185 protein-coding genes, 1 other RNA gene, 3 pseudogenes and 3 riboswitches (2 of these 192 only partly in view) are annotated in these 230,686 nt (G+C 69.3%); of the genes and pseudogenes, 65 read left to right on the forward strand and 124 right to left on the reverse strand.

What is annotated here, in order from left to right; genetic code table 11:
- Both ppc and OK345_RS02655 read right to left on the reverse strand, forming a co-directional pair.
- Window positions 1-2,454, reverse strand: partial view of a phosphoenolpyruvate carboxylase gene (ppc, locus tag OK345_RS02650; RefSeq protein ID WP_265126359.1) — the 5' portion only. The gene continues 261 nt to the left of window position 1, outside the view; 2,454 of the gene's 2,715 nt are visible here — the first part of the coding sequence; the start codon lies at window positions 2,452-2,454; the stop codon falls past the left edge of the window.
- Window positions 2,455-2,806: 352 nt separating this feature from the next.
- On the reverse strand, window positions 2,807-5,299 hold the full coding sequence (locus tag OK345_RS02655) for an alpha/beta hydrolase family protein (protein ID WP_265126360.1): 2,493 nt from the start codon (window positions 5,297-5,299) through the stop codon (window positions 2,807-2,809).
- 143 nt (window positions 5,300-5,442) lie between these two features.
- Window positions 5,443-5,555, forward strand: a riboswitch (S-adenosyl-L-homocysteine riboswitch).
- A gap of 32 nt (window positions 5,556-5,587) precedes the next feature.
- Between OK345_RS02655 and ahcY the strand changes: the two genes are divergently transcribed.
- From ahcY to OK345_RS02675, 4 genes are all read left to right on the forward strand, one after another.
- On the forward strand, window positions 5,588-7,033 hold the full coding sequence (gene ahcY / locus OK345_RS02660; RefSeq protein WP_265126361.1) for an adenosylhomocysteinase: 1,446 nt from the start codon (window positions 5,588-5,590) through the stop codon (window positions 7,031-7,033).
- A gap of 118 nt (window positions 7,034-7,151) precedes the next feature.
- A complete protein-coding gene (locus OK345_RS02665) occupies window positions 7,152-7,730 on the forward strand; it encodes a hypothetical protein (RefSeq protein ID WP_265126362.1) in 579 nt (192 codons plus the stop codon).
- A gap of 337 nt (window positions 7,731-8,067) precedes the next feature.
- Window positions 8,068-8,541 carry a Cys-tRNA(Pro) deacylase gene (gene ybaK, locus OK345_RS02670; protein WP_265126363.1) on the forward strand — a complete coding sequence of 158 codons (474 nt, stop codon included), beginning with the start codon at window positions 8,068-8,070 and terminating at the stop codon, window positions 8,539-8,541.
- Window positions 8,541-9,032, forward strand: coding sequence for a hypothetical protein (locus OK345_RS02675; RefSeq protein WP_265126364.1), 492 nt, complete (start codon window positions 8,541-8,543; stop codon window positions 9,030-9,032). Before ybaK ends, OK345_RS02675 begins: the two co-directional genes overlap by 1 nt.
- 171 nt (window positions 9,033-9,203) lie before the next feature.
- On the opposite strand, the gene OK345_RS02680 is transcribed toward OK345_RS02675, so the two are convergent.
- The 6 genes from OK345_RS02680 to OK345_RS02705 all read right to left on the reverse strand — a co-directional run bounded on the left by OK345_RS02680 (window position 9,204) and on the right by OK345_RS02705 (window position 17,374).
- Entirely contained in the window at window positions 9,204-10,382 is a 1,179-nt protein-coding gene (locus OK345_RS02680) for a VWA domain-containing protein (RefSeq protein WP_265126365.1), read from the reverse strand.
- Entirely contained in the window at window positions 10,370-12,676 is a 2,307-nt protein-coding gene (locus OK345_RS02685) for a DUF5682 family protein (RefSeq protein ID WP_265126366.1), read from the reverse strand. The genes OK345_RS02680 and OK345_RS02685 overlap by 13 nt, the downstream gene beginning before the upstream one ends.
- Window positions 12,677-12,686: 10 nt before the next feature.
- A complete protein-coding gene (locus OK345_RS02690; RefSeq protein ID WP_265126367.1) occupies window positions 12,687-13,763 on the reverse strand; it encodes an ATP-binding protein in 1,077 nt (358 codons plus the stop codon).
- A complete protein-coding gene (locus tag OK345_RS02695) occupies window positions 13,760-15,217 on the reverse strand; it encodes a DUF5691 domain-containing protein (RefSeq protein ID WP_265126368.1) in 1,458 nt (485 codons plus the stop codon). The genes OK345_RS02690 and OK345_RS02695 overlap by 4 nt, the downstream gene beginning before the upstream one ends.
- Window positions 15,210-16,610: an SWIM zinc finger family protein gene (locus OK345_RS02700; protein WP_265126369.1), complete on the reverse strand. Its 1,401-nt coding sequence runs from the start codon at window positions 16,608-16,610 to the stop codon at window positions 15,210-15,212. The genes OK345_RS02695 and OK345_RS02700 overlap by 8 nt, the downstream gene beginning before the upstream one ends.
- Before the next feature lie 200 nt (window positions 16,611-16,810).
- Complete coding sequence (locus OK345_RS02705; RefSeq protein WP_265126370.1) at window positions 16,811-17,374, reverse strand: DUF3228 family protein; 564 nt, start codon at window positions 17,372-17,374, stop codon at window positions 16,811-16,813.
- A 265-nt stretch (window positions 17,375-17,639) separates the two neighbouring features.
- Here OK345_RS02705 and OK345_RS02710 point away from each other — a divergent pair, with 265 nt between their 5' ends.
- Window positions 17,640-18,980, forward strand: a complete 1,341-nt coding sequence (locus OK345_RS02710) for an alpha-amylase family protein (protein WP_265126604.1) — start codon at window positions 17,640-17,642, stop codon at window positions 18,978-18,980.
- A 31-nt stretch (window positions 18,981-19,011) separates the two neighbouring features.
- Here OK345_RS02710 and OK345_RS02715 read toward each other — a convergent pair whose 3' ends face one another.
- The 3 genes from OK345_RS02715 to OK345_RS02725 are packed head-to-tail and all read right to left on the reverse strand — an operon-like array spanning window position 19,012 to window position 21,768.
- On the reverse strand, window positions 19,012-19,752 hold the full coding sequence (locus tag OK345_RS02715) for a LytR/AlgR family response regulator transcription factor (protein WP_265126371.1): 741 nt from the start codon (window positions 19,750-19,752) through the stop codon (window positions 19,012-19,014).
- Window positions 19,749-20,816 carry a sensor histidine kinase gene (locus OK345_RS02720; RefSeq protein WP_425510944.1) on the reverse strand — a complete coding sequence of 356 codons (1,068 nt, stop codon included), beginning with the start codon at window positions 20,814-20,816 and terminating at the stop codon, window positions 19,749-19,751. Before OK345_RS02720 ends, OK345_RS02715 begins: the two co-directional genes overlap by 4 nt.
- Before the next feature lie 16 nt (window positions 20,817-20,832).
- Entirely contained in the window at window positions 20,833-21,768 is a 936-nt protein-coding gene (locus tag OK345_RS02725) for an alpha/beta fold hydrolase (RefSeq protein WP_265126373.1), read from the reverse strand.
- Between the two features lie 208 nt (window positions 21,769-21,976).
- On the opposite strand from OK345_RS02725, the gene metF reads away from it, so the two are divergent.
- Both metF and OK345_RS02735 read left to right on the forward strand, forming a co-directional pair.
- Window positions 21,977-22,807 carry a methylenetetrahydrofolate reductase [NAD(P)H] gene (gene metF, locus OK345_RS02730; RefSeq protein WP_265126374.1) on the forward strand — a complete coding sequence of 277 codons (831 nt, stop codon included), beginning with the start codon at window positions 21,977-21,979 and terminating at the stop codon, window positions 22,805-22,807.
- A 52-nt stretch (window positions 22,808-22,859) separates the two neighbouring features.
- Window positions 22,860-23,477, forward strand: coding sequence for a hypothetical protein (locus tag OK345_RS02735; protein ID WP_265126375.1), 618 nt, complete (start codon window positions 22,860-22,862; stop codon window positions 23,475-23,477).
- Between the two features lie 500 nt (window positions 23,478-23,977).
- Here OK345_RS02735 and OK345_RS02740 read toward each other — a convergent pair whose 3' ends face one another.
- The 3 genes from OK345_RS02740 to OK345_RS02750 all read right to left on the reverse strand — a co-directional run bounded on the left by OK345_RS02740 (window position 23,978) and on the right by OK345_RS02750 (window position 29,547).
- Window positions 23,978-24,919 (reverse strand): Nudix family hydrolase, encoded by a 942-nt coding sequence (locus tag OK345_RS02740; RefSeq protein ID WP_265126376.1) that lies wholly within the window; start codon window positions 24,917-24,919, stop codon window positions 23,978-23,980.
- 777 nt (window positions 24,920-25,696) lie between these two features.
- Window positions 25,697-28,441, reverse strand: a complete 2,745-nt coding sequence (secA, locus tag OK345_RS02745) for a preprotein translocase subunit SecA (protein WP_265126377.1) — start codon at window positions 28,439-28,441, stop codon at window positions 25,697-25,699.
- A 155-nt stretch (window positions 28,442-28,596) separates the two neighbouring features.
- On the reverse strand, window positions 28,597-29,547 hold the full coding sequence (locus OK345_RS02750; protein ID WP_265126378.1) for a M23 family metallopeptidase: 951 nt from the start codon (window positions 29,545-29,547) through the stop codon (window positions 28,597-28,599).
- A gap of 12 nt (window positions 29,548-29,559) precedes the next feature.
- Here OK345_RS02750 and OK345_RS02755 point away from each other — a divergent pair, with 12 nt between their 5' ends.
- Window positions 29,560-29,997, forward strand: coding sequence for a DciA family protein (locus tag OK345_RS02755; RefSeq protein ID WP_265126379.1), 438 nt, complete (start codon window positions 29,560-29,562; stop codon window positions 29,995-29,997).
- Window positions 29,998-30,200: 203 nt separating this feature from the next.
- Here the strand turns inward: OK345_RS02755 and lpxC are convergent, their stop codons facing one another.
- From lpxC to mraZ, 15 genes are all read right to left on the reverse strand, one after another.
- On the reverse strand, window positions 30,201-31,112 hold the full coding sequence (gene lpxC, locus OK345_RS02760) for a UDP-3-O-acyl-N-acetylglucosamine deacetylase (protein WP_265126380.1): 912 nt from the start codon (window positions 31,110-31,112) through the stop codon (window positions 30,201-30,203).
- Window positions 31,113-31,531: 419 nt separating this feature from the next.
- On the reverse strand, window positions 31,532-32,758 hold the full coding sequence (ftsZ, locus tag OK345_RS02765) for a cell division protein FtsZ (RefSeq protein WP_265126381.1): 1,227 nt from the start codon (window positions 32,756-32,758) through the stop codon (window positions 31,532-31,534).
- Window positions 32,759-32,960: 202 nt separating this feature from the next.
- A complete protein-coding gene (gene ftsA, locus OK345_RS02770; RefSeq protein WP_265126382.1) occupies window positions 32,961-34,196 on the reverse strand; it encodes a cell division protein FtsA in 1,236 nt (411 codons plus the stop codon).
- Window positions 34,193-34,924, reverse strand: coding sequence for a cell division protein FtsQ/DivIB (locus tag OK345_RS02775; RefSeq protein ID WP_265126383.1), 732 nt, complete (start codon window positions 34,922-34,924; stop codon window positions 34,193-34,195). The genes ftsA and OK345_RS02775 overlap by 4 nt, the downstream gene beginning before the upstream one ends.
- Entirely contained in the window at window positions 34,921-35,991 is a 1,071-nt protein-coding gene (locus OK345_RS02780) for a D-alanine--D-alanine ligase (protein ID WP_265126384.1), read from the reverse strand. The genes OK345_RS02775 and OK345_RS02780 overlap by 4 nt, the downstream gene beginning before the upstream one ends.
- Window positions 35,988-37,424 (reverse strand): UDP-N-acetylmuramate--L-alanine ligase, encoded by a 1,437-nt coding sequence (gene murC / locus OK345_RS02785; protein WP_265126385.1) that lies wholly within the window; start codon window positions 37,422-37,424, stop codon window positions 35,988-35,990. Before murC ends, OK345_RS02780 begins: the two co-directional genes overlap by 4 nt.
- Before the next feature lie 43 nt (window positions 37,425-37,467).
- The gene (gene murG / locus OK345_RS02790) at window positions 37,468-38,562 is read right to left on the reverse strand and encodes an undecaprenyldiphospho-muramoylpentapeptide beta-N-acetylglucosaminyltransferase (RefSeq protein ID WP_265126386.1); all 1,095 of its coding nucleotides are present in this window, start codon (window positions 38,560-38,562) and stop codon (window positions 37,468-37,470) included.
- Window positions 38,559-39,872 carry a putative lipid II flippase FtsW gene (gene ftsW, locus OK345_RS02795; protein WP_265126387.1) on the reverse strand — a complete coding sequence of 438 codons (1,314 nt, stop codon included), beginning with the start codon at window positions 39,870-39,872 and terminating at the stop codon, window positions 38,559-38,561. The genes murG and ftsW overlap by 4 nt, the downstream gene beginning before the upstream one ends.
- Window positions 39,872-40,957 (reverse strand): phospho-N-acetylmuramoyl-pentapeptide-transferase, encoded by a 1,086-nt coding sequence (gene mraY, locus OK345_RS02800; protein ID WP_265126388.1) that lies wholly within the window; start codon window positions 40,955-40,957, stop codon window positions 39,872-39,874. The genes ftsW and mraY overlap by 1 nt, the downstream gene beginning before the upstream one ends.
- On the reverse strand, window positions 40,947-42,341 hold the full coding sequence (locus tag OK345_RS02805) for a UDP-N-acetylmuramoyl-tripeptide--D-alanyl-D-alanine ligase (RefSeq protein WP_265126389.1): 1,395 nt from the start codon (window positions 42,339-42,341) through the stop codon (window positions 40,947-40,949). Before OK345_RS02805 ends, mraY begins: the two co-directional genes overlap by 11 nt.
- On the reverse strand, window positions 42,338-43,828 hold the full coding sequence (locus tag OK345_RS02810; RefSeq protein ID WP_265126390.1) for a UDP-N-acetylmuramoyl-L-alanyl-D-glutamate--2,6-diaminopimelate ligase: 1,491 nt from the start codon (window positions 43,826-43,828) through the stop codon (window positions 42,338-42,340). Before OK345_RS02810 ends, OK345_RS02805 begins: the two co-directional genes overlap by 4 nt.
- Window positions 43,825-45,672, reverse strand: coding sequence for a peptidoglycan D,D-transpeptidase FtsI family protein (locus OK345_RS02815; protein ID WP_265126391.1), 1,848 nt, complete (start codon window positions 45,670-45,672; stop codon window positions 43,825-43,827). Before OK345_RS02815 ends, OK345_RS02810 begins: the two co-directional genes overlap by 4 nt.
- Window positions 45,669-45,932, reverse strand: coding sequence for a cell division protein FtsL (gene ftsL, locus OK345_RS02820; RefSeq protein WP_265126392.1), 264 nt, complete (start codon window positions 45,930-45,932; stop codon window positions 45,669-45,671). Before ftsL ends, OK345_RS02815 begins: the two co-directional genes overlap by 4 nt.
- Entirely contained in the window at window positions 45,929-46,897 is a 969-nt protein-coding gene (gene rsmH, locus OK345_RS02825) for a 16S rRNA (cytosine(1402)-N(4))-methyltransferase RsmH (protein ID WP_265126605.1), read from the reverse strand. Before rsmH ends, ftsL begins: the two co-directional genes overlap by 4 nt.
- Window positions 46,898-46,911: 14 nt before the next feature.
- The gene (gene mraZ, locus OK345_RS02830) at window positions 46,912-47,358 is read right to left on the reverse strand and encodes a division/cell wall cluster transcriptional repressor MraZ (protein ID WP_265126393.1); all 447 of its coding nucleotides are present in this window, start codon (window positions 47,356-47,358) and stop codon (window positions 46,912-46,914) included.
- Between the two features lie 325 nt (window positions 47,359-47,683).
- On the opposite strand from mraZ, the gene OK345_RS02835 reads away from it, so the two are divergent.
- On the forward strand, window positions 47,684-48,439 hold the full coding sequence (locus OK345_RS02835) for an NRDE family protein (protein WP_265126394.1): 756 nt from the start codon (window positions 47,684-47,686) through the stop codon (window positions 48,437-48,439).
- A gap of 731 nt (window positions 48,440-49,170) precedes the next feature.
- Here OK345_RS02835 and rnpB read toward each other — a convergent pair.
- The 5 genes from rnpB to rsmI form a co-directional block, all read right to left on the reverse strand.
- Window positions 49,171-49,523, reverse strand: an RNA gene (gene rnpB / locus OK345_RS02840) — RNase P RNA component class A.
- 65 nt (window positions 49,524-49,588) lie between these two features.
- Window positions 49,589-50,377, reverse strand: a complete 789-nt coding sequence (locus OK345_RS02845) for a PDZ domain-containing protein (protein WP_265126395.1) — start codon at window positions 50,375-50,377, stop codon at window positions 49,589-49,591.
- Window positions 50,378-50,510: 133 nt separating this feature from the next.
- Window positions 50,511-51,356 (reverse strand): PDZ domain-containing protein, encoded by an 846-nt coding sequence (locus OK345_RS02850; protein ID WP_265126396.1) that lies wholly within the window; start codon window positions 51,354-51,356, stop codon window positions 50,511-50,513.
- Between the two features lie 224 nt (window positions 51,357-51,580).
- Entirely contained in the window at window positions 51,581-52,444 is an 864-nt protein-coding gene (locus tag OK345_RS02855; RefSeq protein ID WP_265126397.1) for an alpha/beta hydrolase, read from the reverse strand.
- A gap of 207 nt (window positions 52,445-52,651) precedes the next feature.
- On the reverse strand, window positions 52,652-53,497 hold the full coding sequence (gene rsmI / locus OK345_RS02860; RefSeq protein ID WP_265126398.1) for a 16S rRNA (cytidine(1402)-2'-O)-methyltransferase: 846 nt from the start codon (window positions 53,495-53,497) through the stop codon (window positions 52,652-52,654).
- A gap of 81 nt (window positions 53,498-53,578) precedes the next feature.
- Here rsmI and OK345_RS02865 point away from each other — a divergent pair, with 81 nt between their 5' ends.
- Genes OK345_RS02865 through OK345_RS02880 form a run of 4 tightly spaced genes read left to right on the forward strand, consistent with a single transcriptional unit; the run spans window position 53,579 to window position 57,579 of the window.
- The gene (locus OK345_RS02865; RefSeq protein WP_265126399.1) at window positions 53,579-55,303 is read left to right on the forward strand and encodes a penicillin-binding protein activator; all 1,725 of its coding nucleotides are present in this window, start codon (window positions 53,579-53,581) and stop codon (window positions 55,301-55,303) included.
- Window positions 55,293-55,661 carry a YraN family protein gene (locus OK345_RS02870; RefSeq protein WP_265126400.1) on the forward strand — a complete coding sequence of 123 codons (369 nt, stop codon included), beginning with the start codon at window positions 55,293-55,295 and terminating at the stop codon, window positions 55,659-55,661. Before OK345_RS02865 ends, OK345_RS02870 begins: the two co-directional genes overlap by 11 nt.
- Window positions 55,661-56,203, forward strand: coding sequence for a metal-dependent hydrolase (locus tag OK345_RS02875; protein ID WP_265126401.1), 543 nt, complete (start codon window positions 55,661-55,663; stop codon window positions 56,201-56,203). Before OK345_RS02870 ends, OK345_RS02875 begins: the two co-directional genes overlap by 1 nt.
- Entirely contained in the window at window positions 56,200-57,579 is a 1,380-nt protein-coding gene (locus OK345_RS02880; protein WP_265126402.1) for an FAD-binding oxidoreductase, read from the forward strand. Before OK345_RS02875 ends, OK345_RS02880 begins: the two co-directional genes overlap by 4 nt.
- Window positions 57,580-57,958: 379 nt before the next feature.
- Here the strand turns inward: OK345_RS02880 and OK345_RS02885 are convergent, their stop codons facing one another.
- The 12 genes from OK345_RS02885 to OK345_RS02940 form a co-directional block, all read right to left on the reverse strand.
- The gene (locus tag OK345_RS02885) at window positions 57,959-59,539 is read right to left on the reverse strand and encodes a CocE/NonD family hydrolase (RefSeq protein WP_265126403.1); all 1,581 of its coding nucleotides are present in this window, start codon (window positions 59,537-59,539) and stop codon (window positions 57,959-57,961) included.
- Between the two features lie 138 nt (window positions 59,540-59,677).
- Entirely contained in the window at window positions 59,678-60,652 is a 975-nt protein-coding gene (thiL, locus tag OK345_RS02890) for a thiamine-phosphate kinase (protein WP_265126606.1), read from the reverse strand.
- A 319-nt stretch (window positions 60,653-60,971) separates the two neighbouring features.
- Complete coding sequence (nusB, locus tag OK345_RS02895; protein WP_265126404.1) at window positions 60,972-61,451, reverse strand: transcription antitermination factor NusB; 480 nt, start codon at window positions 61,449-61,451, stop codon at window positions 60,972-60,974.
- The gene (ribH, locus tag OK345_RS02900) at window positions 61,448-61,915 is read right to left on the reverse strand and encodes a 6,7-dimethyl-8-ribityllumazine synthase (protein ID WP_265126405.1); all 468 of its coding nucleotides are present in this window, start codon (window positions 61,913-61,915) and stop codon (window positions 61,448-61,450) included. Before ribH ends, nusB begins: the two co-directional genes overlap by 4 nt.
- 58 nt (window positions 61,916-61,973) lie before the next feature.
- Window positions 61,974-63,083, reverse strand: a complete 1,110-nt coding sequence (gene ribB / locus OK345_RS02905; protein WP_265126406.1) for a 3,4-dihydroxy-2-butanone-4-phosphate synthase — start codon at window positions 63,081-63,083, stop codon at window positions 61,974-61,976.
- Entirely contained in the window at window positions 63,080-63,682 is a 603-nt protein-coding gene (locus OK345_RS02910; RefSeq protein ID WP_265126407.1) for a riboflavin synthase, read from the reverse strand. Before OK345_RS02910 ends, ribB begins: the two co-directional genes overlap by 4 nt.
- 125 nt (window positions 63,683-63,807) lie before the next feature.
- Window positions 63,808-63,996: riboswitch (FMN riboswitch) on the reverse strand.
- A gap of 331 nt (window positions 63,997-64,327) precedes the next feature.
- The gene (gene ribD / locus OK345_RS02915) at window positions 64,328-65,419 is read right to left on the reverse strand and encodes a bifunctional diaminohydroxyphosphoribosylaminopyrimidine deaminase/5-amino-6-(5-phosphoribosylamino)uracil reductase RibD (protein WP_265126408.1); all 1,092 of its coding nucleotides are present in this window, start codon (window positions 65,417-65,419) and stop codon (window positions 64,328-64,330) included.
- 34 nt (window positions 65,420-65,453) lie between these two features.
- Window positions 65,454-65,945: a GNAT family N-acetyltransferase gene (locus tag OK345_RS02920; RefSeq protein WP_265126409.1), complete on the reverse strand. Its 492-nt coding sequence runs from the start codon at window positions 65,943-65,945 to the stop codon at window positions 65,454-65,456.
- 6 nt (window positions 65,946-65,951) lie between these two features.
- On the reverse strand, window positions 65,952-66,470 hold the full coding sequence (gene nrdR / locus OK345_RS02925) for a transcriptional regulator NrdR (RefSeq protein WP_265126410.1): 519 nt from the start codon (window positions 66,468-66,470) through the stop codon (window positions 65,952-65,954).
- Window positions 66,471-66,551: 81 nt separating this feature from the next.
- A complete protein-coding gene (locus OK345_RS02930) occupies window positions 66,552-66,971 on the reverse strand; it encodes a hypothetical protein (protein ID WP_265126411.1) in 420 nt (139 codons plus the stop codon).
- Window positions 66,971-68,224 (reverse strand): serine hydroxymethyltransferase, encoded by a 1,254-nt coding sequence (gene glyA / locus OK345_RS02935; protein WP_265126412.1) that lies wholly within the window; start codon window positions 68,222-68,224, stop codon window positions 66,971-66,973. Before glyA ends, OK345_RS02930 begins: the two co-directional genes overlap by 1 nt.
- A 232-nt stretch (window positions 68,225-68,456) precedes the next feature.
- Complete coding sequence (locus OK345_RS02940; RefSeq protein ID WP_265126413.1) at window positions 68,457-68,915, reverse strand: RcnB family protein; 459 nt, start codon at window positions 68,913-68,915, stop codon at window positions 68,457-68,459.
- A 237-nt stretch (window positions 68,916-69,152) separates the two neighbouring features.
- Between OK345_RS02940 and ettA the strand changes: the two genes are divergently transcribed.
- Window positions 69,153-70,817 carry an energy-dependent translational throttle protein EttA gene (ettA, locus tag OK345_RS02945; RefSeq protein ID WP_265126414.1) on the forward strand — a complete coding sequence of 555 codons (1,665 nt, stop codon included), beginning with the start codon at window positions 69,153-69,155 and terminating at the stop codon, window positions 70,815-70,817.
- Between the two features lie 423 nt (window positions 70,818-71,240).
- Window positions 71,241-72,557 (forward strand): NCS2 family permease, encoded by a 1,317-nt coding sequence (locus tag OK345_RS02950; RefSeq protein WP_265126415.1) that lies wholly within the window; start codon window positions 71,241-71,243, stop codon window positions 72,555-72,557.
- 189 nt (window positions 72,558-72,746) lie between these two features.
- Here the strand turns inward: OK345_RS02950 and bcsZ are convergent, their stop codons facing one another.
- The 28 genes and pseudogenes from bcsZ to purL all read right to left on the reverse strand — a co-directional run bounded on the left by bcsZ (window position 72,747) and on the right by purL (window position 116,308).
- Window positions 72,747-73,904, reverse strand: coding sequence for a cellulose synthase complex periplasmic endoglucanase BcsZ (gene bcsZ / locus OK345_RS02955; protein ID WP_265126416.1), 1,158 nt, complete (start codon window positions 73,902-73,904; stop codon window positions 72,747-72,749).
- A complete protein-coding gene (gene bcsC, locus OK345_RS02960) occupies window positions 73,888-77,472 on the reverse strand; it encodes a cellulose synthase complex outer membrane protein BcsC (RefSeq protein WP_265126417.1) in 3,585 nt (1,194 codons plus the stop codon). Before bcsC ends, bcsZ begins: the two co-directional genes overlap by 17 nt.
- A gap of 2 nt (window positions 77,473-77,474) precedes the next feature.
- A complete protein-coding gene (gene bcsB, locus OK345_RS02965; RefSeq protein ID WP_265126418.1) occupies window positions 77,475-79,748 on the reverse strand; it encodes a cellulose biosynthesis cyclic di-GMP-binding regulatory protein BcsB in 2,274 nt (757 codons plus the stop codon).
- On the reverse strand, window positions 79,745-82,357 hold the full coding sequence (gene bcsA, locus OK345_RS02970; protein ID WP_265126419.1) for a UDP-forming cellulose synthase catalytic subunit: 2,613 nt from the start codon (window positions 82,355-82,357) through the stop codon (window positions 79,745-79,747). The genes bcsB and bcsA overlap by 4 nt, the downstream gene beginning before the upstream one ends.
- Complete coding sequence (gene bcsQ, locus OK345_RS02975) at window positions 82,357-83,115, reverse strand: cellulose biosynthesis protein BcsQ (RefSeq protein ID WP_265126420.1); 759 nt, start codon at window positions 83,113-83,115, stop codon at window positions 82,357-82,359. Before bcsQ ends, bcsA begins: the two co-directional genes overlap by 1 nt.
- The gene (gene bcsR, locus OK345_RS02980) at window positions 83,112-83,339 is read right to left on the reverse strand and encodes a cellulose biosynthesis protein BcsR (RefSeq protein WP_265126421.1); all 228 of its coding nucleotides are present in this window, start codon (window positions 83,337-83,339) and stop codon (window positions 83,112-83,114) included. The genes bcsQ and bcsR overlap by 4 nt, the downstream gene beginning before the upstream one ends.
- Window positions 83,336-84,967 (reverse strand): cellulose biosynthesis protein BcsG, encoded by a 1,632-nt coding sequence (bcsG, locus tag OK345_RS02985; protein WP_265126422.1) that lies wholly within the window; start codon window positions 84,965-84,967, stop codon window positions 83,336-83,338. The genes bcsR and bcsG overlap by 4 nt, the downstream gene beginning before the upstream one ends.
- Window positions 84,967-85,152, reverse strand: coding sequence for a cellulose biosynthesis protein BcsF (gene bcsF, locus OK345_RS02990; RefSeq protein WP_265126423.1), 186 nt, complete (start codon window positions 85,150-85,152; stop codon window positions 84,967-84,969). The genes bcsG and bcsF overlap by 1 nt, the downstream gene beginning before the upstream one ends.
- Window positions 85,149-86,705, reverse strand: coding sequence for a cellulose biosynthesis protein BcsE (gene bcsE / locus OK345_RS02995; RefSeq protein WP_265126424.1), 1,557 nt, complete (start codon window positions 86,703-86,705; stop codon window positions 85,149-85,151). The genes bcsF and bcsE overlap by 4 nt, the downstream gene beginning before the upstream one ends.
- Before the next feature lie 204 nt (window positions 86,706-86,909).
- Window positions 86,910-88,088 carry a nicotinate phosphoribosyltransferase gene (gene pncB / locus OK345_RS03000; RefSeq protein WP_265126425.1) on the reverse strand — a complete coding sequence of 393 codons (1,179 nt, stop codon included), beginning with the start codon at window positions 88,086-88,088 and terminating at the stop codon, window positions 86,910-86,912.
- 52 nt (window positions 88,089-88,140) lie between these two features.
- The gene (locus OK345_RS03005; protein WP_265126426.1) at window positions 88,141-88,977 is read right to left on the reverse strand and encodes a glycosyltransferase family 2 protein; all 837 of its coding nucleotides are present in this window, start codon (window positions 88,975-88,977) and stop codon (window positions 88,141-88,143) included.
- A 4-nt stretch (window positions 88,978-88,981) separates the two neighbouring features.
- Window positions 88,982-89,839, reverse strand: a complete 858-nt coding sequence (locus tag OK345_RS03010) for a glycosyltransferase family 2 protein (protein ID WP_265154880.1) — start codon at window positions 89,837-89,839, stop codon at window positions 88,982-88,984.
- Between the two features lie 2 nt (window positions 89,840-89,841).
- Window positions 89,842-92,049 (reverse strand): type II secretion system secretin GspD, encoded by a 2,208-nt coding sequence (gspD, locus tag OK345_RS03015; RefSeq protein ID WP_265126427.1) that lies wholly within the window; start codon window positions 92,047-92,049, stop codon window positions 89,842-89,844.
- 9 nt (window positions 92,050-92,058) lie between these two features.
- The gene (locus OK345_RS03020; RefSeq protein WP_265126428.1) at window positions 92,059-92,841 is read right to left on the reverse strand and encodes a type II secretion system protein, XpsN-like; all 783 of its coding nucleotides are present in this window, start codon (window positions 92,839-92,841) and stop codon (window positions 92,059-92,061) included.
- A complete protein-coding gene (gene gspM, locus OK345_RS03025) occupies window positions 92,831-93,451 on the reverse strand; it encodes a type II secretion system protein GspM (protein WP_265126429.1) in 621 nt (206 codons plus the stop codon). Before gspM ends, OK345_RS03020 begins: the two co-directional genes overlap by 11 nt.
- Window positions 93,426-94,562 (reverse strand): PilN domain-containing protein, encoded by a 1,137-nt coding sequence (locus tag OK345_RS03030; RefSeq protein WP_265126430.1) that lies wholly within the window; start codon window positions 94,560-94,562, stop codon window positions 93,426-93,428. The genes gspM and OK345_RS03030 overlap by 26 nt, the downstream gene beginning before the upstream one ends.
- Window positions 94,559-95,422 carry a type II secretion system minor pseudopilin gene (locus tag OK345_RS03035; protein WP_265126431.1) on the reverse strand — a complete coding sequence of 288 codons (864 nt, stop codon included), beginning with the start codon at window positions 95,420-95,422 and terminating at the stop codon, window positions 94,559-94,561. The genes OK345_RS03030 and OK345_RS03035 overlap by 4 nt, the downstream gene beginning before the upstream one ends.
- Window positions 95,419-96,114, reverse strand: a complete 696-nt coding sequence (locus OK345_RS03040; protein ID WP_265126432.1) for a type II secretion system protein J — start codon at window positions 96,112-96,114, stop codon at window positions 95,419-95,421. The genes OK345_RS03035 and OK345_RS03040 overlap by 4 nt, the downstream gene beginning before the upstream one ends.
- Entirely contained in the window at window positions 96,063-96,467 is a 405-nt protein-coding gene (xpsI, locus tag OK345_RS03045; RefSeq protein ID WP_265126433.1) for a type II secretion system protein XpsI, read from the reverse strand. The genes OK345_RS03040 and xpsI overlap by 52 nt, the downstream gene beginning before the upstream one ends.
- Window positions 96,464-96,949: a type II secretion system protein XpsH gene (gene xpsH, locus OK345_RS03050; protein WP_265126608.1), complete on the reverse strand. Its 486-nt coding sequence runs from the start codon at window positions 96,947-96,949 to the stop codon at window positions 96,464-96,466. The genes xpsI and xpsH overlap by 4 nt, the downstream gene beginning before the upstream one ends.
- Window positions 96,950-97,003: 54 nt before the next feature.
- Window positions 97,004-97,438 carry a type II secretion system major pseudopilin GspG gene (gspG, locus tag OK345_RS03055; RefSeq protein WP_265126434.1) on the reverse strand — a complete coding sequence of 145 codons (435 nt, stop codon included), beginning with the start codon at window positions 97,436-97,438 and terminating at the stop codon, window positions 97,004-97,006.
- Between the two features lie 157 nt (window positions 97,439-97,595).
- Window positions 97,596-98,816 carry a type II secretion system protein XpsF gene (gene xpsF / locus OK345_RS03060; RefSeq protein ID WP_265126435.1) on the reverse strand — a complete coding sequence of 407 codons (1,221 nt, stop codon included), beginning with the start codon at window positions 98,814-98,816 and terminating at the stop codon, window positions 97,596-97,598.
- Window positions 98,817-98,841: 25 nt separating this feature from the next.
- Window positions 98,842-99,201, reverse strand: a complete 360-nt coding sequence (locus OK345_RS03065; protein ID WP_425510945.1) for a GIY-YIG nuclease family protein — start codon at window positions 99,199-99,201, stop codon at window positions 98,842-98,844.
- Between the two features lie 64 nt (window positions 99,202-99,265).
- The gene (gene gspE / locus OK345_RS03070) at window positions 99,266-100,993 is read right to left on the reverse strand and encodes a type II secretion system ATPase GspE (protein ID WP_265126437.1); all 1,728 of its coding nucleotides are present in this window, start codon (window positions 100,991-100,993) and stop codon (window positions 99,266-99,268) included.
- A 131-nt stretch (window positions 100,994-101,124) separates the two neighbouring features.
- A complete protein-coding gene (locus OK345_RS03075; RefSeq protein WP_265126438.1) occupies window positions 101,125-102,993 on the reverse strand; it encodes a S8 family peptidase in 1,869 nt (622 codons plus the stop codon).
- Window positions 102,994-103,153: 160 nt separating this feature from the next.
- Window positions 103,154-110,173 carry an ESPR-type extended signal peptide-containing protein gene (locus tag OK345_RS03080; RefSeq protein WP_425510946.1) on the reverse strand — a complete coding sequence of 2,340 codons (7,020 nt, stop codon included), beginning with the start codon at window positions 110,171-110,173 and terminating at the stop codon, window positions 103,154-103,156.
- Between the two features lie 204 nt (window positions 110,174-110,377).
- Window positions 110,378-111,754: pseudogene (locus tag OK345_RS17750) on the reverse strand (ESPR-type extended signal peptide-containing protein); the annotation flags it as partial.
- Window positions 111,755-112,192: 438 nt separating this feature from the next.
- A complete protein-coding gene (purL, locus tag OK345_RS03085) occupies window positions 112,193-116,308 on the reverse strand; it encodes a phosphoribosylformylglycinamidine synthase (protein ID WP_265126440.1) in 4,116 nt (1,371 codons plus the stop codon).
- 310 nt (window positions 116,309-116,618) lie between these two features.
- Here purL and OK345_RS03090 point away from each other — a divergent pair, with 310 nt between their 5' ends.
- Entirely contained in the window at window positions 116,619-118,697 is a 2,079-nt protein-coding gene (locus tag OK345_RS03090; protein ID WP_265154884.1) for a glycosyl hydrolase family 18 protein, read from the forward strand.
- Between the two features lie 151 nt (window positions 118,698-118,848).
- Here OK345_RS03090 and OK345_RS03095 read toward each other — a convergent pair whose 3' ends face one another.
- Both OK345_RS03095 and xerD read right to left on the reverse strand, forming a co-directional pair.
- Window positions 118,849-119,649, reverse strand: a complete 801-nt coding sequence (locus OK345_RS03095) for a DsbC family protein (RefSeq protein WP_265126441.1) — start codon at window positions 119,647-119,649, stop codon at window positions 118,849-118,851.
- A 542-nt stretch (window positions 119,650-120,191) separates the two neighbouring features.
- Entirely contained in the window at window positions 120,192-121,166 is a 975-nt protein-coding gene (xerD, locus tag OK345_RS03100) for a site-specific tyrosine recombinase XerD (protein WP_265126442.1), read from the reverse strand.
- 71 nt (window positions 121,167-121,237) lie between these two features.
- Between xerD and OK345_RS03105 the strand changes: the two genes are divergently transcribed.
- A complete protein-coding gene (locus OK345_RS03105; RefSeq protein ID WP_265126443.1) occupies window positions 121,238-121,708 on the forward strand; it encodes an RDD family protein in 471 nt (156 codons plus the stop codon).
- Between the two features lie 183 nt (window positions 121,709-121,891).
- The gene (locus tag OK345_RS03110) at window positions 121,892-122,605 is read left to right on the forward strand and encodes a hypothetical protein (RefSeq protein WP_265126444.1); all 714 of its coding nucleotides are present in this window, start codon (window positions 121,892-121,894) and stop codon (window positions 122,603-122,605) included.
- 10 nt (window positions 122,606-122,615) lie between these two features.
- Here OK345_RS03110 and lptG read toward each other — a convergent pair whose 3' ends face one another.
- Window positions 122,616-123,722: an LPS export ABC transporter permease LptG gene (gene lptG, locus OK345_RS03115; RefSeq protein WP_265126445.1), complete on the reverse strand. Its 1,107-nt coding sequence runs from the start codon at window positions 123,720-123,722 to the stop codon at window positions 122,616-122,618.
- On the reverse strand, window positions 123,719-124,798 hold the full coding sequence (lptF, locus tag OK345_RS03120) for an LPS export ABC transporter permease LptF (RefSeq protein WP_265126446.1): 1,080 nt from the start codon (window positions 124,796-124,798) through the stop codon (window positions 123,719-123,721). Before lptF ends, lptG begins: the two co-directional genes overlap by 4 nt.
- A gap of 105 nt (window positions 124,799-124,903) precedes the next feature.
- Here lptF and OK345_RS03125 point away from each other — a divergent pair, with 105 nt between their 5' ends.
- The 5 genes from OK345_RS03125 (at window position 124,904) to OK345_RS03145 (ending at window position 130,581) form a co-directional block, all read left to right on the forward strand.
- On the forward strand, window positions 124,904-126,379 hold the full coding sequence (locus OK345_RS03125) for a leucyl aminopeptidase (protein WP_265126447.1): 1,476 nt from the start codon (window positions 124,904-124,906) through the stop codon (window positions 126,377-126,379).
- Window positions 126,380-126,467: 88 nt separating this feature from the next.
- The gene (locus tag OK345_RS03130) at window positions 126,468-126,893 is read left to right on the forward strand and encodes a DNA polymerase III subunit chi (protein WP_265126448.1); all 426 of its coding nucleotides are present in this window, start codon (window positions 126,468-126,470) and stop codon (window positions 126,891-126,893) included.
- Between the two features lie 31 nt (window positions 126,894-126,924).
- The gene (locus OK345_RS03135; protein ID WP_265126449.1) at window positions 126,925-127,113 is read left to right on the forward strand and encodes a YqaE/Pmp3 family membrane protein; all 189 of its coding nucleotides are present in this window, start codon (window positions 126,925-126,927) and stop codon (window positions 127,111-127,113) included.
- A gap of 37 nt (window positions 127,114-127,150) precedes the next feature.
- The gene (locus OK345_RS03140) at window positions 127,151-129,976 is read left to right on the forward strand and encodes a valine--tRNA ligase (protein WP_265126450.1); all 2,826 of its coding nucleotides are present in this window, start codon (window positions 127,151-127,153) and stop codon (window positions 129,974-129,976) included.
- 17 nt (window positions 129,977-129,993) lie between these two features.
- Window positions 129,994-130,581 (forward strand): hypothetical protein, encoded by a 588-nt coding sequence (locus OK345_RS03145; RefSeq protein WP_265126451.1) that lies wholly within the window; start codon window positions 129,994-129,996, stop codon window positions 130,579-130,581.
- A gap of 83 nt (window positions 130,582-130,664) precedes the next feature.
- On the opposite strand, the gene rimI is transcribed toward OK345_RS03145, so the two are convergent.
- From rimI to pssA, 3 genes are read right to left on the reverse strand one after another with little or no spacing between them, the layout of a single operon-like run.
- Window positions 130,665-131,162, reverse strand: coding sequence for a ribosomal protein S18-alanine N-acetyltransferase (gene rimI, locus OK345_RS03150; protein WP_265126452.1), 498 nt, complete (start codon window positions 131,160-131,162; stop codon window positions 130,665-130,667).
- Window positions 131,159-131,557, reverse strand: a complete 399-nt coding sequence (locus OK345_RS03155) for an alanine acetyltransferase (protein WP_265126609.1) — start codon at window positions 131,555-131,557, stop codon at window positions 131,159-131,161. Before OK345_RS03155 ends, rimI begins: the two co-directional genes overlap by 4 nt.
- 56 nt (window positions 131,558-131,613) lie before the next feature.
- Window positions 131,614-132,393: a CDP-diacylglycerol--serine O-phosphatidyltransferase gene (gene pssA / locus OK345_RS03160; RefSeq protein WP_265126453.1), complete on the reverse strand. Its 780-nt coding sequence runs from the start codon at window positions 132,391-132,393 to the stop codon at window positions 131,614-131,616.
- Window positions 132,394-132,651: 258 nt separating this feature from the next.
- On the opposite strand from pssA, the gene OK345_RS03165 reads away from it, so the two are divergent.
- The 4 genes and pseudogenes from OK345_RS03165 to OK345_RS03180 form a co-directional block, all read left to right on the forward strand.
- Entirely contained in the window at window positions 132,652-133,032 is a 381-nt protein-coding gene (locus OK345_RS03165; protein WP_265126454.1) for a DUF4124 domain-containing protein, read from the forward strand.
- Window positions 133,033-133,036: 4 nt separating this feature from the next.
- Entirely contained in the window at window positions 133,037-133,297 is a 261-nt protein-coding gene (locus OK345_RS03170) for a DUF4124 domain-containing protein (RefSeq protein ID WP_265126455.1), read from the forward strand.
- A gap of 93 nt (window positions 133,298-133,390) precedes the next feature.
- Window positions 133,391-135,085, forward strand: a complete 1,695-nt coding sequence (locus OK345_RS03175; RefSeq protein WP_265126456.1) for a proline--tRNA ligase — start codon at window positions 133,391-133,393, stop codon at window positions 135,083-135,085.
- A gap of 152 nt (window positions 135,086-135,237) precedes the next feature.
- Window positions 135,238-135,600 (forward strand): annotated as a pseudogene (locus OK345_RS03180) (H-NS histone family protein); the annotation flags it as partial.
- A gap of 84 nt (window positions 135,601-135,684) precedes the next feature.
- Here the strand turns inward: OK345_RS03180 and OK345_RS03185 are convergent.
- Complete coding sequence (locus OK345_RS03185; RefSeq protein ID WP_265126457.1) at window positions 135,685-136,944, reverse strand: threonine/serine exporter family protein; 1,260 nt, start codon at window positions 136,942-136,944, stop codon at window positions 135,685-135,687.
- 86 nt (window positions 136,945-137,030) lie between these two features.
- Between OK345_RS03185 and OK345_RS03190 the strand changes: the two genes are divergently transcribed.
- The 4 genes from OK345_RS03190 to OK345_RS03205 all read left to right on the forward strand — a co-directional run bounded on the left by OK345_RS03190 (window position 137,031) and on the right by OK345_RS03205 (window position 140,756).
- A complete protein-coding gene (locus OK345_RS03190) occupies window positions 137,031-138,143 on the forward strand; it encodes an ABC transporter permease (RefSeq protein WP_265154888.1) in 1,113 nt (370 codons plus the stop codon).
- Between the two features lies 1 nt (window position 138,144).
- On the forward strand, window positions 138,145-138,987 hold the full coding sequence (locus OK345_RS03195; RefSeq protein ID WP_265126459.1) for an ABC transporter ATP-binding protein: 843 nt from the start codon (window positions 138,145-138,147) through the stop codon (window positions 138,985-138,987).
- 186 nt (window positions 138,988-139,173) lie between these two features.
- On the forward strand, window positions 139,174-140,100 hold the full coding sequence (locus OK345_RS03200; RefSeq protein ID WP_265126460.1) for an MlaD family protein: 927 nt from the start codon (window positions 139,174-139,176) through the stop codon (window positions 140,098-140,100).
- On the forward strand, window positions 140,097-140,756 hold the full coding sequence (locus OK345_RS03205; RefSeq protein WP_265126461.1) for an ABC-type transport auxiliary lipoprotein family protein: 660 nt from the start codon (window positions 140,097-140,099) through the stop codon (window positions 140,754-140,756). The genes OK345_RS03200 and OK345_RS03205 overlap by 4 nt, the downstream gene beginning before the upstream one ends.
- Here OK345_RS03205 and OK345_RS03210 read toward each other — a convergent pair.
- Complete coding sequence (locus tag OK345_RS03210) at window positions 140,723-141,349, reverse strand: alpha-ketoglutarate-dependent dioxygenase AlkB family protein (protein ID WP_265126462.1); 627 nt, start codon at window positions 141,347-141,349, stop codon at window positions 140,723-140,725. The genes OK345_RS03205 and OK345_RS03210 overlap by 34 nt on opposite strands.
- 177 nt (window positions 141,350-141,526) lie before the next feature.
- On the opposite strand from OK345_RS03210, the gene OK345_RS03215 reads away from it, so the two are divergent.
- Window positions 141,527-142,825 carry a glycosyltransferase gene (locus tag OK345_RS03215; RefSeq protein ID WP_265126463.1) on the forward strand — a complete coding sequence of 433 codons (1,299 nt, stop codon included), beginning with the start codon at window positions 141,527-141,529 and terminating at the stop codon, window positions 142,823-142,825.
- 194 nt (window positions 142,826-143,019) lie between these two features.
- Here the strand turns inward: OK345_RS03215 and OK345_RS03220 are convergent, their stop codons facing one another.
- The 3 genes from OK345_RS03220 to OK345_RS03230 all read right to left on the reverse strand — a co-directional run bounded on the left by OK345_RS03220 (window position 143,020) and on the right by OK345_RS03230 (window position 146,976).
- Window positions 143,020-145,422, reverse strand: coding sequence for a reprolysin-like metallopeptidase (locus OK345_RS03220; protein ID WP_265126464.1), 2,403 nt, complete (start codon window positions 145,420-145,422; stop codon window positions 143,020-143,022).
- Window positions 145,423-145,607: 185 nt separating this feature from the next.
- Complete coding sequence (locus tag OK345_RS03225) at window positions 145,608-146,237, reverse strand: CoA transferase subunit B (RefSeq protein ID WP_265126465.1); 630 nt, start codon at window positions 146,235-146,237, stop codon at window positions 145,608-145,610.
- Window position 146,238: 1 nt separating this feature from the next.
- Entirely contained in the window at window positions 146,239-146,976 is a 738-nt protein-coding gene (locus OK345_RS03230; RefSeq protein WP_265126466.1) for a CoA transferase subunit A, read from the reverse strand.
- Between the two features lie 144 nt (window positions 146,977-147,120).
- On the opposite strand from OK345_RS03230, the gene OK345_RS03235 reads away from it, so the two are divergent.
- The 3 genes from OK345_RS03235 (at window position 147,121) to OK345_RS03245 (ending at window position 151,165) form a co-directional block, all read left to right on the forward strand.
- Window positions 147,121-148,470, forward strand: a complete 1,350-nt coding sequence (locus OK345_RS03235; RefSeq protein WP_265126467.1) for a phosphohexomutase domain-containing protein — start codon at window positions 147,121-147,123, stop codon at window positions 148,468-148,470.
- Window positions 148,471-148,483: 13 nt separating this feature from the next.
- Window positions 148,484-149,887 (forward strand): mannose-1-phosphate guanylyltransferase/mannose-6-phosphate isomerase, encoded by a 1,404-nt coding sequence (locus tag OK345_RS03240; protein WP_265126468.1) that lies wholly within the window; start codon window positions 148,484-148,486, stop codon window positions 149,885-149,887.
- Between the two features lie 111 nt (window positions 149,888-149,998).
- The gene (locus OK345_RS03245) at window positions 149,999-151,165 is read left to right on the forward strand and encodes a nucleotide sugar dehydrogenase (RefSeq protein ID WP_265126469.1); all 1,167 of its coding nucleotides are present in this window, start codon (window positions 149,999-150,001) and stop codon (window positions 151,163-151,165) included.
- A gap of 58 nt (window positions 151,166-151,223) precedes the next feature.
- On the opposite strand, the gene rfbD is transcribed toward OK345_RS03245, so the two are convergent.
- The 4 genes from rfbD to rfbB form a co-directional block, all read right to left on the reverse strand.
- Window positions 151,224-152,135: a dTDP-4-dehydrorhamnose reductase gene (rfbD, locus tag OK345_RS03250; RefSeq protein ID WP_265126470.1), complete on the reverse strand. Its 912-nt coding sequence runs from the start codon at window positions 152,133-152,135 to the stop codon at window positions 151,224-151,226.
- Complete coding sequence (gene rfbC, locus OK345_RS03255; RefSeq protein WP_265126471.1) at window positions 152,132-152,689, reverse strand: dTDP-4-dehydrorhamnose 3,5-epimerase; 558 nt, start codon at window positions 152,687-152,689, stop codon at window positions 152,132-152,134. Before rfbC ends, rfbD begins: the two co-directional genes overlap by 4 nt.
- Window positions 152,686-153,573, reverse strand: coding sequence for a glucose-1-phosphate thymidylyltransferase RfbA (gene rfbA, locus OK345_RS03260; RefSeq protein ID WP_265126472.1), 888 nt, complete (start codon window positions 153,571-153,573; stop codon window positions 152,686-152,688). Before rfbA ends, rfbC begins: the two co-directional genes overlap by 4 nt.
- A gap of 100 nt (window positions 153,574-153,673) precedes the next feature.
- Window positions 153,674-154,729, reverse strand: coding sequence for a dTDP-glucose 4,6-dehydratase (gene rfbB / locus OK345_RS03265; RefSeq protein ID WP_265126473.1), 1,056 nt, complete (start codon window positions 154,727-154,729; stop codon window positions 153,674-153,676).
- A 248-nt stretch (window positions 154,730-154,977) separates the two neighbouring features.
- On the opposite strand from rfbB, the gene OK345_RS03270 reads away from it, so the two are divergent.
- The 4 genes from OK345_RS03270 (at window position 154,978) to OK345_RS03285 (ending at window position 158,503) form a co-directional block, all read left to right on the forward strand.
- Entirely contained in the window at window positions 154,978-155,724 is a 747-nt protein-coding gene (locus tag OK345_RS03270; protein WP_265126474.1) for an electron transfer flavoprotein subunit beta/FixA family protein, read from the forward strand.
- Window positions 155,724-156,659, forward strand: coding sequence for an electron transfer flavoprotein subunit alpha/FixB family protein (locus OK345_RS03275; protein WP_265126475.1), 936 nt, complete (start codon window positions 155,724-155,726; stop codon window positions 156,657-156,659). Before OK345_RS03270 ends, OK345_RS03275 begins: the two co-directional genes overlap by 1 nt.
- Before the next feature lie 78 nt (window positions 156,660-156,737).
- Entirely contained in the window at window positions 156,738-157,877 is a 1,140-nt protein-coding gene (wecB, locus tag OK345_RS03280; protein ID WP_265126476.1) for a non-hydrolyzing UDP-N-acetylglucosamine 2-epimerase, read from the forward strand.
- A gap of 119 nt (window positions 157,878-157,996) precedes the next feature.
- Complete coding sequence (locus OK345_RS03285; RefSeq protein WP_265126477.1) at window positions 157,997-158,503, forward strand: hypothetical protein; 507 nt, start codon at window positions 157,997-157,999, stop codon at window positions 158,501-158,503.
- A gap of 133 nt (window positions 158,504-158,636) precedes the next feature.
- On the opposite strand, the gene OK345_RS03290 is transcribed toward OK345_RS03285, so the two are convergent.
- From OK345_RS03290 to OK345_RS03300, 3 genes are all read right to left on the reverse strand, one after another.
- On the reverse strand, window positions 158,637-160,691 hold the full coding sequence (locus tag OK345_RS03290) for an acyltransferase family protein (protein ID WP_265126478.1): 2,055 nt from the start codon (window positions 160,689-160,691) through the stop codon (window positions 158,637-158,639).
- A gap of 96 nt (window positions 160,692-160,787) precedes the next feature.
- Window positions 160,788-161,540 carry a class I SAM-dependent methyltransferase gene (locus tag OK345_RS03295; protein ID WP_265126479.1) on the reverse strand — a complete coding sequence of 251 codons (753 nt, stop codon included), beginning with the start codon at window positions 161,538-161,540 and terminating at the stop codon, window positions 160,788-160,790.
- Window positions 161,537-164,353, reverse strand: coding sequence for a glycosyltransferase (locus OK345_RS03300; protein ID WP_265126480.1), 2,817 nt, complete (start codon window positions 164,351-164,353; stop codon window positions 161,537-161,539). The genes OK345_RS03295 and OK345_RS03300 overlap by 4 nt, the downstream gene beginning before the upstream one ends.
- Before the next feature lie 766 nt (window positions 164,354-165,119).
- Between OK345_RS03300 and OK345_RS03305 the strand changes: the two genes are divergently transcribed.
- The 8 genes from OK345_RS03305 (at window position 165,120) to OK345_RS03340 (ending at window position 175,812) form a co-directional block, all read left to right on the forward strand.
- Window positions 165,120-166,613, forward strand: a complete 1,494-nt coding sequence (locus tag OK345_RS03305) for a tetratricopeptide repeat protein (protein ID WP_265126481.1) — start codon at window positions 165,120-165,122, stop codon at window positions 166,611-166,613.
- The gene (locus OK345_RS03310; protein WP_265126482.1) at window positions 166,613-167,032 is read left to right on the forward strand and encodes an adenylyltransferase/cytidyltransferase family protein; all 420 of its coding nucleotides are present in this window, start codon (window positions 166,613-166,615) and stop codon (window positions 167,030-167,032) included. Before OK345_RS03305 ends, OK345_RS03310 begins: the two co-directional genes overlap by 1 nt.
- Before the next feature lie 117 nt (window positions 167,033-167,149).
- Complete coding sequence (locus OK345_RS03315; RefSeq protein ID WP_265126483.1) at window positions 167,150-169,828, forward strand: CDP-glycerol glycerophosphotransferase family protein; 2,679 nt, start codon at window positions 167,150-167,152, stop codon at window positions 169,826-169,828.
- A gap of 66 nt (window positions 169,829-169,894) precedes the next feature.
- The gene (locus OK345_RS03320; protein ID WP_265126484.1) at window positions 169,895-171,490 is read left to right on the forward strand and encodes a sulfotransferase family protein; all 1,596 of its coding nucleotides are present in this window, start codon (window positions 169,895-169,897) and stop codon (window positions 171,488-171,490) included.
- Window positions 171,491-171,500: 10 nt separating this feature from the next.
- Window positions 171,501-172,799: a phosphoenolpyruvate mutase gene (aepX, locus tag OK345_RS03325; RefSeq protein ID WP_265126485.1), complete on the forward strand. Its 1,299-nt coding sequence runs from the start codon at window positions 171,501-171,503 to the stop codon at window positions 172,797-172,799.
- On the forward strand, window positions 172,799-173,929 hold the full coding sequence (gene aepY, locus OK345_RS03330; RefSeq protein WP_265126486.1) for a phosphonopyruvate decarboxylase: 1,131 nt from the start codon (window positions 172,799-172,801) through the stop codon (window positions 173,927-173,929). Before aepX ends, aepY begins: the two co-directional genes overlap by 1 nt.
- Before the next feature lie 6 nt (window positions 173,930-173,935).
- The gene (locus tag OK345_RS03335; protein WP_265126487.1) at window positions 173,936-175,036 is read left to right on the forward strand and encodes a phosphonoacetaldehyde reductase; all 1,101 of its coding nucleotides are present in this window, start codon (window positions 173,936-173,938) and stop codon (window positions 175,034-175,036) included.
- 62 nt (window positions 175,037-175,098) lie between these two features.
- A complete protein-coding gene (locus tag OK345_RS03340) occupies window positions 175,099-175,812 on the forward strand; it encodes a CatB-related O-acetyltransferase (RefSeq protein ID WP_265126488.1) in 714 nt (237 codons plus the stop codon).
- A 9-nt stretch (window positions 175,813-175,821) separates the two neighbouring features.
- Here OK345_RS03340 and OK345_RS03345 read toward each other — a convergent pair whose 3' ends face one another.
- The 11 genes and pseudogenes from OK345_RS03345 to OK345_RS03395 form a co-directional block, all read right to left on the reverse strand.
- Window positions 175,822-176,658, reverse strand: a complete 837-nt coding sequence (locus OK345_RS03345; RefSeq protein WP_265126489.1) for a hypothetical protein — start codon at window positions 176,656-176,658, stop codon at window positions 175,822-175,824.
- A 110-nt stretch (window positions 176,659-176,768) separates the two neighbouring features.
- Window positions 176,769-177,761 carry a glycerophosphodiester phosphodiesterase family protein gene (locus OK345_RS03350; protein ID WP_306332083.1) on the reverse strand — a complete coding sequence of 331 codons (993 nt, stop codon included), beginning with the start codon at window positions 177,759-177,761 and terminating at the stop codon, window positions 176,769-176,771.
- Window positions 177,718-179,874, reverse strand: coding sequence for a glycosyltransferase family 2 protein (locus OK345_RS03355; protein WP_265126491.1), 2,157 nt, complete (start codon window positions 179,872-179,874; stop codon window positions 177,718-177,720). Before OK345_RS03355 ends, OK345_RS03350 begins: the two co-directional genes overlap by 44 nt.
- Before the next feature lie 4 nt (window positions 179,875-179,878).
- Complete coding sequence (locus OK345_RS03360) at window positions 179,879-181,261, reverse strand: glycosyltransferase (RefSeq protein ID WP_265126492.1); 1,383 nt, start codon at window positions 181,259-181,261, stop codon at window positions 179,879-179,881.
- Between the two features lie 90 nt (window positions 181,262-181,351).
- Window positions 181,352-182,185, reverse strand: a pseudogene (locus OK345_RS03365) (ABC transporter ATP-binding protein); the annotation flags it as partial.
- A gap of 160 nt (window positions 182,186-182,345) precedes the next feature.
- The gene (locus tag OK345_RS03370; protein WP_265126494.1) at window positions 182,346-183,137 is read right to left on the reverse strand and encodes an ABC transporter permease; all 792 of its coding nucleotides are present in this window, start codon (window positions 183,135-183,137) and stop codon (window positions 182,346-182,348) included.
- A 50-nt stretch (window positions 183,138-183,187) separates the two neighbouring features.
- Window positions 183,188-184,369: a cystathionine gamma-synthase gene (locus OK345_RS03375; RefSeq protein WP_265126495.1), complete on the reverse strand. Its 1,182-nt coding sequence runs from the start codon at window positions 184,367-184,369 to the stop codon at window positions 183,188-183,190.
- A gap of 121 nt (window positions 184,370-184,490) precedes the next feature.
- Window positions 184,491-185,861 (reverse strand): pyridoxal-phosphate dependent enzyme, encoded by a 1,371-nt coding sequence (locus OK345_RS03380; protein WP_265126496.1) that lies wholly within the window; start codon window positions 185,859-185,861, stop codon window positions 184,491-184,493.
- A gap of 206 nt (window positions 185,862-186,067) precedes the next feature.
- Window positions 186,068-186,286: an HP1242/YdcH family protein gene (locus tag OK345_RS03385; RefSeq protein WP_265126497.1), complete on the reverse strand. Its 219-nt coding sequence runs from the start codon at window positions 186,284-186,286 to the stop codon at window positions 186,068-186,070.
- Window positions 186,287-186,615: 329 nt separating this feature from the next.
- Window positions 186,616-187,497: an OmpA family protein gene (locus OK345_RS03390; RefSeq protein ID WP_265126498.1), complete on the reverse strand. Its 882-nt coding sequence runs from the start codon at window positions 187,495-187,497 to the stop codon at window positions 186,616-186,618.
- Window positions 187,497-187,880: a DUF4398 domain-containing protein gene (locus tag OK345_RS03395; RefSeq protein ID WP_265126499.1), complete on the reverse strand. Its 384-nt coding sequence runs from the start codon at window positions 187,878-187,880 to the stop codon at window positions 187,497-187,499. The genes OK345_RS03390 and OK345_RS03395 overlap by 1 nt, the downstream gene beginning before the upstream one ends.
- 98 nt (window positions 187,881-187,978) lie before the next feature.
- Here OK345_RS03395 and OK345_RS03400 point away from each other — a divergent pair, with 98 nt between their 5' ends.
- Window positions 187,979-189,109, forward strand: a complete 1,131-nt coding sequence (locus OK345_RS03400) for a PilT/PilU family type 4a pilus ATPase (RefSeq protein WP_265126500.1) — start codon at window positions 187,979-187,981, stop codon at window positions 189,107-189,109.
- 360 nt (window positions 189,110-189,469) lie between these two features.
- On the opposite strand, the gene maiA is transcribed toward OK345_RS03400, so the two are convergent.
- Window positions 189,470-190,138: a maleylacetoacetate isomerase gene (gene maiA, locus OK345_RS03405; RefSeq protein WP_265126501.1), complete on the reverse strand. Its 669-nt coding sequence runs from the start codon at window positions 190,136-190,138 to the stop codon at window positions 189,470-189,472.
- Between the two features lie 95 nt (window positions 190,139-190,233).
- Window positions 190,234-191,223, reverse strand: a complete 990-nt coding sequence (locus OK345_RS03410; RefSeq protein WP_265126502.1) for a fumarylacetoacetate hydrolase family protein — start codon at window positions 191,221-191,223, stop codon at window positions 190,234-190,236.
- A 359-nt stretch (window positions 191,224-191,582) separates the two neighbouring features.
- Here OK345_RS03410 and OK345_RS03415 point away from each other — a divergent pair, with 359 nt between their 5' ends.
- A complete protein-coding gene (locus tag OK345_RS03415) occupies window positions 191,583-192,953 on the forward strand; it encodes a DEAD/DEAH box helicase (protein WP_265126503.1) in 1,371 nt (456 codons plus the stop codon).
- A gap of 239 nt (window positions 192,954-193,192) precedes the next feature.
- On the opposite strand, the gene OK345_RS03420 is transcribed toward OK345_RS03415, so the two are convergent.
- On the reverse strand, window positions 193,193-195,793 hold the full coding sequence (locus OK345_RS03420) for a M14 family metallopeptidase (RefSeq protein WP_265154892.1): 2,601 nt from the start codon (window positions 195,791-195,793) through the stop codon (window positions 193,193-193,195).
- A gap of 110 nt (window positions 195,794-195,903) precedes the next feature.
- The gene (locus OK345_RS03425; protein ID WP_265126504.1) at window positions 195,904-198,543 is read right to left on the reverse strand and encodes a TonB-dependent receptor; all 2,640 of its coding nucleotides are present in this window, start codon (window positions 198,541-198,543) and stop codon (window positions 195,904-195,906) included.
- Window positions 198,544-198,745: 202 nt separating this feature from the next.
- Between OK345_RS03425 and queD the strand changes: the two genes are divergently transcribed.
- The 6 genes from queD to OK345_RS03455 all read left to right on the forward strand — a co-directional run bounded on the left by queD (window position 198,746) and on the right by OK345_RS03455 (window position 204,129).
- Complete coding sequence (gene queD / locus OK345_RS03430; RefSeq protein WP_265126505.1) at window positions 198,746-199,099, forward strand: 6-carboxytetrahydropterin synthase QueD; 354 nt, start codon at window positions 198,746-198,748, stop codon at window positions 199,097-199,099.
- A gap of 178 nt (window positions 199,100-199,277) precedes the next feature.
- Entirely contained in the window at window positions 199,278-199,652 is a 375-nt protein-coding gene (locus tag OK345_RS03435; protein ID WP_265126506.1) for a phasin family protein, read from the forward strand.
- Between the two features lie 359 nt (window positions 199,653-200,011).
- Window positions 200,012-200,923, forward strand: coding sequence for a LysR family transcriptional regulator (locus OK345_RS03440; protein WP_265126507.1), 912 nt, complete (start codon window positions 200,012-200,014; stop codon window positions 200,921-200,923).
- Between the two features lie 118 nt (window positions 200,924-201,041).
- The gene (locus OK345_RS03445; RefSeq protein ID WP_265126508.1) at window positions 201,042-202,202 is read left to right on the forward strand and encodes an NAD-dependent formate dehydrogenase; all 1,161 of its coding nucleotides are present in this window, start codon (window positions 201,042-201,044) and stop codon (window positions 202,200-202,202) included.
- 78 nt (window positions 202,203-202,280) lie between these two features.
- Window positions 202,281-203,336: a Dyp-type peroxidase gene (locus tag OK345_RS03450; protein WP_265126509.1), complete on the forward strand. Its 1,056-nt coding sequence runs from the start codon at window positions 202,281-202,283 to the stop codon at window positions 203,334-203,336.
- Entirely contained in the window at window positions 203,329-204,129 is an 801-nt protein-coding gene (locus OK345_RS03455; protein ID WP_265126510.1) for a family 1 encapsulin nanocompartment shell protein, read from the forward strand. Before OK345_RS03450 ends, OK345_RS03455 begins: the two co-directional genes overlap by 8 nt.
- Window positions 204,130-204,443: 314 nt before the next feature.
- Here OK345_RS03455 and bioD read toward each other — a convergent pair whose 3' ends face one another.
- The gene (gene bioD, locus OK345_RS03460; RefSeq protein WP_265126511.1) at window positions 204,444-205,124 is read right to left on the reverse strand and encodes a dethiobiotin synthase; all 681 of its coding nucleotides are present in this window, start codon (window positions 205,122-205,124) and stop codon (window positions 204,444-204,446) included.
- A gap of 127 nt (window positions 205,125-205,251) precedes the next feature.
- On the opposite strand from bioD, the gene msrC reads away from it, so the two are divergent.
- Both msrC and OK345_RS03470 read left to right on the forward strand, forming a co-directional pair.
- Window positions 205,252-205,734, forward strand: a complete 483-nt coding sequence (msrC, locus tag OK345_RS03465; protein ID WP_265126512.1) for a free L-methionine (R)-S-oxide reductase MsrC — start codon at window positions 205,252-205,254, stop codon at window positions 205,732-205,734.
- Window positions 205,731-206,084, forward strand: a complete 354-nt coding sequence (locus OK345_RS03470) for a TfoX/Sxy family protein (protein ID WP_265126513.1) — start codon at window positions 205,731-205,733, stop codon at window positions 206,082-206,084. Before msrC ends, OK345_RS03470 begins: the two co-directional genes overlap by 4 nt.
- 9 nt (window positions 206,085-206,093) lie before the next feature.
- On the opposite strand, the gene cobS is transcribed toward OK345_RS03470, so the two are convergent.
- The 3 genes from cobS to cobT are packed head-to-tail and all read right to left on the reverse strand — an operon-like array spanning window position 206,094 to window position 208,470.
- Window positions 206,094-206,825, reverse strand: coding sequence for an adenosylcobinamide-GDP ribazoletransferase (gene cobS, locus OK345_RS03475; RefSeq protein ID WP_265126514.1), 732 nt, complete (start codon window positions 206,823-206,825; stop codon window positions 206,094-206,096).
- The gene (locus OK345_RS03480) at window positions 206,822-207,403 is read right to left on the reverse strand and encodes a histidine phosphatase family protein (protein WP_265126515.1); all 582 of its coding nucleotides are present in this window, start codon (window positions 207,401-207,403) and stop codon (window positions 206,822-206,824) included. Before OK345_RS03480 ends, cobS begins: the two co-directional genes overlap by 4 nt.
- A complete protein-coding gene (gene cobT / locus OK345_RS03485) occupies window positions 207,400-208,470 on the reverse strand; it encodes a nicotinate-nucleotide--dimethylbenzimidazole phosphoribosyltransferase (RefSeq protein WP_265126516.1) in 1,071 nt (356 codons plus the stop codon). The genes OK345_RS03480 and cobT overlap by 4 nt, the downstream gene beginning before the upstream one ends.
- 87 nt (window positions 208,471-208,557) lie before the next feature.
- Window positions 208,558-208,797, forward strand: a riboswitch (cobalamin riboswitch).
- Window positions 208,798-208,919: 122 nt separating this feature from the next.
- On the opposite strand from cobT, the gene btuB reads away from it, so the two are divergent.
- The gene (btuB, locus tag OK345_RS03490; RefSeq protein ID WP_265126517.1) at window positions 208,920-210,788 is read left to right on the forward strand and encodes a TonB-dependent vitamin B12 receptor; all 1,869 of its coding nucleotides are present in this window, start codon (window positions 208,920-208,922) and stop codon (window positions 210,786-210,788) included.
- Window positions 210,789-211,158: 370 nt separating this feature from the next.
- Here btuB and OK345_RS03495 read toward each other — a convergent pair whose 3' ends face one another.
- The 6 genes from OK345_RS03495 to OK345_RS03520 form a co-directional block, all read right to left on the reverse strand.
- Entirely contained in the window at window positions 211,159-212,577 is a 1,419-nt protein-coding gene (locus OK345_RS03495; RefSeq protein ID WP_265126518.1) for a YncE family protein, read from the reverse strand.
- A complete protein-coding gene (locus OK345_RS03500) occupies window positions 212,574-212,882 on the reverse strand; it encodes a hypothetical protein (protein WP_265126519.1) in 309 nt (102 codons plus the stop codon). Before OK345_RS03500 ends, OK345_RS03495 begins: the two co-directional genes overlap by 4 nt.
- Window positions 212,879-213,823, reverse strand: a complete 945-nt coding sequence (locus OK345_RS03505; RefSeq protein WP_265126520.1) for an alpha/beta hydrolase — start codon at window positions 213,821-213,823, stop codon at window positions 212,879-212,881. The genes OK345_RS03500 and OK345_RS03505 overlap by 4 nt, the downstream gene beginning before the upstream one ends.
- Window positions 213,824-213,887: 64 nt before the next feature.
- A complete protein-coding gene (locus OK345_RS03510) occupies window positions 213,888-216,140 on the reverse strand; it encodes a TonB-dependent siderophore receptor (protein WP_425510947.1) in 2,253 nt (750 codons plus the stop codon).
- A gap of 287 nt (window positions 216,141-216,427) precedes the next feature.
- A complete protein-coding gene (locus tag OK345_RS03515; RefSeq protein WP_265154893.1) occupies window positions 216,428-217,075 on the reverse strand; it encodes a phosphoglycolate phosphatase in 648 nt (215 codons plus the stop codon).
- A 44-nt stretch (window positions 217,076-217,119) separates the two neighbouring features.
- Entirely contained in the window at window positions 217,120-218,031 is a 912-nt protein-coding gene (locus tag OK345_RS03520; RefSeq protein ID WP_265126522.1) for a LysR family transcriptional regulator, read from the reverse strand.
- A 101-nt stretch (window positions 218,032-218,132) separates the two neighbouring features.
- Here OK345_RS03520 and OK345_RS03525 point away from each other — a divergent pair, with 101 nt between their 5' ends.
- Window positions 218,133-218,768: an NAD(P)-dependent oxidoreductase gene (locus OK345_RS03525; RefSeq protein ID WP_265126523.1), complete on the forward strand. Its 636-nt coding sequence runs from the start codon at window positions 218,133-218,135 to the stop codon at window positions 218,766-218,768.
- Window positions 218,769-219,067: 299 nt separating this feature from the next.
- Here the strand turns inward: OK345_RS03525 and dinB are convergent, their stop codons facing one another.
- Together dinB and OK345_RS03535 are read right to left on the reverse strand one after the other, a co-directional pair.
- Complete coding sequence (gene dinB / locus OK345_RS03530; protein ID WP_265126524.1) at window positions 219,068-220,144, reverse strand: DNA polymerase IV; 1,077 nt, start codon at window positions 220,142-220,144, stop codon at window positions 219,068-219,070.
- A gap of 83 nt (window positions 220,145-220,227) precedes the next feature.
- Window positions 220,228-220,761 carry a hypothetical protein gene (locus OK345_RS03535; RefSeq protein ID WP_265126525.1) on the reverse strand — a complete coding sequence of 178 codons (534 nt, stop codon included), beginning with the start codon at window positions 220,759-220,761 and terminating at the stop codon, window positions 220,228-220,230.
- A 90-nt stretch (window positions 220,762-220,851) separates the two neighbouring features.
- On the opposite strand from OK345_RS03535, the gene fabA reads away from it, so the two are divergent.
- Together fabA and fabB are read left to right on the forward strand one after the other, a co-directional pair.
- A complete protein-coding gene (gene fabA / locus OK345_RS03540; protein WP_265126526.1) occupies window positions 220,852-221,367 on the forward strand; it encodes a 3-hydroxyacyl-[acyl-carrier-protein] dehydratase FabA in 516 nt (171 codons plus the stop codon).
- Window positions 221,367-222,575 carry a beta-ketoacyl-ACP synthase I gene (gene fabB / locus OK345_RS03545; RefSeq protein ID WP_265126527.1) on the forward strand — a complete coding sequence of 403 codons (1,209 nt, stop codon included), beginning with the start codon at window positions 221,367-221,369 and terminating at the stop codon, window positions 222,573-222,575. Before fabA ends, fabB begins: the two co-directional genes overlap by 1 nt.
- Window positions 222,576-222,654: 79 nt before the next feature.
- On the opposite strand, the gene OK345_RS03550 is transcribed toward fabB, so the two are convergent.
- From OK345_RS03550 to OK345_RS03560, 3 genes are all read right to left on the reverse strand, one after another.
- On the reverse strand, window positions 222,655-223,002 hold the full coding sequence (locus OK345_RS03550) for an SH3 domain-containing protein (RefSeq protein WP_265126528.1): 348 nt from the start codon (window positions 223,000-223,002) through the stop codon (window positions 222,655-222,657).
- Window positions 223,003-223,363: 361 nt separating this feature from the next.
- The gene (locus OK345_RS03555; RefSeq protein ID WP_265126529.1) at window positions 223,364-225,394 is read right to left on the reverse strand and encodes a M3 family metallopeptidase; all 2,031 of its coding nucleotides are present in this window, start codon (window positions 225,392-225,394) and stop codon (window positions 223,364-223,366) included.
- Between the two features lie 37 nt (window positions 225,395-225,431).
- Entirely contained in the window at window positions 225,432-226,553 is a 1,122-nt protein-coding gene (locus OK345_RS03560; RefSeq protein ID WP_265126530.1) for a PLP-dependent cysteine synthase family protein, read from the reverse strand.
- Window positions 226,554-226,675: 122 nt separating this feature from the next.
- Between OK345_RS03560 and OK345_RS03565 the strand changes: the two genes are divergently transcribed.
- Both OK345_RS03565 and OK345_RS03570 read left to right on the forward strand, forming a co-directional pair.
- Window positions 226,676-227,053, forward strand: a complete 378-nt coding sequence (locus OK345_RS03565; RefSeq protein ID WP_265126531.1) for a CopL family metal-binding regulatory protein — start codon at window positions 226,676-226,678, stop codon at window positions 227,051-227,053.
- Between the two features lie 116 nt (window positions 227,054-227,169).
- Complete coding sequence (locus tag OK345_RS03570) at window positions 227,170-228,951, forward strand: copper resistance system multicopper oxidase (RefSeq protein ID WP_265126532.1); 1,782 nt, start codon at window positions 227,170-227,172, stop codon at window positions 228,949-228,951.
- Here the strand turns inward: OK345_RS03570 and OK345_RS03575 are convergent.
- Window positions 228,903-229,220: a hypothetical protein gene (locus OK345_RS03575; protein WP_265126533.1), complete on the reverse strand. Its 318-nt coding sequence runs from the start codon at window positions 229,218-229,220 to the stop codon at window positions 228,903-228,905. The two genes, OK345_RS03570 and OK345_RS03575, sit on opposite strands and share 49 nt — an antisense overlap.
- On the opposite strand from OK345_RS03575, the gene OK345_RS03580 reads away from it, so the two are divergent.
- Window positions 229,161-230,168, forward strand: a complete 1,008-nt coding sequence (locus OK345_RS03580; RefSeq protein ID WP_425510948.1) for a copper resistance protein B — start codon at window positions 229,161-229,163, stop codon at window positions 230,166-230,168. The two genes, OK345_RS03575 and OK345_RS03580, sit on opposite strands and share 60 nt — an antisense overlap.
- Window positions 230,169-230,338: 170 nt before the next feature.
- Window positions 230,339-230,686, forward strand: partial view of a lactoylglutathione lyase gene (gloA, locus tag OK345_RS03585; RefSeq protein ID WP_265126535.1) — the 5' portion only. 180 nt of this gene lie beyond the right edge of the window; 348 of the gene's 528 nt are visible here — the first part of the coding sequence; it begins with the start codon at window positions 230,339-230,341; the stop codon falls past the right edge of the window.

The raw sequence follows: 230,686 nt of genomic DNA on the forward strand, positions 1-230,686 counted from the left end.
CCGCTCGTGCAGCGGGCCGGCCAGCTTCGAGAACAGCTCGGCGATGTTGATGTCGCCCTTGCTCAGCACCATCGCCATGTCGTCGAGGAAGGTGTCGAAGAACGGCCAGTCGTGCGCCATCTCGCGCAGCGCCGCTTCGTGCCCGGCATCGGCGGCGGCCTGCAGCCCGCTGCCCACGCCGAACCAGCCGGGGATCACCGCGCGCGACTGGCTCCACGCGAACACCCACGGGATCGCCCGCAGGTTGGACAGCGCGGCATCCTCGCCCAGCCGCCGCGACGGCCGCGAGCCCAGGGTCATGCGCTCGATCACGTCGATCGGCGTGGCCTGGCGGAAGTACGCCATGAACTCCGGTTGGCCGACGAAGGCGCGGTAGGCGCGCGAACTGGCTTCGGCCACCCGATCCATCACCGGTCGCCACTGCGCTTCGCGCGGCTCCGGCGCGCGCGGCCGCAGGCTCGAGCGCAGCACCGCGCCGGCGGACTGTTCCAGCGAGCGCAGCGCCAGCGCGCGGATGCCGTATTTGCGGTGGATCACCTCGCCCTGCTCGGTGACGCGCAGGCGGCCGTCGATGCTGCCGCGCGGCGAGGCATCGACGGCATGGGTGGTCTTGCCGCCGCCGCGGCTGATCGAACCGCCGCGGCCGTGGAAGAACGTCAGCCGCACGCCGAAGCCCGCGGCCACGTCCAGCAGTTCCACCTGCGCCCGCTGCAGGCCCCAGCGCGAGGCGGCGATGCCTCCGTCCTTGCCGCTGTCCGAGTAGCCCAGCATGACCATCTGCACGTCGCCGCGCGCGGCCAGGTGCGCGCGGTACACCGGGTCGGACAGCAGGTCGCGCAGGGTGTCGGTGCCGCGGCGCAGGTCGTCCACAGTCTCGAACAGCGGCGCGATGTCCAGCGGCACCGTGCCCTGCGCGTCCACCAGCCCGCCGCGGCGGGCCAGCGCCAGCACCGCCAGCACGTCGCCGCGGTCGTGCGCCATGGAGATGATGTAGCTGCCCAGCGCGTCGGCGCCGTGGCGGCGGCGGGCATCGGCCAGCGCCGCGAACACCTTGTCCAGGCGCTGCCCGGTCTCGTCGTCGGCGGGCGGCGGCAATACCTGCTCGCCGCTGGCATAGGGCGACAGCCGCTGCGCGCGGGCGCGGTCGTCGAGCGCGTCCCAGGCCTGCTGCCCGTCGAGCGCCGCGGCCAGCGCGCGCGCGTGCACCGACGATTCCTGGCGCACGTCCAGCCGCGCCAGGTGGAAGCCGAAGGTGCGCGCGCGCCACAGCAGCCGGCGCACCGAGAACCAGCCGGCGTGGCGGCCCTTGTTGGCCTCCAGGCTGTGCAGGATCAGCTCGATGTCGGCGATGAACTCGTCCGGCGATGCATAGCCGCCAGGCGCGTCGTCCAGCGTGGCCTGCAGCCGCGCGCGCATCAGGTCGTTGAGCAGACGGTACGGCATGTCGGCATGCCGCGGCCGCGACTGCACCTGCGGCAGCAGCCTGCGGTATTCCGCCACCCGCGCCAGCACCGCATCGCTCACCCCCACCAGCTCGACGGACTGGCTGAGCAGGCTGGCCAGCTGCAGCATCTCCTTCAGGTACTGCGCCAGCACCGACTCCCGCTGTGCGTTCAAGGTGGCGCTGATGGTGTCGGCATCCACGTTAGGATTGCCGTCCATGTCGCCGCCCACCCAGGTGCCGAAGCGCACCAGCCGCGGCAGCGGCGGCGACCTGCCCCAGGTATCGACCAGCGCCTGCTCCAGCGATTCGTACAGCACCGGCATCACCCGGTACAGCACCTGGACCAGGTAGAAACCGACGTGCTCGCGCTCGTCGTCCACCGTCGGCCGCACCGGCGAGGAGTCGGCGGTCTGCCACGACGAGGTCAGCGCCATGCGGAAGCGCGCGGTATCGGCGGCGCGTTCGCCGGGCGTGCGCTGGCCATCCAGGTCGGCGACCAGGCTGGCCACCATCAGCTGTTCCTTCTCCAGCAGCGCACGCCGCACCGCCTCGGTGGGATGGGCGGTGAACACCGGTTCGATGTCGATGCGCGGCAGCCACTGCTCCAGCTCCTCCAGGGTCACGCCCTTGGCCTTGAGCCGCAGCAGCGCGTCGTGCAGTCCGTCCGGTTGCGGGCGCCGGGTGCCGGCGCGCTGGTAGTCGCGGCGGCGGCGGATGCGGTGCACCCGCTCGGCGATGTTGACCACCTGGAAGTAGGTGCTGAACGCGCGCACCAGCGATTCGGCATCGCGCGGACTGCGCCCGGCCAGTTGTTCGCTGAGCGACTGCAGCGGCGCCTGGCTCTCGCGGCGCGCGATGGCGGTGGTGCGTACCTGCTCCACCTCGTCCAGGAAGGCGGGAGAAACCTGCTCGGCGAGCAGGTCGCCGACCAGTGCGCCCAGCCGGCGCACGTCGTCACGCAGCGGGATATCCGGCGTGGCGAACACGATGCTGCTGCGGTACTCGTTCATCTGCGACGCCGAACCTCAGGGAGCAAGAGCAATCAAGCCTAACCGAAAAGAACGCGGTGTTTTGCAGTGCACCAATCCTGAAACAGTTGCGTTTGTAATGTTGTCCAGCTGTTGTCCTTTCGGACATTGGAGAAGCGATCCGATGCTCCATGGCGGACAAGCCGTGACATGCCAAACCACCACGGAAGCCGGACCGGCACTACCAACCAGTGCTCGACCGCTGGTCGGGGATTGGCGCGCATCATCGACAGGTTCGACATGGACCGGGGGCAAAGTGCCGACCAACGATCGGCACTCGCCCAGGACAGCCTCGTTGCTCCGGACCCGCCCTGCCAGCTGCCGACACCACACGTCAGCGGCGCTTGCCGTCCTTCGTCGGGGCGACAAGCCAGCGGTCCAGCCACTCCTCGCTTTCGGCCAGCATGGTCATGATCGACTCGCGTGCGCGGTAGCCGTGCGATTCGTTCGGCAGCATCACCAACCGCGAGGTGCCACCCAGACCCTTGACCGCGGCGAACATGCGCTCGCTCTGGATCGGGAAGGTGCCGGAGTTGTTGTCGTCCTCGCCGTGGATGAACAGGATCGGGTCCTTGATACGGTCGGCGTAGTTGAACGGCGACATCTTCTGGTAGGTATCCTGCGCCTGCCAGTAGTTGCGTTCCTCGGCCTGGAAGCCGAACGGCGTGAGCGTGCGGTTGTAGGCGCCGCTGCGGGCGATACCAGCCTTGAACAGGCGCGTGTGCGCCAGCAGGTTGGCGGTCATGAACGCACCGTAGGAATGCCCGCCCACGGCGATGCGCTCGCGGTCGCCGACACCACGCCGCACCACTTCATCCACCGCCGCCTGCGCGCTGGCCACCAGTTGCTGCACATAGGTGTCATTCGGCTCGGTGTCGCCCTCGCCGATGATCGGCATGGTCGGGTTGTTGAGCACCACGTAGCCCTTGGCCAGGAACGCCTGCGGCCCCCAGTAGCTGATCGCGTTGAAGCGGTGCGGCGAGCCGGTCACCTGGCTGGCGTCGTCGGCGGACTTGAACTCGGCCGGGTAGGCCCACATCAGCACCGGGCGCGGGCCGTCCTTCTTCGGATCGTAGCCGGGCGGCAACAGCAGATCGGCAGTGAGTTCGACGCCATCGTCGCGCTTATAGCGGATCTGTTCCTTCTTCACCCCGCGCAGTTGCGGCAACGGGTGCGCGAAACGGGTCAGGTCCACCGCCCCGGCATCGGCGGACAGGCCACGCGCGAACAGGTTGGCCGGCACGTCGTTGGATTCGCGATAGGTGAGGATGCGTGCGTCCTCGCCCTCGATGATCGACAGCGGCACCTCGTAGTACGGCGCCTGCGAGTGGAACAGGCGCTCGCTGTCGCCGCTGGCCAGGTCAACGCGGTCGAGGAACGGACGGTCGCCTTCCGGCGAGGCGCCATCGCCGATGCGATAGAAGCTGTTGCCGTCTGCGCTGAACTGCAACCGCGCGCGACCAGCATCATCCGGTTGCAACAGCGGCTCGCCGGGGTCGCCGTAGCGGTCGTCCTCCGAACGTGCGTACAGCAATGCCGGTGCCTGCTCCGGGTGGTCCGGGGCGATCTTCCACTGCTTCACCTGGCGGCTCTTCCACCAGTATTCGTCCAGCAGCGCCACGTCGCCACGGCCCCAGGTGATGCCGGCATAGCGCGAACCCAATTGCGCCAGCGTCACCGGCGGCCTGTCGAACGGCGCGGCCTGCACCAGCACGGCATCGCGCACCGCCGCCTCTCGCGCCGGGTCGCCACCGTCCTGCGCCTCGGCCCACACCAGCGTGGCCGGCGCATCGGCACGCCAACCGATCGAACGCACGCCGGTCGGCACCGCGTCGTTGCCGGTGGGCAGGCCATCGACCAGCGGCAGCTTCGCCACCGTGTGCGCCACCCGGCCCTGCGCATCCAGCACCTCGATGCGGCGCGGGAAGCGGTTGACCGGCACCGCGTAGGAGAACGGCCGCTCCACCCGCTGGCTGAGCAGGTATTTGCCATCGGGCGAAGGCGACAAGCCCAGGTACAGGCCCGGCGTGCCGACCGGGGTGGTCTGGCCGTTGATCACCAGCCGCAGCGGCTGCGCCTGCAGGTAGTACTCCAGCAAGCGGGCGTCGTCCTCATTCTTCAGCAGATCCTGGTAGGTGCGTACCGAGCGCACGCCCTGCCCTGCCACGGTTTCCTGCACTGCCGGCCCGGTGGGAATGCCATCGCCGTGGGGCGGCTCGCCCTGCGCGGTCGGGCGCTGCATCACCAGCAGCGCATCGCTGCCCGGCAACCACACATAGCCGTTGCCGACGATGCTGTTCAAGCGCTCGGCAACGCGGCGCGCGCTGCCGGCAGCCACGTCCACCAGCCATAGCTCGTTGCTGCCGTTGGCCGGGTCGAGCTGGTTGAAGGCCAGGTACCTCTGGTCCGACGACCACGCCAGCGAGGCCACCGACAGCGGCTGCGGCAGGCCGCTGATCTGGCGCTCGGCGCCGTCCACGGTGGAAATCAACCACAGCTTGCTGCCGAAGGAAAAGCGGCTGTCGGAGAACGTCTTCGGATTGATGCGCAGCCCGGCCAGCTTCAGCTCTGGCTGCGCCACCTGGGCGATGGACGGCAGCGCCGGGGTCTGCACCATCGCCGCCAGGTCACGTTTTGGCGACAGGAACAGGGCCGGCGCCCGCGGCGCATCCACCACCGCCTGCAGTTCCGCCGACGGCAGCCGGTAGCCCGCCGCGGCGGACGCCGGAGCCGGGGCCGGGGCCTGCGCCCAGGCCGCGGCCGGTGCCAGCAGCAGGCCGGCGCACAATACGGCCAGCGGCCGCCAGCGGGCCTTGCGCCCGCCCATCCTCGCTATCGTCATCGTCATCCCACCCCGTGTCATGTCAGCCCGGGACCATAGCAGCCCGGTGCCATGCGGGCCCTCTGCCGTTGGTTGGGTCGCGGCCCGGTTCATCCCGGAAGCGGCCGCGGCGATATAATCGCGGTCCCTCCGCCGAGGGGCGCTGCGACCATGGATGCGAATCCGCTCGCGAAGCCGGCACCGCCGCTTCGCCATGGCCAGGCTCGGCGGAAGGTCCACGCAACAACGGCGCCCGGCGAACGCGAGTCACCTCGCCATAGACCGGAGCATTGCATGAACGCTGTAGCCAAGACCTTCTCGACCGAAGGCGATTACAAGGTCGCCGACATCTCGCTGGCCGACTGGGGCCGCAAGGAAATCGACATCGCCGAGCACGAGATGCCGGGCCTGATGTCGATCCGCCGCAAGTACGCCGCGCAGCAGCCGCTCAAGGGCGTGCGCGTGACCGGCTCGCTGCACATGACCATCCAGACCGCGGTGCTGATCGAAACGCTCAAGGACATCGGCGGCGACGTGCGCTGGGCCTCGTGCAACATCTTCTCGACCCAGGACCAGGCCGCCGCCGCCATCGCCGCCACCGGCACCCCGGTGTTCGCGTGGAAGGGCGAGACCCTGGAGGAATACTGGGACTGCACGCTGGAAGCGCTGACCTTCAAGGCGGCCGACGGCACCCTGCTCGGCCCGCAGCTGGTGGTGGACGACGGCGGCGACGTCACCCTGCTGATCCACAAGGGTTACGAGCTGGAGAACGGCAGCGACTGGGTGAACAGCGCCTCGTCCTCGCACGAGGAACAGGTGATCAAGAACCTGCTCAAGCGCGTCGCCACCGAACGCCCGGGCTACTGGACCCGCGTGGTCAAGGACTGGAAGGGCGTGTCCGAGGAGACCACCACCGGCGTGCACCGCCTGTACCAGCTGGCCGAGGCCGGCACCCTGCTGATCCCGGCGATCAACGTCAACGACTCGGTCACCAAGAGCAAGTTCGACAACCTGTATGGCTGCCGCGAGTCGCTGGCCGACGGCCTCAAGCGCGCGATGGACGTGATGCTGGCCGGCAAGGTCGCCGTGGTCTGCGGCTACGGCGACGTCGGCAAGGGCTCGGCGCATTCGCTGCGCGCCTACGGCGCGCGCGTGATCGTCACCGAGATCGACCCGATCTGCGCGCTGCAGGCGGCGATGGAAGGCTTCGAGGTCAACACCCTCGAATCCACCCTGGGCCGCGGCGACATCTACGTCACCACCACCGGCAACAAGGACATCATCCGCATCGAGCACCTGAGCGCGATGAAGGACCAGGCCATCGTCTGCAACATCGGCCACTTCGACAACGAGATCCAGGTCGACGCGCTGGTCAACTATCCGGGCGTGCAGAAGATCAACATCAAGCCGCAGGTGGACAAGTTCGTGTTCCCGAACGGCAATGCGATCTTCCTGCTGGCCGAAGGCCGCCTGGTGAACCTGGGCTGCGCCACCGGCCACCCGAGCTTCGTCATGTCCAACAGCTTCGCCAACCAGACCTTGGCGCAGATCGACCTGTGGCAGAACAAGGACGTGTACGCCAACGACGTGTACCGCCTGCCGAAGAAGCTGGACGAGGAGGTGGCGCGCCTGCACCTGGAGAAGATCGGCGTGAAGCTGACCACCCTGACCCAGGAACAGGCCGACTACCTCGGCGTGCCGGTGGACGGTCCGTTCAAGCCGGAGCACTACCGCTACTGACCGTTGCCGGCCCCGGTCCCGCGGCTGCGCTGCCGTCGCGGGACCCGGGTCGCGGCCACGGCCTCCCGCCCGTGCGGCTGCGCGGGCCACGACTTCCCACCGCGCAAGGAACGCCCGCATGTTCGGCATTTTCAGGAAGAAGACTCCCGGCACGATCACCCTGACCCTCAACGCGCGCCTGCAGCCGATGCACCGCGCCGAGCTGGAGGACGCCTTCGAGCAGATCGCCGGGGAAGAGAAGCTCGCTGCGCGCGTGGTCGGCGGCGGCACCGCGCTGTCGCCGGAAGGCGAAGTCGAGAACTGCGACATCGAGATCGAACTGGACGACTGCACGCGCGCGGCGGCCGAGCGGATCGCCGGCATCTTCGCCGCCATGCTGGCGCCGAAGGGGTCGTCCCTGTACGTGCCGGGCGAGGCCGGGCGCATCCCGTTCGGCACGCACGAGGGGCTGGCCCTCTATCTCAACGGCACCGACCTGCCCGACGAGGTCTACGCCTCGTGCGACTCCAACCACGTGTACGACGAGTGCATCCGCCTGCTGGACGGCGTGGGCATGGTCAACAGCCACTGGCAGGGCCCGACCGAGACCGCGCTGTACATGTACGGCCGCAGCTACGACGACATGCAGGCCAGGCTCGCCGGCTTCCTCGCCGACTACCCGCTGTGCCGCGACTGCCGCGTGGTCCGCATCGCCTGAGCGGCGGCATCCGCCGGCGCGGAGCCACTGCCGGCCGCGCGTGTGGATCTCCGCCCGTCCGATGGACGTCCTGCACGGCGCCCGCCGTCGTTCCGGAGCAGCTTCGATTCGACTGCCTGCAGCCCTGCGCGGAAGCGACGGACGTGGAGTCTCCTGCACGCATCCGGCTCGAGAACGCCGCAGATGCCGCGCGACGGCTTGCGCGTCAGCAGGACGGCCTTCCGCCCGCCATCGCACCGCCGCGGTTTCCCGGCGGTGCCGTGCAGAGACGAGCCTGGAACCAACATGGCGGAGTCGCGGCCAAGGCAAACCGGGAACCGCGCGCTACGATGCCGCCATGACGCCCGCCATCGCCCTGCTCAAGCGCGAGAAGACCGCCCACAGCGTGCGCAGCTATGCGCACGAGCGCGACGCCGACTCCTACGGCGACGAGGCCGTGCGCAAGTTGGGGCTGGACCCGGCACAGGTGTTCAAGACCCTGCTGGCCAGCACCGACGCGCACGAGCTGCTGGTGGCGATCGTGCCGGTGGCCGGCCAGCTGGACCTGAAGGCGCTGGCCGAGGCCGCCGGCTGCAAGAAATGCGGGATGGCCGCCGTCGACGCCGCGCAACGCGCCACCGGCTACCTGGCCGGCGGCATCAGCCCGCTGGCGCAGAAGAAGAAGCTGCGCACCTTCCTCGACGCCAGCGCGCAGGCGCTGCCGACGATCCACGTCAGCGCCGGCCGCCGCGGACTGGAGGTGGAGCTGGCACCGGCCGATCTGCTGCAGCTGACCGCCGGCCGTTACGCCGCCATCGGAAAGGCGCGCTGATGCGCTGGCCGTGGTCCGCATCGCCGCCGCGGCTGGACGACCCGCAGGCCGAGGCGCTGCTGCAGGCGTTGACGTCGCGCGATGCGCGGCGCATCCAGGCTGCCGCCAGCCAGGTCGCGCGGCTGCATGCGGCCGGCGCGCTGGATGCGCTGGCGCCGCACGCGGAGACGATCGGCAAGGCCTGCGCAGGCATCGAGCTGGACGGCGCACTGATCGGCAACCAGGTGCATCTGGCATTCGCGCTGCGCCGGCTGCGCTACTGGCGCGATCGCACCGGCTGCCTGTGCGCGCTGTATCCGGGGTATGTGTTCTTCGACCCGCGATGCCTGATCGAGCAGGGCCAGGTGCGGCTGCTGGAACGGGGTGAAGCCGAAGACGGCTGGGGCGAGCGGCATCGTGTCGCCTGCAGCGCCTGCGGCCAGGCGTGGGACGCCACCGACCGCGAATACCACTATCCGTGGTGGGAATGGCGGCCGCTGCCGGCGGCGTGAAACCCGTCCGCGATCCCCCGCGCCTGCACCGGCAATGGAGCGGGAAATGCCGCGCCAGGCGGCCTCGCCCGCCATCCCTTCCGTCGTCGGCCGTTGCTTGCACCCGTTGGACGCACCGTTTGCTCGTCCCCACTCACGCTGTCGCGCAGCGGCGACGCAGCGCGCCCGGCGTCAGCCGCCGCGGATGGCCTTGATGTCGTTGTCCGCGGCCCAGGCCAGGATGTCCTCGCGGCGCAGCGCGCAGGCCATCAGGTCGGGGAACTGGTCGGGGGTGCAGGCGAACACCGGCGCGCCCAGCGCGGCGAAGGCCTCGGCCATCCGCGCATCGTAGGCCGGGCGGCCGTCGTCGCTCAGCGCCAGCAGCACGATCAGGTTCACCCCCAGCCGCACCAGCGCGGCGGCGCGCGCCAGCAGTTCCTCGCCGTTGCCGCCTTCGTACAGGTCGGAGATCAGCACCAGGTGGGTCTTCTGCGGCTGCTGGATCTGCCGCTCGCAATAGGCCACGGCCTGGTTGATGTCGGTGCCGCCGCCCAGTTGCACGCCGAACAGCACCTGCACCGGGTCGGCCAGTTCCCCGGTGAGGTCGACGATGGCGGTGTCGAAGCACACCAGCCGCGTCTTCACCACCGGCAGCGAGGCCATCACCGCGGCGAAGATCGAGGCATAGACCACCGAGCTGGCCATCGAGCCGGACTGGTCCACGCACAGGATCACCTCGTCCAGATCCACCAGCCGGCGCTGGTGGCGCATGAAGCCGACCAGCCGCTCGGGCACGACGCTGCGGTACTCGGGCTGGTAGTGGCGCAGGTTGGCGCGCAGGGTACGCGGCCAGTCGATGTCGGCCGGGCGCGGGCGCGAGGTGCGGCGGGCGCGGTTGACCGCGCCGCGGATGGCCTCGGCGGTGCGCTGCTCCAGCCGCGCGATCAGCGCGGCCACCACCTTGGCGATGACCATGCGCGCGGTTTCCAGGGTCTTTTCCGGCATCACCGAGCGCAGCGCGACCAGGTCGGCCACCAGATGCACGTCGGCCTCCAGCGTGGCCAGGAACTCCGGTTGCAGCAGCATCTGCCGCAGGCCCAGCCGCTCCAGCGCGTCGCGCTGCACCACCCGCACCACCGAGGCCGGGAAGAACGCGCGGATGTCGCCCAGCCAGCGCGACACCCGCGGCGCCGAGCCGGCCAGCGAGCCGCGGCCCTTGCCGCCGGCGCCTTGCCCGGGAGCGTCGTACAGCGCGGACAGCGCCGCGTTGAGGCGGCGGTCGTCGGCGCTCAGGGCGGTTTCGTCGTCCTGGCCGAGCACCAGCCGCCAGCGGCGTTCCTGCTCGCGCCGGTCCGGGGTCATGTCGGCCATGCGGGGGGGTCTCCGGTGAGCAGCGCGCCCAGCCGCGCGGCGTGGGCGTTCCATGCGTCGAGGTGGCGAAGGTCGAGCGCGAGCGTGTCGGCCGGCCCGGCCTGCGGCGACAGCACGCGTTCGAGCAGGTGCCGGCGCTCGTTGCCGTCCAGCGCCGACAGTACCCGTCGCAGCAGCGGCAGTTGCTGCTGGAAGGTCTCGGCCGGCAGCGCGGCCAGCCATGCGTCCACGCCGGCCAGCAGTTCGCGCTGGTGCAGCAGCTGCGCGGCCGCGCCGAGGAAGAAGCCTTCGAAGAACTGCGCCGCGTCGGCGCTGTCCTCGCCCGGCGAGAACATGCGCAGCATCAGCGCCTGGGTCTGGGCGACGTCGCGGCGCTCGGCCTCCAGCAGCAGGCGCGCGGCCAGCCCGGCCACGCGCCGGTGGGTGGGCGCGGCTTCGACCAGCGCATCGAGCGCCTGCCACCACGCCTGCGCGGCGGCCTCGTCCAGCTCGGCGATCGACAACGAGGCGGCCCAGCCGGCGATGGCCTCGCACAGCGCCGCGGCCTGCTCGGCGTCGAGGTTGCGCGAGGCGTAGGGCAGCGCCAGGGTGGCCTGCACCAGCAGGCGCTCGACCAGCCCGGCGACCTGCCCCAGTTCGATCCGGCGCGCGCTGCCGTAGCGCCGCAGCGACACCAGCGGCGGCAGCGTCGCCAGCATCTCCACGCATTCCTGCGCCTGCGCCGCGACCTCGGCCAGGCGCCGGATGCCGGCCTCCACCGCCCGCGGCAGCTGCGCCTCCAGGCAGGTGTTGACCAGCGCGGTCAGCGCCGACATGCGGCCCTCGCCCTGCATCCGGGCGATGGCGCGGTTGCCGGCGGCCTGTTCGATGGTGGTGCCGTGCACCAGGTTCTCGACCAGCGCGACGGCGAACTCCGGCTCCCAGCGCAGCGTCCAGCGCTCGCGGAAGGTGCCGCGGCTGCCGCCGGCATCGCCCTGCACGCCCCATGGCACGTCGAGCAGCCGCAGCCGGTGCAGCAGCTGCGAGCGGGCGTTGCCGGCGTCGCTGCGCAGATCCAGCGCCAATTCGCGTTCCAGCGCCTCGGGCTTGAGCCGGGTGGCCTTCTGCTGGCGTTGCAGGTCTTCCAGCAGCGGCATCAGCGGCGTGTCCGGCGGGATGCTGCCGACGTCGCCGCCCAGCAGCAGTTCGCGTTCGTGCTGCTGCCAGACCAGCGGCTCGCCGCCGCACAGGCAGGCGATCACCGCGTCGCGCATTTCCTCGTAGCCCGGTGCCGGCCGCGCGCGCAGCCGCGCCAGCGCGCCGGCCAGGCGCACGGTCTCGATCACCGAGGCCGGCGAGGCCGGGGCGCCGCCCGCGCGGAAGACGTGCGCCACCTGCACCAGCCAGTGCGACAGCGCTGCCTCGTCGCCGCCGTGGCGCCACAGGTGGGCGTACCAGCGCGGCGCGTCCACGCCGGCGCCGTAGCCGCTGGCGGTGGACAGGCGCGGCAGCGTCCACGGCACCCAGGTGCTGCGCACGGCGGTCTTGGGCAGGCCGCGCAGCAGCGCCTTGTCGTCGGCCTGCTTCGTCTTCGCGCGCAGCGCCGGGACGTGCCAGGCGCCGCAGACCACGGCCACCGCACCGTCCCCGGCCTCGCGCGCGGCCTGGGCGATGGACAGGCGCATGTGCGCCTCGCGCCGGCGCTCGCGCAGGCCCGGTTCCGCCGCGCTCTCGCGCAGCGCCTGCATCATGTCGGCCACCGCGGCGAAGGTTTCCGCCGGCGCGTCGTGGCCCGATTCCACCCAGTCGTGCCACCACGACTCGCCGTCGTCGTAGCCGGCCAGCCGCGCCAGTTCGCCGATGGGATCGTGGGCGAACGCGGGGGCGTGCTCTTCCCGTTCGTCGTCGCCTTCGGCATCGGCTTGCGCATCCTCCGGCGCTTGGTCCGCATCGTCCGCTTCGGCGGCCTGCGCATCGCGCGCGGCCTTGCGCGCGGCCAGTTCCAGCCCGGCCGGCAGGTCGATGAAGCGCACCGGCAGCTGCCGCCGCAGCGCCCAGACGATGGCCTGGTATTCCGGCGAGAACTCGGCGAACGGGTGGAACACCGCCAGTTCCGGATCGTCGGCGGCATGGTTCAGCAGCGCCACCGGCGGCACCATCGCAGGGTCCGCCAGCGCCGGCAGCAACGCGCCGGCGTCGGCCGGGCCTTCGACCAGCAGCATCGCCGGCTGCAGCGCTTCCAGCGCCTGCAGCAGGCGCCGCGCCGAGCCGGGGCCGTGGTGGCGGATGCCGAAGTAGTGGACCGTGGCGCTCATCGACCGCCGGTCACAGCACGTCGAGCATGGCGCGGTAGTAGTCGCCGAAACCGCTGCGCTTCTTCAGCACGGTTTCCAGGTATTCCTCCAGCACGGTCTTGTCCTGCACCGGGTCCTTGACGATGGCGCCGATCAGGTTGCCGCCCAGGTCGGGGGCGGCCAGCCTGCCGTCGCCGAAGAAGTGGCACTGGCTCATGCCGCCGACCATCACCGCGATGGCCTCGGCGGTGGAAAGATTGCCCGACGGCGTCTTCAGCGTGACCTTGCCGTCCTCGGTGCGGCCGCTGCGCAGCTCGCGGAAGATCGCCACCACCCGCGCCACCTCCTCGGCAGCGTTGGCCGGCACCGGCAGGTCGAGTGCGCGGCCCATGTCCTGCACGCGCTGGTGCACGATCGCCACTTCCTCCTCCAGCGTGTCCGGCAGCGGCAGCACCACCACGTTGAAGCGGCGCTTGAGCGCGGCGGACAGGTCGTTGACGCCCTTGTCGCGGTTGTTGGCGGTGGCGATGACGTTGAAGCCGCGGCGGGCGTGGACGATGTCGTCCAGTTCCGGGATCGGCATCATCCGCTCGGACAGCACGGTGATCAGCGTGTCCTGCACGTCCGAGCCCATGCGGGTGAGTTCCTCCAGCCGGCACAGGGTGCCGGCCTCCATCGCGCGCAGCAGCGGCGTGGGCACCAGCGCCTGCCGGCTGGGGCCGTGCGCCAGCAGCTGCGCGTAGTTCCAGCCGTAGCGCACCTGGTTCTCGTCGGTGCCGGCGGTGCACTGGATCACCCGGGTCGAGTCGCCGGAAATGGCCGCGGCCAGGTGCTCGGACACCCACGACTTGGCGGTGCCCGGCACGCCCAGCAGCAGCAGCGCGCGGTCGGTGGCCAGCGTCGCCACCGCCGCCTCGATCAGCCGGCGGTTGCCGACGTACTTGGGGATGACGACGGTGCCGTCCGGCGCGGTGCCGCCCATCAGGTAGGTGACCACCGCGCGCGGGGACAGCTGCCAGTTCGGCGGCCGCACGCCCTCCACCGCGGCCAGGGCCTGGAGTTCGTGTGCGTACTGCTGTTCGGCGGTGCTGCGTTGGTTCTCGCTCATGGGTGCGGTTCTTCGGAAGGAGAAGGGGGAAGCGTGCGTGCGTTCAGGCGCAGCGGATCCAGCGCCGGTTCGGCGGCGCGCGCGCCGTCGGCGTCCAGCAGGGCCAGGCAGGCACGGGCGCAGTCGCCGGGGACGAGGCAGGCCAATGCCAACAGTTCGTCGGCCAGGCCGTCCAGCGCTGCCGCCTCCAGCACGACCACCTGCCTGTGCAGCTCGCGCCATGGCCGGCTGGCCAGCAGCTGTCCGGGTTCCAGTGCCGGCAACGGCCCGCCGGCCAGATCCAGCAGGGCGTCGAACGTGGTCAGGCAGGTGTCGGCGGCGGGCAGGCCGCGCAGTGCCAGCGCCCGCCGCTGCGCGTCGTCGAGCCGCTGGTACAGCGGCGGCAGCGACCAGACCGCCTCCGTCGCCGGCGCGAACAGCAGCTTCTCCAGCCACGCCTGCACCACCGGCAGCGGCGCGCTGCGGGCGACGCAGGCCAGCAGCCCGTGGGCCTCGTCGTCCTTGCGCCAGCGCCAGTGCTCCACCAGTTCCAGCGACGGCACGCCCAGCGCGGTGGCGATCTGTTCCCACGTCGCCTGCGCCAGCAGTTCCTCGCGCTGGCGACGCTGGGCGGCGTTCTTCAACGGCGCGAACCCGGCCTCGGTGCGACGGCGCAGCAACCCGCTCCTGCCCAGTTCGAACCACTGCGGCAGCTCGGCCAGCAACGCGGCCTCGGCCGGAGCGTCGGCGCCCAGCCGCGCGCGCAGTTGCGCCGCGCGCTGGCGCACCTTCTCCGAGCGGTCGTTGTGCAGGGCCTCCAGCGCCGGCAGGTCGTCGGCCTGCAGCCGCTCGGCCAGCACCTCCAGCAGCGCCAGCCGCTGCGGCGCGGGCAGCGCGGCGGCATGGGCGGCGAATGCCTCGCGCCCCTGCGCCGGATCCTGCGCGCGCAGCGCCTGCAGGTGGCGGCGCTGTTCGCCGGGAGTCATCAGCGACCAGTCGTCGTCGGCCGGGACGGTGGCGTCGGGCGTGGCAGCGCGGGCCTGGCGCTCGTACCACGCGCGCCAGGCGTCGTAGCAACCGGGCAGATCGACGTCGGCGGGAAAGTGGCGGGCCGATACGTCGAAGGGGTGCAGCATGCGCCGGCGCGCGGCCAGCATCCGCATCAGCGCGGCGACCTGTTCGGCGCGCAGGCGCGGCAGCAGCCGGCGCGACAGCGTGCGTTCGGGCGCCTCCAGCGTCGCCAACGGCAAGGCGGGGAACGCGGCGGCCGGCGACAGGTTCGCGGGCGCCGCCGGCAACATCAGGAACTGCTGGCATTGCCCGCCCATCGCCAGCAGCGCGAGGCGACGGGCATCGTCGGCCTCGGGCAGCGACCAGTCCGCGGGAATGTCCGTCGCCGGCAGCGGACGGTTGCCGCCGGCGTACCAGCGCGCCTGCAGCCGTGCCAGCTGCGCGGAAAGCGTGGTCTCAGCCATGGAAGTACACCTCGCCCAGTGCGGTCTCCAGCATCAGCAAGGTGGCCTGCCAGCCGTTCCAGACGGCGACCGCCGACGAGGCGCGCAGGCCGCGCCAAGCGGCCACCTCGTCCAGCGTCGCCAGCGGCAGCGGTGCGGCACCGCCTTCCGGCAGCCACCAGTCGCCGCCTTCGGCATCGCGCGCGACCTGTCCGCTTCCCAGCACCAGCGGCGTGCGCTGCGCCCAGGGAACCTGGGCCAGATGATGGCGGTGCGGACGCAGCAGGTCGTCGCCGGGCGCCGGCGTTGCGGCCCCCTCCCCGCTCGCGGCCGCGGCGGTGGCGGCGGTGTTGAGCGCGCCGCGCAACGGATGGCGGCCGGGATGGAAGCTCACGGTCATGTCCAGCCGCTGGCCGGCCTCGAAGGCGGCGCTGCGGCGGCCGGCGCTGGCCGGGAAGAAATCCTGCAACAGCGCGAAGCGGCCGCCGTCGTGGCCGTGCCGCAGCCAGGTGGACTGGCCGACCATGCCGTCGCGGCGGGTCTCCACCTCGGTGCCGAGCACACGCCAGGGACCGGCGACGTGGCGGGTGCCGGCATCGGCGAGGATGGCCTCGCGCGTGGGCGCCTGCACCACGCCGGCGCGGGCGTCGGCATCGTCCGGCTCCGCGCGCCAGGCCTGGGCCAGCAGGTGCAGTTGGCCCAGCTCGTGCTGCGCCGCCGGCAGGCGCAGGCGCGCCGGCAGCGCCAGCAGCCGCGAAGGCATCTCGTCCAGCCGCGAGGCCAGCGTCGGTGCCTTGGCGTCCACCAGCCGCGAGGCGATGCGGCGGCAGCGTGCGGGGGCTTCCTCGACGAAGACCGCCAGGCCCGACTGCAGCTGGTCCAGCAGCCACTGCTGCAGGTCGTCCAGCCCCTGCGCGATCGCCGCATCGGTCTGCACCTTGCGCTTGGCCGCGGCGGCGGCGTTGCGCTGGCGCGCGGCGGCATCGTCCACCGCCGCCACTTCGCCCTCGGCTTCGCCGGCGACTTTCGCAAGGCTGGCGCGCGGCGCGGTGGCGGCCTCGTCCTGCGGCGCATTGCCGCGGCGGCGGCGCCGGCCCTGCCATTCGTCGACCCATTCGGCGGGCGTGCCGGCGACGAAGCGCTCGGGCGTTTCCACGTACAGCCACATCAGCGCCAGGCTGTGCTTGCACGGGAACTTGCGCGACGGGCAGGTGCATTTGTAGCCGTGGTCGTCGATGTCGACGATCACCCGGTAGGGGTTGGCGCCGGAGCCCTGGCACTCGGCCCAGGCGGTCTGGCTGCGTTCGTCGAAGGACAGGCTCAACCACTGCGAAGGCTTGCGCAGCTTGCCTGCCGCGGCCAATGCTCCCTGGTCAGGCGCCAGCGCCTCGATCACCTGCAATGACAGCGCCAACGTCCGCTTCCTTTCGACCCGATCCAGAGTGTGGCTGATTCTAGGTGCTTCGCTTGGCCGGTGGAAAGCGACCCGGAGCCAACCGGATCACCCGCAGGAGCGAGCGTGCCCATTGACCTCATGCCTGACGGTGCGCACCGTTGCGGAGGGATTTGCATGCACGCCCCGTCGCGACTGACGCCGCTCCTACAAGAGCCTTGTCAGCCGCCCGGGCGCCAGTTGGCGTTGTTCTCCCAGAATTCCACCGCGCGGCGGTAGGCATCGCGGTCCAGCGGAACGCCGGAACCGCCCTCCTCCACGCCCAGCGCGTTGCGCATCATCGTGATCGGCGCCATCGGGATTTCCTCCGGCTGCATCGTGTACAGGCAGCCGACCACGCCCCAGTCGGCGTCGATGGGCGAGCCTTCCTTCGCCAGCTGCTCGCGGCTGTAGAGGATGACCACCAGGTAGTCGGCCACCGGCGGCTCCACGCCCTCGAACCAGCGCACCAGCACCGGCAGCTCCTGCCGCGTGCGCGCCTCGTAGGCCGAGCGCAGCAGGTGGCGGTTGTCGCCGGTGATCGGCACGGTCAGGCAGCGGGTCGAGGTCCAGTTGCGGTGCACGTGCAGCTTGCAGAACGGCGCGTAGCCGTCCAGCACCTTCAGCGGCGGGTGCTCGTTGAGATGCCGCTCGAACTGTTCCGGCGTGCAGTCGCGGATGGTGTTGCCGCGCGGCTCGCGCGGGAACAGGCGGGTACGGGCGAACGGGGTCAGGAAGATGGACATGCGGCGGAGCGGAGGGAAGACCGGCGCAAGGGTAGCGTTTCCCGCGCCCGTCGCCACCCGTCGCACCGAATACGTATGCAGCGGCCCATGCTGCACCGCGATGCGTGCTTAGCATCTGCGCTCGCCGCATCCGTGCGATCCGCTTTCCCGTACGGGTCCGAAGGATGCCGGCATTCCCCGACAAGGAGGCCCCGCGATGCGCGACCATCCCGCAGTCCCCGGCACCCGCCGCCCGTTCCTCGCCGTCCTGCTGCTCGTGCTGTGCATGCCCGCCGCACGCGCGGACGTCATTCTCCATGCCTTCAACTGGCCCTATGCCACGGTCGAGGCGCACGCCGCGCAGATCGCCGCGGCGGGCTACCGCAAGGTACTGGTCGCGCCGGCCTACCGCTCGCAGGGCAGCGAATGGTGGGCGCGCTACCAGCCGCAGGACCTGCGGGTGATCGACAGCCCGCTCGGCGACACCCATGCCTTCGCCGGCATGGTGGAAGCGCTGGCCGACCACGGCGTGGAGACCTACGCCGACATCGTGCTCAACCACATGGCCAACGAGGCGGCGATGCGCCCGGGGCTGGACTATCCCGGCCCGGCCGTACTGTCGCACTACGCCGCCGACCCGGCCCGCCATGCCGGCCTGCGCCTGTTCGGCGAGCTGTCGTCCAACCTGTTCGGCGCCTTCGACTTCGGCCCGGCGCAGTGCATCGACGACTACGACGACGCGTACCAGGTGCGCCATCACCGCATCTGCGGCGGCGACGGCGATACCGGCCTGCCGGACCTGGTCGGCAACGACTGGGTGGTGGCGCAGCAGCGCGCCTACCTGCTCGCGCTCAAGCACCTGGGCGTCGCCGGATTCCGGGTGGACGCGGCCAAGCACATGACCTTCGAGCACCTCGACCGCGTGCTGGATGCCGGCATCCGCGCCGACATGCACGTCTTCGGCGAGGTCATCACCAACGGCGGCGCCGGCAGCGGCGACTACGACCGCTTCCTCGCCCCCTACCTGGCGGCGACCGACCATGCGGCCTACGACTTCCCGCTGTTCAACGCGCTGCGCAACGCCCTGTCGCCTTCCGGCAGCCTGGACGCGCTGGTCGATCCGGGCGCCTACGGTCAGGCGTTGCCCGGCGCGCGCGCGGTGACCTTCGCCGTCACCCACGACATTCCCAACAACGCCGGCTTCCGCTACGCCATCCTCGACCCGGTGGACGAGACCCTGGCCTACGCCTACCTGCTCGGGCGCGACGGCGGCGTGCCGATGGTCTATTCGGACAACGACGAAAGCGGCGACGGGCGCTGGATCGACGCCTGGCGGCGCGACGACCTCAAGCGCATGATCGGCTTCCACAACGCGATGCAGGGCCAGGACATGCAGGTGCTCTCGCACGACGCCTGCCACCTGCTGTTCCGCCGCGGCGACCGCGGCATCGTCGGCATCAACAAGTGCGGCGGCGCCATCGAGACCACGGTGGCGATGCACGGCAGCGTGCTGTGGTGGCACGCGGACTACACCGACGCGCTCGGCTCCGGCAGCGTGGTCAACATCGACAGCGGCAGCCACACCTTCCGGCTGCCGCCAAGGCAGGCGAGGATGTGGCAGCGCTGACTGCCCGCCCCGCACCGGGCGCGGGGCCGGCCTACAGCGCCAGCCGTTCGCGCAGTTCCCGTGCCTGCCGCCGCGACACTTCCACCTCGCTGCCGTCCCGCAGCCGCAGCAGGTAGCCGTCGGCGATCGACGGTTCCACCGCGCGCACCATGCGCAGGTTCACCAGCGTGTTGCGGTTGGCGCGGAAGAACAGCGCCGGGTCCAGCCGCGCCTCCAGCGCGCTGAGGCTGCGCGACAGCAGCGCGTTCTGCTCGCGGAACCACAGCCGCGCGTAGTTGCCGTCGACCACGATGCGGCTGATCTCGCCCAGCGCCACGAACCAGCAGCGTTCGCCGTCGCGCAGGAACACCTGGTCCTCGGCGCCCAGCACGCTGCGGGGCGCCGCCCCGGGTTCGGCGGTGGCGCCGGTAGCGATCCCCGCACGCGCCTTGTCCAGCGCCGCGCGCAGGCGTTCGGCCACCACCGGCTTGAGCAGGTAGTCCAGCGCGTTGGCCTCGAATGCGCGCACCGCGTACTGGTCGTAGGCGGTGGTGAAGACCACCGCCGGCACCGTCTCCAGCCCGTCGAGCACGTCGAATCCGCTGCCGGAGGGCATCTGCACGTCCAGCAGCACCACGTCCGGATGCAGCCGCGCCAGCGCCTGCCGCGCGGCCGGCACGTCGTCCGCCTCGCCCACGCACTCCACGCCCGGCAGCTCGGCCAGCAGGGTGCGCAGCTCGCTGCGCGCCAGCCGCGCGTCGTCGACGATCAGCACCCGCAGCACGCCATTCATTGCGGGATCTCCAGCCGGGCGCGCATGCCCTCGTCCACCCGTTCCAGCGCAAAACGCCCGCGCGGGATACCGGCGCCGTTGGTGCCGGCCAGCTGGCTGCGCAGGTAGGCCAGTCCGACGCCGTGCCCGGGCGCGCTGGCGACCGGGTCGGCGGGATTGCCGACCTCCACTTCGAGCACGTCGCCCACCCGGGCGATGCGGATGCCCAGTTCGCCGCCGCCGGGCGTGACCGCGATGCCATGCTTGATCGCGTTCTCCACCAGCAGCTGCAGCGCCATCGCCGGCAATTGCGCCTCCAGCGCCTCGGGATCGACCTGCCGCCGTATCCGCAACCGCTCCTCGTAGTGCACCGCTTCGATCGCGAGGTAATCGTCGACCACCCGCAGTTCCTCGGCCACGCTCACCCACTCGCCGCGGTTGTGCTCCAGCGCATGCCGCAGGGTGTTCGACAGCCGCGTCACCATCTCGCGGGCACGCGCCGGATCCTCGTTGATCAGCGCGCGCAGGTTGTTCAATGCGTTGAACACGAAATGCGGATTGAGCCGCGCGCGCAATGCCTCGTGTTCCAGCGCCAGCCGTTGCGACTCGGCGCGCAGCCGCGCCAGTTCGCTGTCGCGGGCACGGCGCAGGGCGCGCCATCCCACCCATGCCGCGACCCACAGGGTGAGCACGATGGCGGTGTTGAACCAGTAGCCCAGTGCGGCGGCCGGGCGGTAGTCGGCGCGGTTGCCCGGCAGTTCCACCCAGCCCAGTTGCAATGCCGGCACCAGCACCAGCGCGATCATCGCCTGGATGGCGGTGGCGCCGATCGCGATGCCCGCCGCCAACCGCAACGCCAGCGCCAGGCCGTCGCGCTGCAGCCAGCCGCGCCGCAGCGCGACGGCCCGGATCAGGCCGCTGGCCAGGTACAACCCCGCGCCCAGCGCCACGGTGATCAGCACCATGCCGGAATACCAGCCGGCAAAGGTGCCGCCCAGGAACAGGTTGAGGGCGACGTACGGCAGCCACGCCAGCGTGTTGAACCACCAGAACCTGTCGCTTGCCACGTCGCCCCCTTGCTGCATCTGGCTGCCGGCCGGCTCAGCCGTCGCTGTTGTCCGTGGCCGGCAGGTCGAGGAAACCGCGCAGCTGCGCCTGCAGCCACTGCGGGTCGTCCCACATCAGGAAATGGTAGCCGGCTTCGCTCATCTCGATGCGCACGCCGTCGAGCCCGGCGTACTGGCTGGCGAAGATGCCGCGGGTGGACTCCATCGTCGCCCCGAACGGCCGGTAGGCGGCCCAGGCACCGAGCACCAGCGTCGGCGACTTCACCGCCGCGAGTTCGCCGCGCAGGTCGGTGACCATCATGTCGTACATGGCGTTGGCGGTGGCGGCACGGTCGCTGGCGACGCCCCAGTCCATGAGCGTCTCGATCCGTGCCGGATCGTGCGCCATCCCGCGCACCGCGGCATGGGTCTGCGTGCGATAGCTTTCCTCGTCGCGTGCCAGCATGCCGGCGCGCATCTGCTCGGCCATCGGCTGCAGCGTTTGCGGCGTGGCGGACGGGTCCTGCACCGCGCCGAAGTAGGGCAGCGAATCCACGATCACCAGCCGGCCCACCGCCTGCGGCCGCGCGATCGCCATCTGCAGCGCGAGCACGCCGCCCAGGCTGTGGCCGACGACGGCGGGCCGTTCGAGCTTGTTCGCGGCGATGTAGTCCAGCAGCCGGTCGCGCATCGGCACAAGGAAGGCGTCGCCCGCGACCGCCGGCACCCCGGCGAAGCCCGGCAGGTTCACCAGGTGGCACTGCACCTGTGGCTGCAGCGCCTGGCAGGTCTCGCGCCAGGCATCGGCGCCGCTGTTGAGTCCGGGAATCATCAGCAGCGGCTGGCCGGTGCCGACCACCTCCACCTGCATGCCCTGGAAATCGACGGACGGGGCCGCCCGCGACGATGCCGGGGCGATCACGGCCGCGACCAGCAGCGCCAGCATCACGGCGGGGGAGAGTTTCTTCGGGCACTGGATGATGCGCTTCATTTTCCGGCTCCTGGCGGATGGGTGATGGCCAAAGCTTGCCCGCGGCCATGCCGGAGCGGCGCAGAACATGACGGACGGACGCCACGGCCCGCGAACGGCGGCGACGGTGGCTGGACGGCGGAGCCCGGCTGCGCCCATCAAATGTTGCACATCCATCTTGATGAAGAGATATTATTGACCCGCTCATCCCGTCCCGCCGGCACCGCCCATGACCGCCCTCAGCTTCGAGTTCTACCCGCCCAAGACCGACGACCAGCGCGCGCAGCTGGACCGCACGGCCGCCAAGCTCAAGGCGCATGCGCCGGAATACGTGTCGTGCACCTTCGGCGCCGGCGGCTCCACCCTCAGCTACACCTCCGAGACGGTGCGCCACCTCAACCAACACCACGGCTTCGAGGCCGCGCCGCACCTGTCCTGCGTCGGCGGCAGCCGCGAGGAGATCCGCGAACTGCTCAAGCTCTACCGCGCCATCGGGGTCAAGCGCATCGTCGCCCTGCGCGGCGACCTGCCCTCGGGCATGGGCTTCCCCGGCGACATGCGCTACGCATCGGAACTGATCGCGTTCATCCGCGCCGAACACGGCGACGCGTTCCGCATCGAGGTCGGCGCCTATCCCGAGACCCACCCGCAAGCGGGAGATGCGCTGGTCGACCTGAAGCATTTCAAGGCCAAGATCGACGCCGGCGCGGATGCCGCCATCACCCAGTACTTCTACAACGCCGACGCCTATTTCCACTTCGTCGACGCGGTGCGCAAACTCGGGGTGGAAGTGCCGATCATTCCCGGGATCATGCCGATCTCCAACTTCAGCCAGCTGCGGCGGTTCTCCGAGCAGTGCGGCGCGGAAATCCCGCGCTGGATCGGCAAGCGCATGCAGGCCTTCGGCGACGATGCCGAATCGGTGCGCGCGTTCGGCGCCGACGTGGTCGCTTCGCTGTGCGAGCGCCTGATCGCCGGCGGCGCGCCGGCGCTGCATTTCTACACGCTCAACCTGGCCAGGCCGACCAACGCCGTGCTGCAGCGGCTGGGCAAGCGCTGAGCGACACCATCCCGCGCTTCCGGCAACCGGTCGCTGCCGTTACCCTTGCGCGATGCGAACCCTCCCGCTGCTGTCGTTGCTGTGCGCCGGCCTGCTGTCGTCCCCGCCTGCGTCCGCGCAGCCCGTCGTCAACCGCTGCACCAACGCGCAGGGCGACACCGTCTTCAGTGACCGTCGCTGCGAGGACCTGGGCGCCACCGCACGGTTGCCGGCAACGCAGCCGGCCGGCAGCACCGGCCTGTATCGCGACGGCTGCACACGGCGCCTGAGCGAGCTGACCTGGCAGATCCGCGCGGCCATCGAAGCGCGCGACGTCAACCAGTTGTCGGGCATCTACCTGTGGAATGGCGTGTCCAATGCCGCGGCCGGGCGCATCCTCGACCGCCTGGAAGCCATCGTGCAGCGGCCGCTGGTCGACATCGCGCCGGTGTATCCGGAGCCGGTCGCCGAACCGGCGCTGCCGGAAACCGCCCCGCCCTCCCACGGCGACGGCCTCGCCGGCACCGAAGCGCAGCCACTGCCGCTGCCCCCGCCCGCGGCCGCTCCTTCGCCGGCGCAACGCCGTCCCATCGGACTGCGCCTGGAGCAGACCCTGGCCAACGGCAGCACGCCGTCGCGCACGGTGCTGGGCCTGCGCCGGCAGTACAACTGCTTCTGGATCAGCCTCTAAGCATTCCCGCAGCGGGTGCCGGCATCCGCCATCTTTCCCGCGGGACGCTCTCAGCAGCCGAAGGGCTTTTCAACGGCCGAAGTGCCTTTCAACAGCCGACGGGCTGGTCATGGCCGGCCAGGCGGGAAACGCTTTTGCCGGTCGCGTGGCCGCCCACCCGGCAACTTCCGGCTGGATCACGGTCCAGTTTCCCCGATCGGGTTTTCTGCGGCTCCTGTCGCGACTGACGTCGTTCCTACGGCTTTCCGCCGTTGTAGGAGCGACGTCAGTCGCGAGCTTTCCGCCCCCCCCCGGAAATGTGCCCCTGCCAGCCCCGATGAACGATCGGCGGATGTCCACCCGGGAAGCCGGCGTCGATGGATTTCAGCCGCCTGACGCCAATGCACGCCACCTGGCCGAAGAGCAGGGCCGCCTATCACGTTGACGGGATAGAAGATCACGCCGGTACGGAAGAAAAGACATTCGCCTGCATCCGATTCGAAGCTGCTCCAGCCGGCGGCTCAGGCCGGCCACAGCCCGCGGATCGCGGCGATGCCCTGCGCGCCATGGCCGCGCGCCTCGGCGATGTGTTCCGGCGCCAGTCCGCCGATGGCGTACAGCGGCAGCGACACCTGCTCGCGCAGGCGCTCGAATGCTTCCCAGCCCATCGGCGTCGCGTCGGGATGGCTGGCCGTGGCCCGCACCGGCCCCAGCACCGCGAAGTCGCAACCCAGCCGCTGCGCCGCCTGCAGCTGCGCCAGGTCGTGGCAGGACGCGGCCACCGGCACGCTGGCCGGCAACGGGCGCTTCTCCAGCCGCGCCAGCTGCTCGCCGCCCAGGTGCACGCCGGTCCCGAGTTCGCGCGCCAGCGCCACGTCGCGGTTGACCAGCAGCTGCGCACGGCGGCCGTACTCCTCCACCGCCGCGCGCGCCAGCGCCACGCGGCCGGGGGCAGCCGGGGTACGCAGTTGCGCGCGGACGATGCCGCCATCCAGCGCACGGCCCAGGCCGTCCAGCCATGCCTGCGCGTCGCCGGCCGGTTCGGGCGTCACCAGGTAGCGGTCGGCCTGGCGCAGCATCGCCACCACCGGCAGGTCGGCCGGCGGCATCGAATAGCGCGCCAGCTTCTCCGGCGCCACCCAGGTGATGGCCTGGCCCTCGCGCCCGCGCGCGGTGCCGGACCAGCCCCTGACCCGCCGCACCTCCAGCCGCAGGCGCTTGTCCGGATAGACCTGCGGCACCTCCATCAGCAACTCGCCGACCTCGGCCTCGATCCCCAATTCCTCGCGCAGCTCGCGTACCAGCGCCTGCTCGGAGGTCTCGCCCGGCTCGCGCTTGCCGCCGGGGAACTCCCACAGGCCGACCATGTCGCGGTCGCCGCTGCGGCGGTTGAGCAGCACGCGGCCGCGGGCGTCGGTGATGACACCGGCGACGACATGGATGGATCTCAAGGGTTCAGGCATGCCCCGACTTTGCCGTGCCGGACGGGCGTCGGGCAATAGCCGGCGGCTTTTTCCCGGTGTTCGATCGGTAACCGGACATCTGTTGGCACTGTGGCCAAGTCCCTGGGTGACCAGCCTGTCGGCTGTTGTGAAGCGCTTCCCGTCTGCGCGGGGACGACGGTCGTGAGATCACCCCGACGAACGGAAAATAGATCTGGAGCCAAGCCCCCTTGGCAAGGGGGCGCGGCGACAGCCGCGGGGATCGGGAGCATCGAGTCGGGGCCCGAACTTCGCTTGGCGAAGTTTGGGGCGCAGCGGACGAAGTCCGTTGCGTACGCCCCTTGGCAAGGGGGCGCGGCGACAGCCGCGGGGATCGGAAGCATCGAGTCGGGGCCCGAACTTCGCCTGGCGAAGTTTGGGGCGCAGCGGACGAAGTCCGTTGCGTAACGCCCCTTGGTAAGGGGGCGCGGCGATAGCCGCGGGGATCGGGAGCATCGAGTCGGGGCCCGAACTTCGCCTGGCGAAGTTTGGGGCGCAGCGGACGAAGTCCGTTGCGTACGCCCCCTTGGCAAGGGGGCGCGGCGACAGCCGCGGGGATCGGGAGCATCGAGTCGGGGCCCGAACTTCGCCTGGCGAAGTTTGGGGCGCAGCGGACGAAGTCCGTTGCGTACGCCCCCTTGGCAAGGGGGCGCGGCGAAGGCGCGGGGATCGGATGAAACACCGTGGGGGCCCCAAGTCCGCCATGCGGACTTGGGGTGTGCAGCCCGCAAAGCGGGCTGCACCACGGTCAACTCGACCTCAGTTGAGCTGACCGTGGCAGTGCTTGTACTTCTTGCCGCTACCGCACGGGCACGGGTCGTTGCGACCGACCTTGGGTTCGTCGCGGGTGACCTGGCTCACGCCGCCGGCCTGCCGCGCGCGCGCGGCCTCGACCTGCTCGGCTTCCTCGTCGGCGCCGTAGCCGCCGGCATCCTGGTGCTGGAACTGCGACATCCGCAGCCGCGCCTCGGCCTGCTGGCGTTCGGCCGCCTCCAGCGCCGCCACTTCCTCCTCGCTGCGGATGCGCACGCGCGAAAGCAGGGTCACCACCTCGCGCTTGACGTTCTCCAGCATCTCCGAGAACAGCTCGAAGGCTTCCTTCTTGTATTCCTGCTTGGGCTGCTTCTGCGCATAGCCGCGCAGGTAGATGCCCTGGCGCAGGTAGTCCATGCGCGCCAGGTGCTCCTTCCAGCTCTGGTCCAGCACGGTCAGCATCACGTGCTTCTCCAGCGCGCGCATGGTTTCCTCGCCGACGCCGGCCTCCTTCTGCGCGAAGTGCTCGTCGACCTTGGCCTGCACCTTCTCGGCGATGCCCTCGGCGTCCAGTTCCTCGTGCGACTTGACCAGCTCGGTCAGCGACATCTCGATGCCGAACTCCGAGGACAGCGTGGCCTCAAGGCCCGCCAGGTCCCACTGGTCGTCGATCGAGTTCGGCGGCACGAAGCGGGCGACCACGTCGTAGATGACGTCGCCGCGGATGCCGTCCACGTTCTCCTTGACCGACTCGGCGTCCAGCAGCTCGTCGCGCTGGGCGTAGATCACCTTGCGCTGGTCGTTGTTGACGTCGTCGAAGTCCAGCAGGTTCTTGCGGATGTCGAAGTTGTGCGCCTCGACCTTGCGCTGCGCCTTCTCGATCTGGCGGCTGACCAGGCGGTCCTCGATGACGTCGTCCTCCTTCATGCCCATCATCCGCATCGCCTTCTGCACCCAGTCCGAGGCGAAGATGCGCATCAGGTTGTCTTCCAGCGACAGGTAGAAACGGGACGAGCCCGGGTCGCCCTGGCGGCCGGAACGGCCGCGCAGCTGGTTGTCGATGCGGCGGCTTTCGTGACGTTCGGTGCCGATGATGTGCAGGCCGCCGGCGGCCTTCACCGCCTCATGGCGGCGCTGCCACTCGGCCTTGGCCCTGAAGCGGTCGTCCTCGCTGACGTCCTCGCCCAGCGCCGCCAGCTCGGCCTCCAGCGAGCCGCCCAGCACGATGTCGGTGCCGCGGCCGGCCATGTTGGTGGCGATGGTCACCGCGCCGGGCTGGCCGGCGTTGGCGACGATGGTGGCTTCGCGGTCGTGCTGCTTGGCGTTGAGCACCTCGTGGTGCACGCCGGCCTTGCGCAGGTGCTCGGACAGCATCTCCGAGGTTTCGATCGAGGTGGTGCCGACCAGCACCGGCTGGCCGCGCTTGTTGCAGTCCTGGATATCGGCCAGCACCGCGTTGAACTTGCCCTGGCGGTTGAGGAACACCTGGTCCGGCGAATCCTTGCGGATGGTCGGGCGGTTGGTCGGGATCACCACCACTTCCAGGCCGTAGATGCTCTGGAACTCGAACGCTTCGGTGTCGGCCGTACCGGTCATGCCGGACAGCTTCTTGTACATGCGGAACAGGTTCTGGAAGGTGATGCTGGCCAGCGTCTGGTTCTCGCGCTGCACCGGCACCCCTTCCTTGGCCTCGACCGCCTGGTGCAGCCCGTCGGACCAGCGGCGCCCGGCCAGGGTGCGGCCGGTGAACTCGTCGACGATCACCACTTCGCCGTCGCGCACGATGTAGTCCACGTCGCGCTGGTAGATCGCGTGCGCGCGCAGCGCGGCGTTGAGGTGGTGGACCACGGTCAGGTTCTGCGCGGCGTACAGGCCGTCGTTGTCCTCGCCGAGGATGCCGGCCTTGCGCAGCAGTTCCTCGGCATGCTCCATGCCGGCCTCGGACAGGTGGACCTGCTTGCCCTTCTCGTCGACCCAGAAGTCGCCCTCGCCGTCTTCCGTTTCCTGCTTCACCAGCTGCGGCACGACGCGGTTGACGCGGATGTACAGCTCCGGCGAATCGTCGGCCGGGCCGGAAATGATCAGCGGCGTGCGCGCCTCGTCGATCAGGATCGAGTCGACCTCGTCGACGATCGCGTAGTGCAGGCCGCGCTGGTAGCGGTCGGCCTTGGACAGCGCCATGTTGTCGCGCAGGTAGTCGAAGCCGAATTCGTTGTTGGTGCCGTAGGTGATGTCGGCGGCGTAGGCCTCGCGCTTGTCGCCATGCGGCATGCCCGGGTACACCACGCCCACGCTCAGGCCCAGCCAGTTGTACAGCTTGCCCATCTGCGCGGCGTCGCGGCGGGCCAGGTAGTCGTTCACGGTGACCACGTGCACGCCCTTGCCTTCCAGCGCGTTGAGGTACACCGGCAGGGTCGCCACCAGGGTCTTGCCTTCGCCGGTGCGCATCTCGGCGATCTTGCCCAGGTGCAGCACCATGCCGCCGATCAGCTGCACGTCGTAGTGGCGCATGCCCAGTACCCGGCGGCTGGCCTCGCGGCAGACCGCGAACGCTTCGGGCAGCACCTTGTCCAGGGATTCGCCGTCGGCCACGCGCTTGCGGAACTCCGGCGTCTTGGCCTTGAGCTCGTCGTCGGAAAGCTTTTCGGTTTCCGGCTCCAAGGCGTTGATCTTGGCGACGATGCGGTTGAGCTGGCGCAGCTGGCGGTCGTTGCTACTGCCGAAGACGCGGGTAAGCAGGCTGTTGATCATTGAAGGAACCGGTTGGAATGAAATGCCGCGCGGCCAGGGCTTCCCGCAGGAACGCGCAAGGCCGCAAATGAAACAGGGCGCAATGCGCCCTGTCGATGGCAACGCCCATTGTAGCTTGGGGCGGGCGGATGGCGATTCAAGCGCCCGCGATCGGATCAACCGCGGCCGACGCGACCGACCGGCGTATTGCCGCCGTCGCCCAGGAACTTGCGCGGATTCACCACCTGGCCGTTCTCCCACACCTCGAAATGGACGTGGGCGCCGGTGGAGCGGCCGGTGGAGCCGGCCTTGGCCACTTCCTGCCCGGCGCGGACCAGGTCGCCCACCTTCACCGTCAATCGCGAATTGTGCGCATACAGGGTCACGTAGCCGTTGCCGTGGTCCACTTCCACCACGTTGCCGTAGCCGCCCTTCACCCCGGAGTAGCGGACCACGCCGTCGGCCACCGCCATCACCGGGTCGCCGACGCGCGCATGGAAGTCCATGCCCTTGTGGCTGGCGCGGCCGCGGCCGAACGGGTCGGCGCGGGTGCCGAAGCTGGAGGTGACGTAGCTGTTGCGGATCGGCATCCGCGAGGGCACCGCGTTCTGCTCCAGCTGGTGGTCGAACAGCAGCGACTCCAGCACCGACAGCTGCCGCCCGGAAGCCAGGAAGCGCTGCTCCAGCACCTGTAAGTCGCTGTTGACCGCACTGACCGGGATGTCCTGCACCGGGCCACTGCTGCCTTCACCCATGCCGGGCGTTTCGTTGAAATCGAATTCGCCGTCTTCCAGCTGGCCCATCTGGGTCAGCCGCTCGCCAAGCGCGTTCAGGCGCGTGGCCTGGGCCTGCAGTTCGCCCAGCCGCGCGGCCAGCGCATTGACCTCGGTCTGCGCCTGCTGCCGGACCTGCTGCAGTTCCTGTTCCTGTTTCTCGACCTTGGCCTGCAGGGCGGAATCGCCCACCATGCCGACCCCGGCGCTGGCACCGATGCCGAGCAGGCAACCCAGCCCCAGCATCCCCCCGAGCAGCGCGCGCGGGCGATCCTCGAAGTACACGCGCAAACGCGCCACTGGCGTTTTTGCCTGCCCTTCACGGGTTTTGATTACGATCTTTCTCAATGCCATCGAAGAATTCTTATGTCTGAGCCGAAATCCAGTGTTCGTCCGCCCTCCTCGCCCAAGCAGGCGCTGGAGGCCGTCATGGCGGACAAGGCTGGCAACCCTTTGCGTCGGGCCCTGTGGCTCGATGCGCTGGACCGGCAATTGCGCCCCCATTTGCCGCCTTCGCTGGCGAGCCGTTGCCGGCTGGCCAATGTGGACGGCGAACACCTCGTTTTTCTCGTCGAATCACCGGTCTGGCACGCCAAATTGCGGCTTGCCGAAACCCAGTTGCTCGACGCGGCCCGTTCCATCGGGCTGACGGTCACCCGGGTGACCATCAAGACTGCGACTGCGCCACTGCACTCCCCAGTGCAGACCGACCAGCGCAGGTCCCACGCAGTATCGGCAGCCACGCACAAAGGCCTGCGTGATGCCTTGGCATGCCTGCAGGACGAGGAATCCACCGGGTCCTGAAGCCACCAGGACCGCTGCCGGTCCCGATTCCGCAAGGTCGCGCAAACGCGAACCGGGCGGAAGTCCGGCCAGAATCCTAGCCGCGACCGCCGCCGCAATAGTTAGCATTTTGTTAAATTAAAGTTAAATTCAGGAACCGTCCCGGGCGGGTTCACAGTTCCGTGACGTGCGCCCGCCGATTCGGCAGGCGTCGGGGGCCGCCCTCAGGCGTAGGCCGGCATCCCGTAGACCACCGGGTCCGAGGCGGTGGCCGAGTCGTAGCTGACCCATTCCCAGGCCGACTGGTCGGCCAGCAGCGCGCGCACCAGCTTGTTGTTCAACGCGTGGCCGGACTTGAAGCCCTCGTAGGCGCCGAGCACCTGGCCGCCGGCCAGGTAGAGGTCGCCGATGGCGTCGAGGATCTTGTGGCGCACGAACTCGTCGGCGTAGCGCAGGCCGTCGTCGTTGAGCACGCGGAACTCGTCGAGCACGATGGCGTTGTCCATCGAGCCGCCGAGGCCGAGGTTGCGCTCGCGCATGTATTCCAGGTCGCGCATGAAACCGAAGGTGCGCGCGCGGGAGATTTCCTTGGTGTAGGCCAGGGTCGAGAACTCGATTTCCTGGCGCGACTGCTTGGCCGGGATCATCGGGTGGTCGAACTGGATGGTGAAGCCCAGCCGATAGCCCTCGTAGGGGGTGAAGCGGGCCACCTTGTCGCCCTCGGTGACCTCGACGGTCTTGAGGATGCGGATGAAACGCTTGGGCGCGTCCTGCTCGACGATGCCCGCCGACTGCAGCAGGAACACGAACGGACCGGCCGAACCGTCCATGATCGGCAGCTCGGCCGAGGACAGTTCGACGATGACGTTGTCCACGCCCAGCCCGGCCAGCGCCGACATCAGGTGCTCCACCGTCTGGATCTTGGCGTTGTTGCAGGTCAGGCCGGTGCACAGGGTCACCTCGGTGACCAGTTCGGCCTTGGCCGGCACTTCCACCACCGGATCCAGGTCGACGCGACGGAACACGATGCCGTGGTCGGCCGGCGCCGGGCGCAGGGTCATGTAGACCTTGTCGCCACTGTGCAGGCCGACGCCGGTGGCGCGGATCGTGTTCTTGAGGGTGCGTTGCTGGATCATGGGCGTGGGATCGGGATGGGCCGCGCAGGCGCAGCCGTGGACAAACAAGAATAACACGCAGTTGCGACGGCCCTGCCGCCGCCCCGCGGCGGCGGATGGCTGCAACGGCCGTGGCGACCGCCGGAACGGAAAGACTGCCGGGCCCGTCCTGGCCCGGCAGCAAGGGACATGGTGTTGCCCGCCGGGGAGGACAAGCCCCCGGCGTTTCCACTTGCCCGGCGCGACGGCTCCCTGCCCGCGGGCGGCCGGGCAAGGCCGCCTGCAGACCGGATGGCCGCGCCCGGGCCGGTATCAACCGGCCTGGCGACGCAAGTCGGACCGCCGCACCTGCGAAACACTGCTTCGCGCGGCGGCGGGCACCCGGCCCTGGAAGCCCGGGACGGGCATTCCACAGGCGCCAGGCGTCGCCGTGGCCGGCATCAGTCGGCCTGGCGACGCAGGAACGCAGGAATATCCAGGTAGTCGCTCGGCAATTCGGCCGCCGCCGGCGCCGAGGGACCAGCCGCCGCGGACGCGGTGTCGGCGCTGGGACGACGCAGGCCCATGCCCATGGTGTTGCCCACGGCCTTGGACACGGCATCGGCGCCGTTGTCGTAGTCGCCGAACTCCGGCTGGCCGGTGGTGGCATTGCGCACCAGCTTGATCGGAGCGCGCTCGCCCGGACGCTGGGCCTTGCCGGCCACGGCGCGGTTCAGGCCGGTGGCGACCACGGTCACCCGCACCTCGTCCTGCATGTCCGGGTCGAGCACGGTACCGACCACCACGGTGGCGTCCTCGGAGGCGAAGCCGTCGATGGTGCGGCCGATCTCGTCGAACTCGGCCATGGTGAAGTCGGCGCCGGCGGTGATGTTGACCAGGATGCCGTTGGCGCCGGCCAGGTTGACGTCGTCCAGCAGCGGGTTCTGGATCGCCGCTTCGGCCGCGGCCTGGGCGCGGTCGTCGCCGCGGGCGGTGCCGGTGCCCATCATCGCCAGGCCCATTTCCGACATCACGGTGCGCACGTCGGCGAAGTCGACGTTGATCAGGCCCGGGCGCACGATCAGGTCGGCGATGCCCTGCACCGCACCCTGCAGCACGTCGTTGGCGGCGCGGAACGCCTGCACCATGGTGGCGTTGCGGCCGAGCACGGTGATCAGCTTCTCGTTGGGGATGGTGATCAGCGAGTCGACGTGCTGGCTCAGTTCCTCGATGCCCTTGAGCGCCACCTGCATGCGGCGGCGGCCCTCGAACGGGAACGGCTTGGTGACCACGGCCACGGTCAGGATGCCCATTTCCTTGGCCAGCTGCGCCACCACCGGCGCCGCGCCGGTGCCGGTGCCGCCGCCCATGCCGGCGGTGATGAACACCATGTCCGCGCCCTGCAGCGCGTCCATGATGCGCTCGCGGTCCTCCAGCGCGGCCTGGCGGCCGACTTCCGGATTGGCGCCCGCGCCCAGGCCCTTGGTGACGTTGGTGCCGAGCTGCAGCTGCAGCTTGGCGCCGCAATTCTTGATGGCCTGCGAATCGGTGTTGGCGGTGATGAATTCCACGCCGTCCACGCTGGTGTTGACCATGTGCGCCACGGCATTGCCGCCGCCGCCGCCCACGCCCACCACCTTGATCACCGCATTGGGTGCCATCTTTTCGATCAGTTCAAAATGCGCCATGTCCATGTCCTCTCTATTGCCGTGATTGATCCGGGCATTCGGGAAGATCCCTCCTCCGTCCTGTCCCGCCCGCACCGGCGAGTTGTTGTTGATGTGCCGGGTCCCGGGCTTGCGCCCGTTGCCGGCTGGTTGTTGCCTGCTTCGATTACCGCCTCTACCGCACTTCTTCTTCCCGCCCTGCCGTGCTTCTCCGGTGCCGCGCTCAGAACTCGCCGCGGAACCATGTCTTCAATTTCTTGAACAGGCTGCCGGCGCGCCCGATCGGCAGCGACGGCCGCCGCGGGTGCTCGATCTGGCTGCCCATCAGCAGCAGGCCGACGCCGGTGGCGTGCACCGGGTTGCCCACCACTTCGCCCAGCCCGGTGACGTGCTGCGGGATGCCCACGCGCACCGGCATCTGCAGCATTTCCTCGGCCAGCTCGACCACGCCTTCCATCTTCGAAGCGCCGCCGGTGAGCACCATGCCGGCGCGCACCAGTTCCTCGAAGCCGGAGCGGCGCAGTTCGGCCTGCACCATCTCGAAGATCTCCTCGTAGCGGCCCTGCACCGCCTGCGCCAGCGAGTGGCGCGGCATGCGCCGCGGCGGGCGGTCGCCGACCGACGGCACCTGGATGCTCTCCTCGGCGGTGGCCAGCTGCGCCAGCGCGCAGGCATAGCGCACCTTGATCTGCTCGGCTTCCGGGGTGGGCGTGCGCAGCATGTGCGCGATGTCGTTGGTGACGTGGTCGCCGGCGATCGGCAGCGAGGCGGTGTGGCAGATCGCGCCCTGCACGAACACCGCCAGGTCGGTGGTGCCGGCGCCCATGTCCACCAGCACCACGCCAAGCTCGCGCTCGTCGGCGGTCAGCACCGCCACGCTGGAGGCCAGCGAGGACAGCACCAGGTCGTCGACCTGCAGGCCGCAGCGCTGCACGCACTTGCTGATGTTGGCCGCGGCCGACTGCGCGCACACCACCAGGTGCGCGTGCACCTCCAGGCGCACGCCGGTCATGCCGACCGGGTTGCGGATGCCTTCCTGCGAATCGTCCAGCACGTATTCGCGCGGGATCGCGTGCAGGATCTTCTGGTCGGCCGGGATCGCCACCGCCTTGGCCGCGTCGAGCACGCGGTCCAGGTCACCCCAGGTCACCTCGCCGTCGCGGATCGGCACGATCCCCGGCGAGTTCTTGCACTGCACGTGGTTGCCGGAAATGGAGGCGTACACCGAGCGGATCTCGCAGCCGGCCATCAGCTCGGCCTCCTCGACCGCGCGCTGGATCGACTGCACGGTCGATTCGATGTCCACCACCACGCCGCGCTTGAGTCCGCGCGATTCGTGCGAGCCGATGCCGATGACTTCGATCGGATTGCCCGGCGAATACTCGCCGACCAGCGCCACCACCTTGGAGGTGCCGATATCCAGTCCGACGATCAGCGATTTGTCACCCTTGCGATTCATGTCCTGTCCTGCGTCTGCTTCGGCGCGGCCGGCGCCGGGGTCCCCCAGCTCAGCGTGAAGCCGTTGGTGTAGCGAAGATCGGCGCGCACGATCGGCGCCTGCTGGTTGGCCAGCTGCGGCAGCACCCGCACGAAGCGCGCCAGCCGCGAACGCGCGTCGTCGCGGCCGATCACGATCTCGGTGCCGTTGTCCAGCGACAGCGACCAGCTGCCGCGCGCGTCCATCGCCACCCGCTGCACGTCGACCCCGGCCGGCGCGAACAGCGCACGCGATTCGTTGTAGAGCGCGACCACTTCGCCGGTCTGTCCGTCGGGGCCGTCCAGCTGCGGCAGCGCCATGTCCTCCAGCCCCTGCGGGATGGCGAACAGCCGGCCCTGCTCGGACAACAGGCGGTCCTCGCCCCAGCGCGCGAACGGCTTGTGCTCGACCACGCTGACTTCCAGCACGTCGGGCCAGTGCTTGCGCACCTTGGCGCTGTCCACCCACGGCAGGCGCTCGATGGCGTCCTGCGCATCCTGCAGCTTGACCGCGAAGAAGCCGGCACTGGCATACGGCAGCACCGCCTGCTGCAGCTGTTCGGCCGGCACCCGCTGGAACTCGCCGTGCACCCGCAGCCGCGACAGCGGCCAGCGCTCGGCGCCGACCCAGCCATTGAGCACCGCCACCACCGGCAGCGCCACCAGGCCGATCGCCAGCAACCAGGCGAAGATGCGCAGCACCGCGTTCATCGCGTGTCCTCCGCATCCAGCGTCTGCTCCAGCACGCGCCAGACCAGTTCCTCGAAACCGATGCCCGCCTGGCGCGCGGCCTTGGGCACCAGCGAGTGGCTGGTCATGCCCGGGGCGGTGTTCACTTCCAGCAGGAAGAAACGGCCGCTGGCGCGATCGCGCATCACGTCCACCCGGCCCCAGCCGCCGCAGCCGGCGGCACGGAACGCAGCCAGCGCGAGGCGACCGATCTCGGCCTCGTCCCCGCCTTCCAGCCCGGGGCACAGGTACTGGGTGTCCTCGGCGATGTACTTGGCGTCGTAGTCGTACCACTGGCCCCTGGGCACGATGCGGATCGACGGCAGCGCGACGTCGCCGAGGATGGCCACGGTCAGTTCGTCGCCGACCACCATCTGCTCCATCAGCAGCTGGCCGTCATAGCGCACGGCCAGCGCCACCGCGTCGTCGAGCTGCGATTCCTCCAGCACCCGGCTGATGCCGACGCTGGAACCCTCGTTGGCCGGCTTGAGCACCACCGGCAGGCCCAGCTCGCGCGCGGCGGCATGCACATCGGCCGCTCCCGGCATCCTGCCTGCCGCGGCACTCGCGCATCCATGCGCATCGGCCGCTCCCGGCGTCCTGCCTGCCGCGGCACTCGCGCATCCATGCGCATCGCCCGCCGGCGCCAGGGCGACGAAGCGCGGCGTCGGCAGGCCCAGCGACAACCACACCTGCTTGGTACGGATCTTGTCCATGCTCAGCGCCGAGCCGAGCACCCTGGAGCCGGTGTACGGCACCCCGAAGGCCTCCATCAGCCCCTGCACGATGCCGTCCTCGCCACCGCCGTTGTGGCCGTGGAGGATGTTGAACACGCGGTCGAAACGCTGCGCCGCCAGGCCCTCGGCCAGCGCCGGGATGCCGTCGACCGCCACCGCCTCCACGCCACGCGCGCGCAGCGCCTCCAGCACGTTGCGGCCGGAGTCGAGCGACACCTCGCGTTCGCTGGAGGTCCCGCCCAGCAGCACGGCGACCCGGCCGAACGCGGCGGGGTCGGTGGTGCGCAGCGGCGGGAAGGCATGCTGGCTCATTCGGCCGCCGCCTCCTGGAAGCCCTGCTGCGCGATCTGCTGGGCGATGTGGCCGATGTCGCCGGCGCCCATCAGCAGCAGCAGGTCGCCGTCCTGCAGTACGTCCGGCAGTACCTGCGCCAGCTCCGCCGCCTGCCCGACCACCACCGGCTCGCTGCGGCCGCGGGCGCGGATGGCGCGCGCCAGCGAACGCGAATCGGCGCCCGGGATCGGCGCTTCGCCGGCCGGATAGACCTCGCTGAGCACCAGCGCATCCACTTCCGACAGCACCGCGGCGAACGCGTCGAACTGGTCGCGGGTACGGCTGTAGCGGTGCGGCTGGAACGCCACCACCAGGCGCTGCGCCGGCCAGCCGCCGCGGGCGGCGGCGAACACCGCGGCCAGTTCGCGCGGGTGGTGGCCGTAGTCGTCGATCAGCCGCACCTTGGCGCCGCTACCGGTGGTGACGATGCCCAGGTCGTTGAAGCGGCGGCCGATGCCGGCGAAGCCTTCCAGCGCGCGGGCGATGGCGTCCGGCGCCACCCCCAGCTGCCAGCCCACCGCGGCGGCGGCCAGCGCGTTGAGCACGTTGTGCCGGCCCGGCAGCGCCAGCGTCACCGGCGTGCTGCTGCCTTCCGGCAGGCGCAGGGTGAAGCGCATGCGCGGGCCGTCCTGCACCACGTCCTCGGCGCGCACGTCGGCGTTGCCGCTCATGCCGTAGCTCATCACGTGGCGCGGCGTCTGCGCGGCCAGCGCGGCCACCTCCGGGTCGTCGATGCACAGCACCGCCAGCCCGTAGAACGGCAGGCGCTGCAGGAACTCGGCGAACGCGGCCTGCACCCGGGCGAAATCGTTGCCGTAGTTCTCCAGGTGGTCGGCGTCGATGTTGGTGATGACCGAGACCAGCGGGTTCAGCCGCAGGAAGCTGCCGTCGCTCTCGTCGGCTTCGGCCACCAGCCACTGGCCGCCGCCGAGCTTGGCATTGGCGCCGGCGGCGAGCAGCTGGCCGCCGATCACGAAGGTGGGGTCCAGCCCGCCTTCGCTGAGCACCGCGGCGGTCAGCGAGGTGGTGGTGGTCTTGCCGTGGGTGCCGGCCACCGCGATGCCGCGGCGGAAGCGCATCAGCTCGGCCAGCATCGCCGCGCGCGGCATGATCGGGATGCGCTGGCTGCGCGCTTCCATCAGCTCCGGGTTGTCCTCGCGGATCGCGCTGGACACCACCACGCAATCGGTGCCGAGCACGTTGGCGGCCGAGTGGCCGCGCATGATGCGCGCGCCCAGCCCCGCCAGACGGCGGGTGGCGGCGTTGTCGGCGTTGTCCGAGCCGGACACTTCGTAACCCAGCGTCAGCATCACCTCGGCGATGCCGCTCATGCCGGTGCCGCCGATGCCGACGAAGTGCACGCGCGGGAACGCCCGCACCAGGTCGCCGGTGTCGTTCAGGCGGCGGATCATGCGCGGCCTCGCAGGTGGCGGGCGCGGTTGCGCGGGGCGCTCTTCATACGGCTTCCTCGAGAATGATGTCGGCGATGCGCTCGGCGGCATCGACCTTGGCCAGCGCGCGCGCGGCTTGCGCCATCGCCATGCGCCGGGCGGAATCGTCGTGCAGGCTGCGCAGCACGCCCTGCAGGTTGGCGGCCAGCGCGTCGTCCTGTTTCAGCAGCACGGCGGCGCCGCGCTCGACCAGGTATTCGGCGTTGCGGGTCTGGTGGTCGTCGACCGCGGCAGCGAACGGCACCAGCACGCTGCCGACGCCGACCGCGCACAGTTCGGCCAGGGTCGATGCGCCGGAACGGCACACCACCAGGTCGGCCCAGGCGTAGGCCTGCGCCATGTCGGCGATGAAGGCGTCGACATCGGCTTCCACGCCGGCCTGCCGATACGCCTGCAGCGCCTCCGCATGCAGCTTCTCGCCGCTCTGGTGGCGCACCTCGATCCGCACGTCGGCTCCCAGCGCGGCGATCGCCTGCGGTAACGCCTCGTTCAACGCCCGCGCGCCCTGGCTGCCGCCCAGCACCAGCAGGCGCAGCGCGCCGCTGCGGCCGGGCAGCCGCTCCTGCGGCGGCGCGATGGCGGCGATCTCCTCGCGCACCGGGTTGCCCACGGCTTCCTCGCCGCTGGCGAAGCTGCCCGGGAAACCGGTCAGCAGGCGCCGCGCGAAGCGCGACAGGATGCGATTGGTCAGGCCCGGCGCGCGGTTCTGCTCGTGCACCAGCAACGGCAGCCCATGCAGCCGTGCGGCGATGCCGCCGGGGCCGGAGGCGAAACCGCCGAAGGCGATCACCGCGCGCGGATGACGGTCGCGCAGCAGGAAGCCGGCGGCGCGGATCGCGCGCAGGACCCGCAACGGCGCGCCGAGCAGGGCCAGCTTGCCCTTGCCGCGCAGGCCGCTGATTTCCAGGGTATCGAGCGGGATGTCGTGCTGCGGCACCAGCCGGGTTTCCATCGCCCCGGCCGCGCCCAGCCAGGTGACCGGCACGCCGCGCGCGCGCAGCACCCGGGCCACGGCCAGCGCCGGGAAGATGTGGCCACCGGTGCCGCCGGCCAGGATCATCACCGGGCGCGGGGCGGAAGAGGCAGCGGAGCCGCTCATGCCATCCTCCCGAACGTCGGTTCGATCCGCGGCTGCATGCGGCTGGTGCCACGGGCGGCACCGCCCCGCATCGCCGCGGCCAGGGTGCTGGCGGTGGCGGCCGCCACCGGCTCGGTTTCCTCGGCCGGGGCGGACACCGGGGCCGCGGCCACGGTGTCGACCCGTACCGAGTGACGACGCACCGCACGGTCGTATTCGTAGGACACGCGCAGCAGCAGGCCAACCGCCACGCAGGTCATCATCACGCTGGAGCCGCCGGAGGAGATCAGCGGCAGGGTCAGGCCCTTGGTCGGCAGGATGCCCAGGTTCACGCCGATCGAGACGAACGCCTGCATCGCGATCCACAGCGCCACGCCGAAGGCGATGTAGCCGGAGAAGTGGCGCTTCATCTCCACGCAGCGCATGCCCAGCCACAGCGCGCGGCCGACCAGCAGCGCATACAGCGCGATGACCAGGCACACGCCGACGAAACCCAGTTCCTCGGCGATCACCGAGAAGATGAAGTCGGTGTGCGCTTCGGGCAGGTAGTTCAGCTTCTGCACCGAGGCGCCCAGGCCGACGCCGGTCCATTCGCCGCGGCCGATCGCCATCAGCGCGTTGCTCAGCTGGTAGCCCGAGCCGAGCTGGTCGGCCCACGGGTCCCAGAACGAGGTGATGCGGCGCAGGCGGTACGGCTCCAGGATCGCCACCGCGGCCAGGATCGGCAGGCCGATGACCACCGGCGCCGACATCCGCGGCAGGTTCACCCCGCCCAGCACCAGCATGCCGGCGGTGATCGCCACCAGCAGCGCCGAGGAGCCGAAGTCCGGCTGCAGCAGCAGCAGCACGACCAGCATCGCGACCACGCCGATCGGCTTGAGCATGGCCGGCCAGGTGGCGTTGACCTCGTCGCGGAAGCGCACCAGGTAGCTGGACAGCCAGACGATGTAGAGCACCTTCACCGCCTCGACCGTCTGGAACCGGGAGATGCCCAGGTTGATCCAGCGCCGGGCGCCGTTGACGCTGCTGCCGATACCGGGGATGAACACCACGAACAGCAGCACGAAGCATCCCAGCAACAGCAGCTGGTTGTACTGCTCGACGGTCTTGAGCTCGGTGCGCATCGCCCAGAACGCCAGCACCACCCCCATCGCCAGGAACATCAGGTGGCGGGTCAGGTAGTGGAACGGGTTGCTGGTCATCGCGATCGAACTGGACGCCACCATCACCACCCCGAACGCGGCCAGCGCCACGGCGGCGCCCAGCAGCCACTTGTCGTAGTGGCCGCCGATCGCTTCGAGCCGGGTTGCCTGGCGCGACAGTTCGTTCATCAGCGCACCTTCAGCGTCGCCAGGCCGATCAGCACCAGCACCACCGAGATGATCCAGAAGCGCACGATCACGCGCGGCTCCGGCCAGCCCTTCAGTTCGAAGTGGTGGTGGATCGGCGCCATCCGGAACACGCGCTTGCCGGTGAGCTTGAAGCTGGCCACCTGGATCATCACCGACAGGGTCTCGACCACGAACACGCCGCCCATCACCACCAGCACCAGTTCCTGGCGGGTGATCACGGCGATGGTGCCCAGCACCGCGCCCAGCGCCAGCGCGCCGATGTCGCCCATGAACACCATCGCCGGGTAGGTGTTGAACCACAGGAAGCCCAGGCCGGCGCCGGCGATCGCCGCGCAGATGATGACCAGCTCGCCGGCGCCCGGAATCTGCGGGATCTGCAGGTAGCTGGAGAACACCGCGTTGCCCGAGGCATAGGCGAACACGCCCAGCGCGCAGGCCACCAGCACGGTGGGCATGATCGCCAGTCCGTCCAGCCCGTCGGTCAGATTGACCGCGTTGGAGAAGCCGACGATCCAGAAGTAGGCGATGGCGACGAAGCTGATGCCCGCCAGCGGCAGCGCCACCGCCTTGAACATCGGGATGTAGAAGGTCAGCGCCGCCGGCACGTCGGCGGTGTAGAACAGGAACAGGCCGGCGGCCAGGCCGAAGATCGACTGCAGCAGGTATTTCCAGCGCGACTTCAGGCCGTTGGGATCGCGCCTGACGATCTTGATCCAGTCGTCGTACCAGCCGATCGCGCCGAAGCACAGCATCACCGCCAGCACCAGCCAGACGTAGCGGTTGCGCAGGTCCGCCCACATCAGCACCGACAGGGTGACGGTGAGCAGGATCAGCGAGCCGCCCATGGTCGGCGTGCCGGCCTTGGAGAAGTGGGTCTGCGGGCCGTCCTTGCGGATCGGCTGGCCGCCCTTGAACTGCGCCAGCCGGCGGATCACCGCCGGGCCCAGCCACAGCGACAGGAACAGCGCGGTCAGCGCCGCCAGGATGCCGCGGAAAGTCAGGTAGCCGAACAGCCCGAACAGGCTCTCCAGCTGCTGCAGCCAACGCGCGAGTTCAAGCAACATGCGGGGGTTCCTCTCCGCGCGCCAGCAGCGCGGTCACGATCTTGTCCATGGCGCTGCCGCGCGAGCCCTTGACCAGGCAACGCACGCCAGCATGAAGTTCGGTGGCCAGCGCCTGCGCCAGCGCGGCGTGGCTGTCGAAATGGCGGCCGCCTTCGCCGAACGCGGCCGCCGCCGCGGCGCTGAGCGGGCCGAGCGCGTAGAGGCGCTTGAGCCCGGCGCTGCGTGCGCGTTGGCCGGCCTGGGCATGCAGCGCCTCGGCCTCGCTCCCCAGCTCGCGCATGTCGCCCAGCACCAGCCAGCCTTCTTCCGGCGCCGTGGCCAGGGCATCGATGGCCGCCGCCAGCGAACCGGGATTGGCGTTGTAGCTGTCGTCCACCAGCACCGCGCCGCCCGGCAGCACGTGCGCGATCTGGCGCCCGGGCACCGGCTCGGCCGTGGCCAGGCCCGCGGCGATCTGCTCCACGTCGATGCCGGCGGCCAGCGCCAGCGAAGCGGCGGCCAGCGCGTTGAGCACGTTGTGCCGGCCCGGCAGATGCAGCGCCACCTCGGCCTCGCCCTGCGGCGTGACCAGTACGAACCGCGAGCCGGCCGCGTCGGCCTTCAGCCCGCGTGCGGTGACCTCGGCACTGTGGTCCAGGCCATAGCGCAGCATCCGGCACTGCGCCGGGGTGCCGACGCAGTGCTGCTCGAACCACGGGCCGAAGGCGTCGTCGGCATTGATCACCGCCACGCCGTCGGCCGGCAGCGCCGCGTAGATCGCGCCCTTGGTTTCGGCCACGCCCAGCAGGCTGCCCATGCGCTCCAGGTGCGCCGGGGCGATGTTGTTGACCAGCGCGTACTGCGGCCGCGCGATGTCGGTGAGGTAGGCGATGTCGCCCGGCTTGCCGGCGCCCATCTCGTAGATGGCGAAATCGGCGTCGTCGGGCGCATCGATCACCGCCAGCGGCAGGCCGATCTCGTTGTTGCGGTTGCCGGGGTTGGCGTGGACCAGCCAGCCGTGCGCCTGCGCGGCGTGCTGCAGGATCGCCAGCAACAGCGACTTGACGCTGGTCTTGCCGTTGCTGCCGGTGAGCGCGAACACGCGGGCATTGCGGTCGCGCTGCATCCCGGTGGCGATGCGCGCCAGCGCCAGTTCGGCATCGGCCACCAGCACCTGCGGCAGTTCGGCGTCGAGCAGGCGCTCGACCAGCAGCGCGCTGGCGCCGCGCATCACCGCGTCGGCGGCGAAATCGTGGCCATCGAAGCGTTCGCCGCGCAGCGCCACGTACAGGCTGCCAGGCGCCAGCGTGCGGGTGTCGTTGCTGATGGCGTCGATGGCGACGTCGTCGCCACGCAGCTCGCCGCCGGCCCAGTGCGCGATCAGGGAAAGAGGCATCCGCTTCATGCCGCGCCCTCCCTGCTTTGGGCGTGGCCGGCCAGCGCCTGGGCGGCGACCTCGGTGTCGTCGAACGGGTGCTTGATGCCTGCGATCTCCTGGTACGGCTCGTGGCCCTTGCCGGCCACCAGCACGATGTCGTCCGGGCCGGCGCCGGCGATGGCGCGGGCGATGGCGCGGGCGCGGTCACGCTCGATCACGACCTCCGCCGGCGCCTCGAAACCGGCAACGATGTCGGCGACGATGGCGTCGCCGTCCTCGCCGCGCGGGTTGTCGTCGGTGACGATCACCACGTCGGCGTTGTCCTGGGCGATCCGCGCCATCTGCGGGCGCTTGCCGCGGTCGCGCTCGCCGCCGCAGCCGAACACGCACACCAGCTGCGCCGCGGCATGCGCGCGCAGGCTGTCCAGCGCCTGCTCCAGCGCGTCCGGGGTATGCGCGTAGTCGATCACCACCGTCGGCCGGCCGTGGTCGCCGCCGAGGCGGTTCATGCGGCCACGGATCGGCTGCAGCCGCGACAGCAGCCCGGCGACCTCCGCTGGCGACCGCTCCAGCGCCAGCAGGACGCCGGCCACGGCCAGCAGGTTGTCGACGTTGAAGCGTCCCAGCAGCGGCGAACGCACCGCGTGGCGCTGGCCGTCGACCGCCAGTTCGAAGGCGATGCCGCGGCCGTCCAGGCGCAGCGCCTCGGCGCGCACGCCGGCCTGCGCCTGGCCACGGGAACTGACGCCGATCGCGCGCACGCCGTCGCCGATGGTCGCGATCAGCTCGCGCCCGAACGCATCATCGACGTTGACCACCGCCGCCTTCAGCCCGGGGCGATGGAACAGCTTCGCCTTGGCCGCGCCATAGCTGGCCATGTCGCCGTGGTAGTCGAGATGGTCGCGGGTGAGGTTGGTGAACACCGCCACGTCGTAGTGCACGGCATCCACCCGGCCCTGGTCGAGCGCGTGCGAGCTGACTTCCATCGCCACCGCCTGCGCACCCTGGTCGCGCAACTGCGCCAGCACTTCGTGCATCTGCAGCACCAGCGGCGTGGTGAAGCCGGTCGGCACCGCCTCGCCGTAGAGGCCCACGCCCAGCGTGCCGATGCTGCCGCTGCGGATGCCGAGCAGGTGCCAGGCCTGGGCCAGCAGCTGCACGGTCGAGGTCTTGCCGTTGGTGCCGGTGACGCCGGCCATCGTCATCGCCTGCGAGGGATGGCCATGGAACTGGTCGGCCATCGCGCCCATGCGCGCGCGCAGGCCGGGCACGGCGATGGCATCGGCCGGCGCCGGCAGGTCGGCCGGGGCCGGCGGCTCGAACAGGATCGCCGCCGCGCCCCTGGCGCGGGCCTGCTCGACGAAGCCCAGCCCGTGCGCGCCGAAGCCGGCGATGGCGACGAAGGCATCGCCCGGGCGCACCGCGCGGCTGTCCAGCACCAGCCCGGAAATGACCGGGTCGTGCGGCAGCGCGAGGTCCGGCAGCAGCTGCGACAGCGGCATGGCGCGGCTCACTGGCGCACCTCCTGCGAGGCGTGCGGCGCGATGGCATTGACCGAGGGCAGCGCGGCGTCGAGTTCGGCCGCCGCATCGGGAATGCCCTGCGGATCCGGCGCGGTCGGCAGGATGTTGGCGGCGTGGCCGATCTTGCCGGAGGCCTGCGCCGCCAGCCACGACTGGATGTCGTCCGGCGGCACGTCCATCAGCCGCAGCGCGCCTTCCATCACGTTGTGGAACACCGGCGCCGACACCAGGCCGCCGTAGTATTTGCCGCCCTGCGGATCGTTGATGACGATGACGGTGGCGAAACGCGGATTGCTGGCCGGCACCAGGCCGGCGAACAGCGCGTTGTAGCGGCCGCGCTCGTAGCCGCCCGCGCCGGCCTTGCGCGCGGTGCCGGTCTTGCCGGCGACGTGGTAGCCGAGGATGCCGGCCTGCTTGGCGCCGCCCTGGGTGACCACGGTTTCCATCATCCGCACCACTTCCGCGGCCACGTTCTCGTCCAGCACCTGGCGCGACTCGTTGCGCTGGCCCTTGACGAAGGTCGGCGGGATCAGCTTGCCGCCGTTGCCCAGCGCCGCGTAGGCCTGTGCGATCTGCAGCGGCGTCGCCGACAGGCCGTAGCCGTAGGACATGGTGGCCTTCTGCAGGCCGTTCCAGCGCGCCGGCGGCGCCAGCATGCCGGCCGATTCGCCGGGGAAGCCGCTCTGCGGCGCCCTGCCGTACCCGAAGGCGTTGAGCGAGTCGTAGAACGTCTGGTTCGGCAGCCGGTCCACGATCTTGGCCGCCCCGATGTTGGAACTGCGGGTGATCACCCCGCCGACGGTCAACACGCCGTTGTTGCGCGGCACGTCGTTGATGGTGAAGCGCCCCAGCGACATGTAACCCGGATTGGTGTCGATGATCGTGCCCGGCGTGACCACGCCGGCCTGCAGCGCGGTGGCCACGGTCAGCGGCTTCATCGTCGAGCCGGGCTCGACCATGTCGGTCACCGCGCGGTTGCGGCGCGCATCCGGGCGGGTGCCGTCCACCGCGTTGGGGTTGTAGGTCGGCAGGTTGACCATGGCCAGGATCTCGCCGGTGGCCACGTCCATCACCACGATCGAGCCGCCGGCGGCCTTGTTCTCGACCAGCGCGTTGCGCAGCTCCCGGTAGGCCAGGAACTGGATGCGGCGGTCGATGCTCAGGGTCAGGTCCTTGCCCGGCTCGGCGGCGCGCACCAGGTCGATGCTCTCGACGATGGCGCCCTTGCGGTCGCGGATCACCCGCTTGGCGCCGGGCTTGCCGCGCAGCCAGTCGTCGAACGCCAGTTCCAGCCCTTCCTGGCCGCGGTCGTCGATGTTGGTGAAGCCCAGCACGTGCGCCATCGCCTCGCCCTGCGGGTAGAAGCGGCGGAACTCGCGCTGCGAGAACACCCCGGGAATCTTCAGCGCGACGATCTTCTCGGCCTCGTCCGGATTGATCCGGCGGCGCACGTACATGAACTCCTTGTCGGCCTTCTGCGACAGGCGCGAGCTCAGCTCGTCGGCCGGCACCGCCAGAGCGCTCGCCAGCTCCGGGATGCGCTCGGGACTGCGCAGCAGCTCCTGCGGGTTCACCCAGATCGAGGCCACCGGCGTGGACACCGCCACCGGCTCGCCGTTGCGGTCGGTGATCATGCCGCGCGAGGTGGCGATCGGCACTTCGCGCAGATAGCGGGCCTCGCCCTGGCGCTGGTAGAAATCGCTGTTGACCAGCTGCACGTAGGCCGCGCGGCCGACCAGCGTCACCGAGCACAGGCCCAGCCCCAGCCCCACCCAGAGCAGGCGGTGGCGCAGGTTGAACTGGCTGCGCGGGCGGTTGCGGCCGGACTTGCTCATGGCCGCACCACCACGATGTCGGCCGCTTCCGGGAACTTCATGCCCAGCCGGCCGCGGGCCACCTGGTCGACGCGGGTGGCCTGGGCCAGGGTCGCCTGCTCCAGCTGCAGGCGGCCGAATTCGATGTTCAGCTCGTCGCGCGCGTGCTCCAGCCGCGACAGTTCGACGAACAGCTGGCGGTGGCGATGGCGCATGAACACCACCCCGATCGCCGAGGCGATGGTGCAGGCCAGCAGCACGATCAGCAGCAGCCGGCTCATGCGGCCACCTCGCGCTTGCGCGCCACGCGCAGCACCGCGCTGCGCGAACGCGGATTGACCGCCAGCTCGTCGTCCTCGGCCTTGATCGCGCCGCCGACCAGGTCCAGCGTCGGCACGAACGCCTGCTGCTCGGGCAGCCGGCGGTTGCTCGGCGGCGCCTTGGCGTGGCGGTTCATGAACTGCTTGACGATGCGGTCTTCCAGCGAGTGGAAGCTGATCACCGCCAGCCGGCCGCCGGGCTTGAGCCGCGCCATCGCCGCGTCCAGCCCGGCCTCGAGGTCGGACAGCTCGCGGTTGATGTGGATGCGGATGGCCTGGAAGCTGCGCGTGGCCGGGTGGATCTTGTCCTTGCCGCGCGGCATCACCGAGGCGATCAGCTCGGCCAGCTGCGCGGTGCGGGTCAGCGGCTGGCGCGCGCGCGCAGCGACGATGGCGCGGGCGATGCGGCGGCTCTGCCGCTCCTCGCCGTAGGTCCACAGCACGTCGGCGATCTCGCGCTCCTCGGCGCGGGCCAGCCACTGCGCCGCGCTTTCGCCCGACTCCGGGTCCATGCGCATGTCCAGCGGACCGTCCTTGCCGAAGCTGAAACCCCGCTCGGCCACGTCCAGCTGCGGCGAGGACACGCCCAGGTCGAACAGCACCCCGTCCAGGCCGTTGGCAGTGGCGTCCCAGTGCAGCAGGTCGGCGAACGAGCCGCGGAAGATCGACACGCGCGGATCCGGCGCGAAATCGCGCTGCGCGACCGCAATCGCTTCGGGATCCTTGTCCATCACCAGCAATCGACCTTCCGGCCCCAGTTGTTCCAGCACGCCGCGCGCATGGCCGCCACGCCCGAACGTGCCATCCAGATAGATTCCGTTTTCGATCACCTGCAGGCCTTCAAGGACCTGCGCGTACAGCACGGGCAGATGCGCTGCCGTGGGCTGCGACGCCGGAAGGTGACCGGCCTGCGCTTGACCGCGCACCCGGGCACCCCGGCTCACAACTTCAGATCGAGCAACCCATCGCCCAGATCCTCGTCAGACAACGTCTGCTGGATCAGTGCGCGATGTGCCTGCTCGCTCCATAGTTCGAACTTGTCGCCCATGCCCATCAGCACCGCCTTCTTCTCGATGCCCACGGCACCGCGGTGGCTGGCGGGAAGGCTGATGCGGCCGTTGCCGTCCAGTTCCAGGTGTGCGGCCGAGCCGACCAGCTTCTGCTGCAGCGTCCGCACCACCCGCTGGGTGTTGGGTTTGGCCATGACGTCGTCCCGCACCCGCTCCCACTCCTGCTCGGCGTACAGCCACAGGCAACCGGCCTCGAACGGGTTGTAGGTCAGCACCAGGCGATTGCCACTGGCGCGCGCGACGAGGTCGCGATACGCGGTGGGAACCGCCATTCGCCCCTTGTCGTCCACCGTGATGGCCGTCTCGCCTTGAAACACGACGCCTGCACCTTTTCCATTCCGCCTGGGCGGTCATTGAACCACGAAAAACCACAAAAAACCCGGTTTTCCCTCTGATGCCCACCTTAGCAGTGCCCGAAAGGTTGTCAACAACTTTGCGAGCCCGAAATCGCCATGCACATCAATGGCTTGCGCCAATGTTTAGAGACTTGTTCAAGGCTTATCCACAAGTTGCTGTTTCGTCTCAAATTTTGAGATTGAACAGAAGTTCAGCCCCGTGCAGGCTGCGTGAAACCTGCGCGCGCATTCATGCGCCCCGCCGGCGCCCGTGGCCGCCGACTGCGCAACCCGGCACAATCGCTGCATGTGCCTGGTCGCCCTTGCCTGGAACAACCACCCACGCTGGCGGCTGCTGATGGCCGGCAACCGCGACGAGTTCCACGCCCGCCCCACCGCCCCGCTGCAACGCTGGCCGGCACCGGCCGCGCAGGCCATCGCCGGCCGCGACCTGCGCTCGGGCGGCACCTGGATCGGCACCGGCGGCACCGGCCGCGCCGCGGTGGTGACCAACGTCCGCGACCCGCTGGCCAGCGCCTCGGGGCCTTCGCGCGGCGCGCTGGTGGCCGACTACCTGGCCGGCCATGTCGATGCGGAGTCCTACGCACGGGTACTGGCCGACCGCGCGGCGGAATACCCGCCGTTCAACCTGCTGCTGGCCGATGCCGACAGCTGCCAGTACCTGGGCAACCACCCCGGCCACCGGCAGCCACTGGCGCCGGGCATCCATGGCATGTCCAACGGCCCGCTGGACGCGCCCTGGCCCAAGACCCGGCGGCTGATGGATGCCCTTTCCGCCTGGCTGCAGGGCGGCGACGACTCGCTGCAGCCGCTGTGGCGGGCACTGGCCGACGAGACCCGGGCCAGCGACGAGCAACTGCCCGACACCGGCGTCGGCCTGGAACTGGAGCGGCGGCTGTCGCCGGCATTCATCCGCGGCCACGACTACGGCACCCGCGCCAGCACGATCCTCGCCTTCGGCCATGACGGCCGCGGCTTCATCTGCGAACGCCGCTTCGGCCCCGACGGCGTGTTCCTGGGCGAGACCCGGCTGGAAACGTGAGGGGCCGGGATCCGGAAGAAAGCAGGCCGGGCCGGCTTGCCTCTCCGGGGAATTGGGTCCCGACAGGCCTTGCGGCCTGCCGCACGGAACCGCTGCAGGAGCGACGTGAGTCGCGACGGGCTCCATCGGGAAAGCCCCGGTCGCGACTCACGTCGCTCCTGCGACCGCACCGGGGCGTCGGGCGTACGCCCGATCCTCACTGATGCGGCTGGAGGCTCGGCTGGAAATCGAGGAAAACCGGACCTGCCCGGATTACGTCTACGGGAACGTTGATCCCGAAAAACTTTGCGGCCTACCGTGCGGAACCCCTGTAGGAGCGACGTGAGTCGCGACGGGCTCCATCGGGAAGGCCCCGGTCGCGACTCACGTCGCTCCTGCGACAGCACCGGGGCGTCGGGCGTACGCCCGATCCTCACTGATGCGGCTGGAGGCGAGGTTGGGGGTCTCGGAAAGCCGGACCTGGCCGGATTACTTCTGTCGGGGACGTTGATCCCGGCAAGCTTTGCCGCCTACCGCGCGGAAACCCTGCAGGAGCGACGTGAGTCGCGACGGGCTCCATCGGGAAAACCCCGGCCGCGACTCACGTCGCTCCTGCGACCGCACCGGGGCGTCGGGCGTACGGGCGATCCTTCGGGTGCAGCAACCGCCCTGGGCCGGGGAGGGCCGATACGCCCGGGGCGCGGGTTTCGTGCCGCGACAGCGATGCGGAACCGCCCGGCGGGCAGATAAAGCGGCGGAGCCGGCCGATAAGCCGGGTTCTGTCGTGGACAGTCATTCTTCTAGGCGCCGCGTCACCGCGACGCTCGAGCAACCTACCCGGACCCGACGCGGGCCACGTCATGAGGTCCCTATTTGGTCTTGCTCCAGGTGGGGTTTGCCGTGCCGGTCCGTTGCCGGACTCGCGGTGCGCTCTTACCGCACCATTTCACCCTTACCACGCGCCCCGAAAGGCCGTTCGGCGGTATCTTTCTGTTGCACTTTCCGTCGGCTCGCGCCGCCCAGGCGTTACCTGGCACCTTGCCCTGTGGAGCCCGGACTTTCCTCGGCGTTCCCGAAGGAACGACGCGACTGCCTGGCCGACTCCGCCAGCGCGCATTGTCGCACGTAGCAGCGTCGACCGGGGTTTCCCGACGCGAAAGCCCGGTGCGCTCACAACCAGGCGGCCGCATCCACCGCGAGTCCGGACGAAGCCACCGGCACCACCGCCAGCTGCCGGCGCAGCGGCGGCGCAGCGGCGCGGGGATCGGCCGCAGGCGCCTGCGCCTGCGCCTCCACCTCCACCCCGACCTGGAGCACCTGGCCCGACCGGCACTGCACCAGCGCGCGCCGCACGCCGTCCTCCCACGCCACCGCGCGGCCGTCGATGGCCACGATGCGCATCCCGGCCGTCATCCCCGCGCGGGCGGCGGGGCCGCCGGGCAGCACCTCGACCACCCGGTTGCCTGCCAGGACGATGCCCAGCACGAAGGGAAGCCGGCGTCCGGCCGGGCCGGCCCGTTCCCATTCGCGCATCCAGGCGAAATCGGGAAAGGTCTGCCGCGGCCACTCCAGCGAGGCCTCGAAACCGTCGAAATACCCGGCCAGCCAGTGGCAGCGCGCCGGGTCGGCTTCCGTTCCCGCCGGCAGCGGGACATTTCGCAGCGCGGCTTCCAGCCCCCGCCATTGCGACCGGTTCAGGCTGCCGTCTTCACGGTCCGCCAAAGCCTGGAAACTGTGCTCCATCTCCGTCGCGGCGGGATGATCGGCCAGCACCGCCAGGCACAGCCGCCGCTGCCACAGCAGATTGGCCGCCAGGCCATACAGCCAGCCGGACCAGCGCGCCTGCAGCCAATGTTCGACGTCGATGCCTTCGGCCTCGCGGTAGCCGAACAGTTCGATGCCCGGATAGCCGGCCGCGGCAATCGGGTCGTCGGATTCGTCGGGCAACGGTCGCGTCATCGTGGGCTCCGATTCCATCTCGAAGGTAAAGCCTCTCGTCCGTAGCCCGGTGCAATCGGACCGGCATCCGCCTGCAGCTCCCGGGTCCGCGCTCTGGCGCCCGCATGGCGGGCATTGCGGACGACCTGCGGCGTCAGAGCGTTCCCAGATCGACCAGCCCGACCTCGCGGGTCGACTCCGCCAGCGCGCCGCTATCCGGGTCCCATCGCTGCATCCGTACCTGCACGGTATCGGCCGGCGCCACGTGCAACGCATGGAGAATGCCCATCTCGCTCCATACCGGCACGCCGTCGATGGCGGTGATGAGGTCCCTCTCCCGCAGGCCGGCACGCGCGGCAGGCAAGCCCTCGATCACCCGGGCGATGTACCTGCCATGCAGGCCGACGCCCAACCCGCGCCGGTCGGTGCCCGGTTCGCCGTCGCGTTCCCACAGCCGCATCACCTCGAATTCCTCGGCCATCATGGAGACCATCGATTCGAGCTGGCGCGCCTGCTCCTGGAGCGCGACCAGGCAGCTGTCCAGGTCCGCCGGCGGCGTGGGCAGGAACGCCAACACCTCATAGGCCCGCGGCTGCTCGTCCAGCAACCGTTCCCACCCCTGCCACTGCGCAGGCGAGCACACCGAGGCATGTTCGGAATGGAAGTCCTGCAGCAATGCGGCGATGCGCGTGCGGCGCTCGTCCGGCAATTCTTCCGGCGTGGCCTGTTCCAGCCGCTGCAGGCACAACCGGTGCAGGCTCACCACCGAGAAGGCGCTCCGCGCGCCAGCTTCGCGCACCGCGCTGTCGAGCAGCCGCTCGGCCAGCGCCTTCCTTTCGTTCTCGCCGGTGCTGGCATCCAGGTGGCGTTCCAGCTCGGCGGTTGCCCCGGGAGCGCGCGGCTCGCAGGCCTCGGCCATGGTCGCCGAAACATCCAGCGCCCACGACGGCCCCGCCGCCAACAGCAGCCCCCAACCGACGATCCATGGTCCGATGCGCATTGCCCGCCTCCTGCGTCCGCGAAGCGGCCACTCTAGCCACCCGTCTGGCGCCTGCCAAATCGACCGCCGCCTCGTGCGCCGGCGTTCCGCACGATGGGTCGCCGCCGGTCTGCCGCAGGTCGGTCGGCTCGGGACCGCGACCACTCGGCCGGCACCGGCGGCGGCACCAGATCCACGGCAACGGGCAGTGCCGCAGGTCGCGTCGGCCTCGCCGCCGCAGTCCGTCAGTCCCCGGCGAACCCCAACCCGCGCAGGAAGGCGACAACCGCCGCATTGCCCTGGGCCCGGATGTCCGCATCGAGCGCGCTGTAGTCCGGTTCCTCCTGCTGTGCGAGGTTGCGCGTGAACAGATGGCCGACCCCGGGATACAGATGCAGCTCGCAGGTCGTGCCCACGCGCCGCAGGCTGTCGCAGAAGTCCCGCGCGCCGGCCGCCGGTGTCACGCTGTCCTCCTCGCCCTGGAGCAGGATGGTCGGCGGCATGCCATGGCGGACGTAGCGGTCGGGCGACAACGCAGCCGCCTGCGCCGCCCCGCCGGCCAACCTGCGGAACCAGCCGTCGCCGGCCACGGCGACCGCGGCCGACGACAGCACCAGCGCATCGGGCCGGGCGGGCACGGCATCGGCCGAAGGTTCGTCGAAGACGGCCGTGGCCGCGGCCAGATGCCCACCTGCGGAGATTCCACCCGCCGCGACCCGGCCCGGGTCGACGCCGAGCCGCGTCGCTTCGCGCCGCACCCAGCGGATCGCGGCGCGGGCGTCGGCCACCGCATCGAACGGGGTGACATCGTCCCGGTTGGACAGCCGGTACTCGACCGACACCGCGACCATGCCCGCCTCGGCCAGCAGGCGTGCGGTCCCGTGGATCCAGCTCGCCTCGCCGACGGTCCAGCCGCCGCCGTGGAACAGCACGATCGCCGCGCGCGGCGCCTTGGCCGGCTGCGGTGGCGCGAACACGTGCACCGCCATCGGCTGGCCGTCGCCGCCCTCGATCCGCTCGATGGCGGGCGCCGCCGACTCCTGCGCCGAGGCGGACAGGACCGCGAACCCGAACAGCATCGCCATGATCCACTGCATGTCCCTGCGCATGTCCGAAGCTCCGCAGCCGATGTCGGCGCATTGCAGCATGCCGGGCGCATGCCGTGCATGTGCCTCAAGCCGAACAGCGACGGACGGTCCGGACGTTCCCCGGGGGACCGCGATGAAAACAGGCGCGCCGACGCGCTGCAGGCTTGTGCCGCATCGTCACCGGGAAGCGTCGCAGCCCCCGCCCGGCCCCGGCGACGGCCGGACGGCTCAACCCGCCGTTCCGCCTCCGGGCGCCGCGCCGTACAACGCCTTGCGCGGGGCGCCGGTCAGCTCGGCGGCGAGCTTGGCGGCGGTGGACGGCGGCAGGTGCTCGGCCAGTTTCGCGTAGACGCGGCGGCCTTCGGCCAGTTGCGCGTCGGCATCGTCGCCGGCGCCCTGCACCATCACCACGAACTCGCCCTTGCGCTGGTTGTCGTCGGCGTCCACCTGCGCCTGCAGCTGCGCCAGGGTGCCGTCGAGCACGGTCTCGAACAGCTTGGTCAGTTCGCGCGCGACCACCGCCGGCCGCTCCGGTCCGAAGGCGCCCGCCATGTCGGCGAGCGATTCGGAAATCCGGTGCGAGGATTCGTAGAACACCAGCGTGCCGGTTTCGCCGGCCAGCCGTTGCAGCCGCTCGCGGCGTGCGGCCGCCTTGGCCGGCAGGAACCCCTCGAACACGAAGCGGTCGCTCGGCAGCCCGGCCACGCTCAACGCGGCGATGGCCGCGCACGCGCCCGGCACCGGGCTGACCCGGACCCCGGCCGCGCGCGCCGCGCGCACCAGCCGGAAACCCGGGTCGCTCACCAGCGGCGTGCCGGCGTCGCTGACCATCGCCAGCGATTCGCCGCCCAGCAGGCGGGCGACGATGCGCTCGGCGATGGCCTCCTCGTTGTGGTCGTGCAGGGCCAGCAGCGGCTTGTTGATGCCGAAGTGCGACAGCAGCTGGCCGCTGCGCCGGGTGTCCTCGGCGCAGATCGCCGCCACCGTGCGCAGTACCTCCTGAGCGCGGGGCGTGAGATCGCCCAGGTTGCCGATCGGCGTGGCGACGACATACAGCGTGGCGGCGGAACTCATCAACGGCACTCCATCGGTCAAGGGTAGAATCGTACCGTTTCCCCGGCCCGGCTCCGCCGCGCCCTGTCGAACGGACCTCAAATGAACAAGCCAGTCGCACGCATTTCCGCCCTGTCGTTGTCGATCCTGCTGTTCGCCGGTTGCGCCACCACCAGTGTCGTGCCCAGCGCCTCGCCGGCCCATCAGGCCGCCATGACCCTGCTGGAGCAGGGCCAGGCGCGCGAAGCCGCTCAGCAACTGGAAGCGCAGGCCGCGCAGCTGCGCGGCACGCAACGCAACCAGCTGCTGGCCGATGCCGCCTTCGCCTGGCACGAAGCCGGCGACGCGGCCCGTGCCCGCACGCTGGTCGCGCAGGTGCAGCCGCGCCAGCTCGGCGGCGCCAGCCTGCAGCGTTTCCACCTGCTCGGCGCCGAACTCGCGCTGGCCGACGGCCAGCCGGCGCAGGCGCTGCAGGCACTGGGCGGCAGCCCCGACCAGGTGCCGCAGACGTTGCAGGCACGCTGGTACCTGGCGCGCGCGCAGGCGCTGGAAGCCACTGGCGACAGGTTCGACGCCGCTGGCGCGCGCGCGCGCGCCGGCATCCTGCTGGCCGGCACCGCGCGCAGCGACAACCAGCGCGCGATCACCCGGCTGCTGGCCACGCTGGACGACAACACCCTGCGCAACCGTGCGGCGGCATTGCCGGTCGGCGAACCGCTGTACAACCATGCCGGTCGCGCCCTGATCGCCCGCGGCCTGTCGTTGCCGCGTCCGTTCGACCGCGACGCGCAATGGCAGCTGGACACCAGCAAGCGGCCGCCGGCCGACCGCGACGGCTACCGCCCGCCGCTGAAGCTGGCTGTGCTGCTGCCGCTGTCCGGGCAGATGGCCACCGCCGCCGCGCCGGTCCGCGACGGCCTGCTGACCGGCTACTACGGCGAAACCCGCCGCCGTCCCGAGATCCAGTTCATCGATACCCAGGGCACCGCGGCCGGCGCCGGCGCGGCCTACGACAAGGCGGTGGCCGACAGCGCCGACTTCATCGTCGGCCCACTGGGACGCGAGGAAGTCGATGCCCTGTTCGCCCGCGACCAGTTGCCGGTGCCGATGCTGGCGCTCAACCGCGGCAAGGACGCCCCGCCGCCCGGCAGCGCCGGCTTCTCGCTGGCACCGGAGGACGACGGCATCATGGCCGCCGAGTACCTGCTCGCGCGCGAGCGCCGCAACGTGCTGGTGCTGGGCAGCAACGACGACAACGGCCGCCGCGCGGTGGCCGCGTTCAGCGAGCGCTTCAACGAACGCGGCGGCCAGGTCGCCGCCAGCGTGACCGTCAGCGACAACCCGGCCGACATCGGCGCACAGCTGCGCCAGGTCTCGGGGGTCGATGCGGTGTTCCTTGCGGTGCGCGGCAACCAGGCGCGCGCGCTGGCGCCGCAGCTGGCGCTGGCCGGGCTGGCCGGTGCCAGCCGGGTCGGCACCTCGCAACTGGTCGCGGGTACCGGCAAGCCGGAAGAGGACATGGCGCTGGACGGCATCGCCTTCCCCAGCGAAGCCTGGACCACGCGCGGCGTGGCCGGCCTGCCGGCCGCCAGCGCGGTGGCGGCGACGTTGCCGACCGCCCGCGGTGCCGCCGGGCGCCTGTTCGCCTTCGGCTTCGATGCCTGGCAGATCAGCGCCTACCTGGAACGCCTGGCCACCGCCGCCGACGGCGGCCTGCCCGGCGCCACCGGCATGCTGCACCTGGACGGATTCGGCAACATCCTGCGCACCCCGGCGTGGTCCACCTTCAGCGGCGGCCGGCCCATGCCGATCGCCGATGGCCGCTGACCGGCGGCAGCAAGGCGCGGCGGTGGAAGCCGCCGCGCGCGAACACCTGCAACAGGCCGGGCTGCGCCCCGTCGTCGCCAATGCACGCTACCGCGGCGGCGAGCTGGACCTGGTGATGCTCGACGGCGCCGCCGTGGTGTTCGTCGAGGTGCGCTACCGGCGTTCGCAGGCCTTCGGTGGCGGCGCCGCCTCGGTGGACGTGCACAAGCGCCGGCGCCTGCTGCATGCCGCGCAACTGTTCCTGTCCGCGCATTCGGAGTACGCGCAGGCGCCGTGCCGCTTCGACGTGGTCGAGGCCAGCGGGCAGCCGCCGCGCCTGCACTGGATCCGCGACGCCTTCCGCGCCGACGACTGCTGATGCCCACCGTCTTCACCCATGCCGCCGTCCCGCTGGCCCTGTGGTGCGCCGCCGACCGCGGCCGCATCTCCGCGCCGCTGGCGTGCGCCGGCATCGCCGCGGCGGTGCTGCCGGACGCGGACGTGCTGGCCTTCGCCCTGCACATCCCCTATGCCGACGCCTTCGGCCACCGCGGCGCCAGCCACTCGCTGCTGTTCGCCGCGTTGCTGGCGCTGCTCGGCGCGCTCGCGCACCGGCGGTTGCGCGCCGGCCGCATGCAGGCGGCGGCGTGGCTGTTCGTCTGCGCGCTGTCGCACCCGCTGCTGGACATGCTGACTTCCGGCGGCCTCGGCGTGGCGCTGTGGTGGCCGTGGAACGACGAGCGCCTGTTCGCACCGTGGCGGCCGATCCGCGTCTCGCCGTTCGCCAATGGCTTCTTCAGCACCCGCGGGCTGGAAACCCTGTATTCGGAGCTGCGCTGGGTATGGTTGCCGCTGGCGCTGGCCGTCGTCGGCTGGAAACTGATCCAGCCGCCCGTTCCCCCTCACCGGCCCACGCCATGACCGCCCTGCCCGCCGCCCTCGATCACACTCTTTCGCAGTTGCTGGGCGATGGCTGGCGCACCGATGCGGCCAGCCTGGAAGCGCACGCGCAGGACAATTCCTGGCGCCACGCGCTGCCGCAGGGCGTGGCGCTGCCGGAAAACCGCGGGCAGGTGCAGGCACTGGTGCGCGCCTGCCGCGAGCATCGCGTGCCGCTGGTGGCGCGCGGCACCGGCACCGGCACCACCGGCGCGGCGGTGCCCACGGCCGGCGGCATCGTGCTGTCGTTCGCGCGCATGAACCGCATCGTCGCCATCCGCCCGGGCGACCGCTGCGCGGTGGTCGAACCGGGCGTGCTCAACGGCGACCTGCAGCAGGCGCTGATGCCGCACGGCCTGTTCTGGCCGCCGGACCCCTCCAGCGCCGAGATCTGCAGCATCGGCGGCAACCTGGCGTGCAACGCCGGCGGTCCGCGCGCGGTGAAATACGGCAGCAGCCGCGACAACGTGCTGGGGCTGGTGGCGGTGACCGGCGCCGGCGAACTCATCGAATGCGGCGGCCCCTGGACCAAGGACGCCACCGGCTACGACCTGACCCACCTGCTGGTCGGCAGCGAGGGCACGCTGGCGCTGATCGTGGAGGCCACGCTGAAGCTGGCGCCGCGTCCACGTGCACAGGCCGGGTTGCGGGTGCTGTACCGCGACGCCGACAGCGCCGCGGCCGCGGTGTCGCGGGTGATGGCGCAGCCGGTGACGCCGACGATGCTGGAATTCATGGATGCGCGCAGCCTGGAGCTGCTGCGCGGCAACGGCGCGCAGGTGCCGGAGGCCGGCGCCATGCTGCTGATCGAGGCCGACGGCGACGACGACACCCTGCCCTACGCGCTCAGCGCGCTGGCGCAGGCGGCCGAAGGCGACGGCATGCTGATGCTCGACGTGGCCGCCGACGGCAGCGCGCGCGAGAAGCTGTGGGCCGCGCGCCGCGCGCTGTCGCCGGCGCTGCGCAGCATCGCCCCGGGCAAGATCAACGAGGACGTGGTGGTGCCGGTCTCGCGCATTCCCGAACTGGTGGCCGGGGTGCAGGCGCTGTCGACCGAGTCCGGACTGCCGATCGTCGCCTTCGGCCATGCCGGCAACGGCAACCTGCACGTCAACATCCTCTACCACCCGGACGACGCCGGCGAAAACGCGCGCGCCCACGCCGCGCTGCCGCGCGTGTTCGAGCTGACCCTGGCGCTGGGCGGCACGCTGTCGGGCGAGCACGGCATCGGCCTGGCCAAGCGCGACTTCATGGCCCGCGCCTTCAATCCGGCCACGCTGGCGGCGATGCGCGCGATCAAGGCCGCGCTGGACCCGGACGGCATCCTCAATCCGGGCAAGGTGCTGCCGCCGGGCTGAGGCCACGGGCGCGCGGCGGCGCGGAACGCATCGGACGCCGATGCGTCCGGCGATGATCGCCGCGGCATCTGAAAACCGCGGTTCCGTCGGGGCCATCGATGCCCCGGCGGTCGCGACTTACGTCGCTCCTACAATTGAGAGACGCTGTTGCAGGAGCGACGCAAGTCGCAGGCTTTTCATGCGGCAACAAGGCACCCCAGGGATGCCCCTTGGGGGAAGCACCCGAAAAGCGTCCCGCAGGAACGACAGTCGGTGCCGGCATCCGATGCCAGTGCCCCGGCCGCCATCCGCCGACGGCGCGGCTGCCGGGCACGCAGGCGCCTTCGCGGCACGAAGGCGCCTGCCCGTCGCCACGGATGCCGTTGCCGCCGGCGATCCCTCAGCGCAGCGGCAGCCGCAGCTCGGACGGGACCGAGGCCGGCGAGGAGAACGTGACCGAACCGAAACCGCGGGTGCTGCCGGCATAGCGCGGATCCAGCGTATCCACCACCAGCGCCAGCCGTCGTCCGGCTGGGATCTCGGCCGCGGTGGCCTCCAGCTCGATCTCCAGCGTCCGCGCCTGCCCCGGGGTGGCATCGCTCAGGGTCCACGGCTTGTAGCTGAGCAGCTCGCCCACGCCGAGCGCGTTGACGCTGTACAGGTAGGCGAACAGCGTCACCTCGCGCTGGTTCGGGGTCACGGTCAGGCGCAGGCTCGGGCTGCCGGCCAGCACGCCCTTGTTGGCCAGGGCCGGGCCGGTCCACACCGCCGCACCGGCCCGGCTGACCAGCGGCAGCGACGCGGTGGTCGGCACGCCCAGGCCCTGCAGCAGGCCGCTGACCATCACCAGCCCGGAATCGGCCACCGTCGGCAGCGCGGTGACGATGCCGTGCTGCCAGCCGGTGGCGTGGGCCGTGGCCAGCGCGCCGGTGGGCGCGATCAGGCCGCTGGGACGGGTCAGGCCGTAGCGCACCGGATTGGCCTGCACCGCGTTCCAGTCGGCATAGCCCAGCCACTGCCCGCCGGTGGTGGCCAGGCGTACCGCCGGCTCGGCGGGCACGCCGTTGGCGTGGCCCTTGAGGTGGTGGTCGAACCAGCGCGTGGCCGCCTCGTAGACTGCGTTGTCCAGCCCCAGCGCGCCGGGAAGCTCGGCGGTGGCGTGGTCGCCGTGGCTGAAGACCAGCTGCTTCGGGCCGCTCAGGCCGGAATAGAACGACACCAGCTGGCCCGGCGGGAACAGGGCGTCGTTGTAGGCATTGGCCAGCAGCACCGCGGTGCCGTTGGCGTTGATGTTGGCCAGTTCACTGCGCGCGCCGCGCTCGGCGGCCACCGGCAGCACCACGTCCACCGCGCCGTGGAAGTCGCCGACCAGCGAACGTGCGATCACCTGCGACAACTCCGGGCCGGGTCGCCCGGTGAGGCCGCCGGCGCCGCCCAGCAGCAGGATGCCCTGCTTGCTCGGGGTGGCGTTGGCGTACAGCGAATCCTGCAGGTCGGCCCAGCCGCTGAGCGCGGCCACCGCCTTGATCCGCGGGTCGCGCCCGGCCGCCAGCAGGCTGGTGCCGGCGCCGTAGGAAATGCCCGAGGCGCCGATGGCGGCCGGATTGGAGCGGGTATTGGCCAGCGCCCAGTCGATCACCGCGCTGACGTCCTCCACCGTGGCCGGCCCGGCGATGTCGATGCTGCCGGCCGAGTCCCAGAACCCGCGCGAGGTGTAGCTGACCACCACGTAGCCGTCGCCGGCCAGCTTCGCCGCGCGGCCGACGTATTCCAGGTTCGGCAGCGCCCAGCTGGCCGGCATCACCACCAGCGGGAACGGGCCGTCGCCCTGGCCCTTGGGTTCCAGCACCAGCGCGCCCAGCGCGGTGCCGTCGAAACTGGCGATGCGTTCGTAACGTTTGCTGTAGTCGCCGGCCCAGGCGCCGGCCGTGGCGAGCAGTAGCGTGGTGGTGGCGAAGATCCGCTTGGCCATGCGTTGCATGCTGTGTTCTCCGTACAGGGACAGGCCCCGGGCCGGGCCCGGGGGAGTTCACGCCGTGGGGAAACGCGCGGGCAACGTACCAACGGGTACGGAAAGACTCACGCCGCAATGCGGCACGGTACGGAAGGGGAGCCGCGATCAGCGGAAGTGGTCGAACCCGGCCCGCGACGGCTGCCAGGGGCCGCCGTCGGGATCGGACCAGCGCACGCCCTGGCCGGCCTCGATCGCGCCGATGCAGGCCACGGCCACCCCGGCCGCCCGCGCGGCGGCCAGCACCTGCGCCTGCCGTTCCGGCGCGGCGGTGAAGCACAGTTCGTAATCGTCGCCACCGCCGGCCTGCAGCGGCCAGGCCCGTTCGCCCGGCGCCAGCGCATCCAGCGCCGGCGAGCGCGGCAGCGCGGCGAGTTGCAGCTGCGCGGCGACGCCGCTGCGCCGGCACAGGTGGCCCAGGTCGGCGCCCAGGCCGTCGGAAACGTCGATCGCCGCACTGGCGATGCCGCGCAGGCCGAGTCCCAGGGCCAGCCGTGGGCTCGGCCGGCACAGGCGCAGGCGCACGGCCTCGCGCGCCGGATCGTCCGCCGGCGCGGCCACGTCCAGTTCGCCCTGTTGCCACAACGCCAGCGCCAGCGCGGCCTCGCCGGGGACGCCGCTGATCCAGACCTGGTCGCCGGCGCGCGCGCCATCGCGGCGCAGCGCCTGCCCGGCCGGCACCGAGCCCATCGCGGTGATCGAGATCGACAGCGGACCGCGGGTGGTGTCGCCACCGACCAGGGCCACCGCATGCGCCCCGGCCAGCGCGAACAGGCCGTCGGCAAGCCCGTCCAGCCATGCCGGATCGGATCCGGGCAGGGACAGCGACAGCGTCACCCAGCGCGGTTCGGCGCCCATCGCTGCCAGGTCGGACAGGTTGACCGCCAGCGCCTTCCAGCCGATGTCGAACGGCGTGGTTTCCGCCGGGAAATGCACGCCGCCGTTGAGGGTGTCGGCGGTGACCGCCAGCTGCTCGCCCGGCGGCGGCGCCAGCAGCGCGGCATCGTCGCCGATGCCGAGCACCACGTCGGCCCGCGCGCCGGCACGGGCACGCAGGCGGTCGATCAGGTCGAATTCGGCCAGGCTCATCGGCTCATGGTTGCACAGGGCCCGCGGCTACACGGGGAAAAGGTTCTTCGCCCGACGGCGGGGAGCAAGGGCTGCGATCGGCCCGGCCGGATGTCGGGAGTCCGTTCCGGGGTTTCGACACGGCCATCAGCCGCGAGCTCTTCGAGCGGCGACAAGACACCAAGGGGCCACCTCTCTTCCCGGAGTGCACGAGCCCCAAAAAAGCGCGTGCCGGGTTATCCGCATCGGGGCCCGGGGTACCCCGGGCGCAGGTGGGCGGCAGCGACGGGACCGCACTTCGCGCCATGCAAGGACGCGCAGCGGCAACGCCGCCTCAGCCCCCGGCTTCGGTCCGGCGCCAGTCCAGCGCGGCGCGGTCGAGCACGCCGTTGACGTAGGTATGGCCGTGCTCGGAACCGAAGCGCTTGGCGGTCTCGATCGCCTCGTTGATCACCACCCGGTACGGCACGTCCAGCCGGTGCCGCAGCTCGTAGGCGGCCACCCGCAGCACCGCGCGCTCGATCGCGTCCACTTCCTCGACGCTGCGGTCCAGGTAGTCGACCAGCGCCGTGTCCAGCTCGGCCCGGTGCTGCAGCACGCCCTCGATCAGGTTCTCGAAATAGCCCAGGTCGGCGATCTCGTGCGCCTGCTCGTGGGCGAACTGCGCGATCAGCTGCTGCGCGGTGCCGCCGGAGATCTGCCAGGCATAGATCGCCTGCAGCGCGCGGCGGCGCGCGCGCGAGCGCAGCACCGGATCGATGCCGTCGCGGCGGACGTGCTTGTTGGCATGCCTGCTTTCGTTGGGTTTGTTCACGGCAGCTGCTCCAGCAGGTTGACCATTTCCAGCGCCGCCAGCGCGGCTTCCTCGCCCTTGTTGCCGTGGCTGCCACCGGCGCGCGCCTCGGCATCCTCGACCCGCTCGACCGCCAGCACGCCGTTGAGCACCGGCACGCCGGTCTGCAGCTGCACGCTCATCAGGCCTTCCGCGCACAGGTCGGCGACGTGTTCGTAGTGGCGGGTGTCGCCGCGGACCACGCAGCCCAGGGCGATGATCGCCGCGTGCTGGCCGCCCTGGGCGATGCGGTTGGCCGCCATCGGGATCTCCCACGCGCCGGGCACGCGCACCACGTCCACCGCGGCCTCGGCGATGCCGTTGCCGGCCAGGCTCTGGCGGGCGCCAGCCACCAGCACGTCGGTGATGCGGGCGTTCCAGCGGCTGGCGACGATCGCGAAACGGGCGGATTCGGGGGCGCGCAGGTCGCCTTCGTAATGACTCATGTGGGGGGCAGATCCAAAAGGTGGGTCAGTTTAGCGCGTGACGGGACCGGACCGGCCGTCACGGCGCCGGCGGGACCACGGTCTCGACGATCTCCAGCCCGTAGCCGGCCAGGCCGATCTGGCGGCGCGGGGTGCCGAGCACGCGCAGCTTGCCCAGCCCCAGGTCGGCCAGGATCTGCGCGCCGGCGCCGTTGCGGCGCCATTGGCCCACGTCCTTGTCCTTGCCGGCCGGGCGCACCACGGCCTCGCGGCGCAGCCGCGCCAGCAGCGCATCGCCATCGCGCGGCGCCGACAGCACCACCATCACCCCCTGGCCCTCGGCGGCGATCGCGCGCAATGCGTCGGTGCCGGCCACGCCGAAGTCGTCGCGGCGCCAGTGCAGCAGGTCGGCCAGCGGGTTCTCCACCTGCACCCGGACCAGGGTGGGCGTGGCCGCGTCCGGATTGCCCCTGACCAGCGCGAAATGCAGGTCGTGGGCGATGCGGTCGCGGTAGGTGACCAGCGTGAACGGGCCGAACTCGGTGTCGATGCCGCGCTCGTCCACCCGCTCCACCGTGTGCTCGGTGGCCAGCCGGTAGGCGATCAGGTCGGCGATCGAGCCCATCTTCAGCCCGTGTTCGCGCGCGAACACCTCCAGCTGCGGGCGCCGCGCCATGCTGCCGTCCTCGTTGAGGATCTCCACCAGCACGCCGGCCGGCTCCAGCCCGGCCAGCATCGCCAGGTCCACCCCGGCCTCGGTATGCCCGGCGCGGGTCAGCACCCCGCCGGGCTGGGCGATCAGCGGGAAGATGTGGCCGGGCTGGTGCAGGTCGGCCGGCCTGGCATCGGGCTTGACCGCGGTGCGGATGGTATGCGCGCGGTCATAGGCCGAAATGCCGGTGGTGACGCCTTCGGCGGCCTCGATGCTGACGGTGAAATTGGTCTGGAACTGCGCGGTGTTGGCCTGCACCATCGGCGCCAGCCCGAGCTGGCCGGCGCGCTCGCGGGTCAGCGGCAAGCACACCAGGCCGCGGCCGTGGGTGACCATGAAGTTGATGTCCGACGGCTTGACCAGCTCGGCGGCCATGATCAGGTCGCCTTCGTTCTCGCGGTCCTCGTCGTCGACGATGACGACCATGCGGCCGAGGCGGATGTCCTCGAGGATCTCGGGGATGGAAGCGAAGTTCATGGGGTGGCTCCTTGGCCCAGCAGGCGCTCGACGTAGCGGGCGACCAGGTCGATCTCGAGGTTGACCGCGCTGCCGACGGCGGTGGCGGCGAAGGCGGTGTTGGCGACGGTGTGCGGGATCAGCGCCACCTCGAAACCTTCGTCGTCGACTTCGTTGACGGTGAGGCTGACGCCGTCGACGCAGATCGAGCCCTTCTTGGCGATGTACTTGAGCAGCGCCCCGGGCGCGGCGAAGCGCCAGCGCTGGGCGCGGGCGTCGTCGTGGATCGACAGCACCGTGCCGATGCCGTCGACATGGCCGCTGACCAGGTGGCCGCCGAGGCGGTCGCTGGGCCGCATCGCGCGCTCGAGGTTGATCGTCGCGCCCTCGGCCAGGCCGCCCAGGGTGGTGAGCGAGAGCGTCTCGGTGGAGGCGTCGGCCTGGAAGGAGCCGGCGTCGAACGCGATCACGGTCAGGCACACGCCGTTGATGGCGATGCTCTCGCCCAGCTGCACGTCGGCGAACGGCAGGTTGCCGACCCCGAAGCGGAAGCGGACGTCGCCGCCGATGGATTCGCGCGCGGCCACGTGGCCGACGCCTTCGATGATGCCGGTGAACATCAGCAGGCCTCCGGGGAGCGGACGCCGCTGGCGATGGAACGGTTGGACATGAACGTTTCCCGCATGAGTGGTGAGCGAAAAACGCCGCAAGGCAAACAGGCGCGCGCACGGCGGGGCCGCGCGCAGGCCGTCTTCTTTCATCCGGACTCTAGGCACCGCCGCGGATGCGGTGGCGCCAACCGTCGGCTCCGGCATCGGACCGGATCTGCTGTCCCCGCAATGGCTTGCGGGCGCTCGCGGGCTCGTGCCGGCCGTCCGTGGGAGGGCCTGCACCTACCGCCGGTGGGGAATCACACCCCGCCCTGAAGACGTTTGGTTGGTATGCCGGCGAACCGACCGGCGCATTCTAGCAGCCGCCGGCGGACGGGAAGCGGAAGCCGGCGGCATGCAACGTTCCACGGGCCGGCGGGAGCCCCCGTTGTACCCGCCGTTGCAGGAGCGACGTGAGTCGCGAAGGGGCTTTCCCGGGGTTCCGGATCGGCGGAGGGGATTCCTTGTAGGAGGGACGTCAGTCCCGACGGGCCTTCCCGGGAAGGCCCGTCGGGACTGACGTCCCTCCTACAGAAGGCTTCAGGCTTCATGGGAAAGCCCCTTCGCGACTCACGTCGCTCCTGCAGGCGAGCCAAAGCCAACGCCGAAGGGCCGTCACTGCGGGCGCAGCAGCAGCCGCAGGTCCTCGCCCACCGGGAGCGCCTCCACCAGCCGCAGCGGCATGCGCTGCGCCATCGCCTCGATCCCCAGCCCCGCCAGCAGCGGCCGTGCGCCATCGCCGAGCAGCAGCGGCGCCATGTACAGCAGCAGTTCGTCGGCCAGTCCGGCCGCCAGCAGCGCGCCGCCCAGGGCCGCGCCGGCCTCGGTGTGCACCTCGTTGATGCCGCGTTCGGCCAGCAGCGCCATCACCGCATGCAGGTCGAAGCGGCCGTCGTCCCGCAGCGGCACGGCGGCGAATTCCGCGCCCGCCAGGACCGGCGGGCGCAGCGCCGGATCGTGCAGGTACAGGGTCGGCGCGCCGCCCTCGCGCACCCGCGCCCGGTCGAGCGTGCGCAGTCGCGCATCGAGCACCACGCGCAGCGGCGGCAGGAACGCATCATCCGCGTCCAGCCGCACCGTCAGCATCGGGTCGTCGGCCAGCACCGTGCCGGCGCCGGTGAGGATCGCCCCGGCGCGCGCGCGCCAGCGCTGCACGTCCTGGCGCGCGGCCGTGCCGGTGATCCACTTGGACTCGCCGCTGGCCAGCGCCGTGCGCCCGTCGAGGCTGCTGGCCAGCTTGATCCGCAGCCACGGCCGCCCGCGCTCGACCCGCGACAGGAAGCCGCGGTTGAGCTCGCGCGCCTGCGCGGCCATCAGCCCCTGCTCGACCGCGATGCCGGCCTGGCGCAGCAGCTCGAAGCCGCCGCCATCGACCTGCGGGAACGGGTCGCGCATCGCCGCGACCACCCGCGCCACGCCGGCCTCGATCAGCGCCAGCGCGCACGGCGGCGTGCGGCCGTGGTGGGCGCAGGGTTCGAGGGTGACGTAGGCGGTGGCGCCGCGCGCGCGTTCGCCGGCCTGGCGCAGCGCGAACACCTCCGCGTGCGGGCCGCCGGCGCGCTGGTGGAAGCCCTCGCCCACCACCTCGTCGCCGTGGGCGATCACGCAGCCCACCATCGGGTTCGGCCGCGTGGTGTATGCGCCGCGTTCGGCCAGGCGCAGCGCGCGGGCCATCAGCAGGTGGTCGGTGGCGGTGAAGTCGCTCATGGACGGTGTCGCTCGGAGGATGCGGGATTGTCGCTCACTCGGCGCCGACAGCCCGTTGCGGTGCGGCGGGATCGAGACACATCACGTTCACCCGCAACGGCCCCAGCAGCAGCCGGTCGTGCGGCCTCCAGCCCAGCGCCAGGTAGTACTCCACCAGCACGTCGGTGCAGTACAGGTACAGGCGCTCGATCCGCAACCGCGCCGCCTCGTCCACGCAGTGCGCCACCAGCGCCCGCGCCACGCCGCGGCCGCGCGCCTGCGGCCGCACGTAGAGGCTGGCCAGCCACGGCGCGTACTGGCGGATGTCGGCATGGTCCTCGTGCAGCAGGCTGACCGTACCCAGCCAGTCGCCGTCCTCCTCCGCCACCCAGGTGGCCGGAATCCCGTCGTGCCGGCAGTGCTCGCGCAGTTCCTGCGCGGCCTGCGCCGGCGTCCAGTCGGGCAACAGCGCGCCGAATGCCTGCACATGCGCGCCGGCGACAGCGTCGATCCACGCCGGGCGTTCGCACAGCCGGACGATGTCCACGCCGGCTCAGCGCGGCTTGGCCCTGGCGCCGGCCTCGTCGCCCAGCAGCGACAGCTGCTCTTCCGCGGTGGGCAGGTCGCGTTCGAGCTTCTCGATCTCGTCGCGGAAATCGGCCACGTCCTCGAAACTGCGGTAGACCGAGGCGAAACGCACGTAGCCGACGTGGTCGAGCTTGCGCAGTTCGTTCATCACGAATTCGCCGACCCGGATCGACGGCACCTCGCGTTCGCCGCACATGCGCAGCTGGTGGACCACCGCGCGTACCGCCGCCTCGATCCGCTCCTCCGATACCGGCCGCTTCTGCAGCGCGCGGTCGAAGCCGACCCGCAGCTTGCGCGCGTCGAACGCCTCGCGGCCGCCGTCGCTCTTGATGATGACCGGCAGCTTCAGCTCGATCGTCTCCAGCGTGCTGAAGCGCTCCCCGCAGGCCTCGCAACCACGACGACGGCGGATGGTCGCGCCATCCTCGGAAACGCGCGAATCGATCACGCGGGTGTCGGTGTGCTGGCAGAACGGACAATGCATGGAACGCCTTGCTTCGTGAGAACGTCAGGCCGCGGTCACGGCAGCGTCGCAACGGTACCTGAGAAGCCGCGGAACGCCAAATCAGCCGGACCGGCGACGCAGCAGCGCCCAGGCCGGCACCAGCAGCGGCAGGCCGAGCAGCAGCATCGCCCATCCCCCGGTGTTGCCGCCGGTCGCATGCCACACCCCCAGCACCAGCATCGGCAGCGCCGCCAGCGCACCGAGCGCCAGCCCGGCCCACGGCCAGCAGCCACTGCGCCGCAGCCCGTCACCGCCATGGCGCAGGTAGACCGCGCTCAGCCACAGCCAGGCCAGCAGCCCCAGGCAACCGGCCAGGCCCCAGGTGGCGAACAACGCTTTGGTACCGGCGCCGAAATAGCCGGAGGCGGTCATCCCCACCCACACGCCGAGCACGGCGAAGATACCGCCGCCTGCCAGGCCCGGCAGGCCGAACACCAGCGCCAGCGCGATATAGCGCCGGCGCCGGTGGGCGTCGCCCATCAACCGTAGACCGGGTACTTCCTGCACTGTGCGGTGACCGCCTCGCGCACGCGGGCAATCACTGCCTCGTCGCCCGGCGCGTCGAGCACGTCGGCGATCCAGTTGGCCAGGTCCACGCAGTCCTGTTCCAGGTAGCCGCGGGTGGTGACCGCCGGGGTGCCGATGCGCAGGCCCGAGGTCACGAACGGCGAACGCGGGTCGTTCGGCACCGAGTTCTTGTTGACGGTGATGTGGGCGCGGCCCAGCGCGGCCTCCGCGTCCTTGCCGGACACGTCCTTGCCGATCATGTCCACCAGCATCAGGTGGTTTTCGGTGCCGCCGGAGACGATCTTGTAGCCGCGCGCGATCAGCGTGTTGGCCATCGCCTGCGCGTTCTTCACCACCTGCTGCTGGTAGGCCTTGAACTCCGGCTCCAGCGCTTCCTTGAAGGCCACCGCCTTGGCGGCGATGACGTGCATCAGCGGGCCGCCCTGGATGCCCGGGAAGACGATGCTCTGCAGCTTCTTCTCGATCTCCTCGCCGGCGCCCTTGGCGATGATGATGCCGCCGCGCGGGCCGCGCAGGGTCTTGTGGGTGGTGGAGGTCACCACGTGCGCGTGTTCGATCGGGTTCGGGTAGACGCCGGCGGCGACCAGCCCGGCCACGTGCGCCATGTCCACGAACAGGTAGGCGCCGACCTTGTCGGCGATGGCGCGGAAGCGCGCCCAGTCGATCACCTGCGAATAGGCCGAGAAACCGGCCACCACCATCTTCGGCTTGTGCTCCAGTGCCAGCCGCTCGACTTCGTCGTAGTCGATCAGGCCCTGCTCGTCCACGCCGTACTGCACGGCGTTGAAGATCTTGCCGGAAGCATTGACCTTGGCGCCGTGGGTCAGGTGGCCGCCGTGCGCCAGCGACATGCCCAGGATGGTGTCGCCCGGCTGCAGCAGCGCGAAGTACACCGCCTGGTTGGCCTGCGAGCCGGAGTGCGGCTGCACGTTGGCGTAGTCGGCGCCGAACAGCTGCTTGAGGCGGTCGATGGCCAGCTTCTCGGCCACGTCCACGTATTCGCAGCCGCCGTAGTAGCGCTTGCCCGGATAGCCTTCGGCGTACTTGTTGGTCAGCTGGCTGCCCTGGGCCTCCATTACCCGCGGACTGGCGTAGTTCTCGCTGGCGATCAGCTCGACATGGTCCTCCTGGCGCTGGCACTCGGACTTGATGGCCGCGGCCAGTTCGGGGTCATAGCTTTCGATGCGGGCGTCGCGCGGGAACATCGTCACTCCGGTAGCAGGTAGGGGCTGGGCCCCGGATTGTAGCGCCTCCGGCCCCTGCCCCGGCGCCGCCGGGCGCGTGCGGCTGCATCGCGGAAGCCGCCGCGGACATGCGCCGGCACGGGCGGAAACGGGAGCCACGGCATCGCGATTGCCGGATTGCCGGCCATCACCCGTCCGCGGAAACGAAAAGCGCGCCTTGCGGCGCGCCCTTCGCAGCGGATGCCACCGGCGCTCAACCGCCGTTGAGCACCAGGTCGGCGATGATGCCGGTGGCGATGGCGACCAGCAGCAGGTTGCCGCGGTCGTCGCGGATCCAGTGGTGGCCATGCGGCGGCTGCCGCAGGTGGTAGTGGCCGTAGTTGTGGACCACGTACACCGGGCCGCGGTAATGGTCGCGATAGCGGTGTCCACGCGCCCAGCCGTAGGGCGGCGCCTTGTGGTAGACCACCCGCGGCGCCGGGCGGTAGTGGTCGCGCTGCTGGCGCGCGTCGCGGTAGCCCTGGCGATAGCCGGTGTTGTAGTGGCGGCGGTCGTCGCGGCGATGCTTGACCTGGCCCCGGTCGCGGCCGCGGTCGTCCCAGCCATGGCGGCCACGGTCGTGCCCGCGGTCGCCGGCGGCGAATGCCGGGGCGGCGATGCCGAACGCCAGCAGCGAAGTCAGCGCGGCAACGATGAAACGGTTCATCTTCATGGGGAGGACCTCGCGGCAGGTGGGTGACGGATCCATCATGCTCACGCCATCTGAACGGTTTCCGGCTGGAAACGGTTTCCCCGATGCGGAAACCCCGGCGATTCATCGAACAGCAAGCCCGCCGGGGCGAACCGCCGGTCCGGTCGCAGCGCGGTTGCGGCTATAATCGCGCAATCCCCTTTTGCCCTGGGCCTGTCCGATCGCGGACCGGGCGCGGGCGTGCGCTACGGAGACTTCATGTCCTCGCAATACATCTACACCATGAACCGCGTCAGCAAGGTGGTCCCGCCCAAGCGGCAGATCATCAAGGACATCTCGCTGAGCTTTTTCCCGGGCGCCAAGATCGGCCTGCTGGGCCTGAACGGCGCCGGCAAGTCCACCGTGCTCAAGATCATGGCCGGCGTGGACACCGACTTCGAGGGCGAGGCCCGCCCGCAGCCGGGCATCAAGGTCGGCTACCTGGCGCAGGAACCGGAATTGAACCCCGAGCACACCGTGCGCCAGGCGGTCGAGGAAGGCGTGGGCGAAGTGCTGCAGGCCCAGGCCGCGCTGGAGGCGGTGTACGCCGCCTATGCCGAGGAAGGCGCCGACTTCGACGCGCTGGCCAAGGAACAGGAGCGCCTGGAGGCGATCCTGGCCGCCGGCGACGCGCACACCCTGGAAAACCAGCTGGACGTGGCCGCCGACGCGCTGCGCCTGCCGCCGTGGGAAGCGGTGATCAGCAAGCTGTCCGGCGGCGAGAAGCGCCGCGTGGCGCTGTGCCGCCTGCTGCTGCAGAAGCCGGACATGCTGCTGCTCGACGAACCGACCAACCACCTCGACGCCGAATCCGTCGAATGGCTGGAGCAGTTCCTGCACCGCTACACCGGCACCGTGGTGGCCGTGACCCACGACCGCTACTTCCTCGACAACGCCGCCGAGTGGATCCTCGAACTGGACCGCGGCCGCGGCATTCCGTGGAAGGGCAACTACACCCAGTGGCTGGAGCAGAAGGACGAGCGCCTCAAGCAGGAAGAGAACCAGGAAAAGGCGCGCCAGAAGGCCATCCAGAAGGAACTGGAGTGGTCGCGGCAGAACGCCAAGGGTGGTCGTTCCAAGGGCAAGGCCCGCCTGGCCCGCCTGGAAGAGCTGCAGAGCGTCGACTACCAGAAGCGCAACGAGACCAACGAGATCTTCATCCCGCCGGGCGAGCGCCTGGGCAACTCGGTGATGGAGTTCAAGAACGTCTCCAAGAAGTTCGGCGACCGCCTGCTGATCGACAACCTGAGCTTCATCGTGCCGCCGGGCGCCATCGTCGGCATCATCGGCCCCAACGGCGCCGGCAAGTCGACCCTGTTCAAGATGATCACCGGGCAGGAGAAGCCGGATTCGGGCGAGATCGTGGTCGGCCCGACCGTCAAGCTGTCCTACGTCGACCAGAGCCGCGACAAGCTGGAAGGCAACCACAACGTGTTCCAGGAAATCGCCGGCGGCCTGGACATCCTCAACATCAACGGGGTGGAGATCCAGTCGCGCGCCTACATCGGCCGCTTCAACTTCAAGGGCCAGGACCAGCAGAAGATGGTCGGCTCGCTGTCCGGCGGCGAGCGCGGCCGCCTGCACATGGCCAAGACCCTGCTGCAGGGCGGCAACGTGCTGCTGCTCGACGAACCGTCCAACGACCTGGACATCGAGACCCTGCGCGCGCTGGAAGACGCGCTGCTGGAGTTCCCGGGCAACACCTTCGTGATCTCGCACGACCGCTGGTTCCTGGACCGCATCGCCACCCACATCCTGGCGTTCGAAGGCGACTCGCACGTGGAGTTCTTCCAGGGCAACTACCGCGAGTACGAGGACGACAAGAAGCGCCGCCTCGGCGACGACGCCGGCCCCAAGCGCCTGCGCTTCAAGGCGCTGAAGTAAGCCACACCCGGACGGCCGCAGCGATGCGGCCGTCCGCTTTTGTGCCGGGCGCGCGAAGCCGGGCAAGCCGGCTTGCAAAGCCCCTCTCCCATCGGGACGAGGGAACAGGTTTGCGAGGCGGGCCGGGGTGCAGCGCAGCGCAGGGAAGCATCGTTGCCGGCCATGAGCGACGCGTCGCCACGCGTGCGGATGGCGAACGATCCAGGTGTTGCTTTTCGACGGTTTACCCGGGGCGGCGCGTGGCGACGCGTTCGTCATGGCAGCGGCTGCAGGATCTCCGCGGTACCCCGCCTCCGCCCCGTGGGGCGCCTCGCGCCCCGGCCCGGCAGCTTGCGCCGGGCGCCTGCGGGCCCGTGGTCCGCAGGCAACACGCCTTCGCCCCAAAGGGAGAAGGGTTACTTCCACTGCGTCACGGAATTTCCCATGTCTTCGCTCGATCGCCTGTTCAAGCTCCGCCAGCACGGCACCAGCGCCCGCACCGAGGTGCTGGCCGGGCTGACCACCTTCCTGACGATGTCCTACATCGTCTTCGTCAACCCGGACATCCTGGCCACCACCGGGATGGACCCGGGGGCGGTGTTCGTGGCCACCTGCCTGGCCGCGGCGCTGGGTTCGCTGATCATGGCGCTGGCCGCCAACTTCCCGGTCGGCATGGCCCCGGGCATGGGCCTGAACGCGTTCTTCGCCTTCACCGTGGTCGGCGCCGCCGGCCTGCCGTGGCAGCAGGCGCTGGCGGCGGTGTTCATCTCCGGCCTGGTGTTCCTGGCGCTGTCGCTGACCGGCGCGCGCGCGTGGCTGGTGGCGGGCATTCCCGCGTCGCTGCGGGCGGCCATCGTCGCCGGCATCGGCCTGTTCCTGGCGATCATCGCGCTGCAGAAATCCGGGGTGATCGTCGCCAACTCCGACACGCTGGTGACGCTGGGTCCGCTGGACAGCGCGCCGCCGCTGCTGGCGCTGGCCGGCTTCCTGCTGATCGCGGTGCTGGAGGCGCGCAGGATCCGGGGCGCGATCCTGATCGGCATCCTCGCCGTCACCGCGGCGGCGTGGCTGATCGGCGACGTGCGCTACCAGGGCCTGGTGTCGCTGCCGCCCAGCCTGGCACCGACCTTCCTGCAGCTGGACCTGCCCGGCCTGCTGCACCACGACGGCGGCGCGCCGGTGGCGGTGCTGCTGCAGGTGGTGCTGGTGTTCGTGCTGGTGGAAGTGTTCGACGCCACCGGCACCCTCTACGGCGTGGCCGGCCGTGCCGGTTTGCTGAAGCTGCCGGACGGCGACAGGCGCTTCGGGCGCGCCCTGCTGGCCGACAGCAGCGCCATCGTGGCCGGCTCGCTGATGGGCACCAGCAGCACCACCGCCTACGCCGAGAGCGCCTCCGGCGTGCAGGTCGGCGGGCGTACCGGCCTGACCGCGCTGGTGGTGGCGGCGCTGTTCCTGGCCGCGCTGCTGTTCTCGCCGCTGGCGGCGATGGTTCCCGGCTATGCCACGGCCCCGGCGCTGCTGTTCGTGGCCGGGTTGATGCTGCGCGAACTGGTGGACGTGGAGTGGAGCGACCTCACCGAATCGGTGCCGGCGGCGTTGTGCGCGCTGGCGATGCCGTTCACCTACTCCATCGCCAACGGGCTGGCGTTCGGCTTCATCGCCTACGCGGTGCTGAAGGCCGGCACCGGCCGCTGGCGCGAGGTGCACCCGGCGGTGTGGCTGGTGGCCGGGCTGTTCTTGCTGCGCTACGCGCTGGAGTGAGCCGCGACCGGCGAACCTGCCGGAGCCGCTGCCCACGGGGAGGCGACATGCGGGCGCTGCCGGGCCAATCGCGGGCAGGCACCGGACGCCGGGCGTCCGTACCCGCGCCCTCCGGAGCCGGATGCGCCCCATGGCCGGCCGGCCCGCAGTGCCCGGAACCGGGCGCACCGGCCTGCGGCGGGCGCCGCGCTAGCGATGCCAGGCCGGCAGCAGGCGGCCGTCGGCGTGGAAACGGTAGCGCCCGTCGAACCAGCCGGTACCGAACAGCGCCAGCATCTGCGAGTAGTACGCCGGCTCGTCGTCGCGCTGCTGCTGTGGCGCAGGCAATGCCGCGCGCAGCTGCGTGGCCAGTGCGACCTCGCCCTGCGCCCGCAGGTACGGCAGCAGCGCCGCATCGAAGCCGTAGGGGCCGCGCCCCCGTGCATCGCCACTCCGCGTATCGACCGTTTCGGCCATGGCCTGCTGGCGGCGCAACCGCGCCAACGGTCCGCCCAGCGCGGCCAGTGTTGCCTTGAACGCCGGGTCGCGCGGATCGGTCATTCCCGCCCACAGGTAGACGCGGATGGCGTCGTAGCTGCCCGTCGCGCCCCTGGCCGGATCGACGAAGAACCCGCCTTCGCGCCACGCGGTCCAGTCGGGCGCGAACCCGTGCGGTGCGGTTTCGCGCAGCATGCGCACGGTGTTGGCGGCGATCTCCGCCCATGGCCCCCTGCGCTCCAGCGCGGCGAAGCGGCGCAGCAGCGGCAGCGGCAGGTAGCTGGGGTTGAGCCGCCAATGGTCGTGTTCGACGAATCCCTGCGGCCCCGGCAGCAGCATCGCTCCCAGCCCGGGCAGCCGCGCCACTTCGTGGTCGCGGATCCGCGCCAGCATGCCGTCGGCGATCTCCTGCAAGGCCGGGCGCCGCCACAGCCGCGCGCCCTCGCCCAGCGAATAGGCCAGCCACAGGTCCGAATCCGCGGCCGGATTGCCATCGAGCACGCCCCAGCGCCCGGAATCCCGGTCCAGTCCCCACAGCCAGGCCGGCAGCCGCGCGGACAGGTCGCCGCCGGCGAGGTTGTCCTGGGTCCACTGCAGGATGCGGTCGAACCGCGGCTGGTCGTTGTCGACCAGGGCGAAGAACAGCGCGTAGGACTGGCCTTCCGAGGTGCTGCGCTGGTCGGCCTGGCTGCGGTCGATCATGCGCCCGTCGCTGCTGAGGCTGGAGGCCGCCAGCACCTCCCAGGCCGGCCAGCCGCGCGCCGGAGCGGCGGCGATGGCCGGCAGCGCCGGCAGCAGCGCGCCGGCCGCCAGCCCTTTCAGCAGGCGGCGGCGCTGCGCGCGATGGCCGGGGTCAACGGAATTCGCCATACGGCTCCAGCGGCCTGACCGGCAACGGCAGGTTGCCCCGCCATGGCTGCAGCGCATAGCGCAGGTACAACTGGAAACTGTTGGGCGCGTAGTCGCGGCTGCGCTGCAGGGTGGTCGCCGCCCCCAGCACGAAATGGTCGCCCAGGCGCCGCTCCACCGCTGCGTACAGCCGGTAGCCGCTGCCGCTGCTGGTGCTGTCGGCGCTCTCCAGTCCGGCCGGGCTGACCGTGACCGGGCCGTACCGTGCCTCCAGCACGGCCAGGGCGCGCTGCAGCGCCGGGTCGTCGGGGAAGCGGCTGATGCCGTCGCTGCGCGCGCGCGAAGCGCTGAGCGAGCCGTCCAGCCGCAGCGACCAGTCGTCGTTGCGCCAGGCAAAGCTCACCGGCAGGCCGATCGAGGTGTACCGCTGCGGGCTGTAGTAGCCGCCCTGCCCCAGCGAATAGCCGCCCAGGTCGTGCCGGTAGCGCCAGTACATCGCCGACAGGCCCACGTCCAGGCGCATGTCCGGGCGCTGGATCAGCTTGTGGTACCAGCCGGCCATCGCCCGCGCACGCTCGTTGTCGAGCACGTTCTCGCCGCGCAGGCGGTGCCAGCTCCAGTTCGACCAGATGCCGTTGCGGCCGCCCTGGTCGTAGCCGAGCGAGAAGGTCGCGCCATTGGCCGTCACTCCGCCCCAGCGCAGGCCGGTGCGTGGATCGACGGCGCCGGCCTGCGACAGCAGCGAATTGGTCATCGGCCGCCGCGAGGCGGTGGCCGACCAGCCGAGCACGCCGAGATCGCCGCCGACGCCGATGCCGCCGAGCCAGTTGCCGACCGGATAGCCACCGGGGGTGTGGCCCAGGTCGAAACGCAGGGTGTCGTCCAGGTTGCGCCAACCCAGCGCCAGGCCGGCGCCGGAGTCCAGGCGCTGGTGCACGCGGGTGTCGCAGCTCGGCGCGGACAGCAGGGTGCCGTCGGCCTGCACCAGGTCGAGGTCGCAGGTGCCGAAATCCTCGTCGTAGATGCCGTCGGCGTCGGTGCGGAAGTGCCGCGCGTCCATCCGCACCTGTTCGATGCGGGCGAAGCCGAGGCCGCCGGCGAACGCGGCATCCAGGTGCACGATGCGGGTGTCGCGCGCCAGCCGCGAGATGCCCGGGGTGCCGTCGCTGCGGCGGCCGGAATCCTGCAGCACGGTCAGCGTCGGATTGTGCCGCTGGTACAGGGCTTCCACGTCGCTGCGCAGGGAGCGCCGCAGCCAGTCGTCCTGGGCGCTCTCGCGGCTGGCCAGGGTCAGCGCGCGGTCGTCGCGCGGCTGCGCCTGGTTCGGCGACAACAGCCCGTTGTCGCGCATCGCCAGCGCATAGGTGTCCAGCGCCTGTTGCGGGTCGTCGTCCATCAGCCGCGCCGCGTCGCGGTACAGCAGCGCATCCGGCTCGCCGTTGCCGGCGATCAGCTCGCGCAGCGCGGCCAGCGCGCGCCCGCGCTCGCCCACTGCCGCCCAGGCATTGGCCAGGCGCCGGCGGGCCGGAACATCCTCCGCCGCCAGCTCCGGGGGCGCCTGCTCCAGCGCACGGCGCGCGGCGGCCAGGTCGCCCTGCCCGATCCGGACTTCGATCTGTCCCAGCCGCGCTTCCGCGTTCGCGGGGTCGCGTGCCAGCACCTGCGCATACAACTGCTGCGCCTGCGCCCAGTCGCGCCGCTGCGCGGCCCAGTCGGCCAGCAGCAGTTCCGCATCCTGTTGGCCGGCGGCCGCGTCGCGCAGCAAGGCGCTGGCCGCGGCCTCGTCGCCGCCTTCGCGCAGCGCGCGGGCGCGGGCGAACAGCTGCTGCCGCTGCAGCCGCGCGGACAGCGCATGCATGTCCTCGCTCCAGTGCGCCGCGTCGATCGCCGCCAGCGCCTCCAGCGCCGCACCGTCGCGATCGCTGGACGACAGGAACAGCGCCTGGGCGTAACGGGCGGCCGGGACGTCGCCCTGCGACTGCAGCAGGCGCGCGAAACGTGCGTCCGCCTCGCCGGTGCGTCCCTCGCCGTGCAGGCGTCCGGCCAGGCGATAGGTCAGCCAGATGTCGTCCGGGGCGATGTCCGCCGCCCGCTCCAGCAGCGCGCGCGCGCGCGCCGGATCGCCGCCGGCTTCGGCCTGTTCGGCCTCGTGTTGCAGTTGCTGCCGCTGCGCGTCGCGCAGCAGCGCGGCGTACTGTTCGCGCTGCGCCGGCTCGAGCGAGGCCATGAAATCCTGCAGCCGCTGCGGTCCCTGCCGCGCGTACAGCTGCGCCAGCCGACGGATCGCGTCGGCGTTGCCGGGTGCCTGGCGCCGCGCCAGCAGCAGTTCGCGCTCGGCCGCCGCCGTATCGCCACGGGCATCGGCCACCGCCGCCAGTCCCAGCCTTGCGTAGGGATCGCCGCCGGCCAGCTGCAGCGCCTGCCGGTAGTAATGCTCGCCGGCATCGATGTCGCCGGCCTCCAGCGCCGCCTCGCCCTGGCCGAGCTGCAGCCAGTAGCGGGTGGAGCGCTCCAGGTCGCGCCATTTGCTGCCGCGATGGTGGTCCTGCTCGGCCTGCACGGCGCGCTGGAACCAGGCGATCGCCTGATCGCGCCGGCCCTGTCGCGCCAGCGCCTGGCCCATTCCGCCCAGCAGCCCGGCATCCTGCGGATGGCTGCGCAGGGCCTGGCGGAACAGCGCCTCGGCCTGGACGGGATCGCCATCGCGCTCCAGCAGCCGCGTCGCCTGCTGTCCGGCGCGCCAGCCGGGATCGGCCACCAGCCGTTGCCGCTGCTCCAGCAATGCCTGCGCATCGGCGACGACCGGACTCTGCTGGTAGCGGTCGATGAACGCACGCAGCTGCACGACGTTGGCGTCACCGGGCGGCTGGTCGGCCAGGTAGTCCAGTTCGCGACGCGCGGCGACGTCACGGGTGCCCGGATCTTCCGCCATGCGGTGCAGCAGGGCCAGCGCGTCGCGTTCGCGCGTCTCGGCGAACAGCAGCTGCACCAGGTTCTGGCGCAGGGCCGGATTGCCCGGGTACCGGCGATCCAGTTCCTGCAGGCGGGCGATGGCGTGGCGCCGGCCGCCGGGCACCGCGGCGCGCAGCCGCCAGTAGTCGGCGGCGGTGGCGAAATCCGGCGGGCGCGTGCCGAACAATTTTTCGTAGGCGGCGATGGCCTCGTCGCGACGGCCGGCGGTGGACAGCAGCTGCGCCTGCTGCAACAGCTCGCGGCCGCTGCCTTCGTACAGTTCCCACAGCTGCATCGCCTGCCGGGTCTCGGCAGCGTCCGGAGCGATCGCCTGCAGGCGCCGGAACAGGCTTTCCGCCTCTTCCGGCTGCTGCAGCCGCAACGCCGCCTGCATGCCGGCCAGCAGCGCGGCGCGGTCGTCCGGCGCCAGCCGCCGCAACCGCGCCAGCGAATCCTGCACCAGGTCGACGCGGCCGGTGGCCTCGCCGACGCGGACCTGCGACAGCAGCCATTCGCGCTGCTCGGCCACCACCGCGCCGCGCGGCTGCGCCGCCGCTTGCGGCAGCGGCGCGCCGCACAGCAGGCACAGCGAGACCAGGCCCGCGGCCGGCCGCAACAACGGATGGTCTGCGCGCATCCTCAGGCGTCCGGGTCCAGGCGCCGCCGCGCGACCCAGCGCAGCGCACGCCACAGCAGGAACGAGGCCGACACCACCACCACCACGGCCAGGACCGCCAGCAGCACCGGATGCCCGGACAGGTGGAACCACAGCAGCATCCACCACGGCAGCGTGCCGACGTAGTAGTGCTCGCCCACGAACTGGCTGCTGACGCCGCTGCTGCGGATCACCGCGACCGAGCCGGCGACCGCCTGCCGCTTGCCGGTATCGGTGAGGGTGTCGCGCAGCAACTGGAAGTCCCCGTCCTGCGAGGCCGCCAGCGACACCACGCTGCGCTGCGGATGGAACGGCGACTGGAAGCCGACGATGGCGGCCATCGGCGCCTCGGCGCTGACGCTCACCTCGCCGCCCAGCACTGCGTCGGCGCCGCTGCGCGTCCGCGCACGGCTGGCCGCCTCGGCGGGCGTGGCGACATGGCCGCCGACCAGCGTGCTGCGCCGCTGCTGCAGCAGCACTGCCGGTTCGGCCTTGTCGCGCATCGCCGCGGGCAGGTCGCCGACCACGATCAGGTCGGCGTCCAGCCTGGACAGGCTGCCGGCATCGTCGCCGAGCCGCAGCCCGAACGCCGGGTAGCCGCTCTGCGCGCCGAGCCCGCCCACCAGGTCGAGCAGCGTGCCCACCTGCTGCGCGTCGGCCCCGGCCGGCATCAGCACCACGGTCTCGGACAGGTCGGCCATGCGGGTGAAGGGGAAACCGCTGAGCGCGAACGCCGACAGGTTCGGCAGCCCCATGTAGTGGTGGAACCCGGAGAAGTCGATGCTGGAGTCGCCCTCGATCGCCGCCTGCACGTTCGGCGGCAGCATGGTCTGGCAGCGGTCGCGCTGGGCGCTGCCGACCATGCTGGAGAAGCTGAAGTCGAAGCGCAGCCGGTTGCGCTCGCCCACCTGCAGCGCCGGGATCAGCAGCTTGCCGTCGCCGCTGCCGGCGCGGTCGTTGAGCACCGGCAGGCGGATCTCGTCGAGCTTGCCGGCCTGCCGGTGCTGCAGCAGCGGGAAGCTGGAGATCAGCTGGTCGTTGATGCTGACGATCAGCTTGGATTCGTCGTTGCTGAAGGGCGGCGTGTAGCGGTAGCGCAGCTTCAGCGGGATGCCCTGGTTGCGCCAGATGAACAGGTCCGGCGGCAGGTTCAGGCCGACCGTGATCGGCTCCGGCGCCACGCCGTTGGCCTGCAGCTGCTGCGGGTACTCCAGCAGTTCGGTCAGCCGCACCGGACGGTCGGTGCGGGTCCAGTTCGGCGCGTCGTACGGCTTGCGCGGCTTCAACGGCTTGAGTTCGTCGATGCTTACGCGGGTGCCGCGGAACAGCATGTCGCCGGCGGCCAGCGCCGCCACCGCCGTGTGCAGGTCCTCGTCGTTGCGGCCGAGCACCAGCAGCAGCTTGTCGTCGCGCCGTTCCGGCACGCTCATCAGTTCGACCACCGGGCCGTCGACCGGCGGATGTCCGGCCAGGAACGCCGGACGCCGTTCGTTGGTGGCGAACACCACGGCGTGGCCGCTCGCGGGCAGCGCGTCGTACGACACCGGGAAACTGGCCTGGCGCCACCAGCCGGCCATGCTGCCGAAGTACGAGGCCAGCAGCGCGGCCGAGCGCTGCTGCGCGAGCGAAGGCTGCCCGGCGAACACCACCGGCAGCTGCAGGCGCGAGGGATCGCGGTAGTCGAAGAACGGCAGCGGGAAGTTCGCCAGGTCGTCCTTCATCGCCAGCACCTGGCCCTGCAGGAGCAGCGCGCTGTCGGCGGCGACGTTGAGCCACAGCGAACTGTGCGCCGGGTCTTCGCAGATGTCGGTGTAGTGGCCGACGAACTCCAGCCGCACGCGGTTGAAGTCGCCGATCAGGCGCGGGTCCAGCGTCACCTGCTGCCGCAACGGGGTGCCGGCCGGCGCGTCGGTCGCCACTGGCAGCACCGTCATCAGCGCATCGTTGAGGTACACGCGCAGGTGCGACTGCGTGGGCAGCAGCGACGGCGAGGCGGTATAGCGCAGGTCCAGCTGCGCCTGCTTGACGATGCGGTCGCGCCGCACCTGGAACTCGACCGCTTCGGTGTTGCGGATGCCCAGCAGCAGCATGTCGCCCGCCCGGCCGAGCTGCTGGAAGCTGCGGGTGTCCTGCCACTGCGTGGCTTCGGCGATGGGCCGTTCGGTGCCCGCCGCCGCGGGCGTTTCCTGCGCGGAAGCCGCGGCCGCCAGCAGCAGCGAGGGGAGCAGCAGGCAGGACAGCAGATGTCGAAGTGTCATGTCGGGGAACCTGAAGAGGCGGCGTCGGCAGCCATTCGAGTGGAAGAAGGAGTGCGCGGGGCGAAGCTGGCGAGCCAGCGCGCGGAGCGGCTGGCCAGCCTGGCCGGCTTCTGCAGCGGTGCCGGCGCGAAATCGCCGACCCGGCGATAGCCGCGCCAGCCCAGCAGCACGATGCCGAGCAGGCTGTGCGGCAGGCTCTTGGCCTGGTAGCCTGAATGCCAGTCCAGCCAGGCGTCGGCGCGGGCGAAGGTGCATTGCGCGAAGTCCACCCGCTGCCGCTCGTCGGCGAACTCCAGGGCCAGGCCAAGGCGGGTGTCGAAGCTGCGTTCCACCCGGCCGTCGAACACGAACTGGCGCCGCCCGCGGCCGAGCAGCAGGCTGATCGGGACGCCCCGTTCCAGTTCCACCGGCTCGTCGAACTCCAGCCCGGCACCGCCGGACGAGTAGTCGGTCAGGGTGCAGGGATGGCAATGGCCGCTGGCGGTGCGCACCGCCGCCGGCAGGCGGGTGGAGACGCGGTGGGTGCGGCGCAGCTGGTGCACTTCGGCCGCCACCGCCAGCGCGCCGCCGATGATCACCAGGTTGTAGACCACCCACAGCGAACTGACCACCACGGTGCCCACCTCGTCGGCCGGGCCATGCAGCAGGCGCCACGCGGCGAACCCGAGGCCGACCAGGTTCAATACCGCCAGCACGATGTAGGGCCGGGCGATGCGCCAGTCGAAGGTGGCCTGCTCCTGCAGCGAATCCTTGGCGGTGACGTTGAACTTGCCGCGGTGCGGGCTGAACAGCGCCACCGTGGTCGGGCGGGCGATGTACCAGGACAGCACCGTCTCGTAGACCTCGCCCCAGAACGGGCGGCGGTGGGCGCGCTGCAGCCGGGCGTTGGTGATGCTGGCATGGACCATGTGCGGCAGCACGAACAGCACGATGGCCAGTGCCGGCGCGTAGATGATGTAGACGTGCAGCAGCAGGAACGCCAGCGGCGCGGTCAGGAACACCAGCCGCGGGATGCCCGACAGGAAGTGCAGCATCGCGTTGGCGTAGCACAGCCGCTGGAACACGTTCAGGCCCTTGCCCAGCAGCGGGTTGTCCAGGCGGAAGATCTGCACCATGCCGCGCGCCCAGCGGATGCGCTGGTTCACGTGCGCGCCCAGGCTGCCGGTGGCCAGCCCGGCGGCCTGCGGGATCTTCAGGTAGGCCGAGTTCCAGCCATGCCGGTGCAGGCGCAGCGCGGTATGCGCATCCTCGGTCACGGTCTCCACCGCGAAGCCGCCGATCTCGTCCAGCGCCTCGCGCCGCAGCACCGCGCACGAGCCGCAGAAGAACGAGGCGTTCCACAGGTCGTTGCCGTCCTGCACCAGGCCGTAGAACAGCTCGCCTTCGTTGGGCGCGTCGCGGAACACCTTGAGGTTGCGCTCGAACGGATCGGGCGAGAAGAAATGGTGCGGGGTCTGCACCAGCGCCAGCCGGCGGTCGCGCAGGAACCAGCCGACGGTGACCTGCAGGAACGAACGCACCGGCATGTGGTCGCTGTCGAAGATCGCCACCAGCTCGCCGTCGATGTAGCCGAGCGCGTTGTTGAGGTTGCCCGCCTTGGCGTGGCGGTTGTCGGCGCGGGCGATGTAGTTGATCCCAGCGACCTCGGCGAAGCGGCGGAACTCCTCGCGGTTGCCGTCGTCCAGCAGGTGGATGCGCAGCCGGTCGCGGGGCCAGTCCAGGCCGCAGGCGGCATAGACGGTGTTGCGGACCAGGTCCAGGTCCTCGTTGTAGGTGGGGATCAGCACGTCCACCACCGGCCACTGCGCCGGGTCGGCCGGCAACGGCGCGGGCTTGCGGTTCAGCGGCCACGCCACCTGCACGTAACCCAGCATCAGCACCAGCCAGGAATAGGTCTCGGCCGCCAGCAGGACGATGCCGCAGGCCAGGTCGAAATTGTTGTTCCAGTTCAGCGTGGCGGTGTAGCGCCACCACAGGTAGCGGCAGGACACCGTGGCCGACAGCACGATCAGCATCAGCGACGCGTAGCGGCCCGGGACGCGCCGGATCACCATCGCGGTCAGCCACAGCGCCACCACGAACACGAACTGGGCGAAGTAGTCGAACGGCTGGGTGATGCAGACCATCGCCAGCAGCGCCGTCCCCAGCATCAGCGCCAGGGTCAGCCAGCGCCGCGCGCGCGGCGACAGCTGGCGTTCGCGTCCGCGCAGCCGCGCCATCGTCTCGCTGCCGGCCACCGCTTCCGGCGCATCCTCGAGCGCGCCCACGTAGCGGCGCCGGCCGCGCTCGAACCCGCCGCGCAGCAGCCGCAGCGGATGCAGCAGCGGCGAGAGGTCCAGCGGCCGGCGCGGCAGCGGTTCGGCGCGCACCACCATCAGCCACAGCGACTGCACCAGGAAGCGCAGCGGATCGCCGGCGCGCCAGGCGCGCTGGTCGTGGAACTGCGGGTAGCTGCCGGTGTTCTCCCGGAACCAGCGCTCCCATGCCGGCCCTTCCAGCCGCAGGAACGCCCATGCCAGCGCCTGGAACGCCCACAGCACGAAGGCGGCGACCGGGCCGGATGCCCGCTCCTGCCGCCATTCCCGCCGCGGGTAGTAGCGCCATCCCATCAGGCCACCGCCGCCTGCAGCCGTTCGCGGTTGGCCAGGCACCAGACCGCGAGGCTTTCGACGTCCGCCGCCGCCAGGCTGCCGGGCGCGTAGAGGCCCAGCGGCGCCTTGCAGGCCATCGCCTCGCTCACCGCCAGGTCCTCGTGCACCTGCTGCGGCACCAGCCGCTCGCCGTGCCGGTCCAGCCACAGCTGCATCAGGTCGCGCTGCAACTGGCTGGCAGGGTTGTAACGGTTGAGCAGGAAGCGTTCGCCGCTGGCGTACTCGTCCTTCCTCCCGCGCTGCAGCAGGGCAAAGCTGGCCGGGTCCACGTTCATCACCCGCAGCCGCAGGTCGCAGCCGGCCTTGCCCAGGAACGGACGGACGTGGCCATCCAGCCGCAGCGGAAGGTCGGCGATCACCCAGTCGTAGGCCTGTTCCAGCGCCGACAACCGCCGCGCCCACAGCTGCGGCGACTGCCGCAACTCGTGTTCCAGCACGGACACCTGCGACGGGGACAATTCGCCGTAGGGCAGCAGGCTCAACCCGGGCAGGATCTCGAACCCGCATTCCTGCCACGCCTTGCCCACCCGGCCGGCGCTCGCCCAGCCCTGCACGTACCCGGCCGCGACATTGAAATGCAGCCGCAGCAGGTTCTCCGGGCACAGGTCCAGCAGCAGCACGCGCTCGCCCTGCTGCTGCAGCGCATAACCCAGTGCGGCCACCAGCGAGGTGACGCCGGTGCCGCCCCGCAAGCCGTGCACGGCCACGCAGGTCATGCCGCGTTGTCCTCCGGCACCGGGACGGCCGCCGGCCGCCGCGACTCGGCGGCGTACAGTTCGCGCAGCAGCGGCCAGCGCGCCAGTGCCTCGTCGCGCTCGCGCATCGCCGAGAAATCCACGTAGTCGAACGCAGGCATCTGCAGCGTCCTGCGCAGCTCGGCGATGTCGTCCTCGTTGACCGAACGCATCGCGGCCGATCGGATCGGTTTTTCCTGGATCACTTCTTATTCTCCGGGTAAGGCATCCAGCTGTTGCGGCCCTGGATCTGCACATAGGGTTTGCCGGCATAGTCGAGCACCCGCGCGCCGGCGCTTTCCGACACCGCGGCGGTCTGCGGCAGGTCGCGCAGCAGCGCGTCCCAGTCCTGCACGTCGCCGCCGCCGGCATGCACGCGGGCGACCAGTTCGGACAACGCCAGGTAGCTGCTGGGCGCGTCCACGCGCCGCGGGCCGTTCGCCGGAGCGGTGCCCATGCCGATCAGCTTCATCGCCACCGGCACCTGGGTGATCGACGGGCTGGGGATCTCGCGCAGACCGGGAATCTGCATGCGGTCGCCCTGCAGCGCCGCGCCATGTTCGGGCACCAGCACCACCATCACCCGCCGGCCGCTGGCCTGCAGCTCGTCCAGGAACGCGGACAGGTCGTCGATCACCGACTGCGCCAGCGTGCGGTAGTCCGCCGGCCGGCTGCCGGTGCCGCTCACCACCACGCGGTTGCCGTCGTGCAGGCTGATGCTGTTGTAGAACAGCGCCACCTGCGCCTGCGGCTGCTGCTGCCGCTGCTGCCACCAGCCCGACAGCACCGCGCCGTCGCGGCGGATCGGGGTCTGGTCGAAGGCCAGGTAGGCGCGCGGCAGCGGACCGATGTCGAACGCGGTGGCATCCAGGCCGCCGTCTTCGCGCAGCTCGCCGATGAAGTCGTCGAAATGGCCGTCATGGTTCATCGCCAGCTCGCTGCGGAAACCCAGCCGGGCCAGGTTGCCGAACAGGTAGCACTCGGCCGGCGCGGGATCGTAGAGCTGGCCATGCGGGGTCTGCCCGCAGCTGGCGCGCAACAGCCGGATCGCGGCCGGACCGCTGTAGGAGGTCGCCGAATTGAAGCGGTCGAACACCACGTCCATCCGCTGCAGCAGCGCGTTCTCGCGCAGCCCGACTTCGTCCAGATCGCTCCAGGCCAGCGAGCAGATGTTGAGGATCAGCAGGTCGAACGGCTGGCCATCGGCGGTCGCGGCGAACTGCGTCCGGCGCCCGGCCTCGCTCTGGTAGAACGACTGCAGGTAGGCGTTGAGGGTGGCGGTATCGGCCGGTCCCTGCGGCACGGCGGGTGCCGCCACCCCGGCTTCCGCGGCCACCTGCACCGGCGCCGCCTGGTGCCGGAATGCCACCGGCCAGGGCAACTGCGCCAGCCCCAGGCCCAGCAGACCCAGCACGCTGAAGGTGGTGATGCGCAACCACGGGCGCAGCAGCACGTACCCCAGCACCAGTACCGCGATCGCGCCGATCAGCTGCCAGTTGATGAAGCGGCCGGCCAGCTGCAGCAGGTAGGCGAAGGAGAAGTCCAGCACGCCGGGCTGGGCCAGCAGCCGGCTGAACGGCGGCAACCAGGTGTCGTAGTAGAACAGCGCGATGCCGGCGGGAATGGCCAGCGCCAGGCGCAGGCGCCGCTGCCACGGCACCTGCAACGGCAGCAGCAGGAACGCCGCGAACAGCAGGTTGGGCAACAGGTGGAAATCCAGCATGCCCATCCAGACCATCGCGAACTTGGTCAGGAAGTAGAGGTTCCATGGCCCCAGGTCCGTCCATGCATAGGGGTTTCCCGGCAGCTTCCCGGCATCGCGCGCAACGTCCATCAAGCGGCTCCCGCCGGCTTGGCGGCCACGCGCCGACGCACGCCGCGCCGCCGCAGGTAGCGCGGACGCCGCAGCCGCACCAGCACCGTCCACAGGCGGCGCAGCAGTATCCCCAGCAGCGCGCCGAGCGGAATCATCACGATCGCCGCCACCAGCAGCAGCTGCGTCAGCTGTGTGTAGTTCATTGGATTTCCCCTTCCACCGACAGGCACACCGGCCGCGGCTGCAATGCCTCCGGATCGGCCTCACGCATGGCGGCGGCCGCTCCCGGGTGCGGCGACGCCAGCCGGAACCTGTCGACGGATTCGTGTACCTGGGCCATGGCCGCCAGCCCGTCGCGCGCCACCAGCTGGTAGCCGATGAATATTTCCCGCCAGGGCAACCGGAACATGCGGTCGAGCGCGCGCTCGACGCCGTCGCGGCGGCAGGCGAACAGGAACAGGTGGATCTGGCCCTGGTACAGGCACGCCAGGTCGCCCTGGCGGCGGATCCGGCACTGGCCCAGCACCTGTTCCGGGCGCAGTCCGCGCAGCGGCTTCAACTGCACCAGCGCGTTGTCCAGGCCCGAGGTGGCGGTGGCCTCCTCGATGCCGGTGACCAGTTCCCAGAACTGCGCCGGCGTCACCAGCCCCTTCACCGGTGGCGGCCGGAACGCCTTCGCTGCCGCCTCGATGTCCACCGGCAGGGTGCCGTGCCAGACATTGCCCTGGACGCTTTCCAGCACCGTCAGGAAGCGCGCCAGCGGCGTGCCGTGCGGCACGATCAAGGTCGCGCCGCAGCCCATCAGCAGGCGTTCGTCGGCGTAGCGCAGGCAGGGCGCCATTTCCCGCACCACCAGCTTGAGCGCGTTGCCGCGCTCGCGCCGCAGGCGATGCAGGATCGCCGCAAGCGGGTCGACCTGGCTGTTGCCGTGGATGGCGAACACCACGCTGGAGGCCTGCGCATGGGCGACGTGGGCGAGCATCGGCCCCCACCCTTCGAACAGCCGCCAATCGGCGGACAGCGGCGGCGCGCCTTCCAGCACGTCGGCATCGGCCAGATAGCTGCGGTGGTCGCTGGCGCCCTCGCCGAACACGGCCATCGTCGTGCCCCGGAGCAGGGCCAGCCGCGGCGACTGCCCGCGTGCCTGCTCGCGGTGCAGCGCGAACTCGCGCGCCGCGCTCACGCCCAGCCCATTGCGCCAGAAATGCAGCAGGTAACCGAACTCGCCCTTGGCCGGGTACAGCTGCGCCAGCCCGGCAAGGGCGTCGTTCAGCGGCAGCAGGCGGGTGGCCAGCGCGGCCGATTCGCCATGGCTCAGCAGCACCACCGACACCGCATGCCGGCGCGCCCATTGCCGCAGTTCCGCGCACAACCGCTGCAGGCCGGCCGCGGACAGGGCGGCGACGGCACTGCCCGGCAGCAGGATCGCGCACAGCGGCGGCACCCGGCCGCGCAGCGCGCGCGTCAGCTCCAGCGGCAGGATCGCCAGCGCAGCGGCGACCTGCGCCGCTGCGATCTCGTAGATCGCCAGCTCGGCCGGCCCCTGGGTGTCATCGATCTTTCCGCTCACGCCTGCCGGCGCACTGCCGGCCACCAGCAACGCCGCCCGCGCCAGCCCGTCCTGGGCCGCGAGCAACTGCGCGCACAGCAGCTCGGCGTCGGCCTGCCGGGCGCAATCGACCCAGTACACGCCACCGCCGCGCAGTTGCTGGAACTCGGCCGGCAAACCGGCAATGGACAGGGTCAAGGCTTCCATGGCACCAGGAAATCCAGAGATCAGAAGGTGGCCCGCCCCGCACCCGCAGGGGCATGGACCTGGGGCCCTGACGGGCCGCGCCCCCACACCCCGCAAATGTTATGCCAGTTCAGCAAGGAACTACATCACACTTTCTCACCAGCAATGCGACGAATCATCGAGCGCAATCGGTCAGAAACTGACGCCGAAGGTCAGAATGCTCGCCTACTGCGTCGTTTCGACCTCGAACACCTGGCGCAGGTAGGCCAGATAGCCGGGGTCGTCGCACATGCTCTTGCCCGGCGAGTCGCTGAGCTTGGCCACCGGCTGGCCGTTGCAGCGGACCATCTTGATCACGATGTTCAGCGGGGTCGGGCCCATGTCGTTGGTCAGATGGGTGCCGACGCCGAAGGCGACCTGGCAGCGCCCGCGGAAATGTTCGTACAGGCGCATCACCTTGGCGATGTCCAGGCCGTCGCTGAACACCAGCACCTTGTTGCGCGGATCCACGCGGAGTCGCTGGAAGTGCGCGAGGATGCGCTCGCCCCATTCGAACGGATCGCCCGAGTCGTGGCGCACGCCGTCGAACAGCTTGCAGAAATACATGTCGAAATCGCGCAGGAACGCCTCCAGCCCGACCACGTCCGACAACGCGATGCCGAGGTCGCCGCGGTACTCGCGCGCCCACGACTCCAGCGCCGCCACCTGCGAATCGCGCAGCCGCGGCCCCAGCGCCTGGAACGCCTGCAGGTACTCGTGGGCCATGGTGCCGTGCGGGGTCATGCCGTACAGCCGCGCGAAGTGCACGTTGCTGGTGCCGACGAACTGCGCGCCGAGCTGCTCGCGCAGCATCGGCAGCATCCGCCCGTGCCATTGCCGCGAATAGCGGCGGCGGCTGCCGTAGTCGGCGATCCGGCATTCGCCGTAGCCGGCGGTGTCGCGCAGCAGCGCGGTCTTGGCCAGCAGCCGGCGCTCGCCCTCGGCGGTGTCGCCATCGCTGGTGTTGCGGAACCAGACCTCGTTGATGATCGCCAGCAGCGGCACCTCGAACATGATCGTGTGCAGCCACGGGCCGACGATGTCCAGCTCGATCTCGCCCGGCACCGTGGCCGAGGGACGCAGGTCGATGTACTTGCGGTCCAGGTGGAACAGGCCGAGGAAATCGACGAAGTCCGGCTTCATGTAGCGCAGCCCGCGCATGTAGTCCAGCTCTTCGGCGGTGAAGCGCAGGCTGCACAGGTGGTCGATCTCGGCATTGATCTGGTCCAGGTACCGGGCCAGGTCGATGCCGGGGGTGCGGCACTTGAAACGGTACTGGACGAGCGCGCCGGGGTACTGGTGCAGCACCGCCTGCATCATGGTGAACTTGTACAGGTCGGTGTCGAGCAGGGACTGGATGATCATCGCGCCATTATGCGACGGGTCCGCCCCCCACCCGTGAACGCAGGCTGCCCGCTCAGCGCCGGCGCAACACCCGCGGCAGCTGCGCCAGCGCGTGCATCCAGATCGCCGCCCACACCGCCGCGCGCACCGGCAGGCTGCGCCGGGGCGCCTCGAACTTGCGGAAGTAGCGCCACAGCCCGCGGTGCTTGTGCCACTCCACGAACAACGGCCGCGAGCGGCTGGACACGCCACGCACGTGCAGCACCTGCAGCTCGTTGGCGATGGCCACGGTGGCGCCGGCCTGGCGTGCGCGCCGGCACAGGTCCAGGTCCTCGGCATGCAGCCGGTAGCCGGCATCCCAGCCGCCGATCCGGTCGAACAACCCGCGCGGCATCAGCATCAGCGCGCCGGAAATCGCATCCACCGGCTGCAGCGGCCGCGAGCGGTCGGGCGCCACCGCCAGCCGCGAGCCGGCGCCCGGGGCGCGCAGCATCGCCGCGAAATCGGGGTCGCGGCGGCGCACCGCCTCGTCGGCGCGACCGTGCTCGTCCACCTGCTCCACGCCCAGCACGCAATCGCCCAGGTCCTGCGCCCGCGCGCGCAGGAGCGCCAGGGTGTCGGCCTCCACCATCAGGTCGGGATTGACGAACGCCAGCCACGGTGAAACCGAATCGGCCGCCCCCTGGTTGCAGGCCGTGGCGAAGCCGGGATTGTCGGGGTTGGCGATGAAGCGCACGCGCGGATCGGCCAGCGCATGGCGCTGCACGATCTGCAGCGAACCGTCGGCCGAGGCATTGTCGACCACGCGGATCTCGGCGACGTCGTGCGCCTCGCGCAGGCGGCGGAGGCAATCGTCCAGGGTGCTGGCGCTCTGGTAGCTGACGACGACGGCAGCGATGGCATCGCTCAAGGACTTACTCCGGGCCTGGACGGGAACCACAGGCTTCGAACAGGTCGCGCTGGGCCGCCGGCATTATCGCCTGCGCGAACCGTTGCCGCAGCTGCTCGCGCAGCGGGTGCAACGGATCTTCCATCAGGAACGTGGCCAGCCGCGCCGGCCAGGCCGGCCAGCGGCTGGCCAGTGCCTCCACGTCACCGTCGGCCGGCAGTCCCTCGCTGCGGCAGGCGACGAACGCGCCCTCGCACAGCACGTTGCGCCAGCCCAGCCCGCTCATGCGCAGGCTCAGGTCGACCAGCGCCGCATAGCGCGAACCGTAGCTGCTGGCATCCAGGCCGCCGGCCTTGCGCCGCGCGCTGCCGCGCAGCGCCACCGCGTGGGCCACCGCCGAGGGCAGCTCCGGATGCAGCGGCGGCATCGCCGCGCAGGCCTGCGCCAGCCGCGCGCGCTCGCCCGGAACCGGATTGACTTCCCCCGGCCGCGGCCAGGCGGTGGTCTCCCCGGCATTGCTCCAGGCCGTGGCGGTGGCGATGGAGGCATCGCGCGCCAGGCAGTCGGCCAGTTGCTGCAGCCAGCCCGGCAAAGGTTCGGCGTCGGGTGCCAGCACCACCACGTCGGCGTCGCCGCAGGCCTGCAGCATCTGGTCCAGGTGCGCCACCTCGCCGATGCCGCGCTCGCGCCGGGTGTATTCGGCCTGCAGCCCGGTATGCGCGCGCCAGTGCTCGATCACCGCCTGCGCGCGCGGCCCGGCCTGACCATCGTCGGCCAGCCACACCGCGGTGCCGGCCGGCGTCGCCGCTTCCAGCGCCGCCAGACAGGCGTCCAGCGCCACATCGTCCACGCCCACCGGCAGCAGGACGTAGGGCAGGCCCATCGTCAGCGCTGCGCCGGCGGCGCCAGCGGATCCAGCGCGCGGAACCTGCGACCGTACTCGTCGGTGAGGTCGCGCGCCTCCTGCGGATTGCGCACGATGGTCGGGGTCAGCAGCACGATCACCTCGTTGCGGCGCTTGTTCTGGGTCTTCTGTCCGAACAACGCGCCGATCACCGGGATCCGGCTCAGCCCGGGAATGCCGGAGGAACCGCTGCTGAAGCTGTCGTCGATCAGGCCGGCGAGCATCACCGTGTCGCCGGCGCGCACCGCCGCCTCGGTCTTCATGCGCCGGGTGTTGATGCGCACGTTGCCGTTGTCGTCCGCATCGCCTTCCGGCGCGCTGACCTCCTGCACGATGTCCAGGAACACCATGCCGTCACGGGTCACGCGCGGGCGCACCTTGAGGATGGTGCCGGTTTCCAGGTACTGCACGGTGGAATACTGGCTGTCGCTGTTGATGCCCGACACCGATACCGAATAGATCGGGATGCGGCTGCCGACGTTGAGCGTGGCCTCGGCGTTGTTGCGCACGAAGATCGACGGCGTCTGCAGCAGGCGCACGTCGGACACCGTGTCAAGCGCGCTGATCACCGCCGCGGCGTTCTTGCCGAGGAAGGTCCAGCTCAGGCCGCCGTCGGTCACCTTGCCGGCGATGTCGCCCCAGATGCCGCGCCCCAGCGCGCTGGGCAGGCCGGCGCCGGTCATGCCGATCCCGGTATCGGTTCCGCTGGCGACCGACGAAGGCGCGTTGACCGCCTGCTCGAAGAACCAGTTGACGCCGTACTTCAGGTCGCCGGTCAGCGCCACTTCGGCCACCTGCGCCTCGATGTGCACCTGCATCGGCATCACGTCGAGCCGTTCGATCACCTCGCGGATCGATTGCCAGGACTGCGGCGTGGCGCGTACCAGCAGGGTGTTGTTCTCCTCCACCGCCGATACGCCGACACGGTCGCCTTCCACCTCCAGGGTGACACTGCCGTTGCCCGACGTGCGTGGCGACAGCGACATCGACTCGCGGCTGGAACCGCTGCCGCCCACGCCCGAACCGCCCAGGCCGCCATCGCCGCGCAGGCCGCCATCGCGCTCGCCCAGGCCGCCGTCGATCTGCACCGCGTTGGCGCCCGGCGCCAGCGACGGCGCGGAATCTCCGCCATGGCTGCCGCTGCTGCCGGCGCCGAACACTTCGGACAGGCGTTCGGCCAGTTCGCGCGCCTTGATGTACTTCAGCTCGTAGGAGAACAGCCGGGCGCTGCCGCCGGCGCTGTCGATGCGGTCCAGCCACTGCTGGATCTGGTCCAGGTAGCGCGCCTGCGGGGTGATCACCAGCACCGCGTTGGCGTTCTCCAGCGGCATGAAGCGGAACATGCCGGCGCTGGGCGTCTTGCTGTCCTCGCCGAACACCTTCTCCAGGTCGGCGGCGACCTGGTCGGCGCGCCCGGAATGGATCGGGAACACCCCGACCGACATCCCCGACAACCAGTCGACGTCGAAGATCTCGACCGTGCGCAGGTAGTTCTCCAGTTCGGCGCGGGTGCCGCCCAGGGTGATGACGTTGCGCGAGCCGTCGATGCCGACGATGGCGTTGGGCCGCGCGTACGGCTCCAGCACCTTCTTCATCTCGCTGGCGGAGATGAACTGCAGCGGCACCACCCGCACCTCGAAGCCGCGCGCGCTGGCCGCCGGCGCGGTACTCGGCGCCACCGTGCCGGCCAGCGCCTGGTCGGCGGCGACGATGTTGTAGCGGCCGCCGCTGTAGACCATGCGCGCGTTGTTCCAGCCCAGCACCATCTCCAGCAGGTTCAGCGCCTGCGCCGGCGATACCGGCTTGGGCGTGGCCAGCGTCACCGTGCCCTGCACGCCCGGCGCGATCACGTAGTTCTGGCCGAGCATGTCGCCCAGGATCGCCTTGACCACCGCGTGCAGCGATTCGCCCTCGAAGTTGAAGGTGGCGGTGCCACTGCCGGCCGCCCCCAGCGAGGGCGGCGGCGCCGCCGCGGCGCTGCGGTTGATCACGGTGCCGCTGCCGCGGCGGATCACCGCGCGCGGGCTGCCGTCGTCCTCCACGGGTTCGGCGCCCGGCAGCGGCGCCGTCTGCGCGCCGTCCCCGCTGCCGGGCACTCCGGCACCGCGCCGGATGTCTGGCGCGGGGGTACTGGCACAGCCGGCCAGCAGGCCGATCGCGAGGGAAACGGATACAAGGCGTGACGTCATGCGTTCACTCTACTGGTTCTGGCCGGAGGGACTGCCGTTCGGGTTCTGGTTCTGCTGTTGCTGCTGTTGCTGCAATTGCCGGCGCCGCGCCTGGATGCGCTCGCGGATCGCCTGCATCTGTTCCTGGGTCGGGGACGGTGCCGCGGTGGCGGGCTGCCCGGCGGCGGGCTGCCCGGCCTCGGGCGGCGCCGGCAAGGGCGGCGGCGCGACCGGCGACGGTTCCGCGCCCTGCCCGGCCGCCGCGGTGGCCGACGCCGCGTTCGGCGGCGGCTGGCCGTTGTCCGCCAGCACCGTCGGTGCGGTACCGCCCTGGCCGTTGAACACCTGCAATTCCAGGGTCTGGGTGCCGCCGGGACCGCTGACGGTGGCGTTGCGCGGCTGCAGCGCCACCAGCTGCCAGCCGGACACCGCGGGGCCGCCCAGCCGCAGGCGGATCGATTGCCCCTGCTCGGTGGTCAGCGTGGCCATGTCCAGCCCCGGCGTCATCAGCACGCCGGTCAGGCGCACCCCGGAGGTCGTGTTCTGCGGATTGCCGCCGAGGAAGAACGGCCGCGGCTGCCGGTCTTCGGCGAACAGCGGGCGCGCCGCGATTTCGCCGTACTCGGCCATTCCCTGCAGGCGTTCGGCCGCCGGCTGCGGCAATGCCGGCAGCCGGCCGCCCAGGCCGGGGTCGGCCGGCAGCGGTTCGATCCGCGTGCCCAGGCCGAACCACGTGGCCACCCACAACGCCAGCGCCCACAGTGCGCAGCCGCCCAGCCACCAGGTGCGCAGCCCCGCCGGTTCAATCCGCATCGGCCACCTCCGTGGCGGTGGCGACCGCGCCCGGCTGCAGGTAGCCGGCCAGTTCGAAGGCCACGTCCAGGCCGTTGCCGCTTTCGTTGGGCGAGAGCTGGAAGCGCTGCGCCATCACGTTGAGGTTGCGCACGAACAACCGCGGACTGCCGCTTTCCAACGCGTGCAGCACCGCGGCCAGTTCCGGGGTGCCGCAGCGCAGCCGCACCTGCACCGCCACGCGGGTGAAACGCTCGCTGTTGTCGGCCGGCAGCGGCGAGCGGTTGCTGATCGCGCAGCTGCGGTTCTCCGGGCTGGCTTCCAGCACCGCCTGCTCCAGCCGCTGCACCAGCGCCGAGGACGCCAGTTCGGCCGAGGCCTGCGGCAGGAAGCCCGGCCGCGCGGCCAGCTCCTGGCGCGCCTGCTGCAGCCGTTCGGCCACCTGCGGCGCCTGCTGCAGCTGCGTGCGCACGCGCAGCTCGCGCTCGCGCAGGGTCTCGATCTCGGCATCCACCGCCATCAGCGGCCGCGTCCACCACGGGTGCACCAGCAGCAGGTAGCCCAGCCCCAGCGCCGCCAGCAACAGCGCCAGCGCCAGCCAGCGGTCACGGCGAGCGGGCTGCGGCGCCATCGGCGGCCTCCTTGCGCGGTGCGGGCGCCGATTGCAGCTCGGCGGTCAGGGTGAAGCGGTCGCGGCGGCTGCCGTCGTCGGCCTGCAGCACGCCGGTCAGCGCCGGCGTCCGCCACAGTGCCGAGCCTTCCAGCCGCGCCACCAGCGACGAGGCGCTGTTGCTCATGCCGATCAGCTGCAACTGGTTGCCCTCCATCGAGAATTTTTCCAGCCAGGTGCCGTCGGGCAGGCGCTGGGTGAGTTCGTTCCAGACCTCCACCGCAGTCGGCCGCGCGGCACGCTGGCGGTCGAAGAACTCGGCCCCGTCCACCAGGTCCTGCAGTTGCTGCCGTTGCGCCGACACCGCGCGCGCGCGTTGCGCGGCCGCGTCCACCTGCGCGCGCAGGCCCTCGGCCGCCTGCCGCCGGTTGTCGAGCAGCTGCCACGCCGCCGCCACCAGCGCCAGCACCGCCACCACCGCCAGCAACCGGTTCCAGCGCTGCATCGGGTCGCGGCGCTGCTGGCGCCGCTCCGGCGGCAGCAGGTTCACGTCCAGCGGGGTGCCGTCGCCCCCGGCGACGTCCACGCCCGCCAGCGAGGCCATCCAGTCGCCGGCCTGCTGTTCCAGCGCTTCCAGCGCCGGCCGCGGCACCACCACCAGCTCGACCTCCAGCTGGCCGTCTTCGCGCCGCGAGGGCGTGCGCGTGTCGAAATGGACCTGGTCGGCGCCGAACGGGGTCTGCCGGTCGATCTCGAACCCGACCACGTCGCGCAGGCGCTCGGCCGCCGCCGCCGGCAGGCGCAGGCCGCGCCGCAGCACCGCCGTCTCCGGCAACAGCCAATGGCGCGGCATCGCCGCCAGCCGCGGTCCCAGCAACGGCTCGACCTCCTGCGGCGGCTGCGGCCATGGCAGTTCCGCCAGGATTTCGCGCTGCCCGGCCAGCTCGCGCTGGATCCGCAACTGCCCGGCCTCGTGCGAGAACAGCAGCCGCGCGCGCGACCAGCCCAACTGCAGCTGCCAGCGCGGCGGCAGCCAGGACAGCAGCGAACGCCGCCACCACGCCCAGAAGCCACCCGCGCCCGGCGCGATGCGCATTCCGATCCTTCCCAGACTGTCGCGCCACGCCGTCATCTCGTCGCCGTTCCCTGTTCCCAACGCAATACCGTGTAGGCCGCGCCCGGCACCCCCGAAGGGCCGCTGCGCACGATCGCCCGCAATACCGTCTCGCGCTCGCCCGAAAGCTGCGCCCGGCTCTCGATACTATAGGTGCCGGTGCCGGAGATGCGCGGCGCCGGTACATCGCCCGGCGTCGTTCCGGCGTCACCGGCCTCGCGCTGCGCCATCGCCGCGGCCGCATCCACGCCCAGCGCGGTCAGCACTTCGGCCGGCGCGAAACGCGGATCGGGCCGCGAGCGGTTGCCGTACACGGTGACCAGCGGCAGCAGCCGCGCATACAGCTCGGCATCCATGCCCAGGATCCGCTGCAGTTCGCCGACGCTCTCGAAACGCGCGTCCTTGGCCCCGTACGGCAGGCCGGCCGCGGCGTAGTCCGCGTCCTCGGCACCGCCCACCGGCTGCCGCAGGTCGTCGCGGTCGCGCCAGTCCAGGATCGCCCCGGCCAGTTGCTGCGCGCGCGACGGCTCCACCTCCAGCGCCGCCAGCAAGGCCGCCAGCAGCGCGGCATCGGCATGGTTCAGGTCGACCTTGCCGCTCTCGTCGACGATCCGCAGGTCGATGCGGGTATCGTCGAACTGCCAGCGGTAGCGGCGGCCGTCGGCCTGCCAACCCGGCTGCAGCGGCGAACCCTGCAGGCGCGACAGCGCGTATTCCACGCCGGCGCGCGCGCGCTCCTGTCCGGCCGCGGTCTCGCCGAGCACGCGCCCCTGCAGGTGCTCGACCCGCGCGGTCAGCGCGAACGCGCCGACCAGCGCGGTGAGCAGCGCCACCAGCCACAGCACCAGCACCAGCGCCGCGCCGCGCGTCGCGTTCATGGCGCCACCCCGGCGTTGCCGTATTGCGGCAGCGCCACCAGCAGCGGCGGCCACGCGCTTCCCTGCGCCGGCTCGACCTCGATGGACACCAGCACCGGCAGCCGCTCGTGCGCCTCCCATTGCTCCTGCCAGTCGCCCAGCGTGCCGGTCTGCGGTTCCACCCCGCGATAACGGATGCGTACCGACTGCAGGCCGTCGGCCAGCGCTTCCGGCGGCCGCGGCGGCTGCTCGGCGATCTGCTCGCCGTCCTGCACCAGCGTCAGCGACAGCTCCAGCCGCAGCGCGCCGGGCGCGCCGACGACCGCCAGGTCGTGCAGGTACGGCCCGCCGCGGCCGAGGTAGTCCGGCACGTCGGCGACGAAGCGCATCCGCCGCGGCTCGCCGGCGAAGCGCTGCGGCAGGCCGCTTTCCTCGTCCTGCGCCATCGCCACCGGCAGCGCCGAGGACAGCCGCCGGCGCAGGAAGCCCTCGACCGCGCGCAGCCGCTCGCTCTGCGCGGCCAGCGCTTCGCCGCGCGCGCTCACCGCCATCGCCGAGCGCACCGTGGCGAAAGCCAGCGCCAGCCCGCCGGCCAGCAGCAACGTCGCCAGCAGCACTTCGATCAGGGTGAAGCCGGCATCGCGGCGGCGGAAGACAGCGCTCACTGCATCGGCTCCACGACCGACGGCGGCAACAGCCGCAAGGTGCGCCATTGCAACTGCGGCGCCGCCGCTTCTCCCCAGCGCACCTGCAGGGTCAGCTGCAGCAGCGCGGGCTGGCCCGCCCCCGGCGCGGCATGCGCATCGGCATACGGCTCGGCCTCCAGCACCCAGCGGTAGCGCCCCTGTTCCCAGTCGCCTTCGCGGCGGCCGGGCGCCAGCGGCTCCTCGATCCCGACCGCGGCCAGCAGCGATTGCGCGTGCAACGCCGCGCGCCCGTAGTCGTCGGCCTGGCGCACCTGCCGCGCGGCGCCGGACAGGCTGCCCAGCAGCAGCGTCAACGCCAGCGCCAGCAGCGCGAACGCCACGATCACCTCGATCAGCGAATAGCCGCGCTGCCGCTTCATCGCCGCGCGCCCTCCGGCGCCGGCGCCGCCTTCACCTCGCCGGTGATCCAGCCCACGTCGATGCGCCACGCCGCGTCGCGCACGCCCAGTTCGATCCGGCCGCCACTGGAGGCGCCGTCCTCGAAGAAACGGATGGCGCCGATCCCGGCCTGCGACTGCACTTCGCGGGCGCCGGTGAAGCGCACCGACAGCTGCTCCGGCAACTGCCCGCGGCGCCCGTTCGGCGCTTCCCAGCGGCGCGTGCGCGGGTCCAGGGTGAAGCGTTGCGGCACCCCGCTGGCGATGGCCTGGGTGCGGGTGTAGCGCAGCTGCGAGGCGATTTCCTTGGCGGCGCCGCGCAGGCGCATGCCGTCGATGCCGCCGCTCATCGCCATCGCCGCCACCAGCCCCACCACCGCGATCAGCGCCACCACCAGCAGCATCTCCAGCAGCGACACCCCGGCCATGCGCGCGCGCGCGCCGCGACGCCGCGCAGGCGGCATCGGCAGCAGGGCGCGATGCGTGCGGAATCCGCTGATGGGCATGCCGCCTGGCCGTCACTCGTAGCGGATATCGGCGTCGTAGCTGCTGCCGCCGGCGCGGCCGTCCTTGCCCAGGCTGATCAGCTCGAACGGCTGGCCCTCGCCGGGCACCCGGTATTCGATGACGTGGCCCCACGGATCGTTGAGTTCGGCCGGCTTGGCGTACGGCCCCAGCCAATTGTTGACGCCACCGGGCTGGGTGACCAGGTCGTCCAGCTTGGTCGGCAGCTTGCCGGTGTCGAGCTGGTAGTTTTCCACCTTGCCGGCCAGGGTCTGGATCTGCGAGCGGGCCAGGTTGGCCTTGCCGCGGTCGGCCCCGCCCAGCACCCGGCTGCCGACCAGGGTCAGCACCGCGCCGATCAGCACGATGACGATGATGATTTCCAGCAGGCTCATGCCGGCCTGGCGGCGGCGGTTGGAGAAGCGGGTCAGGGAACGCTTGTTTGCCATTGCGGGTTTCCTTTCGACGATATTCGTTTCGACGATGTTCCGTTGTTGCATGTTCTTCCGGCGTCGCGATGGGCTCGTCCGGTGCCGTATCGCCGCGGGGCGGCGCGAACACCGTCCGCCCCCGCCCGGGCGCTCGATGGTGCGTGCATCCGGCATCTCATCCGATCGCACTGGTCAGGTCGTACAGCGGCACCAGCACCGCGACGATCACCACGCCCACCACCGAGGCCAGCAGCAGCGTGATCACCGGCACCAGCGCCGACAGCAGGCGGTCGATGGCACGCGCGCTTTCCTGCTCGAAGGTGTCGGCGGTCTTGAGCAGCATCGCGTCCAGCGCCCCGGACTCCTCGCCCACCTGGATCATCTGCAGCGCCAGCCGCGGGAAGCGCTTGCCGCGCGCCAGCGCCACCGACAGGCCATGCCCGTTCTTGACCTCGTCGGCGGCGGCCGCCACGTCGGCCGTCAGCGCCCGGTTCGACAGCACGTTGCGGGCGATGCCCAGCGCGCCCAGCAACGGCACGCCGTTGCGCAGCAGGGTGCCGAGGGTACGCGCCAGGCGCGCGGTTTCCAGTTTCGCCACCAGCGGCCCCAGCAGCTTGCGCTGCAGCAGCCAGCCATCGAACGCCAGGCGGAAGGCGGGATCGCGGCGCTTGCGCTCGGCCCACAGCAGCAACAGCGCCGGCACCGCCAGCAGCACGAACCACCAGTCGCGCACCAGCAGCCCCGCGCCGAGCACCAGCTGCGTGAACCAGGGCAGCGCCACGTCCAGGCTCTCGTACATCTGCGCGAACTGCGGCACCACGTAGCCCAGCAGGAACAGCAGCGCCAGGCCGACCACCAGCAGCAGGATCGCCGGATAGATCAACGCGTTCACCACCCGCCCCTTGAGTTCGCGGCTGCGCTCCAGGTAGTCGGCCAGCCGCTGCAGGGTTTCGTGCAGGCTGCCGCCGGCCTCGCCGGCCCGCACCATGTTCACGTACAGCCGCGAGAACAGGCCGTGCTGCCGCTCCAGCGCCACCGACAGCGGCGCGCCGCCACGCACGGTGTCACGGACGTCGGCGATCACCCGGCGCGACTTCGCGTCCTCCGGCAGTTCGAGCAGGATCGACAGGGCGCGGTCCAGCGGCTGCCCCGCGCCGAGCAGGGTCGCCAACTGCTGGGTGAACTGCACCAGCGCCGCACCGTCGAACGGACGACTGCGCAGCAGCTGCCGCAGCGCACCGGTATCGATGCCGGCCTCGCCGGCGGGCCGCGCCTCCATCGGCAGGTGCCCCTGCTCCTGCAGCCGCGCGATCACCTCGGCGTCGCTGCCGGCCTCCATCTGGCCGTCGAGCACTTCGCCGTGGCTGTTCAGGGCTTTGTAGCGGTAAAGGGGCATGACTCGTCGTGATCGTTCGTGATCGTCATTCCCGCGGAAGCGGGAATCCATGGACCTTGCTCTTCGGCATCTGGCCGATGACGTCAGGCCACAAATCCCTCCATGAAGGGTTGCTTTCGTCGATCAGCCGCATCTTCCATGCTCGCCTCCACTTCTTGATCTGCTTTTCCCGCAGGATCGCCGATTCCATGGTGTCGTGCATTTCGTACCAGACCAGGCCCGTGACGGAATACTTGCGGGTGAATCCATCCACGGCGTGTTCCCTGTGCTGCCAGATCCTGCCGACGAGGTTGCAGGTAACGCCGGCATAAAGCGTTCCAGTGCGTTTGCTGGCCAAGACGTATACGCATGGTTGTCTGTCCATTTGTTCTTCCCTGAGTCTCATGAACGTCCATGGATTCCCGCTTTCGCGGGAATGACGGTTCTGAAAGCACATTGCGATACGACGGTCATGCCTCTTCGGTCACCCGCAGCACTTCCTCGATGGTCGTCTGCCCACTCAATGCCTTGACCAGCCCGTCCTCGTACATGGTGCGCATGCCGGCGGCGCGGGCGATCTGCTCGATCTCGCCCATGCCGGCGCGGCGCATCACCGCGCGCCGCAGTTCGTCGTTCATCACCAGGAATTCCATGATCGTGGTGCGACCCAGGTAGCCGGTCGGGGCGATCTCCGAGGGCTGCGGCCGGTACAGGAAGATCTCGCCCTCGGGTTGCAGCCGGCGCAGGCCGAACTTCTCGATCTCCTCCGGCGAAGCCGGGTACTTCTGCGCATGCCGTGGCTCCAGCCGCCGCACCAGGCGCTGGGCGAGGATGCCGTTGATGGTGGACGTGAGCAGGTAGTCCTCCACGCCCATGTCGAGCAGGCGGGTGATGCCGCCGGCGGCGTTGTTGGTATGCAGCGTGGACAGCACCAAGTGGCCGGTGAGCGCGGACTGGATGGCGATGCGCGCGGTCTCCAGGTCGCGCATCTCGCCGATCATGATGATGTCCGGGTCCTGGCGCACGATGCTGCGCAGCGCGTTGGCGAAGTCCAGGCCGATCTGCGGCTTGGCCTGGATCTGGTTGATGCCCTCGATCTGGTACTCGACCGGATCCTCGACGGTGATGATCTTGACGTCGGCGGTGTTGAGCTGGCTCAGCGCGGTGTACAGCGTGGTGGTCTTGCCCGAGCCGGTGGGGCCGGTGACCAGCAGGATGCCGTGCGGCTGCTCCAGCACCTTGCGGAACTGCGGCAGGAAGGCGTCGGTGAAGCCGAGCCGGTGGAAGTCGAACACCACGGTCTCGCGGTCGAGCAGGCGCATCACCACGCTCTCGCCGTGCGCGGTCGGCACCGTGCTCACGCGCAGGTCCAGTTCCTTGCCCTGCACCCGCAGCATGATGCGGCCGTCCTGCGGCAGGCGGCGCTCGGCGATGTTGAGCCGGGCCATGATCTTGATGCGGCTGATCACCGCTGCGGTCAGGTTGGCCGGCGGGCTTTCGCCCTCGATCAGCACGCCGTCGACCCGGTAGCGCACCTTCAGCCGGTTCTCGAACGGCTCGATGTGGATGTCGGAAGCGCGCAGCTCGACCGCCCGCTGGATCACCAGGTTCACCAGCCGGATCACCGGCGCCTCGGACGCCAGGTCGCGCAGGTGCTCGATGTCGTCCACCGCGCCGCTCTCGCCGTCGGCGGTCTCGACGATCGCGCCCATCGCGCTGCGGCCCTGGCCGAACCAGCGCTCGATCAGGTCGTCGATCTCGGAACGCACGCCGACGTGCGCACGCACGCTGCAGCCGGTGGCCAGTTGCACCGCCTGCTGCACGTAGCCCTCGTGCGGGTCGGCCAGCCACAGGTCGATGGCGCCGTCTTCCACTGCCAGCGGGCAGGCATGGAACTGCTTGAGGAAGCGCAGCGACAGTGGCGGCGCGTCGGCCAGCGCCGGCGGCGGTGCCGACGGCAATTGACGCCCGTCGAGCAGCGGCAACGCCAGCACCTGCGCGCTGGTTTCGGCATGGTCGCGCTCGGACACCAGGCCCAGCCGCGCCAGCAGCGCCAGCAGGCTGCCGCCGGATTCGCGCTGCAGCTGGCGCGCGCGCGCCAGGTCGGTTTCCTTCAGCCGTCCCCGGCCCAGCAGCGCATCGACGATGCGCGCCTCGGCGTCGGGCGTGGCGATGGCGTCGTGGGCAACCGCGTTCACGCATACCTCCTGTAATCCTTCGCGACTTTAGCAGTTCGCGCCGCCACTTCGCGCGGCAGGTTCCGTGACGCAGGATGGAAAAGAGGAACCCCGGCCGGAGCCGGGGTTCGTGGTACCGCAGACAGCAACGCTTACTGGCGCGCGACCAGGCTCACCCCGCTGTAGGCCGAATCGCCCACCAGCTTGATGTAGTACGTGCCGGCCACCGGCGCGGTGAAGCGCACCGTCTCGCTGTTGCCCGGACGCGCGGACTTGGCGTCGTGGTCGTCGACGGTGGGCTCGTCGCCCAGGCTGACGTACAGCGAGACGTTGCCGGTGCCGCCATAGGTGAGGATGCTCAGCACCGCGCCGGCTTCGGCCTCGAAGCTGTACAGCACCTCGCTGCCGGCCGCACCGGACAGGCCGGACACCACCACCTTGTTGGTCAGCGGGATCGCAGTCGGGCCGCACTCTTCCACTTCCGGATCGCACGGTTCCTCCAGCGCCTTGTCCAGCGCCGCCTTGGCGTCGACGATGCCGGTGCCGATCGGGGTGCTGCCTGGGATGGCCACCGGGAACGGCCGCGCGGTCTGCTTCAGCAGGTCCTCCAGCTCGCCCGGCGACAGGGTGTCGCGGCCGGCGGCGGCCAGGGCGCCCTGCACCAGCGCGCCCACCGCCGCCACGTGCGGCGAGGCCATCGAGGTGCCGCCCATGCCGACGTAGGAGTAATCGCCGGAGGTCGGGGTGGTCGCGCCGCTGTACCAGGCCTGCCAGACGTAACCGCCCGGGTTGCCGTCCACACCGCCGCCGCCGCCCGGAGCGGACAGGTCGACCACCGCGCCGTAGTTGGAGTACGAGGCGATACCGCCGGTGATGCGGGTGGCGCCCACGGATATGACGTTGTCGCAGCTGGCCGGACGGTAGTTGGCGGCATTGGCCGCGCTGTTGCCGGCGGCCACCACCACGGTGGTGCCGCGCGACACCGCACCGTTGATCGCGTCCTGGTAGACGGTGCCGCAGGCGCCGCTGCCGCCCAGGCTCATGTTGATGATCTCGGCCGGGTTGGGGTTGGCCGGGATGCCGGCCACGGTGCCGCCGGAGGCCCAGATGATGGCGTCGGCGATGTCGGAAAGGTAGCCGCCGCACTTGCCGAGCACGCGCACCGGCAGCACCTGCGACTTGTAGGCGACGCCGGCCATGCCGATGCCGTTGTTGGTGGCCTCGGCGATGGTGCCGGCCACGTGGGTACCGTGCCAGGAGCTGTCGTCGGCCACCGAGCCGGCATAGCACTCGTTGTTGTTCTCGACCCAGTCGCCGTAGTCCAGCGCGCCCGGCACGCGGTCGTCGGTGGGACGGCGCGAGGTTTCGGCGTCGGAGATGAAGTCGTAGCCTTCCAGCAGGTTGCCGGCGAAGTCCGGATGCTCGGGCAGGATGCCGGTATCCAGCACCGCCACCACCACGCCCTCGCCCTGGGCGATGTCCCAGGCGGCCGGCGCGTTGATGCCGCCGACGGCGTTGTGCAGGTGCCACTGGTAGGTCTGGTAGTACTGGTCGTTGGGCACCAGCTGCGGCTGCTCCAGCCGCACCGGCAGGTCGGCGCGCTGCAGCTTCACGTCGACTTCGGCGTACTGCACCGACGGGTCGGCCGCGATCTCGGCCACTACCTTGTCCAGTTCGGCGCGGCTGAGCCTGGCGTCGAGCCGGATCAGGTCGGCGCCCACACCGAGCGTGCGCACGTGCTCGGCGCGGATCGCCGCGGCACGGGTCTTGGTCGCGCCGAGGCTGGCACGCGAGACCGCCGACTGCACCGCCGACAGCTTTGCCGACTGGTCGCGCGCGGCGGCGCTGCCTTCACGGTACTTGACCAGGATGCGACTGGAGCCCTGGACCCCGGCCGGCGCCGCCTGCGACGGCTCCTTGACCTGCAGCTGCGGTGCGGCGTGGGCGGCGGTAGCGCCCAGCGACATGGTCAGCACCGCGGCGGCGATGGCGTTGATGCGAAGGTTCTGCTTGTTGATCACGTTGACGTCCTCTTCAAGTTCATGGATCAGGCGACAGTTCAGGCCGAAAACACTCCATGCGAAATCCGTTGGCCGGCCCAGCCAAGGTTCCTGCGGTCTGCCCCCTCAGGCCTTGCACACTGCTGTACGGCGGCGCCCGCACAGGACGCCGCCGCGTTCGTCACCAGCCGAAACCGGCGCCGACGCCCACCGAGCTGTCATCGCTGCTGAAGGCGCCGCCGAAGGTCACGGTGGCGCGCTCGCTGATGGCGCGCTGGTAGCCGAGCGACAGCGCCGACTCGCCGCTCTGGAAGCCGACGCCGACGCCGACCCGGTTCTGGGTGCGGATGCCGGCCGCGCTGGTGGCCATGTTGAGCATGGCCGCGTTCATCGCGCCCTGGCGGTCGATGCGACGGTCCTGATGGCGCAGGCGGCTGTCGATCTCTCCCTTGTAGATGTCGAAGCTGTCGGCCATCGCGCTGAAGCGGTTGTCGGTGTAGCTGTTGGCGGTGGCGATGCCGCTGTCCAGCTGGCCCTTGTTGACCGCGTCGGTGGCCCGGGTACCGGCAGCGACGTTGGCGATCTGGCGCTCGTTGCCGGCACTGCCGACCGAGACCGTGTTGGCGCGGTCGGCCACCGAGCCCTGTCCCAGCGCCACCGCCCCCTGCGCCGTGGCGCTGGCGCCCTGGCCGATGGCGGTGCCGGAGGCGGCAGTCACGCTGGCGCCTTCGCCCATCGCCACCGCATTGGTGGCCACCGCGGCGATGCTGGCGTTGGCGCCGACCGCCGTGCTGCCGTCGGCGTTGACCCGCGCGTTGCTGCCGATGGCGGTGTCGTTGGGGCCGTGGGCGTAGGCGTTGCCGCCGACGGCGGTGCTGCTGCCGGCATTGGCCTGGGCCTGGTTGCCCAGCGCGGTGGCGCCGTCGGCGGCCGCCACGGTCGTGGCCGGCGCCGTAGCTTCACCCGTCGCCGTCGTCGCCGATGGCGTCTGCGTGCCACCCGCGACCGCGGCGGTGGCGCCGGGACCACGGATGCTGCCGTTGCCGTTGCCCGGCACGCGGTTGCCGTTGTTGAGCGCGGTGACCTGCTGGTCGAGCGCGCTCAGCGCATCGCCGACGTTGTTGTAGCTGGAGCCCTGGATGACATAGGTCGGTGCCACGAACACGCCCTGCATGCCCACCGCCGCGCCGCCACCGAGGAAGGTGGCGACGTTGCTCAGCGACTGGAACAGCTGCCCGCCGTTGACCGCCTGCAGGCTGCCGGCGGCGATGGAACCGGCCGCCACGTTGTCCAGGCGGGTGCCTTCGAGGCCGGACAGGGTGATCGTCTCGCGGCTGCTGTCGTCGTAGGTCAGCGCATTGGCGGCCACGCCCTCGACCGAACCGATGCGGCCATCGATGTCGTTGACCCGCGTCTCCACCGCACCCACGCGCTGGTTGGTGACGTTGAGCTGGCTGCCGTTGACCGCATCGGTGCTGCCCTCGGCGACGCGGCCGGCGGCGACGTTGACGATCCGGCGGGTGGCCGGGCCGTCGGTACCGTTGCCGCCGCCCACCGACACCACGTTGGCCTCGGTGGCACGCGAGCCGGAGCCCAGTGCCACCGAGTTGGCGCCGGAGACGCCGGCGCCGGCGCCGATGGCGATGCTGTTGGCACCGTTGCTGGCGAACGCGCCATAGCCGATGGCCACGCCGTTGGTCGCGGTGATCGAGGTCTGCCGGCCCAGCGCGGTGCTGTTGTTGCCGCGTGCCGAGGCATCGGCGCCGACCGCGGTGGCGCCGGTGGCGTTGGCGGTGCTGGCCGTGCCCAGCGCGGTGCTGCGGTTGGCGCTGGCCGCGGCGCCGGAACCGGCGGCGACGCTGTCGGCGCCGCTGGCGGTGGCCACGCCGCTGCCGCTGGCCTGGAAGTACTGGCTGGTGGTTTCCGCCGCGGCGGCCACCGCGTCCAGCTGCGACTTGTTGACCGCGTCGTTGCCGTTGACCGCGTCGCTGACGTTGGTGATGCGGCGCGTGGCCGGCGAGGTGATGCCGTTGCCGCCGCCCACCGACACCACGTCGGCTTCTGACGCGCGCGATCCGGCACCCAGGGCGACGCTGTTGGCGCCGTTGGCCCAGGCGCTGGTGCCGATCGCCGTGGCGTTGACGCCGCTGTAGGCGTAGGAGTCCTGGCCGATGGCAGTGGCGCCCTGCGAGGTGGCCCAGGCGAACTGGCCCAGCGCGGTGGTCTGCCCCGCGGTGGCCCAGGCCGTGGCGCCGATCGCGGTGCTGTCCTCGCCGGTGGCGCGGGCGCTGGCGCCCACGCCGGTGCCGTACAGGCCGCTGGCGGTGGCGCCGTAGCCGGCAGCGATGGCGTAGTCGCCCGCCGCCGCGCTGCCCCAGCCCAGCGCCGAGGCGTAGTTGCCGGAAGCATCGGCGCCGTAGCCCAGCGCGGTGGTGCGGGTGCCGCTGGCGCTGCTGAATGCGCCCACCGCGGTGCTGTAGTCGCTGCTCGTCTCGGCGCTGTAGCCCACGGCAGTGGATTGCAGGCCGGAAGCATCGGCGGCCGCGCCGCTGGCGGTGCTGAACGCACCGCTGGCCTGCGCGCCCGCGCCGAGCGCGGTGGCGCCGACCTCGCTGGCGGTGGTGGTGGCATCCAGCAGCACGTTGCCGTTGGCGTCCTCGTAGTACAGCGAGCCGCCGATGGCGGTCGCCGAATCGGCCGAGGCCACCGCGTTGAAGCCCGAGGCGGTGGCGTACTGGCCCTGGGCGAACGCGCCGCTGCCGAAGGCCGACGCGCCCTGGCCGATGGCGTTGCTGGCCGAACCCAGCGAGGTCGCATAGTCGCCGTCGGCATAGGCGTTGGAGCCTGCCGCCAGCGCTTCCTCGCCCGCAACCAGCGCCTCGCCTTCGCCCGTCGCCTTGAAGTAGCGATCGGTCTGCTCGGCCACTCCGGCCACGGCATTGAGCTGGTCCAGGTTCACCGCATCGGTGCCCTCGGTGCCGGCGGCGACATTGGTGATCTGGCGCTCGCTGCCGACGTCGCCCACCGACACGGTGTTGTCGCGCTCGGCCAGCGAACCGGCACCCAGGGCGACGCTGTTGACCCCGAAGGCGAACGCGCTTTCGCCCAGCGCGGTCGCGCTGGCCGCGTCGGCCCAGGCATTCCAGCCCACCGCGGTGGTGTAGTCGTCCGTGGCCCAGGCGCCGGCGCCGAACGCCGAGGAACCGGTGCCGGACGCACGCGCCGGGATGAAGCCGAAGAAGGTCGAACCGCCGACCGCCACGCTCTCGTCGCCGGTGGCCTCGCTGAACTCGCCCACCGCCACCGCGCTGGCACCGGAAGCGGTGGCCGCCACGCCGACGGCGGTGGCGTAGTCGTTCGATGCCACCGCGCCATAACCCAGCGCCGAGGCCAGGTAGCCGCTGGCCTCGCTGTAGCCGCCTACCGCGGTGGTGCCGACGTTGCTGGCGCTGGCGCGGAAACCGTTGGCCGTGGCCTGGTTGTCCGCCGCCACCGCCTCGCTGCCGGTCGCGGTGCTGTAGGTGCCCGAGGCCTGCGCACCGTTGCCGGTGGCGGTGGCCCCGATCTCGGCGGCCAATGCACCACTGCCCAGGGCGATGCTGTTCTCGCCCAGCGCCTGCGCATCGTTGCCGAACGCCGCCGCACCATCGGCCACGGCCAATGCATTGAAACCGACCGCCGTGGCGTAATCGGCCAGCGCGTTGGCACCGCTGCCCAGCGCGGTGCTGCCGTCGCCGATGGCATTGGCCGCCTCGCCGGCCGCCAGCGCGTTGTCGCCCTCGACGTAGGCGCCGGCATCGCTGTCGTCGCTGCCGCTGGCCTGGAAGTACTTGCTGGTGGTCTCGGCCACCTCGGCCACGGCGTTGAGCTGGTCCAGGTTCACCGCGTCGGTGCCGGCGGTGCCTGCCGCCACGTTGGTGATCTGGCGCTCGTTGCCGGCGCTGCCCACCGACACGCTGTCGGCACGGTCGGCGATCGAATCGGCGCCCAGCGCCACGCTGTTCTCCGCGTGCGATTCGGCGAAGTTGCCCAGCGCGGTGCTGTTGGCGCCCGGCGACCAGGCGCCGCCGCCGACCGCGGTCGAGTACGCACCCGAGGCTTCGGTGGCGATCAGGCCGGCGAACGAACCGCCGACCGCCACGCTGTTGGTGCCGCTGGCGATGCTGCCCTGGCCGGTGGCAGTGCTGTAGGCGCCGGTGGCGACCGCGTCGCCGCCCACCGCCACGCTGCCCGAACCGGACGCGGTGCTGAAGTTGCCCAGCGCGGTGCTGTTGAAGCCGTTGGCCTGGGCGTAGCCGCCCACCGCGGTGGCGTAGTTGGCGCCGGCCTCGGCGGCGAAACCGAATGCCGCCGCGGTGGTGCCGTTGGCCACGCTCTCGGCACCGATCGCCGTGGCGCCGGTGCCGCTGGCGGTGCTGTAGTAGCCGATGGCGGTGGATTCGACGCCATCGGCCTGCGCCAGTGCGCCATTGGCCACGCTGCCGTCGCCGCTGGCCACGGCCGCCGCGCCGGTGGCGGTGCTCTGCTCGCCGCTGGCTTCGCTTTCCGCACCCAGCGCGGTGGCGTATTCGCCGGTCGATTGCGCATTGGCGCCGAGCGCCACGCCATTGGCCTGCACCGCGAGCGTGTTGAAGCCGACCGCCGTGGCGCTGTCGGCCAGGGCGAAGGCGCCGCTGCCGAAGGCCGATGCCCCCTCGCCCTCGGCCTGCGCAGCCGAGCCGACCGCCGTGGCGTAGTCGCCGACTGCGGTGGCGTTGGAGCCGGCCGCCAGGCTTTCCTCGCCGACGACCAGCGAATCGCCCTCGCCGGTGGCCTTGAAGTAGCGCGCGGTATTGACCGAGTCGAAGGTGGCCGCATTGAGCTGGGCCACGTTCACCGCATCGGTGTCCTCGCTGCCGGCGGCGACATTGGTGACCTGCCGCTCGCTGCCGGCTTCGCCGACCGAGACCGTGTTGTCGCGGTCGGCGGTCGAACCCACGCCCAGCGCCACGCTGTTGGCGCCGCTGGCCGCCGAGTCGCTGCCCAGGGCCACGCTGTTGTCGCCATAGGCACCGCTGAAGTTGCCCAGCGCGGTGCTGTTGAAGCCGCCGGCATAGGCCGCGCCACCGACCGCGGTGGAGTAGTCGCCCGCCGCTTCGGTCGGGATCAGGCCCCAGAACGCGCCGCCGACGGCCACGCTGTTGTCGCCGCTGGCCACCGAGTACGCACCGACCGCGGTGGAATCGAAGTTGCCGGCATAGGAAGCGAAGCCGACCGCGGTGCTGGTCTCGAACGCCGCCTCGGCGCCATAGCCCAGCGCGGTGGCGCCGAAGCCCCCGGCCACGCTGTAGCCGCCGTAGGCCGCCGAACCATCGCCGGAAGCCTCGCTGCGGAAGCCGCTGGTGGTGGACTGCAACCCGGAAGCGACCGACTCGCTGCCGGTGGCGGTGCTGTAGGCCGCATCGGCCTGCGCACCGTTGCCGGTGGCGGTGGCGCCGGTCTCGCTGGCGGTGGCGCCGTTGCCCAGCGCGGTGCTGTTCTCGCCCAGCGCCTGCGCCGCGCTGCCGAATGCCGAGGCGCCGGTCGCGGTGGACAACGCATCCAGGCCGACCGCGGTGGCGTTGTCGGCCAACGCGTTGGCGCCGCTGCCCAGCGCGGTGGCACCGTCGCCGATGGCGTTGGTCGCCTCGCCGGCGGCCAGCGCATTGTCGCCCTCGACGTAGGCGCCGGCATCGCTGTCGTCGCTGCCGCTGGCCTGGAAGTACTTGCTGGTGGTTTCGGCCACCTCGGCCACGGCGTTGAGCTGGGCCACGTTCACCGCATCGGTGTCCTCGCTGCCGGCGGCCACGTTGGTGATCTGCCGTTCGCTGCCGATGTCGCCCACCGACACGGTGTTGTCGCGATCGGCGGTGGAGTACGCCCCCAGCGCCACGCTGTTGGCACCGAGCGCGGTGCTGTAGTAGCCGACCGCGGTGCCCTGCACGCCGCTGGCCCAGCTCTGCGCACCAAGGGCGCTCGCGCGGTCGCCAGGCGCGTAGGAGAAGTAGCCGATCGCGGTGGCTTCGCTGCCGGAAGCTTCGGCCAGGGTGCCGTTGGCCACGGCGTAGTCGCCGCTGGCGATCGCGCCGGCGCCGACCGCGGTGGCCGCTTCGCCGGTGGCCTGGGTCTGCACGAAGAAACCCCAGCCCGGGATCAGGTCGACCGGCCCGCCGATGGCCACGCTGCTGGTGCCGGTGGCGGCGCTCTGCGTACCCAGCGCGGTGGAATAGTCGCCGGTGGCATTGGCCACCGCACCGAATGCGGAGGACTGCGCGCCGGAGGCATAGGCGCCGACACCATAGGCCGAGGCGGCGAAACCGCTGGCATCGGCGCTGGCGCCGACCGCGGTGCCGCCGATGCCGGCGCTGGTGGCACCGGTATCGACCGGCACGCCGCCATTGGTGATCAGCGGATTGCCGTTGTCGTCCACCGCCACGCCGCCCACCGCGACGCTGGCCGCGCCGGTGGCCTGCGCGTTGTTGCCGAACGCGGCGCTGTTCTCGCCCGCCGCCAGTGCATTGAGGCCGACCGCGGTGGCATTGGTGGCGACCGCAGTGGCGCCGCTGCCCAGTGCGGTGGCGCCGTCGCCGATGGCATTGGCCGCCTCGCCGGCCGCCAGCGCGTTGTCGCCCTCGACGTAGGCGCCGGCATCGCTGTCGTCGCTGCCGCCGGCTTGGAAGTATTTGCTGGTGGTCTCGGCCACTTCGGCCACGGCGTTGAGCTGGTCCAGGTTCACCGCGTCGGTGCCTTCACTGCCGGCGGCGACATTGGTGATCTGCCGCTCGCTGCCGGCTTCGCCGACCGAGACCGTGTTGTCGCGGTCGGCGGTCGAGCCCACGCCCAGCGCCACGCTGTTGGCGCCGCTGGCCGCCGAGTCGCTGCCCAGGGCCACGCTGTTGTCGCCATAGGCACCGCTGAAGTTGCCCAGCGCGGTGCTGTTGAAGCCGCCGGCATAGGCCGCGCCACCGACCGCGGTGGAGTAGTCGCCCGCCGCTTCGGTCGGGATCAGGCCCCAGAACGCGCCGCCGACGGCCACGCTGTTGTCGCCGCTGGCCACCGAGTACGCACCGACCGCGGTGGAATCGAAGTTGCCGGCATAGGAAGCGAAGCCGACCGCGGTGCTGGTCTCGAACGCCGCCTCGGCGCCATAGCCCAGCGCGGTGGCGCCGAAGCCCCCGGCCACGCTGTAGCCGCCGTAGGCCGCCGAACCATCGCCGGAAGCCTCGCTGCGGAAGCCGCTGGTGGTGGACTGCAACCCGGAAGCGACCGACTCGCTGCCGGTGGCGGTGCTGTAGGCCGCATCGGCCTGCGCACCGTTGCCGGTGGCGGTGGCGCCGGTCTCGCTGGCGGTGGCGCCGTTGCCCAGCGCGGTGCTGTTCTCGCCCAGCGCCTGCGCCGCGCTGCCGAATGCCGAGGCGCCGGTCGCGGTGGACAACGCATCCAGGCCGACCGCGGTGGCGTTGTCGGCCAACGCGTTGGCGCCGCTGCCCAGCGCGGTGGCACCGTCGCCGATGGCGTTGGTCGCCTCGCCGGCGGCCAGCGCATTGTCGCCCTCGACGTAGGCGCCGGCATCGCTGTCGTCGCTGCCGCTGGCCTGGAAGTACTTGCTGGTGGTTTCGGCCACCTCGGCCACGGCGTTGAGCTGGGCCACGTTCACCGCATCGGTGTCCTCGCTGCCGGCGGCCACGTTGGTGATCTGCCGTTCGCTGCCGATGTCGCCCACCGACACGGTGTTGTCGCGATCCGCATACGCGCCCTGGCCGAGCGCCACGCTGCCGTTGGCCACGGCGGCCGAGTCGCTGCCCAGTGCCAGGCTGTCGTCGCCCAGCGCGGTGCTGAAGTTGCCGACGGCGGTGCTGTTGTAGCCCGGGGTCCAGGCCGCGCCGCCGACCGCGGTGGAATAGTCGCCCGATGCCTCGGTGGCGACCAGTCCGGCGAGCGCGCCGCCGACCGCGACGCTGTTGGTGCCGCTGGCGATGCTGCCCTGGCCGGTGGCGGTGCTGTAGGCGCCGGTGGCGACCGCGTCGCCGCCCACCGCCACGCTGCCCGAACCGGACGCGGTGCTGAAGTTGCCCAGCGCGGTGCTGTTGAAGCCGTTGGCCTGGGCGTAGCCGCCCACCGCGGTGGCGTAGTTGGCGCCGGCCTCGGCGGCGAAACCGAATGCCGCCGCGGTGGTGCCGTTGGCCACGCTCTCGGCACCGATCGCCGTGGCGCCGGTGCCGCTGGCGGTGCTGTAGTAGCCGATGGCGGTGGATTCGACGCCATCGGCCTGCGCCAGTGCGCCATTGGCCACGCTGCCGGCGCCGCTGGCCACGGCCGCCGCGCCGGTGGCGGTGCTCTGCTCGCCGCTGGCTTCGCTTTCCGCGCCCAGCGCGGTGGCGTATTCGCCGCTGGCGCTGCTGCCGGCACCGGCGGACACGCTCTGCGCACCGCTGGCCACGGCGTTGGCGCCGATGGCGACGGCATCGGCGCCGGAAGCCGTCGCGCTGCCGTCGACCACGCAGTTGTCGAGGAGGCTGCTGTTGAGGACGATGCACGGCGCGTTGCCGCCGACTTCGACCGACTGCGCCATGGCCGGCGCCGCCAATGACCAGGCGCCTATTCCCAGCGCCAGGGCGATGGCCGCGGACAAGATCTGGAGATGGCCGCTGTCGGATCGACGCTCGTCCATCACCACCCCCGGGCCCTGGCTGCTGGCCAGTTCGGAGGCCACGACCAGTTGTCCCAATGCTTTGTTCCAGACCTTGCGATAAATCCGATTCATCGTCACTGCTCCTCAAGTAGGCTGGTTATTCGCTTGCACAAAAGCGCCATCGCCGGACGTTCCGCGTCCGCCGATCCCCCTGAGGTGTTGTGTGTCCGCTTCCCGGCCAGGCCGGGCATGAGAGGCTCACGCCTGTCATGGCCATCGATCCGTTGCAGCTGGAACGACGGCGGCGAAACGAGCGCCGAGTGTTAACCGGCCATTTAGGAAACGTCAAGTCTTTGACGCGCGTCCCGCAATTTCCGTGCTCATAAGCACATAACGGCGTGGAATTGGCCAAAAATTCCCGTCACAACAAAGGTTTCCGTCAAAAACCCGACACGCCGACAGAGCCGGCGATCGCCGCCCCGGAACCACGAAAAAGCCCGCCGGCTCAAGGCGCGGCGGGCTTCGGGAAGAACCGTCCCCGGCACTGCCGGGGCGATCGCTGGGACGGGTTCAGCCGCACCATACTCGTGCGTTGCGGAACATCCGCAGCCAGGGCGAGTCCTCCGGCCAGCCCTTCGGCGCCCAGCTCAGGTTGACGCTGCGCGGGGTGCGCTCGGGGTGCGGCATCAGGATGGTCGCGCGGCCGTCGGAGGTGGTCAGGCCGGTGATGCCGTCGGGCGAACCGTTGGGGTTGAGCGGGTAACGGGTGGCGACGTTGCCGTCGCCATCGACGTAGCGCAGCGCCACGTTGGCTGCGGCCTGGTCGACCGCGCTGGCGAACTCGGCGCGGCCTTCGCCATGCGCCACCGCCACCGGGATGCGCGAACCGGCCATGCCGCGCAGCAGGATCGACGGCGACTCCACCACCTCCAGCAGCGCGGTGCGCGCTTCGAACTGTTCGCTGCGGTTGCGCAGGAAGCGCGGCCAGTGCTCGGCACCGGGGATGATGTCCTTGAGCTGGCTCATCATCTGGCAGCCGTTGCACACGCCCAGCGAGAACGTATCGGCGCGCGCGAAGAACGCGGCGAAGGCGTCGCGCAGCGCGGCGCGCTCCAGGATCGAGGTGGCCCAGCCGCGGCCGGCACCGAGCACATCGCCGTAGCTGAAGCCGCCGCAGGCGGCCAGGCCGCGGAAGTCGGACAGCTGCACGCGGCCTTCGATCAGGTCGCTCATGTGCACGTCGTACGTGCGGAAACCGGCGCGCTCGAAGATGTTGGCCATCTCGATCTGGCCGTTGACGCCCTGCTCGCGCAGGATCGCCACCTTCGGCCGGGCGCCGGTGGCGATGTACGGCGGTCGCTCCTGCGCGTCCTGCGCCCGCGACACTTGTACATCCATGTACGGCGGTCGCTCCCGCGCCTCCTGCGCCCGCGACACTTGTACATCCATGTACGGCGCGGCCACGTCCTCGGCGGCGTCGAAGGTCAGCTTCGGCTTCAGCCCCGGCGCATTGAAGGCGCGCGCCACCGCACGCTCCTCGTCGGCGCTGTCGGGGTTGTCGCGCAGCTTCTGCATGGCGTGTGTCACCGACCACCAGGCGTCGAACAGTTCCTCCCAGCGCCACTCGGCCAGGCTCTTGCCCTGCAGCGACACCCGCACCACCGGCGCGGTGCTCGGGCGGGCAATGCGCTGCGCGCACTCGGTCAGCGCGTGGCGCTCGACCAGGTCGGCGAAGGCGGCGCGGTCCTCGTTGGCGATCTGCACCACCGCGCCCAGCTCTTCGTTGAACAGGCTGCGGAACGGATCGTCGCCCCAGGCGTCGAGCACGATGTCCAGGCCCAGGCGCGAGGCGAACGCCATCTCGCACAGCGCGGCGAAGGCGCCGCCGTCGCTGCGGTCGTGGTAGGCCAGCAGCAACCCGGCCTCGCGCGCGTCGCGGATCAATTCGAAGAACGCGCGCAGCCGCTGCGCATCGTCCAGGTCCGGCGTCTCGCCGGCGAACGCCGGCAGCGCGCTGTGGTCGGCATGCACCTGCGCCAGCACCGAACCGCCCAGGCGCTGCTTGCCGCCGCCCAGGCCGATCAGCCACAGCTCGCTGTCGCCCTCGCGGTCCAGCAGCGGGGTCAGCTGCGGGCGCACGTCGGCCACCGGCGCGAACGCGGAGATCACCAGCGACACCGGCGATACCGACTTGTGCGCCTGGCCGTCGGCCTGCCACTGCGCCTGCATCGACAGCGAGTCCTTGCCCACCGGGATGCTCAGGTCCAGCTGCGGGCACAGTTCCATGCCCACCGCGCGGACCGCGTCGTACAGCAGCGCGTCCTCGCCGTCGTGGCCGGCGGCGGCCATCCAGTTGGCCGACAGCTTGACCGTGTCCAGCGCCTGCACCGGCGCCGCGCACAGGTTGGTGATCGCCTCGCCCACGGCCATGCGCGCCGAAGCGGCGGCATTGAGCAGCGCCAACGGGGTGCGCTCGCCGATGGCCATCGCCTCGCCGGCGAAGGTGTCGAAACCGGCCAGGGTGATGGCCGCGTCGGCCACCGGCAGCTGCCACGGGCCGACCATCTGCTCGCGCGCGGTCAGGCCGCCGACGCTGCGGTCGCCGATGGTGACCAGGAAGTTCTTGGACGCCACGGTCGGGTGCGCCAGCACGCGCAGGCCGGCCTCGTGCAGGTCCAGCGTGGCGGTCTTCAGCGCCGGCCAGCGCGGTGCCGGCGGGTGTGCGGTGTCGCGGTGCATCTTCGGCGGCTTGCCGAACAGCACGTCCATCGGCAGGTCGATCGGGTGGGGACGGGCCGCTTGCGCGGCACTGCCGGGCGTTGCGGACCCGGAACCTTCGCCATACACGGATTCGATGGTCGCGCCATAGCCCACCACCAGCCGTTCCTCGGCCGTGGCCACGCCGACCGCGGCGAACGGGCATCGCTCGCGCGCGCAGATCGCGGCGAACTCCTCCAGCCGCGCGGCCGGCACGCCCAGCACGTAGCGCTCCTGCGATTCGTTGCACCACAGCTGCATCGGCGACAGCGACGGATCGTCGGTGGGCACCTTGCCCAGGTCGATCACGCCGCCCACGCCGGAGTCGTGCAGCAGCTCGGGAATGGCGTTGGACAGGCCGCCGGCGCCGACGTCGTGGAAGAACTGGATCGGGTTGCCGGCGCCCATCGCCACGCAGCGGTCGATGACCTCCTGGCAGCGGCGCTCCATTTCCGGGTTGTCGCGCTGCACGCTGGCGAAGTCCAGGTCCTCGGCGCTCTCGCCGGAGGCGACCGACGAGGCGGCGCCGCCGCCCAGGCCGATCAGCATCGCCGGGCCGCCGAGCACGATCACCGCATCGCCCGGCTGCAGCTTGACCTTGTCCACCTGCACGCGGTCGATCGCGCCCAGGCCGCCGGCCAGCATGATCGGCTTGTCGTAGGCGCGGGTGATCTCGCCTTCCGGCAGTTCGAAGCTGCGGAAATAGCCCAGCAGATTGGGACGGCCGAACTCGTTGTTGAACGCGGCGCCGCCGAGCGGGCCGTCGAGCATGATGTCCAGCGCCGGGGCCATGCGCGGGTTCAGCGCGCGCGGCGCTTCCCACGGCTGCGGCAGCGTGGGGATGCGCAGGTGCGAGACCGAGAAGCCGGTCAGGCCGGCCTTGGGCTTGCCGCCGCGGCCGGTGGCGCCCTCGTCGCGGATCTCGCCGCCGGCGCCGGTGGAGGCGCCCGGGAACGGTGCGATCGCGGTCGGGTGGTTGTGGGTTTCCACCTTGATCTGGAAGGCGCTGGGGACCAGCGCCTCGCTGCGGTACTCGCCGGTCTTCGGGTCGGGACGGTAGCGCGCGGCCGGGTGGCCCTCGATCACCGCGGCATTGTCGCTGTACGCGCTGAGCGTGTACTGCGGCGTCTGCTGGTGGGTGTGCTTGATCATCCGGAACAGCGAGCGGTCCTGGTCGTGGCCGTCGATGGTCCAGCTGGCGTTGAAGATCTTGTGCCGGCAGTGCTCGGAGTTGGCCTGCGCGAACATCATCAGCTCGACGTCCGACGGCTCGCGGCCGAGTTCGCCGAAGCGCTGGCGCAGGTAGTCGATCTCGTCCTGCGCCAGTGCCAGGCCGAGGCGGGCGTTGGCCTGCTCCAGCGCATCCAGCGGGATCCGCTCCAGCTCGCCGCGGGCCGGCACGTCGAACAGCGCCTGCGCCTGCGCGGCGGCGTCCAGCAGCGACTGGGTCATCGGGTCGTGCAGCAGCCGCTCAAGTGCAACGATGTCGTCGCGGGAAAGCCCCGGAGCGGCGTGCGGACCAGTCGTTGCCCCCGGCCGCGGCGGCGGCATGGAATCGACCGCTGCGGAGGGCTCCGCCTGGCGCGGCCAACCCGACAGGTCGATACGGGTACCGCGCTCCACCCGCTGGATCGCCAGGCCGGCCCCGCGCACCAGCTCGGTGGCCTTGCTCGACCATGGCGACAGCGTGCCCAGCCGCGGCACCACGTAGCGCGACACCGCCCCGTCCTCGCGCGGCGCGGCCTGCGGCTGCGCCTGCAGGATGCGGCCCAGCACGGCCTGGTCGACGGCGGCATCGTCCTCGGCGCGGATGAAGTAGACGTGCCAGGCCCCGGCGATGCGCAGGTCGGCGGCGATGGTCTGCAGGCGGGATTCGAGCCGAGCGCGACGGAACGGCGAAAGGGCGGCTGCGCCCTCGAGGACGATCATGTCCGGGAAACCATGAATGGGAATCGGGCCAGACATTGTACCGGAGTCCGTCCCCCGGCCCCTTGCCCCGGTTTACCCGTTCCAGCCCGGCCTGGCGATCGAAACCATGCGCTGGTTCACGACATTCGCTGAAACTTGATGACAACGTTATCACCGCTTCACCGCTTCACCGCAAGCCTGATTCACCGTGCTAGCTCGATTCACTGCGTAAGTCCGCCCCCTCCGCCACCTGCGCTCCAACGGCGTCCCGGACCCGTTGTACGCGCCCCGCCATTCCGGCCGGGCGCGCCACTTCAATCGGAGATCGAACATGCTGGATCGGACCACCCGCCCCTTCCGCCCCGCGCGGACACTCGTCCCCGGCCTGGCCGTGCTGGCCGCACTGCTGCTGCCCGGCCTGGCCCAGGCCGCCAACTGCACCGGGGTCCCGCAATGGGACCCCGCCACGATCTATCCCGCCGGCAGCAAGCTGCAGAAGGACAACGTGCTGTACCAGGCGCGCGTCGACATCTGGAACGCACCACCGGACCATCCGTCCGGCGCCCACTGGTACGACAACCTCGGCAACTGCGACGGTGGCGGCGACGTCAACCAGCCGCCCACCGTCAGCCTGACCGCCCCCGCCGCGGGCAGCAGCTTCACCGCCGGCAGCAACATCACCCTCAGCGCCAATGCCAGCGACAGCGACGGCACGGTCACCCAGGTGGAGTTCTTCCAGGGCAGCACCTCGCTGGGCGTGGACACCTCGGCGCCCTACAGCATCACCTGGAGCAACGTCGCCGCCGGCAACTACACGCTGAAGGCGGTGGCCACCGATGACGACAACGCTGTCGCCAGTTCGGCCACGGCCAACATCACGGTGACGACCTCGTCCTCGGACACCACCGCCCCCAGTGTTCCCTCCGGGCTCGCGGCGACATCCAGGACCACCACCAGCCTGACCCTGGGCTGGAACGCGGCAACCGACAACCCCGGCGGCAGCGGCGTGGCCGGCTACGACCTCTACCGCAACGGCAGCATCGTCGGCTCCCCCACCGGCACCAGCTACGTGGACGGCGGGCTCAGCCCGAACACCCAGTACAGCTACCGCGTACGTGCCCGCGACAACGCCGGCAACGCCTCCGCGCAGAGCGCGGCGGTCACCGCCAGCACCCTGGCCGACGGCGGCGGCGGCGGCAACAAGCGGGTCATCGGCTACTTCACGCAATGGGGCATCTACGGCCGCAACTACCGGGTCAAGAACATCGACACCAGCGGTTCGGCCGCCCAGCTGACCCACATCAACTACGCGTTCGGCAACGTCCGCAACAACCGCTGCGAGGTCGGCGTCACCCAACCCGCCGACCCGAACACCGGCGCCGGCGGCGACGCCTTCGCCGACTACACCAAGGCGTTCAGCGCCGCCGAAAGCGTCAGCGGCAACGCCGACAGCTGGGACCAGTCGCTGCGCGGCAACTGGAACCAGCTCAAGCAGCTCAAGGCCAAGCATCCCAACCTGAAGGTGCTGATCTCGCTCGGCGGCTGGACCTGGTCGCGCGGCTTCTCCAGCGCCGCGCGCCCGGAGAACCGCCAGGCGTTCGTGGCCTCGTGCATCGACGCCTACATCCGCGGCAACCTGCCCGTCACCGACGGCGCCGGCGGCCCCGGGGCGGCGCTGGGCGTGTTCGACGGCATCGACCTCGACTGGGAGTACCCGGTGGCCTGCGGCCTGAGCTGCGGCTCGCCCGAGGACAACGCCAACTTCACCGCGCTGCTGGCCGAGTTCCGGCGCCAGCTCGACGCGGTGCGGCCCGGGCTGCTGCTGACCGTGGCGGTGGGCGCGGGCATCGACAAGATCCGCGTCACCGACCCGGCGGCGTACCACCAGTACCTGGACTACATCAACGTGATGACCTACGACTTCCACGGCGCGTGGGACCCGCAGACCAACCATCACTCGGCGCTGTTCAATTCGCCCAACGACCCGTCCACCGGCGACCAGCGGTTCTACAACAGCAACGACGCGATCGAGGCGTTCCGGACCCGCGGCGTGCCGGCCAACAAGCTCAACCTGGGCATCGGCTTCTACGGCCGCGGCTGGACCAACGTGCCCAACGTCAACAACGGCCTGTACCAGAGCGGCTCGGCCGCGGCGGGGACCTACGAGTCCGGCATCGAGGACTGGAAGGTGCTCAAGAACCTGGGCTGGCCCAGCTACACCGACGCGCAGGCCCGCGCGCACTGGATCTACAACGGCAGCACGTTCTGGACCTTCGACAGCCCGGCGATGATCAGCGAGAAGATGGGCTACGTGAAGGCGCAGAACCTCGGCGGCGCGTTCTTCTGGGAGTTCAGCGGCGACGACGACCAGGGCACCCTGGCCAAGGCGATCGGCAACGGCCTGAAGTGAGGCAGAGCGCGCGGCGTGGGCGATGCGCGTCCACGCCGCGCAACCGCGGTCGCCGCCACCGGCGGCAACACTTCATCGGATCATGCAAAGCAGGCAGCCCGGCTCAGGCCGGGCTGCTTTTCGTTGCGGCGGTGCGGGAATCCCGCGGCTGTCAGCGGCTGCCCGCGGCGGCCGGGATGCGCTCCAGCGCGGCCTTGAGCTGCGCCGGCGGCAGGTAGCCGCCCAGCTGGGTGCCGTCGGCGGCGAAGATCGCCGGGGTGCCGTTGACGCCCAGCTGCTGGCCCAGGCTGTACTGCATCGCCACCGGGTTGGTGCAGTTCTTGGCGACCACCGGCTGGCCGGCCTTGGCATTGGTCAGCGCCTGCTTGCGGTCGGCCGCGCACCAGACCGAGATCATGTCGGTGTAGTCCTGGCTGCCCAGGCCCATGCGCGGGAACGCCAGGTACTCGACCGCGATGCCCTGGCGGTTGAGCTCGGCGATGTCCTGGTGCAGCTTGCGGCAGTAGCCGCACTCGATGTCGGTGAACACGCTGACGGTGTACTTGGCGTTCGGCGGCGCGAACACGATGCGGTCGGCGTGCGGCACGGTGTCCAGCAGCTTGCGGCGATAGGCCAGCAGGCCGTCGCTGGTGGCCAGCGCCTTCTTCTCGATGTCGTAGGGCTGGGACTGCATCAGGTAGCGGCCGTCGTCGGACACGTACAGCACCTGCCCGGCCACCACCACCTCGCGGAAGCCGGCGAACGGCGCCGCGCCGACGTAGTCGGGCTTGAAGTTGGGGTCCAGCTGCGCCAGCGCGGCGCGCACGCGCTGCTCCACCGCGCCCTCGGCGGCCGGGGCGGCGGCCTTGCCCGGGGCGCCGGAAGCGGTGTCGCCACCGGTCGGCGACGGTTGCTGCGCACAGGCGGAAAGGCTGATCGCGCCCAACAGCGCGGCAATGGCAATACGGAGCATCGGGTATCCAGGGGACGGAAACAGGGCCGGATTCTCGCACAACGGGGAAGCGGGGGCGGGAGGGAGCTTCCGGGCGCTGGATCGCCTTGGGGAATGGGAGCGGGGAGCGGAAGGTCCATGGATGCCCGCCTGCGCGGGCATGACGGGCCGGGAATCGACTACCGGGTGGACGACGGGTGCCGATCCGGCAAAACGCAAAACGAATCCACGCGCCACGGAGCCGGAACAGCGCTTTCCGCCCATAGCAGCGCCTCCCGTCCATGACAGGGCCGCACCAACACCGCTGCCGTCATGCCCGCGCAGGCGGGCATCCATGGACATTGCTCCTGGCTGGGGGACGGAAACGGATGACAGAGTCAGGGAAAAACGCACTCTTGCCGCCGCTCGGAAAGCTCGCGACTGACGTCGCTCCTACGGCATTTCCCTGCCGTTGTAGGAGCGACGTCGGTCGCGACCGGTGGGACCGCCCGCTCCGCTGAAGCCCCGGATTCCCGCCGCCAGCCCGGCCCCGGATACGCCGGCCCGGCCATCCATCGCCCGCTTCACCCCCTCGGGTGATGCCTGGCGTGCAGCTTCTGCAGATGCTCACGCGCGACCAGGGTGTAGATCTGGGTGGTGGACAGCGAGCTGTGGCCCAGCAGCATCTGCAGCGCGCGCAGGTCGGCGCCGTGGTTGAGCAGGTGGGTGGCGAAGCTGTGGCGCAGCCCGTGCGGACTGATGCGCTCCGGGTCGATGCCCGCCACTGCCGCATAGCGCTTGACCAGCCCCCAGAACTGCTGCCGGCTCAACGGCCGGCGCTCCTGGCCGATGAACAGCGGCACCTGGCCCTCGGCATTGGCCGGCACCGCCTTGCCGCCGGCCAGCTGCGGCCGCGCCTGCGCCAGGTATTCCTGCAGCCAGTGCTGGGATTCCTCGCCCAGCGGCACCAGCCGCTCCTTGCTGCCCTTGCCGGTGACCCGCAGCACGCCCTGGCGCAGGTTCACCGCGTTGGCCGGCAGACCGACCAGTTCGCTCACGCGCAGGCCGGCGGCGTACATCAGCTCCAGCATCGCGCGGTCGCGCAGGCCGAGCGGGGAATCGCGATCCGGCGCCGCCAGCAGCGCGTCGATCTGGCTTTCGGCCAGCGCCTTGGGCAATGCGCGCGGCAGCTTCGGTGGCTCCAGCAGCGCGCTGGGATCGTCGCCGCGCTCGCCGCGGCGCATGCACTGGGCGAAGAACGCCCGCAGCGACGACAGCAGCCGCGCGTTGCTGCGCGGCGACCAGCCGTGGCGGGTGCGCCAGGCCAGGTACTCGAACAGCCCGGCGCGGTCGATCCCATGCAGCCCTCCGCCGGCACCGTCGCGCCAGCGGGCCAGGCCCTCCAGGTCGCGGCGGTAGCTGTCCAGGGAAGCGCGCGCCAGGCCCTGTTCGGCCCAGATCGCATCCAGGCAGCGCTGGATCAGGCTGGCATCGGCCTCGCGCAGCGCAGGCAACTGCTGCACCAGCTGGCGGCGTTCGGCGGGAGTGGCGGTGGACATCGCGCACAGCATAGAAGCCGGGGGGGACGCCTGCCTATCCATCGACCCTGCCGGGTACGTATCCTCGACGCATGGGCACGACCGATCCCGCACCGAAGAAGAACCGCCCGCTGCTGCTCTGGCGGCTGCTGGCCCTGCTGTACGACCTGTGGCCGGCACTGGCGCTGTGGATGCTGGTGGCCTCGCTGTTCGTCGCCGGCTATACCCTGGCCGGGCACGGCGCGCGCGAGAACATCGCGCCGTTCAGCGCGCTGCAGTGGCTGCTGTGGCTGTGCTGCTGGGCGATCACCGGCCTGTACGCGACCGTCAGCTGGCGGCGCGGCGGGCAGACGCTGGGCATGCGCCCGTGGCGGCTGCGGCTGACCGGCACCGGCGACGGCGCACCGTCCTGGGCGGCGCTGTGGAAACGCTACCTGATGGGGACGCTGTCACTGCTGTGCGGCGGCCTGGGCTTCTGGTGGGCGCTGTTCGACCGCGAGCGGCTCACCTTGCACGACCGCCTCAGCCGCACCCGCTTGGTACGCCTGCCCAAAAGCGGATGATGCCGGCACTTCCACCGCATGGACGCGCGGCGACGCGCCAGCTCAGGTGATTACCCATGAATGCCCGGCGGCGCGGCTCGAAGGCGTGCCGCGGGAAGCGCCCTGAAACCACGGCAGCGCGCTCCGCCCCCCCCTTCCTCGTACCGCCGGCAACCCAGGCTGCCGGCCCTTCCGGATCCCCCCATGTCGCTCCGCCCCCTGCTTTGCCGCACGCTCGCCCTTGCCCTCGCCGCCTTCGCGACGCCCTGCCTGGCCGCAGCCGCCAGCCCCGTTCCCGCCGACGAACCGCGGCTACTCGGCGGCAAGCCTCCGATCGGCGATGTCTACGTGCTGATGGCCAGCCCGACCCGCGGGCGAGGCGAACTGGAAACCCTGGTGCGCACCCGCTTGACGCCGGCGCTTGCCGACAGCGGCGTCGCCGAGCAGTGGTGGATGAACCTGTCCAGCCCCATGCAGCAGTGGCTGGTGATCGAGGAACTGTCGCAGCGGCCGCTCGATTGCCGGGCGTTCGCGCAGACGATGGCCGACACCCTCGGCACGCGTACCCGTCCCACCGGAATCAACGCGCCGGAAGGCTGGTGGATCGAGGACACGGACGAATACGAAGTCATGGACCTGGTCTCCTCCCGCCTGCAGTTCGCCGACCAGCCGCGGATCCTGCGCGCGCATGCCCTGTTCACCCAGGCGCCGCCGCAATGGCAGTCCTGGGACCAGGTCGCGCTGCTCATCGTCGGCCGCGATGGGATGCCGGCGCTCAACGTGATGGAAGCGGCGCAGCGGGCCTTCGCCGGGGTGAAGCTGCCGGCCGACGTCGGCCTCCAGCTCGGCATCGTGCGCAAGCGTTTCGAGGGACAGGGCCTGTTCGTCGGCTTCAGCGAGCCGGGTACGTGCCGCTAGCCGCGGCCGCTCACCCGGACTTGCGCCGGAACAGCCAGCCCGACACCAGCAGCATCACGATCGGCGGCAACGCATAGGCGATGCGGTAGTCGAACTTCAGCGCGCCGGCCATGCGCCCGAAGAACAGCTGCAGCAGCCAGAACCCCAGCGCGAACAGGATGCCCAGGAACAGGCGCTTGCCCATGCCGCCGCTGCGCAGCGAGCCGAACGCGAACGGCACCGCGGCCAGGCACAGCGCCAGCACGTTGACCGGATAGAACCAGCGGCTCCAGTAGATGTCCTCATAGTCGCGGGCATCCAGGCCGTTGCGGTGGCGGTACTCGATGCTGGTGCGCAGGTCGCGGGCAGGCAGGTTGCGCGGCCGGGTCAGGCCCGACGCCAGCGCGGCGGCATCCAGCTGCGAGTCCCACGGTTGCTGCTTGAAGGTCTCGCGCTGCGCCGAACGCTCCTCGAACACGTCGCGGCGGCCCTTCTTCAGCACCCAGCCGCCATCGCCGTGCTCGGCCACGGCCGCATGCGTCAGCGATGCCAGCCGGCCATCGTCGCCGATCCGGTACAGGCGCACGTCGTGCAGCAGCAAGCGGGTGCCGCCGCCGGCGGTCAGCTGTTCCTCGCCGCTCTGCGCGTTGAGGAAGGTATCGCCCTCGCGCGCCCACAGCCCGGAGTAGCGGGCCATCGCCATGTCGCTGTTGAACTTGGCGCTGGTCTTGAGGATGTCGGCCTTGCTCTGGCCCCACGGCCCGAGCGTTTCGCCGCTGAGCACCATCACTGCGGTCAGCAGCGACAGCGCCACCGCCACCGACAGCCCCAGCCGCCGCCGCGACAATCCCAGCGCGCGCAGCGCGGTCAGTTCGGAGGTCGCCGCCAGCTGGCCCAGCCCCATCAGCGCGCCGATCACCGCGGCGGTGGGGAACATGGTGTAGGCGCGGCGCGGCACCGTGTACGACACCCAGGCCACGGCGTGGGCGAAGCTGTAGCTGCCCTTGCCCACGTCCTTGAACTCGCCGGACAGCGCGATCACCACGTCCAGCCCCACCAGCACCGCCCAGGTCAGCAACACCGTGCCGAGCACCGCCCGGCCCAGGTAGAAATCGAACCGCATCGGCCGCAGCTTCATGCTTTCCTCCGGCTGCGCGACAGCCTGCCGTCACGGAAGTAGGTCCACAGCGCCAGCGCCAGCAGCGGCAGGGTCAGCCACCACAGCCCCAGCACCCGCGGCAGCTTGTCCGCCGCCAGCAGCTGGGTGCCGATGAACATCAGGTTGACCCCGACCAGGTAGGCCAGGAACGCCAGCATGATCCGGCCGTAGCGCTGCTGCCGCGGCGCGCTGCGCGACAGCGGCAGGGTCAGCAGGGCGAAGGCCAGCGCCAGCAGCGGCGGCGCCAGCCGCGCGTGCAGCTGGGCATTGGCCTCCGGGCGCGGATCGCCGAACAGGCGGCCGGTCGGCAGCAGCTCCGGATCGTCGTCCTCGCGGCTCTCGGCGCGGTCCGGCAGCGCCACCTCGTTGCTGGCATAGCGCATCAACCGGTAGTCCAGGCCGCCGTCGGCCGGGCCCTCGACCCGGTAGCCGTCCTCCAGCCGCAGGAAGCGCCGGCGATCGCCCTCGAAGAACATCGCGCCGCGGTCGGCCGACACCACGTCGATGCGGCCGTCCTTCTGCCGCTGCATGAACACCTTGCCCAGCTGGGTGCCGTCGGCCGAGACCGTCGACAGGTAGACGATGCCGCCGCCGGGCAGCGGGGTGAAGCGGCCCGCCTCCAGCCCGGCCACCACCAGGCTGCGGTTGGCGTCCTCGATCAGCTGCTCGGCGGTGCGCTCGGCCCACGGCCCCAGCCACAGCGAGCACAGCCCGATCAGCGCCACCACCGGCACCACCAGCATCGCCACCGGCCGCAGCAGCCGCCGCGGGCCGACGCCGATGGCGGTGAGCACCGCCATCTCCGAGTCGCGGTACAGCCGCGCGATCGACAGCAGCAGGCCCAGCATCAGCGCCAGCGGCAGGATCAGCGGCATGTAGACGATGAACTGCAGGCCCAGCTGCGAGAACAGCAGCCGCGCCGGCAGCTTGCCGTCGGCGATGTTGCCCAGGATGTCCACCAGCACGCCGCCCACGCTGACCACCAGCAGCACGATCAGGGTGGCCAGGAAACTCTGGACGAAATCACGCAGGAGGTAGCGGTCGAGCTTCGGCATGGGGCGGGTGGTTTAAACTCTCGGATTCGTTCGCGGCGCGCCCAGCCTGACCTGGAGGGCGTAAACAGTCCGCGATTGTACGGATTTGGCTACGGAATCTGATCAATGTCCCTGGAATTCACCCTGAACCCCGCCGCCCCGGCCGATGCCGGGCTCGACTGCATCGTCGTCGGCGCCTTTGCCGACAAGTCGCTTTCCCCCGCGGCGCAGGCGCTGGACGCCGTTTCCGGCGGCCGCCTGTCGGCGCTGGTCGCCCGCGGCGACGTCGGCGGCAAGACCGGCACCACCACCCTGCTGCACGACCTGCCCGGGGTGACCGCGCCGCGGGTGCTGGTGGTGGGGCTGGGCGAACCGGCCAAGTTCGGCGTGGCCCAGTACATCAAGGCCGCCGGCGACGCCGCCCGGGCGCTGAAGACCGGGGTCAGCCGCAGCGCGCTGTTCACCCTGTCCGAGCTGCCGGTCAAGGACCGCGACGCGGCCTGGAACATCCGCCAGGCGGTGATCGCCGCCGACCACGCCGTCTACCGCTACACCGCCACGCTGGGCAAGAAGAAGGCCGACGAGCCGGGCCTGGCGACGCTGGCCATCGCCGGCGACGACGCCACCGCGCTGGCCCAGGGCCAGGCCATCGCCGCCGGCGTCGAGTACGCGCGCGAGCTGGGCAACCTGCCGCCGAACCTGTGCACCCCGGCCTACCTGGCCGAGTCCTCGGTGAAGTTCGCCGGCGCGCACGAAGGCGCCGAGGCCGAGATCCTGGACGAGGCGCAGATGGAAGCCCTCGGCATGGGTTCGCTGCTGGCCGTGGCCCGCGGCTCGGCCAACCGGCCCAAGCTGGTGGTGCTGAAGTGGAACGGCGGCGGCGACGCCAGGCCCTACGTGCTGGTCGGCAAGGGCATCACCTTCGACACCGGCGGCGTCAACCTGAAGACCCAGGGCGGCATCGAGGAGATGAAGTACGACATGTGCGGCGGCGCCAACGTCATCGGCACCTTCGTCGCCGCGGTGAAGGCGAAACTGCCGCTGAACCTGGTCGTGGTCGTGCCGGCGGTGGAGAACGCCATCGACGGCAACGCCTACCGCCCGTCCGACGTCATCACCTCCATGTCCGGCAAGACCATCGAAGTGGGCAACACCGACGCGGAAGGGCGCCTGATCCTGTGCGACGCGCTGACCTACGCGCAGCGCTTCGAGCCGGCCGCGCTGATCGACGTGGCCACCCTCACCGGCGCCTGCATGGTCGCGCTGGGCCACCAGACCGCCGGCCTGATGAGCAAGCACGACGACCTGGCCGGCGAACTGCTGGCCGCCGGCGAGCACGTGTTCGACCGCGCCTGGCGCCTGCCGCTGTGGGACGAGTACCAGGGCATGCTGGATTCGACCTTCGCCGACGTCTACAACATCGGCGGCCGCTGGGCCGGCGCCATCACCGCCGGCTGCTTCCTGTCGCGCTTCGCCGAAGGCCAGCGCTGGGCGCACCTGGACATCGCCGGCGTGGCCAGCGACGAGGGCAAGCGCGGCATGGCCACCGGCCGCCCGGTCGGCCTGCTGAGCCAGTGGCTGCTGGACCGCGTCGCCGCCTGAGTTTCACCCCGAAACCGGGGTCGGAGTCGGGTTTCGCCGCAAAGAACCCGATTCCGGCCCTTGCCCCCTCCGTCCCCATCGAGTTCCCATGTCCCGCGCCGACTTCTACCTGATCGCCAAGCCGCGCTTCCTCGCCGAACCGCTGCGGCTGGTGTGCGAACTGGCGCGCAAGGCCAACGACGCCGGCCTGTTCACCCTGGTGCTGGCCCGCGACCGGGCCCAGGCCGAGGAACTGGACGAGCTGCTGTGGGCGTTCGACGACGAGGCCTACATCCCGCACCAGATCGCCGGCGAGGACGTGGACGAGGAGGAGGCCATCGTGCTGATCGCCGCCCCCGGCACCGACGCGCCGTCGCGGCCGCTGGTGATCAACCTGCGCGACGACCCGTACCTGGGCGCCTGCGACCGGGTGCTGGAAGTGGTGCCGGCCGATCCGTCCGCGCGCGAGCCGCTGCGCGAACGCTGGCGCCAGTACAAGGCGCTGGGTTTCGAGCTCAAGAAATACGACATGTGACCCCTCCTTCCCTTCTGTCCGGAGCCCGCCGATGCGCCTGCTGATCGCCATCCTGCTGCCCTGGCTGGCCTTTTTCACCATCGGCCGGCCGATTTCCGGCATCGTCTGCCTGGTCCTGCAGGTCACCCTGATCGGCTGGCTGCCCGCCGCGATCTGGGCGGCCTATGCGGTCAGCCAGTACCACACCGACAAGAAGATCGAACGCGCCCTCGGCCGTTGATCCCTCCACCCAACCGCCTTCCTTCCGGTTTCCCCGCATGACCCAACTCGCGCCCAGCTACGACCCCAAATCCTTCGAGAAGGACCTCTACGACGCCTGGGAGAAGGCCGGCCACTTCAAGCCGTCCGGCAAGGGCGAGCCGTACACCATCCTGCTGCCGCCGCCGAACGTCACCGGCACCCTGCACATGGGCCACGCCTTCCAGCAGACGCTGATGGATGCGCTGGTGCGCTACCACCGCATGCGCGGCTACGACACCTTGTGGCAGGTCGGCACCGACCACGCCGGCATCGCCACCGAGATGGTGGTGTCGCGCAACCTGGCGCTGGAAGGCAAGGGCGAGACCCGCGATTCGCTGGGGCGCGAGGGCTTCATCGGCAAGGTGTGGGAATGGAAGCAGCATTCCGGCGACACCATCGAACGGCAGATGCGGCGCCTGGGCACCTCGGCCGACTGGTCGCGCAGCACCTTCACCATGGATCCCGGCCCCAGCGAGGCGGTGGTCGAGGCGTTCTTGCGCTGGCACGAGCAGGGCCTGATCTACCGTGGCCAGCGCCTGGTCAACTGGGACCCGGTGCTGAAGACCGCCATTTCCGACCTGGAAGTGGAGAGCGTGGAGGAGGACGGCTTCCTGTGGTCGATCCGCTATGCGCTCGACGACGGCGCCAGCTACGAACACGTCGAGGTCGATGCCGACGGCAACGAGACCCTGCGCGAGACCCGCGACTACCTGGTCGTGGCCACCACCCGCCCGGAGACCCTGCTCGGCGATACCGCGGTGATGGTGCATCCGGAGGACGCGCGCTACGCCCACCTGATCGGCAAGACCGTCACCCTGCCGCTGACCGGGCGCCGGGTGCCGGTGATCGGCGACGACTACGTCGACCGCGAATTCGGCACCGGCGTGGTCAAGGTCACCCCGGCGCACGACTTCAACGACTACCAGGTCGGCGTGCGCCATGGGCTGCCGATGATCAACCTGTTCACCGGGGCCGCGGCGATCAACGACAACGCCCCGGAGAAATACCGCGGGCTGGACCGCTACGAAGCCCGCAAGGTGGTGCTGGAAGAGCTGGAAGGACTGGGCCTGCTGGTCGAGACCAGGCCGCACAAGCTGCAGGTGCCGCGCGGCGACCGTACCGGCCAGGTGATCGAGCCGTACCTGACCGACCAGTGGTTCGTGAAGATGGACGCGCTGGCCAAGCGCGGCCTGGAACTGGTCGAGAACGGTTCGATCCGGTTCGTCCCGCCGAACTGGATCAACACCTACCGCCACTGGATGGAGAACATCCAGGACTGGTGCATCAGCCGCCAGCTGTGGTGGGGCCACCGCATCCCGGCATGGTTCGACGATGCCGGCAACTGCTACGTGGGTCGCAGCGAAGCCGAGGTGCGCGCCAAGCACGGGCTGGGCGCCGACGTGGCGCTCACCCAGGACAGCGACGTGCTGGAGACCTGGTTCTCCTCGCAGCTGTGGCCGTTCTCCACCCTGGGCTGGCCGGACGCAGCGGCGATGGCGCAGCGCGGCTTCGAGCGCTACCTGCCGTCGTCGGTGCTGGTCACCGGCTTCGACATCATCTTCTTCTGGGTGGCGCGCATGATCATGGCCACCGACAGCTTCACCGGCAAGGTACCGTTCCGCGACGTCTACATCACCGGCCTGATCCGCGACGCGCAGGGCCAGAAGATGTCCAAGTCCAAGGGCAACGTGCTCGACCCGCTGGACATCATCGACGGCATCGCCATCGACGACCTGGTCGCCAAGCGCACCACCGGGCTGATGAAGCCCAAGGACGCACCGAAGATCGAGAAGGCCACGCGCAAGGAATTCCCGGACGGCATCATCGCCCACGGCGCCGACGCGCTGCGCTTCACCATCGCCGCGCTGGCCACCCACGGCCGCGACATCAAGTTCGACATGGGCCGCGCCGAGGGCTACAAGAACTTCTGCAACAAGCTGTGGAACGCCAGCCGCTTCGCGCTGATGAACACCGAGGGCGCGAGCTTCTCCGGCCTGCCGCAGCCGCGCACCGACGCCGAGCGCTGGATCCTCTCGCGCCTGGCCCGGGTCGCCGCCGAGGCGCAGCAGCACTTCGCCGACTACCGCTTCGACCTGCTGGCGCAGTCGCTGTACGAGTTCGCCTGGAACGAGTTCTGCGACTGGTTCCTGGAACTGTCCAAGCCCGCGCTCAACGGCGAGGACGCCGCCGACGCCGACAGCACCCGCCACACCCTGCTGTACGTGCTCGAGTCGCTGCTGCGGCTGCTGCACCCGCTGACCCCGTTCGTCACCGAACAGCTGTGGCGGCAGGTGGCGCCGCGGCTGGGCATCGCCGGCGACACCGTCTCGCTGCGGCCCTACCCGACCGCCGGCGAGTTCGACGGCGACTTCGCCCGCGCCGAGGTCGACGTGGAGTGGCTCAAGGCCATGGTCAGCGCGCTGCGCCGCGTGCGCAGCGAACTGAACGTGCCGCCGTCCAGGCAGGTGCGGCTGCTGCTGCAGGCCGGGCAGGCCGACGACCGCGGCCGGATCGAGCGTTTCGCCGCGCAGCTGAAGTTCCTGCTGAAGCTGGAGAGCATCGACTGGCTGGCCGCCGATGCGCAGACCCCGCCCTCGGCGGCGGCCATCGTCGGCGAGCTGAAACTGCTGGTGCCGCTGGAAGGGCTGGTCGACCTGGATGCCGAACGCGCACGCCTGGACAAGGAGATCGCCCGCGTGTCCGCCGAAAAGGAAAAGAGCGAAGCCAAGCTGGCCAGGTTCACCGACAAGGTGCCGGCGGCGGTGGTCGAGCAGGAACGCGTGCGCCTGGCCGACTGGAACGCCCAGCTCGGCGGCCTGCGCGAACAGCGCGGCAAGCTGTAACCGCAGGCGGGAGCACGGTGCCGCTTTTTGTCGAAGAGCGGTTCTTTCCCGCGCTTCTGGCCGACGATGTCCGCATCGTGGCACCCGTGCTTTCGCGCAGCCAGATGCACCCGCCTGCGGGCGGGTGCCGGGTACGGGTCGGCGAAGATTCCGTGGACCCGCCCTACAGGGTGTACTACGCGCGCGGCGACCTGATGGCCGCGGCATCGCGCGGTGGCAACCCGGGCTTGATCGCGACATGCCTCGGCACCCGGCATCACGACGGATTCCTGCGCGAAGAATGCGTCCGCAAACTGTTGCGCGCCGAAGAACCGTGGATCGCGCCCTACGTCATCCAGCTCCTGGGCGAGTACGTACTGGAAACCGGGCAGGCGATCGAACGCGCGCTCCCAGCGCGAGACCTGCGCATGCATGTCGGTTACGCCCGCAGCAACCGGCCGCACCTGGAAACGCTGGAACGACGCGCGGTGAGTTACTGGAACGCCTATTACCGCCAGGACTTCCCCGCCTGCAGGGTTCTCGCGAACCTGCTGGACGCGGCCAGGGGCGGTGCTGACGATATGCTCCCTGTTCCCGCCCCGTTCGCCGTTGCAGGAGCGACGTGAGTCGCGACCGGAGTGTCGGCAGAGCCCCGGTCGCGACTCACGTCGCTCCTGCGAGCGCGCAATCCAAGCATGCGCACGCCGCCTCAAAGCGGCGGCATCGCCTGCACGTCGTCGCCCACCAGCTCCATCGCCATCACCAGCGCGTCCTCGCGGCCGCTGGCGGCAGGATAGTAACGGGGCCGCCGGCCGATCTCGTTGAAGCCCTCGCTGTGGTACAGCGCCACCGCCGGCGTGTTGGACGGCCGCACCTCGAGGAACACCCGGCTGGCGCCGTGGCTGGCGGCCAGCCGCACCAGCGCGCGCAGCAGCTGGCGGCCATGGCCGCGCGACTGGCAATCGGGATCGACGCAGACGTTGAGCACGTGCGCCTCGTCGGCGGCCAGGCTCAGCACGCCATAGCCGACGATCTGCCCCGCCTCCTCCAGCACCCAGCCCGGGTAACCGGCCTGCAGGCAGTCCTGGAAGATGCCGCGGGTCCAGGGAAACGGATAGGCGCGCCGCTCCACCACCATCACCGCATCCAGGTCGCTCTCGCGCAACGGACGCAGTACCGGGGCGGGCTGGACGCTGACCGCGCTCACTGCCGGCGCTTCCGCCGCAAGGCCCGCAGCTGCGGCCACAACGCGCGCTTGGCGGCCGGGTTGCCGCGCAGCTCGGCCAGCGGCCAGCTGTCCATCAGCTGGCGGGTTTCCGGATCGGAAGGATTGCAGGCCGAAGCGCGCAGCAACGCGATCTGCAGGCGGTCGGGCAGGCGCACCGAGGGTCGCCGGCCCTGCGCCGGCGCAGGTACCACGGCCGGCGCGGTATCGACATCGGCATCGGCGGCCATCGGCGGTGGCGCGCGCCTCACCGGCGCAACCGGCCGCGCCGGCGCCGGGGCGCTGCGCGGGGGCGTCACGGCCGCCGCGACGACAGGTTCGACCGCCGGTTCCGGCTGCTGCGCCGCACCGCCCTCCAGGTAGACCGTGTAGCCCATCGCCTGCAGCCACGACTGCTGCTGCTCGGACCACAACGGTTGGGCGGTCGCGACGTTCACGCCGCCGGTCCGGACGGCTTGCGCCAGCGTTGCCACAGCCACATGCCCGGGCCGGACAGCGCATAGATCACGCCGATGGCCAGCAGCACCCGCGGCAGGTCGATGACCATGATCGCGATCACCACCGGCACCAGCGCCAGCACCAGGAACGGCACCCGGTCCGAACGCGGGCCGCGTTCGCCGCCGCCCTTGAAGCTCCAGAAGCGGATGCGGCTGACCATCAGCAGCGCCGCGACGATGGTCACGCCCAGCGCCACGTAGCGCAGTTCCTCGCCGTTCCAGCCCAGGTTGCCGTCGGCGAAGGCCCATACGAACGACATCATCAGCCCGGCCGCGGCCGGACTGGCCAGGCCCACGAACCAGCGCTTGTCGACCACGCCCACCTGGGTGTTGAAGCGTGCCAGCCGCAATGCCGCGCAGGCCGCGTACAGGAACGCCGCCGCCCAGCCCAGCCGGCCGAGCACGTTGCCGTCGAACTTCAGCGAGGCCAGCGACCAGTGGTACATCACCAGCGCCGGCGCCATGCCGAAGCTGACCAGGTCGGCCAGCGAGTCGTACTGCACGCCGAATTCGCTGCTGGTACCGGTCAGCCGCGCCACGCGCCCATCCAGCCCGTCCATCACCGCCGCCACGAACACGGCGATGCTGGCGTAGACGAACTGGCCATTGGCCGCGGCGATGATCGCGTAGAAGCCGGCGAACAGGCCGCCGGTGGTGAACAGGTTGGGCAACAGGTAGATGCTGCGCGAACGCGGCGGAGGTCTCATTTCATCCATGACGGGGAGTTTAGGGCGTGTCGGCGCTCCCGAGTAGCTGCCCCGGCCCGGGGGGCGCTCCGGCAAGGCGGCGCAGGGGCCATTCCCGGCCGTCGCCCGGCCCGGAGCCGGGCGATCGCGCCGCCGCGGGGGCGGATCCGGCGCGCTGCTTGCTGGCATTGCGCGGCCCATTCGGGGAAACACGTCACGCCCGCCGGCTTGCCAGTCGTGCCGGGGGGTGCTGCAATCGCGCTCCACCTGCGTTTTCCTGGAGTTGCCATGCGTATCCTGCCCAGTCTCGGCTGCCTGCTGTTGTCCGCCAGTTTCGCGGCCGGTGCCGGCAATGTGTACAAGTGGAAGGACGCCAACGGCGTCACCCAGTATTCGGAAAAGCCGCCGGCCGGACAGAAATTCGAGGCCCGGCGCATCGACAACCACGGCTCGGCGGTCACCGAGAGCGCGGCCGAACCGACCCAGTCCAGCGAGTGCCTGACCGCCCGCCGGAACCTGGAACTGCTGGCCGGCAGCGCGCCGGTGATGCAGGACAGCGACGGCGACGGCACCCCGGACACGCCGCTGGACGATGCCCAGCGCAGCGCCCAGAAGGACCTGGCCGAAGCCGCGGCCAAGGCCTACTGCAAGCCCGACGGCCAGGGCTGAGCCGATGCGCCCGGCCTGGGCCATCCTGGGCGGCCTGCTGTTGGGCATCGCCGCCTGGTGGTGGACGCGCGCCGGCGATGCCGATGCCCCGCCACGGCCGGCGGGCAATGCGCCGGCCGCCACCGGGGAGGCCCTGCCCGGCCTGTACCGCTGGCGCGACGACCAGGGCCGGCTGCAGATCACCGAACAGCCGCCGGCCGGCCGCGAGTACGAACGCATCGACCGCCAGCACGGCCGCGCCATCGAGGTCCGCGGCGAGCGCTGAGCCGGCGCCGGCACGACGCGCCGGCCGCAGCGGCGGCCCCATCGACCCTGCCGGACTGGCAAAATGGGCGCCCGCCGTTTTGCGAAGCCGATGATGCGCCTCTCCCAGTTCCACCTGCATACCACCAAGGAAACTCCCGCCGATGCCGAACTGGTCAGCCACCGGCTGATGCTGCGCGCGGGCATGATCCGCAAGCTGGCCTCGGGCCTGTACACCTGGTCGCCGCTGGGCCTGCGGGTGCTGCGCAAGGTGGAAGCCATCGTGCGCGAGGAAATGAACCGCGCCGGCGCGGTGGAGCTGCTGCTGCCGACGATCCAGCCCAAGGAACTGTGGGAAGAGAGCGGGCGCTGGGAGAAGTTCGGCGACCAGTTGCTGAAGATCAAGGACCGCAAGGAACAGGGCTTCTGCTACAGCCCGACCGCGGAAGAGGCGATCACCGACTTCGCCCGCCAGGAGCTGTCCAGCTACAAGCAGCTGCCGGTCAACTTCTACCAGGTCCAGACCAAGTTCCGCGACGAGATCCGCCCGCGCTTCGGGGTGATGCGCGCGCGCGAGTTCCTGATGAAGGACGCCTACTCGTTCCACCTGCGCGACGAGGACCTGGTGCGCGAGTACGAGAACATGAAGGCCGCCTACACCCGCATCTTCACCCGGCTGGGGCTCGAGTTCCGCGCGGTGCAGGCCGACTCCGGCGCCATCGGCGGCGATGCCTCGCAGGAATTCCACGTGATCGCCGATTCCGGCGAGGACGCGCTGGTGTTCTCCACCGGCTCGGATTACGCCGCCAACGTCGAGGCCGCCATCGCCGCCGACCCGGCGCCGCGCGCGGCGGCCGGCGAGGAACTGCGCAAGGTCGAAACCCCGACCCAGAAAACCTGCGAGGACGTGGCCGCGCTGCTGGGCATCGCCCTGCAGCGCACCGTCAAGTCGGTCGCGATCATGACCGCCGACGGCGATTTCGTGCTGGCGCTGGTGCGCGGCGACCACGAGGTCAACGAAATCAAGCTGGCCAAGGTGCCGGGGCTGGCCGATTACCGCATGGCCGGCGAAGCGGAAATCGCCGAATACCTGGGCAGCGAGCCGGGTTTCCTCGGTCCGTTGAATCCGGCCCGCGCCATCCGCGTGGTCGCCGACCGCGAGGTCGCGGCGATGGCCGATTTTGTCGTCGGCGCCAACCAGGCCGGCTTCCATATTGCCGGCGTCAACTGGGGCCGCGACCTGCCCGAGCCGGAAGTGGCCGACATCCGCAACGTCCAGGAAGGCGACCGCGCCTGCGACGGCGGCGAGCTGAAGATCGCCCGCGGCATCGAGGTGGGCCACGTATTCCAGCTCGGCCGCAAATACGCCGAGGCGCTGGGCGCCACCGTACTCGACGAGAACGGCAAGGCCGCGGTAATGACCATGGGCTGCTACGGCATCGGCGTTTCCCGCATCGTCGCCGCCGCGATCGAGCAGAACCACGATGAGGCCGGCATTATCTGGCCGCAGGCGATGGCGCCGTGGCAGGTGGCGGTCTGCGTCATCAACCCCAAGCAGGACGCGGCGACAAACGCCGCCGCCGAGGCGCTGCTGGCCGACCTGCAGGCCGCCGGCCTGGATGCGGTGCTGGACGACCGCGGGCTGCGCCCGGGGGCGATGTTCGCCGACATGGAACTGATCGGCATCCCGCACCGGGTGGTGGTTTCCGAACGCGGCCTGGCCGCCGGCACCTTCGAATACCGCGCCCGCTCGGCCGAGGCGGCCGAGAGTCTGGAGCGGGAAGCCCTGCTGCAGCGATTGGCCGGATAATCGGTGAAAGCCGGGGGAAATATCCCGGCTTTCCCGTTCGATTACCGGGCAATACCCGCCGCGCGGTTTGTCATCCGCACGAAAGCCCCTGTATGCTTGCGCCGCTGCCAGGGAATGGCCACCCCTTTCCCATTATCCGGAGTAGTTAATCGATGAGCATTGATCTGACCGGCCTGTCGGCCAAGCAGCTGGGCGCCCTGATCCGCGACGCGAAGAAGCAGCAGACCATCGTTGCCAAGCGGCCGCCGGTCACCAAGGTGCGTGCGCAGCTCGCCAAGGTCGCCAAGGCCTCGGGCTATACCCTCGAGGAACTGTTCGGCGGCGCACCGGCCGTCCGCAAGGCTGCCAAGCCCGCCAAGGCCAGCAAGACCGGCCGCAAGCTGGCCAAGGTGCCGCCGAAGTACCGCAACCCGGCCAACCCGGCCGAAACCTGGACCGGCCGCGGCAAGCAGCCGCGCTGGCTGGCCGAACTGACCGCGCAGGGCAAGAAGGTCGAGGATTTCCTGATCAACAAGTGATCGGTCGAGAATCCCTTCCGTATACCAAGGAAACGCCGGCCCCCGCCGGCGTTTTTCTTTTGCGCATGTTCCCGGCGGGATTCAGAGATTCTTGCGCGCGGGGATCAGCAGGTTGCCGAACAGCAACCCGGCCACCAGCGCCATCACCACGTTGAGCACCACCAGCAGCGCCGATTGCCCGACATGCACGTCCTGCTGCTGGATCAGGCTGAGCACCCCGCGCAGGCTGGTGCTGCCGGGCACCAGCATGATGATGCCGGGCAGCCGCACGATCGCGCCCGGCCGCTGGCACAGCCGCCCGAACAGGTTGCCGGCGGCGGTCAGCAGCATCGCCGCCAGGAATACCCCGGCCGGAATACCCCAGGCCTCGCCGCCGTAACGCGAGATCGCATAACCGGCGATGGCCGCGGCCATTACCCACGGATAATCGCGGCGGCTGGCCTTGAACAGCATCGCGAAGGCGAACGAGGTCAGCAGCATCGCCCCCCACTGCACCCATTCCGGTTGCGGACGCGAGGCCCGCACCACCGGCTCCAGGCCCAGCAACCCGGCCAGCGTCACCGCGATCACCGCGCCGACGGTGAGTTTCATGATGGTGGTGATGGCGCCGGCGAAACGCGCCGTACCCGAGACCCAATGCTGGCTGGACAGTTCGTTGACCGCGTTGGTCAGCGCCATACCCGGCAGCAGCACCACCAGCGAGGCGATGATCACCGAGTTGAGGTTGAGCGCACCGACGAAGCTGGCCACCAGCACCGCGACGAAACCGGCCAGCAGCGCCGCCAACGCCTCGCCGGCCTCGCGCGTGGCCGGGCGGCGGTCGGTGTACTGGGTGAGCAGGCCGATCAGCAGGCCGGTGATGCCGGCGGTGGCGATGTCCAGCCACGGCAGCCCCCACAGCCCGGCCACGCCGGCCGAGCCGAGCGTGAACGACAGCAGGTTGCGCGCATGCCCGCGCCAGCCCAGGTCGCGGTCGAGCTGGCGCAGCGCGGTATGGCCCTGGGCGATGCTCATGCGCCCGTTGGCCACGGCGTCGGCGATCTGGTCGGCCATGCTCAACTTGTGCAGGTCGTTGTCGCCGGGGGCCAGCCGGATCACCCGGGTGATGTCGCTGGAACCGATCGCCTTGGTCGGGTCGCTGAAGCTCAGGATCAGGCCGGTCGGGTTGGACCACGGCTCGCAGTCCAGGTCCAGTTGCTGCGCCAGCGCCACCACCGCCGCTTCCAGCCGCTGCGCGGTCGTGCCATAGCTGTGCAGGCGTCCGGCGATCTCCGAAACGAAGGCCACGCGCTGCGCGTAAGTGGCCGGTGGCGTGACGATGGCATGAGGGTCGGAAGACATGCGCGCTAGTATCACCCGAAGCCTGTCGCCACGCGCGTTCTCGCGCGAAGGAAGGACAGGTTATGCTCGGCAGCGGACGCGTGCCCATGACAGAAATACAGCCCCCCCACTGCCAGCAGGATCCGAATGCCTCCCACCAGGTGCGGCTGACCGGGTATTGGACGCTGGCCACCGCGCTGCAGATGGGCGACGCGCTGCGCGGGTTGCCGCAGGGCGTGGAACGGCTCGATGCCAGCGGCATCGCCAAGCTGGATTCGGCCGGGGTATTGCAGTTGCTGCGCTATGCCCGCCGCGCCGGCCTGCAGGACGACGCGCTGAGTTTCCGCGAAGACCATCGTGCGCTGGTGTGCACCATCGAGGATGTCGCCGACGACCGTCCCAAGCCCAGGCGCGATTTCGGCGTACTGGCCGCGCTCGAACGCCTGGGCATCACCGTGCACATCGCCGCGCGCAACGTGGTGACGCTGGCCAGCTTCCTCGGCGAGAACCTGGCCAAGGGCGCGCGCCTGATCAGGGAGCCGCGCCGCTTCCGGCTCACCGCCACCGTGCACCACATGGAACAGGTGGGGCTGGACGCGGTGCCGCTGGTGGCGCTGCTCTCGTACCTGGTGGGCGCGGTGATCGCCTTCCTCGGCTCGACCATCCTGCGCGACTTCGGCGCGGAGATCTACGTGGTGGAACTGGTCAGCATCGCCTTCCTGCGCGAGTTCGCGGTGCTGCTGACCGCCATCGTGCTGGCCGGGCGTACCGCCAGCGCCTTCACCGCGCAGATCGGCGCGATGAAGGCGCGCGAGGAGATCGACGCGATCCAGACCCTGGGGCTGGACCCGGTCGACCTGCTGGTATTGCCGCGGGTGGTGGCGCTGCTGGTGATGCTGCCGCTGCTGACCTTCGTCGCCATGGTCGCCGGCCTGGCCGGCGGCGTCACCGTCGGCGCCTTCGACCTGGACATCCCGCCGCAGATGTACATCGCGCGCATGCACGAGACCATCGAGGTCCGGCACATGCTGGTCGGCCTGTCCAAGGCGCCGGTGTTCGCCGCGATCATCGCCCTGATCGGCTGCCTGGAGGGGCTCAAGGTGGAAGGCACCGCGCAGTCGGTGGGCGAGCGCACCACCTCCAGCGTGGTGCAGACCATCTCGCTGGTGATCATCCTCGACGCGCTGGCCGCGTTGTGGTTCATGCACATGGACTGGTGAGATGAGCGGGCAACCTTCCCCTTCCACGCCCCCGTCGCCGGCACCGGCGGTCGCCGACGGGCCGGTGATCCGGGTGCACGGTCTGGACAACCGCTTCGGCAGCCAGGTGGTGCACCAGGGCCTGGACCTGGACGTGCGCCGCGGCGAGATCCTCGGCGTGGTCGGCGGCTCGGGCACCGGCAAGTCGGTGCTGATGCGTTCCATCCTCGGCCTGCGCCGGCCCGACGCCGGGCAGATCGAGGTGCTGGGCGTGGACGCGCGCTCGGAAGACCCGACCACCCGCCTGCACATCGAGCGCAACACCGGCGTGCTGTTCCAGGACGGCGCGTTGTTCTCCTCGCTCACCGTCGGCGAGAACGTGCAGGTGCCGCTGAAGGAACACCACGCCGAGCTGGGCGACCGCTGGCACTACGAACTGGCGCTGCTGAAGGTGAAGCTGGCCGGGTTGCAGGCCGATGCGATCAACAAGCTGCCCTCGCAGCTGTCCGGCGGCATGCGCAAGCGCGCCGGGCTGGCGCGGGCGCTGGCGCTGGACCCGCCGCTGCTGTTCCTGGACGAACCCACCGCCGGGCTGGACCCGATCGGCGCGGCCGCCTTCGACCGCCTGATCAAGACCCTGCAGGAAGCGCTGGGCCTGACCGTGTTCCTGATCACGCACGACCTGGACACGCTCTACGCCATCTGCGACCGCGTGGCGGTGCTGGCCGATCGCAAGGTGGTGGCCAACGCGCCGCTGGCCGAGATCGAGCGCCTGGACCACCCGTGGATACAGGAATACTTCCACGGCCCGCGCGCGAGGGCGGCGCGGGAAAGCGGGGAACGGGGAACCGGGAGAAGGGAATGAACCATCTTCATTGCCCCGCTTTCACCGCACTGGTGGAATGCTCCGAGCGCCCGCCCCGCAACCGCAGACGCAGGAGCGAGGTGAGTCGCGACCGGGCTTTCCCGGGAAAGCTTCAGTCGCGACTCACCTCGCTCCTGCAGGAATGTGCAGTACACACCTCCCTTATCCCTTCCCCACCGTGACCCCATGGAAACCAAAGCCAACTACGTGCTGATCGGGGTATTCACCCTCGTGGTGTCGCTGGCGCTGCTGATGTTCGGGCTGTGGGCGGCCAAGTACTCCTCCGACCGCACCTGGCAGGAGTACCGCGTGGTGTTCCGCGAGGCGGTCACCGGCCTGTCGGTCGGCAGCCCGGTGCAGTACAACGGCATCGCCGTGGGCTCGATCACGGAACTGACGCTGGCGCCGGACGACCCGCGCATGGTGATCGCCCGCATCCGCCTGAACTCCACCACCCCGGTCAAGACCGACACCCGCGCCAAGCTCGCCATCACCAGCCTGACCGGCCCGTCGATCATCCAGCTCAGCGGCGGCAGCCCGCAGGCGCCGGCCCTGACCGCGGCCAGCAAGGACCCGGCGCCGATCATCCAGACCACGCCCTCGGCCCTGCAGAACATCACCGACGTGGCCAACCGCATCGTCGAGCGGCTGGACGAAGTGCTCAGCGACCGCAACGTCGCCAGCATCTCGGCCACGCTGCAGAACCTGGAAACGATCAGCGGCGGCATGGCCGACCGCGAGGCCGGGACGCAGGCGCTGATCGCCAGCGCGCGCGACGCCGCGCGCAACCTCGACGCCACCCTCACCACCACCAACGGCACCATCAAGCGCCTGGACCAGAACCTGGTGCAGCAGCTGCCGCCGATCCTGGAAAAGCTGGAAACCACCCTGACCAAGCTCGACTCGGCCGCCGGCAACGCCGACGCGATCCTCGGCGAGAACCGCGCGGCGATCAGCAGCTTCGCCAACGACGGCCTGGCCCAGCTCGGCCCGACCCTGACCGAACTGCGCGGCCTGATCCGCGACCTGCGCCGGGTCAGCGACCGCCTGGAGAACAACCCCGCGCGCTACCTGCTCGGTCGCGACGCTCCCAAGGAATTCGACCCCCAATGAGCCCTTCCCTGCGCTTCCGCCTGCTCGCTCCCCTCGCCCTGCTCGCGCTGGGCGGCTGCTCGCTGATGGCCGGCGGCAACAAGGACCCGATCACGATCTACGCGCCCGTCGTGCGCATCGCCGCCGACCCGGCGTGGCCGGCCGTGGACTGGCAGCTGGCCGTCGCCAAGCCCAGCGCGTCGCGCCTGATCGACAGCCCGCGCATCAACGTGCGGCCCACGCCCGGGGAGCTGGAGGTCTACCGCGGCGCCACCTGGGCGCAGCCAGCGACCGACATGCTCGAGGACATCCTGCTGCGCGGCTTCGAGGACTCCAGCCGCATCGGCGCCGCGGCCCGCGTCGCCACCGGCATCCGCTCGGACTACAAGCTGACGGTGGACCTGCGCCGCTTCGAATCCGACTACCGCGGCGGCGACCAGCCCGCGGCCACCATCGAACTCAATGCCAAGCTGATCCACAGCATGGACCAGCGCGTGGTGGCTTCGCGCACCTTCGTGCAGGCGCAACCGGCCGCCACCCCCGCCATCGCCGACGTCACCGACGCCTTCGAGCAGGTGCTGCAACGGGTCGCCAGCGAGCTGGTCGGCTGGACCCTGCTCAGCGGCCAGGACGACCAGCTGCGTCAACGCGACGGACGCGTGCCGGCCACGCCCTGACCGCCGCCGGCGGAGACCGGCGCAATCCAGCGGAAGGTGAGGTTGATGCGCTCGCCCACGGCCCGTGCGGTCTTGGGCAGGGCGTGCTGGCAATGGCGTTGGGTCTGCCCGGCCATCAGCAGCAGGTCGCCATGGGCAAGCGCGAACTCGGCCTTGCGCGACGGCTGGCGGCGGTCGCGCAGCACGAAGCGGCGGGTCGCGCCCAGGCTGAGCGAGGCGATCACCGGCGCCGGCCCGAGTTCCGGCTCGTCGTCGCTGTGCCATCCCATGCCATCGCGTCCGTCCCGGTAGCGGTTCAGCAGCACGCTGTTGAACGTCCGCCCGGTCTCGGCCTGCAGCCGTTCGCGCAGCGGCAGCAGCGCCGGCAACCACGGATGCGGCTCGAAGCGGGTACCGGAATAGCGGTAGCGCGCCTGCGGATCGCCCATCCAGCAGCTCAGCCGTGGCGAATCGACCTCGCGCCCGAAGATCCGGATACGGTGAATTTCCCAGGGCACCTCGTCCAGCAACGTCCGCAACAGCGCCTGCGCATCCTGGGCAGGCAACCACTGCGGGCGAAGCACGACATCGGCATCGGGCAGATCCATTCGCATGACTCCACGCTAGCATGCGCCGCCGCGCGCGATTGCCGCCCTCGCCGCAAACTCCCAGAATGCAGGCATGTCCGTATCCCCCTGCCTGCACCGACGACCGCACGCGCCCCGGTCCCATCGCCCCTCCCCTCATCGCCACGATCCGGCCGCGTACCGCCCCCCGCACCGGAGCGGACGATGAGGACGACCGGGTTGACCGAAGCGATCTGGCACCTGCGCCGGCTTGCACGCAAACTGGCCGGTGGTGGACGCAGCCTGCTGACCCGCGGAATCGCCGGCACCTGGCAACATGTCCATGCACTGGTGAGGAACCGGCGCGACGTGCAGCAACCTGCGCCGGCATTGCCTCCACCAACGGCGCCCGCGCCATCCGGATCGGAAGGGCGGGTCCTGGTGGTCGATGCCGTCATGCCCGATCCGGCACGCGACTCCGGCTCCGTCCGCCTGCTGGAAATGCTGCAGCTGCTGGTCGACCTGGATTGGCAGGTAAGCTTCATGCCGGACAGCGGGAGGACCACGCCGGAGGAGAAAGCCAGGCTGGCCCGCATCGGCGTGGAGACCATCGGCGTGGCCGGCAGCGCCAGCCTGCCCCACTGGCTGCGCTCGCATGCCTCCCGGCTCCATGCCGCCATTCTGTGCCGCCATCCGGTCGCGCGGATGCAGCTGCCGCTGATCCGTGCGCTGGCACCGGATGCGCGCATCATCTTCGATACCGTCGACCTGCATTTCCTGCGCGAATCGCGTGAAGCCGAAGCCGCAGGCGACCGGCGCCTGCACGCCGCCGCCGAGCGCACCCGCCGGACGGAACTGTCGTTGATGGCGCGCAGCGACGTGACCCTGGTGGTCAGCCCGATCGAGCAGGAACTGCTTTCCCGGCTTGCTCCCGGCATCGGGGTGGAGATCGTCTCCAACATCCATCACGTGCAGGCGCGCACGCTGGGCCATGCCGAACGGGCGGATCTGTTGTTCGTCGGCGGATTCGGCCACCCACCCAACCGCGATGCCGCCTATTGGCTGGTCACCACGATCTTCCCGCGCATCCGCGAACGGCTCCCCGACATCCGGCTGCATCTGGTCGGCAGCATCCCCGACCAGGACCGGCAGCAACTGCAATCGCCCGGTGTGCTGGTCCACGGCCGGGTGGAATCACTGGAGCCATTGCTGTCCCAATGCCGGATCGCGGTGGCACCGCTGCGCGTGGGTGCCGGCGTCAAGGGAAAGGTCAACACCGCGATGAGCCACGGCCTTCCGGTGGTGATGACCGCCATCGCCGCCGAGGGTATGTTCATCGAGGACGGGCGCGACGCGCTGCTGGCCGACGACGCACAATCCTTCGCCGACGCCTGCGTGCGGCTGTACCAGGACGCGGCATTGTGGGAATCGCTGTCGGTCAACGGCCAGCGGAACGTGCAGGAGCATTTCTCGGCGGACAATGCCAAAAGCACCCTGCAACGGATATTGCCCGATTCCCGCTAGCGCCGGTCGCCGCGCCCATGGGCTGCCCGCAGCAGCTTGCCAAGGCCTCATGCCCTGGAACGAGCCACGGGCTTGCCTTCACAGACCGAAGGGCAAACCCGTGACTGGATTCATGTCGCGCCATCTGCCGGGACTCCCCAGCTCCAGCAGCGATGACGCGCTGCACTCTCCCACGGCATGGCCGCGGGTGTCTCTCAGGGCATGACTTCCCATGCCTGGCTGGCCACCTTGCCGACGGTCTGGGACAGGCCGTAGTTTCCGGAGTACCAAACATTGTTGGATCCGGATGCGGTATTCCGCCAGAAGATGTCGGCCAGCCCATCGCCGTTGTAGTCGCCGACACTCACCACACGCCAGTTCTGGTTGGCGATTTTGCTCATCGCCATTTGCGTATCGTAGTTGCCTGAGAGCCAAATCGTATTCGCGCCAGAAGCGGTATTGCGCCACAGGACGTCGTCGCGACCGTCTCCATTGAAATCACCGACCCCGACGATTTTCCAGTCCAGACTGGAGATGCGCTTCTGCGGCTGCTGCATCGCATAGTTGCCGGAGAGCCAGATCGTGTTTGCACCAGTGCTGGCGTTCCGCCAGATGACGTCATCGCGGCCGTCGCCGTTGAAGTCGCCGACGCCCACGACCATCCAGTTCAGATTGGAAATGCGTGTCAGCGATTTGCGGGCAGCATAGCTGCCTGACGGCCAGACGATATTTGAGCCGGTAGCGAAATTGCGCCAGAGGATATCGTCACGTCCATCACCATCGAAATCGCCAACGCCCACGACCTTCCAATTGGAGTCGGCGATGGAGGAAAGCGATTTGCGGGAAGCATAGTTGCCAGCTGGCCAGACGATGTTCGCACCGGTGGCGAAGTTGCGCCAGAGAATGTCGGAAGCACCATCGCGATCGAAATCGCCGACTCCCACCACCCGCCACTCCTGGCTGGAGATGCCGTTGGTCGCCCGCCGGTTGTTGGTGTCGGCCGCGAGCCAGATGATGTTGGCGCCCGAGCCGAAATTCCGCCAAAGCACGTCATCGCGCCCGTCCTTGTTGTAATCGCCCGATTTCCCGGTCGAAAACGACATCATGGTATTGCGGAAAGCGGATACGGCGGGGACGGTCTGCCTGAGCGTGCGCGAATTGTCCGCCTGGTTGGCGACGCCACACGCATACCCCTTGCAGGACTTCACGTCGGGGTTGGAGAAGATCCGGATGCCGGTCTGTCCGCTGTCGCCATAGGCCATCACCGTATAGAAGTTGCCTTGGCTGGCATTGGCCTTGTAACCATAGGAATACGAATAACGGCCGGTTCCACCTGCATTCTCGACATCGTGTGCGAGCCCGAGGTTGTGGCCGACCTCATGCGCCAGCGTCTCATCGCTGCAGAAATAGATGGTCGACCCGACCTGAACCGAGCCATCGCTGACCACCGAGAAGCCATAACCGGCCGAACCCTGGGTGATCTCGCTGCCACCGCCACCGAGAAGCCAGGCAACGCCACAGCCGCCATGCACGGACCGGTCATAGTGCCGCACCAGGCTCACCAGATCCGCACCATAGCGGTCGCGTGCGGAGTGCAACGCCGCCAGCCCTGCCACCGGACCATTGCTGCCCTGGCCGCGGCCGGTGAGATCGTCCAATGCCATGTTGTTGCTGGTGCCATCGGGGTAATTGACCTCGATCGAGGCGACCATGCGCATCGTCGCATTGACCTTGCTGTTGACCAGGGCCTGGTTGGCAACAGCCACCAGGTAGCTCAGGCGGGTACGTGCCACGGATTCGCTCCCCTGCGCTGTGCGGAACCCCGTCGTATACCCGATCAGCAGGTCGATCGTGTTCTGTGGCGTGGCGGCAGCGGCAGCCGCGGCAGCCATGGGAGGGACAACGGCTGCCGGGGCCGCATCGTAGGCGCTTCCCGCGGACGTGTCGGATTCGGCGCTGACGGCATCCATCACCTGCCCCACCATCTGCTCGACCATCATGCCGTCCTCGGCATCCGCATCGATCGGAGGCGGCAACAGCCCGTCGTTCCCTTCCGGGACGGCGGGCTTGAAGCGATTCGGATCGCCCTCCATCAAGTATGTCCTGCCGTCACGCGTGGCGATCTGCAGGGGCATGCCGGTGGCCTGGGGGATCGAACCGAAAACAGCATCCGGACCGAAGGTGATGACGGCCTCCTGGGAAAGATCACCATCGGCGGCCCGGCCTACCCAGGTCCAGTTTCCGTCCTGCTGTTCTTCGTGACGCTCGTAGCGCAACCGGATCCGGTCGCCATTGGGCGCCGGCACGACCAGTTCGTCGCCATGCATGGCCGCGAAAGCGTGCGCTTCGCTCAACTGGACAGGATGGAGGGTGTAGGCGCCATCCCCGCCCCGCACCGGAGCGGCGGCGTATTCCAGCAACACGCCATTATCGGGAAGTCCGGCGATGGAATTGCCCGGCACCCTTTTCACCGACTCCATCGGAACCGTAGCGGCATCAGACAGTTGCGTATCGGAAGCGGGTGCGGAGGCCCTGTCCATATCCTGGAACGACTGGGCGCAACCTGCCAGGAACACATAAGTTACGAGCAAGGTGGAGCGAAAACGGCGGTACTTCATTCTGTTGGGGGCTCTCGGCAGGAGAAATGGGAATGGCTCTCCATTGGGGTTCCCTACCCGCCCGTGAAGTCCATCCGGAATGCGGCGCACACTATAGTGGCGGCGACGCGTTTACCGCGCCGCCGCCATGCCCCCTCAGCGCAATAATGTGACGCACAGCACGCTATGTGCCGGCCGCGCGTCAATCAGTCAGCGAACACCACGCCGGTCTTTTCCTTCAACTCGTCTTTGCTCACGCCCGGCGCGGTCTCCACCAGCTTCAATCCGCTGTCGGTGACGTCGAACACCGCCAGGTCGGTGATGATCCGGTCGACCACGCCCACGCCGGTCAGCGGCAGCGTGCATTCGGGCAGGATCTTGTGCTCGCCGTTCTTGGCGGTGTGCTCCATCAGCACCACCACGCGCTGCACCCCGGCCACCAGGTCCATCGCCCCGCCCATGCCCTTGACCATCTTGCCGGGCACCATCCAGTTGGCCAGGTCGCCCTTGTCGGTCACCTGCATCGCGCCGAGGATCGCCAGGTTGATATGGCCGCCACGGATCATCGCGAAACTGTCGTGGCTGCCGAAGTAGCTGGCGCCGGCGCGCGCGGTCACCGTCTGCTTGCCGGCGTTGATCAGGTCCGCATCCACTTCGTCCTCGGTCGGGAACGGGCCGATGCCGAGCAGGCCGTTCTCCGACTGCAGCCACACGTCCACGCCCTCGGGGATGTGGTTGGCCACCAGCGTCGGCAGGCCGATGCCCAGGTTGACGTAGGCGCCGTCGGTCAGTTCGCGGGCGGCGCGCTGCGCCATTTCGTCGCGGGTCCAGGCCATCTCAGTTTCCTCCCTGGCGCACGGTGCGCTGCTCGATGCGTTTTTCCGGATGCGGGTTGTGGACGATGCGGTGCACGTAGATGCCCGGCAGGTGCACCTGGTCCGGATCGATGCTGCCCACCGGCACCACTTCCTCCACCTCCACGACGCACAGCCTGCCGGCCATGGCGCAGGCCGGGTTGAAGTTGCGCGCGGTCTTGCGGAACACCAGGTTGCCGGCCTCGTCGGCCTTCCACGCCTTGACCAGCGCCACGTCGGCGCGCAACGCGGTTTCCAGCACGTAGTGCTTGCCGTCGAACTCGCGGGTTTCCTTGCCCTCGGCCACCACGGTGCCGTAGCCGGTGGCGGTGAAGAACGCCGGGATGCCGGCGCCGCCGGCACGCAGGCGCTCGGCCAGGGTGCCTTGCGGGTTGAACTCCAGCTCCAGTTCGCCGGCCAGGAACTGGCGCTCGAATTCCTTGTTCTCGCCCACGTAGGACGAAATCATCTTCTTGATCTGCCGGGTTTCCAGCAGCTGGCCGAGGCCGAAGCCATCCACCCCGGCGTTGTTGGAGATCACCGTCAGGTCCTTGACCGCGCTGTCGCGCAGCGCCGCGATCAGCGCTTCCGGGATGCCGCACAGGCCGAAGCCGCCGACCGCCAGGGTCTGGCCATCGGCCACCACTCCTGACAGTGCCTCGCGGGCATCGGCAAACAACTTGCCGCGCCGCGCGCCGTTTGAAGGAAGGGAATCGCTCATCGACCTGACTCGTGTGAAAGGTTGCCCGCATTCTAGCCGCTGCCGGAAATCGCCTCCCCTTGGACTTTCGTCCAGCGCGCAGACAGCGGCCGGTCACGCCACGCACTAAACTAGCGGATCGACCGATTCCGCAGGATGCCCGCCATGCCCCTTCCCGCCTTCAAGGCCTACGACATCCGTGGCCGCGTGCCGGACGAGCTCGACGCGGAGATGGCCCGCCGCATCGGCGTGGCCCTGGCCGCGCAGCTCGGCCCCGGAGCCGTGGTGCTGGGCCATGACGTGCGCCTGACCAGCCAGGGGCTGCAGGATGCGCTGGCCGCCGGCCTGCGCGGCGCCGGCCGCGAGGTGATCGACATCGGCCTGTGTGGCACCGAGGAGGTCTATTTCCAGGTCGACCACCTGCAGGCCGCCGGCGGGGCGATGGTCACCGCCAGCCACAACCCGATGGACTACAACGGCGTGAAGCTGGTGCGCGAACAGGCCCGGCCGATCAGTTCGGATACCGGCCTGTTCGCCATTTCCGATGCCGTGGAAGCCGATACCGCCCCGCCGCAGGCCGCCCGCGCCGGCCTGCGGACGCAACCGGACAAGAGCGACTACGTGCGGCACCTGCTGGGCCATGTCGATGCGGCGGCGCTGAAGCCGCTGAAGCTGGTGGTCAACGCCGGCAACGGCGGCGCCGGCACCATCATCGACCTGCTCGCGCCGCACCTTCCGTTCGAGTTCGTGCGCATCTGCCACGAGCCCGATGGCAGCTTCCCCAACGGCATCCCCAACCCGCTGCTGCCGGAGAACCGCGACGTCACCGCACGCGCGGTGGTCGAGCACGGCGCCGACTTCGGCATCGCCTGGGATGGCGATTTCGACCGCTGCTTCTTCTTCGACCATGGCGGCCGCTTCATCGAGGGCTACTACCTGGTGGGACTGCTGGCGCAGGCGATCCTGGCGCGCAATCCCGGCGGCAAGGTGGTGCACGACCCGCGCCTGGTCTGGAACACGGTGGAGATGGTCGAGGCGGCCGGCGGCGTGCCGGTGCTGTGCAAGAGCGGGCATGCCTTCATCAAGGAGAAGATGCGCGCGGAGAACGCGGTCTACGGCGGCGAGATGAGCGCCCACCATTATTTCCGCGAGTTCGCCTATGCCGACTCGGGGATGATCCCGTGGCTGCTGATCGCCGCGCTGGTCTCGGAATCCGGCCGCTCGCTGGCCGATCTGGTCGAGGACCGCATGGCGCGCTTCCCCTGCAGCGGCGAGATCAACTTCAAGGTCGCCGACGCCAGCGCGGCCGTCGCCCGGGTGATGGCGCACTATGCCGGGCAGTCGCCGGCGCTGGACCATACCGACGGCATCAGCGCCGATTTCGGCGACTGGCGCTTCAACCTGCGCAGTTCCAATACCGAGCCCCTGCTGCGCCTGAACATCGAAACGCGGGGCGACGCGGCGTTGCTGCAGCAGCGCACCGCCGAACTTTCCGGCCTGCTCGCAGCCCCCTGACCGCGGAGTCCCCATGAGCCAGATCCTTCCCGTCATCCTTTCCGGCGGCTCCGGCACCCGGCTGTGGCCGCTGTCGCGCGAAAGCTATCCCAAGCAGTTCCTGCCGCTGGCCGGCGAGCACAGCATGCTGCAGGCCACCTGGCTGCGCGTGGCCGACATCGCCGGGCAGATGCCGATCGTGGTGGCCAACGAGGAGCACCGCTTCGTGGCCGCCGAGCAGCTGCAGCAGGTGGGCGTGCAGCCGCAGTCGATCATGCTGGAGCCGGTCGGCCGCAATACCGCCCCGGCCATCGCCGTGGCGGCGCTGGAAGCCACCCGCGAAGGCGGCGATGCGCTGCTGCTGGTGCTGCCCTCCGACCACGTGATCGCCGACGAGGCCGCCTTCCGCACCGCAGTCCTGCAGGCGGCGGTGGCCGCCGAAGCCGGCAAGCTGGTCACCTTCGGCATCGTGCCGACCGGTCCGGAAACCGGTTACGGCTACATCAAGGCCGCCGACGGCGACGGCACGCGTGCGGTCGAGCGCTTCGTCGAGAAGCCCGACCTGGCCACCGCCACCGACTATGTATCCAGCGGCCAGTACTACTGGAACAGCGGCATGTTCCTGTTCAAGGCCTCGCGTTACCTGCAGGAACTGGAGCGGTACCACCCGGCCATGCTGACGGCCAGCCGCATGGCATGGAAGAAGGCCCGCCGCGATGCCGACTTCACCCGCCTGGACAAGGACGCCTTCACCGCCGTGCCCTCCGACTCCATCGACTACGCGGTGATGGAGAAGACATCCGATGCGGTGGTGGTGCCGCTGGATGCCGGCTGGAACGATGTCGGCTCGTGGACGGCCCTGCGCGATGTCTCCCAGCAGGACGGCGACGGCAACGCCCACCAGGGCGACGTCATCGCCATCGACTGCCGCAACACCTACGCCTACGGCCAGCGGCTGGTGGCCCTGGTCGGCCTGGACGACGTGATCGTGGTCGAAACCGACGATGCGGTGCTGGTCGGCAGGGCCGACCGCATGCAGGAGGTCAAGGAAGTGGTCGCGCGGCTGAAAGCGGAAGGCCGCAGCGAGGCGACCTGGCACCGCAAGGTCTACCGCCCCTGGGGCGCCTACGACTCCATCGACCACGGCGAGCGTTTCCAGGTCAAGCGCATCACGGTCAAGCCCGGCGGCACCCTGAGCCTGCAGATGCACCATCACCGCGCCGAACACTGGGTGGTGGTCAGCGGCACCGCGGAGGTCACGCGCGGCGACGAAGTGATCCTGCTGAGCGAGAACCAGAGCACCTACATCCCGCTGGGCGTGACCCATCGCCTGCGCAACCCCGGCAAACTGCCACTGGAGCTGATCGAAGTGCAGTCCGGCAGCTACCTGGGCGAGGACGACATCGTGCGCTTCGAGGATACCTACGGGCGGTCCTGATTCCGGGGCGACCGCGTTCCGTCCATCGCCGCCCGCCGGACTGCCGCATCGGCAGGCGACGGTCCTGGTGCGGTGGTTAGAATGCCCGGGTATTCGCCAAGGTAATCCATGATGAAGATCGCCGTTGCCGGCACAGGTTATGTCGGCCTGTCCAACGCCATCCTGCTGGCGCAGCACAACAGCGTGGTCGCCGTCGATATCGACGTGCGCAAGGTCGAGCTGATCAACAACCGCCGGTCCCCGATCGAAGACCCCGAGATCGCGCAGTTCCTGGCCGAGGCATCGCTGGACCTGGTCGCCACCGCCGACGGCGGCCAGGCATATCGCGACGCGGAGCTGGTGATCGTCGCCACGCCGACCGACTATGACGAGCGCACCAATCATTTCAATACCCGCTCGGTGGAACAGGTCATCGCCGAAGTGCTCGAGGTCAACCCGCGGGCGATCCTGCTGATCAAATCGACCGTCCCCGTCGGCTTCGTACGCTCCGCGCAGGAACGTTTCGGCAGCGACAACATCCTGTTCTCGCCGGAGTTCCTGCGCGAAGGCCGGGCGCTGTACGACAACCTGTATCCGAGCCGCATCGTCATCGGCGAGCGCTCCGCGCGCGCCGAACGCATCGCGGCCCTGTTCCTGCAGGGTGCGAAGGCCGAGGACATCCCGGTGCTGTACACCGACTCGACCGAAGCCGAGGCGATCAAGCTTTTCGCCAACACCTACCTGGCCATGCGCGTGGCCTACTTCAATGAACTGGACAGCTATGCCCAGATCCATGGCCTCGATACGCGCGCGATCATCGACGGCGTTTCCCTCGATCCCCGCATCGGCAACCATTACAACAACCCGTCCTTCGGTTACGGCGGCTACTGCCTGCCCAAGGACACCAAGCAGCTTCTTGCCAATTACCAGGACGTCCCGCAGAACCTGATCCAGGCCATCGTCTCCTCCAACTCCACCCGCAAGGACTTCGTCGCCGAACAGATACTCCGGCAGGAGCCGAAGGTGGTGGGAATCTACCGGTTGATCATGAAGGCCGGCTCGGACAACTTCCGCGCCTCCTCGATCCAGGGCGTGATGAAGCGGCTCAAGGCCAAGGGGGTGGAGGTGGTGGTCTACGAGCCCGTGCTCAAGGAGCCCACCTTCTTCAACTCGCGGGTGATCACCGACCTGGCTGATTTCAAGGGCATGTGCGATGTGATCGTCGCCAACCGCATCACCCGCGACATCGAGGACGTGGCCGGAAAGATCTACACCCGCGATCTGTTCGGCAAGGACTGACGGGGCAGCGCGCCCCACCTCTTCGGTCGGGGGCGCAGGAGCGGTGCCGGCAGGCAGCTCACCGGTTCCGGTCGGCGGCCGCCAGTTCGGCGATCACCCGATCCAGCCCCTCCTGCCAGGCAGGGGGCACGATGCCGAAATCTTCCTGCAGGCGATGGTTGTCCAGGCAAGACCAGGACGGCCGGGAAGCGGCGGTGGGATACTGGCTGCTTTCGAGCGCATCGACCTGCGGCATCCTGGCCAACAGGCCCGTGGCCACCGCGCGTTCGAATATCGCCTCGGCAAATCCATGCCAGCTGGTCCGCCCGCTGGCGGTCAGGTGCCACAGCCCCGACCGGGAAGCGCCGCTCCGCAGCACCTGCGCGGTGACGTCGGCGATCATCGCCGCGGGGGTCGGCGTACCGACCTGATCGGCCACCACGCCGAGCCGCTCGCGCTCGGCCCCCAGCCGCAGCATCGTCTGCAGGAAATTCCGGCCATGGCTGGCATAGACCCATGCCGTCCGGAAGATCATGTGGCGCGCGCCGGAGGCGATGATGGCCTCTTCGCCCTCACGCTTGCTGGCCCCATACACCCCCAGTGGCCCGGTGGCGTCATCCTCGCGATAGGGCCGCTTGCCGCGACCATCGAACACATAGTCGGTGGAGTAGTGCACCAGCGGCACGTCATGGGCCGCGCACCAGCGCGCGATCGCCGCCGGCGCTTCGGCATTGGCGCGGAACGCCAGCTCCGGCTCCTGTTCGGCGCGATCCACGGCGGTATAGGCCGCCGCGTTGACCACGATGCGCGGCTGCAGGCGATCCAGCAGCGCCGGCAGGCTGTCGGGCTGGTCGAGGTCGGCGGTCTCGCAGGTACGACCATCGAACAACCGGCCGCTGCGGGTGGCCGCCACGATTCCACCCAGCGGCACCAACGCACGCAGCAGCTCCCGCCCGACCTGGCCGTTGCCGCCGAATACCAGCACGGTCATGGAAGATGGACCGGCAGGCGATCCCGGGCGATCTCCTCCAGGAACGGCGCATTCCTGTCCTTGGCCGACAGGATCGGGGCGCTGATCGGCCAGTCGATGGCGATGCCGGCATCGTTCCAGCGCACGCCGGCGTCTGCTTCCTTGACGTAGACGTCGGTACACAGATAGCTGAACACCGCGCGCTCGGACAGTACCGCGAACCCGTGGGCGAAGCCTTCCGGGATCCACAGCTGGCGCCGGTTCTCAGCACTGAGGACCACCGCTTCCCAGCGGCCGAAAGTCGGCGAACCGCGGCGGATATCCACCGCCACGTCGTAGACCTCGCCCTCGAGCACGCTGACCAGTTTCCCCTGCGGCCGCGGCCACTGGTAGTGCAGGCCCCGCAGCGTCCCCCCGACCGAGGTCGACACATTGCTCTGCACGAACCGGGTCGGCAGGCCATGCTCGGCGAAGCGCTCGGCATTCCAACTCTCGAAAAACACCCCGCGCTCGTCGCCGAACACGACCGGTTCGATCACCACGCAGCCCGGCAGCGATGTCTCGATGACCTTCAACGCACGACTCCCCGCTTGACCAGCGCCTGCAGATACTGGCCGTAACCATTCTTCGCCAGCGGCGCAGCCAGCCGTTCGACCTGCACCGCATCGATCCAGCCATTGCCGAAGGCGATCTCCTCCGGACAGCAGACCTGCAGGCCCTGCCGGGCCTGGATGGTTTCGATGAAGTTCGACGCCTCGTGCAGCGACTGGTGGGTACCGGTATCCAGCCAGGCATAGCCGCGGCCCAGCTGCTCCAGGTACAGCGCGTCCTCGTCGAGGTAGCGTTTGTTGAGGTCGGTGATTTCCAGCTCCCCGCGCGATGACGGTTGCAGCTCGGCGGCGAAGTCGGCTGCACGCCGGTCGTAGAAGTACAGACCTGTCACCGCATAGTTGGAACGCGGACTGGCGGGCTTCTCGACGATTCCCACCACCTTGCCGTCGGCATCGAACTCGGCCACGCCGTAGCGCTCGGGATCGTTGACCCAGTAACCGAACACGGTCGCTCCATCGACGCGCGCATCCGCGCGCCTGAGCGTTTCGGTGAGGCCGTGCCCGTGGAAGATGTTGTCGCCCAGCACCAGGCAGCTCGGTTGCCCGGCAACGAAATCGCGGCCGATCAGGTAGGCCTGGGCCAGGCCGTCCGGGCTGGGCTGTACCGCGTAGCGGATGTCCATGCCCCATTGCGAGCCATCGCCCAGCAGCGACTGGAACAGCGCCTGCTCGTGCGGGGTGTTGATGATCAGCACTTCGCGGATCCCCGCCAGCATCAGCACGCTGAGCGGGTAGTAGATCATCGGCTTGTCGTACACCGGCAGCAGCTGCTTGCTGACGCCCTTGGTGATCGGATACAGCCGGGTGCCGGAGCCGCCGGCGAGGATGATGCCCTTGCGTTGTGTCATGTATTGGTTCCTTCGGCCCGCATCTGGTGCCGGCCTTTGCGAGCACCCGCCTTCGCCGGCGCGCAGCGGCCGCGGCGATCTCTTCTGCGAATGAATCGTCTCAAGCCGCAGTGCCGATGCGCTGCAGCCGATAGCTGCCGTCGAGCACGCCGCGGACCCAGTCCTGGTTGTCCAGGTACCAGTCGACGGTGAAAGCGATGCCCTGCTCGAAGCTGTGCTTCGGCTCCCAGCCCAGCTCGTCCTTCAGCTTGGAAGCGTCGATCGCGTAACGGCGGTCATGGCCCGGGCGGTCGGCGACGTAGGCGATCTGGCTGCTGCGCGGCCGGCCGTCCTCGCGCGGACGGCGCGCGTCCAGCAGGTCGCAGATGGCCTGCACCACCTCGATGTTCCGCTTCTCGGCGTTGCCGCCGACGTTGTAGGTCTCGCCCGGCCTGCCCCTGGCCAGTACGGTGCGTATCGCCTCGCAGTGGTCGGCGACGAACAACCAGTCGCGGACCTGCCTGCCGTCGCCGTAGACCGGCAGCAGCTCGCCGGCCAGCGCCCTGGCGATCACCAGCGGGATCAGCTTCTCCGGGAAGTGATAGGGACCGTAGTTGTTGGAGCAGTTGGTGGTCAGTACCGGCAACCCGTAGGTATGGTGGAATGCGCGCACCAGGTGGTCCGAGGCCGCCTTGGACGCCGAGTACGGCGAGTTCGGTGCATACGGGGTGGTTTCGGTGAACTTGCCGGTCTCGCCCAGGGTGCCGTAGACCTCATCGGTGGAGACGTGCAGGAAGCGGAACGCCTGGCGCCTGCCGGGCACCAGCCCCTTCCAGTAATCGCGCACCGTCTCCAGCAGACTCAGGGTGCCGACCACGTTGGTCTGGATGAAGGCGCCGGGCCCGTCGATGGATCGATCGACGTGGCTTTCGGCAGCGAAATTCAGCACCGCATCGGGCTGATGCTCGGCCAGCAGGCGTGCCACGAGATCGCGGTCACCGATGTCCCCGTGGACGAACACATGGTCCGGGTTGCCCTCCAGGCTGGCCAGGGTCTGCAGGTTGCCGGCGTAGGTCAGCGCATCCAGGTTGATGACGCGGATGCCCCTGGCCACGGCTTCGAGCACGAAGTTGCCTCCGATGAAGCCTGCGCCGCCGGTCACAAACCATGTGGTCACTCGATGGTCCTCCTGCACTGTTGCGACTGCCCGATGCGGCAAACGATCCGCACAAGGATATACCGCCCCTCGGCTCGAGCCGACCGTTGACGGCATGGCCACGTCGGCGACAACTCGTCCGGACACTTGCGGCGCGGCACAACCAGACCATACGCATTCGCATGGAGCCGTCAACCCAGCTAGAATCGAGAAAAACCTTGTCTCCGGCCCGCGCCGGCCCCCTCAGTAACCGAAGGATCCTGCAGCACATGAAAATCCTCGTCGCGTACAAGCGCGTGGTGGACTACAACGTCCGCATTCAGGTCAAGCCGGATGGTTCCGGCGTGGTCACCGACGGCGTCAAGCTGTCGCCGAACCCGTTCGACGAGATCGCGCTGGAAGAAGCCCTGCGCCTGCGCGACAAGGGCATCGCCACCGAGGTCGTGGTCGCCACCATCGCCCCCGCCGACGCCCAGGCACACCTGCGCAACGGCCTGGCGATGGGCGCCAACCGCGCCATCCACGTGGTCACCGACCAGGCCATCCAGCCGCTGACCGCCGCCCGTACCCTGCTCAAGCTGGTCGAGAAGGAACAGCCCGACGTGGTCATCCTCGGCAAGCAGGCCATCGACGACGACGCCAACCAGACCGGGCAGATGCTGGCCACGCTGTGGGGCCGCCCGCAGGCCACCTTCGCCTCCAAGGTCGAGATTGCCGACGGCAAGGCCACGGTCACCCGCGAAGTCGATGCCGGCCTGGAAACGCTGGAAGTCGATCTGCCGGCCGTCATCACCACCGACCTGCGCCTGAACGAGCCGCGCTTCATCAAGTTGCCGGACATCATGAAGGCCAAGGCCAAGCCGCTCGAGACCCTGCAACTGGCCGACCTCGGCGTCGAGGCCGCCGACACGTTCAAGACCACCCACTACGCCGCCCCGGCCAAGCGCAGCAAGGGCGTGATGGTGAAGGACGCCGCCGAACTGGTGGCCGCACTCAAGCAGAAGGGGTTGCTGTAATGGCCAAGATTCTCGTCATCGCCGAACACCTGGACGGCAAGCTCAACAGCGCCGTCGCCAAGACCGTCTCGGCCGCCGCCGCCATCGGTGGCGACATCGACGTGCTGGTGCTGGCCGCCGACCCGGCCGCCATCGCCGCCGAGGCCGCGCAGATCGCCGGCGTCGGCAAGGTGCTGACCCTCGCCAACCCGGCCAACGAACACGCCATCGCCCAGGTGCAGGCGCCGCAGATCGCCAAGGCCGCCGCCGGCTACAGCCACGTGCTCGGCCCGTCCACCACCACCGGCAAGGACCTGATGCCGGCCGTGGCTGCGCTGCTCGGCGTCAACCAGGTCTCCGACCTGATGACCGTCGAAGGCCCGCACGTCTTCAAGCGCCCGATCTACGCCGGCAATGCCATCATCACCGTCGAAGTACCGGCCGACCAGGTCGTCGTGGCCACCGTGCGCGCCGCCTCGTGGCCGGAAGCGGCCAGGGGCAACAACGCCCCGGTCGAGGCGATCAGCATCGATGCCGCGCTGCCTTCGCACACCCGCTTCATCGGCCTGGCCGCCGGCAAGAGCGACCGCCCCGACCTGCAGAGCGCCAAGCGCGTGGTTTCCGGCGGCCGCGGCGTCGGCTCGGAAGAGAACTTCCAGATCATCTACAAGCTGGCCGACAGGCTCGGCGCGGCGGTGGGCGCCTCGCGCGCCGCGGTCGACGCCGGCTACGTGCCCAGCGACATGCAGGTCGGCCAGACCGGCAAGATCATCGCCCCGGAGCTGTATGTGGCCGTCGGCATCTCCGGCGCCATCCAGCACCTGACCGGCATCAAGGACGCCGGCACCATCGTCGCCATCAACAAGGACGGCGATGCGCCGATCTTCGAGATCGCCGACATCGGGCTGGTGGGCGATTTGTTCGCGATCCTGCCGGAGCTGGAGGCGGCGCTATAATCGGCGCCTTGAGGGGATCCTGACCAAGGGCCACTACGGTGGCCCTTTTTCATGCCGTATCGGAGGGCTGGCAGATCGATGGATAGCAAGAAGGTCATGGTGGTATTCGGCACGCGGCCGGAAGCCATCAAGATGGCCCCGGTAGTCCAGGCCCTGCAGGCCCACCCCGGCTTGACGCCACAGGTGGTTGTCACCGCACAGCACCGGCAGATGCTCGACCAGGTCCTGGAGTTGTTCGGCCTCGTCCCGGACGAGGACCTGGATCTGATGGCCCCCTCGCAGACGCTTCCGGACCTGTTCGCCCGCATCCTTACCGGGATGAGCCGAGTGCTGGCGCACAGGAAACCGGACCTGGTGCTGGTACACGGCGACACCAGCACGACCCTGGCCACCGCGCTGGCCGCGTTCTACGCCCGTATCCCGGTGGCGCATGTGGAAGCGGGGCTGCGCACCGGCGACCTGACCGCGCCGTGGCCGGAGGAAGCCAACCGCCGCCTTACCGCCCCGCTGTCCGCGCTGCACTTCGCTCCCACCGCCGCAGCCCGCGACAACCTCATCGCCGAGGGCATCGCCGCCGGCAACATCCACGTCACCGGCAACACGGTGATCGATGCGCTGCTGGAAGTCGTCACCCGCATCGAACAGGATCCGGCGCTGCGATCCGGGTTGGACGCGATGTTCCCGTTCCTGCAGCCGGACCATCGCATCGTGCTGGTGACAGGACACCGTCGCGAGAACTTCGGCGCGGGTATGGAGAACATCGCCCGCGCCCTTGCCGACATTGCCGCTGCCCGCGACGTGCAGGTGGTCTATCCCGTGCACCTGAATCCCAGCGTGCAGGAGCCCATGCGCCGCCTGCTTGGCGGCACCCCCCGGGTCCACCTGATCGAACCGCTGGACTATCTGCCCTTCGTCCACCTCATGAGCCGTGCCCACCTGATCATCACCGACTCCGGCGGCATCCAGGAAGAGGCTCCCTCGCTGGGCAAGCCGGTGCTGGTCATGCGCGATACCACCGAAAGACCCGAGGCCGTCGAAGCCGGCACCGTCCGGCTGGTGGGCACCGACCGCGGGAGGATCGTCGCCGAATCGATACGACTGCTCGACGATGACGGGGCCCATGCCGCCATGGCGCGGGCGCACAACCCCTACGGCGACGGCCGGGCCGCGGCCAGGATCGCCGACACGATCCACGCCTGGATACGCCCTTCCGCCTGAAGGACGAACCACTCCCGAACAGCATCTGTACGGCGGCTGGAGCCACCAGATATCGCCGCCGGGCCTATGCAACAATCGCCGCCCATGCCGTTATCCCACCATTCCCGGAAGCAACCCACATGAAAGCAAGGATCCGACTCGCCACCCTGTTGCTGTTGGCAACGGTCATCACCGGCTGTTCCCCCGATGGGCAGCGCGGTACGGAATCCGCGCAATCCGCTCCTCCGGCTGCCAACGCCGAGGGACAGCCCAGGCAACTGAAGAAAGCACTTCCCCACGGCATCCAGCTCGGCTTTGCCTATAACCTGCGGCGCGATCGGGTCGAGGAAGTCAAAGCCGGCGCATTCCAGCGCAGGATCCGGATCGAATACCTTGACCTGGAGCAGCAGCAGGCGGCCGACGCCATTACCGCCGACCTGACCGCCGCCGGCTACCAGGCCAGCGCGCCGAAGCGGCTCGACGACGGGCGTATCCGCATCGCCTTCAAGCAGGAAAAGCGCCGCACGATCGCCGTCACCATCAGGGAGGGAGGCAAGCTGCAGCACCCTTCCGCCAAGGGCATGATCTACATCAACATCCCGGTGAAGGCGCCGACCAGCAAGGCTGACGCAGCCGCCGCGCAGTAATCGCCGACGGAACACCCCGTCCCGGGGCGCGGCGGACCATGTTCCGCCCCTCCCCCTTCCCGGCCAAACCCGACCCGCCACGCAGCATCTGCGGCCAGCCATCGTTGCCGGCGGACATTTCCCACTGGTTCCGCTAGTGCTGCGCTCCTGCCTCGGCACGTTCCGGCTTCGGGGTCCCGGCGTTCTTCGCCATCGCGTTTTCGAGACGCTCCGCGAAGAAGTCGGCCATGGAACGCGAGTAGGTCGCAGTCAGATGATGGCTGTCGCGCCAGACGACGATGTTGCCGATGACCGCCGGGCACATCCCGTCGGGACACACCAGATCGGTGAAGTCCAGCAGTGCGACACCCTTCTCCACCTTATGCGCGGCGATTGCCGTATCCCGCTTCGACACCGCGATCCCGCGAAGATCGACCCGGCACCCCCTGTCCCCTGCCAAGCAGGCCTCGGGGCCGGGATCGCGCCAGCGCGGCGTGTCCGCCACCGCCACCACGCGGGAGCCTCCGGCCATGATCTCCTGCCAGAGTTCGACCATCGCTTTCCGCGCCGAAGGCGGTTTCTCCCCCTCGGCGGACCAGGTACGGACGCCACTGTGCATCTGCGCGAGGATCACCAGATCGGGGCGCTCCTCGGCGATGATCCGGCGTACCTGCTGTCCCCATGCCAGGCACTCCTCGTAGGCTTTGCCGGCTCGCCTCAGCATCACCGGCATCAGCGGACAGGACGACTTGGTATAGCTGAACGCGTTCCAGCCCTTCAGCTCCGCCACTTCCTCGAGAGCCGGGATCCAGTTCGCCGCGTGGGAGTCACCGATCAGGAAGACCTTGAAGCTCCCCCGGGGATCGCCGTAGCGGCAGGCGACGGGCTCGGAGTCCTTGAATCTCAGGTGGCATCCATTGTCGTAGGCCGCTGCGCGATCCTGCTTCAGCACCGCCAGCGATGGCGCGTAACCGCCGTCCCCGGCAACCGCCTCACCCGTCGCCAGCACCCTCGCCCCTAGGTATCGGTCCCGCTGACGCTGCGCTTCCGCCTCCTCGTATGCGATGGCACCCAGCAGCCCGCCGGCAAGCAGCACAGGAACCAGGGTGCCTCCGGCGATGCGCAGATCCGGCCAACGGACCGGCTCGTCACCTGGGCCACGATGCCGGAACCGGTCTTCGATATGCACCTTGCTGAACCAGGACAACCCCAGCGTGGCCAGGATCAGAAAGCTGCCGGCTACGGGGCCGATCGCCTTGCCCCCGGCTTCCGCCAGGTAGAACACCACGATCGGCCAATGCCACAGGTAGATCGAATAGGACGCATCGCCTACCCAGCGGAATGGCCGGCTCGCCAGCAGTGCGTATGCGCTGAACCGGGAACGGGTATCGCCGGCGACGATGATCAGGGCCGCCGCGACCGTGGGCAGCAGCGCGGCATGGCCCGGGAATGGCGTCTTTGCGGTGAACGCGAAAACCGCCAAGACGATGCCGAGCAGGCCGGCCCAGCCCGTCAGGTTGCGCAGCCATTGCCATAGAGGAACCCTGGTCACGGCGAGCAATCCGCCCAGACCCAGCTCCCATATGCGCGTATGGGTAACGAAGTAGGCTTGCGCCGGGTCGGCGTCGGTCAGCCAGACTGAAAGGCCGAGCGAGAGCGCGGTGACGGCCACAAATGCCGCCCGCAGGCACCAGAGCAGGGGAAGCCCGGCCTTCGCCGCCGCCCATGCCAAGGCGGCGACCAATGCGGGCCAGAACAGATAGAACTGTTCCTCGACCGACAACGACCAGTAGTGCTGGACCGGGCTGGCCTGGTTCTCGGCACCGAGATAGTCGACGGCCAGGTACGCCAGCCGCCAGTTCTCCACATACGTCGCGCTGGCAATCACTTCGAGCGCGGTGTCCTTCCATACCGTCGGCGGGAGCAGCAGCGGCGTCAGCAACGCGACCACGGCCAGCACCGCCGTCGCCGCGGGAAGAAGGCGACGCATCCGCTTCAGGTAGAAGGTTCCGAAGTTTATGCACCCCTTCTGCTCAAGCTCCCTGAGCAGCAGCGAGGTGATCAGGAATCCCGATATCACGAAGAACACATCGACGCCGACGTAGCCCCCGCCGAAGGCGGCGGGCCAGACGTGGAAGAGCAGCACGGCTACGACGGCGACCGCGCGCAGCCCCTGTATTTCCGGGCGCATCCCGGTGGTGCGGCCCATTTCTCTCTCGTGCATGTTGCTACTTGCCCGCCGCCCCCGGGTGATCCGGTGCAATGACCTGTGCCGGTATCCTAAGCCGTCGATTCATCGCATGCTTCACGCCGTTGCAACGAGTACGCGGCGCCGGAACAGATTCGTCTGCCGGGTGGCCACCTTGGCCGCCTTCATCTGTCTGAAGTAGGCCGCATGCCTGTCACTGCCGCATATCCACAGCTTCTTCCCGGTGATCAGGAACGGGGAGAACCCCGGCGAGGACAGCAGGAACTCCATGATCGCCTGCGTGGTGCCCGGGTGCCTGCGGTTGAAGAAGTCGTCGAACACCAGAACCGCCCCCTCGCCCAGCAGCCTGCGCGCTATTTCGATATCGCGCCGGACGACTTCGTAATCGTGCCCGCCGTCGATATGCAACAGCCTTACCGGCCGTCGCATGACCTCCAGCAGCCGATGCCCTTCGCGCGAGGTATCCATCCGCACCAGCTCCAGGCGATCGTCGCAACCGAACGCCGCGGCGTTCCGCCGGAGGATGGCCGGATCGTTGAAGTAGGGATGGTCGCGATCGCGCAGGTCGAAGATGTCCACCGCGAACACCCGCTCGTCTCCCCGCAGCAGATGATGGAACAGGATCGCGCCGCGACCGTGCCATACCCCAATCTCGACCAGGTCACCCACGACGCCCGAGGACTTCTGCACCTCATCCACCTGCACGAAGCAGCTTGCGTCCGAGCGGGTCAACCAGCCGCCGATGCACTTCATTTCCTGGATGTACTCGGCGGTGGACCGGCGCCGCGCCACCGTCCCGGACCGGGCTGGTTCCACAACCGCCGCCTGCATCGCCATGGCGCCGCTCACGCCAATCCTGCCCGCGCTTCCTGGCGCAACGCATCCACACCGAGCCTGGCCAGGCGTCGCCGGTAGGCCGAAGGCGTGCAGTTCTCGTAGGCATAGGTCAGCCCACGCTCGCTCTGCGCCTGGAACCGCGGCCAATCCTCATAGCAGGCGCGGATCAGCGCCTGCACCTGCTCCGGTTCCGCATATATCGCCGCGTCGCCGAATACCGCTTCGAAGGAAGGGGGCAGGACCACCACTGCTCCGGCGAACATCGCTTCCATGATCACGCGGCCAAATGCTTCTATCCAGTCCTTGTGATGGTAGTAGACGAAGAAGTCGATGGACTGGAGGAACTCCAGCGGCGTCACTGCATTGAAGCCGTGTACATCCCAATCGGCGATGTCCTCCGGCTTGAGCGCCCCGGATGCGATGACGTGATCGACGCCGCCCAGCACCCTGACCTTGACCGAACCATCGGATGGATACACCTTCAACAGCTTGTCGCGGCTCTCCGGCCACTTCAGGTGATGGTCGCGAGAATGCCGACCGATCACCGGCACCGTTCCCACCGGCGCGAGGCGTCGCTTGATCCTGGCCGGCTCCTCCGCCAACACCCCGACCCAATCGACGTCGAGCAACGCCGAATGCGGCAGCTGCGGCGCGAGCATGCGCCGGATCGTGGCCGATTGCGGTGCCCATTGCGGTTCCGCTCCGAATGCATTCCTGACATTCCGGGTGACCACGCCCATCTCGTAGGAATGTCGGTCCTGGTGGCGTTCGTAGGGCGGATGGTTGGCGACGATGATCACGCGTTCGGCCTCGATTCCAGGCGTCAGCGCCGTCGTGTACTGGAAGCATGCCGGCCAGCGCACGATGACCATGGTGGCCACTGCCGGCGTAGTGACCGCGATCTCCGTCACCTTGCCGCTGGTGATCAGGCGGGTCAACGCGGGGATGGGGTCGCGCACGGCCAGGTGCGTGAACAGCAGGTTGCGCACGTGCACCAGCCCCACCCTGAGACCCGCCTGTATGCAGATCTCCATCTCGTGGATCAGCGAATGGACATTGCCGCCGGTGAAGCCGAGCTCGGAAACGAAGATCACATCGAACTTCTCGCGTTCCGTGCCCATCCTGCCGGGCAGGAAGGATGCCGGCGCAGGAAACGGACGCGATTTGGCATCCATGGGCAAGAACGCCGAAGCATTGCCGGCGGCAATGCGCTGATGCCATTCCCGGTATCGTGCACGGTAGATCTGCCGTTCCGGGTGCATGAACCCGCGGAGCATGTCCGATCCCGAAAGGCTGCCGGGATCGTGCAGGGCGAAGGTCAAGGGCTCCTCGCGTACCGTCTCGATCTTCTGGTTGAAAGCCAGCTCCATCCGGTACAGGAATTCGGCATCGCCCATCTTTCTCACTGAATCCCAGCAACCGATCCGTGCGACCACATCGCCACGCCTGAACATCAGGCTGACCAGCGCCTTGTGCGCGAGCGCCCGGGCGGGACTGCGGTGCCGGATCTCCAGATCCGCTCCCACCCTGAGCCAGTTGCCGAGATTGGCGACCTTGCCCGGGTTTGCGATCAGGTGCCGGGCCTGCAGCTCGATCTTCTGCGGATGCGACCAGTCATCGGCGTCATGACAGGTGACGAATTCGCCTTGCGCGGCGCTCAAGCCTATGTTCCTGGCCGTATAGGCGCCTCGGTTGGAGGCACACTGGATCAACCTGACCCTCGGATCTTCCTTGGCCCAGCGTGCCAGCATGCCGCGGTAATCGGGCGGGCTGCCGTCGTCCACGACGATCAACTCCAGATTCTTCCATGTCTGCTCCAGCACCGAACGGATCGCGACCTCGGTGCCGGCGCCGGCGCGATAGACCGGCATGATGATGCTGACCAGCGGGCCGTCGACACTGGCAGGCGCCGCCTTTGCTTTCAGGCGGTTGAAAGGAGCCGCAGAGCCCGGAAGCAAGTCCAGCTCGCAGATGCCGGCGGCCAGATAGCCCTGGTTGATATGCCTGGACCATTCATCGATGTCGCCAACCCCCACCTGGATGAACGGATTGGCCGCATTGGCGCGCAGCAGATGATAGTTCGGCGTGTTCTCGGGCGTCAGCCCGAAGCTCTCCATCCACTCCAGCGCCTCGTCCGGGCGACGCTCCTGCAGCAAGGCGCTCGCCACCCACTCCGCATCGGTCAGACTCAGGGCACTGCGGCCAAAAGCCACCTTCACCAACTCAAACAGCGATATGGCGTTGACCCGATCCGATGCCATCGCATCCTGCCGGTACAGGGTGCGCGCAAGCCACAGCAAGGATTCACGGTCGAACCGCCTGGCGGTCTCCCTGGCGCTTCCACGTTTTGCAGGCGAACGGAAGCCCTCCAGCAGGGAACAGATGCCATCGAAATCCCACCGCCCCCCCGTTGCCTGGAACGCCAGGATGTTCCTGCCGTCCAGCGAACGGTTGAGTACGAGCTGATTGACCAACTCCGACTGCTTGTTGCCATTCGATTTTGCATAGAACCGGACTGCACCGAAGGCCGGCGACTTCACCGGCTTGTCCCCACTCACGACCCTGGGCTCCTGCTGCGCCAGCGACGTCGCGAGCCCCGAGAAGCCGATCTGCATTCGGTGAGAGATTCTCCGCACCACCAGCAGCATCACCGCCACCACAAGTACTTGCAGCAATAGCAGCGGCACCAGCGCCCCTCCTGGCCGCCCCATTACAACAGCCAGTATCCCGACCGTTGCGGTTGCAACGGCGGTCACGACAACCAGAAGCTGCTTCGGGGTCACCGTCTTCTGCTTGGCAAGCACGGCACTGACTATCGCATTCACTCTGCTGGCCTCCAGACATCAAGGATCTGCCACAAGCGCGGGAGCAGCACTACGCATGCGTCTTGGGCATTGACGTCCCAAACTAGAGGCCGAGCATTGCAGTAGCGTTGTATCTGGATGACACCTTCGTGTTGGCGCGATGACAGGCCACCGCATCGGCCACGCAGCCGCGCACTGCGTCCAGGCGCACGGGTCTCGCCAGAACGACCTGCAGGGCAGATGCACGACCATCCCGGACGGGCAGGGCCACCTCATCGCACACCACTGGATGCTAGACAGCACCGGCCCAGGATGCCGCCTGCACCCACGACACCCCGCTCCATGACATCCGAGGGTCAATGAACCCACGGCTCCGAGAAGGTGTCGCCCCTGCCCGTCCTTGTCCCGCTGGCACTTCACCGCAAGACGCTGCACGCCCCGGGCGCCTGCGGCCTCCAGCAGGGTGATGGAGCGACCCGTCCCAGGCGCCTACAGCAGGAAAATGTCAACAACATGACGGCAACATGGCGTTTTCGTTATCCTCGGGCACGGGACACTCTTCAGGAGCTTGCCCGGCCTCCAGGCAAGAGAAGAATTCACTCGCCAATTACGCCGCCATGTCATAATTCTGAAAGTTTTGCCAATTTGCCCATAAAAGTCGCAGATCTTTCGGCATTTCGCCGACTTCATGGCGTAACAGCAAAAACGGGAGCAATAGACGGGCACCCGATACCCGCCCTGAATCCCTCCGATCTTCAAAATCCTTAATACGCCTCTTCGAAGTCACATGCAGCTAATCGCCAAGCTAAGCCGGACCATGGATCGCGCAACCGATGCGCTGCGGGGAGTATTCCGCTCCGATGGGCGCGGCCTGCCTCGTACTCCTTGCTCCGAGCAGGATGTCCAGGCCGCCCGAATGCTGCAGCACTCGCGAGCTGCGCTGTCGGCGGGCGACTTCGGGACCGCCCTGGGGCATCTTTCCCCCTTGCTCCAACAGGGCGGAGGAGATGTATCGCACGCCCTGCTCCTGGATGCCCACCTTCTCAAGCATGACGCGCTGTTCAAACAGGGTCGTCCCGAGCAGGCCCGGGACGCGCTCGACCAGGCCGAGCAGATAGGCGGAAATGATTTCCGCATCGCTCTGCGGCGGGGTACTTCCTGCCTCTATCGCGGCCGTTATGAACAAGGGCTGGCGATCCTGGGAACAATCGACCCGGACTCACCGCATGCGGGCAACAACGACATTGTGATGCTGCAGGCGGAACTATTGTGCCGGGCAGGACAGTCTCAAGCCGCTGCGTCCAACCTCATGGCGCATTTCGGCGGCCGTGCCGGGAATCTTGCGCTGAAGGAACAGGAATTCATCGCGATCAGACGCTGCATCACTTCGGAGGACCAGCTCCGCGAGATAGGCGATTGGCTCGTCTCCGCATGCAGGCACGACCCCGGCCAGTTGTCCAGCGCCCTGCGCCATTACTCGATGGCGGCCCGGGACCTGGAGTTGTATGAGAAAGCTCTTGATGCCATTTGCCGGAGGCTGGAACTCGCCTCGAAACTGCAACCCCGGCCCCCGCAAGGAAAGCCGGCGTCCAAGCAGAACTGGGCCCGACTCGCCGGGGCCGCATTGCTTGACCTGCGGCATGACCTGGATGCGCAAGGCATCGATATTTTCCTGATAAGCGGCACCCTGCTTGGCTGCATCCGCGAAGGAAAAATCCTTGGGCACGACAAGGATATCGACGTGGGAGTGTTCGAAACCACGGATATCGACCGCCTCTCCGAGGTACTGCGTTCGACCGGGAGGTTCAAGGAGCTCCCCGTCAGCAAGGGACGGGTCCTTCGCTTCAAGCACGCCAATGGCGTCATGATCGATGTCTTTGTCCATTTCAGGGAAAAGGACCTGATCTGGCATCAGGGGCAAAAATCGACCTGGTGGAACTCCGAGTTCGGGCTTGCGTCCACCGATTTTCTCGGAGCCTCTTTCAAGATCCCATCCCCTGCCGACAGGTATCTTCTCGAGAACTATGGCGACTGGCGTACTCCCGCCCCCGATTTCGAAACCTTTACCGACACGCCGAACATGGTGGCAAGCGACCCAAGGGAGCTCAGCTGGTACTACCTGAAGATACTGCCCGACTATTTCCAGACCGGGCACGAAGCCAGATTCAATCGCGTATGTTCCGCCCTGGAAGGAATCATTGACATGGACAAGCAAACCCTGGAAGCGATAGAAACCATGCGAAGCAAGCTTCGCAGCTTTGGACTGGCGAGGCCTCACTGATGATCAAGGTAATCACATACGGAACATTCGATCTTTTTCATGTGGGCCACCTCAATTTGCTCGAGCGGCTGCGCGCACTGGGGGATCACCTTACCGTTGCCGTTTCCACCGACGAATTCAATCAGCTGAAAAGCAAGAAGTGCACCATGCCCTTCGAGGATCGGGCACGCATCGTCAGTGCGCTCCGCTGTGTGGACGAGGTCATTCCCGAGAGCGCCTGGGAACAGAAGATCGAGGACGTCGTCCAGCGGCAAATCTCGGTTTTCGGAATCGGCGAGGACTGGAGGGGCCATTTCGACTTCCTGGAACCTCACTGCCGGGTCGTCTATCTCTCCCGCACGCAGGGCATCAGCACGACCCAGCTCAAAGAAGAAATATCCTCTGCTGTCACACCGTTGAAAGCCGTAAGATCCGGTTGATAGAGACGAACCCCGAGGGGTATCCAGGCACGCGTTCGCCGCCCAGTGCGCCCTTCGGGAAGTTGCTGCGCTGCCCATTTCCACATACCGTCAATCAGCCTTGAGCCGAATCCCGCAATGGCATCCGACCCGCCTCGCGCCACTCCCCTTCTGGCACAGAATCCTGCCCCACGACGCAGCTTGACTCGCCGCATTGCAGGTCGTATTGCCCGCACCTTGATGCGCCTGCTCAATACCCTGCGCAGGCTGGCGGACGCGCCGGCTTCCTTCGAGCAGAGCGCATCCTTCAGCATCCGCTCTCCCGTCATGACGCCGCCTCCCGGGGGCATCTGGAATGCAGAACTCTCCAAACTGCTGGATGCCCTCCTCGTCAGCGACAAGCAGGCTGCCCTCGAGGACATCACTACGATCATTCCTCATCTAGCCGAAGGTTCATCGAATTGCCCGGGAGTCGAATCGTTCAAGGCAAAGCAGGCGATCCGCAATGGACAACCCGTATCCGCGTCCATTGGAGCAAACCCTGAAACCGAATTGCTTTGCCACTACTGGATCGCACTGGACGCGTTCCTTCGTGGCAAGCGGGAAACAGCGATTTCGCACCTCCAGCGGGCCGTTGCGCTTGACCAGATGCGACTGGATTCGCTCATCCTGCTGGGCGAAATCGCCTTCCCTGTGCAACCGGATTTGTGCTGGCGCTCGCTGATCGCCGCAGCCGGCGAATCCCGCCGCACCGTCATGTGGCGCGCGCTCGCGGCAGCCACCAATACACCGGACAGGTTGGTTGATTATCTTTCGCTCTGGAATCGCCAGACGCTGGCGCACCCGGACCTGAAACGCAGCATCAACAACCAGTACTCGCTGGCGGTCGCCGCGCTCAACGCCGGCAATGTCGAACTGGCCGATCAGACCATGCACATCCAGCTGCAGCGGGTCATGGGGATGGGCAAGAAGGAGCGATCGATCGCGCAGAAGATGATGGATCGCCATCGCTCCAGTCTAACCATGCCGCTTTGGCTCGGAATAAGCGAGCGCACCGAATTCCCCGAAGACATACTGCCCTCCTCCCGGCATCTCGAAGCGCTGCGCGACGCCTGCCATGCCTTGGGGGGCGTCGACGGCATGCTGCCCATCGCACTGGAATCAACCCTGCTCGGTCTCGCCCGCAACGACCTCTCCCTCTGCCGCTTTACCGGCCATGTTCTCGGCGTCGCCGGAAGCGCCGCGTTCTCGGAAGCGAGCCGGCTGATCGGCACTTCGGGGCGCTTCGTGTTGCAATCATACTCATCGAGCGACGACGTTCACGAGTTCCAGCATGTTTGCGGCGCCAAGTTGACGCTGACGATGCTCGCCCCCATCGCCGATGGATTCGTCCATCGAATAGGCCAGTTGTCCCTTCTCAGCCCCTCCTTCGGCACCAGGCCGGAACAGTTCGATGGAATCCGGCTGCTTGTCCCGGAGCGGATCGACGACTACCTGTCCTTCCGTTTCGGTCCGTGGGAGCATATTGACGCCCCCCGCAGCGCGGTTATCGACTACCTCAATTCCAGTCCGATCGACCTGGATCGCGGGCGCCTCGAAGCATGCTACGAGGCCATCGGCGCCTTGCTGCGCGAAGATCAGCGTTACGCCACTCGATGCATGAGGGCGATCGCGCGCTTCGGTGGGGGGGACAGGTACGCAAGCCTTGCCCCCGGCATCAATCGTTACGCAGAACCAACGGCGGAAGAGATCATGGAGAGCGGCATCAAGGCGGTGATGCACCTCTCCGGGCTCGAGAACGTCGCCTACCAGGGCAATATGTGGATCCCTGTCCTTGAGAGGCTCAGTACGCGCTGCGCGATAGTCATCCGGGAACGACGGATCGCGGACCAGCTCGACCCGACCACCTTGCCGATCTATTTCCTCGACAAGCAGGCCGACCTCGACCTGCTTGAGCAGGCGGGGGTAAGGACCGTGCTCTATCCGGGTAATGCCCAGAAGAATGCCCAGCTCCTACGGTTCTTCAAGATGAGTCACTTCTTCATCAACCACGGGGAAAGCGACAAGGCCGTCAACCAGAGCAAGTTCCTGATGGCCTACGACAAGCTTCTCGTCGCAGGCCCCCTTGCCGAGAAGCGCTTGCGTGCGGCGGGGCTGCCGATCAGAAACGGTCAGGTGGAGCATGTCGGCCGCCCCCAGGTGGAGCTGGCTCTGGAGCGCAGAAATTCCTCTTCCCAGATCCGCACCGTTCTTTATGCCCCCACCTGGGAGGGCTTCAACAGCAATGCCAACTACACCTCGGTCGGCCCATATGGCTTGGCGATGCTGGAAACCCTGAAAGCTTCTGGAAAGTTCCGCATCCTGTTCAAGCCCCACCCCTATACCGGCCATGAAGAAAGCGGAGCGGTGCGCAACCATCTCGAAAAAATGAAATCCCTGGCCGACGGGGAGAACTTCATGCTCTATGACACGAAGAAACCGATATTCGAGCTCATGAACGACTCGGATATTCTAATTACCGATGTATCCAGCGTATTGAACGACTACCTGTATACGCTCAAGCCGATGATCATCACCAATCCCCGAGGAGATACCCACGCGAAACTCGAGCACAGGTATCCATCATCCGTTGCCTGCTACAAACTCGATGACCCGGCCGAAGTTCTTGAATTGATCGCACTGGCCGGCTCCGACGACCCGCTGGCGGCAGCACGCGAACTGGTATGCCGTGAAAGCCTGGGCGATTTCGACGAGAGCTCCCTCGTCCGCTTCGACCGGGTCCTGGCCGCAAGCATCGACGCGGCGGGCACTCACTGAGTCCTGTCGCAACAGCACGATGCCGCAGTTCCGTGGCATGCAATCCCATTTCCCGTGGAGCCCATGATGTCCATCCAGTCTGTTCTGCCGGGAAAAGCTTCCGCCGACGAGAGCAAGCTTTTCCTCGAAGCCGAACAAGCACTCAATTGCCCGGCACCTGATAGCGAGGCGGAGAAGAACGCCTATCGATCATTGCTTGCGGATATCGAATCCCGTCTTCTGCGAACGGAGGCGGCAGCTGCGGAGCGGGGACGCGTCATCCGCTATCTGGCATTGCTTGCCGACAAGCAGCGACACGTATACGACTCCATCGAGCACTGGTCCCGGCTCCGAAATCTTGTCCTGGAGTCGCTGGACGAAATCAACTTTGCCCTTGGCAACGCCTACCGACGCGCAGCGGACCTGAAGAGCGCCAGATTTCACCTCGACTCGGTTTCCGACGCCGGTGTCGATCCGCAGCTGCTTGCCGACGAAAGGAAGCGACTGAAGAAGCGGCTGTCCATTGAAGCCTCGATCAAAGGCGCGAAGCGCATCGTCAAGATGCTGGCATCCTCCACTGACGGGGACGATGCCCATCAGGAAATCTCGCGTTCGCTTGCCAAGTCCAGACATGCGTATCGCACCGACTCCAACGTGGATCGGCTTCTGAAGGAAGCATTTGACGCATTGGCAAAGCTCCCCGTGCCGCCGCCCCCAGAAGCGGAAGTCTCGGGCACGGAAGACGGTTATTCCAATTACAGGCGACTGCGCCTGCAAACGGACACCACCCGCCAGCGCCCCGGGGTGATCTTCACATCCGGGTTCCTCTGGTCCGGCTCCGGGGCGGTAACGGACATGCTCCGGGGACACGATGATGTCCATGTAGGTTGCAGCGGACGGGAACTCAATCTGTTCCAGCGCCGATACGGCCTGCTCGGTCTGGTCGATGCCCCCCTCGGAACTGTCGGCCCACGCGAACTGATGGAGTTCTTCCTGGGCCCACTCGCCGGGCTGCTGGTCGACAGGCTGCGGGTCCATGCCGATCGTGAGCGCAGCCTGTTCAAGGCACAGCTCGACAGTGGCCAGGCCCTGGATGCCCTGCTCCCATGTTGCCGCTCCCTCGTGCAAGGACTCGAGGCCGCCGCGCGATCCAATCCATCAAGCTTGGCGACGCTCTCTGCCATGCGCGACTTTTCCAACGAGATCACCACTCGGCTCGGAAGCCCCGGGAAGAAATCCGTCGTCCTCAACAACAACATCTTCGGCTTCAACGTCCGGCTGCTGTCGCTCTTCTCCAATGCCGTGGCGGTCACCGTCAAGCGCGATCCCCGCGACCAGTATGTAGCTCATTACTACGAAAGAAAGCGCTCGGATGTCATGCCCATCGACGAATTCATCTCCAAGACCAGAAAGCGCTATGACGAGCATGACCGTGCCGTCGCGGAGCTGCAGCTGGACGACCGGGTCATATCCATTCGCTTCGAAGACTTCGTTCTTGACGAAAGGATCAGAAGGAGCGTGCTCGACAGGCTCCAGCTCACCCGCAGCGACGTGCGCGGAGAAACGTGTTTCGATCCCGAGAAGTCCAGACGGAACATAGGAATACACAGGAGCTTCGATAATCAGAGCGACATCCGCAAGATCGAAGAATTCTTCCCCGACATGCTCTATCAATCAACCTGAGGAATCTGCAGTGAAGCGAGTCTATATCGGCATGAGTGCCGACCTTGTCCACCCGGGGCATCTGAACATCATCCGCAAGGGCGCCGAGCTGGGGGAAGTGACGATCGGGCTTCTGACCGACGAGGCGATCGCCAGCTACAAGCGCGTCCCCCATATGACCTACGACCAGCGGCGCGAAGTCGTGGAATCCATCAAGGGCGTGGCGAACGTCGTCGCTCAGACAACGTTGGACTACGTGCCCAACCTGGAGGCGCTCAAGCCCGATTATGTCGTCCATGGAGACGACTGGAAGGATGGCGTGCAGAAACGGACGCGCCAACGGGTCGTCGAGACTCTTGCACAGTGGGGCGGCGAACTCGTCGAAGTACCGTACACCCAAGGTATTTCCTCGACGAAGCTGAACGCCGCACTGAAAGAGGTGGGCACCACACCCGAGGTCCGCATGAAGTCCCTTCGCCGGATGCTCAAGGTGAAACCGATCATCCGTCTGCTGGACATCCACAACGGTCTGTCCGGGCTGATCATCGAGAACGTCCGCGTGGATACCCCCAACGGCCCGCGGGAGTTCGACGGCATGTGGGGCAGCAGCCTTACCGACTCCACTGCGAAAGGCAAACCCGACATCGAGGCAGTCGATGTTTCCGCCCGCATGACCACGCTCAACGAGGTCCTGGAGGTGACGACCAAGCCAATCGTCTATGACGGCGATACCGGCGGCAAGACCGAACACTTTGTGTTCACCGTGCGCACCCTGGAACGCCTGGGAGTCTCGGCGATCATCATCGAGGACAAGACCGGGCTGAAGAAGAACTCGCTGCTGGGCACCGATGTGGACCAGACGCAGGACTCCATCGAGAATTTCAGTCTGAAGATCAAGGAGGGCAAGCGTGCGCAGGCCACGGATGACTTCATGATCATCGCACGCATCGAAAGCCTGATCCTTGGCAAGGGAGTCGATGATGCGATAGAGCGCGCCAAGGCCTATCTGAATGCAGGAGCGGACGGAATCATGATCCACAGCCGGGAAAAATCTCCGGACGAGGTGATCGAGTTCTGCCGCCGCTATCGCGAGATCGAGAACCGGAAGACCCTGGTGGCCGTACCGACCAGCTACAACAGCATCACCGAGCAAGAGCTGGCCGACATCGGCGTGAATATCGTCATCTACGCAAATCACCTGCTCCGCGCTGCCTATCCGGCAATGGTCAGGACCGCCGAATCCATTCTCAAGCATCAGCGCTCTGCCGAAGCCGACGCCGAACTCCTGCCTATCAAACAGGTACTCGAACTGATTCCGGGGACCGCCTGATGATCGAGCCGAAAGCATTCTTCGAGGCCCTGGAAAGCAGGGATGTCGGCATGTTCACCGGCGTTCCGGATTCCCTGTTGAGCAGCTTCTGCGCCTATGTCGATGATGTCGCCCCCGAAGGGCGACATGTGATCGCGGCCAATGAAGGCAACGCGGTAGCCCTGGCGATGGGCCATCACCTGGCCACCGGAAAGGTGTCCGTGGTCTACATGCAGAATTCCGGCCTGGGCAACACGGTCAATCCGCTGACCTCGCTGGCCGATGCCGAGGTCTACCGGGTGCCGATGCTCCTGGTCATCGGCTGGCGTGGCGAGCCGGGAGTCCCGGACGAGCCGCAGCACGTCAAGCAGGGTCGGATCACGCCGGTACAGCTGGAATTGCTGGATATTCCCAGCTTCGAGCTCACCGCCGCGTCGGATGTCGCAACCACCGTGGCAGCGGCATTCGAGGCGATCGAGCGTACCGGCGCCCCGGTGGCCCTGCTGGTGCGGAAGAACGCGTTCGCCAAGTACAAGACCCGCCGAGCGGGTGCCAAGCTTTCGTCGATGCTGCGCGAGCATGCCCTGTCGCACATCCTGGACCTGGCCTCGCCGGACGATCTGGTGGTTTCCACGACCGGCAAGACGTCGCGCGAGCTTTTCGAACTCCGGGCTGCACGCTCCGAGCCTCAACGGGATTTCCTCACCGTCGGTGGAATGGGGCATACATCGTCGATCGCGCTGGGTGTCGCGCTGGGCCGTCCCGACCGGCGCGTAGTCTGTATCGACGGCGATGGATCGGCGTTGATGCATATGGGAGCGCTCCCGATCATCGGAAGCCTGGCTCCCGCGAATCTGGTGCACGTGCTGCTCAACAATGCGGCTCACGAGTCCGTGGGCGGCCAGCCGACCGTTGCCGACCGTGTGGACTTCAAGGCCATTGCGCTGGCAAGCGGGTACAAGGCCTACCATGTGGCTGATTCGGCCGAGAGCCTGAAAGACGCATGGCAAGCCGCCGCCGCCGACGGAGGGCCGGTGATGATCGAGGTCAGGATAGACACCGGCTCGCGCGCGGATCTGGGCCGTCCAACCAGCTCGCCTCAACAGAACAAGAGCTCCTTCATGGCGCATGCCACCCAGACGCAAGGCTGATTGAGGATGTCCTGGTCCCATTACAACCCGGTAAGAGTCGATTTCGGCGCAGGTGCCCTGCGCCGGATCGGCAGCCATGTTGGCAGTGAAGGCAATGTCCTGCTCGTTACCACCGAAGGCTTTGTCCGACGTGGACAGGCCGGGGCGATAGCCGACAGCCTCGGCACCGCCAGGACGACGGTCTACTCCGGCGTCACCCCGAACCCGCAGCTGGACGAACTCGACCAGGCAACCGCGCGTTTCTCGGGACTGGAACCTGTGGCGATAGTCGCGCTTGGCGGCGGCAGCGCCCTGGATGCCGCCAAGACGCTTTCTGTCACCTTGCCCAGCGGCGAATCCGACCCGCTTGACCGGAGATTGCGCGGCGGACGAGCGCAGGCATGGGAACGGGCCATTCCGGTTATCGCCATCCCCACGACCTCGGGAACCGGCGCGGAAGTTACGCCCTTTGCCACCGTATGGGACGACGTCCATCACCGGAAGCATTCGGTCGCCGGCGACCTGATCTTTCCTGCGGTGGCCATCCTGGATCCGGAACTGACGCTTTCCCTTCCACCCCAGGAAACCCTGCATACGGCGCTGGACGCGATTTCCCACTCCCTGGAATCGCTCTGGAACCGGAACCGGACACCCCTCTCCGAGTCCTTCTCGGCGCAGGCGTTGCGCCTGGCGATCGATGCGCTTCCCGTAGTTCTTGCCAACCCCGCAGACCTGCGGGCACGTGCGCGGATGCAACAGGCCAGCATGCTGGCCGGCATGGCGATCAGCCAGACGCGCACTGCCATCGCACATTCGATCTCCTATCCGCTTACCAGTCACTTTGGTGTCCCGCACGGACTGGCCTGCAGCTTCACGCTACCCAATATCATCGACCGCTACCTCGCAGAGCAGGACGAGCCGAACCTGGCTCCTCTGTTCATAGCCGCCCGTGATCTGCTCAAGGGCCTGGACCTGTTTTCCCTGCTCTCGCGTTATGCCAGCAGCGCGCAGATCGAGGCATTGAAAGGGGAGATGTTCCAGCCGGGCAGGGCCGACAATTACAAAGGCCACATCGAGGACCTCGACGACTTCATCCAGCCAGCCCCCCGGCCCCGCCCCGTTTCCTGAGCGGAGCCCGAGGGCCGCACCCGCAAGCAACAGCCGGCTCCTTCTCACCAGCCATCCATCCAATGAAGATCTCGCGTGCCGCCTCCATCGGCAAAGACGTCGAAATACGTTTTGAAGATCCTGCCGTCATCTCCTCCAACCTGCGCGTAAGGTGCGGATTCGATATCGGGGCCTATTCCTATTTCCGGAACGGCACGGTTCGCCGTCTGGCTTCCGTCGGCCGATACACCTCCATCGGCCCAAACGTGATGATAGGAGAAACCGAACACCCCACCGACTGGCTCTCGACGTCGAATTTCCAGTACAGCAAGCGGTGGCGCACGAAGTACTTCGGGCTTCCGGCCGATCTCCATGCCCCCGGCACAGCGATCGAGGAGACACCCGATTCTCCACGTTTCTCCCAGCCGGCTCCGGTTGTGATCGGCAATGACGTCTGGATAGGCGCCAATGTAGTCATCCGGGCAGGAGTCAATATCGGCGATGGCGCCATCTGTGCCGCGGGAGCGGTGATCAGCCGTGACGTGCCCGCCTACTCGATCGTCGGCGGGGTGCCGGGCAAATTGATCAGGATGCGTTTCGACGAAGCACTGGTCGAAAAACTCCGGCGGATCATGTGGTGGAGATTCGATGCGCCCGACCTGGCCGGCCTGCCGTTCGACAACGTGCCTGCCGCGCTGGCAATGCTGCAAGACAGGATAGACAAGGGCCTCGCCCCCCGGCCGGTGGCGTTCAAGGTGTATCGCGCTGGAAGCCGCTCCTCCGATGTGTCCGAATAGCAGTCCAACTCATCGGAGTGCAAGCGACCCGGGCCCTGCCTTGCTGATGTAGGCTCCATAGAGACGGTGCTGGAACCGGTGCATCAGATATATCTGGTGATACCAGTCGAAATTGATGGCGTACTTGCGGAACACCCGGCTTTCGGCAAGTTTCACCGACTCGTTGCCATGGTTGAAATCCCTGATCGCGGCCAGTTCTCCCACGAAATCGTTGTAGGAGGAGTGCTCCGACCCGATCACGTCGTCGAAATAGCATTGGATTCTCGGCAGGAAGTAACGGTCGTCCTGAGTCTCGGAGAAGATCGCCAATGCAGCGATCGTCGATGAGTAGTAGTCCATGTCGAACGATACGAACCCGATGGGTGCCGGGTTGTATTCCTGGAGGAAGGTGGATGCGGTTCCGGCCACGTCCCCGAGCACCAGTCTCGCCGACTTCAAACGTTCCATGAGCTTGGGGACGTCCATGCGGTAGTTGCCCATCGCAAACCGATAGGGCATATCGCGATGATCCTGCGGAGGCGTCATCCCTTCCCCCGTATCGAACCCATAGACCTGAATCGCGACGCCTGTCTGGCTTGCGACTTCCCCAGCATGGGCCTCCATCGCGACCAGCCCATTCCCTCCCGCCACACCGAACTCGAGCACGCTGATCTCGGGAACCTGCAATCGTTTGGCGAGCATTGCCGCATGATGGATGCCATAAGCGTACTGGGAATACGGCAACGCGTCCCATAGCGCGCGGGTCATAAAGTCTGCGCGCTTGTCTTTACGCAGAATGTCCTGAGTCGCAGCAAAATCCGAACTGGGAAGAAACCCTGAAGCCAGAAACCCCGTCAGCTTGTTCATTGATCCTCTCCAACGAAATGATCAGGCGGCAAAAGCTATACAGTAGTTTTTCCTGCTTACGAACATATCCGGCACTGGACCGCGCACGCCGATTTCAACCGGAAACGAGACTATCGCACCATCCCCGCAATGAATCTCAAGGCCTGCCTGGGATAATCGGTGATGAGCGCATCCACGCCAAGCTCCACCACGCGGGACAATCGCTGCCGCCGGTTCACCGTCCAACAATACACCCCCAGGCCGCGCTCCTTCGCCGCAGCTACAGACTCGGCATCCACATCACGATGGTTCGGCGCCCAGACATCTCCCCCCAGCCTGCGCACGAGCTCGGGCAAGCCGGCCGGCCCGGGGCCCGGCATTTCGCTCGCAAGCCAGGGAGAAGGCTGGCCAGGCACGCTGCCGTCCACCGTATTGTGGCCAGGCTGTCTCGTGCTGAGGAAGATGCGGCGGGCGGCAGGCAGAAGATCACGCGCCAGCAGCAGATTTCTCCAGTCGAAGCTCGCTACCGCCACCTGACAACGTGTTTGCGAATGATCCAGTTCGTCAGCCAATGCCCGGATGAACGCATCGGGCGCGAACGTTTCACCCGGAGCTTCCGGCGATGTCTTGATCTCCAGCATCAGGACGAACCGCTCTGTCACGCACGCCAGCGGCCCTGTCAGGATTTCCCTCAGGGTGGGTATGGATACATCGGCAGCCGGCGTACGTTGCTTCGGAAACCTGTCCGCGTAGCGGCTGCCCGGACGCATGCGTCCCAGCAGAAACTCTCCGATTTCTTCGGACCGCAGCTCACTGACCAGCAAAGGAGCCTGCAGCCAACACCCATGCCTGTCGCGGGTGATATCCGGATTGAGGCTGCGATCATGGTTCAACACCAACTGCCCATCGGCGGTCATGCCCAGATCGAGCTCCACTCCATCGACTCCATCGTCGACCGCAGCCTGTACAGCGTACCCGGTATTTTCCGGGTAGGTTCCGCGCCCACCCCGATGGGCAATGACTGACACACCTTCTATCGCGCTCGCCATGGCCCTCATCGACACAGTGCCTGTCCCCTCGCTATAACAGAGCCTGCTCCGCGAGGTGGCTGCCAGCACCGACATGCGTCGCTCTCAACCGGAATTCATCCTCATCCACATTCCAGGTATGGAATCCGTCCTGTGCGCTACGAAAGCGCACGAAGTTGAAACCGTCCATCGACAGTACATCCAGCCCCGCTTCATAACAGCGCCTGATGAAGTCCGAATCCGACCCTCCGCGACGGCGCTCCGAGAACGGTACCGCATCCAGTACGCGCCGATGCCCGCCCAGGGTGCCACCGGCAACCAGTGCCGCACGTGCGTTTGCGGCATCGTGGATCAGATTGGCGTGCCGCGCCCATTCCGGATCCCATAGCAATTCGTCGCCACGCTCCAGGTAGTTGAAGGTGGGTGGCTTGCCAAACACCTCGAATTTGCCGATGCGCTGGTAAAGCATGATGTCGCTCAGGTAATTGGAGCCGTACAGGTCGTCGTCGTCCACCTTCGTCCAGTATGGTGCATCGGTCTGGGCAGCGGCAAAGTTCAGGCATGCACCGAGGCTACGGCTCTTGCCGAGCTGGAAGAACCGGATCGCTTCTCCTTCGTGCACCAATCCGCGGTACTGGGCAAGGTCCACCGCGTCGCCATGGATGACGACGACGAGCTCCTTGTGGGGATAGATGTCGTTGCGGAAACGCTCGATGCAGCTCCGCAACCGATCCGGGCGCATGGTGACCAGCAGACAGGCGATTCGCGGGTTCGGCGGAACAAAGTCGGCTTTCACAGAAAGCCTGTCGGCCATGTGCTGCAGCCGATGGGCGATGGTATGGGCCGACATCAACCCGCGCCAGGCCAGGTGGTTCCAACGCGTGCGTGCCAGCGGGTTGGCCATGAGCGCGAGCAGCGCATCCGACGGATCGGCGTTCTCCGCCCCCCCGGGCAGCTGCAATTCCGGAAGCCAGGGCTCGCCACCATCCAGACGGGCGACCACCCCGCCCCCGGCCGCAGATCGCGCCATGCCCAGCGCGCTGCGCCACGCCCCCGCAAGCGGTGCGGCAGCGAACACTTCCGCACCCTGCAGGCGGCTCAGGACCAGTTTTTCCTGGCGCCCCAGGCAACCAATGGTGAAATCCATGAACTCCCGGCAATCCGCAAGCCGGACCCTGCCGAACTCCCACTCGCTCTCGGCGATGAGCAAGCCATGAGTTTTCAATTCATGCAATCGGGGCAGCTCGGCAAGCCCGTTCTGCAGATCCCACCAGCCATCAAACACGATGCGATCGCGCAATGCGTCCGCGGCCTCCATCAGGCCATAGCTGCGCAGCGGATTGTGCAACGCCGGCTGGATGGCGGGAGGCAGATACTCCGCTCTCCTCCTGGGGAAATCCCTGCGCAGCCGTGCGGCGACATCGGCATCGGCAGCGCAGACCAGATCGGCCTGCTCGGCCAGCCATGCGAAATGCTCGTAATTGCTGGGTGTTTCCCGGAACCAGACGACCACCGGAAGCGACATCTCCCGGCAGCGATCCAGCAGGCGTCGAAATCCGCTCTGATCTCCCTCGCCCGTCAGCGCATAACGCCAGTGCCGGTGTCCGACGTGCCACACCGTCTCCACGATCAAGAACCGCATCGCACCGGGAACCAGCGCCGCCGGCCAGTTGTCCTCGTCAAGCGCAATTACCCTGGCGTCGAAAGCCAGTTCCGTACGTAGTTCTGCGCTGCCAATGAAGCCGATGACAGGCGGATCGTTTCGCCAGCCCAGATATTCGCTGCCCGATTCCGGAACCCCGCCATCAAGTTCGCAGCGCGCGTCCTCCGATACGATTCCTTCGAGCCCCGGGAAGAGGTTGAGCAGCCGGCAGGTAGCATTGGAAGCTTCCAGGCTATCGGCTTGCGGCCTGAGCAGGCTGGGCGGCAAACCGACAAGACCGGTCCGCTCATCGTCGCTACCGGGGGACGGCTCTGCCGACACCGGGGAAGGCACCGCTTGTTCGGACGGCTGGCGCTGCAGCCGGGACATCAGCCAGCGAAGAGGGGCCGTCAGTCGCCAGGAACGGCTCCGCAAGATGCCTTCGCGTTCCCGGATCAGAGCGATGTTTCCCGCCTTTTCCGCGGCAAGCGCGGACTCCAGTCGCTGCACATCCCGACGGATGTCGGCCAACTGCTTGCTGAGAACCTGCGACTTCGGCTGCTCCATTCGATCAGTGTCCTTGTACCGGTGATGCTTCGGAAGGCTCGCCAGTCCCTTCCGCGAGGCGCTCCATCATTCCAGTCAGGCGCCGGGCCAGGTGGCTCCACCCGAACTCCGCAACGCTTTGCCCGCCCAGGTCCAGACCGTCTTCCGAGTCCAGGCGCCCCGCCAGCTTCCGCGCAGCCAGCGAGCGAAGAAGCCCGGCCATTGCCTCCTGGTCATTGCCGCAGACCCAGCCACGCAACCGTTCGCGAATCAGGGCCGCCGAAACGTCCCCCTCCATGACATTGCCGGTATGGAGGATCGGGCGCCCCGATCCGAGATATTCGTAGATCTTGCCAGGCACTTGGCACGGGTTGTCGTTGGCGATGTTGACCAGCACGTCCACCTGCCGCTGCAGTGACACTGCGCTGCAGTGCGGCAGGAAGCCAAGCAGCCGGAACCGTTCCGGCTGCGCTTCCAGCCGGGGTCTGAGCCAGTCCGGAATGGTCGACGACGCGATGTTGAGCCTGACTCCAGGCGTCTGCGCGACTGCATCGATCAATGCATCCGGCCGTCGGAATTGATAGAACGAGCCGGTATAAAGAAGCTCGAGCCGCGTAGCGTCGAAGAACTCGGGTACGGGCGGAACGAGCGGCAGCGTGCCGTCCTCGAACCCTTGGGTCAGTATCTCCATCCCGGCTGCTCCCACATCCTTTCCGCCATGCCGTTCCAGCAGCAGGTCGCGCGTGCCCGGTGCGGTAATGGTAATGCCGTCGGCCAGCTCCATGACCCGCCGCTCGAGCCGCAGCGCCCTGCGGCGCCAGCGCTTCGGTGTATAGTCGGCTAGGACCGGATCGCCCAGATCGGCGATCCACGGGATACTCGGGTATCGCCGTTTCAGATCGATGGCCAGTTCCAGCGTCGTCGCCGGCTCGTGGGAACTCACGATGATGTCCGGGCGGATATCCTCCACAAGGTCGATGGCGGCCCGTCGCGCGGGGAAATACCACTCGCCCCGCGCATCGGGAAATATCGCCTGGGTCGCGACGCCCCTCAGCTTCTCGACCAGCCGTCCCTTCCAGTTCAGCTGCGACTCGCGCAAGGCGACGATCGGCGTCGAAACCTCCCCCGCCGCTACAGCGACCGGTTGGTTACGGGCGGCTTTTGCCGCCTTGACCGCCTGGCGCCTGGCCAGCATGGCCACCACGCCCGTGATCGGCCCTCCGAATACCCGATGCACCCTGACCTGCTCGGGCAGTTCCGGCAATCCGGCGGTACTCCATCCCAGATCCGCCGTCAGCACATGGACCTCATGTCCAAGGCGCGCCAGTTCGCGGCAGAGATAGGTCCAGCGCAACGACTGGGGCGATGGACTGGGCGGGAACTCGTAGGCGATCAACAGGATACGCATTTTCGCTTCTCAAACTGCAGATGAGGTTTTCTGGCCCCGAGGGGGCTATCCGGCAACGGTCCGGTGCGATCCGCACCGGACCTCGACCGGCTATTGGCGAGCGCTGGAACCTCCAGATGCCCCCTCCCCTTCGACCTGCAAGCCGGAAACCTTCCTTTCATCCACTTTCGGCGAAACATCCGACTGCGCCGCCATCGTCATCTGCGCCTTGGCCCGTGCCTCCTTCTTCTTCCGTTCCTTGGCTTTGGCCTTGGCGACCAGTTTCTCCGCAGCCCTGAGTTTCGCTCGCCGCGCAGCTCTGCGCTTGGCGGCCTCCTCGGCCGATTCGACCAGCGGGTGCAGGCGCCGGTACTCGGCCAGCACATCCGATACGCTGCCGTCGAACACGATCCGGCCACGATCCAGCAACAACGCGCGGTTGCAGAGCTTGCGCAGCAGTGAATCGTTGTGGCTGGCGACCACCACAATCTTGCTTCCATTCACCCGGTCCATCATCCGCTGCCGTGCGCTCCTCACGAATTTCGCGTCACCGGCACCGAACCACTCATCCAGCAGCATGATGTCGGTGTGCACGGCCGTGGAGATACCGAACCCAAGCCTCATGCGCTGTCCGCTGGAAAGCGTGAGCAGGCGCCGATTCGCGACCTCCCGCAACCCGGAGAACTCCAGCACCGGCTCCACCATATGGCGGATGTCACGGGAAGGCACGCCCATAGCGGTGGCGCGCAGGAAGATATTCTCCATGATGGTGGCCTCGGCATTGAAACCGAGACCGATGCTGAGGAGCGCCTGGCGGGTGCCGGCTATTTCCACGGTTCCACCGGTTGGCTCAAACGCTCCGGCAAGCACGCGCAGCAGCGTGCTTTTCCCTGCACCATTGCGGCCTACCAAGGCGACACGCTCGCCCTCCTTGATAGTGAAGCTGACGTCGTCGAGCAGGGTCGCGAACCGCCGGCGCGGTACCGAGGTCGCGGCGCCGAGCAACGTGGAGAACCAGGAGGACGCCATCTTGTCCGGCTGTGCGTAGTAGGGAACCACCAGCGACAGGTTGCGGACCGCGACAGACACCGGAACCGCTGCTCCATCAGATCCAGATAGGGACATAACGCGAATACCGTCGGCAAAGGAAGATGGCGAGCAGCCAGCCGGTCAAGGTCAGCAGGGCAACGTACACGATGGAGGAGTTCGGAGGCATCCGCCCGAACAGCGGCTCCCGGACGATCTCGAGCATGTGGAAGGCCGGGTTGAGCCTGACGACCAAGCCGCCCAGGCTGTCGGGGGGATATCGGTTGCCTTCCCAAATGATCGGGGTGAACAGGAAACCGACCATCAATACGGTGTTGAGCACCTCGCCCAGGTCGGGCAAGCGCGCTCCCAGGATACTCAGGCTGTACCCCACCCAAAGCAGGTTGACCAGCACTATCGGTATGGTGATGAACAGGGTCAGGATGGCGGGAGCAGGGACGGCCGGCGACCATATCAGGACGCCCAGCATGCCGATCATCGAGAATGCGAAGTAGAAAAGCGACTTGGCGATCGACTTGAGCGTGTAGTCGGTCAGCCGCGTGTTGCCGTCCTGGATGAACGACTTGTTGCTGCGGAACGCACCCACCGAATCGTTGAGCACCATCACCATCAGGCGCCAGACTGCGTACCCCATGCCCAAGTGGATCATGTAGGAAGCCAGGTCGCGGTTGAACATCCGCGCATACAGCGGCCCGGTGATCAGCATGAACACGGTTACCGGCGCCAGCAGCCAGACCAGACCCAGGCGTGTGCGCCGATAGCGCGTAACGATGTCCAGCCAGCTGGAATACGCCCAGAACTCGGGCCGTCGCAAACTCAGATTGAGTTGAGAGAAAATCTTAATGGTCATCAGCCGTTATAAACATTTCATTCCGCCACTTTCCCGCGGGCTCGATTGATTCACGCCAACGCGGACTCGATGTCCCGTCGCAGATCGTCCAGATCCTCCACCCCCACGCTCAGCCGCACCAGCGCATCGCTGATACCGAGCTGGCTGCGGCGTTCGACCGGGATCGAGGCATGGGTCATCACCGCCGGGTGGTTGACCAGGCTTTCCACGCCGCCGAGCGATTCGGCCAGGGTGAACAATTCGGTGCGCTCGCAGAAGCGCTTGGCGGCATCGAAACCGCCCTTGAGCACGATCGAGACGATGCCACCGAAACCATTCATCTGCTTGGCCGCCAGCGCGTGCTGCGGGTGCGAGGGCAGGCCTGGGTAGATCACCTTCTCGATCGCCGGGTGGGTTTCCAGCCATTGCGCCAACGCCAGTGCGTTGGTGCAGTGCGCCCTCATCCGCAACGGCAGGGTCTTGAGCCCGCGCAGGGCGAGGAAGCTGTCGAACGGGCCCTGCACGCCACCGATGGAGTTCTGCAGGAAGGCCATCTGCTCGGCCAGCTCGGCGTTGTCGCCGACCACGACCATGCCGCCGACCATGTCCGAATGGCCATTGAGGTACTTGGTGGCCGAATGCACGACCAGGTCGGCACCCAGTTCCAGCGGACGCTGCAGCATCGGCGAGGCGAAGGTGTTGTCGACCACGACGATCAACCCGTGCCGCCTGGCGATGGCGGCGACCGCGGCAATGTCCACGATCTTCAGCATCGGGTTGGTCGGGGTCTCGATCCAGACCATCTTCGTGTCCGGCGTGATCGCCGCTTCGAAGGCGGCCGCATCGGTCAGGTCGACGAAGCTGAACCGGAGTGCGGCGGTGCGCTTGCGTACGCGCTCGAACAAGCGGTAGCTGCCGCCATAGATGTCGTCCATGGCGACCACATGGCTGCCGCTGTCCAGCAGCTCCATCACGGTCGAGGTCGCCGCCATCCCGGAGGCGAAGGCGAAGCCGCGGCTGCCGCCCTCGAGCACCGCCACGCAGCGCTCGTAGGCGAAACGGGTCGGGTTGTGGGTGCGCGAGTATTCGAAGCCCTGGTGCTCGCCCGGGCTGGACTGGGCATAGGTGGAGGTCGCGTAGATCGGCGGCATCACCGCGCCGGTGCTGGGATCGGGTGCCTGGCCGCCGTGGATGGCCAGGGTCGCAAGGGCCAGCGGGCGGGTGCCGGACCCGGATGAAGCGTGTTCGGACATGTTGTTTCCCAGCAAAAGAGCCCCGCAGGGCCCCGAAAAAGGGCAGAAGTCTATCAGCGGCGGCTTATCGGCCGTTGACGCGGATAAACCAGGGTTCATTGCGATGCCAGGTTCCGCCCGGTCATTGCACCCGCCGCCGCAGGTAGTTCAGCAGGTCGATCCGGGTGATCAGGCCCAGGAACGAGGCGCCGTCCATGACGATCGCGACCTGGCCGCGGTCGAACACCGGCAGCAGCGCCTCGATCGGCGATTTCACGTCCAGCCGGTCGAGCTTGCTGACCATCGCGATCGACACCGGGTCGCGGAAACGGGCTTCGTCGCCGTATACGTGCAGCAGCACGTCGCTTTCGTCGATGATGCCGACCAGCTGGTCGCCATCCATCACCGGCAGCTGCGACACGTCGTACAGCTTCATGCGCTGGTAGGCGGTGGTCAGCAGGTCGTCGGGGCCGATCACCACGGTGTCGCGCTGGCCGTACGGGCGCAGGATCAGGTCGCGCAGGTCGCCGTACTGCGGGCGCTCGAGGAAGCCGTTGTCCAGCATCCAGTAGTCGTTGTACATCTTCGACAGGTACTTGTTGCCGGTATCGGGCACCAGCACCAGCACCTTCTTCGGTTCGGTCTGCTCGCGGCAGTACTTCAGCGCCGCCGCCAGCAGGGTGCCGGTGGAGGAGCCGCCGAGGATGCCTTCCTTGCCCAGCAGCTCGCGCGCGGTGTGGAAGCTCTCCGCGTCGCTGATCGCATAGGCCTTCTTGACCCGGCTGAAGTCGGAGATCGAGGGCAGGAAGTCTTCGCCGATGCCTTCCACCAGCCAGCTGCCGGACTTGTCGTTGAGCACGCCATCGTTGATGTACTCGGCCAGGATCGAGCCAACCGGGTCGGCCAACACCAGTTCGGTGGCCGGCGAGAGCTTGGCGAAGGCGCGCGACAGGCCGGTCATGGTGCCGGAGCTGCCGCAGCCGAAGACGATGGCGTCGAGCTGGCCATCCATCTGCCGCAGGATTTCCGGGCCGGTGCCGAATTCGTGCGCGGCCGGGTTGTCCGGGTTGCCGAACTGGTTGATGAAGTAGGCGCCCGGGGTCCGCTCGGCGATGGTCTTGGCCAGGTCCTGGTAGTACTCGGGGTGGCCCTTGGCCACGTCCGAGCGGGTCAGCACCACCTCGGCGCCCATCGCCTTGAGGTTGAAGATCTTCTCCCGGCTCATCTTGTCCGGGACCACCAGGATCAGCTTGTAGCCCTTCTGCTGGGCCACCAGCGCCAGCCCCAGTCCGGTGTTGCCGGCGGTGCCTTCCACCAGCGTGGCACCGGGCTTGAGATCGCCACGCTTCTCCGCCGCCTCGATCATCGACAGGCCGATGCGATCCTTGATCGACCCACCGGGATTGGCGCTCTCGAGCTTGAGGTACAGCTCGCAGACGCCGGTGTCCAGGCGCTGGGCCTTGACGATCGGGGTCTGCCCGATGAGTTCGAGTACGGAGGAATGGATGGCCATCGTTCACATCTGGATATCGCGCCGCGAAGCGGCCGGACCGGCGATTATCCGACGGATGGCAGGGAAAGTCAGGTCGGGACAGCCCCGCGGAACCGCCCTGCGGGCCCGCGCGCCCCCGGTGGCGGGGGTGCGACGCGGACGGCGGCGATCGACGAGGAGCTCGCCGCCGCCCGCGGCGACTGAAACGGTCGGGGGAGTGGAAGGCCTCAGTGCGGCTTGCGGTCGTAGATCCGCAGCAGTTTTTCCTTGGCCAGCAGTTTTTCCCGCTTCATCTGCCCCAGGGTCACATCGTCGATGGGAAGCACTCCGAGTTCGGCATCCATGCATTTCTTGTCCAAGGTGCGGTGTCGCTGGTAGAGCTGCTTGAACTCGGGGTCGGATTTCATCAATGCCTCGATTTCGCTCTGGGGTTGCCCTTCGAACATGATCTGCCTCCTTCGGCTGAAAACAAAAACGCCCCGGCCGGACGGCACGGGGCGTTTGCTGGGCAGGAAACCAGGCTGCGGACACTGGAACCCGCGACATCCTCCGGCACCATCGGCCCGCAGGAATACCGCATCGGTTCGCGCCACTGTCTCATCGGCCCGGCCCTCCATACATTCCGGACGGCGAACTTGCCGCCCGGACAATTGACCCTACGCCTCCGGAAAGGTTCCGGCAAGCCCAAAAAACGGATCGGGCGCAGGTTTTCTGGAAGACAGCGGACAGGTCACGAAAAATCAACGAAAAAATAACAATAACAATCAGTTATGAGCTATGGCGCAATGATCACCTCGGCAGAGCGTGCGTTGGTTGCAGCCGCCTTCTTGCCCACCGCCTGCAGCCGGCTGGCGCTCACCCCGGCAGCCACCAGCGCGTCGCGCAGGGCCTCCGCCCGCTTCTGGCCGACGCCGGTGGCGCTGTCCCAGGCCTCGATCCGCACCCGTCCCTTGCGACCGATGTTCAGGTACTCGGCCAGCGCCCGGGTCTGGCTGGCGGCGTCGGCGGACAGGGCACTCTTGCCGGCGGCGAACGCACTGCCGGCGAAGGTGAACACTTCCCCACGGCCCTCGAACTTGGACGGCGGCAGCTTGGCGCCGGACACCAGTTCGGCCTCCTCGCGCGCCAGCTTGGCCGCATTCTGCTGGGCCGCGCTCAGGCGCGCGGCCTGCTTGCCGGCCACGCTGCTCAACGCGCTTTCCGCGTCCTGCCGGGCCAGCAGCTCGGCCTCGGCGGCCAGCCGCAGGCGCTCGGACTCCTCGGCCTGGATCTGCGCCTGGACCCGCAGCCGTTCGGCCTCCTGCCGCGCCCGCGCGGCCTCGCGGCGGCTGGCTTCGATCAGCAGCTCGCTGCGGGTGCGGTCCAGGCGTTCGACCTCACGCCGCGCCACCGCCGTGCGGGCGCCGGCCTCGGCGATCGCCACCCGGCGTTCGGCCAGATAGCGGGCGTTGTCCAGGTCCTTGCGCTTGGCCTTGGCCAGCACCGCGAGCGCCTGCTGCGCCTGCAGCCGCTCGTAGGCGGCCACGTCCGCGGTCTGGGCATCGGCCTGCAGCGCCACCAGGCGCTGGTTCAATGCCGCCACCGCCGGGTCCTCGGCCGCCGCAGCCACCAGCGGCAGGGCCAGCAGCCCGCACATCATCCAGGTATGCAGGCGCATCAGCGGCCCTCCCCGCTGGCGAGCGTGCGCTGCAGCTGCTCCACCTCGGCGCGGCGCTGCTGCAACTGGGCATTGGCCACCGCCTCCTCGCTCAGCGCGCGCGCCAGGTCGGCATCGGCCGCCGCGCGCAGGGCCAGCGCGGGCGCCTGCTTGCGCTCGCGCCGGTCCAGCGCCGCCCGCTGCGCCCGCTCCAGGCCCTGGCGCGCATCGGCCAGCATGTCCGGGGCGTACTGGTCGGCATCGGCCTGGGTCGCGCGCTCCACCGCCTGCCGCGCAGCCGCCAGTTCCACGGCGGCATCCTGCGCCAGAACGGGGGCGGAGAACGCGAATGCGCACGCGATCACGTACAGGGTCCGTCGTATTTGTGCGAAGCTAGGATTCATTGGGGTGCCGTGGCCAGGTTGTCTGTGCACGGCCATTGTCGGAAGCCTGCGGCGTGCTTGCAACGGCACGTCGCTGTTTTGTTGGGGAAACATTGCGCATGGATATCGGCTACTTCCTGAAGCTGATGACCGAAAAGAACGCCTCGGACATGTTCCTTACCACGGGAGCACCGGTCTACATCAAGATCGAAGGCAAGCTGTATCCGCTGGGCAACACCGGCCTGCCTCCGGGCATGGTCAAGAAGATCGCCTATTCGCTGATGGACGAGGGCCAGGTGCCGCAGTTCGAGCGCGAACTGGAGCTCAACATGGCCATCGCCCTGGCCGACTCCGGACGCTTCCGCGTCAACGTGTTCAAGCAGCGCGGCGAAGTCGGCATGGTGATCCGCGCCATCCGCAGCAAGATCCCGAGCATCGAGGAGCTGAACCTGCCGGAAGTGCTCAAGGACGTGATCATGACCCCGCGCGGGCTGGTGCTGGTGGTCGGTTCGACCGGCTCGGGCAAGTCGACCTCGCTGGCGTCGATGATCGACCACCGCAACAGCACCACCACCGGCCACATCCTCACCATCGAGGACCCGATCGAGTACCTGCACAAGCACAAGCAGTCGATCGTCAACCAGCGCGAGGTCGGGCTGGACACCCACGCCTTCCACAACGCGCTGAAGAACGCGATGCGCGAGGCGCCGGACGTGATCCTGATCGGCGAGATCCTGGACGCCGAGACGATGGAGGCGGCCATCGCCTTCGCCGAGACCGGCCACCTGTGCCTGGCCACGCTGCACTCCAACAACGCCGACCAGACCATCGAGCGCATCCTCAACTTCTTCCCGGAAAGCGCGCACAAGAACGTGCTGATGAACCTGGCGCTGAACCTGCGCGCGGTCATTTCCCAGCGCCTGGTCAAGGGCAAGGACGGCCGCCGCCTGCCGGCGACCGAGGTGCTGCTGAACACGCCGATGATCCGCGACCTGCTGCGCCGCGGCCAGGTGCACGAGATCAAGCAGGCGATGGAGGAATCGCTGGAGGAAGGCATGCACACCTTCGACCAGTGCCTGTTCCGGTTGACCAAGGAAGGCATCATCGAGCAGGAGGAAGCGCTGCGCGCGGCCGACTCGCGCGACGGCCTGGCGCTGAAGTTCCGCCTGTCCGAAGGCGCCTCCGGCGAGCACGATCCCTACGCCGACTACGATGCGGCCAGCTCGCCGCGCATCACCCACGGGTTCTGAGTCCGGCCCTTGGAGCGTCGGCGGCGGCCGGCCAACCGCCACCGTCGCTGCAGATCCAGGCAACGCCGGGCATCGCCCGGCGTTGCTTTTTCCCGGCCCCCGGCCAGGGGCAGCGCCTCCGCCGCCCACGACCAGCACGAGTCACCCGTTACCGCCCGCCGGCCCCGCAGGTTGGCGCCACGGCCAGCATGAAGCGCGACGTGCCGGCGCCAGGGCGCGACGCGCACGCCCGGGACCTCAGGGGCGATACCTGCGGCTGTTCGGCGGCCCGCCCCCATCGCGTTGCCCCGCCTGCGCGCAGCGGGCCTTTCCTCGGATGCACGGAAATCGGCGGGCCGGCGCGGCGCAACCCGGGGCGCGTCAGCGCGCCTGCGCCGTCGCGGCGTCGGGCTGGTTCTCCGGCCGCGCGGCCTCGAATGCGGGCAATTCCAGGCAGGCCTGCTCGATCCGCGTCAGGGTCGGGTACGGCGCCAGGTCCAGGCGGAAGCGGCGGGCGTTGTACAGCTGCGGGACCAGGCAGCAATCGGCCAGTCCCGGCGTGTCGCCATGGCAGAAGCGGCCGGTGTCCGGTGCCGCCAGCAGCTGCTCCAGCGCCGCGAAGCCGGTCCGCATCCAGTGCAGGGTCCAGTCGTCGCGCTCGGATTGCGGCACGTGCCAGGTGCCGTCGAAGAACTGCATGACCCGCAGGTTGTTCAGCGGATGGATGTCGCAGGCCACCAGCTGCGCCAGCGCGCGCACCCGTGCACGGCCGGCCGCATCGTCCGGCAGCAGCGCCGGCTGCGGCCAGGTCTCGTCGACGTATTCGAGGATCGCCAGCGACTGCCGCAACACCCGCTCGCCATGGCACAGGGTCGGCACCAGCTCCTGCGGGTTGAGCGCGGCATAGTCCGGGGCATGCTGCTGGCCGCCGTCGCGCACCAGGTGCACCGGCTGCAGCCGGTACGGCAGCGACTTGAGGTTCAGACCGATCCGTACGCGGTAGGCAGCGCTGGAACGCCAGTAACTGTAGAGCAGCAGCGATGCATCCATGGCCGTGGTTCCGTCCGTTGTGCGGGTCACTACGATAGCGGCGGCGCCGGCGGATGCGGCACCGCCGGTCGCCACCGGCGAGCCGCTCGGCCGGATCAGGGCCTGGCCGCCTGCTCGATGCGTTGTTCGATGGCGCCGAAGATGCTGTTGCCGTCGCGGTCGAACATCTCGATCCGCACCACGTCGCCGAAGCTCATGAACGGCGTGCTCGGCTTGCCGTCGCGCAGGGTTTCCACCGTGCGCCGCTCGGCGAAGCACGACGCGCCCAGGGCGGTGTCCTCGTTGGCGATGGTGCCCGAACCGACGATCGCACCGGCGCTCAGCGGGCGGGTCTTGGCGGCATGCGCCACCAGCTGGGCGAAATCGAACTGCATGTCCACGCCGGCTTCCGGCGCGCCGAACCACTGGTCGTTGATGTGGGTGACCAGCGGCAGGTGCACCTTGCTGCCCTGCCAGGCGTTGCCCAGTTCGTCGGGGGTGACGAACACCGGCGACAGCGCCGAGCGCGGCTTGGATTGCAGGAAACCGAAGCCCTTGGCCAGCTCGCCGGGGATCAGGTTGCGCAGCGAGACGTCGTTGACCAGGCCCACCAGCTGGATGTGGCCGGCGGCCTGCTCCGGGGTGACGGCCATCGGCACGTCGTCGGTGACCACCACGATCTCGGCTTCCAGGTCGATGCCGTAGTCCTCGCTGACCACCTTGACCGCGTCGCGCGGGCCGTAGAAGCCGGCGCTGGTGGCCTGGTACATCAGCGGATCGGTGTAGAAGCTCTCCGGCACCTCGGCGCCGCGGGCGCGGCGCACGCGCTCGACGTGCGGCAGGTAGGCGCTGCCGTCGACGAACTCGTAGGCGCGCGGCAGCGGTGCCGCCAGCGCCTGCATGTCCAGGTCGAATACGCCATCGGCATCGCCGGCGTTGAGCGACTCGGACAGCGCATTGAGCCGGGGCGCGACGTTGGACCAGTCCTCCAGTGCCTTCTGCAGGGTGGCGGCGATGCCGGTGGCGCGCACGCCGCGGGTGAGGTCGCGCGAGACCACGATCAGCGTGCCGTCGCGGCCGCCTTCCTTCAGGGAGCCAAGCTTCATCGGGGAGTCCTGAGCCAGTACGGAAACAAGTTTCAATTGTAATGAATCGACCGGAACGGCGGCCAGCTGCGCCGCACCAACCTGAACAGGGGATTTTGTGCAGCCCGCGACAATCCTTTAGACTGCGCCGGTCTGCCAGCGGCCGTCCGTTTCCCTCAGGGACCGCCGGCGTAGCAGGATCGTCGATCCGCTCGCCCGCACCCACTCCGACGCCTTTCGTCACGCATTCCGGCCATCGCACCGCGCTGGTTGTACCAGATCTCGCAGCGCGGTTTACGGGAACGCTCCGAGTCAGCCGGTCTTACCGACCGGCAACGCCGGCCCATCAGGGCATGCGTATTCACTCTATGGAGCGCTTCATGTCGTTTGAATCCCTGGGCCTTGCGCCCTTCCTGCTGCGTGCGCTGGCCGAGCAGGGCTACGAAAACCCCACCCCGATCCAGGAACAGGCCATTCCGCTGGCGCTGGACGGCCACGACCTGCTGGCCGGCGCGCAGACCGGCACCGGCAAGACCGCCGCCTTCGGCCTGCCGCTGCTGCAGCACCTGGGCACCTCGCCGCAGCCGGTCGGCAACGGCCCGCGCAAGCCGCGCGCGCTGGTGCTGGCCCCGACCCGCGAACTGGCCACCCAGGTGCATGACAGCCTGCGCGGCTACAGCAAGTACCTGCGCATCCCCAGCGCCTGCATCTACGGCGGCGTCGGCATGGGCAACCAGCTGGACGTGCTGCGCCGCGGCGTCGACCTGCTGGTCGCCTGCCCGGGCCGCCTGATCGACCACCTGGAGCGCCGCAGCATCGACCTGTCCGGGATCGAGATCCTGGTGCTGGACGAAGCCGACCGCATGCTCGACATGGGCTTCCTGCCGTCGATCAAGCGCATCCTGGCCAAGCTGCCGCGCCAGAACCGGCAGACCCTGCTGTTCTCGGCCACCTTCGAGGAAAGCATCAAGCAGCTGGCGCTGGAATTCATGCGCGACCCGCGGCAGATCCAGGTGACGCCGAAGAACACCGTGGCCGAGACCATCACCCACCGCGTGCATCCGGTCGACGGCGGCCGCAAGCGCGAACTGCTGCTGCACCTGCTGGCCGAGGATTCGCGCGTGCAGACGCTGGTGTTCGGCCGCACCAAGCACGGCTGCGACAAGCTGGCCACGTTCCTGGAGAAGTCCGGCATCAAGACCGCGGCGATCCACGGCAACAAGAGCCAGGGCCAGCGCCTGCGCGCGCTGAGCGACTTCAAGGCCGGCCGCGTGACCGTGCTGGTGGCCACCGACATCGCCGCCCGCGGCATCGACATCAACGAGCTGCCGAAGGTCATCAACTACGACCTGCCGATGGTGCCGGAGGACTACGTGCACCGCATCGGCCGCACCGGCCGCAACGGCTCCACCGGCGAGGCGATCTCGCTGGTGGCGCAGGACGAGGCCAAGCTGCTGCGCCAGATCGTGCGCATGCTCGGCCGCGACATGGATATCCGCGACGTGCCCGGCTTCGAGCCGCAGACGCCGATCCGCTGGGGCAACAGTGCCCCGGGCAAGGCCGAGCAGCCCGGCGGCCAGAAGGCCCCGCGCCGCAGCAACCATGCCCGCCGCCCGCACGGCGATGCCCCGCGCCATGCCCATGCCGGCCCGAAGAAGCCCGGTGGCGGCCAGCGCCAGGGACAGCGCGACGGCGGCCAGCGCCGCGGTGGCCAGTCGCGCGGCCCGGCCGGTGGCGGCCGCGCCGGCTGATCGACGCCGCACCGATGCCGTAGCCCGGACAACGCCCCCGCATGGGGGCGTTGTCGTTTCTGTTCCGGGAAGCTCCAACCTGGCGGGAAAGCGCCGATCGATCCGTTGTCCCCGCCGCATCGCGCAGCGATGCCGCAGCCCGCCCTCGGCGCGATGCGCGACGCGGTGACGAGCACCGCGACGCCCGGCAGCAGGACAACCGCCGGGCGTCGCGGGAAAAGCCGGCATTGCGGAACCGCTCAGCCGCCGCGCGGCCGCGCCGGGTTGGCCAGGTTGCCGAAGAAGAGGGCGTTGAGCAGCAGCCGCTCGGTGCCGTGCCAGTACTTGCGGTGCGCCGGGTCGTCGGCGAACAGCACCACGTTGCCCTGCCCCTGCGGCGACACCAGCAGCCACGCCGCACCGGCGGCGCGGGCCTGGTTGGCGTCGGACAGGTAGCCGTTGACCGACGGCTTGTCGTGCACCCGTACCACGGTGGAGAACGGGTTGCGGCTGGGCTGCAGGTTCAACCCGGTTTCCTTGTTGATGAAGAAGCCGCGGCGCTGCACGCCGAAGGCCAGCGGATGGGTGATGTCGATGTCGGCGCTGAGGATGTTGCCGCTGACCCGTTCGATCGCCGCGATGTCGCGCTGGTTGCCGAAGTCCTCGCGCTTGACCGCGGCGGCATCGGCCTGCTCGGCCCTGGCGTCCTTGACCACGCGCTCGTCGGCCAGCTTCTGTTCGATCGCCCAGCGCGAGGCGCTGCCGTAGGTCACCAGCGAGCCGCCGGCCTGGATCCAGCGCTTGAGCGCGGCCACCGCCGCTTCGCCCAGCCCGGCGTAGTTGCCGCCGGCCAGCACGATGGTGGTGTAGCGTTCCAGCGGCACCTTGCCCAGCTGCGACGGGTCCAGCTTGGCCGAGGGCAGCTGCACGTGCTGGTCCAGCAGGAACCAGGCCGAGCCGATCTCGGTGGCGCTGACGCCCTCGCCCATCACCAGCGCCACCACCGGCTTGCGCAGCGCCTTGACGCTGTCGCTGCCCAGGTCGATGCCGCTGCGGCTGTGGCCGCTGTCCAGCGCATGGATGCGCACCCCGGTCTGCTCCGCCACGTCCTGCACCGCCGCGTGCAGCGCGTCGGCATCGAGCTTCTGCCCCGCCACCGGGATCACCAGGCTGCCGTGGCCGAAGGCCTGTTCGCCGTCGGCGGTGGCGGCGACGAACGGCGCGAACGCGGCGCGGACGGCGATGTCGCGCGCCTGCAGCCGGTACAGCGCGCGGCTGGCGTTGTAGTCGCGCCAGTCCAGCACGTAGGCGTAGCCGGCGCGGCCGCCGAGCAGCGCGCCGCGCACCTCCGGCGCCGTCGACACCCGCGCGCCGCCGTCGATGGCGCGGCGGCTGGCGGCGAACTGCAGGCCATAGGCCGGCGCCACCGCGTACGAGGTGCTGCCGTAGAACACGTCGCCCTTCACCGGCGGGGTCTGCTCGAAGATCGAATGCACCAGCCGGAACTGCGGCTGCCGCGCCGGCACCACGTAGGCACTGCCCGGCTCGAAGCGGCGGCCGTCCAGTTCCAGCGGCTGCACCAGCGCGCGCACCTCGATCCGGTGCTGCAGCAGCAGCTCCAGCAACCTGCCGGTCAGGTTGGGATCGGCAGCGTCGCCGAACACGAACGCCTTGACCGGCTGCTTGCCGGCCTGCTGCAGCGCCGAGCGGAAGAACTCCTTCTGCAGCCGGAACAGGTCGCCGCGCTCGGCCACCGCGCCGCGGATCGTGCCCAGTCCGGTCGCCACCTGGTTGCGGATGGTGAACGGGAAGGTCAGCAGCCCGTTGACCGATTCCTGCACCCGGCCGCGCGAGCTGGCCTGTTCCACGGTCACGCCGACCGCGCCGTGGAAATCGGGATAGGTCGAGCCGTACACCGGCGAGAAGTTGTCGAAGTTCTCGCCGGTGTAGTACAGCGAACCCAGCGCATCCAGCGCCTGCGCGTGGTAGCGCGCCAGCACCTTGTTGAACTCGTAGGAGGCGGCCGGGATCAGCGGGCTGTGCATGCTGCGCGGCGACGGCTCGAAGTAGTACGTGCTGTCCTTGCCCATTTCGTGGAAGTCGATCTGCACGTTCGGGTACCACTGGTGGAACAGCGCCACCTTCGGCCGCGAGTCCTGCTGGGTCAGCGCCAGCCAGTCGCGGTTGAGGTCGGTGAAGTAGTGGTTGGTGCGGCCCTGCGGGAACGGCTCGACGTGCTCCCTGTCCGCCGGGTCGGCCGAGGCCGGGCTGGAGGCCCAGGCGTTGTGCCAGTTGGCGGCGCGGTCGCGGCCGTCCGGATTCTGCGCCGGGTCGATCAGCACCACCGCCTCCTGCAGCCATTGCTCGGTCTCGGCGCTGCGGCTGGCTGCCAGGTAGTAGGCGGTCAGCATCGCCGCCTCGCCGCTGGAGGTCTCGTTGCCGTGCACGCTGTAGCCCAGCCACACCACCACCGGCGCATCGCCGCCGGGCAGCGGCTGCGCCGGATCGACCAGCGCCTGCCGCTGCTGGCGGATCTGCTCCAGCCGGCCGTGGTTGCGCGGCGCGGTCGCGGTGGCGAGCAGCAACGGACGGCCTTCGTAGCTGCGCCCGATCTCCTGCACCTGGATGCGGTCGGACAACCGTGCCAGCTCGTTGAAATAGGCCACCAGCTGGTCGTGGCGGGTGTAGCGGCTGCCGATGGGATAGCCGAGGAACTGCTCGGGCGTGGGAATGGCCTCGTCGAACGGCGCCGGCGCCGAAGGGAAGAAATACGCGTTCTGTGCGAACGCGGGCAGGCCCAGGCCGGCCACGGCCAGCAGCAGCGCGGCGGCGCAATGGCGGAAACGGTGATGGAACGGCACGCGGTGGTTACCCCTGTTGTTGCACGACCCGCGGGGCGGGCCGCCGAAGCTGTGGTGGGCAGACGACGCGGCGCCGGCCTGCCCTTGCGGACAGGCCGGCGGCTGCCCGCTCAGAAGCGGTAGTCGAAGCCGACGCTGAAGTAGCGGCCGCGCGGGTCGTACTGCGAGAAGTCGTACGGCGCGCGCACGCCCGGGAAGGTGGCGTCGTACGGCGGTTCCTCGTCGGCCAGGTTCTGCACCTTGGCGTACAGGGTCAGCTTGTCGATGCCGGTGTAGCCCAGGTACAGGTCGAACTGGTTGTAGCCGTCCACCTTGGACTGCACCGCGCTGGCCGCGGCGCTGCCCTTCTGCTCGTAGCTGCTGGTGTAGTACCAGGTCAGCGCGGTGCGGAAATCGCCCAGCGACCAGTCCAGGGTCGTGGTCGCCTTGGTGTCCGGCAGCGACGGCCCCAGGTTGCTGCCGGCATAGTCGACCAGCGGCCCGCCGATCACCTGCGGGCGCTTGTAGTCGATCACGTAGGTCAGCGCGCTGGACAGGCCGAAATCGCCGGCGCGGGCGCTGGACCAGCGCTGGCGCAGCTCCACGTCGATGCCCGAGGTCTTGAGCTCGCTCAGGTTCTGGTAGCGGTTGTATACCGCCAGCAGCTTGCCGCGGTCGTCGCGCAGCACGTTGGCCGGATCGTTCTCGGCCACCAGCGTGGTGCTGTTGTTGGTGCCGACCAGGTTGTCCAGTTCGATGCGGTACCAGTCCACGCTCAGGCTGGTGCCGGACCAGGGCGACAGCACCACGCCGAAGTTGTAGCTGCGGGTGCGCTCGGGTTCCAGTTCGCGGTTGCCGACGGTGAAGAACGTCGGGCTCTGGCGCGAGCCCGGCACGTCCGGATCGTGCGGATCGACCACCGCACCATAGGAGATGTTGGTGCTGTTGGAGTTCTCCGACAGCGACGGCGCGCGGAAGCCCTTGGAGGCGGCGGCGCGCACCAGCAGGCTGTCCAGCGGCTGCCAGCGCAGGCTGAGCTTGGGCGAGAACGCATCGCCGAAGTCGCTGTAGTGGTCGGCGCGTGCGGCGGCCTGCAGCTCCAGCCCGGTGGCCAGCGGCACGTTCAGTTCCGCATAGGCGGCCGTGACCTCGCGCTGGCCGTGCACCTCGGCGATCGCCGGGCGCACCTGCAGGCCGGCGTCGATCTGCCACGGGTTGTCCGAATCCAGCTTCTCCTGGCGCCATTCCACGCCCGCGGCGAAGCCCAGGGTGCCGGCCGACCATTCGGCCAGGCTGGCCGAGACCTTGGCATCCACGCCCTTGAGCACCGATTCGGCCGGACGCAGCGTGCTCAGGCCGATGGCCTGCAGCACCGCCGGATCGGTCGCCGCCGGGTCGAGCAGGTTGTAGCTGCCGCTGGCCAGCGCGTCGTACAGCGCCCAGCGGTTGGCGAAGCCGCCGGAGACGGTCTCGCGCTCGTTGCTGGCCGCCGAGAACGCGGCCACCTCCCAGTCCCACTTCTCGGCCTGCCCGCGCACGCCGGCCAGGCCGCGGTAGGCGCGCGAGCGGTTGGTCTTGATGGTGCCGCCGAGGTTGAAGAAGGTGTACTCGATCGGCACGTCGTAGCCGTACGGGTTGTACGGATTGCCCGCCGGCAGCAGCGAGGACACCGGCTCGGCCAGCCCGGTGTCGGCGTTGAGCGCGAAGCGGCCGCTTTCCAGGGTGAAGAACGGGCTGCTGCCGAACCACGACACGCCCTTGATGTCGCTGTAGAGCACCTCGCCGAACGCCTCGACGTTGTCGTTGATGCGGAAGGTGCCGTTGGCGTAGGCCTGCCAGCGCTTGGTCGACGGGATCAGCGTGGTGTACTCGGCCTGGTTGAAGGCGCAGGTGTCGCCGGACAGCCCGTCGATCGGCGCGCTGGCGACGCGCACGGTGCCGGCCGGGCAGTTGCCGGCGGCGTCGAGCATCGGCACCGAGGCGCCGTCGATCAGGTAGCGCGCGCCCTTGGCCGACCAGCCGTTCCAGCGGCCGCCCGGCAGATCGGTATAGATGCCCGAGCGGGTCAGGTCGCGCTGGTCCTGGTCCAGGCGATCGCGGTTGTAGCCTTCCAAGCTGAACAGGATGTTGTAACCGTCGCTGTCCAGGTCGCCGATGCCGCCGACGAACTTGACGCTCTGCTGGTCCAGCCCGCCCTGGTCGGAGGTGCCGAAGCTGCCGCCGACCTCGGCGCCCTCGAAGTTCTGCCGGGTGATGATGTTGACCACGCCGGCCACCGCGTCGGAGCCGTACACCGCCGAGGCGCCGTCCTTGAGCACTTCGATGCGTTCGACCGCGACCAGCGGCAGCGCGTTGAGGTTGACGAAGGTGTCCGACAGGCCGCCGGACGGGAAGCCGTAGTTGGCCAGCCGGCGGCCGTTGAGCAGCACCAGCGTGTTCTTCTGCGACAGCCCGCGCAGGCCGATGCCGGCCGAGCCGGAGGCCCAGCCGCTGTTGGAGGTTTCGTTGGTGGCGTTGCCGGTGTTGGCCGAGATCGAGCGCAGCAGGTCGGCCACGGTGGCCTTGCCGGACTCTTCGAGCTGCTGGCGTTCGATCACCTGCACCGGATTGGCGGTTTCGGTATCGGTGCGCTTGATGTTGGAACCGGTGACCCGCACCGCGGCCAGGGTCTTGCTCTCGGGAGCGGTGGTTTCGACGGTTTCGGCGAAGGCGAGGGAGGGAGCGGCCAGGACAGCGGCCACGGCGACGACGAGCAACGAATGATTGGGCATGAATTTCGGGGGGAGTAGAGACGGGAACAACCACCGCAGTAGGTCACGGCCGGCGAATGTCCGACCAATAACATCTCTTCATACGGATATAAGCGAACATAACATCTCTTTATCCGGATGCAAGAGAATATTGCGCAGCAGCATCCCGCGCCGGCGCGTCCGCGACCCGGCCTCCCCCGGGCCCCGGCGCTACAATGCGGCGATGGATATCTTCAAAGTCTTCACCCTCGAAGCCGCCCACCGGCTGCCCAACGTCCCCCCGGGCCACAAGTGCGCGCGCCTGCACGGGCACTCGTTCCGGGTCGAGCTGCATGTCAGCGGCGAACCCGGCATCGACACCGGCTGGGTGATGGATTTCGGCGACATCAAGGCAGCGTTCCAGCCGCTGTACGACCGGCTCGACCACCATTACCTCAACGACATCCCCGGCCTGGAGAATCCGACCAGCGAGCGCCTGGCGATGTGGATCTGGCAGCAGCTCAAGCCGGCGCTGCCGCAGCTGAGCGAAGTGGTGGTGCACGAGACCTGCACCTCCGGCTGCCGCTACCGCGGCTGAGGCCGCGCGACGCCGCCGGGACCGCGCCGCGGACACCGCGGGCACCCCTCCCCCTGCGGCAACCTGTTGATTCCAAACGAATCCTGAATTTCTTCGCTGTACCCGGAAGAAAATTGTTGCATCGCAATAAAAAGCGAGTATGTTGCATTGCAACAGCGTCGCTTCCGGATTCGCCCCGATGTCCGCCCAGTTCAACGACAGCTTCAGCAGCTACACCCACCAGATCGCCGCCGCGGCCACCCGCGCGAACCGTCTGGCGCTGGAAAGCGCGGAGAGCGTGTTCGGCGTGCAGCTCAAGACGTTCGAGAAGAACATCGACGCCACCACCGGTTTCTTCGGCGAAGTGGCCGGGGCCGGCAGCGACGGCTACCAGACCCTGTTGCCCAAGGGCCTGCAGATCGCCCGCGACAACCTGGAACGACTGGCGACGGCCGGCCAGGAAGTGCTGGGGCTGAGCCTGAAGACCGGCGAAGCGCTGGGCCAGCTGGTCCGCGCCCCGTTCGAGACGGCAGCGACCGACAAGCCGGGCAAGGCCGGCGGCAAGACGCGCTGACACAGCGCACAGACAACCGAATTTGCATGGGTCCCTCCCCCCGTGCAATCCGAGGCCCGACAGAACCCTCCCTCTGTCGGGCCTTTTTTTGTCTGGCGATGACTCCAGCCCGGTACTCCGCCGGACTACGCCGCGACTCGATGCCCAGGGCCCGGCAAGAACTTGCGCGCCCCCATCATGCCGACGCCTGCTGGAACTGGCCCCGGCGCTCCCGCGCGCCGCTCCCGTGCCGACCGATGCTCCGAACGGAGGCCGTGCACCGGGGGGCTGGTATACCGTACCGATCGCCCACGGTCCTGCCGGTGCATCTGGCCGGTGCCGATACCGGCGCATGATTCCTTTGGGGAGCGCGGTTCCTGATGTTCATACGCCAACTCAGCTATCTGATCGCCCTGGACACGCACCGGCATTTCGGTAGAGCGGCGGAGGCCTGCCATGTCTCGCAGCCGGCCTTGTCGAATGGGATACGGGAGCTGGAGCGGGAGCTGGGCATCACCATCATCAAGCGCAACCGCAGCTTCGAGGGCATCACGCCGGAGGGCGAACGCGTCATCAAGTGGGTCCGCCAGACGCTCGCCTCGCTCGACGGGCTGCGGCAGGAGGCCGACCTGATCCGCAGCGTGCCGCGGGGACACCTGGTCATGGGCGTCATTCCCACGGCCGGGCACGCCGCGGCGCTGCTGGGCGCGCAATACCGGGAAATCCTGCCGCAGCTCACCCTGGAGGTGGCGGCCCTGAGCACGCCGGAGATTCTCAGGCGCCTCAAGTCGCAGGACATCCTGCTGGGCCTGCTCTACGACCGGTCGGTCGCCAGCGACGACTACGACGTATTGCCCATCTTCTCGGAGCGCTACGTCCTGGTGGCCAGCGAACAGACCTCGCTCCCCCATCAACTGGGCTGGGCCGAGGTGGCGGACCTGCCGCTGTGCCTGCTCAGCCGGGACATGCAGAATCGCCAGACGCTGGAAACGCTGTTCCACGCCGTCGATGCCACCCCGCGCGTGGTGCTGGAAACCAATGACATGCGCATGCTGCTCGCCGAGTGCCAAAGCGGACGGGCGTTCGCCGTGGTACCGCTCAGCGCCTTGCCGACACGGCACGAAGGCGCGGGCCTGCGGGCGCATCCCATCACCCCCGAACACGCCGAGGACGTCTGCCTGGTGCGATTGCGGCGGGAGCCGCAACCGGCTCTGTCGCAGGCGGCCTGGCAGATCGCCGGCACCCTCGACCTGGAGGCGGCGCTCAGCAAACCCCTCAACAGGACACCGTGATAACGACGGATTATCACAAGATCCGAGCAAACGACTGGAGCGACGCCGTCCAGCGCGCGCACACTCTTTTCGCCGGCTGCAGGGGTGTCCTGCCGCCGCGACTCAGGAAGCGCATACCATGGCAAAGATCCTCTGCGTCCTCTATCCCGACCCCGAAACCGGATACCCGCCGGCCTACGCCCGCGACGACATTCCCACCATCACCAAGTACGCCAACGGCCAAACCGCCCCGACCCCGAAGGGCCCCCTGGGCTTCAAGCCGGGCGAGTTGGTCGGTTGCGTTTCCGGCGAACTGGGCCTTCGGCCGTATCTGGAAAAGCTCGGCCACGAACTGATCGTCACCAGCGACAAGGACGGTCCGGACTCCGAATTCGAGAAGCACCTGCCCGATGCGGAAGTGGTGATCTCGCAGCCGTTCTGGCCCGCCTACCTGACCCGGGAACGCATCGCCAAGGCCAAGAAGCTGAAGTTGGCGCTGACTGCCGGCATCGGCTCGGATCACGTCGACCTGGAAGCGGCCGCCAAGGCCCAGGTCACCGTGGCCGAGGTCACCGGCTCCAACAGCATCGGCGTCGCCGAGCACGTGGTGATGATGGTGCTGTCGCTGGTCCGCAACTACCTGCCTTCGCACCAGATCGCGGCCACTGGCGGCTGGAACATCGCCGACTGCGTGTCGCGCAGCTACGACATCGAAGGCATGCACTTCGGCACGATCGCGGCCGGCCGCATCGGCCTGGCGGTACTGCGCCGGCTCAAGCCGTTCGGCCTGCACCTGCACTACACCGATCCGCACCGGCTGAGTTCCGAGATCGAGCAGGAACTGAACCTCACCTTCCACCCGGACGCCGAGTCGCTGGTGAAGGCGGTCGATATCATCAACCTGCAGATGCCGCTGTATCCGTCGACCGAACACTTCTTCGACGATGCGATGTTCGCCAAGCTCAAGCGCGGCACCTACCTGGTCAACACCGCGCGCGGCAAGCTGGTCGACCGCGACGCGGTGGTGCGCGCGCTCGAATCCGGCAAGCTGGCCGGCTACGCGGGCGACGTGTGGTTCCCGCAGCCCGCCCCGGTCGATCATCCGTGGCGCACCATGCCCCACAACGGGATGACCCCGCACATCTCCGGCACCTCGCTTTCGGGCCAGGCGCGCTATGCGGCGGGCACGCTGGAGATCCTGCAGAGCTATTTCGATGGCACCCCCATCCGCGACGAGTACCTGATCGTCGACAGCGGCGTGCTCGCCGGAACCGGTGCCAAATCCTACAAGTTGACCTAAGCTGCATCGTAACCAGGGCCGGCAACGCCCCTCCCGGGGGCGTTGCCGGCCGTCAGCGTGACGCCACAAGGAGTCCTCGTGCCTTCTACGACCTCACAAGCAGTCGATGCCCGACTGACCCGCGCCGCCATTTTCCTGGTGGTGACGATGGATGCCCGAGGAGAAGCCGAAGCCGCCGTGCGCGGCCTGTGCGCCGATCTTTCCGGATTGGTCAGGGGCGTGCGTTTCCGCGCTCCCGACGGCGACCTTGGCTGTGTCATGGGCATCGGCTCGGGCGCCTGGGACCGCCTTTTCGGCCAGCCGAGGCCCAGGGACCTCCATCCCTTCCGGGAGCTTCGCGGGGTTCATCATGCGCCATCCACGCCTGGCGACCTGCTCTTCCACATCCGCGCCGATCGCATGGATCTGTGCTTCGAGCTCGCCTCGCGGATCATGATGCGGCTGGACGGAGTCGCCTCGGTCGTCGACTCGGTGCAAGGCTTCCGCTATTTCGACCAGCGCGACCTGCTGGGCTTCGTCGACGGCACGGAGAACCCCGAGGCCCAGGACGCCATCGACGCCACCTTGATCGGCGGGGAGGACGCGGCCTTCGCCGGCGGCAGCTACGTCATCGTCCAGAAGTACCTGCACGATCTCGGCAAATGGAACGCGATCCCGGTCGAGCAGCAGGAAAGGATCATCGGCCGCGAGAAGCTCTCGGACATCGAGTTGGCCGATGCGGCCAAGCCCAGTTACGCGCACAACGTGCTCACCAGCATCGAGGAGAACGGCGAGGAGCTCGCGATCCTGCGCGACAACATGCCGTTCGGCGATGTCGGCAAGGGTGAATTCGGCACCTACTTCATCGGCTATGCGCGCTCGCCGGGGCGCATCGAACAAATGCTGGAGAACATGTTCATCGGCAAGCCGCCCGGCAACTACGACCGCCTGCTCGATGTCAGCCGCGCCGTCACCGGTTCGCTTTTCTTCGTGCCGACCGCGGCATTCCTCGATGCGGTGGCGCCACAGCCCGCTCCCCCGGCGCCACCCCTCTCGTCCGCCAACGAAGCCGGAACCGGGCCGAAGCCGGCGCGGTCCTCTTCGGATGGCTCATTGCGCCTCGGCTCCCTGAAGGAGGAATCCGGTCATGAATAATCTCCATCGCGAACTCGCCCCCATCGCCGATGCGGCATGGGAACAGATCGAACAGGAGGCCCGCCGCACCCTCAAGCGCCATCTGGCGGCGCGCCGCGTGGTGGACGTACCCGAACCGAAAGGTGCCGCGTTCCCGGCGGTCGGCACCGGCCATGTCGAACCCATCGATGGTCCCGGCGACGGCATCCGCGCGGTGCGCCGCGCCGTACAGGCGCTGGTGGAACTGCGCGTGCCGTTCAAGCTGGCGCGGCAGGCGATCGACGATGTGGAGCGGGGCTCCGCGGATTCGGACTGGTCGCCGCTGAAGGAGGCCGCGCGCAGGATCGCCTACGCCGAAGATCGCGCCGTCTTCGACGGCTATGCGGCCGCCGGCATCGGCGGTATCCGCCCCGGCGCCAGCAACCCATCCTTGAAACTGCCGGCCGCGGCGATGGGCTACCCGGGCGCGATCGCCCAGGCCGTTGACCGGCTGCGCCTGGCAGGAGTCGAGGGCCCCTACCGGCTGGTGCTGGGCGCCGATGCCTATACCGCCATCAGCGGCGGCAACGAGGAGGGCTATCCGGTCCTGCAGCACATCCAAAGGCTGGTCGACGGCGACATCGTCTGGGCACCCGCCATCGCCGGAGGGCTGGTGCTGACCACCCGCGGCGGCGACTTCGAGCTCGATATCGGCCAGGACGTTTCCATCGGCTACCTTGCCCATTCGGCAACCGAAGTCGAACTGTACCTGCAGGAGAGCTTCACCTTCCGGCTGCTGACGAGCGAGGCGGCGGTTGCCCTCGACGCTCCGTGAACGGAGCCCCGTGGCGTCGGCTGAGCGCTGCGCTCCCCGTCGATCGGGGCCTGATCCTGATGCAGGCGGAGCGTTCCTGGACGCCGACGCAGTGCCCGGCCGAGCCGGCATCGCCGGACCCTCCTGGCGGCCCCGTTCGCTGCGGGCTTTTCGGGTTGTGTCTCCCGTCCCGGGGGAGAAGTGCGTGCTTGAACCGCCCTGTTGCCGCACGGAGAGCTCGCGACTGACGTCGCTCCTACGACAGCCTGCTGCCTCCGTGTAGGAGCGACGTCAGTCGCGAGCTTTTCGCACAGACGCTCCGCAGCCGCTCCCGCCTATCGCCCGCCTATCGAAAGATGCGACGCCAGCTGCGCCGGATCGGCGCCGGGGGCATGCGGCAACCGGCCCCAGCACGGCATCGGCAGGCGCGCCTGCAGCAGCGCGAAGTTCTCGTCGCGGCGCGCCATGTCCGGATCGATCTCGTTGCCGACCCAGCCGATGCAGCGCGCGCCCGAGGCGGCGATCGCCTGCGCGGTCAGCCGCGCATGGTTGAGGCAGCCCAGGCGCATGCCCACCACCATCAGTACCGGCAGCTCCAGCGCGCGCACCAGGTCGATCTGGTCCAGTTCCGCCGACAGCGGCGCCAGCCAGCCGCCCACGCCTTCGACCACCACCGTGTCGGCGCTGCCGCGCAGGCGCGCGAAGGCCTGTTCCAGCGGCGCCAGCGACAGCGTCACGCCGGCCTCGGCGGCGGCGATCTCCGGCGCCAGCGGTGCCGGCAACGCGAACGGGTTGAGATCGGCGTAGTCCGGCGCCGGGTCGCTGGCCGCCAGCAGCGCCAGCGCATCCTCGTTGCGCCAGCCGGCCGGCGTGCGCTCGCAGCCGCTGGCCACCGGCTTCATGCCGACCGCGCGCGCGCCGCGCCGGCGCAGCGCATGCAGCAGCGCACAGCTGGCGACGGTCTTGCCGATGCCGGTATCGGTACCGGTGACGTAGAAGGCGGGCAACGGGGACATGGCGATGTGCATCTGTGCGGAAGCGGCGCGGCGCGCGGGGCCGCCAGCATACCCGCGGCGTGCCGGCGAAGACGCACCGGCAGGCCGCGCACTCCCTTCGCGGGCCCCGGCGTTCTAAACTCGGCAGATGTTTGCCACTTCCTCGCTCACCGGCAGCAAGCCGGAACAGTACGCCCAGCTGCTCGCACAGGCCCGTGGCCTGCTGCACGGCGAGCGCGACCGCATCGCCAACGCCGCCAACCTGTCGGCGCTGGTCTACCACGCGCTGCCGGACCTGAACTGGGTGGGTTTCTACTTCTTCGACGGCACCGAGCTGGTGGTCGGCCCGTTCCAGGGACTGCCGGCCTGCGTGCGCATCCCCTTGCACAAGGGGGTGTGCGGCGCTGCTGCCAGCAGCCGCCAGACCCAGCGGGTGGAGGATGTCGATGCGTTCCCCGGGCATATCGCCTGCGACGCGGCCTCGCGCTCGGAACTGGTAGTGCCGCTGGTGCACGACGGCGAACTGGTCGGCGTGTTCGACCTGGACAGCCCCTCGCCCGGCCGCTTCGATGCCGACGACCAGCTCGGGCTGGAAGCCATCGCCCAGGCCTGGGTCGAGGCGCTGGCGTGAGCACCGCCAAGCTGCGCAACATCGGCCCCAAGAGCGCGGCCTGGCTGCGCCAGGTGGGATTGCATACCCAGGAGGACCTGGTCGCCACCGGTGCGGTCGCGGCCTTCGTCAAGGTGCGTCGCGCCGGCTTCAAGCCCAGCCTCAACCTGCTGTACTCGCTGGAGGGAGCGCTGGTCGGCTGCCACTGGCAGGAGCTGCCCGCACCGCGCCGGCAACAGCTGGTGGAGGAATACGAGGCGATCATCGCCGAACAGCCGCTCAAGCGCGCCGGACCGGCGGCCGGGCCGGTGTATTCGACCCAGGTGCTGGATGCCGGGGAAGACGAACCGTTCGCCGCCGACGACGACTGAGCCGGCGCTTCAGCGCAGCAGAAGCGTACCGGCCACCAGCGCGAGCAACAGCAGGGTCTCCATCACCTCGGTGCTGGCCCCCAGGCAATCGCCGGAAATGCCGCCCAGCCTGCGCCGCCAGTAGGCGATTCCCAACGGCGCCAGCAACAGCGCGAGCAGCAGCGGCGGCGCCAGCCACAGGCTCAACGCACCCAGCAGCGGCGCCCACAGCAGCAGCGGCCAGATCCCCAGCTGCCAGGCGAAGCGTTCGGCCATGCCGGCCTGCAGCGGCGGCAGCGTGCGGCTCCACAGCAGCGTCGCCCAACGGCACCAGGCCGGCACCAGCACGATCCCGCACAGCCACGGCGAGCCCGCCAGCTCGGCCAGCAGCACCACCTTGAGCAGCAGCTGCATGACGATGGCGACCACGCCGAACACGCCCAGGTGCGGGTCCTTGAGCACTTCCAGGAAACGCTCGGGACTGCGGTGCGCCGCGCCCAGCGCATCGGCCACGTCGCCCAGCCCGTCTAGGTGCAGCGCCCCGGTGATCCACACCCACGCCAGCAGCGCCAGCACCGCTGCCAGCCACGGCCGCGCCTCCAGCGCCCACAGCGGCAGCAGCAGCGCCGCGCCGATCAGCAGGCCGACCAGCGGGAACCAGCGGGCGCTGCGGGTGAGGTCTTCGGCCCGGAAATCGCGCACCTGCGGCGTCGGCAACCGGGTCAGGAACTGCACGGCGAGGATCAGTTCGCGCACGATCATGGCTGTCGCAGCTCCAGCAGTTCGCCCCACAAGCGGCCGTCGCCGCCGGCTTCCACCCGCAGCCGCAGGCGGGTGCCGTAGGCCAGCCGCAACGACCAGGTCAGCGCCAGCGGCCAGCCGCAGATCCGGCACAGCGCCATGCGCAGCGGCCCGCCATGGCTGACCACCAGCACCGGTCCGTCGTCGCCGCTGTCCAGCAACGCCCGCAGGCGCGCCTCGATGCGTCGCTCGAACGCATCCCAGGCCTCGCCCTGCGGCGGCGGATGCGCCAGCGGGTCGGCATGGAAGGCGGCCAGTGCCGCGGCCGGCAGTTCGCTGCCAAGGCAGCCGTCCCAGTCGCCGAAATCGAGTTCGGCCCAGCCTTCGTCCACTTCCACCGGCAATCCCAGCGGGGCGGCCAGCGCCTGCGCGGTGTGCAGCGCACGCCGCCGCGGCGAGGCGATCGCCCGGGTCCAGTCGATGCCCCGGCAGGCCCGGCCCAGCGCATCGCAGGCGCCGGCCAGCAAGGGCGGGTCGCTGCGGCCGTCGAGGTGGCCGGCGCGGCCGGTGGAAGCGTGGCGGATCAGGTCGAGGATCATGCCGGGTCGGCGCGGCCGGCCACTGCCGCTTCGGCGAAGGTCGCCATGTCGTTGTGCAGCGCGCAGGCCAGCCGCACCAGCGGCAACGCCAGCGCGGCGCCGGAGCCTTCGCCCAGGCGCAGGTCCAGCTGCAGCAGCACGTCGGCCTGCAGCGCATCCAGCAGCAGCCCGTGACCGCGCTCGGCCGAGCGGTGCGAGAACAGCAGCCAGTCGCGCACGTCGGGATTCAACCGCACCGCCGCCAGCGCCGCGGTGGAGACGATGAAGCCATCCACCAGCACCGGGATGCCGCGCTGCGCGGCGGCGATCATCGCCCCGCTCATCGCCGCGATCTCCAGCCCGCCGACGCGGCGCAGGGCTTCCCATGCCGGTTGCGGCGCCGCGGCGATCGCATCGCCATGCAGGGCCAGCGCACGGGCGACAACCGCCTGCTTGTGCTGCACGCGCGCCGCATCCAGCCCGGTGCCGGCCCCCACCAGCGGCTCCAGCGGCAACGGCCCCAGCACGGCGGCCAGGGCACTGGCCGCGGTGGTGTTGCCGATGCCCATCTCGCCGAACAGCAGCAGGTCGGCGCCGTCGGCACAGGCGTCCTCGACCGCGCGCGCGCCGGCCGCCAGCGCCTGCTCCAGCTCGTCGGCCTGCATCGCCGCGGCCACGCTGAAATCATCGGTGCCGTGCCGGCACTTGTCGCCGACCACGCCGGCTATCGGCTCGCCGCTGCGGGTGCCCACGTCACGGACGTGCAGCGGCAGGCCCAGTTCGCGCGCCAGCACCGAGACCGCGGCCCCGCCGCGGGCGAAGTTGTGCAGCATCTGCACGGTGACCTCGGCCGGATAGGCCGACACCCCCTGCGCCACCACCCCGTGGTCGGCGGCGAACACGACCACCGGCACCTGCCGCGCCTGCGGTCGATCGGTGGCCTGCAAGGCCGCCAGTTCCACGGCCAGCGCTTCCAGCCGTCCCAGCGCGCCTTCCGGCTTGGTCAACTGCCGCTGGCGCTCGAGTGCCCGCTGCCGATGCAGCTGCGATGGCAGCGCGCAGCGCTGCCCGAACCATGTTTCCGTCACCGTCAATCCCGGACTGCACCACAGCCGCGCATTCTAGCCGGCCCGGCGCCGGCGCCACCGGCGTTGGTGCACTGCCGGCAATGACTTAGAATGCGCGCACTTTCTGGTGACCGGCGGAGCTTCCTCCAACGGTTGAAACGGGAAGCCGGTGACCCTCGCCCATGGCCTTTGCGCCACATGCGCGGCATTCCGGCGCTGCCCCCGCAACGGTAAGCAGGACAACTCCGGGCAAACCGCCACTGTGCACAGGCACGGGAAGGCGCCCGGAGGGAGGCAGACCACGCCTCGCCTGCAAGCCCGGAGACCGGCCCGAAAGACGACTGGTTGCGATGCGGAGGGCATGGCGGCGGCAGCCTACCGTGCGCGCACGAGTGCTCCGTCTTCTCCCCTTCTCCCGGCAACCCCACCCCACCCGGTCGCGCGGGCGTGCGCGACGCCAGGAGCACTCCATGAAATTGCCGTATCACACCCTTTCCCTCGCCTTGGCGCTGGCGCTGCCAGGCGTCGCCGCCGCGCAGAACGCACCCACCGAGCTGGACGATGTCATCGTCACCGCCACCCGCACCCCGGTCTCCATCGAGGACAGCGTGGTGCCGGTGCAGGTGATCGACCGCGACCAGATCGACCGCAGCCAGGCCAACTCGGTGCTGGAACTGCTGCGCGGCCGCGCCGGACTGGATTTCACCAACCAGGGTGGCCCCGGCAAGCTGACCTCGCTGTTCCTGCGCGGCACCGCCTCCAACCAGGTACTGGTGCTGGTGGACGGGGTGCGCATCGGCTCGGCCACCAGCGGCATGCCGGCGCTGCAGGACCTGCCGGTCGACCAGATCGAGCGGGTGGAAATCGTGCGCGGCCCGCGCTCCAGCCTGTACGGCTCGGAAGCCATCGGCGGCGTGATCCAGATCTTCACCCGCACCGCCGGCCAGGGCCTGCAGCAGAACCTGGCACTGACCGTGGGCAGCAACCGCCTGCGCCAGGCCGGCGCCGGCTTCAGCAACCGCGGCGAACGCGGCTGGATCTCGGCCCAGGGCGCCTGGCAGGAGACCGACGGCATCGACGCCTGCCGCGGCACCTCCGCCGGCTGGGGCGCCGGCTGCTATGTCGAGGAGCCGGACCGCGACGGCTACCGCAACACCTCGATCAACGTGCGCGGCGGTTACGCGCTGACCGACAGCCTGAGCCTCGAAGGCCACGTGCTCGATGTCGACAGCTTCAACGAGTACGACGGCAGCATCTTCGGCGGCAACGAAGCCGAGAACCGCCAGCAGGTATATGGCGGCAAGCTGGCCTGGGCCGCATCGGACGCCTTCCGCCTGACGGTCCAGGCCGGGCGCAACCGCGACCGCTCCGACAGCTACTACGCCGATGCCGACTCCGGCAGCCGCACCCTGGCCAGCGTGTTCGACACCCGCCGCGACACCGCCAGCGCACAGGGCGACTTCACCCTCGCCGAAGGCCAGCAGCTCAGCGCCGGCGTCGACTGGCAGAAGGACGAGGTCACCAGCACCACCGCGTTCGACATCGACAACCGCGACAACCTGGGCGTTTTCGCCGAGTACCAGGGCAGCTTCAGCGCACACTCGCTGCAGCTGAGCGCGCGCAACGACGACAACGAGCAGTTCGGCAACCACACCACCGGCAGCCTCGGCTACGGTTTCGCCTTCGGCAACGGCCTGCGCCTGACCGCCAGCGCCGGTACCGGTTTCAAGGCACCGACGTTCAACGACCTGTATTACCCGGGCTTCAGCAATCCGGACCTGAAGCCGGAAGAATCCAGGAGCCTGAACATCGGCATCGCCCAGTACGCCGACAACTGGAACTGGACCTTCAACGCCTACCAGACCCGCGTCGACCAGCTGATCGGCTACGACAGCGACTTCGCGCTGGTCAATGTCGCCGAGGCCCGCATCCGCGGCGCCGAGCTGACCGGCTTCGTCTCGCTGGGCGGCTTCGACATCAACGCCCAGGCCAGCTTCACCGATCCGCGCGACCACACCTCCGGCGCCGCCAGCTACGACAACCTGCTGGCCCGCCGCGCCCGTACCAGCGGCCGTATCGACATCGACAAGGCATTCGGTCCGCTGCGGCTGGGGGTGAGCGCCGCCGGGGCCGGGCACCGCTTCGATGATGCCGCCAACAGCGTGCGCCTGGCCGGCTACGGCACGGTCGACGTGCGCGTGGAATACGCCATCAACGCAGCCTGGTCGCTGCAGGCCAGGGCGGCCAACGTGTTCGACCGCGAATACGAAACCATCGCCTGGTACAACCAGCCCGGCCGCGAGTACCAGCTGACCCTGCGCTACCGCTCGGCGAACTGAGCCGCCCGCGATACGCCCACGCCCCGGCCTTCGCGCCGAGGCGTTCTGCTTTCATCGTCCGCCGGTCCCTTCGCGGCCGGCGTCGGCGCGAAAACGGGTGCGGCTGGCGGAAGGCCATCGCCGGGCACGGCAGTGCAACGACCTGGCCGGGGACCGGGAAACGACCGCCGCTCCGCGCCCGGCGCGGGCGCGGGACGGCAGCCATGCCTTCATGCAGGAGCGGCCGGCCACGCCCTGGCCCTTGCCGCTCTGCCCATCCTTGCTGCTGCACCCGTCCATCGACCTGCCTTCCCGGCATCCACGGGCGATGCGGCGGCAAAGGCCGGCATCGCCCGCGAATCCGGTACCGCGGTTGCCGCCGGTGCCGGGATCAGCGGCGCTTCTTCAGCACCAGGCGGGTGATGCGGTCGCCCTTCGGATCGTCGTTGCCGCGCGCCTTGTTGACCGCGAACATCACCCCGTTCGGGCCCTTGCTGACGTGGTTGGGATAGGTGCCGCCGTCGAGGTTGGCGACGATGTTCCCCGCCTCGTCGACCACCGTCACCGTGCCGGCGCCGCGGTTGCTGACATAGGCCAGGCGCGAGGTCGGATCGTAGGACACGTTGAGCGAGCCGGCGCCGACGTAGACGTCGTGCTCGACCTTGCCGGTCTCCGGGTCGACGATCAGCAGGTTGTCGCTGCCCTGCGAGACCACCAGCAGGCGCTTGGCCACCGGGTTCCAGGCCACGCCGATCGCGCTGCGGGCGTTGGCCAGCGGGAACACCTTCTCCACCTTGCCGGCGATGCCATCGATGACCGCCGCTTCGGACGACCCCAGGCTGGCGGTGTAGACCTTGCCGGTGGCCGGATCGAGGTCGAGGCTGGTGGGGGTGAACTTCTCGCCGCGCTTGCCGGAGGCGATCTCGATGTTGTCCAGCTGCTGCAGGGTCCTGGTATCGAACACGCTGACGAAGGTCTCGCCGGTCGCCGACACGTAGGCACGGTCGTGCGCCGGGTCGATCACCACGTCGCGCGAGTGCGGCACCGCGCCTTCCGGGAACTGCTTGACCAGCGCCAGGTCCGACTGGCGGTAGACGGCCACGGTGTCCTGCCGGGTGTTGGTCACCCAGACATTGCCGTTGGCATCGTCCACGCCGACGCCGTAGACGGCGAAGACGCCGCCTTCGCGCGGCTCCTGGCCCGGGCGCGCGGCCGGCGCGGGCGCGGCTTCCGGCGTCACCCGGGCGACGATCTTCAGGGTCTTGGGATCGACCTTCAGCAGCTCGGACTGCTTGACCGGCGGCCGGCCCACCGCGCTGGTGACGAAGGCGGCATCGTTCCTGGCGCTGTAGGCGACCTGGTACAGGCCCTGCACCAGCTTGCTGCTGGTGGCGTCGAAGCGCTCCTGGCCGGACAGCGGCACTTCGCGCGAGACCTTCAGCTCGAAGATCGAGGCCGCATCCGGGCCGGAGGTGCGCACCACGATCGGCTGCTGGCCGGCGACCGCATCGGCCGGGATGGCGAGCTGGCCGGCGAACTTGCCTTCGGCGTCGGCCACGTAGGGCTGGGCGTTGAGCACCGTCTCGCCGCGCAGCAGGGTGATCTTCTGTCCCGGCTTGAAGCCGCTGCCTTCGATGCCGGTTTCGCTGCCCGGCAACACGACCTGCGCGGTGGCGCGCACGTTGCCGCTGAAGTCGGTGTCGGGCTGGCCGAACACCTGCGCGCCGGCGATGCCGGTGGCCAGCATCAGCGCAAGGCCCAGCACGGTCGGGCGTGCGGCGCGGAGGGTACGGGGGAACACGTGTTTCATGGGAAATTGCCTCGCTGCGTGGTGCGCGCCTGCGGCACGCGTTGATGGGCTTGCCTTGGCCACGATGCGGCCTGGGTAGCGGATTGCTGATTGTCGATGGTGCGTCGCCAGCGACAGCCGTCGCAGGCCGCCAGCAGATGCGCCAGGCGGTCGATGCCGGGAGTTTGCCCTGTATCGCCGCGCAGCGGGTGCACCGCGCCGCTCCACAGCCGTGCCTGCACCCGCTGCTTGGGCAGGCGCAGCTTCGGTTCCGGGTGGAAACGCCGCGGGCAGGCCAGGTCGACGCGGTAGCCGGCGACGTTCAAGGCCGCGGCTCGCCGCTGCGGTCGTGCACGCCGGCCACCCGGTGCAGCGCGCGCAGCAGCGAGGCGCGCAGCGCCGGGCCGTGGCTCAGGCCGGGAAACTCGTGGTACTCGACCTCCAGCCCCGGCACCTCGCGCAGCCGTTGCGACAGCTGGAACGCCGCATCCGGCGGCGCGGCGGACACCCGCGCCAAGTGCGCGCGCACGCGCGGGTTGTCCATGTCGCGGCCGCTGAAATCCGGCTCGCGTTCGCCACCGCCCAGCATCAGCAGCACCCGCGCCGGATGGCCGGCGTTGTTGGCGACGAAGCGTTGTTCCGGCTCGCCCAGCATCGCCCCGCCGCGCCACCACAGCGACGGGCTGGCCGGCACGTAGGTCTGGAAGGCGCCGCTGCGGGTGTAGAGCGCGTGCAACGCGAACAGCCCGCCCAGCGAATGGCCCCACAGCGCCTGCCGCTGCGCATCGAGCGGCACGCGCCGCATCACCTCCGGGCGGATCTTCCTTTCGATCACGTCGAGGAAGGCATCCGCGCCGCCGCCAGCGGCGGTACGGCCGTCCTCCGGCGTCCCGGCCATCGGCGTGTAGTCGCGGGTGCGCGCCGACGAATCGACCCGCCGCTCGTTGTCGTAACCGACGAACACCAGCAACTGCGGCTCCCGTCCGGCGAGTTCGGCCAGCAGTTCCTGGTCGAACTCCTGCAATGCGGCGTTGCCGTCGAGCATCCAGAACGCCGGGAATCCGGTCGCCGGCGCGACGCCGGCGGGAATCCCCAGATTGATCCGCCAGCGTCGCGTGCCGTCGTCGCTGACGACCACGAAACGTTCGAAGCGGTAATGCGCGGAAGCGTGGTCGGCGACGGTCTCGCCGATGACCCGGCCGGGATCGCGCTGCGCCATCGCCCACGGCGACGCCAGCAGTGCGATCGCCAGCAATGCTCCTGCCATGGCCCGGACGGTCATGGCAGGCCGGCGGGGATTTGCCACCTCCGCGTTCATCACATCGTCTCCGTCAGAAGCCCACGCTCATGCTGGCCCAGAAAGCGCGCCCCGGCTCGTTGTAGGTCGCCGCACCGGCACCGCTGCTGTTGGCCTCGCGGAACAACCGCTTGTCGGCAATGTTGTTCACGCCAAGGCCCATGCTCACCGTGGGGGTGATGCGATAGCGCGCGCTCACGCCCCAGATGTTGTACGAGCCACGCTCGCGCAGCGCGAGCGGATCCTTCGGATCGTTGTTGCGGTCCCGCGTGGACGGCTCCTGGCGGCCGTAGAAGGTGCCGGTGAGGAGCAGCGACAGGCTGTCGGTGGCCTGCCAGTCCAGCGAGGTGTTGACCGTGTATTCGGGGATGACCGACAACGGCTGGCCGGTGGTCTTGTTCTCGTTCTCGACCATCCACGTCAGGTTGGTGTTCCACTTCAACACATCGCCGCGCTCGCCCAGCAGCGGCACGTTGAGGTTGCCCTCCAGGCCCTGCACCACCGCCTTGGGCGCGTTCTCCCAGCGGAACACGCGGGCCGGCGGATCGCCGGCGGTCTGCCCGACCGGAATGTAGCCGGCCTCGATCTTGTTCTTGTAATCGTTGTGGAAGTAGGTCAGCGACGCATGCCAGCCGGTGTCCGGCGCCCACTCCACGCCGATCTCCTTGTTGATGCTGGTTTCCGCTTCCAGGTCGGCATTGCCCTGCACGTAGCAGCCGGCGCCCAGGCTCTGGTAGTTGTCCGGGCAGCCATTGCCGCGCGTGTAGTACAGGTAGTTGGGGTTGGACTGGTACAGGTTGGGCGCCTTGAACGCGCGCGCCACGCCGCCTTTCAGCAGCCAGTCCTGCGCCAGTTCGAACTGCGCGTTGAGGCTGGGGCTGGCGTTGTTGCCGAACTGGCTGTGGTGGTCCAGGCGCAGGCCCGGGGTGACGATCCAGCGCTCGCCCAGGTAGATGTTGTCTTCCACGAACACCGCCGCGGTCCGCGCATCGGCCTTGCCGCCGCCGCGATCCGGATCGGTGCCCGGCACGCCGCCGCCGCTGTCGCCGGACTGCGAGGTGCTCCACGGATCTTCGAGCCGGCTGTCGAGGTATTCGAAACCGAGGGTCCAGACGTTTTCGGCCCCGCCCAGCGTGGTCGGGACGTTCAGCTCGCCGTCCACCTGGTAGTTGCGCAGGCGCGAGGTGGACCAGCCGGTACCGGTGAAGCTGCCTTCCGGGCCGCCGGCCAGGCCTTCGTTCATGCGCTTGTTGTTGGTGTTCTCGTAGGCCAGGCTCAGGCGCGAGGTGTTGTCGCCCCAGCGGCCGCGGTGGGTGAGCGCGCCATTGCTGCGGTACATGCGGTTGGTCTCTGCGCCGGCGTTGGCCAGTTCGGCCAGGTCCACGCTGGTGGAGGTGCCGGTGGAACTGACCGCGCGATCGCCTGCATAGATGTTGCCCTGCCGGCTGAAACCGGCTTCGAACTCGAGCACCTGGTCGGCGCTGATGTCCCAGCGCAGCATGCCGTTGACGTCCTTGTTCTCGACGCCTTCGCGACCGGCCGGCGGCACCGCGCCTTCGCCATCGGCGAAATCGCGGTTCAGCTCCAGCGAGTCGGCATCGGTCCGGTTGACGTTGCCGTACAGGCGGAACGACAGGTTGTCGGTCAGCGGCCCGCTCAGGCTCAGGCCGGCGCGCTGGCTGCCGCCCTCCTCGCCGTGCTGCGGCACCTGTCCGTACACGCTCAACGAGCCGGCCAGATCGCCGGTGGGGCGCTTGGTGATGATGTTGACCACGCCGCCCGACGCGCCGGAGCCGTAGCGCGCCGCGGCCGGGCCGCGCAGCACTTCGATGCGCTCGATCATTTCCGCCGGCACCCAGTTGGTGTCGCCACGGGTATTGCGTTCGCCGCTCACGCCCATGCGGGTGGAGTCGCGCGAACCCACGCGCTTGCCGTCCACCAGGATCAGGGTGTTCTCCGGGCCCATGCCGCGCAGGTCGATCTGGCGGTTGTTGCCGTACTGGCCCGAGGCGCTGTTGCCGGTCAGGTTGACGCCGGGCATGGTGCGCAGCAGTTCGGAAATGTCGTTGCCCGGCGGACGCCTGGCGATGTCCTCGGCGGTGATGGTCGAGGTGCCCAGCGCCTGGCGGGCGATCTGCTGGGCGGTGACGTGCACCGTGCCCAACGTCTCGGCATCGTCGGCCGTCTCGACCGCCATGCCGGGCTGTGCCCAGGCCAGCGTCGCCACCGCGAGCGCGGCGGCCAGGGGAGTGACGGGGTTGATGCGAGCGGACGCGGGGCGCGACATCATCCGCGCCGGTTTCTGGAGAGACATGTCTGAACCTTCTGGACAGGGGGAGGAACACACCTCTGGCGGCGGCTCGAGGCAGTCGGGCACAAGGCGGGCCCGCCGCACGGATCCAGCAGATTCCGATCGGCGAAACACGCACCGTGCCCCGTGGAAGCGATCCGCGAATTATATATTAATGAGATTCATTATCAACAAATGGCCGGACAGGAAGACACCGTCCGATGCCCCCAGCGTCTCCTCCACTTGCCGGATCGCGCACGCCAGGCCGGCGTCGCCCCGGGCGTCTACGCGAACAGTTCGCGCAGGTCGTCCACCACCGCCACCGCGCCGGCGTTGTCGATGTCCAGGTCGCGCGGATAGCCGTAGCGCACCAGCGCGATCGGCATGCCGGCGGCGCGCGCGGCCCCCAGGTCGGTGGCCGAATCGCCGACCATCAGGCAGTCGCCGGGGGCCTGCCCGAACTGCCGGCACAGGTGCAGCAGCGGCACCGCGCTGGGCTTGCGCTCGGGCAGCGAATCGCCGCCCAGCACCGCGTCGAAGCGGCCGGCGATGCCCAGATGTTGCAGCAGCGGCGGCACCATCGCCGAGGGTTTGTTGGTGCAGATCGCCAGCGGCACGCCGCGGTCGCGCAGCGCCTGCAGGGCCTCGGCCACGCCGGGATACAACCGCGGGCTGCGCAGCAGGCAGTCGCGGTAGTGGCGCATGAAGCCCGGCATCGCCTCATCGACCGCAACCGCACTGCCGGCGTGGGCCAGGGCGGTGCGCACGAGGTTGCCGACGCCGTCGCCGATCCAGCTGCGCACGGTGGCCTCGTCCACCCGCGGCAACCGCCAGTCGGCGAGCATGCGGTCGACCGCTTCGGCGATATCGGCCGCGCTGTCCACCAGGGTGCCGTCCAGATCGAAGATCACCAGTGCCGCACATGCTTCCAACGCGTCTCTCCCGATCCAGGCGGACGCGCATTGTAGCCACGCGCTCATCGCGCCTGCGGCCGGTCCCAGTAGGGCGGGTCGCCGAAACTGTCGGCGAGATAGTCGAGGAAACTGCGCACCACGCGCGGCATCTGCCGGCGCGAGACGTACACGCCATGGATGTCCATCGGCTCGATCCGGCAATCGGGCAACACCGCGACCAGTTCGCCGCTGCGCACCAGCGGCGCCACCAGGTAGGTCGGCAGCATCGCGATCCCGGCTTCGGCCCGCACCAGCTGCAGCAGCACCGTGGCCTCGTTGGCGCTGACGTTGCCGGACACCGCGACCGGGAACGGCGCGCCGTCCTTCAGGAACGTCCATGCATGGCGCCCGGCATAGGCATGGGTGAGGCAGTTGTGCGCGGCCAGCGCCTCCAGCGTCTGCGGCGTGCCGTGCGTGCGCAGGTAGCCCGGCGCCGCGCACAGCAGCGAATGGCACGGCGCCAGCCGGCGCGCGATCAGGCCCTCGTCGATCCGCCGGGTGACGCGCACGGCCAGGTCCACCCGCTCCTCCACCAGGTTCACGGTGCGGTCCTGCAGCAGCAGGTCCACCTGCACCTGCCGGTGGCGGCCGACGTAGCGCGCCACCGCCGGCGCCAGGTGCGACTGCCCGAACGACAGGCTGGTGGCGATGCGGATATGCCCGCGCGGCTCGGGATCGTCGATGGCCAGCCGTTCGTGCAGCTCGCTGCCGATCTCCAGCATCCGCCGGAACCGCTCCAGCGCCTGTTCGCCGGCGGCGGTGAGCGTGACCCGGCGGGTGGTGCGGTGGAGCACGCGCACGCCCAGCCAGCGCTCCAGCTCGGCCAGGTAGCGCGTGACCATGGCCCGCGACATGTCCTGCTGCGCCGCCGCCGCGGTCAGGCTGCCGCGCTCGGCCACGGCGACGAACACTTCGATGGCGGTCAGCCGGTCCATCTATCCGATCGATCCATGCAACAGTCCTGGAACTTATACGCGGTTTTTCGGGCGAACGGCCGATCCTAAGCTGGCCGTGTTCCCCACACAGGAGTTCCCCCATGAAAATCGCCCTGCTCGGTGCCACCGGCAACATCGGCCGCGCCATCGCCCGCGAAGCGCTTGCCCGCGGCCACCATCTCACCGCCCTGGTGCGCAGCGACAAGGACCTTCCGGCCGAACTGGACGGCGCCGGGATCGCACGCGTGGCCGCCGGCGACGAAGCCGCGCTGGCGCAGGCCGTGGCCGGCCACGACGTGCTGGCCAGCGCCTTCGGCCCCGGCACCGGCTCGCCGGCGCTGATTCCCGCCACCGCGCAGCAGCTGATCGCCGCCGCCCGCGGCAACGGCATCCGCCGGCTGGTGCTGGTCGGCGGCGCCGGCAGCCTGGAGGTCGCACCGGGCGTGCAACTGGTCGATACCCCCGGCTTCCCCGAGGCCTACAAGCCGCAGGCGCTGGCCCAGCGCCAAGCCTACGAGCTGCTGCGCGGCGTGGACGACCTGGACTGGACGTTCTTCGCGCCGGCGGCCGAGATCGGCCCCGGACCGCGCCGCGGCGGCTACCGCACTCAGGCCCGTGCCCTGCTCGCCGACGCCCACGGCAACAGCGCGATCAGCCATGCCGACTACGCCAGCGCATTCGTCGACGAGATCGAGCGCCCGCAGTATCTGCGCCAGATCGCCACGGCCGCCTACTGAACCGCGTCCGCGCACCCGGCGCGGCCAGCTACCGCCATCGCGCGTTGCCGGCCGCGCGCCCTCCCTGCGGCGCCAGCGCGCCGGCACCGTTGCATCAATGCACCCGGTGCCCGTTGCTCGCTGCTTCATGACCATCCTGCTGCCGTCCGCGGTGGCGTGCGCTCCGCCACGAACGCGCGGATCGGCCGGGTGCGCGGGCGAGCGCTGCACGGAACCAGGCGAACCGGCACCTGCCGCCGGCGAACACCCGTATACGCCCCTCACCCGCCGCGTGCCGACGACGCCGTGCCGGCACCGCGCTACCGCCCGGACTCGTCGAACAGATCCGGCTGCCGCATGGCGCCCTCGCCGCGTTCGCGGAATCCGGACAGGCCCACGCCCACCAGCCGGTAACGGGTGTCGTCGGGCAGCTCCACCCGCGCCCGCAGCGCCAGCGCGATATCGCGCAGTTCCTCCATCGACGCCGGTGGCGCATCCGGGGTGTAGCTGCGGGTCAGGATGCGGAACTGCGCGGTCTTGAGCTTGAGCACCACGGTATGGCCGATGCGCTCGGTCTTGCGCGTGGCCTGCCAGGTGCGTGCGGCCAGCTCGGCGATGGCCGGCGCCAGCGCCTCCAGCGGCAGGTCCTCGGCGAAGGTGTCCTCCGAGGAGATCGACTGCACCGGCTGGTCCGGCTCCACCGGTCGCTCGTCGATGCCGCGCGCACGGTTGTACAGGCTGCGCCCGAACGTGCCGAAGCGCTCCTCCAGCTCGGCCAGCGGCAATGCATGCAGATCGCCGACGGTGACGATGCCCAGTTCCGCCAGCCTGGCCTCCATCACCTTGCCCACGCCCGGCACGCGCTTGACCGGCAGCGGCATCAGGAAGCGCTGCACGCGCGAAGGCGGGATCACGAACTGGCCATCGGGCTTGCGCCAGTCCGAGGCGATCTTGGCCAGGAACTTGTTCGGCGCGATCCCGGCCGAGGCGGTCAGCGCGGTTTCCTCGCGTATCTGCGTGCGGATGGTCTGCGCGATCTCGGTGGCGATGCCGCCATGGTTGGGCGAGTCGGTGACGTCCAGATAGGCTTCGTCCAGCGACAGCGGCTCGACCAGCGCGGTGTGCCGCAGGAAGATCTCGCGCACCTGGCGCGACACCGCCTTGTAGCGGGCGAAATCCGGCGGCACGAAGATCGCGTCCGGGCACAGCCGCTCGGCGCGCACCGCCGGCATCGCCGAGCGCACGCCGAACACGCGCGCCTCGTAGGAGGCCGCGCACACCACCGAACGCGCGCCACGCCACGCCACCACCACCGGCTTGCCGCGCAACGCCGGATCGTCACGCTGTTCCACGGACGCATAGAACGCGTCCATGTCGACGTGGATGATCTTGCGCATGCGGACGACGACGACTCCGTACTAGGCCGCGCCACGAAACGGCGGCAGCTCGAATGAGGGATGGTTGGGCGGCGGCCCCACCGCTACCGGCCCGCAAGCCGGTTGAGCAGGGGAATGTCCCCGGTCGCCTGGTGCAGCGGCCCGGTCATTGTGCACGACGCCAGCGCCGGTCCGCGGGTGTACGCCAGGATCGCCGTATCCGCCTCGACGGCGAGACCGCATCCCGACAACCCATGTTCCGGATCGGACTCGACCTCGAGCCATGTGCCCGGCGCCAGATCTCCCTTCCAGACCTGGAGTACGCGCAGCTTGACCGTGCGCGGCACCATCGGCTCGTCGCTGGCGCGGACGGAGTGCACATAGGCGGAATAGACGAACCGGGCCTGTTGATAGTTGCGCCGGACGTGATCGGAGCGCGTTCCGTCCGGCACCATGCAGGAGCAGGCCAGTGCCGGTGCGGCGACCACGAGCCAGAGCATGCCTGCCTGGACGATCCTGCGCATTTTCCCGCTGCTCCGGCCCGTGGAAGAAACCCGACGATGATAGGACAGCGCGACGATGCCGGCGCCATCGCGCGCGCGGCGATGCGCCGTCATGTGCCTGAAAACACTACGCATGCGTACGGTTAAAACGTTTGATTGAACCACCCGACCTCATGCACTCTAGCCAATTGCGCTCCTTCCTTTTCCCCCGGGAATTCCGTTTCAATGAATCGTCTCAATGCGTTCTCGCGCGAACAGCTGCTCGCCAGCGCGCGCGGTGAACTGTTCGGCCCGGGCAGCGGTCGCCTGCCCAACGATCCGATGCTGATGTTCGACCGCATCACCGAAATCCGCGAGGACGGCGGTCCACATGGAAAGGGAATGATCCGCGCGGAGCTGGATATCCGCCCCGACCTCTGGTTCTTCCAATGCCACTTCCTCGGCGATCCGGTCATGCCCGGCTGCCTGGGCCTGGATGCGATGTGGCAGCTGACCGGCTTCTTCCTCACCTGGCTGGGCGCGCCCGGCCGCGGCCGCGCGCTGGGCACCGGCGAGGTCAAGTTCACCGGCCAGGTGCTGCCCAGCGCCAAGCTGGTGCAGTACGAGGTGGACATCAGCCGCGTGATCAACCGCAAGCTGGTGATGGCCCAGGCCGACGCCCGCATGCTGGTCGATGGCCGCGAGATCTACACCGCCCGCGACCTGCGCGTGGGCCTGTTCACTTCCACCGAGAACTTCTGATGCGTCGCGTCGTCATCACCGGCATGGGCATCACCTCGTGCCTGGGCAACGATCTGGATACCGTTTCTTCCGCGCTGCGCGAAGGCCGCGCCGGCATCCGTGCCCTGCCCGACCACGCCGAGGCCGGCCTGCGCAGCCAGGTCGGCGGCGCGGTCGACATCGACCTGGACGCGCAGATCGACCGCAAGCTCAAGCGCTTCATGAGCGATGCGGCGGCCTACAGCCACATCGCGCTGCGCGACGCCATCGCCGATGCCGGCCTGCCCGAGGCTCAGGTCAGCAACGTGCGTACCGGCCTGATCGCCGGTTCCGGCGGCGGTTCCAGCGAGTGGCAGGTGGAAGCGGCCGACCTGCTGCGCAACCGCGGCGTGCGCAAGGTCGGCCCGTACATGGTGCCGCGCACGATGTGCTCGACGGTCTCGGCCAACCTGGCCACCGCGTTCGCCATCAAGGGCCTGAGCTATTCGCTGTCGGCCGCCTGCGCCACCTCGGCGCACTGCATCGGCGCCGCGGCCGACCTGATCCGCCACGGCGCGCAGGACGTGATGTTCGCCGGCGGCGGCGAGGACCTGCACTGGTCGATGAGCGTGATGTTCGACGCCATGGGCGCGCTGTCCACCCGCTTCAACGACACCCCGGCCACCGCCTCGCGCCCGTACGACGCCGACCGCGACGGCTTCGTCATCGCCGGTGGCGGCGGCATGCTGGTGCTGGAGGACTACGAGCACGCGGTGGCGCGCGGCGCGCGCATCCATGCCGAACTGATCGGCTACGGCGTGACCTCCGACGGCGCCGACATGGTGGCTCCTTCCGGCGAGGGCGCGGTGCGCTGCATGAGGATGGCGCTGGACGGCATCGACCGCCCGATCGACTACCTCAACACCCACGGCACCTCGACGCCGCTGGGCGACATCACCGAACTCAACGCCGTGCGCGAAGTGTTCGGCGACGCAGTGCCGCCACTGTCCTCGACCAAGGCGCTGTCCGGCCACTCGCTGGGCGCGGCCTCGGTGCACGAAGCGATCTACTGCCTGCTGATGATGCGCGACGGCTTCGCCGCCGGCTCGGCCAACATCGCCACGCTCGACCCGCGCGCCGAAGGCTTCCCGATCCTGCGCCAGAGCCGGGAGGCCAAGCTGGATACGGTGATGTCCAACAGCTTCGGCTTCGGCGGCACCAACGCCACGCTGGTGTTCGGACGGGTCTGAAGTCGCCTGTACGGCAATGCAAGGAGCCCGGCCATGGCCGGGCTCTTTCGTTGTGGATGCGTCGCCGGACGCCCCCGCTTCACCCGCCGGACGAAGCCGGCTCGATGACCACGCCCATCGCCCTGCCGGCCTCGGCCATGCGCACCCGCCGGCCATCGTTGCTGGCCACCAGGTAGTCCGCCGAGGCCCAGCCGCGTCGATCGCCATGGCGTACCTCGCACCACTTCAGGTCGTCCAGGCAACGCTGCACTTCCACCGTCGTCCCCACCGGCAACACCGCCACGCGCGGCGCGCGCCGGTCGGGCGCACTGCGCAGGTTCAGCCCGTGGCTGACCATCGCCGACGGCTCGACGGTTTCGGGCTGGAACCAGACGACCGCGGCGACGATGGCCGCGGACGCCGCAAGGCGGGTGAGGAATCGGAACATGGCGAGGCTTGCTGGAACGGACCGCCCATCAATAAGCGCGGCGCGGCAAACCCCGACTGAACGAGCGCAAGGCCCGGCCGGCACCGTGCATCATTCATCCGGCCATGACGTTGTGGCGGTCGACGAACGCCATCGAGACGGAGGAACCCCCGGGCCCTGTGAGCGGAGGCGATGAAGGCCGCCCGCACAATTCCGGGGAGGGCACTGCGGCCCCCTGTCGCGACTTACGTCGCTCCTACAAGGTCCCCGCATTCTGTAGGAGCGACGCAAGTCGCGAGCTTTTCGAACGGCGATGGCGATGCCCGGCTTGCCGGGGAGCTTCGACTCCGAAACCCCCGGTTTCGCCCGCAAAGGCAATCGCTCAGGCCGCCATGCCGCTGTGGCGCAGCAGCGCGTCGATCTCCGGGTCGCGGCCGCGGAAGGCGCGGAAGTTCTCGGCCGCGCTGCGGCTGCCGCCGCGCGACAGCACTTCGGCGCGGAAGCGCGCGCCGGTTTCGGCCAGCCGTTCCGGAACTTCCTCGAACGCGGCGTAGGCGTCGGCGCTGAGCACCTCGGCCCACTTGTAGCTGTAGTAGCCGGCCGCGTAGCCGCCGGCGAAGATGTGGCTGAACTGGTGCGGGAAGCGGTTCCAGGCCGGCGGCCGGTTCACCGCCACTTCGTCGCGGACGCGTTCCAGCAGCTGCAGCACGCTGTCCTGCGCCGGGTCGAAGCCGCTGTGCAGCAGCATGTCGAACAGGCCGAATTCCAGCTGGCGCACGGTGAACATGCCGCTCTGGTAGTTCTTCGCCGCCAGCATCTTGTCGAACAGTCCGCGCGGCAGCGGCTGCCCGGTATCGACGTGCGCGGTCATCGCCCGCACCCGCTCCCACTCCCAGCAGAAGTTCTCCATGAACTGGCTGGGCAGCTCCACCGCGTCCCATTCCACGCCGTTGATGCCGGCCACGCCCAGCTCGCCGATCTTCGTCAGCAGCTGGTGCAGGCCGTGCCCCATCTCGTGGAACAGGGTGGTGACCTCGTTGTGGGTGAAGGTGGCCGGCTTGCCGCCGGCGCCGCGGCCGAAGTTGCACACCAGGTAGACGACCGGCGTCTGGACGGCCTGCGCCTGCGTGCCGTCGCGGCGATTGCGGCAATCGTCCATCCACGCGCCGCCGCGCTTGCCCTCGCGCGCGTACAGGTCGAGGTAGAACTGGCCCACCAGCGCGCCGTCGGCGTCGATCAGGCGGAAGAAACGCACGTCCTCGTGCCACACCGGCGCGCTGTCAGGCTGCACCCGCAGGCCGTACAGGCGTTCGATCACGTCGAACAGGCCGGCCAGCACCTTCGGCTCGGTGAAGTACTGCTTCACCTCCTGCTCGGAGTAGCTGTAGCGCGCCTGCTTGAGCTTCTCGCCGGCCCAGGCCAGGTCCCAGGCCTCCAGCGTTTCCAGCCCCAGTTCGTCGCGGGCGAAGGCCTCCAGCTCGGCGCGGTCGCGCTGCGCGTGCGGCCTGGCGCGCGCGGCGAGGTCGCGCAGGAACGCCAGCACCTGTTCGGGCGTGTCGGCCATCTTGGTGGCCACCGAATACCCGGCATAGCTGGAGAAGCCCAGCAGCGCCGCCAGCTCCGCGCGCAGGGCGAGGATGCGCTCGATGTTGCCGCCGTTGTCGAGCGCGGCGTCGCCGAACTCGGAGGCGCGCACCGCGCTGGCGCGGTACAGCCGTTCGCGCAGCGCGCGGTTGTCGGCGTAGGCCTGCACCGGCAGGTAGCACGGCATCTGCAGGGTCAGCTTGAAGCCGGGCTTGCCGTCCTTTTCCGCGGCGGCGCGGGCGGCGGCGACCACCTCGGCCGGCAATCCCGCCAGTTCGGCCTCGTCCTCGACGTACAGGGCGAAAGCGTCGGTGGCGTCGAGCACGTTCTGCGAGAACTTCGCCGACAGCGCCGACAACTCCTCGCGGATCGCGGAAAAGCGCGCCTTGGCCGCCTCGTCCAGTTCGGCGCCGCCCAGGCGGAAATCGCGCAGCGCGTTGTCCAGCACCTTGCGCCGCGCCTCGTCGTAGCCGGCGGCCTCGGGCGCGGCGGCCAGCGCCTTGTACTGCGCGAACAGCGCCAGGTTCTGCCCCAGCATGCTGCCGAAGCGGGTCACCTTGGGCAGGTTGGCGTTGTAAGCCTCGCGCAGTTCCGGCGTGTTCACCACCGCCTGCAGGTGCGCGACCTGGCCCCATGCCCGGTACAGGCGCTCGGTGGCGTCGTCCAGCGGCACCACGAAACCATCCCAGGTGACCGGCGATACGCTTTCGGCCCGCTTCACCGCGGCCTCGGCCTGCGCCAGCAGTTCGTCGATCGCCGGGGCGACATGCTCCGGGCGGATCGCGTCGAAACGCGGCAGGCCGGAAAAATCGAGCAGTGGGTTGGTCATGGGTATCTCCGTCGATGCAGGCCCGGAAAACCCGGGATCAGCGCTGATATGGCGACGCTTCCAGCCACGCACAAGGCAACGCCGGCAGCCCCTGCCCGGCCACCGCGGCGGCGATGTCCGCGTCGGCCCGGGCCACGTCGATGCCCTGCCGCGGATACCAGTCCGGGTCGTAGTAGCTGTGCGCGTAGCGGTCGCCCGAATCGCACAGGATGGTGACGATGGAACCGCTGCGGCCGGCCTCGCGCATCAGCTGCGCCACCTGCAGCACGCCGACGAAGTTGGTGCCGGTGGAACCGCCCACGCGCCGGCCCAGGGTGCGGCTGACGTGGCGCATCGCCGCCAGGCTCAATGCGTCGGGCACCTTGACCATGGCATCGACGCAGGTGGGGATGAAGCTCGATTCGACCCGCGGCCGGCCGATGCCCTCCACCCGCGAGCCGCCGGCGCAGGTGAGTTCGCGCCATGGCTGCCCGGCCAGCGCCGCGCAGTAGCCGTCGTAGAACACCGACACTTCCGGGTCGGCGCAGAGGATCAGGGTGTCGTGCCGGCGATAGCTGACGTAGCGGCCCAGCGTGGCCGCGGTGCCGCCGGTGCCCGGGCTGCACACGATCCATTCCGGCACCGGGTGCGGCTCCTCGGCCATCTGCTTGAAGATCGACTCGGCGATGTTGTTGTTGGCGCGCCAGTCGGTGGCGCGCTCGGCGTAGGTGAACTGGTCCATGAAGTGGCCGCCGGTCTCGCGCGCCAGCCGCTCCGATTCGCAGTTCAGGTCGCAGGCGCGCTCGACCAGGTGGCAGCTGCCGCCCTGGAACTCGATCGCGGCGATCTTTTCCGGCGAGGTGCTGGCCGGGATCACGGCGATGAACGGCAGCCCCAGCAAGCGCGCGAAATAGGCTTCGGACACCGCGGTGGAACCGCTGGACGCCTCGATCACCGGGCAACCCTCGCGCAGCCAGCCGTTGGCCAGCGCGTACAGGAACAGCGAGCGCGCCAGCCGGTGCTTGAGGCTGCCGGTGGGGTGGCTGGACTCGTCCTTGAAGTAGACATCGATGCCGGGGAAGCCCGGCAGGTCCATCGGAATCAGGTGGGTGTCGGCCGAACGGTTGAAGTCGGCCTCGATCTTGCGGATGGACGCCGCCACCCATTCACGCTGGGACATGGATCGGACTTGAAAGGAAGCTGACCCATTCTACTGCGCCGCCATCGGCGCGTCCGGGCACGGGCCGGGCGCGCCGATGGCGATGCTATCCTTGCGCCGGTCCCCGTCATGCCGCTGCCGCCTTGTCGCATCCGCTGCCCCGACTGCTGCTGTGCCTGCTGCTGATCGCCAACGCGATCGCCGGCGCTTGGGCGGCGACCGCGATGGCGATGCCGATGGCCGCACAGGCACCGACCACGGCGGAACCGGCAGGATCGGCGCCGTGCCACGGGATGGCGACGGACAGCGCCGGCGACGCCGCTTCCCACGACCGCGACGCCACGCCGATGGCCTGCAGCGACGGCCAGCATTGCGACTGCCTGCAGTACGGCAGCCTGCTGCTGCCGCCGGTGCTGCCGCTGCTGGCACGGATACCGCCGGCCACGCTGCAGCCCGCACCGGCGGGCGATCACCGCAGCCCCGCGCCGCGGCAACCGGTACGCCCTCCCATCGCCGCGTGAGCGCGGGACGCCAGTGGCGTCCCATCCGTCATCGCCGGGCGCGGCCGGATCCGCGCCGTCTTCTTCCGACCTGACGCGATCAGGCCGATGCCGCCGGCATCCGGCCGGGAGTTCCCATGTCATCCGATTTCCTTTCCGATCCCCGTTCCACCGTGTCGCGCCGCCGCTTCGTGCAGGGCCTGGCGCTGGGCGGCATCGTCGCCGGCACCGGCCTGTGGCGCACGCCCGCCTTCGCCGGCAACCGCGCCAGCGTGCCCGAACTGCGCGATACCGAACTGCGCCTGAGCATCGGCCGTTCGCCGGTGGACTTCACCGGCCGCACCCGCAGCGCGATCACCGTCAACGGTTCGCTGCCCGCGCCCACGCTGCGCTGGCGCGAGGGCGACACCGTCGACATCCGCGTGGCCAACACGCTGGCCGACGAGACGACCTCGATCCACTGGCACGGGCTGCTGCTGCCGGCCAACATGGACGGCGTGCCGGGCCTGAGCTTCGACGGCATCGCGCCCGGCGAGGCCTACCGCTACCGCTTCCAGCTGCGCCAGTCGGGCACCTACTGGTACCACAGCCACTCGATGTTCCAGGAGCAGGCCGGCCTGTACGGCGCGCTGGTCATCGACCCGCTGCAACCGCCGCCGTACCGCTTCGACCGCGAGCACGTGGTGCTGCTGTCCGACTGGACCGACCTAGACCCGGCCGCGCTGTACCGGCGCATGAAGAAGATGCCGATGCACGACAACACCTACCAGCGCACGGTCGGCGACTTCGTCCGCGACGCGCGGCGCGACGGCCTGCGCGCCACCCTGGCCGACCGCGGCATGTGGGGCCGCATGCGGATGACGCCCAGCGACATCTCCGACATCAACGCCCACACCTATACCTACCTGATGAACGGCACTGCGCCGGCCGGCAACTGGACCGGGTTGTTCCGCCCCGGCGAGAAGGTGCTGCTGCGCTTCATCAACGGCTCGGCGATGACCTACTTCGACGTGCGCATCCCCGGCCTGAAGATGACCGTGGTGGCCGCCGACGGCCAGTACATCCACCCGGTCACGGTGGACGAGTTCCGCATCGCCCTGGCCGAGACCTTCGACGTGATCGTCGAGCCGAGCGGCCAGGACGCCTTCACCCTCTTCGCCCAGGACATGGGCCGCACCGGCCATGCCTGCGGCACCCTGGCCGTGCGCCACGGCCTGCAGGCGCCGGTGCCGGCGCGCGATCCGCGGCCGCTGCTGACCATGAGCGACATGGGCCACGACATGGGCGGGCACGCCGGCATGGAAGGCGGTTGCGGCGCCGACATGGGCATGAAGGGCATGGAGGGCGGCTGCGGCGCGCACATGGGCCACGGCGGCCATGGCGATGGCGGCAAGGCGCCGAAGCACCCGGCCAGCGAGCGCGGCAACCCGCTGGTGGACATGCAGACCGCGGCCACCTCGCCGAAGCTGGACGACCCCGGCATCGGCCTGCGCGACAACGGCCGCAAGGTGCTCACCTATGCCGACATGCGTTCGCTGTTCGACGATCCCGACGGCCGCGAGCCCGGGCGCGAGATCGAGCTGCACCTGACCGGGCACATGGAGAAGTTCTCCTGGTCGTTCGACGGCATCCCGTTCGCCGGCGCCGAACCGCTGCGGCTGAACTACGGCGAACGCATGCGCATCGTGCTGGTCAACGACACGATGATGCAGCACCCGATCCACCTGCACGGCCTGTGGAGCGACGTCGAGGACGAACACGGGCAGTTCCATCTGCGCAAGCACACCGTGGACATGCCGCCGGGCACCCGCCGCAGCTATCGCGTGCGCGCCGACGCGCTCGGCCGCTGGGCCTACCACTGCCACCTGCTCTACCACATGGAAGCGGGCATGATGCGCGAAGTGCGGGTGGAGGCATGAGCATGCAGACCTCGCTGCTGGCGATCGCCCTGCTTGCCGCCACCGGCGCCGCGCAGGCGCAGCATCGGCATGGCCATGCCCATCACGCCGCGGCCGCTGCGCCGGCTGCCGCCGGACACGGGCAGGCGCACCATCGCCACGACGCAACCGCGGCTCCCGCCGCGCTTCCGCCCGGCACGGCGACACAGGAAACGCACGACCACGCCGCGATGCCGCACGCCGGAACTCCCGATGCGGCGGCTCGCCACGACCATGCGGCGATGGGCCATGGCCCCGCGTCCGCTCCGGCAGCGGACGCCCCTGCTGCCGGGAACCGCAGCGGCAGCGCCGCGCCCGCTGCGCATCCGCACGGCGCGACGACACCGGAGCCGCATGACCATGCGGCAATGGAGCACGGCGACAGTCGCGACGCAGCTGACCCCCACGACCACGCGGCGATGGGCCACGGCCGAGCATCCGCGCCGGCCCCGGCCGATCCGCATTCCGGACACGCACCGCCGCTGCCGCGCACGCCGATCCCGGTGCCGACCGAAGAGGATTTCCGTGCCGCATTCCCGGTGCTGCAGGCCCATTCCATGCAGCATGCGTCCGGCTTCAACAGCCTGGTGCTGTTCGACCACCTGGAGGCGTGGGACGCCGATCCGGGCAGCGGACAGTCGTGGTCGATGACCGCCTGGTTCGGCGGTGACATCGACCGTCTGTGGCTCAGCAGCAAGGGCGAGCGCCTCGGCGGACGCACAGAAAAAGTGTCGCTGGACGCGCTGTATGGCCATGCCGTCTCGCCCTGGTGGGACGTGGTGGCCGGCGTGCGCATCGACAACGGCCATGCACCGTCGCAGGTGCGGGCGGCGTTCGGCGTGCAGGGCATCACCCCGTACAAGTTCGAGGCCTCGGCGCTGCTGTACGCCGGCGGCGACAGCGCCGCCGAGCTGCGGCTGGACGTCGAGTACGACGTGCTGCTGAGCAATCGCCTGATCCTGCAACCCGCGCTCGAGGTCGGCGTCTTCGCCTCCGACGACGCGCGACGCGGCATCGGCAGCGGGCTGTCGCACGGCGAGGCCGGCGTGCGCCTGCGCTACGAGATCACCCGCCGCGTCGCGCCCTATGTCGGCTTCGTCCACGAACGCCGCTTCGGCGACAGCGCCGCGCTGCGTCGCGCTGCCGGGGAAAGCGTGCGCGATTCGCGCTGGGTGGCCGGCGTGCGCTTCTGGTTCTGAAGCGGCGCCCCCGACCGTTGTCTGCAGGTCCGTAGGAGCGACGTCAGTCGCGACGGGGCTTTACCGGTAAAGCCCCGTCGCGACTGACGTCGCTGGTACGGCTCTCCCAGGCCGGCACCACGGCGGTCGCGTAAAATCGACGCCATCCCCTCCCCGCCAAGGAACCCACCATGAGCCTCGAATCCCTGCGCCAGCAACCCGGCGTCGCCGCGCAACCGCCGGCGGAAACCGCCGGCTTCGTCTTCAACCACACCATGCTGCGGGTCAAGGACATCGCCGCCTCGCTGGACTTCTACACCCGCGTGCTCGGCTTCCGCCTGATCGACCAGCGCGACTTCCCCGAGGCCGAATTCAGCCTGTACTTCCTGGCCTGCGTGCCGGAAGGTGCGCAGGTGCCGGAGGACGATGCGCAACGCCGCCTGTGGATGGCCGGCATTCCCGGCGTGCTGGAGCTGACCCACAACCACGGCACCGAAAGGCAGGACGGTGCGGTCTACCACGATGGCAACAGCGACCCG

The organism is Xanthomonas chitinilytica (assembly GCF_026107455.2).
GTDB classification, from domain to species: Bacteria; Pseudomonadota; Gammaproteobacteria; order Xanthomonadales; family Xanthomonadaceae; genus Stenotrophomonas; species Stenotrophomonas chitinilytica.

What these genes read in the sequence shown, in the direction of transcription:
- OK345_RS02655 (WP_265126360.1), bottom strand. Translation starts at nt 5,299, where the DNA reads ATGGGCGGGCGCAAGGCCCGCTGGCGGCCGCTGGCCGTATTGTGCGCC.
- ahcY (WP_265126361.1), top strand. Translation starts at nt 5,588, where the DNA reads ATGAACGCTGTAGCCAAGACCTTCTCGACCGAAGGCGATTACAAGGTC.
- OK345_RS02665 (WP_265126362.1), top strand. Translation starts at nt 7,152, where the DNA reads ATGTTCGGCATTTTCAGGAAGAAGACTCCCGGCACGATCACCCTGACC.
- ybaK (WP_265126363.1), top strand. Translation starts at nt 8,068, where the DNA reads ATGACGCCCGCCATCGCCCTGCTCAAGCGCGAGAAGACCGCCCACAGC.
- OK345_RS02675 (WP_265126364.1), top strand. Translation starts at nt 8,541, where the DNA reads ATGCGCTGGCCGTGGTCCGCATCGCCGCCGCGGCTGGACGACCCGCAG.
- OK345_RS02680 (WP_265126365.1), bottom strand. Translation starts at nt 10,382, where the DNA reads ATGGCCGACATGACCCCGGACCGGCGCGAGCAGGAACGCCGCTGGCGG.
- OK345_RS02685 (WP_265126366.1), bottom strand. Translation starts at nt 12,676, where the DNA reads ATGAGCGCCACGGTCCACTACTTCGGCATCCGCCACCACGGCCCCGGC.
- OK345_RS02690 (WP_265126367.1), bottom strand. Translation starts at nt 13,763, where the DNA reads ATGAGCGAGAACCAACGCAGCACCGCCGAACAGCAGTACGCACACGAA.
- OK345_RS02695 (WP_265126368.1), bottom strand. Translation starts at nt 15,217, where the DNA reads ATGGCTGAGACCACGCTTTCCGCGCAGCTGGCACGGCTGCAGGCGCGC.
- OK345_RS02705 (WP_265126370.1), bottom strand. Translation starts at nt 17,374, where the DNA reads ATGTCCATCTTCCTGACCCCGTTCGCCCGTACCCGCCTGTTCCCGCGC.
- OK345_RS02710 (WP_265126604.1), top strand. Translation starts at nt 17,640, where the DNA reads ATGCCCGCCGCACGCGCGGACGTCATTCTCCATGCCTTCAACTGGCCC.
- OK345_RS02715 (WP_265126371.1), bottom strand. Translation starts at nt 19,752, where the DNA reads ATGAATGGCGTGCTGCGGGTGCTGATCGTCGACGACGCGCGGCTGGCG.
- OK345_RS02720 (WP_425510944.1), bottom strand. Translation starts at nt 20,816, where the DNA reads ATGCAGCAAGGGGGCGACGTGGCAAGCGACAGGTTCTGGTGGTTCAAC.
- OK345_RS02725 (WP_265126373.1), bottom strand. Translation starts at nt 21,768, where the DNA reads ATGAAGCGCATCATCCAGTGCCCGAAGAAACTCTCCCCCGCCGTGATG.
- metF (WP_265126374.1), top strand. Translation starts at nt 21,977, where the DNA reads ATGACCGCCCTCAGCTTCGAGTTCTACCCGCCCAAGACCGACGACCAG.
- OK345_RS02735 (WP_265126375.1), top strand. Translation starts at nt 22,860, where the DNA reads ATGCGAACCCTCCCGCTGCTGTCGTTGCTGTGCGCCGGCCTGCTGTCG.
- OK345_RS02740 (WP_265126376.1), bottom strand. Translation starts at nt 24,919, where the DNA reads ATGCCTGAACCCTTGAGATCCATCCATGTCGTCGCCGGTGTCATCACC.
- secA (WP_265126377.1), bottom strand. Translation starts at nt 28,441, where the DNA reads ATGATCAACAGCCTGCTTACCCGCGTCTTCGGCAGTAGCAACGACCGC.
- OK345_RS02750 (WP_265126378.1), bottom strand. Translation starts at nt 29,547, where the DNA reads ATGGCATTGAGAAAGATCGTAATCAAAACCCGTGAAGGGCAGGCAAAA.
- OK345_RS02755 (WP_265126379.1), top strand. Translation starts at nt 29,560, where the DNA reads ATGTCTGAGCCGAAATCCAGTGTTCGTCCGCCCTCCTCGCCCAAGCAG.
- lpxC (WP_265126380.1), bottom strand. Translation starts at nt 31,112, where the DNA reads ATGATCCAGCAACGCACCCTCAAGAACACGATCCGCGCCACCGGCGTC.
- ftsZ (WP_265126381.1), bottom strand. Translation starts at nt 32,758, where the DNA reads ATGGCGCATTTTGAACTGATCGAAAAGATGGCACCCAATGCGGTGATC.
- ftsA (WP_265126382.1), bottom strand. Translation starts at nt 34,196, where the DNA reads ATGAATCGCAAGGGTGACAAATCGCTGATCGTCGGACTGGATATCGGC.
- OK345_RS02775 (WP_265126383.1), bottom strand. Translation starts at nt 34,924, where the DNA reads ATGAACGCGGTGCTGCGCATCTTCGCCTGGTTGCTGGCGATCGGCCTG.
- OK345_RS02780 (WP_265126384.1), bottom strand. Translation starts at nt 35,991, where the DNA reads ATGAGCCAGCATGCCTTCCCGCCGCTGCGCACCACCGACCCCGCCGCG.
- murC (WP_265126385.1), bottom strand. Translation starts at nt 37,424, where the DNA reads ATGATCCGCCGCCTGAACGACACCGGCGACCTGGTGCGGGCGTTCCCG.
- murG (WP_265126386.1), bottom strand. Translation starts at nt 38,562, where the DNA reads ATGAGCGGCTCCGCTGCCTCTTCCGCCCCGCGCCCGGTGATGATCCTG.
- ftsW (WP_265126387.1), bottom strand. Translation starts at nt 39,872, where the DNA reads ATGAACGAACTGTCGCGCCAGGCAACCCGGCTCGAAGCGATCGGCGGC.
- mraY (WP_265126388.1), bottom strand. Translation starts at nt 40,957, where the DNA reads ATGTTGCTTGAACTCGCGCGTTGGCTGCAGCAGCTGGAGAGCCTGTTC.
- OK345_RS02805 (WP_265126389.1), bottom strand. Translation starts at nt 42,341, where the DNA reads ATGAAGCGGATGCCTCTTTCCCTGATCGCGCACTGGGCCGGCGGCGAG.
- OK345_RS02815 (WP_265126391.1), bottom strand. Translation starts at nt 45,672, where the DNA reads ATGAGCAAGTCCGGCCGCAACCGCCCGCGCAGCCAGTTCAACCTGCGC.
- ftsL (WP_265126392.1), bottom strand. Translation starts at nt 45,932, where the DNA reads ATGAGCCGGCTGCTGCTGATCGTGCTGCTGGCCTGCACCATCGCCTCG.
- OK345_RS02835 (WP_265126394.1), top strand. Translation starts at nt 47,684, where the DNA reads ATGTGCCTGGTCGCCCTTGCCTGGAACAACCACCCACGCTGGCGGCTG.
- OK345_RS02845 (WP_265126395.1), bottom strand. Translation starts at nt 50,377, where the DNA reads ATGACGCGACCGTTGCCCGACGAATCCGACGACCCGATTGCCGCGGCC.
- OK345_RS02850 (WP_265126396.1), bottom strand. Translation starts at nt 51,356, where the DNA reads ATGCGCATCGGACCATGGATCGTCGGTTGGGGGCTGCTGTTGGCGGCG.
- OK345_RS02855 (WP_265126397.1), bottom strand. Translation starts at nt 52,444, where the DNA reads ATGCGCAGGGACATGCAGTGGATCATGGCGATGCTGTTCGGGTTCGCG.
- rsmI (WP_265126398.1), bottom strand. Translation starts at nt 53,497, where the DNA reads ATGAGTTCCGCCGCCACGCTGTATGTCGTCGCCACGCCGATCGGCAAC.
- OK345_RS02865 (WP_265126399.1), top strand. Translation starts at nt 53,579, where the DNA reads ATGAACAAGCCAGTCGCACGCATTTCCGCCCTGTCGTTGTCGATCCTG.
- OK345_RS02870 (WP_265126400.1), top strand. Translation starts at nt 55,293, where the DNA reads ATGGCCGCTGACCGGCGGCAGCAAGGCGCGGCGGTGGAAGCCGCCGCG.
- OK345_RS02875 (WP_265126401.1), top strand. Translation starts at nt 55,661, where the DNA reads ATGCCCACCGTCTTCACCCATGCCGCCGTCCCGCTGGCCCTGTGGTGC.
- OK345_RS02880 (WP_265126402.1), top strand. Translation starts at nt 56,200, where the DNA reads ATGACCGCCCTGCCCGCCGCCCTCGATCACACTCTTTCGCAGTTGCTG.
- OK345_RS02885 (WP_265126403.1), bottom strand. Translation starts at nt 59,539, where the DNA reads ATGCAACGCATGGCCAAGCGGATCTTCGCCACCACCACGCTACTGCTC.
- ribH (WP_265126405.1), bottom strand. Translation starts at nt 61,915, where the DNA reads ATGAGTCATTACGAAGGCGACCTGCGCGCCCCCGAATCCGCCCGTTTC.
- ribB (WP_265126406.1), bottom strand. Translation starts at nt 63,083, where the DNA reads ATGAACTTCGCTTCCATCCCCGAGATCCTCGAGGACATCCGCCTCGGC.
- OK345_RS02910 (WP_265126407.1), bottom strand. Translation starts at nt 63,682, where the DNA reads ATGTTCACCGGCATCATCGAAGGCGTCGGCCACGTGGCCGCGCGCGAA.
- ribD (WP_265126408.1), bottom strand. Translation starts at nt 65,419, where the DNA reads ATGAGCGACTTCACCGCCACCGACCACCTGCTGATGGCCCGCGCGCTG.
- nrdR (WP_265126410.1), bottom strand. Translation starts at nt 66,470, where the DNA reads ATGCATTGTCCGTTCTGCCAGCACACCGACACCCGCGTGATCGATTCG.
- OK345_RS02930 (WP_265126411.1), bottom strand. Translation starts at nt 66,971, where the DNA reads ATGGGCGACGCCCACCGGCGCCGGCGCTATATCGCGCTGGCGCTGGTG.
- glyA (WP_265126412.1), bottom strand. Translation starts at nt 68,224, where the DNA reads ATGTTCCCGCGCGACGCCCGCATCGAAAGCTATGACCCCGAACTGGCC.
- OK345_RS02940 (WP_265126413.1), bottom strand. Translation starts at nt 68,915, where the DNA reads ATGAAGATGAACCGTTTCATCGTTGCCGCGCTGACTTCGCTGCTGGCG.
- ettA (WP_265126414.1), top strand. Translation starts at nt 69,153, where the DNA reads ATGTCCTCGCAATACATCTACACCATGAACCGCGTCAGCAAGGTGGTC.
- OK345_RS02950 (WP_265126415.1), top strand. Translation starts at nt 71,241, where the DNA reads ATGTCTTCGCTCGATCGCCTGTTCAAGCTCCGCCAGCACGGCACCAGC.
- bcsZ (WP_265126416.1), bottom strand. Translation starts at nt 73,904, where the DNA reads ATGGCGAATTCCGTTGACCCCGGCCATCGCGCGCAGCGCCGCCGCCTG.
- bcsC (WP_265126417.1), bottom strand. Translation starts at nt 77,472, where the DNA reads ATGCGCGCAGACCATCCGTTGTTGCGGCCGGCCGCGGGCCTGGTCTCG.
- bcsB (WP_265126418.1), bottom strand. Translation starts at nt 79,748, where the DNA reads ATGACACTTCGACATCTGCTGTCCTGCCTGCTGCTCCCCTCGCTGCTG.
- bcsA (WP_265126419.1), bottom strand. Translation starts at nt 82,357, where the DNA reads ATGGGATGGCGCTACTACCCGCGGCGGGAATGGCGGCAGGAGCGGGCA.
- bcsQ (WP_265126420.1), bottom strand. Translation starts at nt 83,115, where the DNA reads ATGACCTGCGTGGCCGTGCACGGCTTGCGGGGCGGCACCGGCGTCACC.
- bcsG (WP_265126422.1), bottom strand. Translation starts at nt 84,967, where the DNA reads ATGGACGTTGCGCGCGATGCCGGGAAGCTGCCGGGAAACCCCTATGCA.
- bcsF (WP_265126423.1), bottom strand. Translation starts at nt 85,152, where the DNA reads ATGAACTACACACAGCTGACGCAGCTGCTGCTGGTGGCGGCGATCGTG.
- bcsE (WP_265126424.1), bottom strand. Translation starts at nt 86,705, where the DNA reads ATGGAAGCCTTGACCCTGTCCATTGCCGGTTTGCCGGCCGAGTTCCAG.
- pncB (WP_265126425.1), bottom strand. Translation starts at nt 88,088, where the DNA reads ATGATCATCCAGTCCCTGCTCGACACCGACCTGTACAAGTTCACCATG.
- OK345_RS03010 (WP_265154880.1), bottom strand. Translation starts at nt 89,839, where the DNA reads ATGGGCCTGCCCTACGTCCTGCTGCCGGTGGGCGTGGACGATGTGGCG.
- gspD (WP_265126427.1), bottom strand. Translation starts at nt 92,049, where the DNA reads ATGACGTCACGCCTTGTATCCGTTTCCCTCGCGATCGGCCTGCTGGCC.
- OK345_RS03020 (WP_265126428.1), bottom strand. Translation starts at nt 92,841, where the DNA reads ATGCGGATTGAACCGGCGGGGCTGCGCACCTGGTGGCTGGGCGGCTGC.
- gspM (WP_265126429.1), bottom strand. Translation starts at nt 93,451, where the DNA reads ATGGCGCCGCAGCCCGCTCGCCGTGACCGCTGGCTGGCGCTGGCGCTG.
- OK345_RS03030 (WP_265126430.1), bottom strand. Translation starts at nt 94,562, where the DNA reads ATGACGGCGTGGCGCGACAGTCTGGGAAGGATCGGAATGCGCATCGCG.
- OK345_RS03035 (WP_265126431.1), bottom strand. Translation starts at nt 95,422, where the DNA reads ATGAACGCGACGCGCGGCGCGGCGCTGGTGCTGGTGCTGTGGCTGGTG.
- OK345_RS03040 (WP_265126432.1), bottom strand. Translation starts at nt 96,114, where the DNA reads ATGGCGCACCTTGCGGCTGTTGCCGCCGTCGGTCGTGGAGCCGATGCA.
- xpsI (WP_265126433.1), bottom strand. Translation starts at nt 96,467, where the DNA reads ATGAAGCGGCAGCGCGGCTATTCGCTGATCGAGGTGATCGTGGCGTTC.
- xpsH (WP_265126608.1), bottom strand. Translation starts at nt 96,949, where the DNA reads ATGCCGCCTGCGCGGCGTCGCGGCGCGCGCGCGCGCATGGCCGGGGTG.
- gspG (WP_265126434.1), bottom strand. Translation starts at nt 97,438, where the DNA reads ATGGCAAACAAGCGTTCCCTGACCCGCTTCTCCAACCGCCGCCGCCAG.
- xpsF (WP_265126435.1), bottom strand. Translation starts at nt 98,816, where the DNA reads ATGCCCCTTTACCGCTACAAAGCCCTGAACAGCCACGGCGAAGTGCTC.
- OK345_RS03065 (WP_425510945.1), bottom strand. Translation starts at nt 99,201, where the DNA reads ATGAGACTCAGGGAAGAACAAATGGACAGACAACCATGCGTATACGTC.
- purL (WP_265126440.1), bottom strand. Translation starts at nt 116,308, where the DNA reads ATGATCGTCCTCGAGGGCGCAGCCGCCCTTTCGCCGTTCCGTCGCGCT.
- OK345_RS03090 (WP_265154884.1), top strand. Translation starts at nt 116,619, where the DNA reads ATGCTGGATCGGACCACCCGCCCCTTCCGCCCCGCGCGGACACTCGTC.
- OK345_RS03095 (WP_265126441.1), bottom strand. Translation starts at nt 119,649, where the DNA reads ATGCTCCGTATTGCCATTGCCGCGCTGTTGGGCGCGATCAGCCTTTCC.
- xerD (WP_265126442.1), bottom strand. Translation starts at nt 121,166, where the DNA reads ATGTCCACCGCCACTCCCGCCGAACGCCGCCAGCTGGTGCAGCAGTTG.
- OK345_RS03105 (WP_265126443.1), top strand. Translation starts at nt 121,238, where the DNA reads ATGGGCACGACCGATCCCGCACCGAAGAAGAACCGCCCGCTGCTGCTC.
- OK345_RS03110 (WP_265126444.1), top strand. Translation starts at nt 121,892, where the DNA reads ATGTCGCTCCGCCCCCTGCTTTGCCGCACGCTCGCCCTTGCCCTCGCC.
- lptG (WP_265126445.1), bottom strand. Translation starts at nt 123,722, where the DNA reads ATGAAGCTGCGGCCGATGCGGTTCGATTTCTACCTGGGCCGGGCGGTG.
- lptF (WP_265126446.1), bottom strand. Translation starts at nt 124,798, where the DNA reads ATGCCGAAGCTCGACCGCTACCTCCTGCGTGATTTCGTCCAGAGTTTC.
- OK345_RS03125 (WP_265126447.1), top strand. Translation starts at nt 124,904, where the DNA reads ATGTCCCTGGAATTCACCCTGAACCCCGCCGCCCCGGCCGATGCCGGG.
- OK345_RS03130 (WP_265126448.1), top strand. Translation starts at nt 126,468, where the DNA reads ATGTCCCGCGCCGACTTCTACCTGATCGCCAAGCCGCGCTTCCTCGCC.
- OK345_RS03135 (WP_265126449.1), top strand. Translation starts at nt 126,925, where the DNA reads ATGCGCCTGCTGATCGCCATCCTGCTGCCCTGGCTGGCCTTTTTCACC.
- OK345_RS03140 (WP_265126450.1), top strand. Translation starts at nt 127,151, where the DNA reads ATGACCCAACTCGCGCCCAGCTACGACCCCAAATCCTTCGAGAAGGAC.
- OK345_RS03155 (WP_265126609.1), bottom strand. Translation starts at nt 131,557, where the DNA reads ATGGGCTACACGGTCTACCTGGAGGGCGGTGCGGCGCAGCAGCCGGAA.
- pssA (WP_265126453.1), bottom strand. Translation starts at nt 132,393, where the DNA reads ATGGATGAAATGAGACCTCCGCCGCGTTCGCGCAGCATCTACCTGTTG.
- OK345_RS03165 (WP_265126454.1), top strand. Translation starts at nt 132,652, where the DNA reads ATGCGTATCCTGCCCAGTCTCGGCTGCCTGCTGTTGTCCGCCAGTTTC.
- OK345_RS03170 (WP_265126455.1), top strand. Translation starts at nt 133,037, where the DNA reads ATGCGCCCGGCCTGGGCCATCCTGGGCGGCCTGCTGTTGGGCATCGCC.
- OK345_RS03175 (WP_265126456.1), top strand. Translation starts at nt 133,391, where the DNA reads ATGCGCCTCTCCCAGTTCCACCTGCATACCACCAAGGAAACTCCCGCC.
- OK345_RS03185 (WP_265126457.1), bottom strand. Translation starts at nt 136,944, where the DNA reads ATGTCTTCCGACCCTCATGCCATCGTCACGCCACCGGCCACTTACGCG.
- OK345_RS03190 (WP_265154888.1), top strand. Translation starts at nt 137,031, where the DNA reads ATGACAGAAATACAGCCCCCCCACTGCCAGCAGGATCCGAATGCCTCC.
- OK345_RS03195 (WP_265126459.1), top strand. Translation starts at nt 138,145, where the DNA reads ATGAGCGGGCAACCTTCCCCTTCCACGCCCCCGTCGCCGGCACCGGCG.
- OK345_RS03200 (WP_265126460.1), top strand. Translation starts at nt 139,174, where the DNA reads ATGGAAACCAAAGCCAACTACGTGCTGATCGGGGTATTCACCCTCGTG.
- OK345_RS03205 (WP_265126461.1), top strand. Translation starts at nt 140,097, where the DNA reads ATGAGCCCTTCCCTGCGCTTCCGCCTGCTCGCTCCCCTCGCCCTGCTC.
- OK345_RS03210 (WP_265126462.1), bottom strand. Translation starts at nt 141,349, where the DNA reads ATGCGAATGGATCTGCCCGATGCCGATGTCGTGCTTCGCCCGCAGTGG.
- OK345_RS03215 (WP_265126463.1), top strand. Translation starts at nt 141,527, where the DNA reads ATGAGGACGACCGGGTTGACCGAAGCGATCTGGCACCTGCGCCGGCTT.
- OK345_RS03220 (WP_265126464.1), bottom strand. Translation starts at nt 145,422, where the DNA reads ATGAAGTACCGCCGTTTTCGCTCCACCTTGCTCGTAACTTATGTGTTC.
- OK345_RS03225 (WP_265126465.1), bottom strand. Translation starts at nt 146,237, where the DNA reads ATGGCCTGGACCCGCGACGAAATGGCGCAGCGCGCCGCCCGCGAACTG.
- OK345_RS03230 (WP_265126466.1), bottom strand. Translation starts at nt 146,976, where the DNA reads ATGAGCGATTCCCTTCCTTCAAACGGCGCGCGGCGCGGCAAGTTGTTT.
- OK345_RS03235 (WP_265126467.1), top strand. Translation starts at nt 147,121, where the DNA reads ATGCCCCTTCCCGCCTTCAAGGCCTACGACATCCGTGGCCGCGTGCCG.
- OK345_RS03240 (WP_265126468.1), top strand. Translation starts at nt 148,484, where the DNA reads ATGAGCCAGATCCTTCCCGTCATCCTTTCCGGCGGCTCCGGCACCCGG.
- OK345_RS03245 (WP_265126469.1), top strand. Translation starts at nt 149,999, where the DNA reads ATGAAGATCGCCGTTGCCGGCACAGGTTATGTCGGCCTGTCCAACGCC.
- rfbD (WP_265126470.1), bottom strand. Translation starts at nt 152,135, where the DNA reads ATGACCGTGCTGGTATTCGGCGGCAACGGCCAGGTCGGGCGGGAGCTG.
- rfbA (WP_265126472.1), bottom strand. Translation starts at nt 153,573, where the DNA reads ATGACACAACGCAAGGGCATCATCCTCGCCGGCGGCTCCGGCACCCGG.
- OK345_RS03270 (WP_265126474.1), top strand. Translation starts at nt 154,978, where the DNA reads ATGAAAATCCTCGTCGCGTACAAGCGCGTGGTGGACTACAACGTCCGC.
- OK345_RS03275 (WP_265126475.1), top strand. Translation starts at nt 155,724, where the DNA reads ATGGCCAAGATTCTCGTCATCGCCGAACACCTGGACGGCAAGCTCAAC.
- wecB (WP_265126476.1), top strand. Translation starts at nt 156,738, where the DNA reads ATGGATAGCAAGAAGGTCATGGTGGTATTCGGCACGCGGCCGGAAGCC.
- OK345_RS03285 (WP_265126477.1), top strand. Translation starts at nt 157,997, where the DNA reads ATGAAAGCAAGGATCCGACTCGCCACCCTGTTGCTGTTGGCAACGGTC.
- OK345_RS03290 (WP_265126478.1), bottom strand. Translation starts at nt 160,691, where the DNA reads ATGGGCCGCACCACCGGGATGCGCCCGGAAATACAGGGGCTGCGCGCG.
- OK345_RS03305 (WP_265126481.1), top strand. Translation starts at nt 165,120, where the DNA reads ATGCAGCTAATCGCCAAGCTAAGCCGGACCATGGATCGCGCAACCGAT.
- OK345_RS03310 (WP_265126482.1), top strand. Translation starts at nt 166,613, where the DNA reads ATGATCAAGGTAATCACATACGGAACATTCGATCTTTTTCATGTGGGC.
- OK345_RS03315 (WP_265126483.1), top strand. Translation starts at nt 167,150, where the DNA reads ATGGCATCCGACCCGCCTCGCGCCACTCCCCTTCTGGCACAGAATCCT.
- OK345_RS03320 (WP_265126484.1), top strand. Translation starts at nt 169,895, where the DNA reads ATGTCCATCCAGTCTGTTCTGCCGGGAAAAGCTTCCGCCGACGAGAGC.
- aepY (WP_265126486.1), top strand. Translation starts at nt 172,799, where the DNA reads ATGATCGAGCCGAAAGCATTCTTCGAGGCCCTGGAAAGCAGGGATGTC.
- OK345_RS03335 (WP_265126487.1), top strand. Translation starts at nt 173,936, where the DNA reads ATGTCCTGGTCCCATTACAACCCGGTAAGAGTCGATTTCGGCGCAGGT.
- OK345_RS03340 (WP_265126488.1), top strand. Translation starts at nt 175,099, where the DNA reads ATGAAGATCTCGCGTGCCGCCTCCATCGGCAAAGACGTCGAAATACGT.
- OK345_RS03345 (WP_265126489.1), bottom strand. Translation starts at nt 176,658, where the DNA reads ATGAACAAGCTGACGGGGTTTCTGGCTTCAGGGTTTCTTCCCAGTTCG.
- OK345_RS03350 (WP_306332083.1), bottom strand. Translation starts at nt 177,761, where the DNA reads ATGTCGGTGCTGGCAGCCACCTCGCGGAGCAGGCTCTGTTATAGCGAG.
- OK345_RS03355 (WP_265126491.1), bottom strand. Translation starts at nt 179,874, where the DNA reads ATGGAGCAGCCGAAGTCGCAGGTTCTCAGCAAGCAGTTGGCCGACATC.
- OK345_RS03360 (WP_265126492.1), bottom strand. Translation starts at nt 181,261, where the DNA reads ATGCGTATCCTGTTGATCGCCTACGAGTTCCCGCCCAGTCCATCGCCC.
- OK345_RS03370 (WP_265126494.1), bottom strand. Translation starts at nt 183,137, where the DNA reads ATGACCATTAAGATTTTCTCTCAACTCAATCTGAGTTTGCGACGGCCC.
- OK345_RS03375 (WP_265126495.1), bottom strand. Translation starts at nt 184,369, where the DNA reads ATGTCCGAACACGCTTCATCCGGGTCCGGCACCCGCCCGCTGGCCCTT.
- OK345_RS03380 (WP_265126496.1), bottom strand. Translation starts at nt 185,861, where the DNA reads ATGGCCATCCATTCCTCCGTACTCGAACTCATCGGGCAGACCCCGATC.
- OK345_RS03385 (WP_265126497.1), bottom strand. Translation starts at nt 186,286, where the DNA reads ATGTTCGAAGGGCAACCCCAGAGCGAAATCGAGGCATTGATGAAATCC.
- OK345_RS03390 (WP_265126498.1), bottom strand. Translation starts at nt 187,497, where the DNA reads ATGCGCCTGCATACCTGGATGATGTGCGGGCTGCTGGCCCTGCCGCTG.
- OK345_RS03395 (WP_265126499.1), bottom strand. Translation starts at nt 187,880, where the DNA reads ATGAATCCTAGCTTCGCACAAATACGACGGACCCTGTACGTGATCGCG.
- OK345_RS03400 (WP_265126500.1), top strand. Translation starts at nt 187,979, where the DNA reads ATGGATATCGGCTACTTCCTGAAGCTGATGACCGAAAAGAACGCCTCG.
- maiA (WP_265126501.1), bottom strand. Translation starts at nt 190,138, where the DNA reads ATGGATGCATCGCTGCTGCTCTACAGTTACTGGCGTTCCAGCGCTGCC.
- OK345_RS03410 (WP_265126502.1), bottom strand. Translation starts at nt 191,223, where the DNA reads ATGAAGCTTGGCTCCCTGAAGGAAGGCGGCCGCGACGGCACGCTGATC.
- OK345_RS03415 (WP_265126503.1), top strand. Translation starts at nt 191,583, where the DNA reads ATGTCGTTTGAATCCCTGGGCCTTGCGCCCTTCCTGCTGCGTGCGCTG.
- OK345_RS03425 (WP_265126504.1), bottom strand. Translation starts at nt 198,543, where the DNA reads ATGCCCAATCATTCGTTGCTCGTCGTCGCCGTGGCCGCTGTCCTGGCC.
- queD (WP_265126505.1), top strand. Translation starts at nt 198,746, where the DNA reads ATGGATATCTTCAAAGTCTTCACCCTCGAAGCCGCCCACCGGCTGCCC.
- OK345_RS03435 (WP_265126506.1), top strand. Translation starts at nt 199,278, where the DNA reads ATGTCCGCCCAGTTCAACGACAGCTTCAGCAGCTACACCCACCAGATC.
- OK345_RS03440 (WP_265126507.1), top strand. Translation starts at nt 200,012, where the DNA reads ATGTTCATACGCCAACTCAGCTATCTGATCGCCCTGGACACGCACCGG.
- OK345_RS03445 (WP_265126508.1), top strand. Translation starts at nt 201,042, where the DNA reads ATGGCAAAGATCCTCTGCGTCCTCTATCCCGACCCCGAAACCGGATAC.
- OK345_RS03455 (WP_265126510.1), top strand. Translation starts at nt 203,329, where the DNA reads ATGAATAATCTCCATCGCGAACTCGCCCCCATCGCCGATGCGGCATGG.
- bioD (WP_265126511.1), bottom strand. Translation starts at nt 205,124, where the DNA reads ATGTCCCCGTTGCCCGCCTTCTACGTCACCGGTACCGATACCGGCATC.
- msrC (WP_265126512.1), top strand. Translation starts at nt 205,252, where the DNA reads ATGTTTGCCACTTCCTCGCTCACCGGCAGCAAGCCGGAACAGTACGCC.
- cobS (WP_265126514.1), bottom strand. Translation starts at nt 206,825, where the DNA reads ATGATCGTGCGCGAACTGATCCTCGCCGTGCAGTTCCTGACCCGGTTG.
- OK345_RS03480 (WP_265126515.1), bottom strand. Translation starts at nt 207,403, where the DNA reads ATGATCCTCGACCTGATCCGCCACGCTTCCACCGGCCGCGCCGGCCAC.
- btuB (WP_265126517.1), top strand. Translation starts at nt 208,920, where the DNA reads ATGAAATTGCCGTATCACACCCTTTCCCTCGCCTTGGCGCTGGCGCTG.
- OK345_RS03495 (WP_265126518.1), bottom strand. Translation starts at nt 212,577, where the DNA reads ATGAAACACGTGTTCCCCCGTACCCTCCGCGCCGCACGCCCGACCGTG.
- OK345_RS03505 (WP_265126520.1), bottom strand. Translation starts at nt 213,823, where the DNA reads ATGGCAGGAGCATTGCTGGCGATCGCACTGCTGGCGTCGCCGTGGGCG.
- OK345_RS03510 (WP_425510947.1), bottom strand. Translation starts at nt 216,140, where the DNA reads ATGTCGCGCCCCGCGTCCGCTCGCATCAACCCCGTCACTCCCCTGGCC.
- OK345_RS03520 (WP_265126522.1), bottom strand. Translation starts at nt 218,031, where the DNA reads ATGGACCGGCTGACCGCCATCGAAGTGTTCGTCGCCGTGGCCGAGCGC.
- OK345_RS03525 (WP_265126523.1), top strand. Translation starts at nt 218,133, where the DNA reads ATGAAAATCGCCCTGCTCGGTGCCACCGGCAACATCGGCCGCGCCATC.
- dinB (WP_265126524.1), bottom strand. Translation starts at nt 220,144, where the DNA reads ATGCGCAAGATCATCCACGTCGACATGGACGCGTTCTATGCGTCCGTG.
- OK345_RS03535 (WP_265126525.1), bottom strand. Translation starts at nt 220,761, where the DNA reads ATGCGTAGTGTTTTCAGGCACATGACGGCGCATCGCCGCGCGCGCGAT.
- fabA (WP_265126526.1), top strand. Translation starts at nt 220,852, where the DNA reads ATGAATCGTCTCAATGCGTTCTCGCGCGAACAGCTGCTCGCCAGCGCG.
- fabB (WP_265126527.1), top strand. Translation starts at nt 221,367, where the DNA reads ATGCGTCGCGTCGTCATCACCGGCATGGGCATCACCTCGTGCCTGGGC.
- OK345_RS03550 (WP_265126528.1), bottom strand. Translation starts at nt 223,002, where the DNA reads ATGTTCCGATTCCTCACCCGCCTTGCGGCGTCCGCGGCCATCGTCGCC.
- OK345_RS03555 (WP_265126529.1), bottom strand. Translation starts at nt 225,394, where the DNA reads ATGACCAACCCACTGCTCGATTTTTCCGGCCTGCCGCGTTTCGACGCG.
- OK345_RS03560 (WP_265126530.1), bottom strand. Translation starts at nt 226,553, where the DNA reads ATGTCCCAGCGTGAATGGGTGGCGGCGTCCATCCGCAAGATCGAGGCC.
- OK345_RS03570 (WP_265126532.1), top strand. Translation starts at nt 227,170, where the DNA reads ATGTCATCCGATTTCCTTTCCGATCCCCGTTCCACCGTGTCGCGCCGC.
- OK345_RS03580 (WP_425510948.1), top strand. Translation starts at nt 229,161, where the DNA reads ATGCCGCACGCCGGAACTCCCGATGCGGCGGCTCGCCACGACCATGCG.
- OK345_RS03575 (WP_265126533.1), bottom strand. Translation starts at nt 229,220, where the DNA reads ATGGCCCATCGCCGCATGGTCGTGGCGAGCCGCCGCATCGGGAGTTCC.